Source organism: Metabacillus rhizosphaerae, from assembly GCF_037201795.1.
GTDB classification, from domain to species: Bacteria; Bacillota; Bacilli; order Bacillales; family Bacillaceae; genus Metabacillus; species Metabacillus rhizosphaerae.
The window spans coordinates 675,001-905,686 of record NZ_CP147403.1 but is presented as its reverse complement, the minus strand read 5'-3'; the positions used below and the strand labels follow the sequence as shown (position 1 = coordinate 905,686).

Annotated in this window: 185 protein-coding genes, 4 tRNA genes, 4 pseudogenes and 2 riboswitches (2 of these 195 running past the window's edge); of the genes and pseudogenes, 51 read left to right on the top strand and 142 right to left on the bottom strand. The window is 36.3% G+C overall.

Annotation, left to right across the window (positions count from 1 at the left end; all coding sequences use genetic code 11):
• The 8 genes from WCV66_RS04425 to WCV66_RS04395 form a co-directional block, all read right to left on the bottom strand.
• Positions 1-1,598, bottom strand: the 5' portion of a protein-coding gene (locus tag WCV66_RS04425) for an AraC family transcriptional regulator (protein ID WP_338788015.1). Its footprint begins 670 nt before the window's first position; the window shows 1,598 of its 2,268 coding nt (coding positions 1-1,598); it begins with the start codon at positions 1,596-1,598; its stop codon lies beyond the left edge, outside the window.
• A gap of 288 nt (positions 1,599-1,886) precedes the next feature.
• A complete protein-coding gene (locus tag WCV66_RS26785; protein WP_413789657.1) occupies positions 1,887-1,991 on the bottom strand; it encodes a hypothetical protein in 105 nt (34 codons plus the stop codon).
• 398 nt (positions 1,992-2,389) lie between these two features.
• On the bottom strand, positions 2,390-5,467 hold the full coding sequence (locus WCV66_RS04420; RefSeq protein ID WP_338788014.1) for a beta-galactosidase: 3,078 nt from the start codon (positions 5,465-5,467) through the stop codon (positions 2,390-2,392).
• 108 nt (positions 5,468-5,575) lie between these two features.
• Complete coding sequence (locus WCV66_RS04415) at positions 5,576-6,316, bottom strand: alpha-L-fucosidase (protein ID WP_338789395.1); 741 nt, start codon at positions 6,314-6,316, stop codon at positions 5,576-5,578.
• Positions 6,317-6,320: 4 nt separating this feature from the next.
• Positions 6,321-6,893, bottom strand: coding sequence for an alpha-L-fucosidase (locus WCV66_RS04410; protein ID WP_338788013.1), 573 nt, complete (start codon positions 6,891-6,893; stop codon positions 6,321-6,323).
• A gap of 291 nt (positions 6,894-7,184) precedes the next feature.
• Positions 7,185-7,964, bottom strand: coding sequence for an endonuclease/exonuclease/phosphatase family protein (locus WCV66_RS04405; RefSeq protein ID WP_338788012.1), 780 nt, complete (start codon positions 7,962-7,964; stop codon positions 7,185-7,187).
• Positions 7,965-8,322: 358 nt separating this feature from the next.
• Positions 8,323-9,018, bottom strand: coding sequence for a copper homeostasis protein CutC (locus WCV66_RS04400; protein ID WP_185653831.1), 696 nt, complete (start codon positions 9,016-9,018; stop codon positions 8,323-8,325).
• 27 nt (positions 9,019-9,045) lie between these two features.
• Positions 9,046-9,897, bottom strand: coding sequence for a biotin/lipoate A/B protein ligase family protein (locus WCV66_RS04395; protein WP_338788009.1), 852 nt, complete (start codon positions 9,895-9,897; stop codon positions 9,046-9,048).
• A gap of 323 nt (positions 9,898-10,220) precedes the next feature.
• Between WCV66_RS04395 and WCV66_RS04390 the strand changes: the two genes are divergently transcribed.
• From WCV66_RS04390 to WCV66_RS04370, 5 genes are all read left to right on the top strand, one after another.
• The gene (locus WCV66_RS04390; protein WP_260445673.1) at positions 10,221-10,346 is read left to right on the top strand and encodes a hypothetical protein; all 126 of its coding nucleotides are present in this window, start codon (positions 10,221-10,223) and stop codon (positions 10,344-10,346) included.
• Positions 10,346-11,923, top strand: a complete 1,578-nt coding sequence (locus tag WCV66_RS04385; RefSeq protein WP_338788007.1) for a spore germination protein — start codon at positions 10,346-10,348, stop codon at positions 11,921-11,923. The genes WCV66_RS04390 and WCV66_RS04385 overlap by 1 nt, the downstream gene beginning before the upstream one ends.
• Before the next feature lie 27 nt (positions 11,924-11,950).
• The gene (locus WCV66_RS04380) at positions 11,951-13,042 is read left to right on the top strand and encodes a spore germination protein (RefSeq protein ID WP_338788006.1); all 1,092 of its coding nucleotides are present in this window, start codon (positions 11,951-11,953) and stop codon (positions 13,040-13,042) included.
• Positions 13,039-14,247 (top strand): Ger(x)C family spore germination protein, encoded by a 1,209-nt coding sequence (locus WCV66_RS04375; protein WP_338788005.1) that lies wholly within the window; start codon positions 13,039-13,041, stop codon positions 14,245-14,247. The genes WCV66_RS04380 and WCV66_RS04375 overlap by 4 nt, the downstream gene beginning before the upstream one ends.
• A 67-nt stretch (positions 14,248-14,314) precedes the next feature.
• On the top strand, positions 14,315-15,523 hold the full coding sequence (locus tag WCV66_RS04370; RefSeq protein WP_338788004.1) for a Ger(x)C family spore germination protein: 1,209 nt from the start codon (positions 14,315-14,317) through the stop codon (positions 15,521-15,523).
• Positions 15,524-15,638: 115 nt separating this feature from the next.
• Here WCV66_RS04370 and pta read toward each other — a convergent pair whose 3' ends face one another.
• A complete protein-coding gene (gene pta / locus WCV66_RS04365; protein WP_066338137.1) occupies positions 15,639-16,607 on the bottom strand; it encodes a phosphate acetyltransferase in 969 nt (322 codons plus the stop codon).
• A gap of 471 nt (positions 16,608-17,078) precedes the next feature.
• On the opposite strand from pta, the gene hemQ reads away from it, so the two are divergent.
• On the top strand, positions 17,079-17,831 hold the full coding sequence (gene hemQ, locus WCV66_RS04360) for a hydrogen peroxide-dependent heme synthase (protein WP_066338139.1): 753 nt from the start codon (positions 17,079-17,081) through the stop codon (positions 17,829-17,831).
• 354 nt (positions 17,832-18,185) lie between these two features.
• Here the strand turns inward: hemQ and WCV66_RS04355 are convergent, their stop codons facing one another.
• Positions 18,186-18,659, bottom strand: coding sequence for a GNAT family N-acetyltransferase (locus WCV66_RS04355; RefSeq protein WP_338788003.1), 474 nt, complete (start codon positions 18,657-18,659; stop codon positions 18,186-18,188).
• 370 nt (positions 18,660-19,029) lie between these two features.
• Between WCV66_RS04355 and gerQ the strand changes: the two genes are divergently transcribed.
• Positions 19,030-19,485, top strand: coding sequence for a spore coat protein GerQ (gerQ, locus tag WCV66_RS04350; protein WP_083964771.1), 456 nt, complete (start codon positions 19,030-19,032; stop codon positions 19,483-19,485).
• Between the two features lie 42 nt (positions 19,486-19,527).
• Here the strand turns inward: gerQ and WCV66_RS04345 are convergent, their stop codons facing one another.
• The 5 genes from WCV66_RS04345 to WCV66_RS04325 form a co-directional block, all read right to left on the bottom strand.
• Entirely contained in the window at positions 19,528-19,899 is a 372-nt protein-coding gene (locus WCV66_RS04345; RefSeq protein WP_066338153.1) for a DUF423 domain-containing protein, read from the bottom strand.
• 330 nt (positions 19,900-20,229) lie between these two features.
• Positions 20,230-20,529, bottom strand: a complete 300-nt coding sequence (locus tag WCV66_RS04340) for a hypothetical protein (RefSeq protein ID WP_083964755.1) — start codon at positions 20,527-20,529, stop codon at positions 20,230-20,232.
• 112 nt (positions 20,530-20,641) lie between these two features.
• Complete coding sequence (locus tag WCV66_RS04335) at positions 20,642-20,944, bottom strand: YwdI family protein (protein ID WP_185653833.1); 303 nt, start codon at positions 20,942-20,944, stop codon at positions 20,642-20,644.
• Between the two features lie 223 nt (positions 20,945-21,167).
• Positions 21,168-21,845, bottom strand: a complete 678-nt coding sequence (locus tag WCV66_RS04330; protein WP_338788000.1) for a uracil-DNA glycosylase — start codon at positions 21,843-21,845, stop codon at positions 21,168-21,170.
• A gap of 5 nt (positions 21,846-21,850) precedes the next feature.
• The gene (locus WCV66_RS04325; protein ID WP_338787999.1) at positions 21,851-22,660 is read right to left on the bottom strand and encodes a glycosyltransferase family 2 protein; all 810 of its coding nucleotides are present in this window, start codon (positions 22,658-22,660) and stop codon (positions 21,851-21,853) included.
• Positions 22,661-22,818: 158 nt separating this feature from the next.
• Here WCV66_RS04325 and WCV66_RS04320 point away from each other — a divergent pair, with 158 nt between their 5' ends.
• Positions 22,819-23,133 carry a general stress protein gene (locus WCV66_RS04320; protein ID WP_396652609.1) on the top strand — a complete coding sequence of 105 codons (315 nt, stop codon included), beginning with the start codon at positions 22,819-22,821 and terminating at the stop codon, positions 23,131-23,133.
• 100 nt (positions 23,134-23,233) lie between these two features.
• Here the strand turns inward: WCV66_RS04320 and WCV66_RS04315 are convergent, their stop codons facing one another.
• The 4 genes from WCV66_RS04315 to WCV66_RS04300 form a co-directional block, all read right to left on the bottom strand.
• Complete coding sequence (locus WCV66_RS04315; protein ID WP_066338173.1) at positions 23,234-23,791, bottom strand: HPP family protein; 558 nt, start codon at positions 23,789-23,791, stop codon at positions 23,234-23,236.
• A gap of 290 nt (positions 23,792-24,081) precedes the next feature.
• Complete coding sequence (galT, locus tag WCV66_RS04310) at positions 24,082-25,608, bottom strand: UDP-glucose--hexose-1-phosphate uridylyltransferase (protein WP_413789656.1); 1,527 nt, start codon at positions 25,606-25,608, stop codon at positions 24,082-24,084.
• Positions 25,609-25,723: 115 nt separating this feature from the next.
• On the bottom strand, positions 25,724-26,713 hold the full coding sequence (galE, locus tag WCV66_RS04305) for a UDP-glucose 4-epimerase GalE (RefSeq protein WP_338787996.1): 990 nt from the start codon (positions 26,711-26,713) through the stop codon (positions 25,724-25,726).
• 20 nt (positions 26,714-26,733) lie between these two features.
• The gene (locus tag WCV66_RS04300) at positions 26,734-27,903 is read right to left on the bottom strand and encodes a galactokinase (RefSeq protein WP_338787995.1); all 1,170 of its coding nucleotides are present in this window, start codon (positions 27,901-27,903) and stop codon (positions 26,734-26,736) included.
• 269 nt (positions 27,904-28,172) lie between these two features.
• Between WCV66_RS04300 and WCV66_RS04295 the strand changes: the two genes are divergently transcribed.
• Entirely contained in the window at positions 28,173-29,018 is an 846-nt protein-coding gene (locus tag WCV66_RS04295; RefSeq protein WP_338787993.1) for an AraC family transcriptional regulator, read from the top strand.
• Positions 29,019-29,135: 117 nt separating this feature from the next.
• Here the strand turns inward: WCV66_RS04295 and WCV66_RS04290 are convergent, their stop codons facing one another.
• The 7 genes from WCV66_RS04290 to WCV66_RS04260 all read right to left on the bottom strand — a co-directional run bounded on the left by WCV66_RS04290 (position 29,136) and on the right by WCV66_RS04260 (position 36,607).
• On the bottom strand, positions 29,136-29,390 hold the full coding sequence (locus WCV66_RS04290; RefSeq protein ID WP_066338198.1) for a hypothetical protein: 255 nt from the start codon (positions 29,388-29,390) through the stop codon (positions 29,136-29,138).
• A gap of 74 nt (positions 29,391-29,464) precedes the next feature.
• Positions 29,465-30,376 carry an NAD(P)/FAD-dependent oxidoreductase gene (locus tag WCV66_RS04285; protein ID WP_338787992.1) on the bottom strand — a complete coding sequence of 304 codons (912 nt, stop codon included), beginning with the start codon at positions 30,374-30,376 and terminating at the stop codon, positions 29,465-29,467.
• A 768-nt stretch (positions 30,377-31,144) separates the two neighbouring features.
• A complete protein-coding gene (locus tag WCV66_RS04280; protein WP_338787990.1) occupies positions 31,145-32,449 on the bottom strand; it encodes a DUF5050 domain-containing protein in 1,305 nt (434 codons plus the stop codon).
• Positions 32,450-32,480: 31 nt separating this feature from the next.
• Positions 32,481-33,497 carry an ABC transporter permease gene (locus WCV66_RS04275; RefSeq protein WP_338787989.1) on the bottom strand — a complete coding sequence of 339 codons (1,017 nt, stop codon included), beginning with the start codon at positions 33,495-33,497 and terminating at the stop codon, positions 32,481-32,483.
• Complete coding sequence (locus WCV66_RS04270) at positions 33,494-34,366, bottom strand: ABC transporter permease subunit (protein WP_338787988.1); 873 nt, start codon at positions 34,364-34,366, stop codon at positions 33,494-33,496. The genes WCV66_RS04275 and WCV66_RS04270 overlap by 4 nt, the downstream gene beginning before the upstream one ends.
• Positions 34,367-34,496: 130 nt before the next feature.
• Positions 34,497-35,246, bottom strand: a complete 750-nt coding sequence (nfsA, locus tag WCV66_RS04265) for an oxygen-insensitive NADPH nitroreductase (protein WP_338787987.1) — start codon at positions 35,244-35,246, stop codon at positions 34,497-34,499.
• A gap of 152 nt (positions 35,247-35,398) precedes the next feature.
• Positions 35,399-36,607: an MFS transporter gene (locus tag WCV66_RS04260; RefSeq protein WP_066338216.1), complete on the bottom strand. Its 1,209-nt coding sequence runs from the start codon at positions 36,605-36,607 to the stop codon at positions 35,399-35,401.
• A 316-nt stretch (positions 36,608-36,923) separates the two neighbouring features.
• Between WCV66_RS04260 and WCV66_RS04255 the strand changes: the two genes are divergently transcribed.
• Positions 36,924-37,196 (top strand): spore morphogenesis/germination protein YwcE, encoded by a 273-nt coding sequence (locus WCV66_RS04255; protein ID WP_066338218.1) that lies wholly within the window; start codon positions 36,924-36,926, stop codon positions 37,194-37,196.
• A 54-nt stretch (positions 37,197-37,250) separates the two neighbouring features.
• Here the strand turns inward: WCV66_RS04255 and WCV66_RS04250 are convergent, their stop codons facing one another.
• From WCV66_RS04250 to WCV66_RS04235, 4 genes are all read right to left on the bottom strand, one after another.
• Complete coding sequence (locus WCV66_RS04250) at positions 37,251-38,231, bottom strand: nuclease-related domain-containing protein (protein ID WP_338787986.1); 981 nt, start codon at positions 38,229-38,231, stop codon at positions 37,251-37,253.
• Between the two features lie 311 nt (positions 38,232-38,542).
• The gene (locus WCV66_RS04245; protein WP_338787984.1) at positions 38,543-39,007 is read right to left on the bottom strand and encodes an SRPBCC family protein; all 465 of its coding nucleotides are present in this window, start codon (positions 39,005-39,007) and stop codon (positions 38,543-38,545) included.
• Positions 39,008-39,023: 16 nt separating this feature from the next.
• The gene (locus WCV66_RS04240; RefSeq protein WP_066338231.1) at positions 39,024-39,419 is read right to left on the bottom strand and encodes a VOC family protein; all 396 of its coding nucleotides are present in this window, start codon (positions 39,417-39,419) and stop codon (positions 39,024-39,026) included.
• Positions 39,420-39,436: 17 nt separating this feature from the next.
• Complete coding sequence (locus WCV66_RS04235) at positions 39,437-41,614, bottom strand: DNA topoisomerase III (protein WP_338787983.1); 2,178 nt, start codon at positions 41,612-41,614, stop codon at positions 39,437-39,439.
• A 205-nt stretch (positions 41,615-41,819) separates the two neighbouring features.
• Here WCV66_RS04235 and WCV66_RS04230 point away from each other — a divergent pair, with 205 nt between their 5' ends.
• Positions 41,820-43,367: an ABC-F family ATP-binding cassette domain-containing protein gene (locus WCV66_RS04230; protein WP_066338238.1), complete on the top strand. Its 1,548-nt coding sequence runs from the start codon at positions 41,820-41,822 to the stop codon at positions 43,365-43,367.
• A 169-nt stretch (positions 43,368-43,536) separates the two neighbouring features.
• Here the strand turns inward: WCV66_RS04230 and WCV66_RS04225 are convergent, their stop codons facing one another.
• The 6 genes from WCV66_RS04225 to WCV66_RS04200 all read right to left on the bottom strand — a co-directional run bounded on the left by WCV66_RS04225 (position 43,537) and on the right by WCV66_RS04200 (position 48,205).
• Positions 43,537-44,373 (bottom strand): STAS domain-containing protein, encoded by an 837-nt coding sequence (locus WCV66_RS04225; RefSeq protein WP_338787982.1) that lies wholly within the window; start codon positions 44,371-44,373, stop codon positions 43,537-43,539.
• Between the two features lie 66 nt (positions 44,374-44,439).
• Positions 44,440-45,072, bottom strand: coding sequence for a response regulator transcription factor (locus tag WCV66_RS04220; RefSeq protein ID WP_338787981.1), 633 nt, complete (start codon positions 45,070-45,072; stop codon positions 44,440-44,442).
• Positions 45,069-46,109, bottom strand: a complete 1,041-nt coding sequence (locus WCV66_RS04215) for a sensor histidine kinase (protein WP_338787980.1) — start codon at positions 46,107-46,109, stop codon at positions 45,069-45,071. Before WCV66_RS04215 ends, WCV66_RS04220 begins: the two co-directional genes overlap by 4 nt.
• Entirely contained in the window at positions 46,106-46,840 is a 735-nt protein-coding gene (gene liaF, locus WCV66_RS04210) for a cell wall-active antibiotics response protein LiaF (RefSeq protein WP_338787977.1), read from the bottom strand. Before liaF ends, WCV66_RS04215 begins: the two co-directional genes overlap by 4 nt.
• A 335-nt stretch (positions 46,841-47,175) precedes the next feature.
• Positions 47,176-47,823, bottom strand: coding sequence for a PspA/IM30 family protein (locus tag WCV66_RS04205; protein ID WP_338787976.1), 648 nt, complete (start codon positions 47,821-47,823; stop codon positions 47,176-47,178).
• Between the two features lie 31 nt (positions 47,824-47,854).
• Positions 47,855-48,205 carry a flagellar basal body rod protein gene (locus WCV66_RS04200; protein WP_338787974.1) on the bottom strand — a complete coding sequence of 117 codons (351 nt, stop codon included), beginning with the start codon at positions 48,203-48,205 and terminating at the stop codon, positions 47,855-47,857.
• Between the two features lie 337 nt (positions 48,206-48,542).
• Between WCV66_RS04200 and WCV66_RS04195 the strand changes: the two genes are divergently transcribed.
• Complete coding sequence (locus WCV66_RS04195; RefSeq protein WP_338787973.1) at positions 48,543-50,087, top strand: FAD-dependent oxidoreductase; 1,545 nt, start codon at positions 48,543-48,545, stop codon at positions 50,085-50,087.
• A gap of 191 nt (positions 50,088-50,278) precedes the next feature.
• Here the strand turns inward: WCV66_RS04195 and WCV66_RS04190 are convergent, their stop codons facing one another.
• Positions 50,279-51,397 (bottom strand): acyl-CoA desaturase, encoded by a 1,119-nt coding sequence (locus WCV66_RS04190; protein WP_338787971.1) that lies wholly within the window; start codon positions 51,395-51,397, stop codon positions 50,279-50,281.
• Positions 51,398-51,786: 389 nt separating this feature from the next.
• Here WCV66_RS04190 and WCV66_RS04185 point away from each other — a divergent pair, with 389 nt between their 5' ends.
• Positions 51,787-51,936: a hypothetical protein gene (locus tag WCV66_RS04185; RefSeq protein WP_157094494.1), complete on the top strand. Its 150-nt coding sequence runs from the start codon at positions 51,787-51,789 to the stop codon at positions 51,934-51,936.
• Between the two features lie 280 nt (positions 51,937-52,216).
• Here WCV66_RS04185 and cobA read toward each other — a convergent pair whose 3' ends face one another.
• The 5 genes from cobA to nirB (WCV66_RS04160) all read right to left on the bottom strand — a co-directional run bounded on the left by cobA (position 52,217) and on the right by nirB (WCV66_RS04160) (position 61,615).
• Complete coding sequence (gene cobA, locus WCV66_RS04180; RefSeq protein WP_066338259.1) at positions 52,217-53,704, bottom strand: uroporphyrinogen-III C-methyltransferase; 1,488 nt, start codon at positions 53,702-53,704, stop codon at positions 52,217-52,219.
• A gap of 132 nt (positions 53,705-53,836) precedes the next feature.
• A complete protein-coding gene (gene nirD, locus WCV66_RS04175) occupies positions 53,837-54,160 on the bottom strand; it encodes a nitrite reductase small subunit NirD (protein WP_066338261.1) in 324 nt (107 codons plus the stop codon).
• 85 nt (positions 54,161-54,245) lie between these two features.
• On the bottom strand, positions 54,246-56,660 hold the full coding sequence (gene nirB / locus WCV66_RS04170) for a nitrite reductase large subunit NirB (protein ID WP_338787968.1): 2,415 nt from the start codon (positions 56,658-56,660) through the stop codon (positions 54,246-54,248).
• 433 nt (positions 56,661-57,093) lie between these two features.
• Entirely contained in the window at positions 57,094-59,226 is a 2,133-nt protein-coding gene (gene nasC / locus WCV66_RS04165) for an assimilatory nitrate reductase catalytic subunit NasC (RefSeq protein ID WP_338787967.1), read from the bottom strand.
• Between the two features lie 43 nt (positions 59,227-59,269).
• Positions 59,270-61,615: a nitrite reductase large subunit NirB gene (gene nirB, locus WCV66_RS04160; protein WP_066338272.1), complete on the bottom strand. Its 2,346-nt coding sequence runs from the start codon at positions 61,613-61,615 to the stop codon at positions 59,270-59,272.
• 290 nt (positions 61,616-61,905) lie between these two features.
• On the opposite strand from nirB (WCV66_RS04160), the gene WCV66_RS04155 reads away from it, so the two are divergent.
• The 3 genes from WCV66_RS04155 (at position 61,906) to WCV66_RS04145 (ending at position 64,965) form a co-directional block, all read left to right on the top strand.
• Entirely contained in the window at positions 61,906-63,111 is a 1,206-nt protein-coding gene (locus tag WCV66_RS04155; RefSeq protein ID WP_066338274.1) for a nitrate/nitrite transporter, read from the top strand.
• A gap of 219 nt (positions 63,112-63,330) precedes the next feature.
• Positions 63,331-63,759, top strand: a complete 429-nt coding sequence (locus WCV66_RS04150; RefSeq protein ID WP_066338277.1) for a MarR family winged helix-turn-helix transcriptional regulator — start codon at positions 63,331-63,333, stop codon at positions 63,757-63,759.
• 6 nt (positions 63,760-63,765) lie between these two features.
• The gene (locus WCV66_RS04145) at positions 63,766-64,965 is read left to right on the top strand and encodes an MFS transporter (protein WP_066338280.1); all 1,200 of its coding nucleotides are present in this window, start codon (positions 63,766-63,768) and stop codon (positions 64,963-64,965) included.
• A gap of 203 nt (positions 64,966-65,168) precedes the next feature.
• On the opposite strand, the gene WCV66_RS04140 is transcribed toward WCV66_RS04145, so the two are convergent.
• From WCV66_RS04140 to WCV66_RS04120, 5 genes are all read right to left on the bottom strand, one after another.
• Positions 65,169-66,152 carry an aldo/keto reductase gene (locus WCV66_RS04140; RefSeq protein WP_338787966.1) on the bottom strand — a complete coding sequence of 328 codons (984 nt, stop codon included), beginning with the start codon at positions 66,150-66,152 and terminating at the stop codon, positions 65,169-65,171.
• Positions 66,153-66,392: 240 nt separating this feature from the next.
• Positions 66,393-67,217 carry a uroporphyrinogen-III synthase gene (locus WCV66_RS04135; RefSeq protein WP_338787965.1) on the bottom strand — a complete coding sequence of 275 codons (825 nt, stop codon included), beginning with the start codon at positions 67,215-67,217 and terminating at the stop codon, positions 66,393-66,395.
• A 184-nt stretch (positions 67,218-67,401) separates the two neighbouring features.
• Entirely contained in the window at positions 67,402-68,301 is a 900-nt protein-coding gene (gene purU / locus WCV66_RS04130; protein WP_066338290.1) for a formyltetrahydrofolate deformylase, read from the bottom strand.
• Between the two features lie 103 nt (positions 68,302-68,404).
• On the bottom strand, positions 68,405-68,845 hold the full coding sequence (locus WCV66_RS04125; protein ID WP_066338293.1) for a threonine/serine exporter family protein: 441 nt from the start codon (positions 68,843-68,845) through the stop codon (positions 68,405-68,407).
• An 18-nt stretch (positions 68,846-68,863) separates the two neighbouring features.
• Positions 68,864-69,619 carry a threonine/serine exporter family protein gene (locus WCV66_RS04120; RefSeq protein WP_066338298.1) on the bottom strand — a complete coding sequence of 252 codons (756 nt, stop codon included), beginning with the start codon at positions 69,617-69,619 and terminating at the stop codon, positions 68,864-68,866.
• Between the two features lie 153 nt (positions 69,620-69,772).
• Between WCV66_RS04120 and WCV66_RS04115 the strand changes: the two genes are divergently transcribed.
• The 3 genes from WCV66_RS04115 (at position 69,773) to ade (ending at position 75,077) form a co-directional block, all read left to right on the top strand.
• Positions 69,773-71,872, top strand: coding sequence for an alkaline phosphatase D family protein (locus WCV66_RS04115; RefSeq protein WP_338787964.1), 2,100 nt, complete (start codon positions 69,773-69,775; stop codon positions 71,870-71,872).
• Positions 71,873-72,153: 281 nt separating this feature from the next.
• On the top strand, positions 72,154-73,089 hold the full coding sequence (locus tag WCV66_RS04110; protein WP_338787963.1) for a DMT family transporter: 936 nt from the start codon (positions 72,154-72,156) through the stop codon (positions 73,087-73,089).
• Between the two features lie 254 nt (positions 73,090-73,343).
• Complete coding sequence (gene ade, locus WCV66_RS04105; protein ID WP_338787962.1) at positions 73,344-75,077, top strand: adenine deaminase; 1,734 nt, start codon at positions 73,344-73,346, stop codon at positions 75,075-75,077.
• A 100-nt stretch (positions 75,078-75,177) separates the two neighbouring features.
• Here the strand turns inward: ade and WCV66_RS04100 are convergent, their stop codons facing one another.
• On the bottom strand, positions 75,178-76,290 hold the full coding sequence (locus tag WCV66_RS04100; protein ID WP_338787961.1) for an SEC-C metal-binding domain-containing protein: 1,113 nt from the start codon (positions 76,288-76,290) through the stop codon (positions 75,178-75,180).
• Positions 76,291-76,625: 335 nt separating this feature from the next.
• Between WCV66_RS04100 and treP the strand changes: the two genes are divergently transcribed.
• The 6 genes from treP to WCV66_RS04070 all read left to right on the top strand — a co-directional run bounded on the left by treP (position 76,626) and on the right by WCV66_RS04070 (position 83,152).
• The gene (gene treP / locus WCV66_RS04095) at positions 76,626-78,026 is read left to right on the top strand and encodes a PTS system trehalose-specific EIIBC component (protein WP_338787960.1); all 1,401 of its coding nucleotides are present in this window, start codon (positions 76,626-76,628) and stop codon (positions 78,024-78,026) included.
• Positions 78,027-78,120: 94 nt separating this feature from the next.
• Positions 78,121-79,812, top strand: a complete 1,692-nt coding sequence (treC, locus tag WCV66_RS04090; protein WP_338787959.1) for an alpha,alpha-phosphotrehalase — start codon at positions 78,121-78,123, stop codon at positions 79,810-79,812.
• A 63-nt stretch (positions 79,813-79,875) separates the two neighbouring features.
• The gene (gene treR, locus WCV66_RS04085) at positions 79,876-80,592 is read left to right on the top strand and encodes a trehalose operon repressor (protein WP_066338318.1); all 717 of its coding nucleotides are present in this window, start codon (positions 79,876-79,878) and stop codon (positions 80,590-80,592) included.
• A gap of 222 nt (positions 80,593-80,814) precedes the next feature.
• Positions 80,815-81,381: a CBO0543 family protein gene (locus WCV66_RS04080; RefSeq protein WP_066338322.1), complete on the top strand. Its 567-nt coding sequence runs from the start codon at positions 80,815-80,817 to the stop codon at positions 81,379-81,381.
• Between the two features lie 196 nt (positions 81,382-81,577).
• Positions 81,578-82,816 (top strand): peptidase T, encoded by a 1,239-nt coding sequence (gene pepT, locus WCV66_RS04075; protein ID WP_066338325.1) that lies wholly within the window; start codon positions 81,578-81,580, stop codon positions 82,814-82,816.
• A 201-nt stretch (positions 82,817-83,017) separates the two neighbouring features.
• Positions 83,018-83,152, top strand: a complete 135-nt coding sequence (locus WCV66_RS04070) for a hypothetical protein (RefSeq protein WP_338787958.1) — start codon at positions 83,018-83,020, stop codon at positions 83,150-83,152.
• 498 nt (positions 83,153-83,650) lie between these two features.
• Here WCV66_RS04070 and WCV66_RS04065 read toward each other — a convergent pair whose 3' ends face one another.
• From WCV66_RS04065 to WCV66_RS04005, 13 genes are all read right to left on the bottom strand, one after another.
• The gene (locus WCV66_RS04065) at positions 83,651-85,030 is read right to left on the bottom strand and encodes a VWA domain-containing protein (RefSeq protein ID WP_338787957.1); all 1,380 of its coding nucleotides are present in this window, start codon (positions 85,028-85,030) and stop codon (positions 83,651-83,653) included.
• 387 nt (positions 85,031-85,417) lie between these two features.
• A complete protein-coding gene (locus tag WCV66_RS04060; RefSeq protein ID WP_338787956.1) occupies positions 85,418-85,612 on the bottom strand; it encodes a hypothetical protein in 195 nt (64 codons plus the stop codon).
• A 56-nt stretch (positions 85,613-85,668) separates the two neighbouring features.
• Positions 85,669-86,220 (bottom strand): hypothetical protein, encoded by a 552-nt coding sequence (locus WCV66_RS04055; RefSeq protein WP_066338338.1) that lies wholly within the window; start codon positions 86,218-86,220, stop codon positions 85,669-85,671.
• Positions 86,221-86,235: 15 nt separating this feature from the next.
• Positions 86,236-88,089: a ribonuclease YeeF family protein gene (locus WCV66_RS04050; protein ID WP_338787955.1), complete on the bottom strand. Its 1,854-nt coding sequence runs from the start codon at positions 88,087-88,089 to the stop codon at positions 86,236-86,238.
• Between the two features lie 336 nt (positions 88,090-88,425).
• Positions 88,426-88,692 carry a YwqI/YxiC family protein gene (locus tag WCV66_RS04045; protein ID WP_066338343.1) on the bottom strand — a complete coding sequence of 89 codons (267 nt, stop codon included), beginning with the start codon at positions 88,690-88,692 and terminating at the stop codon, positions 88,426-88,428.
• Positions 88,692-89,120, bottom strand: coding sequence for a DUF5082 family protein (locus WCV66_RS04040; RefSeq protein ID WP_066338346.1), 429 nt, complete (start codon positions 89,118-89,120; stop codon positions 88,692-88,694). The genes WCV66_RS04045 and WCV66_RS04040 overlap by 1 nt, the downstream gene beginning before the upstream one ends.
• A 17-nt stretch (positions 89,121-89,137) precedes the next feature.
• A complete protein-coding gene (gene essA / locus WCV66_RS04035) occupies positions 89,138-89,644 on the bottom strand; it encodes a type VII secretion protein EssA (RefSeq protein WP_066338348.1) in 507 nt (168 codons plus the stop codon).
• Positions 89,634-92,747, bottom strand: coding sequence for a type VII secretion protein EsaA (gene esaA / locus WCV66_RS04030; RefSeq protein WP_338787954.1), 3,114 nt, complete (start codon positions 92,745-92,747; stop codon positions 89,634-89,636). Before esaA ends, essA begins: the two co-directional genes overlap by 11 nt.
• A complete protein-coding gene (essC, locus tag WCV66_RS04025) occupies positions 92,744-97,213 on the bottom strand; it encodes a type VII secretion protein EssC (RefSeq protein WP_338787953.1) in 4,470 nt (1,489 codons plus the stop codon). Before essC ends, esaA begins: the two co-directional genes overlap by 4 nt.
• A 49-nt stretch (positions 97,214-97,262) precedes the next feature.
• Positions 97,263-98,582 (bottom strand): type VII secretion protein EssB, encoded by a 1,320-nt coding sequence (gene essB / locus WCV66_RS04020; protein WP_066338355.1) that lies wholly within the window; start codon positions 98,580-98,582, stop codon positions 97,263-97,265.
• A gap of 14 nt (positions 98,583-98,596) precedes the next feature.
• Positions 98,597-98,836 carry an EsaB/YukD family protein gene (locus WCV66_RS04015; RefSeq protein WP_338787952.1) on the bottom strand — a complete coding sequence of 80 codons (240 nt, stop codon included), beginning with the start codon at positions 98,834-98,836 and terminating at the stop codon, positions 98,597-98,599.
• A gap of 250 nt (positions 98,837-99,086) precedes the next feature.
• Positions 99,087-99,380, bottom strand: coding sequence for a WXG100 family type VII secretion target (locus WCV66_RS04010; protein ID WP_066338365.1), 294 nt, complete (start codon positions 99,378-99,380; stop codon positions 99,087-99,089).
• 421 nt (positions 99,381-99,801) lie between these two features.
• A complete protein-coding gene (locus tag WCV66_RS04005) occupies positions 99,802-99,984 on the bottom strand; it encodes a hypothetical protein (protein ID WP_232329076.1) in 183 nt (60 codons plus the stop codon).
• A 299-nt stretch (positions 99,985-100,283) separates the two neighbouring features.
• On the opposite strand from WCV66_RS04005, the gene WCV66_RS04000 reads away from it, so the two are divergent.
• Positions 100,284-100,700, top strand: coding sequence for a GNAT family N-acetyltransferase (locus WCV66_RS04000; protein ID WP_185653843.1), 417 nt, complete (start codon positions 100,284-100,286; stop codon positions 100,698-100,700).
• Positions 100,701-100,856: 156 nt separating this feature from the next.
• Here WCV66_RS04000 and WCV66_RS03995 read toward each other — a convergent pair whose 3' ends face one another.
• The 7 genes from WCV66_RS03995 to WCV66_RS03965 form a co-directional block, all read right to left on the bottom strand.
• Complete coding sequence (locus WCV66_RS03995; protein WP_066338374.1) at positions 100,857-101,534, bottom strand: GntR family transcriptional regulator; 678 nt, start codon at positions 101,532-101,534, stop codon at positions 100,857-100,859.
• A gap of 145 nt (positions 101,535-101,679) precedes the next feature.
• Complete coding sequence (gene uxuA, locus WCV66_RS03990; RefSeq protein ID WP_338787951.1) at positions 101,680-102,786, bottom strand: mannonate dehydratase; 1,107 nt, start codon at positions 102,784-102,786, stop codon at positions 101,680-101,682.
• Between the two features lie 120 nt (positions 102,787-102,906).
• The gene (locus WCV66_RS03985) at positions 102,907-103,701 is read right to left on the bottom strand and encodes a Nif3-like dinuclear metal center hexameric protein (RefSeq protein ID WP_338787950.1); all 795 of its coding nucleotides are present in this window, start codon (positions 103,699-103,701) and stop codon (positions 102,907-102,909) included.
• 176 nt (positions 103,702-103,877) lie between these two features.
• Positions 103,878-104,591: a YesL family protein gene (locus WCV66_RS03980; protein ID WP_338787949.1), complete on the bottom strand. Its 714-nt coding sequence runs from the start codon at positions 104,589-104,591 to the stop codon at positions 103,878-103,880.
• 142 nt (positions 104,592-104,733) lie between these two features.
• Positions 104,734-106,362, bottom strand: a complete 1,629-nt coding sequence (locus WCV66_RS03975) for an extracellular solute-binding protein (protein WP_338787948.1) — start codon at positions 106,360-106,362, stop codon at positions 104,734-104,736.
• A gap of 161 nt (positions 106,363-106,523) precedes the next feature.
• Positions 106,524-107,393: a carbohydrate ABC transporter permease gene (locus WCV66_RS03970; RefSeq protein ID WP_066338398.1), complete on the bottom strand. Its 870-nt coding sequence runs from the start codon at positions 107,391-107,393 to the stop codon at positions 106,524-106,526.
• Positions 107,394-107,405: 12 nt separating this feature from the next.
• The gene (locus WCV66_RS03965) at positions 107,406-108,323 is read right to left on the bottom strand and encodes an ABC transporter permease (protein WP_066338819.1); all 918 of its coding nucleotides are present in this window, start codon (positions 108,321-108,323) and stop codon (positions 107,406-107,408) included.
• Between the two features lie 642 nt (positions 108,324-108,965).
• Between WCV66_RS03965 and WCV66_RS03960 the strand changes: the two genes are divergently transcribed.
• Positions 108,966-110,246, top strand: coding sequence for an MFS transporter (locus tag WCV66_RS03960; protein ID WP_338787947.1), 1,281 nt, complete (start codon positions 108,966-108,968; stop codon positions 110,244-110,246).
• A gap of 93 nt (positions 110,247-110,339) precedes the next feature.
• Here WCV66_RS03960 and WCV66_RS03955 read toward each other — a convergent pair whose 3' ends face one another.
• The 18 genes and pseudogenes from WCV66_RS03955 to WCV66_RS03870 form a co-directional block, all read right to left on the bottom strand.
• The gene (locus WCV66_RS03955; protein ID WP_066338411.1) at positions 110,340-111,062 is read right to left on the bottom strand and encodes a YesL family protein; all 723 of its coding nucleotides are present in this window, start codon (positions 111,060-111,062) and stop codon (positions 110,340-110,342) included.
• A gap of 219 nt (positions 111,063-111,281) precedes the next feature.
• A pseudogene (locus tag WCV66_RS03950) lies at positions 111,282-111,515 on the bottom strand (beta-glucuronidase); the annotation flags it as partial.
• A 339-nt stretch (positions 111,516-111,854) separates the two neighbouring features.
• Entirely contained in the window at positions 111,855-114,176 is a 2,322-nt protein-coding gene (gene yicI, locus WCV66_RS03945; RefSeq protein ID WP_338787945.1) for an alpha-xylosidase, read from the bottom strand.
• A 91-nt stretch (positions 114,177-114,267) separates the two neighbouring features.
• Positions 114,268-115,158: a carbohydrate ABC transporter permease gene (locus WCV66_RS03940; protein ID WP_066338421.1), complete on the bottom strand. Its 891-nt coding sequence runs from the start codon at positions 115,156-115,158 to the stop codon at positions 114,268-114,270.
• A 19-nt stretch (positions 115,159-115,177) separates the two neighbouring features.
• Positions 115,178-116,068 (bottom strand): ABC transporter permease, encoded by an 891-nt coding sequence (locus tag WCV66_RS03935; protein ID WP_338787944.1) that lies wholly within the window; start codon positions 116,066-116,068, stop codon positions 115,178-115,180.
• 170 nt (positions 116,069-116,238) lie between these two features.
• Positions 116,239-117,939, bottom strand: a complete 1,701-nt coding sequence (locus tag WCV66_RS03930; protein WP_338787943.1) for an extracellular solute-binding protein — start codon at positions 117,937-117,939, stop codon at positions 116,239-116,241.
• Between the two features lie 188 nt (positions 117,940-118,127).
• The gene (locus tag WCV66_RS03925; RefSeq protein WP_338787942.1) at positions 118,128-119,540 is read right to left on the bottom strand and encodes a response regulator transcription factor; all 1,413 of its coding nucleotides are present in this window, start codon (positions 119,538-119,540) and stop codon (positions 118,128-118,130) included.
• Complete coding sequence (locus WCV66_RS03920; protein WP_338787941.1) at positions 119,533-121,272, bottom strand: sensor histidine kinase; 1,740 nt, start codon at positions 121,270-121,272, stop codon at positions 119,533-119,535. The genes WCV66_RS03925 and WCV66_RS03920 overlap by 8 nt, the downstream gene beginning before the upstream one ends.
• A 330-nt stretch (positions 121,273-121,602) precedes the next feature.
• Positions 121,603-121,713 carry a hypothetical protein gene (locus WCV66_RS03915; protein WP_338787940.1) on the bottom strand — a complete coding sequence of 37 codons (111 nt, stop codon included), beginning with the start codon at positions 121,711-121,713 and terminating at the stop codon, positions 121,603-121,605.
• Between the two features lie 86 nt (positions 121,714-121,799).
• Positions 121,800-123,833 (bottom strand): ABC transporter ATP-binding protein, encoded by a 2,034-nt coding sequence (locus WCV66_RS03910; protein ID WP_066338443.1) that lies wholly within the window; start codon positions 123,831-123,833, stop codon positions 121,800-121,802.
• Positions 123,834-125,582, bottom strand: a complete 1,749-nt coding sequence (locus tag WCV66_RS03905) for an ABC transporter ATP-binding protein (protein ID WP_338787939.1) — start codon at positions 125,580-125,582, stop codon at positions 123,834-123,836.
• 831 nt (positions 125,583-126,413) lie between these two features.
• Positions 126,414-127,028 carry a hypothetical protein gene (locus tag WCV66_RS03900; protein ID WP_338787938.1) on the bottom strand — a complete coding sequence of 205 codons (615 nt, stop codon included), beginning with the start codon at positions 127,026-127,028 and terminating at the stop codon, positions 126,414-126,416.
• A gap of 9 nt (positions 127,029-127,037) precedes the next feature.
• Entirely contained in the window at positions 127,038-128,225 is a 1,188-nt protein-coding gene (locus tag WCV66_RS03895; protein ID WP_338787937.1) for a ParM/StbA family protein, read from the bottom strand.
• A 1,496-nt stretch (positions 128,226-129,721) separates the two neighbouring features.
• On the bottom strand, positions 129,722-130,561 hold the full coding sequence (locus WCV66_RS03890; protein WP_338787936.1) for an oxidoreductase: 840 nt from the start codon (positions 130,559-130,561) through the stop codon (positions 129,722-129,724).
• A gap of 493 nt (positions 130,562-131,054) precedes the next feature.
• Positions 131,055-132,512 carry a CoA-acylating methylmalonate-semialdehyde dehydrogenase gene (locus tag WCV66_RS03885; protein WP_066338462.1) on the bottom strand — a complete coding sequence of 486 codons (1,458 nt, stop codon included), beginning with the start codon at positions 132,510-132,512 and terminating at the stop codon, positions 131,055-131,057.
• 42 nt (positions 132,513-132,554) lie between these two features.
• Positions 132,555-133,904, bottom strand: coding sequence for a GntP family permease (locus tag WCV66_RS03880; protein WP_066338464.1), 1,350 nt, complete (start codon positions 133,902-133,904; stop codon positions 132,555-132,557).
• 29 nt (positions 133,905-133,933) lie between these two features.
• Positions 133,934-135,130: an iron-containing alcohol dehydrogenase gene (locus WCV66_RS03875; protein WP_066338466.1), complete on the bottom strand. Its 1,197-nt coding sequence runs from the start codon at positions 135,128-135,130 to the stop codon at positions 133,934-133,936.
• Positions 135,131-135,279: 149 nt separating this feature from the next.
• Positions 135,280-137,103, bottom strand: a complete 1,824-nt coding sequence (locus WCV66_RS03870; protein ID WP_338787935.1) for a sigma 54-interacting transcriptional regulator — start codon at positions 137,101-137,103, stop codon at positions 135,280-135,282.
• A 304-nt stretch (positions 137,104-137,407) separates the two neighbouring features.
• On the opposite strand from WCV66_RS03870, the gene WCV66_RS03865 reads away from it, so the two are divergent.
• Complete coding sequence (locus WCV66_RS03865; protein WP_338787934.1) at positions 137,408-138,901, top strand: peptide MFS transporter; 1,494 nt, start codon at positions 137,408-137,410, stop codon at positions 138,899-138,901.
• A 117-nt stretch (positions 138,902-139,018) separates the two neighbouring features.
• On the opposite strand, the gene WCV66_RS03860 is transcribed toward WCV66_RS03865, so the two are convergent.
• From WCV66_RS03860 to sigY, 6 genes are all read right to left on the bottom strand, one after another.
• The gene (locus tag WCV66_RS03860; RefSeq protein ID WP_338787933.1) at positions 139,019-139,945 is read right to left on the bottom strand and encodes a 1,4-dihydroxy-2-naphthoate polyprenyltransferase; all 927 of its coding nucleotides are present in this window, start codon (positions 139,943-139,945) and stop codon (positions 139,019-139,021) included.
• A gap of 222 nt (positions 139,946-140,167) precedes the next feature.
• Entirely contained in the window at positions 140,168-140,998 is an 831-nt protein-coding gene (locus WCV66_RS03855) for an ABC transporter permease subunit (protein ID WP_338787932.1), read from the bottom strand.
• Positions 140,991-141,893, bottom strand: coding sequence for an ABC transporter ATP-binding protein (locus tag WCV66_RS03850; RefSeq protein WP_338787931.1), 903 nt, complete (start codon positions 141,891-141,893; stop codon positions 140,991-140,993). The genes WCV66_RS03855 and WCV66_RS03850 overlap by 8 nt, the downstream gene beginning before the upstream one ends.
• A 242-nt stretch (positions 141,894-142,135) precedes the next feature.
• Positions 142,136-142,342 carry a transcriptional regulator gene (locus WCV66_RS03845; protein WP_066338822.1) on the bottom strand — a complete coding sequence of 69 codons (207 nt, stop codon included), beginning with the start codon at positions 142,340-142,342 and terminating at the stop codon, positions 142,136-142,138.
• A 2-nt stretch (positions 142,343-142,344) separates the two neighbouring features.
• Positions 142,345-142,677, bottom strand: coding sequence for a YxlC family protein (locus WCV66_RS03840; RefSeq protein WP_338787930.1), 333 nt, complete (start codon positions 142,675-142,677; stop codon positions 142,345-142,347).
• Positions 142,677-143,207 (bottom strand): RNA polymerase sigma factor SigY, encoded by a 531-nt coding sequence (gene sigY / locus WCV66_RS03835; RefSeq protein WP_338787929.1) that lies wholly within the window; start codon positions 143,205-143,207, stop codon positions 142,677-142,679. Before sigY ends, WCV66_RS03840 begins: the two co-directional genes overlap by 1 nt.
• Positions 143,208-143,428: 221 nt before the next feature.
• On the opposite strand from sigY, the gene WCV66_RS03830 reads away from it, so the two are divergent.
• The gene (locus WCV66_RS03830) at positions 143,429-145,123 is read left to right on the top strand and encodes a methyl-accepting chemotaxis protein (protein ID WP_338787928.1); all 1,695 of its coding nucleotides are present in this window, start codon (positions 143,429-143,431) and stop codon (positions 145,121-145,123) included.
• Positions 145,124-145,167: 44 nt separating this feature from the next.
• Here the strand turns inward: WCV66_RS03830 and WCV66_RS03825 are convergent, their stop codons facing one another.
• Complete coding sequence (locus WCV66_RS03825) at positions 145,168-145,527, bottom strand: DUF488 domain-containing protein (RefSeq protein WP_338787927.1); 360 nt, start codon at positions 145,525-145,527, stop codon at positions 145,168-145,170.
• A 547-nt stretch (positions 145,528-146,074) separates the two neighbouring features.
• Between WCV66_RS03825 and WCV66_RS03820 the strand changes: the two genes are divergently transcribed.
• Entirely contained in the window at positions 146,075-147,595 is a 1,521-nt protein-coding gene (locus tag WCV66_RS03820; RefSeq protein WP_338787926.1) for a DHA2 family efflux MFS transporter permease subunit, read from the top strand.
• A 65-nt stretch (positions 147,596-147,660) separates the two neighbouring features.
• Here WCV66_RS03820 and WCV66_RS03815 read toward each other — a convergent pair whose 3' ends face one another.
• From WCV66_RS03815 to WCV66_RS03805, 3 genes are all read right to left on the bottom strand, one after another.
• Positions 147,661-148,872, bottom strand: a complete 1,212-nt coding sequence (locus tag WCV66_RS03815; protein WP_338787925.1) for a NupC/NupG family nucleoside CNT transporter — start codon at positions 148,870-148,872, stop codon at positions 147,661-147,663.
• A 455-nt stretch (positions 148,873-149,327) separates the two neighbouring features.
• Complete coding sequence (locus WCV66_RS03810; protein WP_185653851.1) at positions 149,328-150,623, bottom strand: Na+/H+ antiporter NhaC family protein; 1,296 nt, start codon at positions 150,621-150,623, stop codon at positions 149,328-149,330.
• A gap of 126 nt (positions 150,624-150,749) precedes the next feature.
• Positions 150,750-150,855, bottom strand: a riboswitch (SAM riboswitch).
• 223 nt (positions 150,856-151,078) lie between these two features.
• Entirely contained in the window at positions 151,079-152,032 is a 954-nt protein-coding gene (locus tag WCV66_RS03805; protein WP_413789629.1) for a TRM11 family SAM-dependent methyltransferase, read from the bottom strand.
• Positions 152,033-152,680: 648 nt separating this feature from the next.
• Between WCV66_RS03805 and ahpC the strand changes: the two genes are divergently transcribed.
• From ahpC to WCV66_RS03755, 10 genes are all read left to right on the top strand, one after another.
• Entirely contained in the window at positions 152,681-153,244 is a 564-nt protein-coding gene (gene ahpC, locus WCV66_RS03800; RefSeq protein WP_066338544.1) for an alkyl hydroperoxide reductase subunit C, read from the top strand.
• Between the two features lie 14 nt (positions 153,245-153,258).
• Positions 153,259-154,788, top strand: a complete 1,530-nt coding sequence (gene ahpF, locus WCV66_RS03795) for an alkyl hydroperoxide reductase subunit F (protein WP_338787924.1) — start codon at positions 153,259-153,261, stop codon at positions 154,786-154,788.
• Between the two features lie 394 nt (positions 154,789-155,182).
• Positions 155,183-155,914 (top strand): GntR family transcriptional regulator, encoded by a 732-nt coding sequence (locus WCV66_RS03790; RefSeq protein ID WP_066338553.1) that lies wholly within the window; start codon positions 155,183-155,185, stop codon positions 155,912-155,914.
• A complete protein-coding gene (gene gntK / locus WCV66_RS03785; RefSeq protein WP_066338827.1) occupies positions 155,907-157,448 on the top strand; it encodes a gluconokinase in 1,542 nt (513 codons plus the stop codon). Before WCV66_RS03790 ends, gntK begins: the two co-directional genes overlap by 8 nt.
• Before the next feature lie 26 nt (positions 157,449-157,474).
• Positions 157,475-158,821 carry a GntP family permease gene (locus WCV66_RS03780; protein ID WP_338787923.1) on the top strand — a complete coding sequence of 449 codons (1,347 nt, stop codon included), beginning with the start codon at positions 157,475-157,477 and terminating at the stop codon, positions 158,819-158,821.
• A gap of 154 nt (positions 158,822-158,975) precedes the next feature.
• Positions 158,976-160,376, top strand: a complete 1,401-nt coding sequence (gnd, locus tag WCV66_RS03775) for a decarboxylating NADP(+)-dependent phosphogluconate dehydrogenase (protein ID WP_338787922.1) — start codon at positions 158,976-158,978, stop codon at positions 160,374-160,376.
• A gap of 215 nt (positions 160,377-160,591) precedes the next feature.
• Positions 160,592-161,263 carry a hypothetical protein gene (locus WCV66_RS03770; RefSeq protein ID WP_066338566.1) on the top strand — a complete coding sequence of 224 codons (672 nt, stop codon included), beginning with the start codon at positions 160,592-160,594 and terminating at the stop codon, positions 161,261-161,263.
• A 90-nt stretch (positions 161,264-161,353) separates the two neighbouring features.
• Positions 161,354-162,880 carry a glycine betaine uptake BCCT transporter gene (locus tag WCV66_RS03765; protein WP_338787921.1) on the top strand — a complete coding sequence of 509 codons (1,527 nt, stop codon included), beginning with the start codon at positions 161,354-161,356 and terminating at the stop codon, positions 162,878-162,880.
• Between the two features lie 533 nt (positions 162,881-163,413).
• A complete protein-coding gene (locus tag WCV66_RS03760; protein WP_338787920.1) occupies positions 163,414-164,013 on the top strand; it encodes a hypothetical protein in 600 nt (199 codons plus the stop codon).
• Positions 164,014-164,421: 408 nt separating this feature from the next.
• The gene (locus WCV66_RS03755) at positions 164,422-165,876 is read left to right on the top strand and encodes a L,D-transpeptidase family protein (protein WP_338787919.1); all 1,455 of its coding nucleotides are present in this window, start codon (positions 164,422-164,424) and stop codon (positions 165,874-165,876) included.
• Positions 165,877-166,094: 218 nt separating this feature from the next.
• Here WCV66_RS03755 and WCV66_RS03750 read toward each other — a convergent pair whose 3' ends face one another.
• The 3 genes and pseudogenes from WCV66_RS03750 to WCV66_RS26780 all read right to left on the bottom strand — a co-directional run bounded on the left by WCV66_RS03750 (position 166,095) and on the right by WCV66_RS26780 (position 169,942).
• On the bottom strand, positions 166,095-167,240 hold the full coding sequence (locus tag WCV66_RS03750) for a glycerate kinase (RefSeq protein ID WP_338787918.1): 1,146 nt from the start codon (positions 167,238-167,240) through the stop codon (positions 166,095-166,097).
• A 191-nt stretch (positions 167,241-167,431) separates the two neighbouring features.
• Positions 167,432-168,700, bottom strand: coding sequence for a GntP family permease (locus tag WCV66_RS03745; protein ID WP_185653854.1), 1,269 nt, complete (start codon positions 168,698-168,700; stop codon positions 167,432-167,434).
• Between the two features lie 125 nt (positions 168,701-168,825).
• Positions 168,826-169,942, bottom strand: a pseudogene (locus tag WCV66_RS26780) (CdaR family transcriptional regulator).
• A 589-nt stretch (positions 169,943-170,531) separates the two neighbouring features.
• Here WCV66_RS26780 and WCV66_RS03730 point away from each other — a divergent pair.
• A complete protein-coding gene (locus WCV66_RS03730; RefSeq protein WP_338787915.1) occupies positions 170,532-174,221 on the top strand; it encodes a glycosyltransferase in 3,690 nt (1,229 codons plus the stop codon).
• A gap of 120 nt (positions 174,222-174,341) precedes the next feature.
• Here WCV66_RS03730 and WCV66_RS03725 read toward each other — a convergent pair whose 3' ends face one another.
• Complete coding sequence (locus WCV66_RS03725) at positions 174,342-175,100, bottom strand: hypothetical protein (RefSeq protein ID WP_338787914.1); 759 nt, start codon at positions 175,098-175,100, stop codon at positions 174,342-174,344.
• Between the two features lie 107 nt (positions 175,101-175,207).
• Positions 175,208-175,792: pseudogene (locus WCV66_RS03720) on the bottom strand (NAD(P)H-dependent oxidoreductase).
• Between the two features lie 577 nt (positions 175,793-176,369).
• Between WCV66_RS03720 and WCV66_RS03715 the strand changes: the two are divergent.
• Positions 176,370-177,977, top strand: coding sequence for a glycoside hydrolase (locus WCV66_RS03715; protein ID WP_338787913.1), 1,608 nt, complete (start codon positions 176,370-176,372; stop codon positions 177,975-177,977).
• 213 nt (positions 177,978-178,190) lie between these two features.
• On the opposite strand, the gene mmuM is transcribed toward WCV66_RS03715, so the two are convergent.
• The 30 genes and pseudogenes from mmuM to WCV66_RS03565 all read right to left on the bottom strand — a co-directional run bounded on the left by mmuM (position 178,191) and on the right by WCV66_RS03565 (position 207,319).
• The gene (mmuM, locus tag WCV66_RS03710; protein WP_338787912.1) at positions 178,191-179,144 is read right to left on the bottom strand and encodes a homocysteine S-methyltransferase; all 954 of its coding nucleotides are present in this window, start codon (positions 179,142-179,144) and stop codon (positions 178,191-178,193) included.
• Positions 179,119-180,528 (bottom strand): S-methylmethionine permease, encoded by a 1,410-nt coding sequence (gene mmuP / locus WCV66_RS03705; protein ID WP_338787911.1) that lies wholly within the window; start codon positions 180,526-180,528, stop codon positions 179,119-179,121. The genes mmuM and mmuP overlap by 26 nt, the downstream gene beginning before the upstream one ends.
• Positions 180,529-180,613: 85 nt before the next feature.
• Positions 180,614-180,719, bottom strand: a riboswitch (SAM riboswitch).
• Between the two features lie 524 nt (positions 180,720-181,243).
• A pseudogene (locus WCV66_RS03700) lies at positions 181,244-181,486 on the bottom strand (isocitrate lyase/phosphoenolpyruvate mutase family protein); the annotation flags it as partial.
• Positions 181,487-181,698: 212 nt separating this feature from the next.
• Positions 181,699-182,475, bottom strand: coding sequence for a metal-dependent hydrolase (locus WCV66_RS03695; RefSeq protein WP_338787910.1), 777 nt, complete (start codon positions 182,473-182,475; stop codon positions 181,699-181,701).
• Between the two features lie 141 nt (positions 182,476-182,616).
• Positions 182,617-183,096: a 23S rRNA (pseudouridine(1915)-N(3))-methyltransferase RlmH gene (gene rlmH, locus WCV66_RS03690; RefSeq protein ID WP_066338687.1), complete on the bottom strand. Its 480-nt coding sequence runs from the start codon at positions 183,094-183,096 to the stop codon at positions 182,617-182,619.
• Between the two features lie 85 nt (positions 183,097-183,181).
• Complete coding sequence (locus WCV66_RS03685) at positions 183,182-183,337, bottom strand: CxxH/CxxC protein (protein ID WP_066338690.1); 156 nt, start codon at positions 183,335-183,337, stop codon at positions 183,182-183,184.
• Positions 183,338-183,462: 125 nt separating this feature from the next.
• A complete protein-coding gene (locus tag WCV66_RS03680) occupies positions 183,463-184,698 on the bottom strand; it encodes a S1C family serine protease (protein WP_413789628.1) in 1,236 nt (411 codons plus the stop codon).
• A gap of 192 nt (positions 184,699-184,890) precedes the next feature.
• Positions 184,891-185,685, bottom strand: coding sequence for an MBL fold metallo-hydrolase (locus WCV66_RS03675; protein WP_066338694.1), 795 nt, complete (start codon positions 185,683-185,685; stop codon positions 184,891-184,893).
• A gap of 21 nt (positions 185,686-185,706) precedes the next feature.
• Positions 185,707-186,525 (bottom strand): two-component system regulatory protein YycI, encoded by an 819-nt coding sequence (locus tag WCV66_RS03670; protein WP_066338698.1) that lies wholly within the window; start codon positions 186,523-186,525, stop codon positions 185,707-185,709.
• Positions 186,512-187,861 (bottom strand): YycH family regulatory protein, encoded by a 1,350-nt coding sequence (locus WCV66_RS03665; RefSeq protein ID WP_066338703.1) that lies wholly within the window; start codon positions 187,859-187,861, stop codon positions 186,512-186,514. Before WCV66_RS03665 ends, WCV66_RS03670 begins: the two co-directional genes overlap by 14 nt.
• Entirely contained in the window at positions 187,858-189,696 is a 1,839-nt protein-coding gene (gene walK, locus WCV66_RS03660) for a cell wall metabolism sensor histidine kinase WalK (RefSeq protein WP_338787909.1), read from the bottom strand. The genes WCV66_RS03665 and walK overlap by 4 nt, the downstream gene beginning before the upstream one ends.
• 4 nt (positions 189,697-189,700) lie before the next feature.
• Positions 189,701-190,408, bottom strand: a complete 708-nt coding sequence (gene yycF / locus WCV66_RS03655) for a response regulator YycF (protein ID WP_066338711.1) — start codon at positions 190,406-190,408, stop codon at positions 189,701-189,703.
• Positions 190,409-190,700: 292 nt separating this feature from the next.
• Complete coding sequence (locus tag WCV66_RS03650) at positions 190,701-192,152, bottom strand: M23 family metallopeptidase (protein WP_338787908.1); 1,452 nt, start codon at positions 192,150-192,152, stop codon at positions 190,701-190,703.
• 312 nt (positions 192,153-192,464) lie between these two features.
• Positions 192,465-192,537 (bottom strand) — tRNA-Phe (locus WCV66_RS03645).
• A 158-nt stretch (positions 192,538-192,695) separates the two neighbouring features.
• Positions 192,696-192,772 (bottom strand) — tRNA-Asp (locus WCV66_RS03640).
• Positions 192,773-192,798: 26 nt separating this feature from the next.
• A tRNA-Glu gene (locus WCV66_RS03635) sits at positions 192,799-192,870 on the bottom strand.
• Positions 192,871-192,890: 20 nt separating this feature from the next.
• Positions 192,891-192,966: transfer RNA gene (locus WCV66_RS03630), tRNA-Lys, on the bottom strand.
• 373 nt (positions 192,967-193,339) lie between these two features.
• Positions 193,340-194,626, bottom strand: coding sequence for an adenylosuccinate synthase (locus WCV66_RS03625; RefSeq protein WP_066338714.1), 1,287 nt, complete (start codon positions 194,624-194,626; stop codon positions 193,340-193,342).
• 269 nt (positions 194,627-194,895) lie between these two features.
• Complete coding sequence (gene dnaB / locus WCV66_RS03620; protein WP_066338842.1) at positions 194,896-196,257, bottom strand: replicative DNA helicase; 1,362 nt, start codon at positions 196,255-196,257, stop codon at positions 194,896-194,898.
• A 157-nt stretch (positions 196,258-196,414) separates the two neighbouring features.
• Positions 196,415-196,861 (bottom strand): 50S ribosomal protein L9, encoded by a 447-nt coding sequence (gene rplI / locus WCV66_RS03615; protein WP_066338717.1) that lies wholly within the window; start codon positions 196,859-196,861, stop codon positions 196,415-196,417.
• Complete coding sequence (locus WCV66_RS03610) at positions 196,858-198,831, bottom strand: DHH family phosphoesterase (protein WP_338787906.1); 1,974 nt, start codon at positions 198,829-198,831, stop codon at positions 196,858-196,860. Before WCV66_RS03610 ends, rplI begins: the two co-directional genes overlap by 4 nt.
• Before the next feature lie 39 nt (positions 198,832-198,870).
• Positions 198,871-199,806 (bottom strand): YybS family protein, encoded by a 936-nt coding sequence (locus tag WCV66_RS03605; RefSeq protein ID WP_083964768.1) that lies wholly within the window; start codon positions 199,804-199,806, stop codon positions 198,871-198,873.
• Between the two features lie 213 nt (positions 199,807-200,019).
• Positions 200,020-200,259: a 30S ribosomal protein S18 gene (gene rpsR, locus WCV66_RS03600; protein ID WP_046588211.1), complete on the bottom strand. Its 240-nt coding sequence runs from the start codon at positions 200,257-200,259 to the stop codon at positions 200,020-200,022.
• A gap of 46 nt (positions 200,260-200,305) precedes the next feature.
• Positions 200,306-200,830, bottom strand: a complete 525-nt coding sequence (gene ssb / locus WCV66_RS03595; protein WP_066338724.1) for a single-stranded DNA-binding protein — start codon at positions 200,828-200,830, stop codon at positions 200,306-200,308.
• Positions 200,831-200,868: 38 nt separating this feature from the next.
• Entirely contained in the window at positions 200,869-201,159 is a 291-nt protein-coding gene (gene rpsF / locus WCV66_RS03590; RefSeq protein WP_066338859.1) for a 30S ribosomal protein S6, read from the bottom strand.
• Positions 201,160-201,473: 314 nt separating this feature from the next.
• On the bottom strand, positions 201,474-202,574 hold the full coding sequence (gene ychF, locus WCV66_RS03585; protein WP_066338729.1) for a redox-regulated ATPase YchF: 1,101 nt from the start codon (positions 202,572-202,574) through the stop codon (positions 201,474-201,476).
• A gap of 317 nt (positions 202,575-202,891) precedes the next feature.
• The gene (locus tag WCV66_RS03580) at positions 202,892-204,904 is read right to left on the bottom strand and encodes a molybdopterin-dependent oxidoreductase (protein ID WP_338787905.1); all 2,013 of its coding nucleotides are present in this window, start codon (positions 204,902-204,904) and stop codon (positions 202,892-202,894) included.
• Between the two features lie 17 nt (positions 204,905-204,921).
• Positions 204,922-205,128: a DUF951 domain-containing protein gene (locus WCV66_RS03575; protein WP_066338737.1), complete on the bottom strand. Its 207-nt coding sequence runs from the start codon at positions 205,126-205,128 to the stop codon at positions 204,922-204,924.
• Between the two features lie 16 nt (positions 205,129-205,144).
• Positions 205,145-206,014: a mechanosensitive ion channel family protein gene (locus WCV66_RS03570; RefSeq protein ID WP_066338742.1), complete on the bottom strand. Its 870-nt coding sequence runs from the start codon at positions 206,012-206,014 to the stop codon at positions 205,145-205,147.
• Between the two features lie 288 nt (positions 206,015-206,302).
• Complete coding sequence (locus WCV66_RS03565) at positions 206,303-207,319, bottom strand: hypothetical protein (protein ID WP_338787903.1); 1,017 nt, start codon at positions 207,317-207,319, stop codon at positions 206,303-206,305.
• Between the two features lie 100 nt (positions 207,320-207,419).
• Between WCV66_RS03565 and yyaC the strand changes: the two genes are divergently transcribed.
• Positions 207,420-208,043: a spore protease YyaC gene (gene yyaC, locus WCV66_RS03560; RefSeq protein ID WP_066338750.1), complete on the top strand. Its 624-nt coding sequence runs from the start codon at positions 207,420-207,422 to the stop codon at positions 208,041-208,043.
• A 76-nt stretch (positions 208,044-208,119) separates the two neighbouring features.
• On the opposite strand, the gene WCV66_RS03555 is transcribed toward yyaC, so the two are convergent.
• The 11 genes from WCV66_RS03555 to rpmH all read right to left on the bottom strand — a co-directional run bounded on the left by WCV66_RS03555 (position 208,120) and on the right by rpmH (position 219,459).
• Complete coding sequence (locus WCV66_RS03555) at positions 208,120-208,818, bottom strand: DUF554 domain-containing protein (RefSeq protein WP_338789392.1); 699 nt, start codon at positions 208,816-208,818, stop codon at positions 208,120-208,122.
• A gap of 205 nt (positions 208,819-209,023) precedes the next feature.
• Positions 209,024-209,893, bottom strand: a complete 870-nt coding sequence (locus WCV66_RS03550; protein ID WP_066338754.1) for a ParB/RepB/Spo0J family partition protein — start codon at positions 209,891-209,893, stop codon at positions 209,024-209,026.
• A complete protein-coding gene (locus WCV66_RS03545) occupies positions 209,886-210,647 on the bottom strand; it encodes a ParA family protein (RefSeq protein WP_066338862.1) in 762 nt (253 codons plus the stop codon). The genes WCV66_RS03550 and WCV66_RS03545 overlap by 8 nt, the downstream gene beginning before the upstream one ends.
• An 876-nt stretch (positions 210,648-211,523) precedes the next feature.
• Positions 211,524-212,396, bottom strand: coding sequence for a nucleoid occlusion protein (gene noc, locus WCV66_RS03540; RefSeq protein WP_066338759.1), 873 nt, complete (start codon positions 212,394-212,396; stop codon positions 211,524-211,526).
• Positions 212,397-212,501: 105 nt separating this feature from the next.
• A complete protein-coding gene (gene rsmG / locus WCV66_RS03535) occupies positions 212,502-213,218 on the bottom strand; it encodes a 16S rRNA (guanine(527)-N(7))-methyltransferase RsmG (protein WP_338787902.1) in 717 nt (238 codons plus the stop codon).
• Between the two features lie 17 nt (positions 213,219-213,235).
• Positions 213,236-215,125, bottom strand: a complete 1,890-nt coding sequence (mnmG, locus tag WCV66_RS03530) for a tRNA uridine-5-carboxymethylaminomethyl(34) synthesis enzyme MnmG (protein WP_338787901.1) — start codon at positions 215,123-215,125, stop codon at positions 213,236-213,238.
• A 240-nt stretch (positions 215,126-215,365) separates the two neighbouring features.
• Complete coding sequence (gene mnmE, locus WCV66_RS03525) at positions 215,366-216,751, bottom strand: tRNA uridine-5-carboxymethylaminomethyl(34) synthesis GTPase MnmE (RefSeq protein WP_066338775.1); 1,386 nt, start codon at positions 216,749-216,751, stop codon at positions 215,366-215,368.
• A 391-nt stretch (positions 216,752-217,142) separates the two neighbouring features.
• Complete coding sequence (gene jag, locus WCV66_RS03520; RefSeq protein WP_338787900.1) at positions 217,143-217,778, bottom strand: RNA-binding cell elongation regulator Jag/EloR; 636 nt, start codon at positions 217,776-217,778, stop codon at positions 217,143-217,145.
• Entirely contained in the window at positions 217,775-218,581 is an 807-nt protein-coding gene (gene spoIIIJ / locus WCV66_RS03515) for a YidC family membrane integrase SpoIIIJ (protein ID WP_157094499.1), read from the bottom strand. The genes jag and spoIIIJ overlap by 4 nt, the downstream gene beginning before the upstream one ends.
• A gap of 115 nt (positions 218,582-218,696) precedes the next feature.
• The gene (rnpA, locus tag WCV66_RS03510; protein WP_066338780.1) at positions 218,697-219,038 is read right to left on the bottom strand and encodes a ribonuclease P protein component; all 342 of its coding nucleotides are present in this window, start codon (positions 219,036-219,038) and stop codon (positions 218,697-218,699) included.
• A 286-nt stretch (positions 219,039-219,324) separates the two neighbouring features.
• Entirely contained in the window at positions 219,325-219,459 is a 135-nt protein-coding gene (gene rpmH / locus WCV66_RS03505; protein ID WP_026561635.1) for a 50S ribosomal protein L34, read from the bottom strand.
• A 702-nt stretch (positions 219,460-220,161) separates the two neighbouring features.
• Between rpmH and dnaA the strand changes: the two genes are divergently transcribed.
• The 8 genes from dnaA to WCV66_RS03465 all read left to right on the top strand — a co-directional run.
• Entirely contained in the window at positions 220,162-221,514 is a 1,353-nt protein-coding gene (dnaA, locus tag WCV66_RS03500) for a chromosomal replication initiator protein DnaA (protein WP_066338788.1), read from the top strand.
• A 191-nt stretch (positions 221,515-221,705) separates the two neighbouring features.
• Positions 221,706-222,842 (top strand): DNA polymerase III subunit beta, encoded by a 1,137-nt coding sequence (dnaN, locus tag WCV66_RS03495; RefSeq protein WP_338787899.1) that lies wholly within the window; start codon positions 221,706-221,708, stop codon positions 222,840-222,842.
• A gap of 226 nt (positions 222,843-223,068) precedes the next feature.
• Positions 223,069-223,284, top strand: a complete 216-nt coding sequence (gene yaaA, locus WCV66_RS03490) for a S4 domain-containing protein YaaA (protein ID WP_066338792.1) — start codon at positions 223,069-223,071, stop codon at positions 223,282-223,284.
• Positions 223,285-223,300: 16 nt separating this feature from the next.
• The gene (gene recF / locus WCV66_RS03485) at positions 223,301-224,419 is read left to right on the top strand and encodes a DNA replication/repair protein RecF (RefSeq protein WP_066338795.1); all 1,119 of its coding nucleotides are present in this window, start codon (positions 223,301-223,303) and stop codon (positions 224,417-224,419) included.
• A complete protein-coding gene (gene remB / locus WCV66_RS03480; RefSeq protein WP_413789627.1) occupies positions 224,385-224,678 on the top strand; it encodes an extracellular matrix regulator RemB in 294 nt (97 codons plus the stop codon). Before recF ends, remB begins: the two co-directional genes overlap by 35 nt.
• Positions 224,679-224,737: 59 nt before the next feature.
• Positions 224,738-226,660, top strand: coding sequence for a DNA topoisomerase (ATP-hydrolyzing) subunit B (gene gyrB / locus WCV66_RS03475; RefSeq protein ID WP_066338868.1), 1,923 nt, complete (start codon positions 224,738-224,740; stop codon positions 226,658-226,660).
• A 295-nt stretch (positions 226,661-226,955) separates the two neighbouring features.
• Complete coding sequence (gene gyrA / locus WCV66_RS03470; RefSeq protein WP_338787898.1) at positions 226,956-229,469, top strand: DNA gyrase subunit A; 2,514 nt, start codon at positions 226,956-226,958, stop codon at positions 229,467-229,469.
• A 189-nt stretch (positions 229,470-229,658) separates the two neighbouring features.
• Positions 229,659-230,686, top strand: the 5' portion of a protein-coding gene (locus WCV66_RS03465) for an HD-GYP domain-containing protein (protein WP_338787897.1). The gene runs 64 nt beyond the window's last position; the window shows 1,028 of its 1,092 coding nt (coding positions 1-1,028); the start codon lies at positions 229,659-229,661; its stop codon lies beyond the right edge, outside the window.

Below are 230,686 nucleotides of genomic sequence, written 5' to 3'. Positions count from 1 at the left end.
AAATAGATGATACTGCCTTGTGGCTTTACAAATTTATATTCCATTGTTGCAAGGGCTTCAATATAGGATCGGTTTATCAGGTTTTTTTCTTCGTAAAGCCCGCCCACCCCAATAGTAGGATCAAAAAGGCAAGTTTCATGAATATACTGCTGAATCTGCGGCACAAGCTTTTGACGTTCTTTGTTAGCATCTTTTGCTACTTGATCCATACTTACAATTAGTGCCATAGCATCATTATAAAACAAATCAATGCCATGTGCCGTGGCGTTTCCCAGCGAAATATTCGATAAGGTGTTAAAAACCTTTTCCCTCTCTTCCAAATTGTCCTCTATAAAGGTTCCTTTTTCAAAATATACGATCGTCACAAAGTAGTGCCCATCCTTCATTTGAATATTTAACGAATGCAGCAATGAATTTATTTCTTTTCCATCACTAATATTACCTTTTAATAGTTTCACTAAAAATTGATCCCTGGCAAAAGGTTTTTGCATAAACATCGTTTCATTCAAAATCTGATGGTCTTCAAATACATGTGTTATCGTCTTGCGAAGGGTCTCTAATTCATTTCCGCCTTCCAGATCAGCTGTTTTCTTTCTGCCCATGTTTGTTATTTCAAACAGGTTTTGAATCGGCTTATATTGATTTTTCCCAAGTATTACAGCTAATACAAAGCCAACAATTAAAAGGACAATTAACATGGCAAAGATCAATATCGTCGTATTGTTTAGCAGTTTAAAAAATTGCTTATCCTCCATCAACGTTATAAACTTCCAGCCACTTAGTTCCGATTTAACAGACACAAGTGAATAATCTTTTCCATTTAATTTAATATTATTAACCCCGTAATTATCTAAAGAAAGTGACTCTAAGTCTTCTTCACTAATTGGTTCATCATTAATGGCAGATGCAATAGTCTGATTATTTTCATTGAAAATATAGACATTACCTTCAGTTTCACCTAATATGTTTTGAATCAAATCTGTCATCGTCGATTCCTCTATAAAATACATAACTGTACCATAAGGCTGAGGATTGTTTGGAGCTATCGGAAATAAATAAGCAATCATATTCTCATGTTTATCATTGTAATCATTCTTAACCACTACATTGTTAACAGTCTTTATGAATGGCAATTTCGTATGCAAATCACTGATAAGGTCTTCTTTTCCCCATTCACCAAACCGATATTTTTTTTGCATTAAAGCATCTATAGTAAATGAACCGCTAGTGGAATATATTGTCTCATCATCATGATAATAAACAAATAGTTCTTCAATGATTGAACTGTTTGCTTTATATTTTTTTAATTCATCAATTGCTTCTCCACTGTAATAGCCATGACTGATCATATACGGAGTAAGCCTAGGATCATATGAAATTCTTGCTGCAAGAGTTTCTAATTCTTTCATTCGCTCGTTTGTTAGTTTTTCTACTTGTTCTAGTTTATTTATATTTGATTGTTCAATTTCCTGACGCAGGCTGGATACAGAATTATAATAAATAATAGTGCTCATGATAAGAAAAGGAACAAGAAAAACAAGTAGATAGGAGACGATATATTTATATAATAGTCGAGATTTAATTCTATTACGAAACACATTCCTCCCCCCTATATCTCTGTATAAAATAGTTAATTTTTAAGTTAGTCTCTTTTCCTCTAGTTGAACACACTCTCGATATGCAAACCAAGCAAGTGCAATAAAAAGCGATTGTTTAAAATACAATTGAAGTTTGAGTTCATAACGTACAAATACAAGAAAGAAATACATTACCGTATGTAAAATACAGGAAAATAATAATTAGGAAAAAAGATGAACATAAAAGGATTAAATGTACTGTTCTGAAATGTTCCTATCAATATAGAAAAATATCCCTAAGTAACCCAATCAAAATAATTCCCATCCTATTCGATTTAAAAACTGAGTTTTATATACAGTATAAAATTTCTTGAATATTGGAATATCAAAATCTCCTTCAAACCACGTATGTATAACGGAGAATAGTGCAGCCGTTGCTGGCTATATTCCAAATCCCCCCAAGCCAAGTAATGAAAATATGATCCACAGGAAGTGCAGACACATTACTTTAGCTAACCAATTCCCTATATCATACACCCATAAAAAAAACCATTTAAAGTTGTCATAGCAGTCACTTCCCCATCTCAAGAATACGCTACCAATTTGTTTGTCAGTAGTTTAAAAACAGAGAGATGATAAAAGAAACCGACTAATTTGTCGATTTCTTTTAATATTGTCTAACATCATTTTCTAAAGCTTATTTCACAAAGTGATCATTTACACCCGATGGTTTGTTCTTATTTGTAATTATTATATCACAAAATTAGTTTTTATCGTTCTTTTTTCCAGATAAATGAAACAAATATACTTTCTCAGTATATAATTTCAACCTCATCAGGACGATAAACAGAGATGATATTCCCCTTTTTATCTGTGGCAAACATAACCGTTCTTTCAGTCTCCAGTAAAAATGAATAGGTTCTATTTGATTCATGATCCTTAATTTTAACATAGGTATCTCCCGAAAATTCGGACACAAATATAAATAAAGAACCATTTTCAAAAGAGAGTTTTCTCCCGTAATTGCCTGGCATATCCCCTTTTTGCCAATCCAGCTGTTCTTGGACTCCTGCCTTTTCTATAACATATTCGTATAAAGCGATGATCGGCTCACTTCGTTCATTTAGTTCGACGGGTAATGAACACCAGATAATTTCACCTTTCCCGTATGAAATTTCCTTTATTGCAGTTGAATTTCTCTCAGAGCTCAAAACCTCTTTCATTGCTTCAGCAATTCGTTCTCCACCAAATGAAACTGGATAATGTTTTTCATTTATTTCAAGCATTTCCTCACGAAGGATATTTTCATTGCTAGTTGCTCCAATGATATCGGTCATTCGTCCTGTTTCGTGCCAATATTCATCTAAGTTTATAGGTCCTGTAAATAATAGTGTTATACCTTGTTCTTTTACGACTTCTAAAATGTTAGTGAGTGCACTGCTGCTAAAATTGTGCGGACTAGGAACAACAACTAATTTTGGCGGTTCGTCTTTTAATGCATCAAGATGGTATTCGCTTAATGCACGAAATGGTGTATTCATCTCATAAGCCAATGTTCTCGTAAGCTTCATCGTTGCATCTAATGCTAGTCTGCGATTTGAGAAATCATTTGAGTATGGGAATACGACAGCTATTTCTTCCAGTTCTCTGCCTTTGAATAAATCACGTGTATCATTTATAAACGTACCGAAATCATAAGAAACGTTTGCTTCAGGCTTTTCGGTACCGTCAGCACGAATTGCCCCGATATTTGATTCATTAATATTATTCATAAAGTAATTTGTGTTCCAGAGCCATTGCACAGCACCAGCGCCACCAGTAGAAAAGGAATAAGCATATTTTCTTTCAAGTATGTTACGCAATTCCTCTTCACTTCTTTTTGCTTGATTATTTGGATTTTCCACATACATAATTCCCGTTTCCTGAATCAGGTTTGGCTTAGTAGGAGTTTTAGTGAAAATTCCATCCCAGACTAATTGATCGAGCAGCCACCATGTATGGTTCGTTGTATAATCAACCGCATCACAATAAAATAACGGTGATGGCCGCTGTGAGCCAAGGGCTTCATCCTGTCCAACCGTAACAAGTTGATTTGGCGCTAATCGCTTAGTTGTTTCTGTCAGCTCTTTTGCCCATTTGTTATGCATATCCATCGTATACAACGTATAATCTAGCCATTTTAAGCCTTTTTTCCCAAAAAGCATATCTTTGATTCCAAAGTTGATCTCACTCGGCTCAGGTGGATCAATCACATCAAAAGATGGCAGTTCCTGTTCTGTCATGTTCCATTTTTCCTGAAGTTCGCGAATGGAGCTATGACGTTTCTTAAGCCATTCTCTATATGCTTTACGATCATACTTATCATGAATTGACCTAGGGCCTGAGAATGTACGGCCCGGATCAAACAATGAAGGCTCATTAATTAAATCCCATTGAATATTGGTCGTTTCCGTATGCCTTGAAACGATTGACGTAATAAAACGTTTTTGCGCCTCAACACTTCGCGGGTCAAGGTATGGGTTTTCTCCTTCCCATGTTTCCGGTGTAAAGGAAAAGAAATTAAATGTTACTTCAAGATCGTGTTTTTTCGCACATAGGATAAAAGCATCAATGGAACGCAGCACATTTTCATCCACATGACCATCGACAAACATCATGTTGCGCCATCCAGTCCAAATCCCTGTACGAATATAATTTATACCTGCGCGCTTCATTTGTGCCATATCCCTATCCCAAATATAAGGGTTAGGTAAGAATAGGAAGTAACGAGCAACATCTGATGTCATATACGTCATGCCAACAATTGGCATTGGGCGTCCATCTTTTTGAAAATAGTCTCGATCACATGTTAATGGAACACCTATTGTTAAAAGCGTCGTATCCATGCCCCAGAAACCTTGATGAAGTAATCGTGTTTCACCTTTGCTTGATACAGCATGACATGTTAGATCATACAATCCTGGCATAATATCGATTGGCAAAATAAAAGAAAGGGCATTCAATTGTTGGGAAGCTTTTACGATTTCTATATTAGAAAAGACTTCTTCTTTATTCTTTTTAACAGTAAATGTCAATGTCCATTCTGTTGTTTCGCTTTTAAACGACTGCAATTGATAGGTTACTTTTGGACGTTCCCCTTCATCATACGTTGCATAGTTCGTTTTCAACCACATTTCAGTTACTCCATTTGTTACAAACAAAACTAATTCCTCGATAGCCTTTGCGCCTTTTTCTGTCCAAAATTGTTCATTAACCTTCTGATTAATGAAGAGCCAGCGTCCTCCGGTGAAATTCCCTTTTGTATTTTCAATTAGGACACTAGGTGCTGCTACTTCACGCCCGCTCTTTGAAACACCTTTAAGCAACGGATAAATACGTGCATCCATCGGACCTACTGAACCCATTTCAGACTCAATTGCACTGGATTTTGTCACATGCAGCACAAAGTTGCAGGTATCCGCAATTGGAAATAGCTCCTCTTTACCGGAGAACACAGGAATATCCTCATTATGCTGCAAAGAAGCAATCGGTTCGGATTTAACATGCAAAGCTTCATGTATATTTAATTGCTGATGGTAAGCTGTTTGCACACGCTCCCTTTCCCAATTGCCATTCGTCATATAACAAGGAATCCGAAATGGAATTCCGCCAATATGTACGATTCCTTTACCACTTTTAAGATGATCATATATTGCTTGCCAAGCACTTTTTGGGAAATAGGGACCATGCATATTTACAAAACAGTCCACTTCATTATTTGCTAAAACTTCCTTTAAAGAAAGAGCATCTGCAACGATTATTTCATTATTAAAGTTTCCAAAAAAAGAGCTGTTCGGTCTGTGACCATCTATTGGAAAACTAGAATCATAGAAAATAACGATGTTACCCATAAATAATAACCCCCATTTTTACTTAATGTAATCTTTGAACTGACAGGACTCATGCTTAAAGCTTGTCATGTGTCTATATCCTTCTATCATTCTAAAAAATTAGTATAGTTAATCTATAATAAAAATCTCAACAACGGGTACAAGTACATCTGGTTTTTGCACAGGAAGTTCTAAAACAACTGAATCAATATCAATTTTTGTTTCTGTACTTGTAATGACTTCTTCAGGATCAAATTCTCTAAAATGGACCTCTGATGCATCATTTAGAAGCTGAGCATATTTTACTTTTCCAGCTAAACCTTTTAAATGAAGATGACGGAATGGCCATGAGTAAATATGGAGGTACAAGCGATTTCCATTTTGTGTATAGCGACAGTCAAGCGGTGGCTTGTATTCACTATGCTTTGCTCCATATATCGAACGGGAGTGCAATCTCATCCATTCATCAATTTCCTGCAAACGCTCTATGGAACGGCTATCAAATTCCCCTCGTCCATTTGGCCCTACATTCATAAGCAAATTTCCATTTTTTGAGACAGTATCAATTAACATTTTGAGCAGCACTTCAGTAGATTTCCAGTCAAGATTATCACGGTGATAACCCCATGTTCCATTCATTGTCTGGCATGCTTCCCAAATGACTGGATGGCCATCTTTTTCGACATGTTCATTTGGCTGATACTGTTCCGGGGTTATAACACCGCGATTTAAATCAAGGCGGTCATTGATGAGAATATTAGGCTGAAGATCTAGCACCATCTTTTCCAGTTTCTTAGACTGCCAATCATTCTCCCCTTTCCCTTTAGCCCATCCCCAGTCACGGTGTGGATAAGAAAAATCGAACCAAATATAATCAATTTTTTCCGTAATCCGTTAATAATTCCCGAACCTGTCCATGCATAAACTCCACATACTTATCCATATTACGATCAGTATTTTCCTTTTTGAAATCTTCATCATCTCGTTGAGGGTGCAACCCATCAATCGTAAACTCTGGATGATACCAATCTATTAATGAATGATAGAGTCCAACTTTTAAACCCTCTTCACTGAAAGCATCAATGATTTCACGTAATAGATCTCTTTTTATCGGGGTGTTTGTCACTTTATACTCGCTTAGCTTTGTATCCCATAATGCAAAGCCTTCATGATGTTTCGTTGTGATAACAAAATATTTCATACCTGCTTGTTTAGCGGCATGAGCCCATTCCTTAGCATTTAATAGATCTGGCTCAAAATGGTTAAAATACTTGCGATATGTATTCGGATGTGTTTTCTCGTGTGTCATAACCCATTCATGACGAGCTGCTGGTGAATAGAGCCCAAAATGGATAAATAAACCGAAACGATCATGAATAAACCATTCCGGATTCCCATATTGTGATGGCCAATTTTCATATTTTTTCTCATTTGTAACTGTACTCACTTCTATTTACCTCCAATAATCTCGTAGTTTCCTATAAATATCGCCTTCCATAATATCTGTTGCAGACAGAAACCGTAAATATGTAGATTTATCAGCAGTATGTAAACCCTTACAATCCGAGTGCATTTTACTGAATTAATACTTAACGCACTACCCTTTTATAAAATTTCACAAAAAGAAAAATGAAATTGCACATATTGAGAGTATTTTATGTTTGTCGTAAGATTAACCCCGCCCAGCAATTATGCAAATTAAATCAACCGTAAATCAAGGAAAACCAAAATCATTTTCTTATAATTGAATAGAAGACTTTAGAATAACTGGATAGTGATCAGAAGGAAAACCACCATTTACCTTACTTCTATCAACAATCGTATTCTGTAAATAAATGTCTTTTGTGACGAAGATATAATCGATTGGATCACCCTCTTTTCCACCTGAAAAATTATGAAAAGTAGATCCAACATTACCTTCGAAAATGTTATAAGAATTCACGATCTCTTCTTTATCATTTAAAAACTTAATAACGTTGTTTTGAGGCGGTGCATTCAAATCACCTGTTAAAAACGCAGGTCTAGCCTTTTGTTGGCGATGAGTGTTCATTGTGTCCCAAATCATCTGAATACCCTTTTCCCTTGCTTCCTGACTTATATGATCCAAGTGAGTATTATAAAAACAGAATTCACTTTCAGTTTCTTGCTGTAATTTAAAATGCCCCCATGTACAAACGCGCGGACATTCTGTTCCCCAACTTTTGCTGCCCGGTACATTTGGTTTTTCAGATAACCAAAATTGTCCTTCGTCGACAACAGTTACAATATCTTTTTTAAAAAAAATCGCTGAAAATTCACCCTTATTTCCCCCATCACGACCTTTTCCAAGCCAATGATAGTTGCATAGACGTTCCTCAAGGTCAGTTAACATATAATAAATTCCTTCTTGAATTCCAAAGATGATAGGATCGTGTTTTATTATCATTTCAGCAATCTTGTCAGCACGGTAGGACCATGCATTATCATTATCATCAGGACTATCCACACGTAAATTAAAGGTCATTACTTTAAACTCCATTTTTCTCCTCCTACTTTGATAAAACAACCTACTTAATGGCCAATTTGTTCTAATTACAAAAGGTTTTTTGGTAGATCGTAAATCAGTTTTGAAGCATTTTACTTAGCTTAATAGTAATAACATGAAACAAAACTTAAAATATGTATCTTTTTCTATCTATGTTGTATTTGACAATCTTCCTAATAAAATAAAAGAAAACCCCTCACATAGAAAGGTTTCCTTAAGCTTATACTTTTAAAATTATTTGTTTTATCAGATTCACATTATGAGTGTAAAGGTCAGTATAAATGCTTTATTTAGCAGCTAACCTTTATTTCTTTTCTCTGAACTATTCAAACGATTCAATTTCACATCAAGCTTAGCTTACAATGATATCTTTTATCTTCTGAAGGATTCTTCCATTAATTGATTGACGAAAATCCCCTTCGATTCGGACACCTGAGCCAAAATGATATTCTTTCGCCTGCAAGGTTTGATGGATAAACTGTATATTGTTTTGATCAAGCCCTGAACCTGGCATAATAACAGGATTTTCAGTACTTTGTACAGACTCCTTCATCAAATTGCATAACATATCCAATCCTTTCATTACTGTTGGTTTCCCCCCAGAAGTTAGCACCTGATCAATCTTATAAGGAGACCCGCATAAGGATTGATAGATTTCTTGTGGGTTAGATTCGTCAATGGCACGGTGAAAGGTAATCGATAGCCCTTTAGCTTCCTCTACTACCATTGCAAGCAGTTCAAAATCCACTAATTTTTCTTCCGTTAATGCACCGAAAACAATCCCTGCAGCACCTAGTTCTCGAGCAGCCTTAATGTCTTCTTTCATCATCTCCCATTCTTCCTTCTGATAGACAAAGGAATAGCTATGAGGACGAATCATCACCATAACAGGGATATTAACACTGTTTACGACACTCTTAATTGCTCCAAAGCTTGGGGTTAATCCACCTTCACTAATTGCTGAAACCAGTTCTAAGCGATCCGCTCCATACGCCTCAGCAATTTTTGCATCTTCTTGATTTAATACAATTACTTCAACTTTACTCATATAAAATCCCTCTAGTCTCAGTTTTATCTAGCGCTCTTTCAAAAAGACTTTGTCATTTCGATCATTCATTCTCACTAAATATTGCTGGAAAATTTGCTGCTCCTGGGCAGTCAATGATGATGACAGCAACTGCTGACTATGGTTCTTTAATGTTGTTAATAGCTCAAATAAAAACTTTTCAACAGTAAGTTCAATTCCGAGTAAATCACTTAACGATGACATTGTTTCCGGATCTATCTTTGGAAAGGTAAACTTTGTTTCTTCATTTTTTAAGGAAATTTCATAAAATTGTCTGATCAAATCAGCGCGACCTTCACCACTTCCAGCAACACAAAGATAGATTTGAACCGCAATCCCCTTTTGAAGTCGACGTTGTGAAATACCAGCAAACTTCTTTCCATTAATACTTAGATCATAGCTTCCAGGACAATAAGATCCTACAATTTCACGTGCTTCAACCTGACTGCCATTTTCCTTTAACATACGTTTTATTAAATCCAGCATCGCATCATACCCACGATTAATGTCGATGCCCTTATCACGATCAGGAAAAATGAGAGAAATGTTTAACACATCCTTGTCCAATACAACGGCAAGTCCACCAGAGTTTCTTACGATGACGTGATAGCCCTTGTTTTTTAAAAAATTCACTCCATCCTCTAAATATGGCAGCTTCGTATCCTGTATACCGAGGACGATTGTATTATGATGCACCCACGTTCTCGCAGTTGCTGGTGATTCATGCTTTCCAACACTTGCACATAATGTATCATCAATCGCAAATGAGTGCTTAGCCTCAAATTGAGGTCCAAGACTAGATTGGTCGATAATTCTCCATTCAGGTTGATTGATTAAAGAGGCTGTTATTGAAAGGTCCATACTATGTATTACTCCCTTGAACTTAACATTTTTCCCTTTCATTATATCACTTTCAGGATCGTGGAAAAGTCTTTAAAGAATAAAGAGATGATTAGCAAAGCAGTTAAACTTCTAACAAGTTTTGATCGATTGTTTGTACTTAATGTTGACATGATAAAAATTATTATTACTACACCAGGTTCATACGTAATATTCTGCATACACACACAGTGTCGTGCAAATAATAATGGAAGAATCTTCAGTTTTTAATGAAATTGGCACTTTACTCTACATCGGTACCTGCAGAATTTGGAGTATGACTTACTAAAAGGGTGATTATTAATATGTGGAAAATGGTATATTCCTATCTTCCAGACTGGAAAGTTTTTCTTCAAGGATTTATCGCATTTTTCGTTCCGTTTGCAATTTCAAGATTTTTTAAATGGGCCCGTACTTTAGAGGAAGAGTGATGAAGATGAAATGGACATCAATGAAAAATCAAAGGCTACATCCTTCTATTCAAAGTAAAAACGAGCAAAATACTACCCTTTTTCAGGATTCAACAGACCAACTGACTGGCGATTTCACGGTGGACCTAGAGCTTGTCAAACAAGAAATCGCCGATAACTCAGATGTACATGTTCGTGAGTTAAACATAGGGCGCACAGGAATTCGTGCTGCAATCATGTTTGTTGATGGTTTGTCAGATAGAGATCTCATCGACAAACATATAATGAAATCATTGATGCTAGATTTTTGCGAAGAGTTTAAAGAGGAAACTCCTCATGTGAAAGGTACATTTTCAAATGAATTTATCATAAATCAGGTTCTTTCCATTAGTGATGTTAAAGTTGTCAATTACGTAAAAGAAATAGTGACAAAAGTATTTACAGGTTCAACCGCGCTTTTAATTGATGGTTCCCCAGATGCCTTTATCCTTGGCACGACAAAAGGGAAAACTCGTGATATTAACGAGCCATTAACAGAGGCATTAGTCAGAGGTCCAAGGGTGGGATTCACTGAATCTTTATCCGATAACACTGCCCTATTAAGAAGAAGCGGTGAAAATGGAAACTTAACATTAACCAAATACAAAGTAGGAAAGCGAGAAAAAAAAGAGCTGGTCATCGCCTATATGAAAGAGATTACAAACTTAGAATTAGTAAATGAGGTAATCAAAAGAATTAAGAAAATAGATATAGATGATGTACCTGAATCAGGTTATGTAGAGCAGTTGATCGAAGATAATTATCTAAGTCCCTTTTCCCAGGTACAGAGTACGGAGCGTCCTGACCGTGTAATCAGTGCAATGATGGAGGGGCGAGTAGCAATCCTGTTAGATGGGACACCATTCGCATTGATCGCTCCGGTTACATTCAGCATGCTTTTACAATCGCCAGAAGATTATTATGAACGGTGGATCCCTGGAACCCTTATACGTCTATTACGATTTGGTGCAGCTATTGTTACGTTGTTCGCTCCTGCATTATATATTTCTTTTATCTCCTTTCATCCAGGATTGATTCCAACCAAGTTAGCCATTTCGATTATAGGTTCTAGAGAAGGTGTCCCTTTCCCTTCCTTAATCGAAGCACTGCTTATGGAAATAGCTATTGAAATCTTAAGGGAGGCAGGACTACGCTTACCTAAGCCGATTGGACCAGCAATGGGAATCGTTGGCGGACTGATTATTGGCGAAGCAGCTGTACAAGCAGGGATTGTCAGCAATATTATGGTTATCATTGTAGCAATAACCGCTATCTCCTCCTTTGCCCTTCCTAATTATAGTGCAGGTATTCCATTGCGTATCCTTCGCTTTGTAGCAATGTTTAGTGCTGCATTATTTGGATTGTACGGTGTCATTCTGTTTTTTCTCTTCCTATGCAGTCATTTAGTGAAATTAAAAAGCTTCGGCGTTCCTTATGTAAGTCCTGCGGTACCTTATCAAATAAGTGATTGGAAAGATTTTATGGTCCGCATGCCGCTTCAAATGATGAAACGTCGTCCAAAAATGCTGAATGGAAAAGACCCAATACGCAAAAGGTAACCTTCTACGAAAGGAAGTGAAACAAGGATGAATCTCAGTCCGAAAGATCGAATTACCACTTCGCAAGCAGCTGTCGTCATCAGCAATTATATCCTTGCTACTGGGATTCTCACCCTACCAAGAACCTCTGTGGAAAAGGTAAAAACACCAGATGTTTGGATTAGCGTTCTTATAGGCGGGCTGATTGCAATGATCGCAGGGGTTATCATTGTGAAATTAAGTCAACAATTTCCCGAAAAAACGTTTTATCAATACAGTCAGAAGATTATAGGAAAATGGGCTGGTGGATTCCTTTGTCTGATTTTAATCGTTTACTTTTTTTCTCTCTCGGCATTTGAAGTCAGAGCCCTAACAGAAGTCACAGGGTACTTGTTGTTAGAAGGCACTCCTACCTGGGCGATTATCATGCCCTTCATGTGGGTGGGTCTCTATTTGATATTGGGAGGTATTAATCCAATTGCTCGTCTTTTTGAAATTATTTTTCCAATTACCGTGATCATTTTTTTGCTGGTTTCCCTGATGAGTTTTAAACTATTTGAACTAGATAATTTACGCCCGGTATTAGGATTAGGAATTATGCCGGTATTAAAAGGGATAAAGACAACATCTCTCGCATTCATTGGCCCTGAAATCATGCTGCTCCTAACAGCGTTTATGAAAAAACCAAAAAAAGCGGTGAAAGCCGTTCTGATTGGGGTCTCAATCCCTATAGCCTTTTATATGATCACAGTTGTGATGGTTATTGGTGCGTTATCAATTGATGGAGTAATCACAAGAACCTGGCCGTCCATTGACCTTATTCGAAGTTTTGAAAGCCCTGGTTTGATCTTTGAGCGATTTGAGTCGTTGTTGTTAGTGATTTGGATCATGCAAATATTTTCCACCTTCACAATCACATACTACGCTGCTTCTTTAGGGCTCGCTCAGCTCTTCAAAAAAGATATTCATCGATTTATCTATGGCCTGCTTCCCGTTATTTATCTCATTGCCATGGTTCCAAAAAACATCAACGACCTTTTTAAATTTGGGGATATCTTAGGTAATATTGCATTGTATTCATTTGGCTTACTTCCTTTGCTCCTACTCTTAGCTTCTCGATTAAGAGGAAAAAAATCATGAATATACGTCATAATCTGCGGTTCCTTTTGCTTTGGCCGACATTTTCACTTCTCCTCCTTACTGGATGCTGGAGCAACCTTGAAATTGAAGATCTAGGCATCGTATCCGGTTTGGCGTTAGATATAGCAACAGAGTCACCAATTGAGGAGGAGCTAAAAAAACAAGGAGGGGGATATTCGAAAAAGGATTTGATTACTTCAACGTATCAGATTGCTACGCCATCATCATCATCGGAACAGGATAGCAAAGGGGGCAGCTCAAATCAAAAGCCTTATAAGAATATTTCTGAAACCGGTGATTCACTCATTCAATCAGTACGTGAAATATCATTGAGAAGAGATGCTCCCCCCATTGGCCACCACTTAAAAGTGATTGTTATCAATGAGGAGCTTGTTCGATCATATAGTTTGGAGCAATTATTGGATTTCCCTCTACGTGATAACGATTTTAGACCAAGCTGCCTTGTGCTTATTTCCAAGGGACAAGCTAGCAAAGCGCTAGAATCAACTGATACAACTGAGATTCCAGCATTCCGTTTGATTGGAATAGTAGATAATGAATATCGAACATCAAGGATTTTGCCCCCATTGTCACTTGCTAAATTAACGAGCAAGATGCAATCTGGGTCCAGTTTTCTGTTGCAAAATGTCATCTCTTCTAGAGGAGAAGTAAAGTTTGCCGGAGCGGCTATCATAGAGGGAAAGACTAAGATGCTTCTTGGCTTTTTGAATGAAGAAGAATTGGATGGTTTAACATGGTTAACCGGAAAGGGAAAAGGTGGTTTGGTGAAAACCTTCAATGTAGAAACAAAACAGCCAATCTTATACGAGGTAGAGTCAATGAATAGCAAAATTACCCCTCATGTTAAAGGAAGTAATATCTCTTTCGATGTCAATATTGAATCTGAAGGACGCATCTCTGAAAATTGGGTAACTTCCGAGAGTACACCAATGAAGACATTTATAAAAACAGCTGAAAAATCCACTGAAGAAGAAGTCAATCGATTAGTGAATCTTGTAATAAAGAAAATGCAAGAAGATTACCAAGTCGATGTAGCTGGCTTTGGAAACCAGATAAGAATCAAACACCCCAAATTATGGGAGGATATAAAAAAGGATTGGGATAAAACATTTAGTGAAGTTCAGATCAATTTCACCGTGAACATTACGATAACAGACTTTGGAACTTCAGAGATAAGTAGATGATCGATCAAATAATAAATGTGACAAGATTTTTTTATTATTTCTTGAAACAGGATGGGGGAAAAGCATAATGCAAAGTCTTAAAAATGCAGAAATCCTTTTGTTTTCGCTCCCAGTCCTTTTACTCCTTTTTCTAGCTGGTTGCTGGAACAGCAATGAAATTGAAGATTTAGGCTTAAGTATAGGTCTTGCATTAGATGAAGGGAAAGAGTCACCAATTGAAAAAGAGTTTATGGAATATGGAGAAGAATACCTTAAAGAAGATTTTATAACGCTAACCTATCAATTCGCAAACCTACAAAGTACAGAGTCAGCGGGCACTGGAGAAGAAAGACAACTAAAGCCATATGAGAATATCTCCGAAACAGGTGATTCCTTCCATCAAATGACTCGGGAATTTTCATTGAGAAGGAGTACTCCCATGTTCAGTCCCCATCTAAAAGTCATCGTTATCGGAGAGGATCTTGCAAGTAAACATAGTTTGGAACAATTACTTGATCAATTTTTGCGGGATAATGAGATTAGACCTAGTTGCCTTGTGCTCATTAGTAAAGGGCAAGCCAGCAAAACGCTTGAATCCAAAGACACAATGGAAATTCCATCATTTCGATTGCTAGGAATTTCTGCTAATGAATATAAAACAACAAGGATATTGCCTCCTATATCTCTTGCAAAAATAGAAGGAACAATGAATTCTGGCAACAGTTTTCTTTTGCAAAATGTGATTTCAGCAAATGGAGAAGTAAAATTTGCCGGAGCAGCTATTATTGAAGGAAAGACTAAGAAGTTGCTAGGCTTTTTTAATGAAGATGAATTGGATGGGATGACCTGGCTAACTGGAAAAGGAAAAGGCGGTATAGTTAAAATCCTGGATCAAGAGACAGGTCAGCCATTCATGTACGAAGTAACGTCAATGAATAGCAAAATCATACCTCATGTTAATGGAAATAATATCACTTTTGATGTCAACATTGAATCTACTGGGCGAATCTCTGAAAATTGGGTGGTCTCAAAGAAATTGTCTAAACAAACATTTTTAAAATTTGCAGAAAAAGCCACCGAAGAAGAAGTGAATCGACTTGTGGATCTTACATTAAATAAAATGCAAAATGAATACAAAGTTGACGTTGCCGGCTTTGGAAACCAATTAAGAATAAAACATCCTAAACTATGGGAAAAACACAAAAAGGATTGGGACAAAACATATAGCAAGATCCCAATCAACTACAATGTGAACATATCAATCACGGATTTTGGATTCAAAAACTATAGCAACTAAAATCCGTCAAATAAAAATAAGAGGGTGACTCAAAAGGGTCTGGCATCTCCCAACCAATAAATATCCTTGTTTCGGGGGGCTTAACCTTTAGTTTTTTAGTCACTCTCTTTTACCATTAAGCTTGAGCAGCAGTAATCAATGCTAATTTATAAACATCTTCAGCATTACAACCACGTGATAAATCATTAACAGGCTTATTTAAACCTTGTAGGATTGGACCAACTGCTTCAAAATTACCTAAACGTTGCGCGATTTTGTAGCCGATGTTTCCTGCTTCAAGGCTTGGAAAGACAAATACATTTGCATCACCTTTTATAACAGAGCCCGGTGCTTTCTTTTCAGCGACTGAAGGTACAAACGCCGCATCAAATTGGAATTCACCATCTAATACTAAGCTTGGATTAAGCTCCTTTGCAATTTGGACAGCTTGGGCAACCTTTTCTGTTTCAGGAGATTTCGCTGATCCTTTTGTTGAAAAACTTAGCAATGCAACACGTGGATCAATGTTAAACATATTCGCTGTTTCAGCACTAGCAATGGCAATTTCAGCTAGATCTTGACTATCTGGTGCAATATTGATGGCACAGTCAGCAAATACATATTTCTCATCATCACGAACCATGATGAAGACGCCAGAAGTCTTTTTAATTCCTTCTTTTGTTTTAATGATTTGTAGAGCAGGGCGTACTGTGTCTGCTGTAGAGTGAGCAGCACCACTCACAAGACCATGGGCTTTTTCAAGATGAACTAGCATTGTACCGAAGTAATTTTCATCTAAGAGAATTTTACGTGCATCCTCCTCTGTTGCTTTCCCTTTACGTCGTTCAACAAATGAAGCCACAAGCTGGTCCATTTCAGCATAGCTATGTGGATCATATATTTCTACACCATCTAATGGTACATTTAATTCTTTTGCCTTATTTGATACTTCTTGTTGATTTCCGATCAAAATTGGCTGAAGAATACCTTCACTAGCTAATCTACTAACAGCTGTTAAAATCCGCTCATCTAATCCTTCTGGGAAAACAATTTTAATCTGTTGTCCGCTCACTTTTTCCTTTAATGTTGAAAATAAATCTGACACAAAAAAACCTCCTTGAATGGGAATATTATTTCTTCTACAACTAGGATACTCTACTTATTACTAATTTCAAACATTTCCACAAGGTAACAACGCTTACACTATAAAAGTTTTTAATTTCAAAATAAACTAAAAATTCACAATGCTAGAACAAAAGCGCAAGCGCCTTGATCAGCCTCAGGCAAATAAGATGATATAGAATAGAAGGCGTTCTTTGCCTTCAATTCTATATTAGCTAGACCCTAGAGGGGCTAGGCGCTGGAGCTGGATGCCGAGCGCTTATCCACAGTTCAAGAATTTTATAATTTCCTAAACGACAAGTCACCTTTTCAAAGGTCATTCTAATTTGTTAATATACTCCTTTTCTCAAAAACTAACCTACTAATTTTCAAGTTTTATTCACATGGTTGGTTGGACAAACTATGATATAGTTAAAGTGTACATAACGTAATTACAAAATAGGAGTGAATATATATGAGTGAAGCAGCACAAACACTAGATGGTTGGTATTGTTTACATGATTTCCGTTCAATTGATTGGTCAGCATGGAAGCTTTTAACAAGTGATGAGCGTCAAGCTGCAATCCATGAATTTTTGGGACTTCTTGAAAAGTGGAATGTAGCAGAGGATGCTGAGCAAGGAAGCCATACTCTTTATTCAATTGTTGGTCAAAAAGCAGACTTCATGTTAATGATTCTACGCCCAACAATGGAGGAGCTTAACGAAATCGAGCTTGAGTTTAACAAAACAAAGCTTGCTGAATATGCGATTCCTACCTATTCATATGTTTCTGTTGTTGAACTAAGCAATTATTTAGCTGGAGAAAGCAATGAAGATCCATACCAAAATCCACATGTTCGATCAAGATTGTATCCAAAGCTGCCACAATCTAAATACTCTTGCTTCTATCCAATGGATAAACGCCGTCAAGGAAATGACAATTGGTACTCTCTTTCAATGGAAGAGCGCCGTAGCTTAATGAAGAGTCACGGACTAATCGGTCGTTCTTATGCAGGAAAAGTGAAGCAAATTATTACTGGTTCAGTTGGCTTTGACGATTATGAATGGGGAGTAACTCTTTTCTCAGATGATGTTCTTCAATTTAAAAAGCTCGTTTATGAAATGCGCTTTGACGAAGTAAGTGCACGCTACGGAGAATTCGGATCATTCTTTGTCGGAAACCTGTTAAGTACTTCTAAACTGCATTCTTTCTTTTATGTAAATTAAGAACAAAAGCGTAAGCGCCCGTTTAGCGACGTACAAAAAAGAGCAATCCGAATGAGATAAAGCGAGACTTCCATCAGTGGTTTTCTGATGGATAGCGAGACTTATCGGACCTTTACGGGCAGTTATCATTTACTGACCGTTTAGGTGCGGCAAAGGAAACACGAAGAGCGATAGCGATTCGATGTTGACTTAGCGTATAAGGAGTGTGAAGTTCACTAGGCGCTGGGCGCTGGAGCTGGATGTCAAAGCGCTTATCTAAAATACAAGAATTTTATACTATCCTAAACGACTAAAAACTGACACTACCATTAAACCTTATTCTCGGAGAGGTTAACACGGTAATAGTCAGTTTTTTTATTTCAATATTACCTTCTGATAACAGTCTACTTCTTTATTAGCCTTGAATGGCTTTGTTTCATAATAAGTAAAGCCTAGTGATTCCCAAAATTGCTTTGCTTTAGCGTTTCCTTTTAAAACCCCTAAACGAACAGATGATTTACCAGTTTGGAGAAGTTCGCTTTCATATTTAGCATATGCTAGCTTTGCATAACCTTTTCCCTGTTGATCTCCATGGATCATTAACAGTCCTAGCCAGGGGAATCCATCCTTTGGGTTTTCATCCAAATAATCTATGACTCCAATATAATTATTTTCTAACTTTATAAACATGCTTTTTGTTATTGAATTTAGAAACTCCTCTTTCAGCTCTTCGGTTGTTCGGTTTGCGCGACCATTTTCTAGAAGGTTATAACTTTTGTTTGAATGAACAATTTCTTGAACAATTGTAAGCTTGTCACCTGTTATTTCTTCAAATATAATTGTCCTCATTTTATTCCTCCGATGGATTATTTTTTCACTAAAGTCATAAGTTGTTTGTTCATTACATACCTATGAATGAGCAAAGAATGATTTAAGAAATCCCTCGAGAGCTATGTTTTAGCAAGGGGCCAGGTAAAGTGAAGTCGATTTTGCAAGCAAGGGTATTTAGGGACAAAGACATCATTCCGCGCAATATTCTTTATGGTTATTCCATGTAGGAAATTGTCCTACTCAATGGTTCAATCAATCAAATGCTGGCCGGTATAAATCACATTGCTTCTATTCGCCGTCTCAATATGATATTTCAGCTGTTTACATTTTTTGAGGAGGGTTATCTAGTATGGCAAAAAAAGTTCAAGGTCAACCTTATGGCTATGACATGCAAGGGATGCAGGGAATGCCAGGTGTTCAAGGAGTACAGGCAGGTCAGCCAATGCAGATGCAGCAAGGTGCAGGGTATCAACCATATCCTACATATCAATATCCAGGTCAATTTGCTCAACCTGGTTTACAAGTACCTCCAATGCCACAACAACCAGGACCATCTCAAAATATCCCTGGCATGCTACCAATGGAAGAGTCGTATATTGAAAATATTTTACGTTTGAATCGCGGAAAAGTGGCAACTGTTTATATGACGTTTGAGAACAATCGTGAGTGGAATGCAAAGGTGTTCAAAGGTGTAGTCGAGGCAGCAGGTCGTGATCATATCATCCTCAGTGATCCACAAACCGGGATGCGTTATTTATTATTAATGGTTTATTTGGATTATGTAACATTTGATGAAGAATTAAATTACGATATTCAAGGCTTAGTTTCATATTCACCTAGATAACATTTAAAGAAGGCTGACTTTAAAGAGTCAGCCTCAACCCTTTTATAGAAAACGAATAGCGACATATCCTAATAAAATCCAACCAGCTAAAAAAGCGAGACCACCTAGAGGAGTAATTGCTCCTAAAACACTAATTTGTGTCACACTTAACACATATAAGCTACCTGAAAATAGAATGATCCCCACTAAAAACAACCATCCCGCAGTTGTTAATAATCCAACATTGGACAATTTGTCTACTAAAAAGGCGATCACAAATAATCCACCAGCGTGAAACATTTGATAGGTTACACCGGTTTGCCACGTCTTTATGTACTTTTCGGGAATTTTCCCTTCTAATCCATGTGCACCAAATGCACCTAATGCAACAGCTAAAAAAGCATTGATTGCTCCTAAAATAAGAAAAAGCTTCATATCTATCATACCTCCCTTATTTGTTCCTCTTCCATCTTACCCTACTATTTGGTCTTTTCAACTTGTTTAATTGAGGTATTTTTGACGATTTATTAAACCATTGAGGTAATTTGAAACTGTAGATGTTTGGTTGGAACCTTTTTTTCTGGGAATTATATTGTATTATCTTGCTATTGAACCAGTATGTATGAGAATAGAACCACTTTCTTCGTTAATTGAACCACTCTTCTTTGCTTTTGAACCATTAAGAATCTTAATTGAACCATTTTTCTTCGCTTTTGAACCCCTATCATTTTCCCAATAGAAAAAGAAGAGCCAAATCAATGGCTCCTACCGATTTTGCAAATAAACCTTCAGTACATTTGCTACATCATGTTCGTTATTAACTGCTTTAATATAATAATGGTCCCCATCTAAATATGATTGAAAGTTGCTGTATCCTTCATTTCTTAAAAAATCGTCAATGTCTTGAACAGATTCCTGTGCAGATAATAAATACTTTTGACCAATGTAGTCTTGGTTTACATAGACATCATAGCGATCATGGGAAAGTTGAGAATTTGTAGAGGCATTAAACAACCCCATATCAAATCTTCCTCTCCCCATATTAAACAAGTCATCGTATGCCATATTAATAACCTCCAATGAATATTTACTATCATTGTGTCCTGATTAGGTTATAATATGATGGATTTCTTTGGAGTGTTTACCTTTCTTATGGCAACACGATTATTTCACGATCTTAAAAATCAAAAAGTGAATCACCGTTTGCATCACTTTCCTTGTAAGGTGTTGATGAAATTGTCGGTTGTTGTTTAACAGCAGTTGACAAATTTCCCATCATTTTTTGAAGCTCTGCTTGATTAATTTCATTTGAATTTGGTGAAGGTATGTTTAAAGAAATCGACTTTTCATCTAATATAACTTCACACAAAGATTTGATCACAACTAGCTTTTCTCTCAATTCCTTATCCGTATCACTTTTTTTCGCTTTATCTAGCTCTTCCTCCATCTTTTGAAGGAGCTTTGACACATGGATATTCAATGTTTGTACCTCCTCCGTTTTAAGACTTATTTGACTTCGGTTCATATTTAAGGCAGGTGATTCCTGAGGATTTCTTTACCATAATGGCTGGTCTGCTTGCTGACTTAAATCCGTACGCACGACAACCATTGGGAAACTTGGCGTCCCATGTGACATAAAAATGCTTACACTTTATACAATTTACTGTTGCCCCTTTCACTTATTTTAACTCCTTTATGAAAGGCTAACTCTCATCTAAGCACCAATCAATTTCTTCCACTTTACACTGTTTTAAATAGTCATTTGTTTTAGAAAATGGTTTACTTCCAAAGAAACCTTTTCTAGCTGAGAATGGGCTAGGATGTGGAGACTCGATTATTAAATGTTGGGACGATGTAATGAACTGCTTTTTCTCCCCAGCATGTTTTCCCCATAAAATAAAAACAATCGGCTGTTTACGCTTGTTCAATTGTTTTATAATTTCATCGGAGAACTGTTCCCAACCTTGACCTTTATGGGAATTAGCCACTCCTTTTTTTACGGTTAGTACTGTGTTTAATAACAATACACCTTCATTTGCCCATTTCAATAATGAACCATTCACAGGTGGTTTACAGCCTATATCTTCTTGGAGCTCAATAAATATATTTCGTAGTGAGGGAGGAAGCTTTACATATGGCTGAACTGAAAAACTTAAGCCCTGCGCTTGTCCTTCACCATGGTATGGATCTTGTCCCAATATAACTGCTTTTACAGCCCCGTAAGGAGTTTTGTTCAAAGCTTCGAAAATATGCTCTTGACTTGGAAAAATGGTTTCTTCGTTATATTGTTCGTGTAAAAATTGTGTGAGTTGTTTAAAATATGGTTGTTCAAACTGATCATTTAATACTCTTGACCAATCATTCTCTAATAAATTCTTCACCTGTTTCACCCCTGTTCTACTATTCGTGAACGAAGAGGTTTGCCATCCCAAACAATCTCTGTGTCTGCTTCACGTTGTTTCATTACAGGCTCTTCTAAAAGCACAAAAAAGTTTTTCGTTGGTAAGTCTCCTAATTGATGCTTTTCACATAATTTGTCTAAATAGTGTTTTCTTTTATCGGTTAGGTCTGCTGATTGATTATTTCCATTTTCGGTAAAAGCATAGATGACACTAGCAACCGGCATTCTTTTGACACGGCATACTTTAGCAGCTCGTAAGAAAAAGTCCCAATCCCAATAGTTATGCATCTCAGGGTCAAATAAACCAATTTGATCATGGAGTTCTTTTTTATAAGCACTGCCTGACGGAATATAGGTTGAAAATTCCCTCATCGCTTGGAGATCATAATAATATGCGAACGTACGTCTAGCCAAAGGATAACGTATATTCTCTTTCGTTTCAAAGCTGACAATTTCTGCATCTGAATAAACAAAGTCTGCAGTCTTTAATTCACTTTGTATTTGCTTTATATGGTTTTCTGTTAAGAAATCATCGTCATCACAGAGCATAATTACATCACCTGTTACATAACTTACACCAATATTTCTAGCGTGAACATGCTTAACATTTTCCACTAGTTCAATCGCCTTGATCGGCATTTCCTTATATAAATCAACTAATGGTGCAATCGTTTCTCCTGCATCATTTACGATGATGATTTCATATGGTGCAACAGTTTGCTTATGGATCGATTCCAGAAGCTCTGCAAGTTCTGTGATCCTATTATAGGTTGCAATAACAATTGATATTTTCATAAGTATCACCTCAGGTCTATCTATATTTTAACAAAGTAAATAGGAGTTTTTATAGGAAAAGATTACATGTGACTTTCTTCTCATTTTTTCTTAACAAGGTTTTCCGGTAAAACAGGAGGGTATTATCAAACTATCAACAAAAAGGAGATGAAAAGATCATGAAAACATATGTTGTAGAAAATGGTGTACAAGCTTCAGAAACAATTAGAAACTTAGAAGTTCAAGGGTTTACAAAGGACGACATCTATTTATTTGCTCATGATACAACTCGCTCCGAGCACTTAACAGAAAATACTGACACAAATAATATTGGCTTAAAGGAAGAAGGACTTTTTGATAAGATGGCAAATGCTTTCCGTTCACGTGGCGACGAACTTCGTGCAAGAATGACTTCATTAGGTGTTCCCGAAACAGAAGCAATGCGACTAGAGGAAGAATTGGATGAAGGTAAGGTAGTTATTGTTACACAGTAATAAACGGGCGCGGAAGCTGAATGTCAAAACGCTTATCCACAGTACAAGAGTTTTATTTTTTAATAATTAATCAGATAAGGCTGCCATTAGGCAGCCTTTCTTATATCCAGTGCTTAGGATATTGTCTTGATTGAAATAAATTATTATAAAGTAAGGACATCAAGACTAAGAGTACACTACATAATAAAATACTTAGCATTAATCCCCATCCTGCTCCAGTATTTATTGCTACAATAGCACTTGCCGCAGCTGGAGGATGAATCGTGTTAGTTACGACCATTATGATAATAACGACTGCTAAAGTTATCCCAATAGTCAAAAAACTCCGACCGAACGTATCCCAAATCGCAAGAGATGCAAAAGTTGCAATGAAATGACCACCGATGATATGTCTCGGTTGTGAAAATGGACCATTATGTGCTCCAAAGATTAATAAACAACTAGCTCCAATAGGACCAAGAACCATTGGATAGCCAAGAGATATGGCAATCATACTAATAATGCTCATCGCAACTAGACCACCGACTGCTGAAATCATTAAATCCACATAGTTTAAGTTGGATTTAAATGTGGATTCACCCTTCATTTTTCTTATATATGTACCGAACCCAAGAGGTAATGAGCTAACCTCGGTTCTCCTCATTTTTTCGATATTCATTAGATCCCCCTACACTATACGAAATTGCAATTAGTTTGTAAGTGTTTCTTACAGATAAATTTTATTTTAAATGATCCTTATGACAAAATAAAGAGAAAAGTGGTAAAAATAATACTTCTTTTTCCTCCTACGAAATGTAAGCGTTTCATTAAAACTGAACTCTTTTTTTCTTTCTTACAAACAAAAAAACGCCTCCTTACAAGTAAGGAGGTTATACATTATATAAAGATTAGGGGGGGATTACTACCATTATCGCCAGTATACAATTATCTTATACTAGCAAATTAAAATTACTTTAATTTTTTCTGAAGCTCTTCAATAAAACGCAGAAAACCTTGTTGGCCTGATTTATCACGTTTAAATACACCGGCATGCTCCAAAATTGTCGCAAACACTTGGCCTACTTCTTCTAGTAAAAGTTGATAGCTATTCGTTTGATCCAAATTTGGGTATTTCTTCTTCAAACGTGTTGCCCAATCATAGTGTTTGTTTAAGTCAGCATCTTTTAAAATAATAGACAATTCCTTACCTTCACCAAGGACATTGGCTAATTTTTTTAGTTCATCTAGTAGTCTGCCCGGTAATACAGCTAAGCCCATTACCTCAATAAGACCAATGTTCTCTTTTTTAATATGATGAACCTCTTGATGTGGATGATAAATCCCAAATGGATGTTCATCATTTGTTCGGTTATTACGTAGCACTAAATCAAGTTCAAAAAGATTTCCTCTTCTTCTTGCAATCGGAGTAATTGTATTATGCGGAGTTTCCCCAGAAAAGGCTAGAATCTCAACTGATTCATCACTATAATTCTTCCATTCCTGCAAAATGTCATCGGCTGCACTGATCAGATCCTGCTGATTCGCTCCTTGCAGTCTCAACACAGACATTGGCCATTTTACAATTCCTAACTCTATGCTTGAATACTTGTCTAGCTTGAAGGAGTATTCAACCTCTGCAACTTCCATTGGGAAAGTATGATGCCCACCCTGGAAGTGATCGTGACTTAAAATTGAGCCACCTACAATTGGTAAATCAGCATTAGAACCCAGAAAATAGTGAGGATACTGCTCAACGAAATCAAGTAGTTTCGTAAACGATTCCCTTGAGACCTTCATCGGTTTATGCTCACCTGAAAAGACAATCGCATGTTCATTGTAATACACATACGGAGAATACTGAAAGAACCACTGTTCATCATTTAACGTCACCGGAATAATACGATGATTCTGTCTTGCTGGGTGATCGAGGCGCCCAGCATAGCCAACATTCTCCTTACAAAGCAGACATGTTGGATACTCACTTTTTTGTAAGTTACGGGCAGCTGCAATGGCAACAGGGTCCTTCTCAGGTTTAGACAAGTTAATTGTCATCTGTAGGTCACCATATTCAGTTTCAGCAAGCCATTTTTCATTTTTAGCAATCCGATCTGTTCGTATATAATGAACATCTTGCGAAAACTGGTAAAAGGACTCTGTTGCTTTTTCTGGCCCATATTGGTCAACATTCGTTTGAAAGTTTCGAATGATTTCTCCTTGTGATTGAACGAGACATCCCATTAGCTTAGTATCGAGTAAATCACGGTAGGTTACAGTGTTTTCGAGTAAACGTTCGTTCAGGGCAGCCCAATCCAGAATATTCTCTAAGATAGGAACCGGTGAGGAAAGCTCCTCGTCTTCTACAGTAACCGCTTTAAAATCATTTAATTGTAAAACTTCTAGAAGCTTGTTACGAGTTAAATCTACGTCCCACTCTGAAATGAGTTGCTTTTTACGTCCGAATTGCAGCAGTCGTTCGATTTCTAGATATATATTGATAGACATATAATCATCCCCTCGTGGCATTTACAAGCATGAGCTTTTTCATCTTTATAAAAATTTGGAAATAGCAAGCATTAACCTTTACCTGCTATTCCCTTTTATTAGCATAATCTTATTTCTCGTAACCGCTAGGATGCTTTTGGAACCAATTCCAAGCACTCTCTATCATCGTGTGAAGATCAGCATATTTCGGTTTCCAGCCCAGCTCATTGATTGCTTTTTCAGATGAAGCGATTAAGATTGCTGGGTCGCCTGCACGACGAGGTGCTACTTCAGCTGGAATTGGATGACCTGTTACCTTTCTAGCTGTCTCAATGACTTCTTTAACAGAAAAGCCATTTCCATTCCCTAGGTTATAGGTAGCACTTTTGTTATCTTTACGAAGCTTTTCGATTGCTAAGATATGCGCATCAGCCAAGTCTGTTACGTGAATATAATCACGAATACAAGTACCGTCAGCTGTGTTATAATCGTCACCGAAAATCATGATTTTTTCGCGATCGCCTAGTGCTACTTGCAAAATGATCGGAATTAAATGTGTTTCAGGCTGATGATCTTCTCCAAGCTTTCCTTCCATATGTGCACCTGCAACATTAAAGTAACGAAGGACAACATAATTCAATCCATATGCTTGCTGACTCCATTTCAGCATTTTTTCTACGGCAAGCTTTGTTTCTCCATATGGATTTGTTGGAACAGTTGGGTCTGTTTCTAAAATTGGAATATTTTCTGCCTCTCCATATGTTGCTGCTGTTGAAGAAAAGACAATTTTCTTAACATCGAATTCTGTCATGACCTTTAAAAGACACATTGTTCCATATACATTGTTATCATAGTATTGAAGTGGCTTCTCAACACTTTCACCAACAAGTGAATCTGCTGCAAAGTGAATGACTGCCTCAATCTCATTTTCTTTAAAAACATTTTTCAGGAAAACCTCATCACGTAGATCCCCTGAATAAAGCTTTGCACCTTCTAAAACAGCTGGTTTATGACCTTTTTGTAGATTATCAACAACGATGACATCTTCATTACGATCTAAAAGCTCTGATACTGTGTGACTTCCGATATAACCTGCTCCACCACATACTAATACTGCCATGCTTTATTACCTCCAATTATTCATTTTAACTCTTTTGCGCCGTCGCCTACACTCGCTACATAAAATTCAGCTGTTAAACCTGTTTTTTCATTGTAGCTTTTTCCTACTTCTTCAATAAACGCTTCTATTTTATCATTTTCGACAATTGATACTGTACAACCACCAAAGCCTGCTCCAGTCATACGCGAACCAATGACACCAGCCTGATTCATCGCAGCTTCAACCAATGTATCTAATTCAAAGCCTGTTACTTCATAGTCATCTCTTAATGAAGTATGGGAATCACACATTAGCTTCCCAAAGCTTGCTATGTCCCCTTCTTGGAGCTTCTCTACAGCTTGAATGGTACGAGCATTTTCATAAACAGCATGCTTGGCTCGCTTCTGATCAATCTCATTTTGAATCAAATGGCGATTGCTCTCAAATTGCTCTGGCGTTAAATCTCCTAAAGATTGTATTGAAAGCTCTTTTTGTAAATCTTCTAGGGCACGCTCACATTCAGAACGTCGTTCATTATATTTCGAATCCGCTAGTGTTCTACGTTTATTTGTATTTGCTATAACAAGCGATGCATCCTTAAGCAGTATCGGACTATATTGATACTCTAAGCTTTGACAATTTAATAATATCGCATTATTTTCCTTGCCCATCCCAATCGCAAATTGATCCATAATTCCACAGCTTACCCCGATAAATTCATTTTCAGCATGCTGACTCATCTTTACAAGTTCAACAGTTGCGAAGTTTGTTTCATAGATACCTTGTAGGATAACAGCTGTAGCAAGTTCAATTGAGGCAGAAGAGGATAAACCTGCTCCATTTGGAATATTGCCATAGAATAATACATCAAAGCCCTGACCTAAGTTTACATCTTTATCGACAAATTCTTTTATAACACCCTTTGGATAATTTGCCCAATCATGCTCTTTCTTAAAGGTTATCCCTTCATCAATTGAGAAAGAAATGATGCCAACATCAGGAAAATTCATTGAATACATTTGGATCTTTTGATCATTTCGTAATGCTACCAAAGCGTAAGTTCCAAATGTTAGTGCACAAGGAAAAACATGACCACCATTATAATCAGTATGCTCGCCAATTAAATTCACTCGACCAGGTGCAAAAAAAGTTCGAATATCATTTTCTGTGTTAAATAGCTTTGTAAATTGTTCCATCATTTGTTGTCGCATTAAAATCACCCTTCATTATATCTTATTTATTAGAGACCTATCCTTTTTTTCTAGATCATAATCTTTTATTAGTTATAATTGTAAATTTCCTTCTCACTCGTTACAATGGTAAAATTAAATTGAGAAATTAGCACATATTTGCTCGAATTTACTTTCACTCTTAAATAAATCAGTGTTTAATAACCTTATAAAATAGAATAACTTATACAAATCACCCTTTTTTTGCTTCAACGCTCAGAAAAAGGGTAGAAATAGGGGATTATTTTGCTATGGATAAGAAAACTGGAGCCATCGCTTTTCGGTTTACGGATCAACAAGTCAATCACGTAGCCCAAATATGGTCAGTAGGTTGGGACGAGCAACAATCTTCGCTTTATAATTGGAGTGGTACTGAGAGAAAGGACCAAGAAAAATATATCTTTCAATACACTTTATCAGGACATGGGGAAATCAATATTGATGGTAAGATCCACCAAGTAAAAGCAGGACATGCATTTATTGTTAGTAGTCCAAGTAATTATCATTATTATTTACCTAAGGATTCGGAGAAATGGGAATTTATCTATTTAACTCTTTATGGAAATGAAGCAAAACGCTGCTGGAATTTTGTAAAAAACTCTGGAAATCAATTTGTTCGTTTTCATCCTGAATCTACACCGATTAAGCTAGTTAAAAAAATCTATGATGATGCAAAAGAAAAGAAAATCACCAATGCATACGAAGGTTCAAGCATAGCCTATAATTTCATTATGGAGCTATATGTCTATCTTTCAAATAGTGATAAGCTAATGGAAGATTGGTCAGAAGGTGTCATTAGTGCTGCATTATTTGCAAGAAATTACTATCAAGATGAAATTGGAGCAGAGGAAATGGCCGATGCTTCACAATTATCCAAATATCACTTTACACGGACGTTCAAAAAAGAAACAGGCATAACACCTATTCAATATTTAACCAATATTCGCCTACAAAAATCGATAGAGCTTCTGCAACATACGAAATACACGGTTGACGAAATTGCTCAATTAGTTGGCTACAAAAATGCAAATTATTTAAACAAAGTAACGCGCAAGCTTATGGGTAAATCACCTGGAGAGATTAGGCAGGGGAAATAAGAAAAGCTCAGGGCGCCTTGATCAGCCCTTTAGTGGCTTATGACACCGAGGGGCTAGGCGCTGGAGCTAGACACTAAAACTAAGTACAAAAAGTTATCCTCTATTTACTTTTTTCCTTCATTTATTCAAATCAATCTGTATCGAGCCCTTTTGATGCATGATTGTCATGGTTGTCCCAGGGGTCATCATATTTTCTAAAATATCCTTTGCAGCTTGCAGAGCAAATTCAATGCGCTCTAACTTTTCAGTCTCTTCTTCACGCTGAGTTCCAGGCATTTCTGAAAGCTGTTTTGCATATTGAAGTGATTTGAGATGGTAGTTTGCAATCGACTCATAAACTTCATCGTACAGCTCTTCAATTTCTTTTTTCATGGCCTCCGCTCCCTTTTATTATCTGCTTGTATACTATCATACAAGACGAAGGGATTAAGGTAAAACGTACTTTTTTATGTACCCTTCAAAAGTCGTTTATGGATCCAGATTGCCGCCTGGCATCCATCAGCCATTGCAATAGTAACCTGTTCTGAATGGGCCACAACATCACCAGCAGCCCACACATTTGTAATATTTGTTTCTTTTGTTCGCGGATCTACTAGGACATGCTTATTTTCTAACAACTCGACTCCTAGTTGCTTTGCTAACTCAGAGTGAACATGGTTGCCGCCAAATCCGATAAATCCTCTATCCCCACTAACAGTTTGACCATTTTTCAGCTTAACACCCTTAAATGATGATTCATTTTCAGTGATCACTGCTGCAATTTGTTCATTGATGATCGTTATATTATGTTGCATAAGCTTATTTTTCATATCTTGTTCAAGTTCCTTTGAATCATGATTAATGAATGTGATTTGGTTTGTCCAGTAAGTTAATGTTAAAGCAAGATTTGCTCCAGTACTTCCTGATCCTAATAATAAAACATGCTTATCCCTAACTTCATACCCATCACAATCAGGGCAAACATATATAGATATCCCTAAGCAGGGTTCGATATCTTTAATAGTTGGAATCTGATCTTTTATCCCAGTCGAAATTAACAAGGTTTTTGTTTTATACTCTGTTCCTTGCTTTGTTCGAAGTAAAATTTCCTTATCATGTTTTTCTGCCTCAATCACAAGATCATTCATAAATTCGATTTCTAAGCTTTTTGCCTGTTTTTGACCTAACTCTCTAAGTGTCTGTCCACTTACTCCATCTGGCCAACCAAGGATATTATGATACCCTCGGCAAAGATTAGACCTTCCATTTTGACTATCAATTACAAGAACATTATGCATATACCTTCCAAGCTGAATGGCAGCCTGCAATCCAGCAATACCTGCCCCAACAATGATGCATTCATACGTATTTTTCGCCATTCGTACACGTCCTTTTTTATTCGCTTAAATTAGATTGTGTCAAAACGAATGGCATCATTCATGATTTTAGAAAGCGAGAAAGTCTTTATTAATCCATTAGAAAAATGTAGAAGCATTCTTCTCTTTCCATTCATCCACAAAAAAGGAACTGGCCCTTAAGCCACCCCCTTTAAAATTCATTTTCAATTGTGGGTAACTTAACTAAAAACTCTTAAAAATTCATTATACTAAATGGTTTTCCACTTATACGCTTTAAAAATTCAGATATTAACAACCAATTTTTCAATTAACAACAAGTTATCCACAAAAGTTATCAACATATCCACAATTTCTATCCACATTTTGTGCGGGTACACACGTTCGCCACAATATATATTAGGACTTTTACCCACTATTCACAGGTTATACACAGGACGTTTGTCACCATTTTCACAAATTATTCATAAAAAGACATTATATTTTGGATAACTTTCTCGTAATGTCAGACATATGTCGAATGATAGGGAATGATATTCTCCACCGTTTACTTATCTTGAATGATCTGATGTTAGGAATACATAAGTTGGAGCAAGTTTTAATGGTTACCACACTTTGTTTTTGACTGAACCATTGAATTTCACTTTTCGAGAATTGAATCACTTATCGCTTTGATTAAACCTATTTTCTCGAATATTGAACCACTTTCACTCCTTTTTAAACCACCACCATCACATCCATAGAAAACAAACAATAAAAGGCCGCTCAAATGACATATTTGAGCGACCCAAGTCAGAACGGCTTTACAATTCTTTTTACAATAAAAGCAAACACTAAAAGTAAAATAGAGCATATGAATACTGTGATAGCAACCATCGCTAACCCTATCCCAAACCATGGATTTGTAATGGCACCTATTACAAAGCTACTAATAAATATTAGTATAGCAAGACCGATACTGCAGTATGAAGGTAAAAAGACTTTGCCTGAATTCCTTTGTAAATAAACGGTGATCACACCTAAGAGTAGGACATAATAAACAGCTATTGCTGCATCACTTAGTAGAAAATCAACTGTCTTCATAAACCAATGATTTTCTTCAGATGCTGGTAGCTCTAGATCAATGAGTACAGGTTCCTCTCCTTCGATTGAAACAGTCATAAGTTGATATTGTTCCGGATCACCTGGCCAGTTTTTATATTCAAGAAAGGCAATCTTATTTGTATGGTGAAAAAAGACGGGTGACTGAACACTCGTTTTTAAATGTGTAAGTTGTTTTGTTTCTTTTGTTTCAGTATTCCTTAAATATAACTCATATTCAAATAATGAGCTGTTTTCCGATGCCTCTGAAACAGCAGTAAACGCAAGGAGTTTCTTATCTTGTGAGAATACGGCTGAATACATATCAGCACTAATTCCTGCGGCTGCCTCTACCTTTAATTGCTTCTTCTCATTAATTGTAAAGGTATATAGCTCTTCTTTCGTTTCAAATAAGCTATAAAACAACTGTTGTCCATCATTCGAGATGGAAAGGTTATTCATTGAAAAATGATCTTTGTTTGTTATTTGCTCTCCTTCTTTTCCATTCATGTTTACAGCAAATAAATCATATCCTTCTTTCGTTTCTCCTTCTGCCTTTTTATAGTCCGCAGCAGGCATAGCAATGTAATAAATGGTATCACCTACTGGAGAAATAACCGCATCAGATACATGCAGACTTTCCTTTGTCAGCTGCTTGCTGTTGCTTCCATCAGCATCCATTATCATTAATGACTGAATGCCCTCACTATTTTCCTTTAAATAGGCGACCTTCTTTCCGTCAAAGGAAAATCGTGGTGTATGGACCCTACCTTCTTCCTCTTTACTAATTTTCGTTATTTCGGTTCCATCAGAGTTTGCTGTATAAATGGCTTCATTACCATCAAGGTAGTAAGAAAAAGCTAGTTTTTCATCATTTGGCGAAATAGCAAGCTCACTCCCTAAGCCTGTGTGATATTTGTATGGATCACGCTCATGAAAAATGCTATATAAGATGGATGAGATTAGAAGGCCCAAGCTAATGACCATAAACACTAGTAATAGTCGATTACTTTTCAACGCATTAACCTCCTTTTAGACTTTGACTAAATTATGATGTTTTATTAAGAAATGTAAAATCGATTGATTTAGTTTTAACTTCATGTTTCATTGATTTACTATCTACCTTTTTCCTTTTAAAATAAACCGGTTTTCCTGTAGTCACTCTTGAATACCCTTCGACCATGAATGTAACTGCAAGAATCGTTAGCGCAAAACAGACAATTGGTGTTAATGGAATCCATGGAGCCCATTGTAGGAAAATTTTTGTTCCACCGATCAAGCCAGACCATTCATTTGTTAATGATTGTGGCGGGTCACCCTCTAATGCACCTGGATCAGACATTAACGTCCCGCCAAAGTACAGATTAAACAATCCAAGGTGTGCCATGACAATTAATGTTTGCACAAATTGCTGTCCAAAAAGAATCAAAAATCTGGCCTTTAACAGCGGGAAAATATGCTTTATCAAGATATGACGCCGTGTCCCCCCTAATGTTCTCGCACTTAATACAAACTCACTTTTAAAAAACTCGCTTGTTTCGTTGCCTATTAAGACTGTTAAAATAGGGATGGTTAATAATGTTAGCACGACAACTTCGATGGTCATTCGCTCCAATAAGGAATATGTAACAGCACCTGGATATTGAATAAGAACTGGGCTCAGTAAATATAAAGCAATAATCGTTAACGGAATAAAGTGAAAGACATCAACTAAGCTATTCACAAACCTTTGTAACCTAGAAAAATAGGAGCCTAAAGCTAAGCCGAGTGGAATTGAGATCATCATTCGCAAGACTGCTATTACAAAGGCTGCAATAATCGTAAATTTTGCACCTATTATTATTTTGCTTAACATATCATAGCCTAGTTTGTCTGTACCAAGAGGAGCTTCCTTTCTAGGTGCTATCGGCGCAGAATCGATAAGTTCATTCCCTTCACCAAATATATGATAAATTTGGCGAACCTTATGATCGACAATTTCTGAATAAATAAAGCTAGTACTTAATAGTCCCATAACAAATAAAAATCCTATTAAAAAGAAAGGGTTTTTAAATAGCTTTATCATGATAAGACTTCACCACCTTTGATCGTTCTTTCAAGTATCCATTTCACAAGGTGATAAAAGATAAAGATTGGTACAAAAATAAATAGCAGAATAAAGGTAAAAATCTCAGGGATCATATAGTTGGTTAAATAATGGGTAATCCCAAAAATACCAAATAAGAGCTCAACAACAACTAACGTAGAAAGCATGAACCATATTGTCTTTTTCAAATGGAAAAACAATGAGATTATCGTATTTCTTAACATATGGATGATTAATAGGAAAGTGTACTTTAGCCCCTTAGCTTTACCTAGTAAAACATAATCCTTTAATAATTCTTCTTCATATAAATGAAGTGTTATTCGATAAAGTTGAATAGTTGGTAACAAGGCTAAACAGATTATGGGTAATAAATATGCACGTGAATCACCAACTGTCACAACCTTCATTAGTAAAACATCCGTCTTTTTAAAAATAGTAATAATGAAAAGCTGTAACAGTAGTACAACAAGAATATCAGGTATTGACTCAATGAAAAAAATGACCATTTTAATTTTTTCTCTAACCCATTTTGGGAATTGCATCGTCCTAACTGTTAATAGAATTGAAGCTATGTATGAAAGCACTAAAGCAGAAAATATGAGAGTTAACGAATAAAATGCACCCTCTACGATAAATGGATATACCTTATATTCTTCCCCGTTTATAAGAAAGGTCATTTGATCAAAATGGATGAGACTATATATGATCCTCTTTATTGTTTCGATAAATAAATAAAAATGGTTTTCGCCTGTGTCTGTTGCAACAAATAATGACGGCAGTGCTCCAAATACAACAATTCCGATACAGGCTGTTATGAACTGTAGAAAGATTACCGCGATTTTTTTCACTATTCCACCCCCACAATGCATTATTTTCACCAATTATACTATATTTGTAAAATATTAGACTGTTGTTTTAAAGAATGATGTCATTTTAGTCATGAAAAAAGGCCTGATGTGAATAATCAGACCTTTTGTGTTACCGTTTATTAAACCCTTTATTCTCGACAAATTCCTTCATATACATTCTTGTTGGTCTAGCTAATAAACCCGCCATCTGACCAGTCCACGTATCCTTTCTTTCCCCGTTTGTTCGTTTTTCATAATAGGCTGATATCTCTTGATCATAGTGTTCTAACTGAGCCAAATACAGTGCTTTATCTTGCTCATATTCATCTTCATGATAAATATGCTCTATTGGCAATCGCTGCTTTTGATCAGGCTTATGCACTGGATATCCAATCGCAACTCCAAATAGCGGTAAAACTCGAGCTGGTGTTTTTAACAATTCACATACCTCATTAAGCTGATTTCTTAAACCACCTATATACACAGCGCCAAGCCCCATTGACTCAGCTGCAAGCACTGCATTTTGCGCAGCTAGAGTAGCATCAATTACAGCGACCATAAACTTCTCCGTGCTTTCTAATACCTCCCCCGCATCCTGATCATTTATTTCTGCGATTACTTGATGACGATAAAGGTCTGCACAAAATACAAAAAAGTGACCATTTTCAGCTACATATGTTTGTCCGCCAGCAAGTTCAGCCAACCGAGCCTTTTTCTGCTTATCCTTTATCCCGATAATTGAGTATGCCTGCACAAAGCTTGAAGTCGAGGCTGCTTGGGCACTTTGGACAATTGCTTTTATTTGCTCGTCTGTCAATAGCTTATCTTCAAATTTTCTAATCGAACGATGTTCAAGTATTGTTTCAATAACCTTATTCAAAGCTTTATCCTCCTTTTGTTAAACTAGTTCTAGCATACCTATTCCATTCTTTTTTGGCATTGAAAATGCTTAAACGAGTTCAGTGGCTTCCCTCATACAAAAAACAAAAATAGAGATTAGCTTTTAACTAACCTCTACAAAAGGGTCTTAACTTATACTAGCTCTTTTTGTTTCGTTTCCTCACCAAGTAATAGTACAGCAAGGGCACCAATTAAAATCGATACTGCAAATATAAAGAAGATTGTATGTATCGGCACCTCTGCTGCAACTAAATATCCAACTGTTAATGGACCTAAGATTCCTCCCACTCTTCCGAATGAGGCAGCTAAGCCCGAGCCTGTGCCACGGACCTCTGTTGGGTAGTGCTCAGGTGTGTACGCGTATAGCGCACCCCATGCTCCTAGGTTAAAAAAGGATAAGAAGATACCTGAAGTTAGCAACAATGGGAGTGTCTCTGCATTTCCAAAGAAATAGGCACTGACTGCTGTGCCAACTAAAAAGGTAATTAACACAAATTTCCGTCCTGCTCGCTCGATTAAATATGCTGCGATAAAGTAGCCTGGCAATTGTGCAAGTGTCATAATTAATACATATTCAAAACTTTTAATAAGACTAAAGCCTTTCATGACCATCACACTTGGCAGCCAAAGAAACATTCCATAATAGGAGAAAACAACACAAAACCATAGGATCCAAAGCATAATCGTTTGCTTGATATAAGGCTTTGCCCATACTTTTGCGATTTTCTTTATAGATGATTCCTTTTGTTTAGACACATTTATTGCTTGAAAACGTGGTGAGTCAGGCAGCTTCATACGTAAATATAAAGCATAGAAGGCTGGAAGGGCACTTAATAATAACGCGGCTTGCCAACCGAAGCTAGGAATAACAAAGTAGGATATAAGTGCAGCAATTAGCCACCCACCTGCCCAAAAGCTTTCCAATAACACCACAACTTTTCCACGTTCATGGGCAGGTACACTTTCTGAAACAAGTGTAGATGCAACCGGTAGCTCTCCACCTAATCCCATCCCAATGAAGAAGCGCAAAATTAGAAATAGTGCTAAAGAGGTTGTAAATGCTGATAAACCACTTCCCACTGAGAAAAGAAGGAGGGTGATAATAAACACATGCTTTCTCCCAACTCGATCGGCCATTAAGCCAAATACTAAGGCACCGACAGCCATACCAATTGAATTGACACTACCAATCCAACCCATTTCAGAAGTAGTTAAATTCCACTCTTTTTGCAAAGCAGCAATAATAAATGAAAGAATCCCTACGTCCATTGCATCAAACATCCAGCCCAAGCCGGCAATACCAAGTAATTTTTTTCTAGATATTTCTTTCGTTGTCTTCATTCAAACCACCTTTCAAGCTTCAAACAATTATCTAGTGGGTATTGACATAATAGGTAGTCATACACAACTAAATGATTTCACTTTCTCTATGATAGATTAACACTCCATCTTCACTTATACTGCATACAATTTATTTCAGTCAATATTTAATGCTTAACATGCCATATTCTTTTCTCCCTCATTCATTTTTTAGGTTTTTTTCCCTTTATTATCGGGAATAGATATGATATATTAAATGTAACAAAAAGTTCACAAATTGTCCTTTTTTTTGACACAATTATGAAAACGGTATCAACAATATAAGGAGCTGAATAATATGGATGTATTTTTCGCTTATTTATTAATTTCTAGTTCTACACCATTGTTTTTATGGAAAGAAAACAGAAAATTAGCCATCTGCCATATCCCAGTTGTATTCGCAATGTGGATCGTATTTATTTCATATATGACATTTGATCTTGGTTTAACAGGTCAGATCCTGTTCGGACTATCATATTTAGCGAACGTGGTTATTGCACATATGACTATATTCCATTTGTTCGTTGTCCCATTCTTTAAGATGATGTCAAAACCGAAAAGCTTAATTTAAAACCAGTGCAAGAAAACGAGCCATGAAAATTCGGCTCGTTTTTTTATGGATAAATTATTCATTACTTAAATCTTCAAAAGACAAATGGTGCACTCTGTCTTTTGTTGTCCCATCATTAGAAAGTTCCATAGAATGAAGCAGCCTTGATGAGAGAAAGGGTGAAGAAATTTGCAGGAATTCTCTTACCTTATGGTTGGTTATTTCTGCACCAAAAAGGAGATAGAAATCCTTTAGCGCAGAAAGATGTGCAGCTTTTTCTTTATGCTTACAATAACCACAAAACCAGGTCCCATGGATTCTTAACATAGAAAGATGATGACATAAAGGACAAAATATACCTTTAAGAATCTCATCAAACTGAATTTCAAATTGATCTAAAATTGATTGATCTAAAGGTTTATGTTCCTTTTGTAACATTCTAATCGTCTTTTTCATTTCTTTCTCTGAAAGCATTTTATTAGGAAAATCCTTCTTTAACTGATTAATTTTTGTCGGGAGAAAATGATGGTGGATAACCTTTTGATTCAGATCGTGGTTTTCAGGGGAGCTACGAATAAGTGTATTCGAGTAGCTAATAACAACTAAAGATAAAATGGCGACTTTTGAACATTTGTTTTTTGTTAGCCACTTTTTAAGTTGTAACTCTTGACGACTTGTTTGAATGAGCGGATCTTTTAGAACAATTTCTTTGCCATCATGTGTACGGATTAACTGGTGAAATTCTTGGTCAAAATAGATGGTACCTGCAATATTCTTCACTTCCAAAATGATAATGAAATTAGGACATATCAATAATGTATCTAGTTGAAAATAGTGGGTTGCATCATGTAAGCGGAGATCGTGAAGAATGTAGTAATCTTTTTCTGGGAGAAAGCTTAATGGATAATCAATAGCCATTTCGCCTTTATAGCCTGCAAGCCTTTTTGATAGATTTTCTTTGATGAGGAGAAACTTCGGATGGGTAGGTGGCAGGCGACGTAACAATGCTTGCAACTTTAGAATTGATAGGGGTATCGTACGTATTTTACTAATCATTTGATCACTCCAATCTCATTTTCCAACTTTATTCGCTATTTTCCACTGGAATCCTGCAAAAAAGGATAAGAATTTTTGTGGTCGAGAATGGTATTTTGCAATTTTCGAAAGCAATCTTGCAACAATTGACCATAATTTTGCAACTCTACAGAGGGATTTTGCAAATTTGCACTATAATTTTGCAACTTCGTCAATTATTCTATCATTCGACAAACTTAGAGCTTAATCGCACTGTGCCGATGGCGGTGCCACCCCCAATCATAAGCCTGCTCCCATCTCTCCACGCAAAAAAACGCCGCATTCGCGCGGCGTTATTTCTCTCTTACTTTCTCTTCAGCAATCGTCTTTATATAGCGATTTCTTGTTATTAGAAATTCCTTCATATACCGCTCTAAAAACATCTGGTCTACCATCTTGCCGATCACACCAAATGGAGAAGTATAATCAAAGGTGTCGATCATAAGTGTTCCATTCGCTTTTTCAACAAACTCATGAACATGGTAAAAGCGTTTGAATGCCCCTTTTTCCATTTCATCTACGAAGCGGTTTGGAAAATCGTATTCAGTGATTCGGACTGTTAGCTTTTGTTTCATTCCAAAATGGATGGCTTCCCAGGTTACCGTCTCGTTTAACCCAATCAATCCACTTGTCACACCAGCGATTGCTCGTTCATCTGTGTGACTTGTCGATTGAGTATGTATATCAATATCTCGTGCAACATCAAAACAAATGTCACGCGGTGCATAAATAAACATATCGGTTTTTATTATTGGCACTTTCTATCTTCCTATCTTAATAGCTTTTTACCTGAAGTAAGTCATATCGATTACCGTATAAGTCCTCAAACACAACTTCAATTCCCCAAGGCATATCCTTAGGCTCACCTAAGAAGGTGACACCCTTTTCCTTCATATTCTGATAATCGCGGATACAATCATCTGTTTCAATGACAAGAAAAACATGCCCAGCAGCTTGAGAGCCAACACGTTCTTTCTTATCATCGGTATCAGCCTCAACAAATACGATGGCTGTTTCGTGTTGCTTAGCGGGAGCAACAGTTACCCAACGCATACCTTCACCAAACGAATTATCTGAAATTAACGTAAAATCTAATGTATTTGTATAATAATCAATCGCCTCATCATAATCCTTTACAAGAATCGTGATATGCCCAATTTTACGTGTCATGACCTACATCCTTTACGCTATTTTTTTAAATTAAGCTTCGCAAGAGCATCAGCTAGTGCTGAATTTGTAAAGTCATCATCCTGCTTTTTCATATACTTCGCAACATCACTTTTCGAAACCTTACTATTTTGATTCTTTTTTCGTCTTTCTTGGAAGGTAGACATTTTTTCGCGATGCCCACAACGGCACACGAAAATTTGGCCTTCTCCCTCTCCTCTAAGTTCAAGCTTTTTATGACAATTCGGACAACGTGCATTGGTTACTTTTGAAACACCTTTGCGATAGCCGCACTCACGATCTTGACATACAAGCATTTTTCCCTTTTTACCGTTTACCTCTAGGAGAAGCTTACTACATTCAGGACATTTACTTCCTGTGATATTATCGTGTTTATAGGTTTGCTTGCTATTTTTTATTTCATTTACAACTTCTTTTGCATAATGCTTCATTTCATTTAAAAAGGCTTGCTTCGATAGAGTGCCTTTTGAGATTTTTGTTAGCTTTTGCTCCCAGTCTGCTGTTAATACTGGTGATTTCAAGTCTTCAGGTACAAGTTTTAATAGCTGTTTCCCCTTTGAAGTAATGAAGATTTCCTTACCCTTTTTTTCAATTAAGAAGCTGCTATAAAGCTTTTCAATAATATCCGCTCGTGTTGCAACTGTTCCAAGTCCACCAGTTTCTCCAATTGTTTTAATTAAATCCTTGCTCTCTCCAGCCATATACTTTGTTGGATTTTCCATCGCCGAAAGGAGTGCAGCCTCATTAAACCGTGATGGAGGCTTTGTTTCACCAGTGGTTTTTGTTAATGAAACAATTGGCAGCAGGTCCCCTTTTGATAATGCAGGTAGCTTTTGTTCATCTTCATTGTCCTCATCTGTGTAATCACTATAGACTTCCTTCCAGCCTTGTGTGAGAATTCTCTTTCCCTTTGCAGTAAACTGCTCATCACCAATTTTAGTTGTAACAACAGTCTGCTCAAATTGGTAGGCAGGTAAAAGCACTGCTAAAAAACGCTTTACGACTAAGTCATAAATTTTGCGTTCTTTATCACTTAAAGCACTCAGTGGCACAGATTCTTCAGTTGGAATAATCGCATGATGATCTGATACCTTCCCGTCATCAACAAATGACTTATTTGCTTTGATAGGTTGCTTCGTAATTTTAGCAATAACCTGTGCATACGGTTTTATTCGACATGCCTCTAAGCGATCCTTGATTGTTTCAACAATATCACTCGTGATATATCGAGAGTCAGTTCTCGGGTATGTTAACACCTTATGCTGTTCATACAATTTTTGCATGATGGAAAGCGTCTCTTTTGCCGAGTAACCGTAACGTTTATTTGCATCACGTTGTAGCTCTGTTAAGTCATAGAGTGCCGGTGAGTAGGTCTTTTTAGGCGTTGTTTTTACATCAACAACTGTTGCTGACTTACCTTTTAGCTTCCCTAGCTTTTCATCGATTTGTTGCTCAGTGAAGGTTCTCGTATCATTTGTTTTAGCGTCTTGCCACGTAAGTGTTAATCGGTTATTAGTGATAGCCTTCATTCCATAATATTTTTTCGGCTTGAAGCCTCTTATTTCCTCTTCACGCAGAGCGATCATGGCAAGTGTAGGTGTTTGGACACGTCCAGATGAAAGCTGAGCATTGTACTTAGTTGTTAAGGCTCTTGTTGCATTTAAGCCAACAATCCAGTCTGCTTCTGCTCTTGCGACAGCTGATGCATACAAATTTTCATATTCTTTCCCAGCTTTTAATTTTCGAAAGCCCTCTTTAATTGCTTTATCGGTAACAGATGAGATCCATAAACGTTTTATTGGTTTATTCACTCGTGCTTTTTCAATAATCCAACGGGCAACAAGCTCTCCTTCACGACCTGCATCAGTGGCAATAACAATATCACGTACATCTTTTCGTAAAAGCTGTGTCTTAACTGATTGAAATTGCTTGCCTGTTTTTTTTATCACCACTAGCTTTAGCGGTGCTGGTAGCATCGGCAAATCTTCTAACCGCCATGATTTATAGTTATCGCCATAGCTTTCCGGATCAGCTAATGTGACAAGATGGCCGAGTGCCCATGTGACAATATACTGATCTCCCTCCAGAAAACCATTTCCTTTTTTATGACAATTTAACACTCTAGCTAAATCTCTTCCTACTGAAGGCTTTTCTGCTAGAACGACCGTTTTACTCATATAAACATCCTTTCAAAACCTATTTCCTTCTTCTATTATATGTGTAATTGTATTGGAAATCTAATTAGATTGATTGAACACGACATAAGATATCACTTTTTAGTAAGAATACTATCCATTGTTTCATTCGTTTACCAGTAGCATATTAAATAAGAAAATAGTAGAATGAGCAAAGATACTGTTACTCTTGGAGGGTTAAAAAGAAATGAGTTTACTTTCGATCGATAATCTCAGTCACAGTTTTGGTGACCGTACGTTATTTAAGGATGTATCGCTTCGCCTATTAGCAGGTGAACGAGTAGGTCTTGTTGGAGCTAATGGAGTAGGGAAATCTACTTTAATGAATATTATTACAGGGCAGCTAATTCACGACACTGGTCGTGTAGAATGGACTCCTGGAGTTCGTTATGGCTATCTTGATCAGCACACAGTTTTAACAAAAGGAAAAACAATTCGTGATATTTTAAACGATGCATTTCTTCCGCTTTTTGAGCAGGAGAAAGAATTAAATATTGTTACAGACAAAATGGCAACAGCTACACCTGAAGAACTAGAGGAATTATTAGAGAAAATGGCTGAAATTCAGGATCGTTTAGATGCTGGTGGCTTTTATTTATTAGATATGAAGGTTGAAGAAACAGCTAGGGGTTTAGGACTTGATGCAATTGGTCTTGACCGTGATGTATCTGCATTAAGTGGTGGGCAACGTACGAAGGTATTACTTGCCAAGCTTTTACTTGAGCAGCCTGATGTCTTATTACTTGATGAGCCGACAAACTACTTAGACGTTGAACATATACGTTGGCTAAGCACTTATTTAAGAGATTACCCACATGCCTTTCTATTAATCTCTCATGATACTGAATTTATGAACGGTGTCTCCAATGTGATCTTTCAATTAGAGTTCGCTAAGCTAACACGTTATACTGCTACGTATGAAAAGTTCCTTGAGCTTGCAGAAATTAATAAAAATCAACATCTTCATGCTTATGAAAAACAAAAGGAATTCATTAAAAAGCAAGAAGACTTTATTGCTAAAAATAAAGCACGCTATTCAACAACAGGTCGTGCAAAAAGCCGTCAGAAACAATTAGATCGAATTGAACGGATTGATCGTCCTGAAACAGCAATTAAACCAACATTTGAATTTAAGGAATCAAGAGGTAGTAGTCGCTATGTGTTTGAAGCAAAGGATCTTGAAATTGGCTATGATACACCATTATTACCAAAGCTTTCAATGACAATTGAACGTGGCGAAAAAATTGCGATTGTTGGCTGTAACGGAATTGGAAAGTCGACTTTACTTAAAACAATTCTCGGAAAAATCGAGCCATTAGGCGGAACAACTAATCGTGGAGACTTCCTGTTCCCATCTTATTTTGAGCAAGAGGTAAAAGCAGATTCCATCACACCGATTGATGATGTTTGGAACGCATTCCCACATTTAGATCAGCATCAAGTTAGAGCTCTTTTAGCACGTTGTGGACTGAAAAATGAACATATTTCACGTCCATTAACTCAGTTAAGTGGTGGAGAACAAGCAAAAGTTCGTCTCTGCAAATTGCAAATGAATGAAAGCAACTGGCTGTTATTTGACGAACCAACAAACCACCTTGATGTCACAGCAAAAGAAGAATTAAAACGTGCCATTAAAGCATATAAAGGCACAGTTGTCCTTGTATGTCATGAACCTGATTTTTATGAGGATTGGGTAACAAAGGTATGGGATATTGAGGATTGGGCGGCTAATTAAAAGCGGAAGCGCCTTGACCAGCCTTGGGCAAATAAGACGCTCATGAATAGAAGGTGTTCTTTACCTTCAATTCATGAGTGGCTTATGACCTCGAGGGGCTAGGCGCTGAAGCTAGATACGAAAACTAGGTCAAAAAGATATTATTTAAAATAATTATTATTTTCTAGTGTTACGTATTTATCTGCTCTAACGCATTGGCTAGTGAGGCAGTCGTTCTTACTTCATCGAAATCAAGGCCTAACTGGATAGCCGTTTGGGCAATTTCTGGTCTTATTCCAGATAATGTTGATTCTACACCTAACAGCTTTAGTGTTTTAATTAGATTAAAAATTTCATGGGCAACCATTGTATCAATAATCGCGACACCTGATAAATCAATACATAGATGCTCAATTTTAAGTTCAGCACATTGGATTAATGTATTTTCTAAAATTAATTTAGCTCGTGCTGTATCAATATCCCCAATTAAAGGAAGTAAGGCCGTTTTATTTTGCAAGCGAATAACAGGTGAACTCAATTCGTTAATCATTTGTTTTTGTGCTTCTAGTTGTTTCATCGTGTTTCTATGAGCCTCATCAATATAAATATAAATGGATAGATTAAAAACTTTTCTAATGATGTCAAGCCAAGAGAATAATTGATCAACACTAACTTTTTCTATATTTTGTTTATAGAAATTATTAATATAATTCGTATATACATCTTGGGTTCTCATAAATTCTCTCACAACATAATGATCAGGTGTGTTTAAGTGTTTTTGATCACTTGCAAGCTCTTTAGACCACTTCTCAAACTCACTAAAAAACTGACTTTCTTCCTCAATAAAAAGTTTGTGTAAATGAAGATAATAATCTTGGTTCTGTTCCTTTAAAGCATTGATGATCTTAGGATCTTTTGTAGAATAGATCGAGCTAGCATCTTGATCTTCAACCATACTATACCAATCCTCAGTCATTTGCTTGGAATTCTCCATTAAAAAATGATATAACTCTTGATTTCTATGCATGTTTGTCTCACCCCAAATATAAGATATAGCCTTTTGATATATGTAACGGATTTTAAGTACTTACTTCTATTTTACTAGTGAATGCTTAAAAGCATAGATGACTGCTTGTGTACGATCCTGTACCTCAAGCTTACTTAATATGTTGCTCACATGCGTTTTCGCTGTTTTCAAGGCAATAAACAATTCATCAGCAATTTCTTGATTCGATTTCCCCTCAGTCATTAGCATAAGAATCTCCATTTCTCGGGATGTTAATTGATCATGAGGATGTGTTACATCTTTTTGGCGCATTTTCATCATCATCTTTCCCGTTACTTCAGGCTCAAGAATTGATTGTCCATGAAAAGTTGAGCGGACAGCACCCGCAATTTCACTTGCCTTTGACGTTTTTAATAAATAGCTTGTTGCTCCAGCCTCTAATGCTGGATATACCTTTTCATCGTCAAGAAAGCTTGTGACAATAATAATTTTCGCCTCAGGCCATGCCTCAATGATTTGTTTTGTCGCTTCGATTCCATCCATTTCCTTCATCACTAAATCCATTAAAATAATATCTGGACGTAAGCTAAGCGAAAGCTCGACACCCTTCTTACCATTATCAGCTTCACCAATGACTTCGATGTCTGGCTGAGCAGATAAATAAGAAGAAACCCCAATCCTTACCATTTCATGATCATCAACAAATACCACTTTTATCATTCCACATCACCCTCTATCTGCAATACAGGAACCTTTACTTCTAACCTTGTTCCCTTGTTTTTTAAGCTGACAATTTTCAATGTACCACCAATTTCAACCGCTCGTTCATGCATATTTTGCATGCCATAAGATCCCGTTTTACCTTCATCAATCTCGAAACCAATGCCATCGTCTGTAACTCGCATAATGACAAAATCGTCCCGCTTAATTAACAGGACATCAAGGCTTGTTGCTTTTGCATGACGAAGAGTGTTCGATACTGACTCTTGAAGAATCCTGAATAAATGATCTTCAACCCCTTTATCCAGTGGGATCGGCTCTACCTTCCACTTTATATTCATAGTCACCTTTTGTATTAATTCTACTAATAATTCCTGAACACCTTCCTGAAGTGACTTTCCCTTTAATGCAGCAGGACGTAAATGCAACAGTAGAGCCCTCATTTCAAGTTGTGATTGGTGGATTGTTTCCTCGATTAATTTCAACTGTTTTGACTCTCTATCATCTGATAGTGGCTTTGATTCAGTAATAGCCGACATCATCATAGAGGCAGCAAATAGCTGTTGGCTGACTGAATCATGAAGCTCGCGGGCTAATCGATTCCTTTCCTGTGATACCATTTCTTGAATTATCTTTTCCTGATCCTCTGCTTTTTCATTTGCTAGCTTCTGAGAAAGCTTAGTTTGCTCAAATATATGTTTTTGCACCTTTTCAATTCTAACCCAAATATCATGAACTTCTGGAATTGCATGTGGCTCAACTGGTATTGTACGTCCCTTTTCAAGCTCCCTTACTGCTGTTTCAACAGTAAGAAGTTGTTTTTCCCAAAAATATCCTGATATTAACCCGTAACATACTCCCAACAGAAGGCATATGCTTGGAACAATATAGATAAAGGGCAAATCAATCACCCTCCGCTCCCATAATGAACTCCAGCTCTCCAAAGGAAACGCAATAAAAAACATAACATAAAATAAAATAAACAACACAAGTGAAAAAATTGCAGCGAGCAGAATCTGTCTTTGAATAATACTCATACTCGCCTCACCTCAAGCTTACCTGTAATACTTGCGGTAATTAGCTTCACTTTCTGTTCGGCAGACTCATATTCTGCAGTTTCATAGACAATGGTCTCATTTATAACTCGCTGCTCCTGCTCCTGAAAAATCGCTACAGTTCCAGCCATAATCGAATGATTGATATGAACTTCAACCTCATACGGAACAAGGATTTGAACATTACCGACTAAATTTCGAATTGATATAATCGCTTCCCCTTTTGGTAATACGGTATCACTAAGATCAATAACTGTGTTCCCAATGCCAACCTGAATATTTACATCATTCCATTCATAAACATGCTCCGGTGTCTGCTGACTCGTAAAGAATTTATTTTCAAAGATCTTTTGTCTCTTTAAATAAGGTTCTGATTCTGCTTTAAAATTGCCCTCTAAAATAACAGGCTTAATTACTTTAGGCTGCTTTTGTGATTGAAAAAATTGCACGATTATATATAAAAGGACGACACATAGAAAATAGCGAAAGGTCATCATATTTAGCACCGTTCCTATAAGCCAAATCCAACCAATCCAAAAGAAGGCCTTCCCCACAAATCGAGGCTTCCACTTCTTTCCTAAATAAATAAAGCCAATCGATAAAACAAATGTGACAATTAAGCCTCCATTAAAAAACAAGACCTCTAATAGAAGGAGGAGAATCCCTATTAAAATGATCCAGTTTAAGTAATCTGATTTAATGTTTCGTAGCATGAGATAGCCTCCTTCCAATGAAATAGCGTAATTAGAAACATAAGTCGATTCATAATAGAAGGTGCAATTACCTTCCATTATGAATTGACTTATATCTTAAGCTTGCAATGCCTAGTTTATGCTGAACAAAAGCGCAAGCGCCTTGAGCCTCGGGCAATAAGATGATTTAGAATAGAAGGCGTCCTTTGCCTTCAATTCTAAATTAGCTAGACCCTAGAGGGGCTAGGCGCTGGAGCTGGATGTCGTGCGCTTATCCACAGTACAAGAATTTTATAATTTCCTTAGCAATAAATAAGGCGTAGAAACCTACGCCTTATTAGCATACCATGTTTTAATTATGAAATAGTATTTGTTTCTTGGTTTTTCTGTTGTTTTTCAAGCTGTGCAATTCGTGCATCAATTGTATTGCGATGGTAAGCTGAATTTACTTGATGCTCTAAACGATCAAGATAGCTTTCCATTTCTTCAAATCGAGAGAATGCCTTTGTCGAATAGCTGTTGTTATCTACAACTTTGTTCATACGGTGGTGGGCACGAGCCATATTCTCTCTACCCATAAGCTCCATACGTTTAATATGCATATCCTTTAGCTTATGCTTCATCTCTTCATATTTTTGTTCAAGCTCCTCAAGTTGACGATTTGTTTGCCCACGTGATTCATTTAAACGCGCAACTCGTTCCTCGTAATAAGTTTGCTCCTTTAGAGCAAATTCATAAAGCTCTGCTTCTCCAGCTTTTGAAGCAATTTCAGCTTGATACTTACGCTTTTCAGCTAAATGCACTGCCTCATTGTATTCACGATTAAACTCTTCCTTTAATAGGTATTGTCGTTCAACAAGCTTACGTACCTTATCCGTTTCATTTTCACATTGTCTTAAATAATGATTAAGCACAGATATTGGGTTTTTTTGCTCCTTTTGATCGATTACCTCATGAAGATCAGCTGAAATTGAATCCCTTATTCTAGTAAAAATGTTTGCCATTATTATCTCTCCTTTTAAGTTGTTATTTCTATTACAAATTCCCTTTAAGATCATTCCATTCTTTTTCAAAGTTTGTGAATGGATCATTATCTTCCATTTTTTTAGCTGCTGCTGGGTTTTTCCATTTTTTAAAGACAATATATAGGACATAAACAGCAACAAATCCTAAGATAGCTGGAAGGTTAGATGCTGATGCAAATAATGCAATGACACCAATGATCGCTAAGACAACTTTATTAAATGTTGAATTTGTTTTGATAAAGCCTTTATATGCGTAGTACATGATAAGTAGGCTGATTCCTAATGCGATCATAGGGGCAAGATTTGAAAGCAATACAACCACTGCCACCCCGCCTAAAAGTAAGTAACCAAATTTTTTCATTTCTCATTTCCTCCTTTCAACTTGTGTTCGTTTCTATGTCCTTATCTTACCTACTTTTGAAAATCCTCATAACGAGCGCTAGCTTTATTTTCATCTAAGACTTGAGGCTTAGACCAGATCAGACTACCTTCAATTCTGGCTTAAAAAAAGGGATAGAACCCGCTATTCAGCTATATTCAGTCAGCATTTTTCACCACAGTAGCGCTACTCATATTCCCCCTTCATCTTAAACATGCTTAGCTTAAGCTTTACCGTTTTGTATACGTGGTACATGATTTCAATGACTTTGGTAAAAATTATCTGTATGGAAAATGATTGTTATTAAGGAGGATTTCAAATGACCGAAGAATTTCTACAAGGAAAAATGCCTTATGAACCAGAACCATACTGGAAGGAATCAACACAGTTACCTACATTCTCACCGCTTTCCATTGATACGGAAGTTGATGTTGCAATTGTTGGAGGTGGGATTACGGGGATAACTACTGCTTATTTGTTAACAAAGCAAGGGATGAAGGTTGCCATCCTAGAAGCAAGCCAAATTCTAAACGGTACGACCGGACACACTACTGCGAAAATAACAGCACAGCATGGTTTGATCTATGATGAATTCATCCAACATATCGGTGAAGAAAAAACAAAACAATATTATGAAGCAAACAATGATGCACTTAGCTTTGTTAGACAAACTGTTAAAGACCTAGCAATAGAATGTGACTTATCAGCAGAAGATGCCTATATGTATGCGATAAGTGATGAATATGCGCGGAAAATTATGAAGGAATACGAAGCTTATCAAAAGCTAGGAATACATAGTGATTTCTCAGAAGATATTCCTTTACCAATAGATGTAAAGGGTGCAGTTATTATGAAAAGCCAAGCTCAATTCCACCCCTTAAGTTATTTAAAAGCACTTGTGAATGAAATAACAAATGCTGGCGGAGAAATTTACGAACAAACAACAGCAATTGATATTGATGAAACAACACCAAAACCAATGATTATTACACGCGAGGGTCGTCGAGTTGCTTGTAAATATGCAATTGCATGCTCTCACTTTCCGTTCTTTGACGGAAAAGGTTTTTACTTTACAAGGCTGCATGCAGAGCGATCCTATATTTTAGGAGTCAAAACAAAACAGGAGTTTCCTGGTGGTATGTTCTACAGTGCTGATTCTCCTACGCGATCTTTACGTTACACACCGATGATGAATGGAGAAAAGTTAGTTTTAATAAGCGGTGATGGTCATAAAACAGGTCAAGGTACGTCTACCCATAAGCACTATAAAGCACTTGAAGAATTCGGTGAGGGAGTATTGGGAATTGAAGAAATCAAATACCGTTGGTCTGCACAAGATCTTTATACCCTAGACAAAGTCCCTTATGTTGGACCAATCACATCAAAAAAGCCAAATATTCTCGTCGCAACAGGGTATCGTAAGTGGGGGATGTCAAATGGAACGGCTGCAGCAAAATTGCTTAGTGATCTTGTCTTAGAAAAGGAAAACCCGTATCAGGAATTATATAGTCCATCACGCTTTTATGCAGATCCAAGCATCAAAAAGTTTCTCATGCAAAACTTAGATGTAGCAGGACATTTAATTGAGGGGAAAATCGATATTGCGGATAAGCGAATTGAAGATATTGCAAATGATGAAGGTTCTGTTGTCGTTGTAAACGGAAAACGCGCCGGCTGTTATAAGGATAAAGAGGGGAATATAAATCTTGTTGACACAACCTGTACTCATATGGGCTGTGAAGTAGAGTGGAATAGCGGTGACCGCTCTTGGGATTGCCCATGTCATGGCTCTAGATTTTCAGTTTCTGGTGATGTTCTTGAAGGACCAGCTAAAAAACCATTAAAAAAGGTAGATTTGCATTAATTAAGGGTCAGACATATGTCTGACCCCTTTTTAACAGTTAAGAAAGTTTAAAATTTTGTACTTAGTTTTGATGTCTAGCTCCAGCGTCTAGCCCCTCTTGGATCTAAGCCACAAATGAATTGAAGACAAAGAACGTCTACTATTCATTTGCGTCTTATTGCCCTAGGCTGATTAAGGCGCTTGCGCTTTTCTTATTCCTCTTTAACAACTTTACCAATTTTCGCCTTTGATTTCTTAATGATTCTAACTAATGTATCTTCCTTATCAAGCTTGTTAAACGTTATATTTGAAATATCTAGTCCATGACCTAACGTTTCATATACATGTCCTTGTCTAGGATCTATTAGTTTATTTCCTTCATAATAAATACGCGGTGTTTTCCAGAGTGCTACTAACGCTTTTCCTATAGGCATTTCATGATAGCGCTCAGGCCACATACTTTTAATATGTTCCTTTACTAATGGGTAATACTTTGAGCTCATCCCTGGAAAAAGATGATGCTCTGTATGATATGAAAAATTAAAGTGTAAGACATCAACCCATTTTGGGACAGTTACCGTTAAGCTATTTGCTAACGGATCATTCACCTCAGTAATTGGGTTCAAACGGTGGTTTGTTGAGATATATCCCATAACAATTGCATTCGCAATAAATAAAGGCAATAAGAAAGCAAAAAACCATTTAAATGGCCCCATAATGAACAATAGGGAGATCCAAAATACCCATGGTAAGATGAATTGCATCCACACTGAAGGCTGATGCTTCGGATTAAATTCTTTTATATAAGCAGTAAACATTTTAGCTGAATGTAATGAAAACATCACAGTTAATGAACAAAAGCTTACAAATGCTCGAAATCCCTGTGGTAAGCGATAGATCCAACTTAAAATTTTCGTTTTAGAAAGCCTTTCTAGTGTTGGCCATGAATCAGGATCATGATCCTCTTTCTGTGTATGCACGTGATGTGTTAAGTTATGCCACTTTCTCCAGAGTCTTGGTCCAGTGCTTAATGGCCAAAACGCAATAGCACCTAATAAATCTCGTAGCCACGGTTTTCTAACAACAGTACCATGTAAAATTTCATGCCCAAGAAATCCCATTGCTGCAAAACTAGTACCAAGTACTATTGCAATAGCTAAGTAAATAAACGGATTTAAAGAAAATAAACCAATTGTTAAAAACCCTGCTATGACAATTAGCAGATAGGCTAATCCTCCCCAGAGGCGTCCAGGAACAGGCTTAAATGCCTTTTTCGGTAATTTGGGAGATATACGCGCGGCATACCATGCAAATGAATGAAGTTCTTTCATAACATTACTCCTTCCATAATCAACGTTAATGTTAGTGTCAAAAATCGACCACATCTGGATTAGAAAGTTATTATTAATAATCTTTCCCGGTCTTTATCTTAGGCTTTTTTCATAAACTTTGTTGCTATTTACCAAGTAGTTCGTGTGGTTGATTTGAGTTTAAAACAACAATCTCTTAGAAAAGAGCCTTATCCTATTAACAGCAACATGGTTAATCGTACCAAGCTAAATGACAAATAGCAATGACACTTTATTACCAGGTGCTAATAATAGGTTATAAAGTGACTGATGTGTGAATTTTTAACAGGTAAAATAAGCTTTTATTTCTTCATGTTAATACCCATATTGGATAGACTAAAAACTAACATTACAAAAAGGAGATGATCAATTTGAACAAAACAAACCACAATCAAAATGTCAAAAACCCCTATAGCGGAAAAATATACAAAAGGAAATCTGAAGCCCTTTCAGAATACAACATAACACTTCCAGAACAACCAGTTCCTCAACCAAAGGATTATGAAGAAATAGAATATTGATGATATGACGAAGGAAAATCGGAGTCAACAAAAACATACTATTTCATTTATTTTAAAATCATTTTTTGCTTATAAATCCAAGTCCGATTTCTTTCCTTCCTACAGAAATAGATTATCCCACAACCTTATTGTAATTATACAAGGGAAGGATATGGATTTTTTGCAAATTTATACAATTACCCTTACTTCATCAAGCATAAAACATAGTTTTAAAAAAATAAAAGCTGAATCAATAAGACCTGCTCTTTTGAAGCCTGAGCATCTTATTGATTCAGCCTTTTTAGTACGTTTTTGATGAAACAATTAAATTTTTGCTATTCTGTGAAAAGTCTTCTACATATAATTTATTATTTTCATCCTGCATCCTTGGGTTAAGACCATAATTAGTAGCAGTCAACCACGCTTGTTTATTTAAGCAGATGATGTCAGTAGTTTGTGCAAATGACTGAAGTGCTACGCCATAATGTGCAGCTTGCTTCATAAAAGTGTGAACTGAATCACTAGTGGAAAAGAGAATTGCTGAGATTGAAGCATCTTCAATTGACCTCCTAATAATCGATTCGTACCTTTTATCAATTGATGCTTGATAAACACCAGCATAATCATGTTCCCCATATTTGTAATCAAGCTTCCAATTCTTTTCACTGTGATCATTTGATCCAATTATTAATAAGCTTCCTTCACTATCTAACTCATCTGCTAATCCTGAAAGGAATCCTTTATCTTCTAGGAGCTTAATTGTTGATGATTGCTTACAAAAAAGTCTTGCTTGTAATTGTCGAATATCTATTTTATAGCTTTTTAAGAGCTTAAAAAAATTCGTTGCCGCTTCTGTTGACATAAAAAGCATTCTTTTATAAGCTGGTAATTTTTTTCTAACCTTAACATCTAAAGAGCCTTTATTTACTTCCCACTTAGGGAATTCAATTACGTCTGCTCCTTGATTCAAATACTCATGTGCGAAACTCTCTTCTTCAGCACATCCACGAACATAGAGAAGTTGTTGGCCAAATAACGGTTTTTTCTCAAACCATTTTATTTTTTCCCGAGTTGCAACAATATCACCAACTAAAGTAATAGCCGGGTTTTCAATATTTCCTTCCCGGACCTTTTCAACAATCGAAGAAAGTGTACCTACTACACTTTCCTGTCTACTCCAAGTTCCCCAGCGAATCACGATAACAGGGGTATCTGGTGCTTTCCCGTGGAAAATTAAATTTTCACATATATGCTCTAAATTTGAAACCCCCATATAAAACGCAATCGTTTGGACACCTCTAGCAAGCCCTTCCCAATCAATATCAGGTTTACCATTTTTTGATTTATCATGTGCTGTCACCATTGCAAAGGAGCCAGCGTAATCGCGATGTGTAACAGGAATTCCTGCATAAAGAGGAGCTGCAATACCCGAGGTTATCCCGGGTACAATTTCATAGGCTACATTCTGCTCGGCTAAAACTTCAGCTTCCTCACCAACTCTTCCAAAGACGCTAGGATCTCCACCTTTTAACCTTACAACTGTAAAACCAGCCAATGCCTTTTCAAGCAATGTCCGATTTATCTCCTCCTGCTTCATAAAATGTCGGTTAGGAAGCTTCCCACAATAGATCAATTCACAGTCTGCTTTTGCATAATCAAGTAGTCTTGGGTTAACTAAGCGATCGTAAAGTATAACCTCGGCCTTCTTAATTGCTTCCATCCCTTTTACGGTTATTAATTCACTATCTCCAGGACCAGCTCCAACTAAATACACCTTACCCATCTGCATTTTCTAAATTCCTCCCTTAACATTTTGTTTAATTATTCACGCACTTTGTTGTACTCAAAGTAAGGGAGGACACTCTCTTAAATGGTATAAGAACCCTTTAGCTACTTTACTTTTGTTTTCTCCCCTATTTGGTTAAATTAAGAGGAACACATCTCCCTCTTCGATTAGCGTTTCATATTTTTTGACACAGCCAAAGTCTGGTGCTTGAACCTTACCGTCTTCTAGGCAGATCTTCCAGTCATGCATCGGACAAAATACATGCTCTCCACTAACAATTCCTTCACTCAAGACTCCGCCTTTATGAGGACATTTATTTTCCACAGCTTTGACTGTTCCATTAGAAAGTTTAAAAACAGCAACTTCCTTATCCTTTTCTAATTGAACAGTTTTTCCAACTCGTTCTGGTAATTCTAAAAGGGGACCAACGTACACCTTTGTTTTTGTCATTTCCTTCATGCCCATCTTCCTCCTTGACGAAATATTCTGTTTTTTATGTGTATACCTTGATAAAAGAACGCCTCTTTTCTAACAGTTCACAAGATTAAGAAATGCCTACTGTTTCAAATAGTTCCTTCGTTGTTTTCTTGCTCTCAATAATCTCTTTCCAAGGATCTTTATAAACAGATAACGCCTCATCCATACGAGCATTTAACTCTGTACGCTTGTTCTTATCATCTAGTACGGATTGGACATGAGCTAAGCCAACACGTTCGATCCATGCTGAAGTACGTTCTAAATAGTTTGCTGTTTCACGATAATATTGTAAATAAGCACCGGTAATTTCCATTGCTTCTTGATCTGTTTTTACTTTGTATAATAAGTCTCCTCCACGTACGTGTGTACCACCATTACCACCAACGTAGATTTCCCATCCACCATCAATACCAATGAATCCAATATCTTTAAAGCCTGATTCTGCACAGCTTCTAGGACAAGCAGATACAGCCATTTTTACTTTGTGAGGAGTTTGTAATCCTTCAAATTTCTTTTCAAGGTCAATTCCTAAGCCCATTGAATCCTGTGTGCCAAAGCGACAGAATGTTTCACCAACACATGTTTTCACTGTACGCAGTGATTTTCCATATGCATAGCCTGAATTCATATCTAAATCCTGCCATACCTTTGGTAGATCATCTTTTTTAACACCAAACAGGTCAATACGTTGTCCACCGGTTACTTTTACTAATGGAATTTCATATTTTTCAACAACATCTGCAATACGACGTAATTCATTTGCATTTGTAACACCACCGTACATTCTTGGGACAACTGAGTATGTTCCATCTTTTTGAATATTCGCATGCATACGCTCATTAACAAAACGTGATTCTCTTTCATCTTCATATTTTGTTGGATTTACCATTCCTAAATAATAGTTAACTGCTGGACGACATTTTGAACAGCCTTCTTCAGATTCCCATCCGAGAACATTCATGACTTCTCTTATATGTGTTAGACCTTTCTCTTTAATACCATCGACAATTTCTTCTCGAGATAATGTCGTACATCCACAAATTGCCTCTTTTTGTGCGGAAGCATCGAATTCAGATCCAAGGGTAAGCTGCAAGACATCTGCAACTAGTGGTTTACATCCTCCACAAGATCGAGAAGCACTAGTACATGCTTTAATTGCGTCAACAGAAGTACAGCCTTTTTCCTGAATCGCTTGAACGATTGCACCCTTTGAAACCCCGTTACACCCACAGATGATTTCATCAGCACTCATTGTAGCAACTAAGCTAGCTCCAGCTTCCTCTCCTATCGGCTGCAAAATTGTGATCTTTTCTGTATCTGAAATGTCAGCCTCTTTTTTAATCATTGAAAACAGGCGATTTCCTTCTTTGCTATCCCCAAATAATACGGCTCCGACAATTTTATTTCCTTTTAATACGATCTTTTTATAAATTCCATCTTGTTCATCGAATACTTTTAGAGACTTTTTGTCTTCTCCATCCATAAAGTCACCTGCTGAAAATACTTCAACACCAGAAACTTTTAATTGAGTGGATAATACAGAACCCTGATATGGTGCTGCTTCTTGACCACAAATATGACTAGCTAGTACTTTGGCTTGCTCATATAAAGGAGCAACTAGACCATATGGAATTCCATTATGCTCGGCACATTCTCCAACAGAATAAACATGTGGAAGATCTGTTTGTAAAAAGTCATTTACGATGATTCCTCTATTAACAGCTATCCCACTTTCCTTAGCTAACTCGATATTAGGCTTAATCCCAACCGCCATAACAACTAAGTCTGCTTCAAGCTGAGTTCCATCCTTAAATTTCAATCCTTCTACTCGATCTGTCCCGTAAATTTCTTGTGTTTGTGCTTCTAATAAAAATTTCATTCCTTGTTTTTCAAGTTCTTTTTGTAAAAGGCGTCCAGCTGTTTCATCTAACTGGCGTTCCATTAATGTTGGAGCGATATGAATAACAGAGACATCCATCCCTAAGTTTAATAAGCCACGTGCTGCCTCTAATCCAAGTAATCCTCCGCCTATAACTGCGGCTTTTTTATAATTTTTAGATGCCTCCAGCATAATGTCGGTATCTTTAATATCACGGAATGCTGTAACACCTTGCTTATCAGCACCGGGTAGTGGAAGGATAAATGGTACAGATCCAGTTGCGATAATTAACTCATCATATGGTACAACTCTACCTTTATCTGATACGACTGCCATCATCTCTGGATTAATTTTCGTTACTGTTTCACCTGTAAAGAGGGTAATATTATTTTCTTCATACCATTCCCAGTCATTTAGCGTAATATCTTTTACCTTGGTATCACCCTGTAATACCTTTGATAAAAGGATTCTATTATAGTTAGGATGTGGTTCACTCCCAAAGATTGTTATATCGAATAAATCCTTCGAGACCTTTAAAATTTCTTCAATCGCTCTTACACCGGCCATTCCATTCCCTATTAGAACTAGTTTCTTTTTTTCCACCTGATTTTCCTCCCCTTGGAAAGTTTCCTCTACTATATCACGGTGAAATAAAAGATTTTACATACATGTTAGGTTTTCTGACATTGTTTTATTTTGTGACATAATCACCCCTTTGAAATCGCGCCTTCGAGTTATCCATCTTACTAAATGAAATATGGCTTATTGTCAACATTTCACGTTATATTGTCGGGCTCGCTTGTTTTATCGACCACTTTTGCTACTTTATTGTCCGAAATCAGTGATATCTCAACCGAATTCATCAAGATATCGACCATTCGACTAATAACGACAAAAATCCCGCATAAACGCGAGACCTATCGGATCTAATAAACAGGCATGTATCCCGTACTTATCTTCTTTAATACTTAAGAACGAAAATAAGAGGTGCATTTTTGCACCTCTTACTCTTACTCTTACTCTTACTCTTTGTATTCTAAACTGGTGTTACATTTACAGCACTTACTTTAAAACCTGGCATTTTACATGATGGGTCTAATTCTTCACCAACTAACAGGTTTACATTTTGACTATCTGCCCAATGAAATGGAACAAACACAGTATCTTGCCTTATTTTATCTGACCATCTACTTCTTACTACAATCTTTCCTCGCTTAGAGGCAACAGATACTAAGCGATTATTGTCGATGTTATACTTTTTCGCCGTCTCTGGGTGGATTTCAAGATAGGATTCAAAGTTCCTTGCTGCAAGTGCAGCACTTTTCCTTGTTTGTACTCCTGTTAAATAATGTGACATCACTCTTCCTGTTGTTAAATACAACGGGAACTCTTCACTCGGTTTTTCCTTAGGCACGTCTGGTATATTTGGTACAGCGATCATCTTTGCTTTCCCATCTGGATGGGCAAATGATTCTTCAAAGAGCCGTGTAGTACCTTGATGATCTAACTCAGGACAAGGCCAGAGAATGCCTTTTTCTTTTCTTATACGTTCATAGGTTATCCCGTAATAATCAGCAGTCCCACCTCTACTAGCTAATCTTAATTCATTAAAAATATCCTCTGCATTTTTATATGGAAAATACTCCTCTTTGCCAAGAACTTTAGCAATCTCGCAAATAATTTCCCAGTCATGTTTTACTTCCCCAGGACATGGACGGCTCGCTTCTCTGAGGGTGACTCTTCCTTCTAAATTAGTCATTGTTCCTTCATCTTCTAAGTAGGAAGATGCTGGTAAGATAAGATCAGCCAGCTTGGCTGTCTCAGAAATAAACATATCAACAGCAACTAAAAACTTTAACTTTTTTAAAGCAGCCTTTACAAAATGTGCATTTGGGTTGGACACGACTGGATTTGAGCACATAAGAAACATCCCTGTTATTTCGCCGTCATCAATCTTTTTAAACATCTCAAAGGCTGAAACACCTTTTCTAGGTAGCTCTTCCTTATCAACACCCCAAATACTCGAAATATATGCTCGGTGTTCTTCATTTTCTATTAATCGATAGCCTGGTAATTGGTCTGCTTTTTGTCCATGCTCGCGTGCCCCTTGTCCATTTCCTTGCCCAGTAATTGCGCCATAGCCAGAGTATGGTTTACCTATTTTTCCCGTTGAGATCAAAATATTCAGTAAATTCCTTACAGCTGCAGTTCCATCAATTTGCTGTTCTACCCCTCTTGCTGTAAAAAGCATGCCAGATTCTTCACTAGCAAATTTAATCGCCGCTACCCTGATTTGTTCACTCGGAACGCCAGTCATTTCTGAGAGTTCGTCTAAGGATAAAGACGTTACATATTCCCTTACTTCCTCAAATCCTGTCGCTCTTTCCTCGATAAATTGCTCATCAAGCAAATTTTCTTCAATAATAACCTTCAATAACCCATTAGCCAAGGCAGCATCCATACCTGGTTTCACCTTTAGGTGCAAATCAGCAATTTGCGTTGTTCCCGTTTCACGTGGGTCAATCGCAATAATATAGGCACCATTTTCTTTAGCCTTTTCAAAATAAGGCATAATTGTTGGCTGACATTCGGCAATATTTGTTCCAGCTAAAATAATCACTCGTGTTAACGGCACTTCTGTTAACGCATTTGTTAATCCGCGGTCGAGACCAAAGGTTTGATTTGCAGCAGTTGCTGCTGCAGACATACACAATCGACCATTGTAATCAATATAACGCGTTTTTAATGCGACTCTGGCGAATTTACCGAGCAAGTATGCTTCTTCATTTGTAATAGAGGCACTGCCATACACAGATAATGCATCTAGTCCATCGACCGCTTGGATTTCAGTAAATTGCTCTTTAATATGGGTTAATGCTTCCTGCCATGAAATTCGAACAAATTCCCCATTCACTTTTAATAAAGGAGTAGTAATGCGATCTTGATGAAAAGGATGTTGATGGGCATTCATTCCTTTAATACACAATCGACCTTCAGATGTAGGGTTGTCTTTTCCTACCGTTGTATACTTTTTTCTTGAGACTATTGATTGTTCAATTAATTGCATCTTACATTGCATACTACAAAACGGACATTGCGTTTCATATACTTTTTCTGATTGTACTTCTTGTTGCTTTGTCCGGAAATATTTTAATAATAACTCGGTCAAGGCACATCATCCTTTATTCTAATAATTTATGATTTTGATCTATTTAAACAGATTTCCCTACAAATGGGAGCACTTCTGCCTCAAGGCGTTCAATTAACTGGTCGCGTAATGAATCTTCGAATAGTACTTCCCTTATATGAATCAAGCCTACTCTTTCGCTCCATTCACCGATTTGCTCAAGGTAGTTCGCAGTTTCTCTGTAATATTGGACAAATCCACATATTAACTGTTTTGCTTCCTGACTATTGCTGGTTACAGTAAATAATTCTCCTTGCTTAAAGCTAGGATTGCTACTTCCACCCACGTAGATTTCCCATCCACTGTTGACTCCAATTATACTAATATCCTTTGTTATCATATCTATTTCTCTATGCTTACAGGCTGATATACCCAATACGACTCTATGAGGTGTTAATAAATACTCCATTTCCTTTTCCAATTCAATCGCTAATTGTAAGGCGTGTTTGTTTTCACACTGACATATTTGTTCACCAAAACAAGTATTTACATGACGAATCGTATTAGTACGCACTGGACTTAATTGCATATTTAGTTCTGAACAAACTGCTTGAATATGTTCCTTTTCAATACCTTTTAGTTGAATTCTTTGTTCAGCTGTTATACCAACATTAGTTATCTTATATTTTTCGATAATACTAGCAAGCCTGCGAAACTCTGCTGCGTTTGTCATCCCTCCATACATTTGCGGAACGACAGAATACGTGCCATCCTTTTCTAGATAGGCCCCAATATTCTCATTAACAGAGAATGTTTCATTCAGAACATCAGTATCTGGGTATATCATCGCTAAATAATAACTAATAGCTGGAGCACAACTTGAACAGCCACTCTTCGTTTTCCAACCAAGCTCAGCAAACACATCTTGTAATGAAGATAGATTTCGTTGTTGAATTTGCAATACAACCTCATCCTCTGTTAACGATGTACAAGCACATAGTGACTTTTGCTGAAAGGTTTCCTCACACTCATCACTATGAATATAAGCAAGCAAATCTGAGACAAGTGATTTGCAACCACCACATGAGCCAGACGCCTTTGTACACTGTTTCACTTGTTCAACTGATGTTAATCCTTTCTGCTGAACAGCCTCGATAATTGTTCCTTTAGATACACCATTACAATTACAAATGATCTCACTTGCTTTCATTGATTTTATTGAAGATGCATCCTTATTCGATGAATCGAGGATCTTTCGTTTTTCTTCATCACTAACATGCTTTCTTTTCACAATTAAATCTAATAGTTTTGATTGATCGTTTGTATCTCCAAATAACACAGCGCCAACAATTATATCTCCACGGACGACGATTTTTTTATATACTTCATCCATTTCATTTAGCATCTTTAACGTCTTAGTCGTATCATCCTCATCAAATTCTCCTACGGAAAAGAGGTCAATACCAGGAACCTTTAAGCTAGTTGATAAGATTGAGCCCTTATAACCTTGTTCAGCTAGACCGCATATATGCTTTGCCAGTACTTGGCCTTGTTCATATAGTGGTTTGACTAATCCATAGACTATTCCATTATGTTGGACACACTCTCCAACTGCATAAATATCTGAAATACTGGTTTCCATAAAGTCATTGACAACAATTCCGCGTTCCGTATGAATTCCGCTGGTTTTTGCCATCTCAATATTTGGTATAACACCAACAGCCATCACAACCAAATCAGCCTCTATTGAAGATCCATCAGTAAATAGGAGTCCCTCTACTTTGTTTTCACCAACGATTTCTTGTGTTACCTTACCTAAAAGAAATCCAATACCTTGTTGCTCTAATTTTTCTCTTAGCATGTTTGACGCAGTAACATCAAGTTGACGTTGCATTAAGTAATCTGTATTGTGTACGACTTTTACATCTAAACCAAGATTCAAAAGACCTCTAGCTGCCTCTAGCCCTAATACTCCTCCACCAATAACGACAGCTTTTTTGGCCTTATCAGACGTCCCAATAATTGCTTTACAATCCTCTATTGTTCGAAATGTAACAACTCCATTTTTCTCAACTCCTGGTACAGGAAGAACAAAAGGTGACGATCCAGTTGCGATAATTAATTTGTCATACGGTAATAAGCGATTTTGATCTGTAGTGATCTCTTTTTTATGTGAATCTATTTTAATAGCTGCTTCACCAGAAAAAAGGTTTATTCGATTCTGTTCATACCATTCGAAATCATTAATCGTTATATCTTGAAATGTTGCCTCTCCTTGTAAGACAGAGGACAATAAAATCCGATTATAATTAAGGTGTGGTTCACTCCCAATGATCGAAATATCGAAATCATGAGAATTATGCTTTAAAATCTCTTCAACACAGCGGACACCCGCCATTCCATTTCCGATAACTACCAATTTTTGCTTCATCTTAACCCTCCAGCATCAATGGTCTGACCTCATCTAATGGTTTCATTATTTCATATAATTCCTCTCAACAAATTATTGTTGTCACATTTCCTAACACAGAATCTCACTTTTACTCAGCAACTTCATCACAGCTATTTTTCATCTTTATATATTCTTCACAAAAAATAATTCCATGTTATATTTGCTTACAAATAACTTTTATACTATTTTCCCCCACATTATAATGACCTCATGAACAACAGGACTGAAAATTCAAATAACTAGTTCAACTATTGAAAGGAGTAACACATATGAAATTATCTGAATTAAAAACAAGCGGTCACCCGAAAACTCTTTTTTCTTCCTTTTTGTATTTTGATGTTAGCTTTATGATTTGGGTTATTCTTGGCGCCCTCGGTGTTTTCATCACTCAAGATTTTGGTTTATCACCATCCCAAAAAGGGCTTATTGTTGCAGTTCCGATTTTAGCCGGTTCCTTCTTCCGAATTGTATTAGGGATATTAACAGACCGAATTGGACCTAAGAAAACAGCTATTTTAGGAATGAGCATTACCACGATCCCTTTACTTTGGGGGTTAATAGCTGGTAACACACTACCTGAGTTATATATGATTGGGATTTTATTAGGGGTTGCTGGTGCAAGCTTCGCCGTTTCTTTACCAATGGCAAGCAGATGGTATCCTCCACACCTCCAAGGCTTAGCAATGGGAATTGCTGGTGCAGGAAACAGTGGTACCTTACTAGCAACATTATTTGGCCCTCGGTTAGCTGAAAACTTCGGCTGGCATGTAACGATGGGAATTGCCATTATTCCACTTCTTATAACATTTGTGATATTTGTTGTTTTAGCGAAGGATGCACCAACACAACCAGCACCACAGCCATTAGCAAACTATTTCAAAGTATTTGCTTATAAAGATACATGGTTTTTCTGTTTACTTTATAGTGTGACATTTGGCGGCTTTGTCGGTCTATCAAGCTTTTTGAGTATGTTTTTTGTTGATGAATATCAATTATCAAATGTCCAAGCAGGAGATTTTGTTACCCTTTGCGTTGCAGCAGGAAGCTTCTTCCGACCTGTAGGTGGTTTAATCGCTGACAGAGTTGGCGGTGTGAAGGTTTTATCTTTCCTCTTTATTGGGGTTGCCATTTGTATGGTTGGCGTTAGTCAACTACCTCCGTTATTCGCAATTACTGCTCTATTATTTGTCGGTATGATGTGTTTAGGTATGGGAAATGGTGCAGTATTCCAATTAGTCCCACAGCGTTTCCAAAAGGAAATTGGGATGATCACAGGAATCGTTGGCGCTGCAGGCGGTATTGGCGGCTTCTTCTTACCAAACATTTTAGGTACATTAAAAGAACTGACAGGCTCTTACGCTTCTGGATTTATTACCTTTTCTGTCATAGCCTTGCTAGCATTTGTTATTTTGCTACTAGCAAGCTACTCTTGGAAGAAATCATGGAATTTAAAAAGCGATACTGTAAAGATTTAATATAGCTCGTTTTACCTAACCTTGGCTCCCTCTTGCCAAGGTTTTTTCTGCTCTACTGTATTCTGTTCCCTTTACAAATTTTTAATTTCTGATATGCTTATTAAGCAATATATTTACCTAGGTAAATATTAATCACTTACTTAGGCAAATAAAGCTGAACTTCCATCATTAGGTACATAAACGATACTTACCTAAGTAAATAAAATGAGGTGACATCAGATGGAAAACACAAACAAGCTATTCCACACACTTTATCGGAAAACTCGCTTCATGACAAAAGAACTAAATGAACAGTTGCAAAAACACGATTTATATAGTTCCCAGTGGTCGATTCTTTATTGCCTAAAGATTAATGGACCAATGACACAGAGTGATATTTGGCGTTATTTAGTAGTTGAAGCACCTACAGTTACGCGAACCTTGGTGAAGCTCGAGGAAAGTGGTTGGGTAAAACGAACACAGGGTAGCGATAAACGTGAACGTCTTGTATCACTGACAGATAAAGCCATTCAACATTTACCAGCTGTTGAAGATGAAGTTAAATCCTTTGAACAGAGGATGGTCAAAAGTTTATCAAACGAAGAAAAGGATTACTTCTTCCACTTATTAAACAAACTAGGTACAACATCACTTGAAGAGGAGGAATAAATTCGAATGAACAATGAAAGCAAACAACCAATTTGGACCAAAAGCTTTATCAGTATTTCCTTGAGTAACTTTTTTATCTTTATTGCCTTTTACGGCTTATTAACCTCCTTACCAATATATGTAGTCGATGAACTACATCGTTCTGAGATAGATGCAGGTCTTATCGTAACGATCTTCCTTCTTTCCGCCATCATCGTTCGACCATTTTCAGGGAAGTTATTAGAGGATTTTGGCAAAAAAAGAATGTTAATGATAAGTCTTATTCTTTTTACAATATGCTCGTTTATGTACCTTTTGATTGAAAACTATACGTTATTACTAGCACTGCGATTCTTTCAAGGAATTTGGTTTAGTATTGCTACGACAGCAACCGGTGGGATAGCAGCAGATCTCGTTCCAATAAAAAGGCGTGGAGAAGGTCTTGGATACTTCGTGATGTCGACGAACCTCGCTGTTGTTTTTGGTCCACTAATTGCACTAACTCTAATACAAGTTGCATCATTTACTATTCTCTTTCTTGTATTTGCTTTATTAATTACAGCAGGAGTACTGTTTACTGCTTCAAGTAAAATAAATGAAGCAGCTTCAAAAGAAACGAAGAGCAAGAAAAAGTTACAGTTTTCCGACCTAATTGATCGAAAGGCATTACCAATTGCTTTTATCGGTAGTTTAGTTGCAGTTGCTTATTCAAGCGTACTGTCATTTTTATCCATTTATGCACAAGAGCTCAATTTATTAGATGCGGCTAGCTTTTTCTTCGTAGTCTTTGCTGTTGTCATGCTAGTTGCTCGTCCTTTTAGTGGCCGTTTATTTGATTCAAAAGGTCCCCATATTGTTATCTATCCAGCACTCGGATTATTCCTGATCGGATTGGTTCTATTAAGTTTGACTCAAACTTCGTTCATGCTGCTGTTATCAGGTGCATTCATTGGACTTGGTTATGGAACCGTCGTACCTTCCTTGCAAACACTTGCCATTCAAGCAACTGATCGTAATAGAAGCGGGCATGCTACAGCAACATTTTTCACACTCTTCGATACAGGAATTGCTGCAGGCTCATACATCCTAGGCATTGTTGCTACACAGCTTGGTTATGGCCAGCTATATTTCTATACAGCTATATTTATGATTATTGTCATTGTATGTTATAAATTGGTCTTACATCGAAAAGAAGTGACAAAGTTCAATTTGAAGGAGACTCACTAAGAAAAGCGCAAGCGCCTTGACCAGCCTCGGGCAATAAGACGATTTGGAATAGAAGGCGTTCTTTGCCTTCAATTCCAAATTGGCTAGACCCTAGAGGGGCTAGGCGCTGGAGCTAGACACCAAAACTAGGTACAAACTTTTATACTTTCTAACTGTTTAAAAAAAGAGTTAAAGCTATAGAAAAGCTTTAACTCTCATTCTTTTTAGTAGACACCGCGAATATTCGGATGGATTTCCTGTTGATAAAATGTTGATAGTTGTTTTAATTCTGCTTCACTAAATGATTGAACCTCAGTTGCTTGCAGATTATCTTCAACTTGTTTAACTGTTTTAAATCCAGGTATAACAGTGGTAATTTCCTCATGGTCAAGAATCCAACGCAATGCTGCTCTTGTCATATTTCCACGTCCATCAGCGATCCAGCTAAGTTGTTCACTTAACTCGACTCCTTTTGAAAACTCTACACCCGCAAACGTTTCACCTACATTGAAGTGCTCACCATCTTTATTGAAGCTACGATGGTCATCTGCCTCAAATGTTGCTTGTTTTGTAAATTTACCCGTTAACAATCCACTTGCTAAAGGAACTCGTGCTAAAAGACCAACACCTTTTTCTTTTGCTTGTGGAAGTAATTCAGTAACTGCCTTTTGGCGGAAGATATTAAAAATAACTTGCAGCGCTTTTACATTCTCTTGCTCCAAACAAAGTAAACCCTCTTCCACCGTTTCAACACTCACACCATAGTGGCGGATTTTCCCTTGTTGTTGCAGCTTATCTAGCACATTAAAGACACTGCCACTTTTAAGGATTTCCATTGGTGGACAGTGAATTTGATATAGATCAATCGCTTCACGTTGAAGTCTTTTTAAACTTGCTTCACAATACTCAGTTATAGACTTTTCAGAATAGGTTTCTGGATCAAAAATATCACCTGCACGGCAAAACTTTGTCGCAATGTGAATTTTGTCTTCCTTTCCCTTTGTCGCTTTTGCCAATAACTCTTCACTGTGGCCATCGCCATAGACATCTGCAGTATCAAAGAAGTTGACCCCTGCATCCATCGCATGCTCTAATCCCTTTAACGCTTCCTGGTCATCAGATTTCCCCCAAGAGCCACCAATTGCCCATGTGCCAAAGCTTAATTCACTGATCTTTAACTCTGTATCTCCTAGTTGACGATAATTCATGTTCTCCACCATCCCTAATTATGTAGCTTTTTTATAACGCCTTGAACAAGTATATTATAGTAAAATTAAAGCGCTAACAAAAGGAATTAACCTTCATATCCTTCTTTTAACTTCAGGAAATGCTCTTTTGCGAATTTCACAATTTTATATAAAAAACTGTTAACATCAAAAAAAGAGGCTCACTCAAACAGTATCCTAGCCCCTGCCTGAGTCAACCTCATTACTATCCCCACAATCGTACTATTCAGGTTTGTTCGCTTGTAACTCCTGATAATAATGAACTAGCGCTATGATCGCACTACCCATTCGCTCCTCTTCTGGTACAACCATTCGAGTAATGCCAACTTCTCGCAATGCTTGGGCAGTAACTTTCCCAACTGAAACAGCAATAACATTTGTTGCAAAGGCGTGTAATACTTCCTTCTCTACACCCTTTTCCTTAGCATGTGCCATTAAAAAACGCGCTTGTGGTGTGCTAGTGAAGTTTACTGCATCAACCTCACCTTTTAAAATTTCACCAACTAGTTGCTCCATCACTTCAGGTTTAGGCGGAATATGCTTATACGGTAAGATTTCTCTATATCCAGCACCTTGTTCCTCTAGCCAGTCAATCAATACTGGAGCTGGATCACCATGTAGCTGAAGAGCAACTCGTAAGCCCGTTAAACGGTGGGCATTTAATTCTCTTACTAGCCCAGCTGTGCTCCCATCATCATCTCTTACAACAGGTATAATTCCTAGCTTCTTTAATACATTAACCGTTTTATATCCTCTTGCTGCCACCTTTGATTTGCTTAAGGCTTCAATAAATTTTTCACCTAAGCCGATATTCACAGCCGTTTGATAAAGTTTGTCTGTCCCTAAGCCTGTCGTGAAAATAAGCCAATCAAAGTTCCCATCCACCAATGCTTGGATTTCTTTTTCCACATTTGAATCATCAAGAAACACAGTACCCTGCGCTGGGCGCACTAAAGCGACACCACCTAAATTCTCAACTAGCTTACTTAATTCCTCAGACTTTCTCTGTCCTGCCAGTGCAATGGTTATGCCATTTAATCGTTTCACGACAATCCCTCCCAGTAATTTTCTAAGTTGCTAATATTGTATCATCATTTCTTAATAGATAGTTTATTCTGTTTCTTCTATATAAAATGGTAACGATTTCAAACACTATATTTTAGAAAAATCTGATAAGAAAACAGTTTACATAATCGTGGCAAATAAAAAACCCCTAAAAAGGGGATTCACATTAAAAAACAATCGTTTTATTTTGATGAACAATAATACGGTCTTCCAAATGCCATTTTACTGCTCTTGCTAGTACGCTTCTTTCAATCGAACGACCAATTTTTTTCAAATTATCAACATTATCTCGGTGATCGACACGACCGATATCCTGCTCGATAATTGGTCCTTCATCAAGATCATTTGTAACATAATGTGAGGTTGCACCAATTAATTTTACGCCGCGTCCATACGCTCGTTCATATGGTCTTGCTCCAATAAAGGCAGGTAAGAATGAATGATGGATATTAATAATTTTATTAGGGTTCGCTGCTACAAAATTTGGTGTTAGGATTTGCATATAACGAGCTAGTACAATTAAATCAATATCATAATCTTTTAATAGCTGTAACTGCTGTTCTTCGACTTGAGCCCGAATATCTTTATTAGCTGGAATGTGATAAAACGGGATATTAAGTCCTTCCACAACATCTCTTGCTTCCTCGTGATTACTTATGACAAGAGCAATATCAGCCATTAAATCGCCACTTTGCCATTCCCATAAAAGCTCAAGCAAGCAGTGTAGCTCTTTTGATACGAAGATAGCCGCTTTTTTCACATTGTAAACATGAGTTAATTTCCATTCAAATGAAAATTCTTTTGCCAATTCAGCAAACTGATGCTCCATGTCTTTCGCTTTCTCCTTAAGATTAGGGCATTCAAACTCAATACGAATGAAAAACGTTCCATCCTCTGGATTTGTTGAATACTGGCTTGATTCAATGATATTTGCATGATGTGAAAACAAAAATTTCGAGATTGTCGAAACAATCCCTGGTTTATCCGGACAACTAACTAAAAGACGTCCACGATTCTGATTACGTTCCTGAAATAATTCTATTTGATCCTTAATATATGAATTCATTGTTAAAACCTCTCTATAAGTGATGAAAAACATTATACATGAGCCAGCTTAATTGGTTAAGAATTTTAGTGAATTTTTTTATTAGGAAAAACACCCATATAAATTATTGTACCATTTTCCTAAGACTGGCCTTTCGAATAATCTGGTTAATAACCTCTGATAAAACTAACCCGATTGCAATTGCACCAGAGATCATAAACGCTTTTGCAGCAAGAGGAATTGCGGCATTATAATCATTTTCTACGACCCGCCTCATTGCATCGTAAGCTAAACCACCTGGTACTAGTGGTATGATACCTGAAACATTAAAAATAATCATTGGTGTTTTATAGGCCTTAGCAAAAAATTGACTAATAATTGCTATAAAGAAAGATGCAATTAGTGTCGCAAAAACACTATCTAGTGTGTATTCATAAAGACCAATATAAACCATCCAGCCGACCATACCTACAAAACCACACTTGAATAACGTTTTTACTGGTGCATTAAAGATAATTCCAAATGCAGATGACGCAATAAAGCTAGTAATAAACTGTTCGATCATTATGTAAGCCCCCTGCCTTTAATAAAATGAAAAGACAACAGCAACACCCGCTCCGATCGCAAATGCTGTTAAAAACGCTTCAGCCCCTTTTGAAATTCCGGAAACTAAATGTCCCGCCATTAAATCCCTAACTGCATTAGTAATTAACAAGCCCGGAACTAACGGCATAACAGAAGCAATAATAATTTTATCAAGCTCTGTTCCAAGGCTTAACACAACAAACAATACAGCTATCAACCCGATAATAAATGATGCCAAAAACTCTGCGAAAAACTTTATTTCTACTAATTGATGGATATAGATCAAGCATGAGAAGCCAATTCCACCGGCAATTAACGCAGGAAGAAAATCAGTCCAGTCACCTTGAAACATAATTAGAAAACAGCCACTCGCTATAGATGCAGCAGCAATCTGTATCCAAATGGGATATGCATGTGCATCATGTTCAATCTCTTTAAGATGTCCGTATGCCTCTTGGACTGAAAGCTCACCACTACTGATTAGTCTTGAAACACTATTCACTTTTGCCACCTTTTGTAGGTCTGTTGAACGGTCAATAATTCTTACTAATTTTGTTGGGTTATGACTGTCTATAGAAAAAATGATCCCAGTAGGAGTAACGTAGCTATGTGAATGTAAAATACCATAGGCCGCTGCTATGCGTGTCATCGTATCTTCTACCCGATACGTCTCCGCACCACTTCTAAGCATGATCTTTCCAGCTAATAAACACACCTCGATAATCTCAAACGTTTGATTTTGTTTATTTTCCAACTTCCTTCACTCCATAACAGATGTCTATATAGAGTTTAATGAAGAAGGTTCATTTAAGCAAATCTTTCCTTCTTTGACTTTTCCCTGTCCTCACCATTTTATTACCACCTGAATAGCTTAGTATAAATACCTATTCAGGCGGTGACTTGAATAATGGAACTTCCAATCCTATTATCTGGACCGATTATTCGTAAAGTAGACCCAACACAGGTGTATATTTGGATTGCAACAAGCAAGGACTTTCATATAAAAGCAGAGCTTTATCAAGTAGGCACTAATCAAGATTCCAAGGATGATAAACAGCTACAAGTTCGTACAATATTAAAATCAATTCGTCTTGGAAAACAACTCTTTATCCATTTAGTACACATCACACCTTTAGAGGAAAACCTACCTGTTGATCAATTACTTGGCTATAATTTGTTTTTTACAAAGGGATCTAATAAATATGATTTAAGCAGCCTTGGTTTACTTTCCCCCAATAACCCTAACTCAATTGTCTATGGAGATTTCTTATATCCTACCTTTTATATTAATTCAAAACCAGAATCAGCCATTCTTTATGGCTCATGTAGAAAATTACACGGGAAAGGACAGGATGCATTAGCAAGGGCAGACGAAATGATTGCAAAAAAACCATTAGACAAAGAAATAAGGCCCAGCTCCCTCTATATGTTAGGTGATCAAATCTATGCAGATGATGTTGCAGATCCAATCTTTCCTATTATCCAAGAAATGAGTCGTCAATTAACAGGGCATGAACAAGAAGATTTATCTAAAGTGGAGCCGTCTCTTAAAAGGAATAACTTTAAACAACGTTTAACAAAAATCCAGGGCAGACAGTTTATAATCGAGCAGTTTTGTAAATTCACCTCTTCAAATGCCTATAACCACCTTATAACGTTCGGAGAATATGCAACAATGTACTTATTAAGCTGGAGTCCAGTACTTTGGCAAATGGCCAAGGAAGAGCATGTAATGTATACGTTTGAGGAAGCTTATCAACACAATCTGATCCATTTTAATTCTCCCAAAAAGGCAGCGTCTCTTAAGGAACATCATGATGAGTATCTCCAATATAAGGATCGCTATCATGAACAATCACTCGATATCGAACAATTCCAACAGTCGGTTGCAAAGGTACGACGCTTATTAGCCAATATCCCCACCTATATGATATTTGATGATCACGATATTACAGATGACTGGAATATTTCATTAGAATGGAAAAAACAAGTCCATGAAGCTCCATTAGGAAGACATACAATTGCTAACGGTCTTGCTGCTTACTGGGCCTTCCAAGGGTGGGGAAATGACCCAAGCCGATTTGACCAATCCTTTATTTCAGCCATGAATCAATATTTCAATGGCTTTCATGCAGAAGCACCCGCTTACAAGAATTGGCTTCAAACGTTGGAGGAATTTCAATCATGGCATTTTACAGCTCCAACTACACCTTTGACACTATTCCTTGATACTCGAACATTACGAGAATTCGATTCTACACCAAAGCAAGTAAAATGGACGAATTTGATTGAGGAAACGACAAAAACCCCTAAGTTAATTGGGGAAAAAGGATGGGAACTTGTTAATCAAACATTACAAGACAGCGATTGGAATAAAGGGGAACCTTTAATAATCGCTTCTCCAGCACCACTATATGGAGTCGGTGTTATCGAATCATTTTTGAAAAATAATATCTACCCTTTTCGAGTACTTGGTGTACCAGTCCATTACAAATTAGACTTTGAAGCATGGAAATATAATGTTGAAGGCTTTTCTTCTTTTCTTCATTACCTTAAGGAATGGATGCCTAGTGAATGCATCATTTTATCAGGTGATGTTCATTATGCTTCAACTGTAAAAGCTGATGTCGAAATAAACAACGAACAGCTCTCTATCTATCAGCTTACAAGTAGTCCAATGAAGAATATGAGCTTTGAAGGATTGTTCGGAAGTTTGCTTAAACTCATTGTTTGGATTACAACACTCAGACAAAAGGAGAAAACGGTAAACAGATATTACGATGATAAGAATCCTATTCTCAAAGAGAGTGACTTAACTCATCAGTCAGCTAACATGGTGTGGAAGGAAAAAATAAGCTATCAATCTTTGGAACATGGCACTATCATAGAAACAGCTAATAACCTTGGTCTATTAACACGTACGAATAAGACTATTCAAAATGTGTTATTACAAGATTTTAATGAACAGCGCGGTTATGGAAAGTTTGAGCCTTTTCCTTTAAAGTAGAAGAAAGACCTCTAATAGCTACTTACCAATAGCAATTAAATACGAAGCCTATGAGGTTGACTCAAAACCACAGGAAGCAGTCCCCTTTGAGTCAACCTCTATGAATCTAAAAACCTTACATAATTATTTTTCACGAACACCCTTAGAAGTCAGTTACATAATGAGAAAGCACGAAAATAGCTTGATTATAGACAGATGGTTTCGTTTGCTATATGATTTATGAAATATTATGATGCTGTTTTTAAGCTAAATTGTATGAAAAAAGGAAGAAGGAAAAAGATTTGAGCAACAAAAGTAAATATCCGATTTATATATCTCTATTTTTCGTTATGGTGATTTGGGGATTCAATGTTATTGCAACAAAACTACTTGTCACAAGCTTTATGCCAGTCACGATGACAGCACTGCGAATTTTCACGGCAGGTGTTGGTGTGTTCATCATCCTATTTTACTTAAGACTAATTAGAATGCCCTCAAAAAAAGAATTTCTTTATATTCTAATCTGTTCACTCTTTAATGTTGTTGGGCATCATTACTTTTTATCCGTTGGGTTAAAGGGAACGTCAGCATCTAACGGTGGCCTTATATTAGGTATGGGACCTATATTAACTACGATTCTAGCAATCTTTTTTCTAAAAAATAAAGTTACCTTACTACGCTTTTGCGGAGTTATTTTCGGTTTTATTGGAATTTCATTTATTGTGTTCCGAAGCGGTGAAGGGCTACAACTCATATCCTTAGGTGATATTCACGTATTTTTATCAATATTTTTACAAACGATAAGCTTTATCATGATCAAAAAGGTTTCTTCTACATTAGATCCACGTCTTATGACAGGATATATGTTGATAATCGGGTCAGTTTTCTTATTCATCATCAGTGTTATTGTAGAGCCGAATGGCATTCAAAGCATGGCTAGTGGATCGTCCACTGTGTGGATCATCTTTTTTGCATCTGCCTTCTTAGCAACATCTGTTGGACATATGACATACAATTACGCGATTGGAAAAGTAGGTGCAGCCGAATCTGCCATATTCATTAATCTTAACCCGTTCTTCGCATTAGTGGGAGCTGCATTGTTTTTAGATGAAATGATTACCTTCACTCAAGTAATCGGGTTTATCTTTATCATATTTGGCGTTGTCTTAGGTGCCGGGGGATTAGAGGAATTGTTACGACACCAAAAAAGCAAAAGAGAAATGATTATTTCAAAATAAATCAATTTGAGGCTTTAGTTGTTAAAGGACCACAATAAAGTTATGTTAAAAATCTTGACATACAATGTTAGGGTAACTAGTATTTATCTTAATAGGCATAATTTAAAATCTTATGCAAAAACAGCAACTAATCAAACAAAAACTAACATTCTCTTTTACTCTCAAAGCAGGTCATACGAAAGCCGCAAAAAGAAAGTAATTCACACTTTTTTAATGCGGTTTTTTTCGTATAAAACGAAAGGGGTTTTATTTTTATGGAGCCATTTGTAAGAAGACTCGAAGCAGCAGCCAAGAAAATAAAAGCTGATTTAGTCATTAAAAACGGTAAAATCATTGATGTATTTAATGGTGAATTAATTGAGGAAACAATCGCCATTACTGACGGAACCATTGTTGGTGTCGGCGACTATGAAGGGGTCACAACCATTGATGCGAAAGGAAAGTTTATCTCTCCAGGTTTTATCGATGGCCATGTTCATATCGAGTCTGCGATGGTCACACCTTTTCAATTTTCACAGGTTGTCATACCACATGGAGTAACTACCGTCATTGCGGACCCCCATGAGATTGCAAATGTTAATGGAACTGATGGAATACAGTTTATGATCAATTCCGCGAAGGACGCACCCTTAAACATTTATTACATGCTCCCTTCATGTGTTCCTGCAACACCGTTTGAACATGCTGGTGCAATCCTTTCAGCTGAAGATTTGCAGCCCTTTTATCAGCATGACTGTGTATTAGGCTTAGGAGAAGTCATGGACTTTCCATCAGTATTTAATCAAGATCCAGCTATGTTAAAAAAAATCAATGCCGCTAATCTGCTAAAGAAAAAAATTGACGGTCATGCAGCCGGAATTTCAGGAGATCCTTTAAATGTTTACTTAACAGCTGGTATTAAAACAGACCATGAATGTGTCACTCCTGAAGAAGCGTATGACCGTTTAAAAAAGGGCATGTATGTCATGCTTAGAGAAGGGTCTGCTGCAAAGGATTTAGTATCATTATTGCCAGTGGTCACTGAAAGAAATGCCCGTCGCTGTTTATTTGTTACTGATGATAAACATTTAGATGATTTACTTGCACAAGGTAGCATTGATTATAGTATTTCACTTTCTATTAAAAACGGGCTAGACCCCATTCTTGCCTACCAAATGGCTACAATAAATGCAGCAGAATGCTTCGACTTAAAGACAAAGGGTGCAATTGCTCCTGGGTATGACGCAGATCTGATTTTATTAAATGATCTTGAGAGCGTAGATATAGACCAAGTTTTCATTAAAGGAAAACGTATAGCTGAAAAGGGTGATTATGTTGTCACCGAAAACATCACATCAGATGTAAATATACCTAACAATTTATTAAATACAGTTCATTTTAAAAATTTCTCAGTCGAGGAGTTACAATTAAAATCTCTAGAGAATGCTAAAGCAAATATAATCGAGGTTCTTCCAAATAAAATAATAACAAAGCATATTGTCGAAGAGATTGAAACAAGCAACGGGTTCTTTCAACCATCGATTGATAAGGACCAGCTTAAAATTGCTGTAATTGAACGACATAACCAGACAGGAAATATTGGGCTAGGCATAGTAAAGGGGTTTGGTCTAACAGCCGGAGCAATTGCTACAACTATCGCTCATGATTCACATAATGTTGTTGCTCTTGCTACAAACGATTATGATCTCCACAAAGCAACTGAAATGATGAAGGATATGGGTGGAGGAATGGTTGTCATAAAGGATGGCGAAGTATTGGCTTCATTACCACTAGAAATATCTGGATTGATGACCGCCAATCCCTTTGCAATCATAAATGATAAGTTGATGGATATCGATCATGCTTTAAAAGAAATTGGCTTTAAAGGCAACTTTAATCCATTTTTAACTTTATCCTTTTTGGCTTTACCAGTAATACCAGAGCTAAAACTTACTGATCTCGGACTCTTTCAAGTGAAAGACTTTAAACATATTGATGTTATTCTTTAAATATTGGCTCTGTTAAACATCGTTGTTGATTTCCGCTTGTATTGAGAGAATCGGTGGACCTTCGATTCTCTCACTTCAAAGCTAGCTGACGTTAATTAACTTACCCACAGCATTTTTTGTACTTTTTCCCACTTCCACAAGGGCATGGTTCATTTCTTCCAACCTTTTCAGTTTGTACAGGTGAACTACCCTCAGTTAATTCCAACTTCCATTCCTCCATAAGAGGATGATCCAACCCAATTATTTTGTAGTAGCTATACGCTAACTGCTCAACTTCAACTAAAAAAGAGGTAGGTCTTTCACTTACATATTGATTTATTTCTGGCTCTGCTGCAGGACTTAGCTGATGAATAAGTGCTTCAAAAATGATGGCTTGACTATCTTCATCCTCTACCTGACGATAAGCATTTCGTAAAACCTCTACTGCATAATCAGTCTTTATATTCTCGATTATAGAGGCAGCAAAAATACTCGATTCCTCTTTTAAAAGATATGGCGCAACTGCTTCTACAACCTCGTCCGTTTGGAAGGAAATCAATGCTGCGGCAACTTCCTCAAGCAAAATGTCCTCATCTCGTACAAGCAAGGGAGCTAATGTTTGTATGTACTTATCATTCTTCATTAAACCAATCATATAAACCGCAAGGATTCCCTTGTAACTAAACCAATTATCTTTTAGATTTTCTTGCACAACTTTATCTAATTGAGCTTCTGTAACCCAACCCTTTTTCACGAGCGTATAAGCAACCTTTTTGGCTTTTATATAAAAATTCGAATTAAGGTATGTTTCAGCCTCTAGCTTTTTGGCAAAATCCTCGATTAATAACCAGACTTCTTCTTCCATTCCATCTACTAATACCTCATATAAAGGCCAGTAATCATTAGGAATGAATGTTTTGAGCTCCTCCTTATGTTTTAAGGCAAGTTCAGGGTCCAAATCAGCTAATAACTGAAAGTATAAATGGCTCATGTTACTAGGCGCATGTTGGGCTCCTTCAACTAAATGTCCAACAATCTCTTCATGCATTGGATTAATTGATAAATAAATTAAAATTGTTGATCTTTTTTCTTCATTTTCCACAGCTTCTCTTACAAGCTTTTCAATCCAGCGCTTACTAACATTTGGGTAATCATGTAAGGCTTGGACAACAAATTCCTGGACAATTAGATCATCCGTAATAAGGAAGGGTTCAATTCTGTCTTTAAAATTCATATTATAGTCCTCTCTATTTCTATATTTTTCTTTTGCAAAAAATCATCTACCTATGTTTTAACATGTGTATCTTTTCAAAACAATGACGCAAAACTAATGCGATGAAAAAATCATAAGGTAGGGGTTTGAGCCAGTTTGGGTAGTGGGAATAATTAACTACATTTATTATTTGAAAACGCATTTATTTTTATTGACAACATGTATATACAAGTTTAAGATAAATACATGACATGTATATACATATTTCGACAAGCAGATTCAATAATGAAACCGCTTAGCTTGTTCAAATATGTATTAAAATATTTACACGAAAAGATGGATATGGAGGGAAAACCATGAGTGTTGATCAAAAACAAGTAAGTCAAATTATAGACGCAATAGGTGGTAAAGATAATATATCAGCAGCAACACACTGTGTTACACGATTACGCTTTGCTTTAGCAGATGAAGGAAAAGTAGATAAAGAGGCGCTCGAATCGATAGATCTTGTTAAAGGATCATTTTCAACTAATGGACAGTTTCAAGTAGTTATTGGCCAAGGTACTGTTGATAAAGTATATAAAGAGCTTGTAAGTCAAACTGGGGTAGGGGAAGCATCTAAAGATGATGTGAAAAAGGCTTCTGAGAAGCATTTAAACCCACTTCAGCGTGCGATTAAAACATTAGCAGATATCTTTATTCCTATCTTACCTGCCATTGTTACAGCTGGGTTATTAATGGGAATCAATAACATCTTAACGGGACCAGGGATTTTCTTTGATGAGGCTTTAATCGAGGTTTATCCCCAATGGGCAGATGTAGCAAGCATCATTAACTTAATTGCTAACACTGCGTTTGTGTTCTTACCTGGATTAATCGGTTGGTCTGCTGTAAATAGATTCGGTGGAAGTCCGTTACTAGGTATCGTGCTTGGTCTAATGCTTGTTCACCCTGACCTTTTAAACGCTTGGGGCTATGGAGCAGCAGAAGAAATTCCGACATGGAACTTATTTGGTTTAGAAGTACAGAAGGTTGGTTACCAAGGACAGGTTTTACCAGTCCTACTAGCTTCATATGTTTTATCTAAGATTGAAGTGTTCTTAAGAAAACTCATTCCGGATGCGTTTCAACTACTACTTGTTGCACCAATTACACTTTTGGTAACTGGACTAGTTTCATTTATCGCAATAGGACCAATTACATTTGCAATTGGTAACGTTATAACTGATGCGGTTGTAGGAATTTTCAATGTAGCACCAATTGTAGGAGGATTAATTTACGGTGGGCTTTACGCACCTTTAGTTATCACTGGTATGCACCATACATTCTTAGCAGTAGACCTACAGTTAATCGGAAATACTGGAGGTACCTTCTTATGGCCAATGGTTGCATTATCAAATATTGCTCAAGGTACGGCAGCTCTAGCAATGATGTTCATATTAAAAGATGAGAAGCTTAAAAGTCTATCAATAACATCCGCTGTTTCTGCTTATCTTGGTATTACTGAGCCAGCAATGTTCGGTGTAAACTTACGTTTCCGCTTTGCCTTCATCTCAGCTATTATTGGCTCGGCAATTGCAGGAGCATTCATCTCAATTCAAGGCGTAAAGGCTCCATCTATAGGTGTCGGCGGCCTTCCGGGATTCCTATCCATCTTCCCGGAAAACTGGGGATCATTCTTTATCGGTATGATTATTGTAATTGTAGTACCATTTGTCCTAACCTTGTTATTCGGAAAAATACGTAAAGAAAAATAATAAAAAAAAAGCGGAGAGCCTGTCGTTTAGATTAGGCTCCCTGCTTTTTCACATCATATAGCAAAATATTGAACCTGACAGGATGGTGTAAAAAATGAAACAACCTTGGTGGAAAAAAGCGGTCGTTTATCAAATTTATCCGAAAAGCTTTAATGATACAAATGGAAGCGGGGTAGGCGATCTACAAGGGATTATTAGCAAACTAAATTACTTAGAAAAACTAGGTGTAGACGTCATCTGGCTTACACCGATTTATGCATCTCCGCAAAAAGATAATGGCTACGACATTAGTGATTACTACTCGATTCATGAAGAGTATGGCACAATGGAAGACTTTAATGAATTACTTGATAGAGCTCATCAACATGGCATTAAAGTCATTATGGATATTGTTGTAAACCACACATCAACTGAGCATGAGTGGTTCAAGCAAGCTGCATCATCAAAGGATAATCCATATCGTGATTTCTATATTTGGAAGGATCCTAAAGCTGATGGTTCTTTGCCTACTAACTGGGAATCAAAATTTGGTGGCCCAGCATGGGAATATGACAAGAAAACAGAGCAATATTATCTCCATCTATTTGATGTCACACAAGCAGATCTAAATTGGGAAAATGAAGGACTTCGTAATGAAGTCTATAAAATGATGGAATTTTGGTTTGAAAAGGGTGTCGATGGATTCCGTCTTGATGTCATCAACCTCATTTCGAAAAATCAAGACTTCCCAGATGATGATGGATCCGTTTCACCTGGTGATGGAAGAAAATTTTATACAGATGGCCCTCTCGTCCACGAGTATATTCATGAAATGAATAAAGAAGTATTCTCAAAACATGATAGTCTGACAGTTGGTGAAATGTCTTCTACGACAATTGATCACTGTATTAAGTACTCCAATCCTGAGCGTCAAGAACTAAGTATGACGTTTAATTTCCATCATTTGAAGGTCGACTATCCTAATGGTGAAAAATGGGCAATTGGAGAAATGGATTTCCTTGCATTAAAGGATATTCTATCCACCTGGCAAACAGGAATGAATAAAGGTGGAGGCTGGAATGCATTATTTTGGTGCAACCATGATCAGCCTAGAATTGTTTCTCGCTATGGTAATGATGGAAAGTATCACCGTGAATCAGCGAAAATGCTCGCAACGACCATTCATATGATGCAAGGAACTCCTTATATTTATCAGGGCGAAGAGTTTGGCATGACAGATCCTAAATTCACATCGATTGAAAAATACCGTGATGTTGAATCGATAAATATGTACAACATTTTGCAGCAAAAAGGAATGTCTGAAGATGAAATTCTTGAAATACTAAGACATAAATCACGTGACAACTCTAGAACTCCAGTACAATGGGACAACACAAAGCATGCAGGTTTCACAACCGGAACTCCTTGGATTGATATCGCAAATAATTATAAAGAGATTAATGCAGAAGATGCGGTAAATGATCCAAATTCGATCTTTTATCACTATCAAAAGCTAATTTCATTACGTAAGGAATATGACATCATTACAGACGGCGATTACGAGCTGCTATTACAAGATGATAAACAAATTTTTGCATATATAAGAACAACCGCAACCGAAATGCTCCTTGTTGTTAATAATTTTTATGATAAATCAACAACATTTGAGTTGCCTGACCATATCAAAGTAGACGGATTTTCAAGAAAAAAATTAGTATCTAACTATCCAGACTCTGTTGATACACTCGAAAAAATGGAGCTTCGCCCATATGAATCTGTTGTTTATTATTTACAAACTGCACAATAGATAGATTAAAGTCAAAATGCATCATCATGCTTGTTCATGGTAAGATAATAATGGTGATAAAACATGAAAAATAATAAATACCTTGCCATCTACAAAGAATGGACAGATAAAATAAAGTCTGGTGAGATCAAAGCAGGCGAAGCACTTCCATCTGAGCATGACTTAGCTGAAACATACGACACGAGCAGAGAGACAATCCGTAAAGCGTTAAATCTCTTATCCCAAAATGGCTTTATTCAAAAAATAAGGGGCAAAGGCTCAATTGTCATTGATGTACAAAAGATGAGCTTCCCAATCTCAGGATTAGTGAGCTTTAAGGAAGTTTCTAAAAACTTAAATATGGACGCAATTACAACTGTTCATGATTTCGGGTTAGTGAAGCCTGACCCATTTATAAAACAACAATTAAATGCTACAAGCAAGGATGAGATCTGGAAGGTGTTCCGCTCACGTGCGATTGGTAGCGAACATATCATCTTAGATAAGGACTATTTCTTAAAGAAGTATGTGCCAACCTTATCAAAACAAATTTGTGAAGGCTCAATCTATGAGTATTTAGAAAAAGAGCTTCAGTTAAACATTAGCTTCGCAAAAAAGGAAATCGTTGTTGAGGACTGTACGGAGGAAGACAGACAATTTCTCGACTTAGAAGGCTTTTCCCACATCGTTGTTGTCAAAAACTATGTGTATCTAGATAATGCATGCCTGTTCCAATATACTGAATCACGTCACCGCCTCGATAAATTTCGGTTTGTTGACTTTGCGCGGCGTGGGGTTTGAACTAATTTTATTAGAGAGTTCTAAATTAAAATTACGAAGAAAACACATTGATTCTACCTAGGAATCATGTGTTTTTTTGTTTAAGCAACATCTATTCTTACTTTAACCAATACATAGTTCGTAATATAAATGCAAACATTAATATATAGAAATCATTCATACACAGAAGTTTTTAGCTCATTTATCAATAAAAGCCCTTTATTTGAAGGAGTTGAGTTTAGAATGACAGTTGAAGAAGGGATAAAACAAACAGAAAAGGCCTATCAACTGATTAAAGAAGGACATACAATGATGTCTGATGCAGTTGTTAATGCCTTTTTATTTACTTGGCAATGGTGGTTAGGAATTGGCTTAATTATTCTCCCTTGGATTTTTTGGTTAATGTTCAGAAAAAGGGAAAGTACCGGTCGATTACTATTCGCTGGCGTTATTACAATGATGCTATCAATAACGATTGACCTTATTGCGAGTTCTTTAGGACTATGGACTTATCCGGTAAAGTTTTCACCTATAGCATCTCAGCTATTTCTTCCTTATCATTTTTCATTAGCACCAGTTGCCATTATGTTTTTTCTGCAAATTAAGCCAAACGCTAATCCATTCATAAAGAGTATTATCTTTTCTGCTTTGGCAGCCTTTATCGGAATGAATGCATTTGATATGCTTGGTTTTTATAATCCGAAAGGTTGGTCAACATTTTATGACTTCTTTATTTATCTCTTCTTGTTTTTTATAGCGTATTGGTTTAGTCGGATGGATAGCTTCAAAAAACTAAATGAGGATGATTGATGTTCGTATATCTGAATAGAAACACTTGTAGAAGGATATCTTTCAAAACAGTGCCTTTAAAGAGCTGGTCAAACCAAGCTCTTTTTTCAATTTGACCACAAAAGCTTATCCAAATACATCTCTATACTCTCATACATGCGATTCTGTTTTGATCATGATAAGATAAAACTATCCTACGATAAGAAAGGAAGTTCCTATGAAAAACGAGATTGTTGAAAGATTTACTAATTACGTTAAAGTGGATACCCAATCAAACGAAAACAATGAATCCTGTCCATCAACACCTGGTCAGCTGACACTTGCGAATATGCTTGTTAAGGAGTTAAACGAGATTGGTATGAAAGAAGTCTCGATTGACGAAAACGGATACGTGATGGCTACTCTTCCATCAAACACTGAAAAGCAAGTCCCAACAATCGGATTTCTAGCACATGTGGATACAGCAACTGATTTTACAGGTACAAACGTTAAGCCACAAATAGTTGAAAATTATGATGGAAACGACATAGTTTTAAATCAGCCATTACATATTGTTCTTTCTCCTACTCATTACCCGAATCTAGTTAATTATAAAGGACATACACTCATTACAACTGATGGTACAACACTTTTAGGTGCTGATAATAAAGCTGGAATTACGGAAATTATGACGGCGATGGCATATCTAATCAAGCATCCAGAAATTAAGCACGGAAAAATTAGAGTGGCCTTTACACCTGATGAGGAAATTGGAAGGGGACCACATAAATTTGATGTAGCTGCATTTGGTGCTGATTTTGCCTACACAGTGGATGGTGGCCCTCTCGGTGAACTTCAATATGAAAGCTTTAACGCTGCTGCCGCCAAGATTACTTTTAAAGGAAATAATGTCCACCCTGGAACAGCTAAAGGAAAAATGATCAATTCAGCCAAGATCGCGATGGCGTTTAATAGCAAGCTCCCAGCAATGGAAGCACCTGAATTTACAGAAGGCTATGAAGGCTTCTATCACTTACTAACAATAACTGGTGATGTCGAAGAAACAAAGCTTCACTATATCATTCGCGATTTCGATAAACAGCATTTTCAAGTAAGGAAAGATAAAATGGTTGAACTTGTCGAGGAATTCAAAACAGTGTATGGACAGGAAACTATTATTTTAGAATTAAATGATCAATACTTTAATATGAAGGATAAAATTGAGCCAGTTAAGTACATTGTTGATATTGCTCATGAAGCAATGGAGAATTTAGGTATAAAGCCAATCGTTGAACCAATTCGGGGCGGTACTGATGGATCCCAGCTTTCCTATATGGGACTGCCAACACCGAATATCTTTACCGGCGGAGAGAACTTCCACGGTAAATTTGAATTTATCTCAGTTGAAAATATGATCCAAGCAACAAATACAGTCATTGAAATTGTTAAGTTGTTTGAAGAACGAGCAGGTAAATAAATATGTATAATCACAGGGGATTTTGTCGATAGATTCCTAATTTCGAACCTAATTCCATAATCTTTCAAGAGAAAAAGGACTAAGCATACAAAAAAATGTTTGGTCCTCTTTTGTTGTTTTATGTTAATCTAGGCAGTCGCCGTTACAGATTTTTCAAGGGCTACATAGGTATAAGTCTAATAAGAAAAAGGGGCGATTCTCATGTATCAACACTATTCACCTCAAAACGCACTGCCACCTGGTTATTATATGTATTCAAATTTATTGCCACATACAATGATGACAACTTCTCCAGCTTATACAATCAAAATGGAGCCTATCTTTTTTGATCATTAATTACTCCATCTTAATAAAAGGCTGTTTTCGCAAACTTTGTTGCTTTTAAAATAGTATTGGGTTGGTTGATTGGCGCTCCAGGATGCTCGCTTTCCGCGGGGCGGGCGATGAGCCTCCTCAGCGCGAAGCGCCTGCGGGGTCTCATCTGTCCCGCTACTCCCACAGGAGTCTCGCATATCCGTTCCAATCACCCTAATCAGTTTTGTTCAAAAACAACAATCTTTTAGAAAAGAGCCTAATAAAAAAATTAAAGTAGTATTAGTAAACGGTTCCTTAGAAGGAATGTTAACCGGTGTTGCTATAGACCATCTCCAACTAACAATTGACGGGGAAAATTATCATGTACGTTATCCACAGGTGGTGTATTTTAAGAAGGCTGGCTAGGTTCTATTTTTGACAGAGCTGATTATAAAGCAAATAGCCGCTTAGAATAGAAGAGTTCTTTGTCTACTATCCATGAACGGCTATTTATTTTAGTTCAAATTAAGTAAATAGGAATTAATTTTGATATTTATCCTTCATTTCATCGCCCTTTTCATCGATTTCTTCCTTCATACTCTTACCTTCTGTTTCAACTGCTTCAATTAACTCTTTATATCCTTCATTGTATTCATCTAAGATCTTATGCCTTTGCTGAATAAGGCTTCCTACCTCTTCTCTTACTTCAGAGCTAATTTGTTCCTTATTTTGCAAGTAGTAGATTGCATCCTCCAAATGATTTTTCTCTGCGTAGGTTAAATTTGAATAGTCAGCTTTTTGACTATATAGTTCATTTATCTTGTCGGATTGCTCGGCTGAAACATCATTATAATTATCTGCAGACCATGCACTCCACTCATTGTATAGACGAACTCGTTCTCTTTCCCACATTTGTTTAAAATCATCAGCAGAGTCTACAGTTTCAAATTCACCGCCACCTGCTTCAGCTACTTCTAGCAATTGTTTCTGGCCATTACTATCTACATCAAAGCCAATAATGTTTACTACTGCTTTAATATTAGAATCATGAAGCTCTTTTGCTGCTTTAACAGGGTCTCCATCACATGTTTCAATCCCGTCGCTTACAACATAGATAATATTTTGCGCTTTGCCATCAACGTTCGTAAAGTCCTTTTTTGTTTCCGAGATTGCCTTCGCTATTGGCGTCCAGCCTGTCGGTTTAAAGCTATTTAAAGAATCTTTAAAATTAGCTTCATTATATGGATTTAATTCATAAACGATTTCTGTACTTGAACATGATACATCCTTATCACTATCACTGTTGCTTCCCTTATGACCGTAAACGCGTAATGATATGTTGGAACCTTCAGGCATTGATGCAACAAATTCATTAATTGCCTGCTTAGCCAGCTCCATTTTCGTTTTGCCGCCAATCTTCTGCGCCATGCTTCCACTTGCATCTAAGAGAATCGCAATATTTGATGTACCGTTTACAACCTGACCATCCTCAAGCTTCATGCCCTCTGGCGTACTAGAAACAGTTGTTTCAATACTGGCATTAAACGTCTCGGCAAAATCATAATATTCTTTATATGCTTCCGATTCACTCATTAAACCAAGCAAATAGTTATACACTTGGAAGCTATCTTTATCTTGGAAACTCTTTTCATCTAGATCTCTATGTACAATGGCCTCGTTATAACCATTTCCAAAATACTTCCCTGACTTCTCCTTAAGTATCTCCTCTAAAGTTGTTGAGATTTCTACTTCCTCTTCATCAGAACTTTTGCCTTCTGTCTCATCCTCTGCTGTACCAGTTTCTTCAGCTTTAGACTGATCATTGTTCCCCTCATTTTTGGACGTTTCGTCAGAACCACACGCTGACAGAACTCCTAATACCAATAAAAGCATCATGAATAAAAATAAGACCTTCCTCACATCACAACTCTCCTTAATTACACTCATTGATTATTTATCTTTTAGCACCCCTTATACCAATAGCATATATTTCAAATAAAATACATAAATAAACAGTATTGTCACAAAAAACCAAACCTTTTACCTAATATTCTTATTTGTCTACGGTCGTTATTACACAAAAAGTTAATGTGTGATTTTAGGTAAAATGGCATAGTGGGAGTATATTTATTGCTGTTAAGATGTGAGTATTATAGGGTGTTTTTGTGAGAATATGGAAATCAAGGGGGATTACTTCTTATATTCCTTAATAGGCTAAATTAGATTTCAACAATGCTCCTGTTCTTGTATCGATCTTAAAATGCCATTCTGTCACTATCTAAACCAAAATCAAATTTTTAATTTGTTTTATGATATATAATCATTTCTACTTACTAGTAAATTATAAAAATAGTCGATCGTCTCATTTTCATTATCTAATTCTTTAATTATAAAATGGCCTCCACTCTCTGTCGTTTCATATATTTTCCATACACCCTTTTCAACAATATTGATAGACTCTAATGCATGTCTACGGCATGGATAGAATTGCCCCACTGGCATGGCTAAAAGGACTTTATTGGTTCATTTTCAAATGAATCAATAAAGTCCTTTACTAATCAATAAGCTAAATTCGATTTTACCATTTCACCTATTTTTGTATCTATGACAAAATGCCAGTTATTCCTGCCGTATGCATCAGCTTGGTCCTTACCACCTTCACATACTATAGAAAGTCTATTACTAACGGATGAAAAATATAAAAAGTGATAACCCTTTGGCGGTGCTTTTTCAAATAACTGTATACCATCTAATGTAAAACCTAATAATTTTTCATTTGAGTTTTGGCTTCCTGAAATAACTAAAACTATTCCATCTTTACTCTCTAGCTTAGCACTAGTTATATTTTTACAATTAATTTCAACTAATCTATCTTTATAATCCCAAGATATCTTTCCACTTTTTTTATCGTATGCAAAAATCTGTTTGCCTTCAAATGAAAGGTAATATACTTGATCTTCAGAAAAATTTTCTCCGCATACAATATATACATAATTTTTTACTGAGTCCACATTCGCAAAATTAATATTAGAAAATTGAATTTTGATATTTTTTTCATTATAACTCCAACTTACAATATCTAAATCCCATATGAAATCTTTTACTTCCATAATAATCATACTCCTTTATTTATTTGATCGTACTGATACAACCTCTAAATAATTCATTTTATTTTCTTTCCAATCAAGTAGTATTTGTATTTGAGTACCTCCACCAGGTAAGTATTTATTGGCTGCTATATCAATTTGTGGTCCAACAGGGCCCTCTAAAACTTGTAGTTCAACTCCTGTTTTCACTCTGTATGTAACAACCTTCCCAAAATCCTCTTTCCAATTTGATTTAATAGCTAAATTATTTTTCGCATACTCAACACCTGTTATTTTATCAAAAGTACCAAAACTACCTGGTTTGTTTAGTGGTTGGGCATTATCCAGTACCATTTCAAATGTATCTCCAGATTTTAAGGTCCCTCTTTTAGGAGTAAACCCTTCTGGCCAAGGTGATTGTTCTTTTATTAATTTAATATAAGAATTTTTTATCTCTCCAATGTTGTCAGTACCTTTTGAGTTTTCCAGGAATTCATCCCATGTTTTTTTAGATCCAAATCTAATCGCTTCTTCATGAATCCCTCTTGTATTAATTCTATTATGTAGTTCCTCTGGCGTTAATTTTCCGTACTTATTTCTCAAGTATTCTATTCTGCTTTGATTATTCTTAACAATATTCGGAACCTGATAAACTGCATTCTCAGCCTGCAACTTATTAAGATAATAAGCTCCACCACCAACAGCCAGCAACCCTAGCGCCTGATAAAGACTATTCTTCTGCTGCTCTTCCGTCAATTCATTCCCAAACATATCCTTACCCGTTATGTACTCACTAAACCCATTGGCAGACACAAGCCCATAGATGCCCATCTCCGCTTTTTCAAGGGTTGAGAACGTATTTGCCGTTCGATAGACGTCTAATGCCTGATCGGCTGCATGCATGCCTTTGGCTGTTTTGTAGATGGCGCCTCCGCCTTTGACGATGCGCCCTGCCCAGCCTACGACTGGAATAAAGCCTGCTGCTGCCATGGCTCCGGCTGCAACACGTTGACCTGTTGTTAGTTTTTCGCCAGTGACAGGGTCAACTCCTTCTGATGCACGGATATAATCGTAGTAGCCTGTTAGTTCTCCTGTAAAGGTTTTGACTCCATCCCAAGTTTTTTCGTACCATGGGCGATTTTCGAGTTCCTCTTGTCGCTTTAACTGTTCTCTAAATTTTTCTTGTTCGTCTTTAAACGAGAGGTATTCTTTTGTTTGCTGCTCGGCTTGTTCTTTCAGCTTATAAACGTCACTAGCTTTGTAGGCTTCTGCGTTGAAATGAATCGGTTGGATGTTGCTACCTTGGCGGGATGCTTCCATTAGCTGCTGAAAGAGTGCGACGACATATTGTTCATCACCCTCTGATAGGATGTATTCTGATTTTAAGTCATTATCAATCTGGTCAACCGCATCAGCTGTATCTTTCCGGTCTTTTTCTGCTTTTTCCATATGATCATCAAATTGTTCCTTTGAGAAGGCATCAAGAGAAATCAGATCATCTATTCTGTTGAAGATCCTTTTCAATTCGTCCCGTTGGCTTGAGACCATTTCTTTATGGCTTCTTGCATGATGGGTGAGCTCATCATCTAAAAATGGAACATGAACAACTGTATCACCTGATAAGTTCTTGTCCTCAGCTGTTCCGGCAATGCCATTAAAAAAGGCAATGTTTCGATCAATCAGGCGGAGCCAGGCTTCAGCAACATCCATTTGGGCATGAAAGAAGCCTTTGATGGATTCTGCCCCCTTTCCTTGAAGTTGGTCGTCTAGATTGACGATGTCATTGAATTGGCTTTTTACTTGTTCTAGCTTTCCCCGTAAGTCATTATAGCTTTTAGACCTTGCTTCCATTGAATCAATTAATGATTTCGCTTCATATACTTTCACAGTCACCGTCTGCCCTTCCTTTCGTTTGGGTTCTTTTAAGAGAGAAAAGCGCAAGCGCCTTGATCATCGCCGTACAAACTGGAGGAGCATCGACTGAGATAAAGGAAACACGGTAAGCGTAGCGAACCGATGTTGACTTATCGTAGGGAGATGATCTGAAGTTTGATAGGCGATAGGTGCTGGAGCTAGACACCAAAACTAAGTACAAAAACTTATACTTTCTTACCTTGTAAAAAAAATAGGGGCTAAGTTGTCGATTGCGCCCCTTTCACCCCAAACGATCCCTTAACTCCCGAAGTAATAGCTTTTTGTACCAATACAACAAAACAACAAAAGCATCACTTAATTTCTTGTAATTGCTTCATCCTGCTCTTTTAATGAACGTACATTTGCTTTTGTATCTTCTATGTTTTTCTCAACAACCTCAACATACTCACTTATGAGCTGATGGATTCTTGCTTCGCGTTCAAGCCAATAAGTAGTAAAATCCAAGCGATTTTTCCCTAGATTACTAGATTGTGGTGGTTCAATCGTTACATTGGCTAATGCTGACTTAACTTCATTTAATTCTTTTATAACGGCTTCATAATTTAGTTTAATCGTGACCATTAAAATAACCGCCTTTTCAAATCGCTAATTCGATCTGCAAGCTCATCTACAGCATCTTCACCCTTATCAACTAATTGACCTGCTTCATAGGCAAGGGCTCTTGTTACATTTAATACAGTTCGTTCCATCTCTAACATATTGATCTTACCTTCGATTAATCTCTGATAGCTAGAGTAATCAGTTTGCCCGATCTTTTGCATAACAGAATAGGCATCCTCGCGCTCATGATCAAAATTGTCAGCTCTATTCCCTGTCCATTCCCTGCCTAAATCTGGTTGCTTTATTTTCTTTATTTCTTGGAGAAGAAGATCTTGCTCTCGACTTATATCACTTTTCGCTTGTGTCAAACGATCAATTTTTTCATCAAGATCATTTGATTGCGAAGAGATCGACCTTTGAATGGAAAACAATACATTTGATAAACTCATCATCTTCACCTCTCAACCTATTTTGAAGAGATTTTTGCTTTATTAGCGGATTTACTCCAAACAACCAATACTACAATTAATAACAAACTACATATGCCAACCATTGCCCAAATTAAAATGGTTAATGAAAGATTGGAAGAGGATGGTGTATCCTCTTCCATACTATTTATCATTGATGAATCTGCCTCTGTAAATAGCTCCATTTCTAATGCTTTTGCTTTAATCGTATTGTTATCACTTGACTCACTTAAAAATAACGTCGATTTTATGATATCTTCTTGGGATATCTTTTCTCTTTGAAAGTTCAAACCTTTTAATTCTTCAGGTATGTTTAAACGTTGGTCTGATAATGAATCATCATGGAGCAACTCATTATTTTTTTTGAATTGGTTCTTTTGATAATCATTCGGAACAAGCTCATCAATCTCCGTGGTATCTGCGTGCACAACTCCTGCAAGCAATAGCTGAAAAGTTGTCATGATTAGCAGAATAAGCGAAACAAGTGAGACTTGCTTACATTGCATGGGTTTCTGACCCCTTCTCATCTGGACTCATTCTTGCTTTTCCAATGAAATATTGCAGCATTCCAAGCCCTGCTAATATCAAGGCAAGGATCATAACAGCCTGTGTAAATAATGAATCTGTCCCATATTGAATTGACATGTATACATTGGACATTGGATCTGAAAAACTAAAGTTCGGTGTTGTTAATGCTAGCAATGGTGTTACATAAAAGATCACCAAACCTACCGTGACGAACAGTCCAACTAAGTGATGAACAGTAAATGCAACTCTTACTAGGGCTGAACCTGCCGCAAGAAGAAGGATCGTAAATACAGTCCATTCAACCGCGCTTTCCTCTCGCAATGGGTAGATGTCTAAGCCAAATAAACTAATGACAAATCCAACAATGAGAGTTAATAAGACAAATAGAATTCCCTGAAGCCACAACGGAGGCTGTTGAAAATAATAACTTGTATACCCGATAAGTAAGCTGCATACAAGAACGATAAATAATACAACTACTGGTGGAATATTTTTCACAGTCGTACTTTCAGTTTCTTCTGGAATATCACCACTAATCTTAAGCGGGTTTGTTAAGAAATCATAAACATAGCCATTTGATTGACCATCAACAAATGTATTACCGAGAACACTGAAGACGTCATCTCGAATTAGCTCTGTTGACGAAACATTTGAAGCCCATTTATCGTTTAATTTATCTGCGTCTACTTGAACATCACTTACTAGTACTTGAAGCTCTCCTGTATATTCTATGATGCTGCTTTGACTTTCACCCACAGAATCCATCCAAGTATGAATTGATTCCATTTGCTCACTAATTCTTTCTGTTCCTGAAACCATTTCCTGACCTTCAACAGTTGTTGTCGGTTCTACAACCGTAAGCATTTGGTCTGGTTGTTTAATTTGATCTAATACCGTTGTTGCTTCCTGAAGAATTCCATCAAGGCTTTCGACTAACTTAGCTTGTTGCTCATCGACTGTTTGACGATATTCAGCCATAAATACGGTAAAGCCGTCTTCTAGCGTGTTTAACGCATCTTGGTTTGTCGGCATATCCTTACCTAATTGATCCCAACTAGATTGTTCTTCGCTTGTGATCGCGGCAATTTTATTTGCTTCTTGCTGCAATTCTTCATTACCAAGAACGGCTACTATCGCAGTGTTTTCTGCAAGCATGCTGTTTAATGTCGCCTCATAGCGATCTAAATATGAGAAGTAAAACATCATCTGAAGAAGATCTTTACTTTTTATATCCTTAGAAAAGATTTCATTTACATGCTCTTTTCTTGTTTCAGAAAGTGCTTTAGATGCAAGGATTGATTGTTCCTTTTTCTCAATTTCTTCTTTGATATTAGATTCATAGTCTTTGTATAAAGTTAGCTCTGATTCAAGCTGACTTTTTATTTCCTCTAAATTATCAATATCTGTTTCCAACTGGAGATTGTCTTCTATTAGTTGTTTGTTATCATCTTCTAGTTGCTGAATTTGACTATTTTTATTAGCAATTGTTTTATCTAATGTATTTTTAACACCTAGTAATTCATTGAATGAATCCTGAAGTGCTTTTAAATCATCCTCTAATGGGTTTTTATCTGTTTCTTTCGTATCAAGTGCTGTTTTCAAAGCTAGGATACGATCATTGATAACACCCAAGCCTGATAACGAGGTCTCCATCTCTTCCGGTTTTGGATCAACCAGATTAGTAAGTTCAGTCTTTATCTTTGTAAGCTCCTCTGAAATAGAGGTTAACTCCGCCATCTCACTTTCGAAATCGACAACAGGTACTTTAGGACCGTTTGGCTGTTCAGGTTTTTCTGGCTCAAGAGGCATTTCAGGTTCCTCTTGGTCTGTGGTGTCTTCACCATGATTTTCGTCATGATTACCTGAGCCATTACCATTTTCCTCTGTGTTCAAGGTAACTAATTGTTGATCTTTTCCATCAGATTTACCTGGACTATCTTTTTCGTCCTCAGCTGGTTCTTCAGGTTCTGTAGGCTCCTCACCAACACTAAGCTGATCACTTAAAGTAGCAAGCTGGCCCTCAACATCATTTAGCAAAGTTGAGTCCTTTAACTGCTGATAAAACTCAAGAATTTTTTCTTGAAGCTTGTAAAACTCACTAATTTGTCTTCCGACCTGACTATATCTTTGTTCCTCAAGTTTCCCGAAGACTTGCTGTGTGTTTTCCATTCGGCTATCAAGCTTTGACATACTTTCGATAAACGTATTGCCTTCATCTTCAAATAGACTTGTAGATTTGATAAACAAAGGCTGTTGATCTACAGTTGCTTGGTTAACAGACTGGATTGAATTTGCTTGAATTTCAGCTAAGAGAATTTGTTGTTTCGCTTGATACTCCTTATATTGCTCCACATATTCAACAAAGGTTGCCAAATTTTGCTCATAGCCTTCCATTGTTGCTTGTTGCTCCGGAGTTCTTTCACCGATCTGCTGAATAGAAGACTGCAAGCTTGTGAGCATTGCTTTCTGTTCATCTATTTGTCCAGCAAGGTTTTTTGAGCTTGGCTTATAGAATGCTGTCATTGTTTCTTGAAACGCTACTTCCTTTTGGAGAATTTCATCAAACTCCTGGCGGATATGCTCCATGTCTGCTGAAACATAATTCCAGTAAAGAGATGAAATTTTTTGATTTACTCTTTTTGTTGCTTTTTCAAGCTCTACTAGCACTTTTTCTTTATTAACTGCATTTAGCTGACTTTGCACTTTATACTGAAAATTTGTTTTTACAGGGTTTGCCTCATCATACGTCATAATATTTTCTGAGAAATCTGAGGGCATATAAACAATTGCATCGTATTTTAAATTACGCAGGCCACTTTCACCTGCACTTCTACCTACAACCGTCCATTCAAAGTTTGAACTCTCCGCCAGAATTGACGCAACATCCTGACCGAACTGAATCTTTTCATCCGCTTCTTGTGTTCCGATATCCTCATTAATAATGGCAATGGATTTTGTTGCATTTTCCGTTTTAACCACCTTTAAAGGATTATCACCGATTGTACGGAAGAAAAGAAGGGGTGTAATGACAATTAATATGATGACTAGTATCAGCTTGAATATGCTTGCTTTTTCCGTCATACATGTACCTTCCTTTCAACATTTACAAGCGGTATCTGAATACTTTGCTCTTTTCCATTTTCAACATAATAGCCGAAGCCTGGTTGAATCTCTGATTCCTTACGATCGTAAGTAAGAGTAAATAATGTTTGCTCAGATTTTTTCATTAAAATAACCGCTTGTCTAATTTGTTTTATTTCTATTGTTAAAGGATCATATCCTTTTGTTAATTCATTGTTGCTACCAGAGACCACCATATTAAAGCCAAGATGACTATAGCTTTTCATATATCGAACAATTCGGTCCTGTGTCAGATTGTCAACACTTTGAAGGAAGCGTGAATATCCATCTACAACAAACAATACTGGTGAAAATTGAGGTAATTGGTTTCCACTCTGGATTTGTAGATGATACGTTTCTTCTCGTTCGATAAATATTTTCTCCAACTTATCTAACCATGAGGTTACATGGTCTTTTCCTTCAAGATACACTAATTTCTCATCACCGATAAACGAAGACAAGCCTCGATCAATTGAATCAAATAAAGCGATATGTTCAATTTTCTGATCAAGTGCTGTATGAATCATTACCTTTAAGGAATTTGTTTTTCCTTTTTGAGCCTGCCCTAGTACAATACAATGCTTTGTCTTTAAGAGGTTGACATAGACAGGAGTCACACTCTCCTCATCAAGGCCAATTGGTAATAGGCCAGCCTTATATTCTGTATAAGAAGAAAAATTGACAATCGTAAGCTCTGTAGGTAGCATTGGCACGGGGTCTGGCTTCTTAACCGTTTTATATGCTTCCTTAATACTCTGTACTTCTTCCTTTAAATTCGTCATTTGCTCAAAGTCATCCTTACCATCTGTTGGGAGTAAGACTTGGGCAAAGAAGGCTGTATCTTTTTTCACAATGGCTCTTCCTGGCATTGCCTCAGGTGAAAATGGCAGTCTGCCTAACATCGTGTATGCCTCTGACTGATCCATTAAATAATGGACAATTTTCGTTTTTAAGTTATTCATCAATGCTTGTCGTACTGAATTGATCCGAGTTGCTGTTAGAATCATGTAAATACCTAACGACCCGCCATCACGAGCAAATTGGTTTAACTGCTGTTCAAGATCAAGCATTTCTTCTTTCACAAGATCGAAATTATCAATCACAAGAAACAATAAAGGTAACGGCTCATCACTTAAGGTGTTATACATCTTAATCGAGCTTACCTCTTGCTGTTGGAAAAGTTGTTTCCGTCTCGCAATTTCATCTCTTAAAATCCTCATGAATTTCTCGATTTTTCGTTCTTGATCAAGTAAAAAATAATCAGCTGTGTGTGGGAGCTGCTTAAGTGGTAATAGCCCACCATTACCAAAGTCCATTAAATAATAGTGAACTTCTTTAGGAGTGAATGCCTTAGCAATTCCTAATAACAATGTTGTAATTGTATGTGTTTTACCATAACCAGATGAACCAAAGATTCCAATATTACCATCCTCGATAACGTCATACGTGTATGCTGATTGACTTTGTTTTTCCGGTTCATCAATCATTGCAAATAGGATGTTCGTTTTCTCATCCTGATTTCCATCTTCACGATAGAGACGACTAGGAAGTGGTGGTAGCCATGGACTTGAAAGCCTCTCAATCTCCATATCTTGTTGAAGCTGTTCAATTCTATCGACAATCTCATTAATCTCACTCACTGCGTCTTTTGACTTCTGCTCACTTGCGGATACTTCAGATAAAGAAATTAACCCAAGGTCTGTTACAATCGCAACTTCATCCTCGAGGTCATATGTTTCTTCCTCATGATACGGAGCACCACTCCATGCTGATTGGAAAAGCTCATACACCTCATTGTTCCCAACCTGTAAATACCCTCGACCTGTTTCTGTAATTGATGCAGCATCACCATTTTTTAAAATCTCACGGCTATCCTCAGTATTTTGCACCTTCAAAGCAACACGAAAACGAGCATTACTCCAAATTTGATTATCGATGATACCACCAGGCTTTTGGGTAGCCAGTATGAGATGAACACCGAGGCTTCGTCCAATACGTGCTGCACTGACTAATTCTCGAATAAAATCTGGTTCTTCTGTCTTAAGCTCAGCGAATTCATCTGAAATAAGGAATAAATGTGGAAGTGGCTTATCTGCCTTTCCTTGTTTAAATAGCTTTGTATAGTCATTAATATGTGAAACATGATAGTGATCAAATAAGCGTTGACGTCTTTTTAATTCACTCTTGATCGAAGCTAAGGCTCGTAAGCTGAAATTTTTACTTCCTTCGATATTGGTGATTGTGCCTAAAAGATGTGGCATATTTTTAAAAGGTTGTGCCATGCCTCCACCTTTATAATCAATTAATAGAAAGGCAACTTCATGTGGATGGAAATGTACAGCTAGCGATAGGATATAAGTTTGTAAAAATTCACTTTTCCCCGAACCTGTCGTTCCCGCTAATAAGCCATGTGGACCATGAGCCTTTTCATGTAAGTTCAGTTCAACTGTTTCTTCTTTTCCTTTTAAACCAATTGGCACAGCTAAAGATTTTGCCGATTCCCTTGTAAGCCAGTTTTGTTTTATTGGAAGCTGATCAACGCTCTTTACATTCATCATTTCAAGAAATGACACTGCGGTTGGAATTGAATTTGTCATGCCAATTTGGTGGTCAAGAGTTCGCAGCATACGAGCATAATTCTCGTTACTATCCCTTTTATGTACATCCAAATCAAACGGAATTCGCACCGCTTTTTTTTGTTGGATTAGAATATCTCCTTGCCGGTCATTGATATATCGCACAAGGGTATGAATGTTATCTGATAAGCTTTCCTTTGCTTCTGCAGCAAAGATAACTGAAATACCAAGATGCCTATGATCCCCTTCTAAATATTCTAAGATTACATGATCGGAGATAAGTTGATGATTTGTAATCACAAAAACATAATGTGGGGTAAAACGGATTTTCTCTTTTTCTTCCTCTTGATCACGTTCTCTAACCATTTCATAAAGCGAGTAAAGCAATTGATCCCTAGTTTTTTCGTTATAAATAAATCCCTTTGCAAAGGAATTTGGCAATTGGAAGTGTGGTAGCCACTTCATCCATTCCCATTCCTTGTATTCTGTTTCATCAAAAATAAAAACAAAGCGCAAATCATGATAACTATGGAAAAAGGTTAGCTGTCCAATCAGCTGGTGCAATTCATTTTTCAATACAGCATCTTTCCCAATTAACCCAATGGCTCCCTCTGAAAGATTCGCTGTTATTGGCAGGTTTTTCAAATATTTATAAGCTCTTTCAAGCATTTGTGATTCCTCTAATAATTCATCCATCTCTCTATTGGACATATCTGATTGTGACGATGAGATCGTATAGCTAGCTGAAACAGTTCCAACACCAAGACGAAATTGCAGAAAATCAGGGCTTTCAGGTGTTCTTTCCCAAAGCCTGTCAGAAATCTGCTCTGTTAAATACTTCATTCTCTCAAAAGAGGGATAGTGAAACGTTAGAACATCCTTTTGTTTATCAGCAAGATTTTGCAGTTCTTGTCTTTTTGCATCTAAATATTGATTATAAATACGTTTACGACGTTCCTTTGATTTCTTTTGATTTCCTCGATCCTTGAAGTATTGAACAGTAGAGGTTACCAAGGTTGTCATAAACATAACTAATGAGACGATAATAAAAATTCCTCTAGGAACAAGAATCGCCACAAGTCCCATAACAATTAGCATAATAAGCGGTGGCATAATAATAAGCCATAAACTTCGGTTAGAGCTTTCTGAATCTTGAGAAGGAAAGGAAAACTGAACCTTTTCATCAGGCAGATCATAAACCATCCTTGGTGTACGTCGATACACTGGATATTTTTTCTGCATTTCTGATTGGGGCTGAACCGTCTCTAATAAAATTGTTTCAAAATCTTGTAAGCTATCAATCTGAATTAAATCATCCTCTAAAAGGGTAATGGTCATAAGAGGCCAAAGCAGTTGATCACCAACCTCCAGCTGTGATGCTTGATTGATTAGCTGACCATTTTTGAACAGGGACTGACTTTCCTCTACTTTTATTTCCCAGGCATTATTCTTTTTGTAAAGCGTAAATGAGTCTTGTTCAAAAGTAGATACAGAAGCCATAAAAATAGTGGCATCCTGCCTAGTTGTTGAAAAGGTCACTTCATCCAAGTGCCCAATATAATACGAGTTTGTTAGTAATGGAGCTGCTGTAATCATTATAGAAAGATCTTCTTCCCCAAAACGAGTTGGATACAGTTTGTTTTGTTCGATCTGTTGCACATGATCCTCATCTTGGAAAAGCCAAAAGGAATCCTCGCGATATTTCACCCTTATTGGCTTTGGGGAAGAAGGCAGCTTTGGAAGAGTTATCGAATGACTCCAATCACACCCGATTGTTAACTCTTGTTTAGGACTGGATTTGAATGTCACCTGTTGATAGGATTCACGATAAAAAACCCATAAAACAGACATGTGTTGTCACCACCTATAATTGTTCAATTTAAAAGGCACTTCCGCTTTTTTATTTTTTCACTTGATTAGTTGTTGTGTCATTAGAAGGAGCGACTGCTTTTTCATCTACTTGTTGAGTTTTCGCCTCAGTTGATGAGCTCGTTTGTTCCGCAGTTTCATCTTGGGCTTCTTCTTGTGTTTCTTCCGAGGTAGCCTGTTCTTCTTCTTCCTCTTGTTTTATTTCATCTTGGTATTCTGTTATTTCGCTTTCGATATCAGCTAATAGTTGCTGTCTCTCTTCTCTATCTAAATCATCATTTGATTTTACTTGTTCCTTGTATTTCACAAGTCCATATAAAATCAATGATCGATCTTCAAGATACCTTGCTATATCGAGTGCTTCTTCAGCATTTCCACGTCCTATTAGGATCCAATATTCAAAATAAAGGGGATCTGACTGTAAAGATACAGTATTTCTAATGACTTCTTTTTGTTCCTCTGTCAATGATTCATTAATGATATATGACATAGAGAGTTCGTATTGAGTGACTTTCGGCATTTCCTTAAATTCATATGGCTGTAAAGCTGTGACAACTTCACTATATTCATTATTTAAAAACTTTTCCTGTGCATGAATAAAGCTTGTCTGTTTCGGCTGAAGAAAAAATAAAGAATATATTGAATAAACTAATGCTGGGATTAAGCATAGGGATACACCATACAGTACATAACGATTTATTTTCCATGTCTTTTTGTTAACTGTCATCAGAAGTTCTTTTTCAACATTCTCATGTTGAATTCGCTCTTCAATGATACTTATTAACTCATTAAAGCTTTGCGCAGTCCTTACTTTCTTTGTGAAATCAGAAAGCTTCAATGTATCAAAATAGTGGACATATTGTTCAAAGGAATACTGTTTGTCAACAATTGCTGCGACTGTCGCCTTTACTTCTTTCAATAATTGATCAGAATTTTTTTCATACGGTGGAAGACTTTCTTTCACCCCAAAATGAAGAAAATATGGATTAAGCCCTTGATCAAGGACAATGTTTTCTGGACATACAAGCAAATGAATTCTTGATAAGGAATGGATTTCAGCCTTTTGAACAACTTTATACGCAATCCTTAGCTGATCTCTCACATCTACTTGATCCAAACGAGGAAGAAAAGTGTAAGTGTTAGGGATTGTATGAAGAATGGATAATTCATCATCCATCATTGTAATTTCTTTTTTAATTTTTGGGTTTATCTCCTTTAAAAAAGAAATTTCGGTAGGATCATCTAATTTTATTTTTTCTATTTGAAACGTGAAAGCTATTGATTGTTCATCCTGTTTAATAACAGCTTCTAGTTTTTCTTGTAAGTATGAGATATCGTTTTGTGATGACATTCCCATTATCTCCTTCATAATATTTCAATTCTGTCTCCAGTTGTAATGCCAGCATCGAGAAGGCGTTTATTACCCTGGACAACTTTATGTTTATTAATGACCCTTACCCAGGATCCTTCTTTAGGTTGCGCGTGCAATTTCTTTGCCTGCCAGACGATGTCAATCATTTTTTTAACTGAGTGATAGTTTGATAGTCGTAAATCAAAGCTATCCCCTTGATAATTTTTTAAATCAATCGTGATTTCTATGTACATATGTATTCACCTCATAGGGAAGGAGCGCAATTTTTTATAAAAAGAGCGCTCCTTTATCTCTTAACTGACTGTAAGAAGGTAAGGGGACGAAGAAGTTTGCATGCATTCCAAATTAGCAAGCTATTAGACTAGCTTACTTCTAAAAAAGGTTGGGCAGCCTATTTCACCCTAATATGGCTTTCTGCAATACTCCACTTCTTTCCTTCATGATGACATTAAAACAAAATGCCATAGAGGTTTTGTATGTAGATTATCCTCTAATTTGACTTGCAATTTGTTGATCAGCATCCTCAAGTGCTTTAGCTGTGCTGTTCAATTGAGTAGAAATGTCATCAAGCAACTGTTGCATTTGGATGAAAGATGGTCTTAACGTTTGGTATTGATCGCTGAATGCTCTGCTTGATTCACCTTCCCACATTCCTTCTAATTCTCTAATCATTGTATCAAGACGAGAAACTTGCTCTCCAACTTGGCTGCTTTCACTTGAATAACGGTTTGACATACTAACTAGTTCAGCTGGGGTAACGCGAATAATTCCAGACATTTAAAATCTCTCCCTATTATTGGTTTTATTTGGTATTCATCTATGTTAATTGTGAGTACCCTGTTTATGATTTTTCTATTAAACTTAATTTCTTAAACATGGTGTTCATATTAACGTACTTTTTACCTACGCTCTCCAAACACCAGGTTTTTCCTATAATATACCAATAACATATCTTCCCAAATAAATACAGAAAAAATCTAAATTAGCCACAAAAAGAGATCTTTATCCCTATAATACAAAAATGTCTACAGTATTATGTTCATAAAAAATTATCCTCGGTTTTGAGTAATAAGCACTTATAAAATAAGTAGGAATATTTCAAAGTAGGACTTTAATCACAAACAACAAAAAGACCACCCCTTCAACGAGGTGATCTCTTTTTCTAAACATACTTTTACCTAGTTATTACTTATTTACCTTAATCTTCTTGTGACTTTTGAAGCTCTTCCTCAAAATAAAAGGTGCTTGGATGTTCAATCACTTTATATGAGTACTTTTTCATATGTTTTACATATTGTGATTTTGAAATTGTAACTAGCTCTCCTGTTTTCTGAACCTTTACCACTTCTCCATCATTGAACAGATTGTTTGAGTTTTTCAACCAGACACTTCCCTTCTTACGTAAGTATATCATATATAAAACTTCTTATATTCCCACATATTGTTGTAGCTAAACAACAACTCTTCCTATTATGGTCATTTTAACCCTTATTTCTAAATTATAGTCAGAATCACTTTTTTCAACTCATAGACACACACCTATTCACCATTTGATCATACACTATTTTTATGTTCAAATGTCTTTGATAATAGTTGATTTTCATACAGTGGGGGTCTCACTACCCTTTAAGAATGGGATAAAGGATCGAGGTGTCTTAAATGTTGATTAGGAAGGCTAACTTGACAGAGACAAATACACTTCTACAAATGACAATAGAGGTTATGAATGAAAGTACGATGGGTTTGGTTCAAATCGATGTTCAAAGTGGCTTTAACATATTTATTCCCTTATTAAACAGCGGTTCCTATTACCTTGTTGCCTTAGAAAATAATAGGATTGCCGGGTGGGTATTACTAGGACCTGACTTCAACCCTATAAATATGTACAAAACAGGCAGCATCACTTCTCTTTATGTTTTACCCGAGTTTAGAAAATCTGGTTTAGGAAAACAATTAATGAAACAGGCCCTTGAACACTTAAAGTATCAAGGCTTTCAAAAGATTATCCTAAATGTTTATACAGGTAATCCAGCAAAACGTTTATATGAACAGCTTGGATTTCAGGATCTTTCAATTGTGATGGAATTGGATTTTTGAAGATATAGTAAAGGAACTACATTAATTAACATTCTAATGGGGAGCGGCAGTCATTTTCAAGTTCCTGTCAATCCTGTTTTCTACCGCTTTTTTCATATAAGGAAATATAAAGCTTTCATTTCTTAGCTTAGGCAGTTGTTTGCACACAGAGTTAACCTATTTAAAATACATTGGATAATTTTTCCTCAAAAACTCTTTGTCAATCACTGCTTGAAGTAAGTGTTCTTGCATTAGCTCATCAGCAAGTTCTGGCTTTTTTTCTTTTATTGCAACTACTATTTCTTCATGTTGTGCAAAAATTGTATCCCAATTAAAATCAGTAGCTAATCTCAGCATCCGACTTCTATTAAAATGAACATTCATTTGCTGAATAATTAACCACGTATTTCTTTTATTACAGCCTGAAAAAATCGTTTGGTGATATTCTTCATCTAATTCAAACATTTTTCGATAATCCTTTTGTTCAATACACACCTTTTGCATGCTTAAGTTCATTTCAAGTGCCAATAAATTATCTTTTGAGAAATCCCTGCAAGCTAATTGAATAACAGCTCTTTCAAGATGCTCCCGCATAAATCTTGCTTCTTCAGCAAGGTTTAAATCAATTAACGAAACAAATGTACCTCTTTGTGGATAAACATCAAGCAGTCCTTCTTGTGAAAGGCGGAGAAAGCTTTCTCTTATCGGTGTACGGCTAACATTGTATTCAAGTGACATTTCCTTTTCTGAAATGTTGGTACCAGGAACAAGCTGCAAACTTAAGATTTGTGATTTCAATTCTTGATAAACCTGTTCACGTGTCGATGTTGCTTGTGTTTTATAGTCGGTATACATGACGAACTCCCCCTTCATTCCTGTTTTTCAATACTAGTAAATACTAACTCTTTTCCTTTATACTTAGATCCAACAAGAGTGCATCATGTTTTGACAAAAAGCAACCTGATGCACTCTTGTTATTTCACACAGCTAATTTACTAGTTTAAGCTAGAGATTGACTGCCAACAATTCCATTTGACTGTTTTACTTTTTCTAAACTGTCCCAAATGCCCAAAATGTACATTATTCCAAGTGCACGATCATACAAGCCATAGCCAGGACGAGCCTGTTCATCCCAGATCATTCGCCCATGATCAGGTCGTATATAACCTGTGTATCCTGTATCATGTAATGCTTTTACTATCTCATATATATCCAAGGAACCGTCACTACTACGATGAGAACTTTCTGTAAAGTCACCATTTTCATAGATTTTCACGTTACGAATATGAGCAAATGGAATTCGCCCCATTGCTGAAAAGTGTCTCATTATATCTGGAATATCATTGTTTGGGTTTGCACCTAATGAACCTGAACACAAAGTTAATCCATTGTATGGACTATCAACTAATTTCACAATTCTTTCTAAGTTTTCTTTATTTATCACAATTTTTGGTAAGCCAAAAATAGACCAAGGCGGGTCATCAGGATGGATAGCCATTCTCACGTCACACTCTTTTGCAACTGGAATAATTTTCTCCAAAAAATATTGCAGATGCTCAAATAAGTCCTCTTCTGTTACATCTCTATATAATTCAAATGCCCGCTTAATTTTACTAACACGTTCTGGTTCCCAACCTGGCATAGAAAAACCATTTGATGAGCTTTCAATCATTTTTATTAAAACAGCAGGATCTACCTCTTCTACTTTGGCTTTTTCATACGCTAATGCTGTAGATCCATCTGGTAATTCCTTCGCAAGCTCTGATCTTGTCCAGTCGAATATCGGCATAAAGTTATAACAAATAACCTTTATTCCAGCTTGTGCTAAATTTCGAATTGTTTTCTGATAATTGTTAATATAAAGATCACGTGTAGGAAGCCCTAATTTTATATCTTCATGTACATTAACACTCTCAATCACTTCAAGATTTAAACCTTTCTCTTCAATCTCTTTCTTTAATGCTAAAATTTGATCAAGTGGCCACACTTCCCCAGCAGGAATATCATGAAGTCCTCCCACAATCCCATCCATACCAGGAATTTGCCTGATTTGGTCTAACGTAACACTATCATCTTGATTGCCAAACCATCGAAATGTGATTTTCATCTATATAACCTCCATCTTTTGTGTATTAGTTAGATTAAGCTATAATTTGTTAGATTTAAAATTTCTATATTAAGGTTATTTTAAAAAGTCGAGAGTTGATCATTATTTGTATTAATGCCATTAGAGAAATTGAAAGGAATTTCCCTCGGAAATAAAGTGAACAGGAATGCCTGGGAAAAATGCCTTTGTTAGTTCTGCAAGATACTCCATTCCTGGTTCCTCACTAGCAGCATGCCCTATATTAATTAACGCCTTATTTCTCCCTTGATAAATGGCGTCCCGAACGTATTCAGGTGTCTCCCATTCGGGACCCTCGCCGTAAATAATTAAATCAAGATCACCCTGTTCAAATAGCGGTATAGCTATATCCCCTCCACCTCGATATCCTGCTAATAATCCAATTCTAGTGCATGGCATTGAGGTGTCTCCGATAACACGTACAAAAGGAATAGAAAGCTTTCTTTTTACATAATCAGCAATCTCCTTAACCGTCATATTAGATATAGTCAGTAAAGTTGATGTTGCATTATTCTCTTCAACATAGTGAGTCCAACCTAATTCTTGTATTAACCCCACCATAATTCCATCGGGTTGATACTTATGCCAATAGTCATGAAATCGATAAATTGCAATACCTGATTCATCAATCATTTCCCTCTTATTACGATACACTGAATCATGTTCTAGATGCTCAATTCTGTCATGGTGACTGTAGAACGTACCTTCATGAGTTATGATAAGGTTTGCTCCCATGTCTATTGCACGCTGAATTACGTAGTGGGATGCTACAAATGCGACTACAATACCTTTAACTTCTGTATACGGATCTCCAAACACCAGCTTATCAACACTTATTTCCAACTTATCAACTGGTTTTGTTAATTTAGTTATTACATCCTGGATCGTTATCATCATTTCAACTCCCCAACAGGAAAAGATTAGCTTTTCTTGATATCTACTTTCACAAAGGACCTTATACTGAATTCATAACTATACTAGTATGGTAGTGTTGATTCTCCCAACCTATAATTGGGATTACCAGTGAGGATTAAAATCAACTAACTAGCCTCCCTAGTGGATTTCTTCCATTTTTAAATACTCTTTTCAATTGAATTTTCAGTACTTGTCTTTAAAAATTTTAATTCAAGATCTGCCAGCATCTCTTTCATATTTAGCATCATGAGGTAAGCAATAATACTAGAAGTAAAAACAATTAAAAAATCCGTTGTTACGGTTGTGACAAATGCCACGATAAATAAAATCAAAAAATTACCGAATGTTTGTTTAAATTTCGTAAAGCTATAGTATACTGACAATTTCCAAACATCCCTTATTCTAAATTTATACCTGGCATTAATCGTCAGAATGTTTAAGCTTAACATCGTCCATAGTAGCGTCAGAATGAAAATCACAATGGATATTATTTGACTTGTATCAGATGTAGACTGGCGGAGATATTGTAAATCTACAAATAAAATGAAGTAAACGACGAGTATTGGCAACCACACAGAAAAAGTATCTTTAATATTCTTTTTGTAGCCATAGAAAAAATCACGTGTTGGTGATATTTCTTTCGTTCTTACAAGCTTCTCCATTGAGTAACACATAGCTGCAATTGCTGGGCCTGTTGGTAGTAATGCCAAAAAGTATAGTAGAATGTTAGAAAATGACGGTTTTAATGTCATAAAGAAAAAGATAAATAAGCTATTCGTTACGACAAAATAAATATTTGTTAAAAGCAACCAATAGATATAGTTTGTAATTATGTATAAGATTCCTTGACCAAACTCTTTCTTTTCTTCCATGATTATTCACCATCTTTTTCTCATTTTACATATATTTTACTACGGTTTATGTATAATAAGTTATTTTCCCTTTCAATTTTCCTCCAATTTAATAAAGTTGGTTGCCCTTTCATGTGAAAAGGCAACCTACTAGATTATTCAACTACTTAGACTCTTTATATTCCTTGTATGTTTTATTAGCAAGGTCAAGATATTGTTGCAGTCCTTGGCCTTCTAATTCTTTCACAAATGCATCGAACTCTTTTAAATCACGATCTCCAATGATAAACTTTAGTGTATTTTGAACTGAGTAGTCTTTTAATGGCGTATTTAGTAATGTTACCTTTTCTCTATCTTCCATTGAGAATGGAATCGGTGGTTCTGCCGGAATTGTTGTTTTAACCTTTGCCATATCTTCCTGGAATTTAATCTCCTCCTCACTCATCATTGATTGTAGAAGATCTGTTGTTCCACCATAGGCAAATACTCCTCCAGAGAAACCAAACTCAGTTCGTAAATCCTTTGTGCCAGCTGGATTAAGCCCATTATAATTTACATCATCTACTAATTTTCTAACACCATCAGTTTTAGTAAATGTTGTTCCTTCAACACCCCATTTAGCAAATTCCTGGCCTTCGTCACTATAATAAAGCCAATCAATAAATTGGAGGATGGCATCGAAATTTTCACTTTCCTTTGCTTTAGAAGAGATCATAACACCATTTTCTAATCTAGAACCCGACATAAGCTGACCTGCTGGACCGCCTGGTACGGTAATTTTAGAAATTGAGTAGTTATCTTTACCAAGCGTTTTATCCATATCGTTACGGTGTAAGATAACTGTTTGTGAGTTTCCATTAATAATAAAGGATTTGCCAGTAACAAATTTTTGGATCGCTTGATCATCTTCCTGTGTAAAGCTTTCTTTATCGAGTAGTCCTTCTGATACTAATTTATTAAAGTAAGTTAGTAATTCTTTATATTCGTTAGTTGTTGCAGAATAGATAAATTCATCTGCTGATTCATCATATGTTAATCCATTTCCATATCCCCAGCCTGCTTTAGTACCAAAGCCAGTAGCCGCTATATTAAGCGTACTATCAAATAGGAAGCGATCAGAGAATGGTGTAACATCTGGATATAATTCTTTTAATTTTTTCATTGCTACATATAATTCATCCCAAGTAGTTGGAATAGCAATATTATGTTTTTCAAAAATATCTGTTCTTATTATTAGGGTATAGTCCGGCCATACCTCCTCATGTAAACCAGGAAGCAGATAGAATTTACCATCATTTTGACGTAAACCTTCTAATTCATCTTCTAGTTGCCATTTTTCTATTTTATCTTTGAAATGTGGCATTTTATCAATGTAATCACTGATTGGCAAAATCGTTCCAGAAGAAACAAAAGCTGACTCTTCACCAGGATATGTTTTAGGAATAATTAATGGTGCATCACCTGAACTAATTAACAAGCTACGTTTTTGCGCGTAATCGCTCATTGGTACAATTGTAGGTTTTAGCGAAACATTCGTCATTTCTTTGATCTTTTCCCACAATAACCAATTTTCTTTATAAGGATAGGTTGGTTGATCACTATATAAGATTGGTAATTCAAATTCTTCACTAGCCTTAAATGTATCACCTACACCGTATGATTCCATAGCACCCTTTTTAGTATTTTCGTTCTCTGTACTTGCAGACTCTTTATTAGAACAGCCAGCAATCACTAGTACAAACAAAGCTAGTAAACAAAATATTGACTTTAACCTTTTACGACCACTTTTCATTTCTATTCCTCCCCTTTGATTCAGTTTCTATAAGAAAGCGTTTGAGCCTTTTCCACCCTAGTTTTTCGACACTCAACATAACGCTTATCTACCTAAAATAATTACCCCTTTATTACCTATGCTTTTTCTCATCATGATTATTGTTGCTTTTTATGGAGTCTTCACTTAACAGATCCAAGCATTACACCTGATACGAAATACTTTTGAACGAAAGGATAAATTGTTAAAATCGGTAAAATGGTAAGTACCATTGTAACTGACTTAATGTTTGCTGATATTTGAGTTAAGTTATCGGCTGAAGTCGCTCCAGCTGATTGTCCTCCAGTAACACCAGCGATTAAATTTCTAAGGTAGATGGTGACTGGAAATAACTCTTTTTGATCCAAGTATAAGAAAGCTGGAAACCAAGAATTCCAATGCCCTACTGCATAAAAAAGAATCATCGTTGCAACAACCGCCTTGCTGAGAGGTAATACAATCCTCAGGAGAATACCATAAGTATTTAACCCATCAATTGATGCTGCTTCTTCTAGCTCTTCAGGCATATTTTCAAAGAAGGATTTCATGATTAACATATTATAGATACTAATGGCTCCAGGAATAACAATTGCCCACATTGTATTATCAAATCCAATACTATTAATTAATACATAGTTAGGGATTAATCCACCGTTAAAAAACATCGTGAATACAGCAAAAACTGTAAAAAATCTACGTCCGGCCAATCTCCTCTTGGATAATGCATACGCAAATATTATTGTTAAAAACATTGATATAGCAGTTCCTACAACTGTGTAGACAACCGTGTTTTTGTAATTGATCCAAAACATCTTGTCCTGAGTTACTGTTTTATATGTCTCGATATTAAAGCCCTTTGGTAATAAACTTACTTGACCTGCATTAATAAAAGCTTCACTACTAAAGGACTGAGCGATAACATTTAAAAATGGATATAGTGTACAGAAAACAATGACTAATAAGATAAACGCGTTAAACACTTTAAAAATCTTATATTGTACAGATTCCTTCATGGTCTTCCCCCTCTACCACAAGCTTCTTTCTGTTAATTTTCTTGAAATACCGTTAGCCGATAATACTAACACCAATCCGATTAGAGATTCGAACAATCCGATCGCTGTCGCATAACTGAAATTACTTGATTCAAGTCCAACACGATATAAATAAGTAGAAATAACATCTGACGTTTCATAGTTTAATGGATTATATAAAAGTAATATTTTTTCAAAGCCTACAGCCATAAAACTTCCAATATTTAAGATTAATAACGTAATAATTGTCGGTAGGATACCTGGAATTGTAATATGGAGTGTCTGCTTCCAGCGATTTGCTCCATCAATTTTGGCTGCTTCATATAATGAATCATCAATTGTTGTTAGCGCTGCCAAATATAAAATCGCTCCCCAGCCCATACCTTGCCAAATTTCTGAGGTAATATAAATCGTTCTAAACCATTCTGCTTGTTGAATAAAGTTAATTTTCTCACCGGTAAAGAATTCTACAATGTTATTAATTGAACCATTTACAGCCGTTAATTGTAGAATCATTCCTGCAACAATTACAATAGATAGAAAGTGAGGCAAATAAGAAGCTGTTTGGACAAATTTCTTAAACTTTTTACCCTTCACTTCATTTAATAACAAGGCAAAAATAATCGGCATTGGGAAACAAAACAATAATGTTAGCCCACCAATAAGGAGGGTATTCGTAAAAACATTCCAAAAGGTTGGATCATTGATAAACATTTTAAAATAATGTAATCCAACCCATTCCTCCCCATAAATATTGCCCCCAGGCATAAATCTTCTGAATGCAATTACATTACCAATCATTGGACCATATTTAAAAATCAATAAGTAAATAATCGGTAAAATCAATAAAGAGTAAAGCTGCCAATCCTTTTTTAGAGATACTCCAATAATGGCAAATTTACTTTTTTTCATATCCTTCAATACATTAACCTTTCCCATCTTTTCGACCTTAACTTCCCCCATATTAACCCCCCACTCACTTTATAAATCTGAATATGTAGCCTTTGTTTTACTAAATACTGATCTGGATAAGCTCCTCCACTTTAACTATAAAGCGCTTACAGAATTGAGATAAAGGTGTCCTACGTATGTGTTTTTTCGAGTCTTTCTGCTAGAAATCATATACATATTAGAATACTAGTATGGTAGTTTATTCCGCATAGACGTAGACTACTATCGGTGTAAAGTCAGTCTTATTTCATACCCTGTTACACATTAGACATACTAGTATGGTAGTTAAATTCATTGTAAACTAAATTTTCTTTATATTCAATACGTTATTTTGTTTTTTTGAAAATAAATCTTAACTTAATTTATTTAATAAACAATCAGACACTACATTAGCTGTAACTTTACAAGTAAGTATCACGATATTTAAATCAGGTTTTATATCATTCATATTCATACTAAATAGTCTCTGCATATCAGCAGACAAGCATAATCCTGATAAATTGTTAATAATGTAAATTACATATTAAATTTTTCCAGCGCTTACTATAACAAACTATTTTTCTTGTAAAATAAAAGGGACCGTTTACTAGGGAGGCCACATTTATGAAACGTTTTTCGAAAGATGAAAATAGTTGGATATTCTATGATTGGGCAAGCTCCGCTTATTCCATTATTATTTCTACTGCTGTTTTTCCTTTATTTTATAAAGCAGCAGCGACAAATGCTGGAATTAGCCCTGCTAACTCCACAGCTTATTTGGGTTACACAATTGCGATTGCGACATTTATTTTAGCAATGCTCGGACCAATTCTAGGCACAATAGCTGATTATCAGGGGTTTAAGAAGCGCTTTTTCAGTTTTTTCTTTTCTTTAGGGGTCATTTTTACGGGAATACTAGCCTTTATCCCAAGTGACCAGTGGCTACTCTTGCTTATTTGTTATACCGTTGCTGCAGTTGGATCTGCTGGTGCAAATGTATTTTATGATGCATTTTTAGTAGACGTTACCACAGAGGAACGAATGAACCGCATTTCGGCACACGGATTTAGCTTTGGCTATATCGGCAGTACCATTCCATTTGTTATTAGTATCGCGATCATCATTTTAGCACAAAGCGAGATAATTCCTATTTCTACTACAATAGCAAGTAAAATTGCCTTTATAATTACGGCTTTATGGTGGGCAGTTTTTACCATCCCTCTGTTTAAAAATGTTCAACAACGATATTACATCAAACGAGAATCGAACCCAGTTGTAAATAGCTTTAAACGTCTAGGAAAAACCTTAAGGGAAATCCGTAAATATCGAGCATTATTTCTGTTCCTGATTGCTTATTTCTTTTATATCGATGGTGTAGGCACGATTATTACAATGTCCACAGCATATGGTACTGACTTAGGTATAAGCTCAACAAATTTGCTTATTATTTTGTTCGTAACTCAGGTTGTTGCCGCTCCATTTGCGATTCTTTATGGAAGATTGTCTGAGAGGTTTACCGGAAAGAAAATGCTGTATGTTGGAATTATCATTTATATGATTGTTTGCATCTATGCTTACTTTTTAAAAACCACATTAGACTTCTGGATTTTGGCAATGCTTGTTGCAACCTCACAAGGAGGGATTCAAGCCTTAAGTCGGTCATACTTCGCAAAACTTGTACCAAAGGAAAAAGCTAATGAGTTTTTTGGATTTTATAACATCTTTGGGAAATTTGCGTCAATAATGGGACCGCTATTAGTAGGAGTAACAGCACAGCTTACTGGGGATTCAAATAGTGGAGTGTTCAGTCTTATTCTTTTATTTATAGTTGGTCTTCTCATACTTGTTCGTGTTCCCAAACCGAAAACAGATTTAGCTTCTCATGTAGATCATAAATCCTTTTAAGGAGAAGCACCAGCTATTTATAAAAGAGAGCCAGCTAGCTAGTCATTGGCTAGTCGGCCCCTTTTTATTTATACAACATACCCTAAAATTTCATTACCCTTCAAGGCCTGGTGAGCTCGTTACTTTTTCATTCACTTCCTGTGCTTTCATTGCTTTTTGAATAACCTTATAAAAATATAGGAACGAAAAATAAGCACTTAGTGAGCCTACAAAGAATGGTATTAAAAATGTAAAATTAAAGCTTATAAAGATGAGTGCTCCATTTATAAGAGCTACACCAATCGTAGAAAACGGACTACCTATAGCAAGAATGAATGAACTTTTTAATGAAGTAAAGAACTTCATTTCAAAGTGTACAGTATAAGAAAAGAAATAAGCATTCCACGTGAAGAAGAAGGCAGTTATCACCATAAACATAACGTTAAAAAAGACAGATTGTTGCTGAAAGAACATAAGATAGTTTAATACCCAACTTGTCCAAAACAAAGTAAAGACAACGCCTATAAGAAAACTTCGTTTATAATTTTCCTTATAGTAGCGTAAAAAGGACTTAAAAATTGGGATATCCCCATCTCCCATCACCCATTTTCTAACTACCCCATACATTGCAGCAGTAGCTGGAAAGAAAATAAATGGTGCTAATATGGCAATCGTCAATAAACCCATCTGCAAGTTGGAAATGTCACCAACTAAAAGAATCAACAAAATATACACAATAGGAAAATTAAAAAGAACCCACAGAACATTTGTTAACGAAAAGCGCATAATTAAAACCGATAATTTGTAAAAGCCGCCCATCAAACCGTTCATTTCCATTCGCTGCCCCACCTTTAAGCGTTTTCATTTTTTAACTATTATACCATTACTAAACTAGTATTTATTACAAAAAATTTACTTAAATTTTATTTTATTTTTCTCGATGAACATATTTGTGCTTTCGTTCATTAAAAAACAAAAAAGAGGTACCTCAGGTTCACCCCTAAAATAACACCTCTTTTTGAATTATTTACATTTAATAACATCGGTTACTTCCTGTTAATCAGTGTCAAAAAATTGTTTTGCAATATTATAAGCAAGTTTAGGCCTTCTATAAACATCCACAATCCCTTTACTATTCTGGGTTCCAGCCCTATTAAGAAGCCAACCCGTCGCCTCAGTCACTCGACAATCACAAAATTGCCAAATGTACATACCTGAAATAAAATCTTTTGAGGTGTACGCCCTTAAATTCTGTTCAAGAATATCTGCTTGTCGTTCTTCTGTTCCTTTTCCAATACGTTCAATTAAGTCAACTATAGGAATTTTATCACCATAGTTCTGGGTGCATTTCCCAACAACCAGGAACAGGCATTTTATAGGTGTATTTTATAGTAGTTTCTTTTCTATTTCTTCTACCTTTGCAAAATCCCAAGTACCATCTAATTCTGTGATTTTCCTCACTTTAAGCGTTTGAAATAATCTAATCATAGTACTCCCCCTACTTACGGTACTCGGATCATCACTACTTTAGCTTATTGCTTTGGAAATTATATTAGCCTCTTATTCTTTTAAAGTTAGCAGCACTACTTTCAAATAAACTTCCCTTTAAATTGCTGAACGATTAAAAGTTTATAACCTTATCTTAAGTTCTCCTACATTTGGATTTGGAAGCAATCGAATATCACTCATGGTAGCTTCAGCAACTCCTCCTTCTAATGCATTAAGTTCTTGGATTCCTCTCAAAAGAACACTCCAATTACTAGATGTTCCATTTGCTGAAATATAGACTTCGTTGCCTTCCCGTTTAGCCTCAACCGTGAGTTTTTGCATTCCCTTTGGATCATAAACTGTTGTCGAAGCTGATCCTCCATCCTGCAACTCAAACAAATGCAACTCAACATTTTCGGCATACTCGTAGTCAGGTCTGTCATCTAACTCTCCTATAGCTAGTAAACTATTAGCACGCACGTATAAAGGCAAACTTTGATAGCCATGTTCTTCCTTTCTCCAGCCCCCACCTTCAACCTTCTCACCCGTCATGTAATGTGTCCAATTTCCCTCAGGTAAATAAAAGGAAACTTGGCCGCCTTCTTGAAAAATTGGTGCAACCAATAAGGAATCACCGAGCATGTACTGACGATCTAGATTCTCACATGCAGGATCATCTGGAAATTCAAGTAACATAGCCCTCATCATTGGATATCCTTTTTGTGAAGCATCACAAGCAGCGGAAAACAAATAAGGCATTAATCGACATTTCAGTTTTGTAAAGAAGCGTAGCACATCGACTGCTTCCTCATCATACATCCATGGTACTCTGTACGATCTGCTGCCATGTAAACGACTATGACTAGAAAGTAAACCAAACGCAACCCAGCGTTTATATAAATCAGCAGAGGAAGTACTTTCAAAACCTCCTATATCATGACTCCAAAATCCAAACCCAGATAGACCTAATGACAGACCACCGCGCAAGCTTTCCGCCATTGCCTCATATGTTGAATCACAATCACCACCCCAGTGCACAGGAAACTGCTGTCCGCCTACTGTAGCTGAACGTGCAAATAATGCAGCTTCTCCTTTACCAAGCTTTTCTTCAAGCACATCAAAAACGACTTTATTGTAAAGAAAACTATAATAATTGTGCATTTTATACGGATCAGAACCATCATAATAAACGACATCTGTTGGGATACGCTCTCCGAAATCGGTTTTAAAGCAATCTACACCCATATCGATCAACCTTCTCAAGTGGGAAGCAAACCATTCACAAGCTTGTGGATTTGTAAAATCAACTATCCCCATACCTGGCTGCCACAAATCCCACTGCCACACGCTTCCATTCTCTTTTTGCAAAAGATATCCTTTTGACTTCCCTTCATCAAACAACTTTGACTTTTGAGCAATATATGGGTTGATCCAAACACAAATCTTTAGCCCTTTCTCTTTCAGGCGTCTCAGCATGCCCTCAGGATCAGGGAACACCCGTCTATCCCATTCAAAATTACACCACTCATACTCTTTCATCCAGAAACAGTCAAAATGAAACACATGAAGCGGTATATCACGTTCGATCATTCCATCTACAAAATGGTTCACTGTTTCTTCATCATAGTTTGTCGTGAAAGAGGTCGTTAACCACAGTCCGAATGACCATGCCGGTGGCACAGCCGGTTTTCCTGTTAATGAAGTAAAGTTCTCTAAGACTTTTTTCGGTGAAGGACCATTAATAATAAAATACTCTAAATATTCACCGCTAACACTAAATTGGACCTTAGATACCTTTTCAGAACCAACTTCGAACGAAACATTTTCTGGATGATTGACAAAAACCCCGTAACCTCTATTCGTTAAATAAAACGGTATATTTTTATAGGCTTGCTCTGTACTTGTTCCACCGTCCTGATTCCAAATATCGATACTTTGCCCATTTTTAACAAAGGGAGTAAATCTTTCACCTAGACCATAAACAGATTCACCCACTCCTAGTCCTAATTGCTCTCTCATATATGTTTTCTTATCTTGGGTTGTTACATAGCCCATGCCTCGTGAGCCACTACCCGTTAACCTGCCCATACTATTGTAAAAATCCACTGACCATCCTTCTTGCTTATTAATCTTAACGGTCAGGTCTCCACTTGTTAAACTTGCTTCGTTTTCATTATCATAAATGCTCACAAGTGAATTGGAATCGGGGAAAAGTTCAAATTCTGGTCCTTGGTGTTGTTCTCCTTTGAAATGATACATTTGGACACGGATTACATCCTGCATTGGTGATGAAAACTTCATAGTAAATAGCGGTCCTGTTAACGTATGTCCACGTGTTTCAATATGCATGAAAGGTGCATAAACGGTTAATGACTGATCATCTTTTTCTACTTCATTCACTTCAAAGGGACTGTAAATATTTACTCCCTCACGGTTTAACCAGTTACCATTACTAAATTTCATTTTTTCCATCTCCTTTACCTATTTAACTAAAAAAACTTTATGTTACGGAAAAAACCCCTCTTTTTAAATCAAGAGGTTTTTCCACATCGATTTATTCCTTCACAGAGCCAAGTGTAATCCCATGAATAAAAAATCGTTGTAAAAACGGGTAAACGACTAATACAGGGAGCATAGCAATAAAGATTTTGGCTGCATTTAATGTTCTATTTGAAAGCTCGCTCATTCGTTTATACTGATCCTCAGTCATACTTGCAGGATCAAGGACCACCGTCAATTGTTGAATATATGTCTGTAATGGATAAAACTCTTCTCTTGTCATAAAAATTAAACCGTACAAAAACTCATTCCAATGATAAACAATACTAAAAAGGCTAACCGTTGCCAGTACTGGTACGGAGAGTGGAATATATAATTTGTATAAGATATACCAAGGCCCTGCACCGTCCACAAGTGCTGCTTCTTCTAATTCCTTAGGTAAATTACGGAAAAAGTTTATCGCCAAAATAATATTAAACACGATCGTCTGTGCCCCACCAACTAGAACAAGAGACCAAATACTGTTGAGTAAATCATATTCTTTAATCGTCAGATATAAAGGAATTAGCCCACCATTAAACAACATTGTAAAAATTAGTAGCCACATTAATATGTTTCGCAGTTTAAAGTCTTTTACAGTTTTAGACAGTGGATAAGCCATAAGGGGCACAATAATAAAGTTAAGGGCAGCTCCAAGTACTACACGCTGTATCGATATCCAAAAGGAATGAAAGAATTGTGCATCCCCTAATAATTGCTTATATGAATTAATATTAAATCCCACAGGCCAAAACGCGACCTCTCCAGCACTTGCAGCTGATTTTGAGCTAAACGAAAGAGCTAATGTATACCAGAGTGGTAGAATACACGTTATGGCAATTCCGACTAAAATAACAATAAGTACAATGTCAAATACTCTTGAGCCAATCGTCTTATCTTTGACCATCCATCTTCACTCCAATCTTTTAGAAGATACGGTAATTTGTTGTTTTGTAAGCCAAGAAATAAGATAAACTTATGAGAATAAATCCTACAGCAGATTTTAATAAACCAACTGCTGTTGCAAGCTCATACTGTAGATCCAACAATCCGGTACGATACACCCATGTATCAATGATGTCTCCTGTTGAATATACAAGTGGATTATATAAATTAAAGATTTGATCGAATCCTGCATTCAATACATTGCCTAAGCTTAGTACGGTTAGTAAAATAGCCGTTGTTCTAATTCCAGGAAGGGTCACATGCCACAAACCCTGTAAACGAGACGCACCATCAATTGAAGCAGCCTCATACAAAGCTGGATTAATTCCTGTTAATGCTGCAAGATAGATAATCGTATTGAATCCAAATTCCTTCCAAATATCACTTCCAACAACCAGAATAGGAAACAGGTCTGCTCTTCCAAAGAATAAGATCGGATCAACACCAAATAAAGATAAAAACTGGTTAACTGGACCAACATAAGCAAAAATATCTAAAAGAATGCCCCCTAAAATAACCCATGATAGAAAGTGAGGCAAATACACAATCGTCTGAATCCATCTTTTTAATACCATTAAGCGCAATTCATTAAGCATTAATGCAAAGATCAACGGAATAATGAGATTTCCTATAATTTTCAATACAGCAATAAAAATGGTGTTAAAAAAAATATCCATCGTATCATTTAATGTGAACATATACTCAAAATGCTCAAGACCAACCCATTCTGAGCCAAATACTCCCTGTACCGGATTATAGTCTTGAAAAGCAATTGCAATTCCAAACATAGGTACAATACTGAATAATAATAGCCAAATAAACCCTGGTAGAAGCATAAGGTAATAATGCTTGGCAAAACTTTTGTTTTTCATAGCCCGTTTCCCTCCTGACTTCTCTGTAATAGATTAATAGAAAGCGGCTGCCTCAAAAGGGGCTATCCCCACAAACACCAATAACATGAACTTTTCCTTTAATGAAAAATCCTACCTATTGGCTCTGAGGGATCTAACCCTTAGGTTTTGAGACAGCCTATCTAGGAAATTTACTTATTAACTACTTCTTTTACTTCATCAGTTATTTTATCTCCGCCTTGTTTTTTCCAATCCTTAACAAACTTATCAAAATCATCAAGCGGTGCTGCACCCATAATAATTTTTAGGAAAACTTCATCTTCCATCTTTTTGAGATTTACCCATCTACTTTCCATTGTTTTTGTTTGTCCATAGATTTGACTGTAAACCCCGTTAATTTCTTGGTCTACAAGTGGTGACCCACCAACCATCAGCGCATAGGAACGAGTCCATGCCCCTAAATCAGCCTTTGGATCCCAGTGCTGGATACCTAATTTGTCATAAGGCTCCAATTTGACCTTTTTAATATTTTCTGCGTCTGTTACTAATAACTTATATTCTGGTTTATCTTTGAAGTCTTCAGCTGTTTTCGTACCTGCCAACACTTCCCTAAGCGCCTTAACACTATATTCAGTTTCATCAGAAGGAGCAAAAACGAGTCTCAACGGATAAAAGCCCGGGCCACCTTTACTAGGATCAAATGTGGCTTCATTCGCTAATAAGTTATTTAACATTTTCATAGCTGCTTCAGGATGTTCATAATCCTTACGTACTACCACGAAGCGGCTTGAAGGAGTACTCATGTGCGGACTATATTTTCCATCTGCATCAAGTGGTAGAGCATATGCTTGCCAATTAGCTTCTGGATTCGTATTGATCGCATCTGTTATTGGTCCATAAGGCATCCACCAAGGAGCAAAGAACATTCCTGAATCTCCACTAATAACAGATTCACCAGAATCTTCACGTACCCCCATTTCTTGATCAATTAACCCTTTAGCATACATATCTCTTAATTTAGCCAATGCATCTTTTGTTTCTGGTAAGGTGGAGCCATATACAGGCTTTCCATCTTCCCCTTCTACCCAATAGCCTGGATTGGCATTGTATGCAGAAAAGATTCCATCAAATCCATATAGGTTGTTTGTCGACTCCAGAAAATTAGCATACAATTTATTATTTGTATCTGGTCCTGAAAGACCTATTGTATCGGCCTTTCCATTACCATCCGGGTCTTGCTCAGTAAAGGCCTTTGCCACCTTCTCCAAGTCCTCAACTGTCTTCGGTGGCTCTAGTCCTAATTTGTCCAACCAATCTTGACGGATCCACAATAAGTGGACTCCATCTGCCTGTAACTGAACACTCGGGATTGCCATCATTTTTCCATCAAATGTAACACTATCTTTAGCAAGGCCATTCGTGCTTTCAAGAATTCTTTTGATAGCAGGAGAAGCATACTGTTCGTAAACTTCCGTTAAGTCCGCAAGTTGCCCAGCCTCATACATTTGTCTTAATTCCACAGGTCCAACTATCATCGCATCTGGCAAATCGTTACTAGCAATAGCCAAACTGACTTTTTGATCGTAATTTGAAGGTGATGCAGTAAAATGATGTTCTACATTAATATTTAAATTTTCCTTTACGCTTCGAGTATATTGATTATCCAAAGGTGTATCACCTGACGGTAAACTCGTATCACTTGGATCAACCTCTTGGCCAACTGTTATCGTCACCGCTTCATCGTATTTACCAAATGGATCAGGTGGATTTTCAGAATTCGTTTCTTTCGTTTGGCTCGTTTCCTCAGATGATGACCCACCATTCGTACATGCGGTAACGAAAAGTAACAGAATCGCAAGTAAAACCATCCAAGTTTGTTTATTATTACGCATACTATTTCCCCCTTTTTACTGTAATCTTTTAATCTACAAATGTACTATAACACAAATGAAACCGCTTCCAAGTTAGAAAGCGGTTGCCAGTTTAGGGAGAGTAATGACCAATTAACTTGCTCAAAACACACTTATATTTTCTTAGTTTAGAGTAATCAAACATTTCTCACCCTAAAAAAGGACATTCCTCACCCTTTTTGATTCATTTTACGGTACTCACTAGGTAAACTACCTGTTTTCTTACGAAAAGTACGGCTGAAATACTTGTCATCTGCATAGCCAGTATTCTCAGCAATCCATGTTATCGTTTTATTTGTATGCACTAAGTATTCTTTCGCTTTTTCAACCCTTACGTGACGTACATATTCATTAAATGTCATTCCTACCAAATCTTTAAAGCATTGACTAAAATAACTGCGGCTCATATTTACCCTTTTTGCTATATCTGAAGCATGAACTGGACATGCCAATTCTTCATGTATGATTCGAACTGACTTCATAATACTTTTTTGAACATCACTAGAAAATAGATTGTTCCCCATTGATTCGTTTAATAGATCTCTGATCGAGTAAAACCAATTTTCAACATCATACCAACAGCTCATTTCATCTGGTAGCTCTAACTTCGCAATGACATGGTTATAAATCCGGATCCATTCATTGACTAAGAAATACAAGAGATTAACTAATCTTGTCTTCGGCAAATGTAATGCTTTCATTTCTTTCAATAGCTTTTCAAACTCTGAGGTCTGTTGTACCCAAGCTAGAGACAACCATTGTTCCTTTAGCTTTGTAATCTTTACCTCGTCAACGAGGGATAGATTTCTTTCTAGCTCTTGTATAGATAGGTAGATCCTTTTGTTGTTTGGATGATAATCATAGAAGAACCGTTTTTCTTTATACTTAAGCAAATGCTTCTGGATTTCATTTTTATTTTTCCTTATAAGCCCATTCAGAATAATAATTCCATAATCATTATTATTGTTATCATCATCAATTGATATCCTATTTAATATGTTTTTGCAGTTTTTCTCACTTGTAGGTAACCAGAGCCAAACACCCGTATCAATCAATTCTGGTTGAAAGTCTAGTTCACCTTTTTCCTTTATGATACTTATCATACCATCGGTTTCCATAGTTGAAACAAAAGCATAACCTTCATCGATCTCCAATATCTCAGAGGAACTTTCACCTTTAAACTGTCGGTCATTTTTTCCTTTTACATCTATCATTCGCTTTTGAACTCTAGCCAAAACTTCTTCAAAACTTTCCATTTCCATTTGAACTTTAGCAATATAATCAATTGCCCCTAACCGTAAGGCATCTTGAATATATTCAAAATCTTGGTGCATGGTTAATACTACAATTGAGACACTGGGATAACGTTCACGAACATTCCTCATTAATTCAATACCTGACATCACGGGCATTGCTAAATCAGTAAATAACAAATCGATCTCATTAGACTCCATGAATTCTAGTGCCTTTTCTCCATTTTTTGCTTCTCCTACCACCTTCATATCATAATCCTGCCAGGGCATTGTCGAAGTGAGTCCTTTTCTAACTAATTTATCATCATCGACGATAAGCACTTTAATCACGAGCATCCACCTCCAAAATTGGTAGAGTCAGAAAAACACTCGTTCCCTTACCCACTAAACTTTTAATCTCTAATTTTGCCTTTCCTTCATAATGGTTTTCTAACATCCTCTTTACATAATTTAATCCGATTCCCATGCCATCCTTCTGCTGTTTCGTTTGATTTTGATTTAATAATCTATCAACAGCTTCCTCTGAGATCCCCGCACCATTATCATTAACTTCTATTTGTATGTTATGGTTATCGTTCCTCACTTCTACATAAATATAGCCTTCATCACTCAACCCATGGTAAATTGCATTCTCTACAAGCGGTTGAAGGATAAATCGAGGGACTGGATTATTCAAAATTACATCATCAGTATAAATTCGGACTTCAAATTCAAAGTCATAACGGAATTTCTGGATAGCCAAATATTGCTTCAATGTCTCGATCTCTTCCATGATCGTAGAGGTTTGTCCAGCCTTCCCTAAATTATAATACAACAACCTATTGAGAGACGTAACAAGCTGACTGATATCCTTCTGATCATTCATCACAGCGAGCCAGTTAGCAGTATCCAATGTATTCATAAGAAAGTGAGGATTGATTTGATATAATAGTTTCTCTACCTCAAGGTCAGCTCTACGCTTTTCTTTTTGTTCTATTTCCTTAAAAAGGTCTGAAATTTGATTTTTCATCTTGCGGAATTGTCTGAGCAAATAGTCAAATTCCGGAATACGTGTACGAAAGGTCTCGGATTGAAAATCGCTCTGCATCATCCAATTGATTTCTTTATCGAATTTCTGCAATGGCTTATATACCATCTTCCACAGCAACCAAGCAATGATGAGGCTTAGTACTCCAAAAATAATGGATAGGTAAATCATTTGCACAACCCATTGGTTTTTCTCTTCATTGTATTTTGCCACTGGTATTAAAGATACTATGCTCCATCCTTGATCACTCGTCTCTTTAAACCAGTAATATTCGTTTAGTAAACCCTTACCCGACTTTCCACCTTCAAAATAGGTATTTTCCTGAAAGGGATTATTGACTTCACTATATACGATCCTCCCATGATTATCTAAAATCAGGTAATAATCCTGCTCTCCAGTTTGATGTCGCTGCAAAATATTTTGCGTATGTTTTAAATCTGATTCAATATAAACATAGATATCATCTCTTTCAGGCAAGTCTACCTTTCTTAAAACAGAAAATACATATCTATTACTATGGAGTTCATTACTTATATGTGGGCCAAAGTTTGCGATTCTAAAATGATTAACTAGTAAGGGCAATCGATTAATTGTAAAGTCATTTTTTACACCAGAGGTATTAAATAAATAATTATTCTCTTCATCAGAATAATACATAGTTAAACCGATACCAGGATTAGTAAAAGTAATTTCATTCAATTTCGTCTTGATATCCTGATAATATTTTGCACGTTCATATGGTTGTTCCGTATGCAAATACGTGTCCAAATAGCCCCCAACACTCCCAGGGATGACAAGTTGCTGTGAAACATGGTTCAAGTTGTCGATTGTACTTTCAAGTGACTGTTGAACATTTTTCAAATTGCTTCGTACTCCAGAATCTAGTTTACTGCTCAGTATGGATGACATGGCATTGTATGAAATGAGTGCTGTACAGACAAAAGGAATTAGTGTACCAACAGCAAAAATAAACACGATTCTTTTTTTTAATGTAAACTGTTCCAAAAGGTTTGAAATCTTACTGTTTATTTTCATTAATTAGCATCCTTGTCTATATTTCTAGTATTATGTCTTTATCATATCATGATAAATGCACCTTGCAAGCGCTAACAGAATGTAGTTTCTGTAAAAGCTTTTCTCCCTAACAAAAGCGCAAGCGACTTGAACAGCCTCAGGCAAATAAGCTAATTTAGAATAGATGGCTTCTTTACCTTCAATTCTAAATTAGCTTATGACCTCAATAGGCTAGGCGCTGGAGCTAGATGCCAAAGCACTTATCCACAGTTCAAGATTTTATTATATTCTAAGCAACAAAAAGCAGGCTATCAGTTAAATAACTAATAGCCTGCTTCTACAATTAACCATCTAATAAGTAGATGTCTTAACTTTTTTCGCTTTACGCTTATTTATTACCTTTTTTACAATTGGATAAACAATAGGGGCCCATTTCATGATTTTTTTAATTAGTCTTTTCATAGTTACCTCCTACTTTTTTATTAATATTCCCTAGTCTATTAGAAGGTAAACATAGCCATCACCCTAATCTACGTTTTTCCAAGTATCTAACCTACCTTTGAAACTTCTTTCCCTTGCTGAAGCTGATACATCTGAAAGTACTTTCCTTTTTGGTCGAGTAACTCTTTATGACTGCCACTCTCGACAATTTCCCCGTGATCTAGGACAAGAATTTGGTCAGCATTACGAATCGTTGAAAGACGATGAGCGATGATAAATGTAGTTCTACCTTCTTTCACAATATTTAATGCTTGTTGGATCATTGCCTCAGTCTCAGTATCAATATTAGCTGTTGCCTCATCTAAAATTAAAATTGCAGGATCATACGCCAATGCGCGGGCAAAGGAGATCAGCTGCCGTTCACCAGCGGATAATGTACTACCCTTTTCAAGGACTGGTTCCTCATACTGATTTGGAAGCTTTTCAATAAATCGATCTGCTCCTACATCCTGTAGAGCCTTTTTAACCTTTTCTGTTGTAATTGCTGGATTCTCTAGACTTACATTAGTTTCGATTGTCCCCGTAAACAAAAACGGATCCTGCAGAACGATTCCCATATGCTTCCTAAGCTGTTGACGAGGAAGTTTACTTGTATCCATTCCATCAATCATAATACTTCCTCGATCAATGTCATAATAACGGAATAGAAGATTGATAATCGAGCTCTTCCCTGATCCAGTATGACCTACTAATGCGACAGTCTCTCCCTTTTTCGCTTCAAATGAGATATCTTTTAAGACATCATTTTCTCCATCATAGGAAAACGAAACATGATGAAATTTAACATTTCCCTCATATCTAGGTAATTCATCCTCATTAACAGCCTCACCTTTTTCATCTAGAAGCTCAAAAACTCTTTCAGATGCAACCCTTGCTTGTTCTAACTGTGCAAGCTGATTCACAATGTCAGTTACCGGCTGGAACAAACGGTTAAGGTAGTCAACAAACGCATAAAGCATTCCAATAGATACGATTCCTGCTGCACTTATCGATTGCCCGCCAAAATACCAAATTAGTACAACAAACGTAACATTACGAAGGACATTCACTAAGTTGTGAGAAGTCATTGAATTTAAGCTAAGTAACTTATTTTGATAGGTAAAGTGTTCTTCGTTTAACGTCTCAAATTCCTTCATTGTTTGTTCCTTACGTCGAAATGCACGAATAATTGGCATTCCTTGTATGGATTCATTAATGATCCCATTAATGTCACTTACCCTTGTTCGGATCAAGTGATTATACTTTGAGGCAACCTTTCGATAAAGCAACGTCCAAATTATGATGATTGGAACCAAGAACAGTGTAATCAACGCGAGCTTTTGATCAAGGAAAAACAATGCTACAAAGATTCCTGTCATGTAAATACCACTTGTAAAAAAGGTCGCTAACACTTTTACATATAGCTCTCTAATTGCTTCAGTATCATTTGTTACACGTGAAACAATTTTTCCAGCTGGCCGATTATCGAAATAATTGATTGGCACTCTTTGTATATGCTCAAACACATCGGTTCTCATTTTTTGAATAATACGATTAGCGGCTTTTTGAAGCATTAGTGATTTTCCATATTGGAAAAATGCCGCGATAAAAAGCAAACCAACATAAAAACTAAGCAGGAGAATGATTGGTCGGATTTCTGGTTGATAAAAAGCAAATAACTCCTGTTGATTTAATTTATCTACTTCATAGCTTTCTTCGTCAGAACCATTCGATATTGTTAGCATATCGCCACTAATTGATCTCTCGCCGTCAAAAGGGAGATGCTCATTCGTAACATAAAAGGAGCGTCCTACTTGGATAATTTGTATTTCCTCATCCCCTAAAGAGTCTCCTATAGTAACATTCGAACTTCTTTTGAAATAATGCTCGTTATACAGAACTGCTTGATCATCCTTATTTGTCACTTCAACCCAAGGGCTTTCAATTCCAATCATATGGTCATCGATCATTTTTTTTGCTAAGAAAGGCCCTGTAAGCTCAGCTGCAACAGCAAATGTTAGCATTGCAAGAGCTATTATAATCGTTTTTTTGTAGAGAAGTGCGTAATGAAGGAGGCGTCTTCCAGTTGATTTTGATTTCATTTAACTCACCTCTCCATAGGAATCAGATTGCTGCCGATCAAATTGCTCTTTATACCATTTTCCCTCTTTCAGAAGCTGTTCGTGTGTTCCTTCCTCCACAATTTCCCCTTCATCCATTACAACAATCCAATCTGCATGCTGAACAGCTGAAAGTCGATGTGCAGTAATAAACGTTGTTTTTCCCGCTCTTTCCTTACGTATATTCTCTATAATCTTCGCCTCTGTTTTTCCATCAACAGCAGACATAGCATCATCAAGTAATAGAATTTCTGGATCTTTAATTAATGCCCTTGCAATTGAAATCCGCTGCTTCTGGCCACCTGATAATGCAACACCCTTTTCACCAACAAGTGTATCTAATCCTTTTGGTAAAATAGCCAAATCATTATTAAAGGCAGCTAAATGTAGCGCCTTATCAATTTCCTCTTCACTCACTTCTTCTTTTCCAAACTGAAGATTTTCTCTGATCGTTCGTGAAAAAAGAATTTGTTCTTGTGGTACATAACCAACCCAGGAATGGACGCTGTCAATCGCAATAGTTTCTAGAGGTATACCTGATACCTTTAATTGTCCAGTCCCCAATGGATACTCCCTTAACAGCTGTTTTAACAAAGTAGTCTTTCCACTACCTGTTTTGCCTACAACTCCGATTGTTTCGCCTCTTTTTACATGCAAAGAAACGTTTTTTAAGTTCTCATTTGTTGAGGTCGGATAACGAAATGTAACATTTGAAAACACAATCGACTCTGCTACAGCTACTTCATTAGGATTGTTGTGATCCTTTACATCTGCTTCATAAGTAAGGATTTCATTTACTCGATCTAGTGAGGCATTTCCACGCTGAAGGATATTGATAAGCTCACCAACAGCAAACATTGGCCAAATTAACATTCCTAAATAAATGTTAAAACTGATTAATTCTCCTAGTGTGATGATTTGATGAAAGACTAGATAAGCACCATAGCCAAGACCAATTACATAGCTTAGACCAACGAGAATTTTTATGGTAGGTTCAAATAATGCATCGACTTTCGCAACGGCAATATTTTTGTTAAATACATCTTCTGTCATGTCATTAAAGCGTTTTTCATCTGCCTTTTCCTGTACATATGCACGGATAACTCTAACACCTGCAATTGACTCAAGCACATTGTCATTCAAATCGCCAAAGGCATTTTGAGCGACTGTGAAACGTTGGTGAATAAGCTTTCCATAATAATTAATTGCAATTGCCATAAGTGGCAATGGTAAAAGAGCAGCAATAGTTAGCTTCAAACTAATCGTAAAGCTCATTACGATTATAATAATAATCATAAAAATAGTTGAATCAATTAATGTTAAAATCCCGAAGCCTGCTGTCATTGAAATCGCCTTCAAATCATTTGTCGCTCTTGCCATTAAATCGCCTGTTCGATTCTTTTCATAAAAGCTAGGAGTCATCGATAATAAATGCCTCATAAAGCGATACCTTAAGATTCGCTCGATTAAATGAGCTCCTCCGAATAACTGGTACATCCATACATAGGTTATGCCATAGCTCAAAACAATGAGAGCACCAAAGTAAACTAGTAATTCACGTAAGCGTTCACCAGTCATCTGCCCAAATTGAATATCATCAATCGCAATTCCGATAATTTTAGGTGGTATAACATCTAATATACTGACAATGATTAATAAAGTAATCGCAACTGTGTATCGTTTCCAATACTGTTTAAAAAACCAACTTATTTTCTTAAATACTGAGAACACTGAAAGGTCCCTCCCCTATTATTAAAAGTAAATATATATTGTTAGCCACCTTTCATCCAATCTAAATAAATACGGATCACTTTTTCTTTTTCCATCTCAAAAAACTCCTTTCAAAAATTCATCCCATTCTTAACGGGCATATCTATATAAACGAGCAAAATGCTCGGTATTTAAAATAAGGCTGACTCGCCAAACTTTGTTGCTTTTAAAATAGTATTGGGTAGGTTGATTGCAGCGAGAGGATGCTCGCTTTCCGTGGGGCGGGCGATGAGCCTCCTCAGCGCGAAGCGCCTGCGGGGTCTCATCTGTCCCTCTACTCCCACAGGAGTCTCGCATATCCGCACCAATCAACCTAATCAGTTTTGTTCAAAAACAACAATCTTTTAGAAAAGAGCCTAAAAATACAAAAAGACATCATGCGTAATCGCACGATGTCATAAAAAGACACAAAATAAACGCACGTCACTAAAGTAGTAACCTGCGTTAAATGTACATAATAAGGGTAGCTTTTCACAAGAAAGTTTAGCCCATATACAACTCTTGGCGGGTCACATAACAATATGAAATTTGATGAATAATATCGACTTTTAACATTTTCATTTTGTAACCCTCCATTTCTTGTAATTTAATTTACCTTTTTTATTGTATAATTTTCCATTTGTTTCTGTCAATGGATTTTCAAAAAATAAATCCATGTTCATTCCCCTGAAAATATAATTTATTACACTTATATTCATCAGGCTGGAGTTTATGATAAAAAAGTTATACACTGAGCTTTAAAGATTAGTCCAGCTTCTTATTTTGTTCGGGTTTGTACAAAATACTTTTGGATCATTTATTCATATTTGCTAGAAACCCTCCAAGAAGGTCTTCAACACTTTCTGGCTCTTCTTGATCTTCTTCTGTTGCAGCGTGTTCCTGTCTAGCTTTTTCCCAATCAAAATTCATTAAATCATTATCCAGTTCATCATCAATAGCAAGAGGAACCTCATCCGGTTCCTCTTGTTCAACATCGATGCTTGATTCTGCTGGAATTATAAAGTTATCTTCTATTTCTTCTTGTTTTTCCTCTTGCAAATACAGTGCTTCATTAATATCCAAAGCATTACTATTAAGTGATGCCAAAATTGATGTTGCACGAATTGGATCAGCTAACAATTGATAGACAATACTCCCTAACATAGCTTCTGAATGGGAGTGTTTTAACCAATTTTTTTGGTCTTTATTTAATTGTTTTGGTAATGGAAGTGTTACCGTTTCTCTCTCTTTCGATAAAGAGCTATTAACACCCTCCAAAATAAACTCTGCCATTTTGCTAGAAAAGTTTCTTCTCTCTGTTTCTTTTAACTTTTGCAGCTGCTTTAGGATATGATCAGGTGTATCTGAAGGAAGACGGAAAGTAATTGCTTGTCCCCTTTGTATACTTGCTGAGCCCTTTTTATTCATAAGATCACCCTATTTTTGTACTGGTTGTTTCTCTGCCTTTTTTGCATTTGTGTTTATATTATTATTCTTTCTTGCATAATCTGAAATTAATTTATAGTAAGCATTTGCCATCATCCAAATGCTTTCTTTTTCGTCTTCAAAAAACTCAATGTTATAACCATCTAAACTATTATTTAACATTTTAATATAGTCTTTTAATACCATTGCTCCACCGCCAATGAAGTAACAGATCTCCGTTTGGGAATTTTTCTGCCATACATTGCGTAAGTGGCGATATTGCTTCTTAGCCAACTCTAAAAGAATACGATCTGTAATATCATGAACACTTGTCCGACTTCCTTTAACCATGATATGGTTTCGGTCGTTTTTCCGTGTGATGATTTCAACAACATCTCTACGACTATCTAACTCTACTCCATGTTTTGTACGGATTTCTTCTCTTATCGATTCAAGGGCTTCAGAGACTCCAATATTAAACCCTTGAGCTTTATCATCATCTACATTGCGATTTTTAATAACAGCAACATCTGTTGATAATCCCCCAATATCTTGGATAAGGATTCTTTTATCAATAAGATCACGGTTAATAATATTTAACTCATTATCCATTACAAGATTGATATACGCTGCAAATCCTTCTGGATAAACCTTTACTTCATCAAACTTTATATTTACTTTAATACCTTGATATTTAGGGGTTACTAAAAATTCAACTTGATGAACAGAGCTTAATAGCTGTGAGCGATAGCCTACATCCTTACCTTCTTTCACTTCACGTAGAGGTAAACCAGTTCCAAGCGTGTAACTTGCATCAATTACATTGCCTGTTTTTTTGAAAATCTCAGAATTTTTTTCTCTCACTGCGTCTAATGCTAAAGAGGCAAAAAGCATAACTAAAGTCTGATCTTCTTCTGATTTACTGCTACCTGGATCAAGTTCATTTGGATTGTCACTTTTTGTTGCTAAATTCCCAACACGATAAATGACATTATTTTCTTTTAAAGCAGGGGAGTGAACTCGAATGTGAATACCATCCAAAGGATCTTTTTCGTTTAATTCTTCGATTCCAATGACTGGTCGATCTTCTGTATCTCTTGCAATTACATTTGGTATGTACAAGTTAAAATCTAATTTTCCAAATAATGCTTTTACGCAATCATTTCCAACGTCTATTGCTGCAATTCTACTAATACTCATCCAATCATTCCTTTCATATAAAATAAATAAAGAATATGAATAAACTTTATCTATTTAATTCAAGGGTAAAGCAGTGGAAGATAATCGTCAATATTACTTTAGTTGTGTTCAACTAGAAAACAAGTTTTCAAGTTTGTATACAAATAAACAAATGTGTTTACATCCTTATATTTCAATGAGTTTACAGGTTTGTATACAAGTATACGTAATTGTAATCAAAAAGAAAACATTTCGTATACATGTATACATCGACGTAAACCTCTATTATCCCTTTCCTTTCGACACGGTTTTCTCTTTCTTTTTGCCCATATGCAAATAATGTCGCTAATTAAATGATTCTATTGTTTTTTAAGGATGCTAGACTTATCTAATATATTATAGATTTGACCAAGAATTTTTAAGAAAGCAGAAATTCCATTTGTCGAAGTATTATGAACCAAAGCTTCATATGAAATAAAGTTAGAATTGCTAAGCTTTTACGTACAAGTTATCCCCCACCCACTCTTTCAATCGATTCGTACTAGCTAGAGTGGGTTTTTCTGTGCGTTAATGTCGGCTATAGTAAACATGAAGTTCTTGAACGATTCATTGTTGGCTAACGCTAACCTAAGAAGATATGAGAAGTTCAGTAGATATTTGAAGCTCAACACTAAAACAAAGAACAAAATATATTACTTTCTGATTTCTTAAAAGAAGTATTCCTTAATAACATGAATTCAATTTGCCGTATGACAGAAAGAGGAACTGACAAGTTGTTCGATTAAATTTGACACCACTACTTCTAACAGCAATTCAACTAATATGTATACAATCTTTAAAACAGACTCTGATAATGCTCACTTTTGATTTTGGCACTTTGTTAATTGAAATTGATACTTGAGAATCCTGCGGGAGGGGAAGCGTGAACCTCCCGCGGAAAATGGGACACCTGCAACGGAAATGAACAGCCAAATTTAAAAGAGCCCTAAAATAAAGTGAAACTTTGTCAAATTCAGATTTCAAGTCTACTCTAATATTATGCATGTTAGTGCAACGTAATATTGGAAGTAGGGATAGTTACAAAACTTAAATAATCCCTCGCAAATACCTTCATACAAAACCCTATATCAAACTTTATAACCCCTTAAAATGAAGAGAATACATTAAGTTTTCGTTAAACAAGAAAACATTGTTGCGTGATTTGTTTACAAAAAGGTGTACACCTATACATTTTTGTAAACAAATAATCAGAAAATGTATACATTCAACAATACCAACATGTGTACGGGTATGTACACATGTTTACACTTCTGTATACAATACGGTTACATTTTGTTTACTTGTATACAAAATTGCAAACACCGGTTTTCTGGATGCTTTACACATGGAAATACTGCTTATATCCTTTAAGTTCGACTCAACTAATATTGTTTCCTATAATAAGATTGACTCACTGCTATACTTAAGATTACCTATAGTGATTTGATTAACTTCTTTTGCTATTATCTAAAATATAATCACTTTAATTGCTTTAATAGCAGCTTTTCCCAAATTCTCCAAGGGAGAATAAATTTCAAGATAACAGAGACTTTAACCCCCTCCCCTACCATATACCTTAAGCTCGTTTTTTTCTTTAGGGCAATACCGGCAATTAATTTAGCAACTAGTACTGGGTCACCAAATTTGTTTGTCCCTTTTTCAATATGCTGTTCAAGCTTTTTCATTTTTCCATAGTAAGGTGAATCTATTTTTAACGAATTCTCCGTTACCCGTTTACCTGATGACCAAATATTCGTTTGAAATGAACCCGGTTCTATAATTACAACGTCAATTCCAAATGGCTTCATCTCTAGTCGAAGCGATTCACTCCAGCCTTCTAACGCATGTTTTGAGGATACATATGGTGACAAGCCTGGGAATCCAACTCTACCACTTATACTACTAATAGTTATGATTCTTCCCTTACGTTGTTTTCTCATCATAGAGAGAACTGCTTGAGTGACACCGATAACCCCAAATACATTGGTCTCAAATTGTTCCCGATATTCTTCTACTGGTATCTCTTCTACAAAGCCTGCACCAGCATAACCTGCATTATTAACTAGGATATCAATCCTTCCAAGCTCCTCCATAAAGGTCTTCCAATTAGTAATTGAATGATTTGATGTAACATCTAACTCAAATAATTGGATTCTATCTTTCACTCCAAGACGTTCCGCCTGATTGACTAAAGGTAAACCTTTTTTCATATCACGCATTGTTGCAATAACGTGAAAACCTTTTTGGGCTAACTCCAACGATGTTAACAAACCAAAGCCGCTTGAGGCCCCCGTAACAACTGCAATTTGATTTTCCATACGCTCTCCCCCTCTACCCCATTTACAATTCAATATAATGAATTTTAGTCTGACCTTTCCATACTAAATGATGACAATTAAAGTCCTTCTTAACTTTTTACGTTTATCTATTAGTGTTAGAATACCATCCTCTTCTATTACATGGAAATTGAACTAGACAACATCAATTACTAACATTTTATGATAACAAAAGGCTCTTTTCTAAAAGATTGTTGCTTTTAAGACAAAAACTAATTCAGGTAGATTGGAGCAGATTGCGAGACTCCTGCGGGAGTAGCGGGACAGGTGAGACTCATGCAGGCGTTTACGCCGAGGGGCTCACCGCCCGCCCCGCGGAAAGCGAGCATCTGAAGCGGAAATCAACCACGTCGCATTACCTGGTAAATAGCTACAAAGTTTGCGAAAACAGCCTAACAAAAACACCCCCAAGTCATAATGTGACCTGGGAGTGCTTACTTTTAGGAAGTTATACCTAACCAGTGTCTATACCTATCTACCATCGAGCAGTTAACATTTTACGTCTTGTATAAAATTCTACACCATCTGATCCATTCGCATGGAGATCTCCGTAGAAGGAATTTTTCCAGCCAGAGAACGGGAAGAAGGCCATAGGTGCAGGTACTCCGATATTGACACCAAGCATACCAACTTCGATGTTTTCTCTAAAATAACGTACATTACTGCCATTAATCGTGAATAGGCATGCTCCATTTCCGAAGTCAGATTGATTCGTTAACTCAATTGCCTCTTCAAGACTCTTAACACGTACAATTGAAAGCACTGGAGCAAAAATCTCATCCTTCCAAATTTTCATTGAAGGGTTAACGTTATCAAAGATTGTTGGTCCAATAAAGTATCCATTTCCATGGTATGCCTCATCTTTACGCCCATCCCGAACAAGTGTTGCACCTTCGTTTACTCCACTTTCAATATAGCTAACTGTCCTTTTTTTATGATCTTCGCGAATGACTGGTCCTAAAAATACATCTTCTTCAAGACCGTTGCCAATTTTAATTTCATCTGCCTTTTGATTAAGCTTTTGAATTAGAGGTTCAACAACATCGTCAACAGCTACTACAACTGAACATGCCATACACCTCTCACCTGCCGAGCCATAGGCGGCAGCAATAATCTCCTTTACTGCCGTATCTAAATTGGCATCTGGCATAACAATTGAGTGATTCTTTGCACCAGCTAAAGCTTGAACGCGCTTTCCATTTGCTGAAGCTGATTTATAGATATATTCTGCTACAGGCTGTGAACCAACAAATGAGATAGCTGGAACATCCTTATGATCAAGTAGTCCATTTACAACATCGTGAGCTCCATGAATGATATTTAGTACACCATCTGGTAATCCAGCTTCTTTAAATAAATCTGCCAATCGATTCGCTAATAATGGTGTTCTTTCAGAAGGCTTTAAAACAAATGTATTACCCATCGCAATTGCCAATGGGAACATCCAGCAAGGAACCATCATCGGGAAGTTAAATGGTGTTATTCCACCAATTACTCCAACAGGATAACGATACATACCAGATTCAATATTTGTAGCAATGTCTGGTAGCTGTTTTCCCATCATTAATGACGGGGCCCCAGCAGCAAATTCTACACACTCAATTCCCCTTAGGACCTCTCCATGAGCTTCCTTAAAGCTTTTTCCGTTTTCTAATGTAATTAATCTAGCGAGATCATCCCAGTTATCTACTAATAATTGTTGATATTTAAATAGAATACGTGCACGTTTTGGAACAGGTGTTTTACTCCACAATTTGAATGCTTCCTTCGCCGCCTTAACACCGGCATCTACATCTTCTTTTGTAGAGATTGGTACTTGTGCTAATTCCTCACCAGTAGCAGGATTAGATACAATTTGATAATCATCTGTTTTAGCGTCAATCCATTCACCATTAATATAATTCTTTAAAACTTGCGTAGTTGTTGTTGTCATAAAAATTCCCCTCTCTTATCATGCTCCATAAAAAAATATTTTTTAGAATATTGAATATAAAATAACCGCTAAAACCAATACAATTGTTGGTAGTACTACACTTAGCATAAAAATTGGTCCATACGAGCGTTTATGCGTTTCCCCGCATATAGCTCTTATCGTTGTCACAACATATCCATTATGTGGTAGTGAGTCAAGTCCTCCAGATGCCAACGCAGAAATTCGGTGCATTGCACCTGGATCAAGTCCTTGTGCTAAATATATCGGCGACAATATTGGCAATGCAATTCCTAATCCACCAGAAGCTGATCCTGTTATTCCACAAATAAGAGTTACTGCGATCGCTAATCCCATTAATGGTGGTCCAGGTATATTAACTAAAGTATCAACGACAGTATCAAACGCGGTAACTTGTGCGGCAACACTTCCAAACCCAACTACAGCACACGTATTCCCTACTGCAACCAAAGCATCTTGGGCACCTTTGGCAAGTGCACCCCAGAACTCTTGTAAAAAGTTAAACATTAATACACAGGCCATAAGAATTCCGGTAGCTAACGAAATTAATGCAGCTCCTGTTGAAGATGTAAAGTTAGAAATCGTATTAAGCATTGCAATTACGGTAACTAATGGTAACACCGCAAATATAATATTTGGATATTTTTTATCTATAGATCCTGTTTCTGGCCTTTGTGCCTCAAATTCTATACTTGCTGCCATTTCATCTGCTGTTTTTGACGATGTATCATTTGGCAGGGAGAAAACCTCTCCATTTTGAACAGCCTTTTTAACCATTCTTCCTAACCACCATCCACCAACAACCATAATAAGTAGCGCCATGATTACACCAATAACGCCACCCGCAGTCGGTTTTGTCCCAAAGAACTCAGTAGGAATCAAATTTTGGATCTCAGGAGAACCAGGAGCTGTCATCGTAAAGGATATTGATCCGAATACTAAAGCAACTGGAATAAATCGATGTGGCAAATTTGCTACTTTAAATAAAGAAACCGCAATTGGGTATACGGCAAAGCCAACTACAAATAAACTAACTCCTCCGTACGTCATAATTGCTGCAGCTGCAACCACTGCAAACACCGCTCGTGAAGGTCCGAGAGTATTCTTTACCCAATTTGCAATGCTATCTGCTGCCCGAGTCGCCTGCATGATTTTACCAAAAATGGCTCCTAATAAGAAAATTAAAAACCACGATGCAAAATAGGATGTAAATCCTGTCATATAATGCTCAGTCAAGGCAGTTTCTAGGTTCAAGCCACCTGTAAGCGCAACCAATATTGCGCTAAATATAGCAGCAATTATGATATTAATACCCCTCATTGTTAAATAGATTAGTAGTATGAGTGAAGCTATCAATCCTAGCATTCCAATCATTTAATTTCCCCCTGTCCCCTGAACTACATTTACATAACCTTTTCTTCACTTGTGAATTGGTAATCAAAGCAATTATGATAGAGTTCTTCCAATTCTACTTGAGTTGGAACTCTAGGGTTATTAGCTGGACTTCCGCTATCTAAGGCATCTACTGCCATCTTACCAACAACACTCTCAAATGCTCCACGTTCAATTCCCCAACCTTTAAGGTTTGGAATATTTAGTTGCAAACAAAGATTTTTAACTGAAGTAACGGCTATTTCTGCTGCCTCTTCATTTGTCAGATTGATACTGTTAGGCTTAAATATACGCCCTAGATCAGCTAATCGGTTAATGCAAGCTTCTTTACTAAATTCTAAAACTGCAGGTAAAAGCATTGCATTTGAATATCCATGTGGGACATGAAATAATGCACCGATAGGTCTGGACATACCATGGACAAGGCATACCGAGGCATTTGTAAACGCCATACCCGCTTGTAGTGACCCTAAACTCATTGCCTCACGAGCATCAAGATCTTCCCCATTATTGTAAGCGGTTAAAATATTTTCTACTAATAACTTCATAGCAGATAACGCAATTGTGTCTGTCATTGGATGAGCACGTTTCGAAAGGTACGCCTCAATCGCATGGCTCAGAGCATCTACTCCTGTAGCTGCTGTAATATGCTGTGGAGATGTAATGGTCAATAATGGATCTACAATCGCTACATCTGGCATAAATGCAGGCTGCTTAATCATCATTTTCACGTCATTTAATGTACTGGTTATTACAGTTACATCTGTTGCTTCTGAACCAGTTCCAGCTGTTGTTGGAATTGCGATATGTGGAATTGGTGTGTTCTCTACAATTTTTTTATTTGCCCTATAATCACCAATATATCCATCATTTGTAGCTAAGACAGCAATTGCTTTCGCAGTATCAATACAGCTCCCTCCACCAATAGAAATAACAACATCACATTTTTTCTTTTTTAATAGCTCTAAGGATTCAGCAACATATTGATCTGTTGGTTCAGAATCAACACCTAAATAAATCTCACTATTCACTCCCTCTTTTTGAAGGTAGCTTTGACATTGACTTACAAGCCCGAGCTGATTCATCACTTTATCACTAACAATTAGTGCCTTTTCCCCTCTAAGTGCACTTTCTGTTCCTACATTTTTAAAAGCTTCCCGCCCGTATAAAATTGTTTGTGGTGTACGAAAAACAGCAAATTTATCCACTTGGCTAATCACTCCTTTTTTCTATATACATATACAAAGCAAGAAGTGTGCCAACTTTATCATCTTGTAAAATTAACATATAACCTACAAAAACTGTAGTAAACACACTACAACTGTAGTTATTTTGTAGTGATATCACTACACTACAATCAAGTAACATTATATTTTTTTAACTTTTGATAAAGCGTTGTTCGATGAATGCCTAATAGTTCAGCAGTTTTTGATTTATTCCCACCAGCAGTTTTCAACGCCTTAATAATCAATTCCTTTTCTCGTTCGTTCTCATACATTTTTGCCTCTTCCATTAATCCCTTACTAATTAAAGGCTTCCTTTCTTCAATTACACCCTTTTCAAACCCTCTCATAGATTCAGACAAATGCATTAACTCAATAATAGGTCCATCTACTAGAGTAACAAGACTCTCGATTGAGTTCAGCATTTCACGAATATTACCTCTCCATTCATATTGCATAAATGCCGAAATAGCTTCCTGTGTGAAGGATTTTGTTTTTATCCTGTATTTATCACAAATTTCTTTTATATAATATGAAAGAAGGATCGGTATATCTTGCCTCCGTTCGCGAAGAGCGGGGATATGTAAGTGAATAATGTTAAGTCGATAGAACAAATCCTCACGAAATTCTCCTTTGTCTACCATCTCCTTGAGGTTCCGGTTCGTGGCTGTAATAATTCTTACATTTATTTGATATTTTTTAATACCTCCAACGCGTTCCGCTTCTCTCTCTTGTAAAACACGTAAAAGTTTTGTTTGCATCATTAACGGCATCTCACCTATTTCATCTAAAAAAATCGTCCCATTATCAGCCAATTCAAATTTCCCTGGTTTTCCACCCTTCTTTGCCCCGGAAAAGGCACCTTCTTCATATCCAAATAACTCTGATTCAAATAAATGCTCAGGGATCGCTCCACAATTCACACTTATAAACGGCCCTGTTGCAAACGGACTTAAATGGTGTATGCTTTTGGCAAACATTTCTTTCCCTGTACCACTTTCTCCTGTAATTAAGACCGTTGCTGCCGTCCTTGCAGCCCTTCTTGCTAACCTTTTAATTGTTGTCATCGCATCACTTACACCAATTATTTGATCAAGTGTCATACGACTATCTTGTTCTTTATTTAAGGTAAATGGCCTTTCTTCAGTTTGATCTTTAATATGATTCTCCTGTAAGCGTTCATAAATTTTATATATCTCTGTAACTCCTTCAAAAATGAGCATCCCTATTGCACCAACAACTTTTCCATCTTTAATAATAGGAATGCGATGAACAACCATATCTTGTCCTTGTATGTTTTGGACAACACCTCGTTCAGGAATGGCTGTTTTTACTGTTAAATGAAGATTGGTATTATCGATGACTTCCGTAACATGCCGACCAATTGCATCATCTCTTCTTATTCCTGTAAAACGACTATAGGCCTCGTTAAATTCTTGTAAAATACCATTCTCGTCAACAACTGCAATTCCTTCATATGCACTCTCTAAGATAACATTCAGTACCTCTGCACTATTTTGCTTTTGTTGCAGCCTATAAATATACTTTGAAAAACCATCTAGAATATCTCTCTTTGTCAAAATGCCAATGAGCATTCCAGAGGTATCGATGACAGGTAATTGGTTATATGGCATTGAAAAAACACTAAAAATTGAGTCAAATTGATTAATAACAGCATAATTTCGCTTTAATATACTACTTTCAACTAATTCATTCTCTTGTCCATTTACAAAATAATAAAGCGCCTGTCTCAATGTTACGATACCAATGAATTGAAGATCTTCAGTAACAATTGGGAGACCGTCTACCCTATTCTCTATCATCATCTCCGCTGCTTCCCTTAATGTTTGACCTTCCTTAATACAAAAGGGACTTGGCGTCATCCAGTTTTTTACCTGAAGTAAATTTTCGAGATTCAATTCGTCTCTGCCTTTATGGATTAGATCATGTATAGCCATATACATCCCTCATTTCATAAGTAAATTGTACTACTTGCACCGTATTGACAGTAACGATAATATTTAAAGCGGTTTCAAAAAGAGAAATATAAGAGGTATCTTTAATTCTACTTTTTATTATTATAGCAAAACTTCTCGAACAATTGGTAACATAGGCAATGTTCCTATTATTCTAAAAAAATATCATTAATATGCCAAAATACCTAATCAATCTAAAAAATTCAGTAATTTAAACGAAATAATTATTTTTTGACAACATCAACCCATAAAAGTATTATAGTAGAAGAATAAAGGAGGTTGTATGATGTCAGACTTAAATAAACAGAAAATTGTGGCAAGTGTTCCTCAAAAAGGATTTTTTGGACATCCTAAAGGATTATTCACTCTTTTCTTTACTGAGTTTTGGGAACGTTTCTCATATTATGGAATGAGAGCAATTCTTGTATTTTATATGTACTATGAAGTATCAAAGGGTGGATTAGGTCTAGATGAAAATATGGCTCTTGCCATCATGTCGATCTACGGATCCCTAGTGTATATGTCCGGAATAATTGGTGGTTGGCTTGCGGACAGAATATTCGGTACGTCCAAGGCTATATTTTACGGTGGAATATTGATCATGATTGGCCACATCGTATTAGCAATTCCTGGAAGCGTAACCATGTTTTTTGTCTCTATGGTTCTTATTGTACTTGGTACAGGGCTATTGAAGCCAAACGTTTCAAGTGTTGTAGGTGAGATTTACAGTGAAGAAGACAACCGTCGCGATGCTGGGTTTAGCATATTCTATATGGGGATTAACCTTGGAGGTTTCCTGGCTCCATTAATTGTAGGAGAAGTAGGATTGAAGCATAATTTCCACTTAGGCTTTGCTATTGCTGCTGTTGGTATGTTTTTAGGTTTATTAGTCTTCATTTTTACAAAGAAAAAAAATCTTGGCCTTGCGGGTACTGTTGTAGCAAATCCACTTTCACAAACTGAAAAGAAAAAAGTCTATTCTATTTTTGGACTAGCTACTGTACTTATAGCTATCTTAATTGCTGTTACAATTCCACTAGGCATTTTAACATTTGAAACCTTTATAGCACTTATAGGAATTTTGGGTATTCTTATCCCAACAATCTATTTCTTTGTTATGTACCGTAGTCCTAAAACAACAGCAGTAGAGCGATCTAGGATACTAGCTTATATTCCGCTATTTATTGCTTCTGTTATGTTCTGGGCGATTCAAGAACAAGGCTCAACCATTCTTGCCCATTATGCTGATAAACGTACAGATTTAGAGTTCGCAGGCTTTACAATTTCTCCTGCATGGTTCCAATCATTAAATCCGTTATTTATTATCATTTTAGCGCCAGTATTTGCTTGGCTTTGGGTGAAACTAGGAAATCGCCAGCCCTCTGTTCCTAAGAAGTTCTCATTAGGATTATTATTTGCAGGTTTGTCATTCCTTGTCATCCTGTTGCCAGGATACTTGACGGGTTCAGATTCATTAGTCAACCCATTATGGCTTGTTCTTAGCTATTTCATTGTCGTACTTGGAGAACTATGCTTATCACCAGTAGGACTTTCAGCTACTACAAAATTAGCACCTGCAGCATTCTCAGCTCAGACGATGAGTTTATGGTTCTTATCAAATGCTGCTGCACAGGCCATTAATGCACAAATTGTTAAATTCTATACACCTGAAACAGAAATGGTTTACTTTGGTGTCATTGGAGGAGTAGCAATTCTTCTCAGCATCCTTCTTTTTGCCCTATCACCTAAAATTCAGGGCTTTATGAAAGGTGTACGTTAAATTTTATTGCTTGTTCGTTACGAGCATTCGCTTATATCCTCCGGAATCCTGTGTGAATATCCAGTTACACAAGGTTCCGGGGGATTTTTTTATTTCCATTGATCATGATAACAACAGTTATATAACGTAACTAATACATAACCCGATTGATAAAAGGATTCCAAATACAGTATTTGTCTGGGCAGTTGCCTTCATTGCTAATATCATCTGTGCAGGAGAATGAGCACCTGCCAAAAAGCCCTTTAATGCTTGAACTGGCTTAGGAAAGCTTAGAAAAACAAGTAATAGCCAAGGACTCACAAATTCAACTAGTACTAACCCAGTAACCCAAACATATGAAACTAAAAACATTGCTCCTAGTAAATAAACGGCCCTTTTTCTCCCAATTAAAATAGCTAACGTCCTTCTTCCTCCTTTAATGTCTTCTTCGATATCTCTAATATTATTTGATAAATTAATTGCCCCTACTAAAATTCCGATTGGAATAGATAAAAGGATACTTTGAACATTAAGAGTACCTGTTTGAATATAGAAGGAAATTAAAATAAAGATTGACCCCATACAAAGTCCTGACAAGAGTTCTCCAAATGGAGTATATGCGATAGGCAAAGGACCACCGGTATATAAATAGCCTATTAACATACCTATTCCTCCAATAAGAGCTAACCACCAGCTACTGTTCATACATATATATATACCTAATAATAGAGCAATTCCATATGAACCCAATGCCAGCTTTAAAACCGTCTTCGGCTTCATTCCGTGACGTACGATGGCACCACCAATTCCAACAGAGTCCTCAGTGTCTAATCCTCGTTTGAAATCATAATATTCATTAAACAGATTTGTAGCAATTTGAAGCCATAAACAAGATAAGAGCATTGTTACAAAAAGACTTGCATCAAGGTCTATATAAAACATAGCTAAAACTGTACCAATTAATACTGGTACAAATGATGCGGTTAATGTATGAGGACGGGTTAATTGCCACAAAATTTTACCTCTACTTAATGATTCTTTTCGATTAACATTTTTTGTCTCCACATAAAACTTCCTTTCTAAAAAGTCCTTTTCATCTAGTTATAACTAAATATACGTACTATTTAATTACTGGTTTATTCAATTAACTAACACTTCTCTAGATGTTCATTAATTCATACATAAACATTATACATGATTAATTTCCCAAGCAATGAAAAAGAGCATCTGCAACTACAGATACTCTTTAATAATGTAATCTTTTTTACTGATCTATATCCTATCTTTTCAATGTACCTGCTTTTCAAACAGGATGTGACGTTCATTCATTTTTGCAATTCTGTACAATAAAAAAACGCATAAAACAATGAGAGTGAAACCAATTAAAAGGATAATCGTTGGATTGAAAAAAAATAACCCGCTTACCTGACTAAGTAATAGACCGATAATTGGCAAGACCGTAGCCCCTCCTATTTGTTGTGCTTCTTGAAAACCCTTTACCCGTGCAGATATAAGAACATTAAGTAATATCGTCAGTGCTGTAAGTGAAGGAACAATCCAACAAACAAACAACAGCCAATCCACCGTCAAAAAGAGAAAACGCTCAAATTGTCCATAAGTAAGTATATTAATGAAACATGAGCATAATAGAAAACCTCCAAGCGAAATACTCATCGATGGGATAAAGGCTGCAAGCATTTTACCAATAAACAAATCCTTGATCCCAATTGGAGCAAATAACAAGCTTTCTAATGTCCGTCTCTCTTTTTCTCCGACAAAACTGTTGGCAGCTATCATCATCGAAGTAATAACTGGTACAAGCAGATACATAGACGGAAGCATGTAATTTACGAATAAATAAATCGCCTGTCTCTCTTTAGTCGGAAGACTCCTTATTAACTCCCCATCATCCCCTGGTATTGTCCCTACTAAACTCATCATTTGATCAATCTCGTTTAGAAATGAAAGATTATTAGATTGAAGAAGATAAACAAGAATACCTGGCATTATCACACATAGCATTATTGGTAAAATCAACATTGGAAGTAATATCTGCTTAATTGCAAGGATCGATTTTATATCTTTTTTTGCAATGATCCACACCATTCCTTTATTCATTGTTCCTCCTCCTCACTTCAAAGTAAATTGACTCCAAGCTTATATTTTCAATGGTTGTTGAATGTATCCAGGTTTCCTTTAAGATCTCATTTAATAAAGGTGATATCTCATTTTTTGAAGGAAGAGTAAAGATAATTGCAGTTTCATTCACTCGTTCTGCCGGGTACCCAAAATATGCAGTTGAATCCAATTTGAGTCCTGTTTCTACCCTTAACAAAATGTCTGTTAAAAAGTCTTTCTCTAATTGTTGCCTCGTTCCCTGTGCTAGTACAGTTCCCTTCTCCATAAATACATATGAGTGGCAAATATCCTCCAACTGCCGAAGAACATGAGAACAAATTATTATTGTTATTTGCTCCGTTTTATTCAGTTTTGTTAAATACTTCATAACATCCCTTATTCCATCAGGATCAAGGCCGTTTGTTGGTTCGTCCAGAAATAAAAGCTTCGGCTTATGAAGCAATGCTTTCGCTAATGCAAGTCGCTTCTTCATTCCTGTGCTATATGTTCCAACTTTCTTTTTACGATGGGCATAAAGATCAAAGTCTTTAAGCAATTCATTCACTCGTTTTACCGCTTTCCTGACTCCATAAATTTGTGAGAAAAATAATAGATTATCTTCCCCGCTCATTTCGTGATAGAGTCCTGCACCCTCTGTGACAATACCACTCATTTGACGGATTACATTTCCATCATTTAAAGGGTTAAACCCGTTAATTTCCATAGTTCCTTGCTCCGGCTGAATTACACCGTTCAACAGCCTGATCATCGTCGTTTTCCCAGAGCCATTTGGGCCCAGTAGCCCAACAATACTCCCTTTCTTCACCGTGAAACTCATCCCTGATAATACAGCCTGTGAACCAAACTGCTTATGAATATTGTTTACAGTTATCAACTGTTACACCTCCACTTTTCCTCTTATGCTTATATGACGATACGAACCTAACTATCGTTTTTATAAATAGGAAATGTTCGCTGCCTTATTCAGACTAGGATAAAGGAGTCGATACACAATCATTTATAAACCTAATATAAAATACCCCCTACAATTGGATTTATCCTAAAGTAAGGGTATTTTTTTAGCACCATGAATTTTATCCATATTACATCACTATCTTTCGATTTCTAACATTAGTATCATTCAATCCTACTGATCCTTTTTCGATATGGTCTAATCACAAAGAAATAATAAAACAAACTCGGCCATGGAAATTGGATCAATCCCCATATTCCCCAAAACCAGGAGTATGCCCCCTTTTTCTTTGCATCTATAAATAAAAGAATACCCTGAGTAAGAAGGATAGGTGCTACAAGAAAAATCACCACTAATACTTCAGTATCCATTGTCAAAACATGGTCACCTCATTTCGGCGCTTCATTCTTCGTTTTTTTTCAAGCTTAAAAATAATCGGAATTAAGAGCAATGCAAACCCTTGAATCCATATAAAAACTGTCATCATTTTAAAGGCAATTGTTGAATATGAAATTAGAATAAGTAGAGCTGTTACTAAAAATGCTATCATTTCCCGTTTATAAGCTTTTTTCCGTTCAGCTTTAAATGTCATTAGGGAATGCATTAGATGACCAGCTTCAGGAATTTCCGGTTCTTGCATTGCCTCTACCTTTTGCAAATCCTCAACTAAATGGCTGATCCATTCATCTTCATTGTTCTCTTTCATCACCGCAACTCCTTTCTTATTCGCTTTAGTCCATTGTGAACACGAGTTTTCACTGTTCCTTCTTTAAGATTGAGTATCTTTGCAATTTCCGGATATGTGAATCCATAGTAATGTCTTAGTAAAATAGGAGTACGAATATCTGGTTCTAGTCTTGCAAACAACTCCAGATAGATCGTCCATTCCTGTCCATTTATCATGACATTCCATTTCATTTTTTGTTTTACGTCATCCCTAACTTTTTCATAACGCCTTTTATCTCTTACTTCCTTTCGTTTTTGATCAATAAATAACCTGGATGCTATGGAAATAAGCCATGTTGAATATTTTGATTCTCCCTTAAAGCTTTGAAGGTGGACATATGCCTTTAGCATTGTTTCTTGAATAAGATCCTCCGCCTGATCAGGGTGAAGTGTTAGTTTAATTAAATATTTATATAAGAACCTATAATTCATCTGAAACAGTTCCGTAAACGCCTCATCGTCCCCACGTTTTGCGTCGTTAACTAGTTTGCTCTCTTCTACCTGATCCAATCGATGACAAGCCCCCTTTCTGTTTGTTCTATCTATTTGACGTTTGGATTCCTTTAATCGTTCATTTTAAATTATTTTTTCATAATAAATTCACATAACCTATGATACATCTAAAACAGCTAACTAAAATCTTTAAAATAAACGTGATAAAAGTCACGTCTTTATTCCTAGGTAAAAAGTATGATAAATAAATAAATCTTTTTTAAGGGGCTAGGCTAGCTATGAAGAGAACTCTAACATTTAGATTAGGATTAATCATTATTGGTGTTATTTTTTCAACATTAATCATTACTTCTATTACAACATATAAAACAGCTTATAATAGTCTATATGAAGCAGCCGGGGTTGAGGCTTATGGATGTGCAAATATTACAACAGGTCTATTAGAAGCAAAGGATCTAGAAGATTTGAAAAATGGTGAACGCACTATAGAAATTGGAAAAAAGTTAAACTGGACAGTTAATCACAAGGAAATCTTTGAGAGTCAATATATCCTTAGCTTAGATGGGGAAATACTTGCTCTTGATGACCATTTAATAAAACAAGGGTTCTCTGTTGGCGATCAATTTCAAACGGATAAAGAAGCCATTCAAATGTTAATTGAAATGAAACATTCTACTTACTCAGAAATCTATGAGTTTGGTGGAATGAAGCGAATTTCAGGGTATGCGCCTATCTTTAAAGATCATGATCCTTCTAAAGAAATAATAGCCATTAGTGTTATTGATTTTAATGCGGATATTGTTAAAGAACGGACATGGACTGTTGTAAAGGATGGCCTATTATTAGGGTTTATTCCGTTAATAATCGCTGCTATCTTTACATTGTATCTTATTAGAAAAAAGACAAAGCCAATCTCTATACTGATTGAACGGACAAGAATGATTGCAAATGGCGATATTACCGTATACGAAAATAATATTACAAGCAAAGATGAAGTAGGAGATTTGGCTCAAAACCTTGAAGAAATGTCTACTAATTTAAGAGAGATTATTTCAACAATAAAGACTACTTCAAATGATCTCGTTTCAAATGTAAGTGATACATCTCTATCAATGAATGAAATAAGCCTAGCGCTTGGCCACGTATCAACAAATATGGATGAGGTTGCCTCTAGAACCTCAAAGAGTGCAGAAATGACAACAGAGGCTTCAAATGCTTTAATGACATTATCAAAGCTCATTCATTCATCTAAAGAGAAGGCTGACATTAGTGTTGAAAGTGCTGAACATACAATGACAACCGCACAGCAAGGGATACAAAAGGTACATGAAATTGTAGAACGGATGAATGTTATCAAAAAATCAACTCTTGATACACAGCAAATCATTGGAACACTAAGCACCTATACAACGGAAATTCAACAAATTACAGAAGCAATCACAACCATTGCTTCACAAACAAACCTTTTGGCGCTTAATGCAACAATTGAAGCAGCACGTGCAGGCGAGCATGGAAAAGGGTTTGCTGTCGTTGCTGATGAAGTTCGAAAATTAGCTGAGCAATCAAATAAGGAAGCTTCAGAAGTGGATAAGCTCGTTTCAAAAATCACAAAAAGCATTACAAATACAGTAGGATGCATTGAAGAAAGTCGTAAACATGTCGAACAGGGGGAACAAACTGTAAATGAAACAGGAGAAGCACTTGAAAACATTAGATTTGCCGTGAAAAACATAGTTGAAGAGATCAAAGGGCTCTCTTCCTTGACACATGATGAGGCGAATACATCCGAACAAATTGTTCAGCTTGTCATTCATCTAGAAGAAGCGAATGAACATATGTCTATGAATGCACAAGAGGTATCAGCTGCAACAGAAGAAACAACTGCTTCTATAGAAGAGGTTGCATTCCGTTCAACTGTCATTAATAAAATGTCTAATCAATTAAATACGATTGTAAATAGATTTAAACTATAATTAAATATTGCGAAAGAAGATGACTTAGCACTGTCATCTTCTTTTTATTGCCTTTCTAAAATTTCCTTTAAAACCACTGCTTGATTATGCCTCTGATCTTTTGCAGAATAAATTAATGTTACATTTCTATACTCTGCTACTAGACTCTTTAATTCTTCTAGTTGTAATCCTTTTTCTTTTTCATTCATTAGCTCCTCTTTATATCTCTCCTTAAATTCACAAAATTTTTCCGGATCATGATGAAACCACTTACGCAATTGAGTTGATGGAGCTACTTGTTTCATCCAACAGTCAACTTTTACTTTTTCCTTTGAAAGACCTCTTGGCCATAATCTATCTACAAGCACACGGACACCATCATCTTTACCCACTTCATCATAAATACGTTTGATCATAATTGCCATACTATAACTCCTTTATTTATTGTTACTTTACTATCTACCTTTAACTTTAGAACAAAATTCAAGCGAGACCGTACAATTATTTTCCCATAAAAAAGCTATATATATTGGATTTATTTGAGAAACTTGATTTCGTTTATTTCGTTTATTACATTCCTCACGTTTTTCACATATTCATTTAGACCAACTCAGGTGTTGACTTCTATTCAAAGCAGCGTATAATGTAGAATCGTTAATATTTCGTACCACGAAATATTAACTAAGGTAAATGGTTGAAGTCACGAGTAATGTACATAACCCTTCATTGAAGCTCTGTACGCATGTTTAGTAAAATACACAACGCGCTACTAGGCACTGGTGTTGGATGCCAAAGCGTTATCCATAGTACAAGAATTTTCATTTCTTAAACGATAAGAAAAGGCTAAGCAATAGAAGTTTTCAACATATTTATGAAGAAAATGTCAAAACATATTGAAGATGCTAGTACAAATATTGCTAACTACACCATTTCATTCTTTTTAAAAATATACTTAAAGGAGAGGATAAAAAAATGACCAACGATGCGAACGTTTCTGGCCAGCAAATAAAAAAGGGCGCCATTCTTACAGTTATGCTTTTAGGTTCATTTGTAGCTATTTTAAACCAAACGTTAATGAATGTGGCCTTACCAGAAATGATGAAAGACTTGGATATGTCTGCAAATACAGCACAGTGGTTAACGACAGGATATATGCTTGTGAATGGAGTGTTAATCCCTGTTACAGCCTTTTTGATTGAACGATTTACGACGAGACAGCTCTTTTTGACCTCAATGGGGTTATTTTCAGCTGGTACGTTCATTTGTGCGATTGCCCCTGATTTCACAATTCTTTTAACTGGGAGAGTTGTGCAGGCAGCAGGTGCAGGGATACTTATGCCATTATTAATGATCGTTATATTAACAATCTTCCCAATTGCCAAGCGCGGTCAAGCCATGGGGCTAATAGGATTAGCGATGACCTTTGCACCTGCTATTGGTCCAACACTATCAGGTTGGATTGTCCAAAATTATTCATGGAGAGTATTATTCTATATCGTATTACCAATTGCTATTATCGATTTTCTTATAGCTGTAGTCCTTCTCAAAAATGTAACGAAACAAACATATCCTAAGATTGATATTACGGGAATCATTCTTTCTACATTAGGTTTCGGAGGATTATTATATGGATTTAGTAGTGCTGGTAACTCAGGTTGGACTAGTGTAGAAGTCATTTCAGCCATTATTATTGGTATTATTACTCTTTCCTTATTTATTTGGCGTCAAATGACTGTAAAAAATCCTATGTTGGAATTTAGAGTGTTTCAATATAATATGTTTACACTTACAACGATCATTAATGCCATAATCACAATGGCCATGTTTGCTGGAATGATTCTAGTGCCAATTTATTTACAAAATATCCGCGGATTTACGCCACTTGAATCAGGGTTGCTATTGTTGCCTGGGGCGATTTTAATGGGAATTATGTCTCCGATTACAGGGTGGATTTTTGATAAAGTTGGTGCAAGATGGCTCTCTGTTATTGGTTTAGCAATCACTACCGTTACAACATGGGAATTCAGTGAACTGACAGATTCGACCACATATACATTTTTATTAGTCATATATACTGCTCGTATGTTCGGTATGTCAATGTTAATGATGCCAATTATGACAGCAGGGTTAAATCAGCTTCCACAACGATTAAATGCACATGGAACAGCTATGTCTAACACATTTAAGCAAATTTCCGGTGCACTTGGTACAGCCTTTCTTGTTACAGTGATGTCCAACCAGACAGAGAAACACGCAACTGAAATGGCAACAGCAGCTGGTGTAACACCTGAAGCTACAGAGCAAATGGGATATATTTTAAAAGAAGCAACTATCCAAGGAATCAATGATGCATTTGTCGTGGCAACTTACTTATCATTAATAGCTGTAATCCTTGCATTCTTTATTAAGAGAGTGGGACCAGCAGAAGAAGACGAAAAGCAAGAAGTGGTTAAAGAAAAAAGACCACAAAAGGTGGCACTAAATGAAGGTTAGGATTCACTGAAAAAGGGTAACCCCAAAAAGTCTTAAACAGAGACTTTTGGGGTTACCCTTTTCCTTTAAATAAACATACCTGCTATTGCTGCACTTAATAAGGAAGCTAACATTCCTGCTGCTACTGCACGGAGACCTAATCTTGCAATATCAGGGCGGCGATTTGGTGCTAGTTCACCTAAGCCACCAAGAAGAATTGCCATAGAACTTAGATTTGCAAAGCCACATAGTGCAAAGCTTACAACCATTACTGTTTTATCAGACAATTGGTCGATTTGTGGTGCAAATGCTGAATAAGCAACAAACTCATTTAATACTAACTTTTGTCCAATAAAGCTACCTGCGGTAACTGCTTCTGACCAAGGTACACCCACAGCAAAAGCAATCGGAGAGAACAGGATTCCTAAAATTCCCTCAAGTGATAGTGTTTCAAAACCAAATATCCCACCTATACCGCTTAAAATCCCATTAACTAAAGCAATTAATGCAATAAATGCTAATAACATCGCTCCAACATTTAATGCAAGCTTTAACCCGTCGCTTGCACCACGAGCTGCTGCATCAATAACATTTACTGAATCTGTATCTTTGGAGATTTCAAAATCTGAGTCGGATGATCGCTCTGTCTCTGGCATCATTATTTTTGCCATAATTAATCCTGCAGGTGCCGCCATAAAGCTTGCAGCAAGTAGATATTCAAGTGGTACACCTAAAAGTGCATAACCAACAAGTACAGACCCTGCGACAGAAGCAAGTCCACCCGTCATTACTGCAAAGAGTTCAGACTTCGTCATTTTAGCTAAATATGGTCGGATAACAAGTGGTGCTTCCGTTTGACCAACAAAAATATTTGCTGCCGCTGATATTGATTCTGACTGACTCGTGCCTAGAAGCTTTGATAAACCACCACCAATGATTTTTATAAACCATTGCATAATGCCTAAATAATATAAGACTGAAATTAATGATGAAAAGAAAATAATTACTGTTAACACTTGAAAAGCGAATACTACCCCAAATTCTCCGCCACTTGCAAGTGGACCAAAAAGAAATGAAATTCCTTCATTTGCATAATTAATAATATCCTGGACCCTTAAAGTGAACCACTCCAGCCCAGATCTTCCCGCTTCCCACTTCAACACGATAAATGCAAAAATAATCTGGATCGCTAAGCCACCAATTATAGTTCTAAAATTAATCGCTTTCTTTCCACTGGATAAAAGAAATGCAATACACAAAACAACTAAAATACCGAATATTCCCCATAATAAATTCATTATTGTCACCTCTTAGATGTATCAAATTTGGTTAAGTACTAAGAATAAGTGCTTACCATTACTTAATAGGATTTAGTTGTCAGTCATCAGACAACCATTTGATCTTACCAAACCCTACTTGAAATATAAATGGATGTTTTGTGAATCCATTAAGAAAACACCAAAATCATACTTATGTATTATATTTACCTGTATAAAGCAGTCCATTCATAAAAAGAACAAAGTCCTTTTTATTTACCGAAATGATTTTTATTTCTAAACTAGTCTTTTATCATTAATTGAGTATCTAAGGACCAAATTTAAATACAAGGCACCGTTAAACTTGGTTGTTGATTTCCGCTGCAATCATTCACTCCAATCAACAACGTACCAAAATCAATAGTGAGCTTTAACAGAGCTAAATACAAAAAAACTAACCCAACGTTATAAGTAAAGGTTAGCCTTTTGTAACTGATTCAATTCCTACCTCGCTCAAATCGTGGATAACCGATTAAAATTGAGATCACTCCACATACTCCAATTAATAATGGATAAAATGAAAATTGTAAAATACTTACTGGTGATATATTTGCAACTCCTGCAGCTACAAGTAATTGTGCTCCATATGGGATTAAACCTTGAATACAGCACGAAAAAACATCTAACAGGCTTGCTGATTTACGTGGATCAATCTCATACTTATCAGCAATATTTTTAGCAAGCGGGCCAGTGATGATAATGGAAATCGTGTTATTTGCTGTTGAAAGATCTGTTAAACCAACAAGTCCAGCAATACTAAATTCAGCCCCTCTTTTTGATTTAATATTGCGTGTCACTTTATAAAGAAGATAATCAATACCTCCATTATGTTTAATCACTTCCACCATGCCTGCAATTAATATGGCTAGGAAAGAGATCTCATACATCCCTGACATCCCATTACCTATTTGTTGAATGATATCCATTAAGCGGTAACTACCATCTGCTAACCCAATAACTCCTGAAAAAACAACTCCAATGAAAAGAACGAGGAATACATTGACCCCTGCTAGCGCTGTGATAAGCACAAAGATATATGGTAAAATTTTAACCCAACTATATGAATGCTGTGTGACAACTGCTTGTTCTCCGATTGTTAAAAACCCCAGAATAACACAAGCAATTATTGCCGCCGGTAAGACAATGAAAAAGTTCACTTTAAACTTATCTTTCATTTTTGTACCTTGTGTGCGCACTGCAGCAATCGTTGTATCAGAAATAAAAGACAAATTATCACCAAACATCGCACCACCAATAACCGCAGCCATTGAAAGTGCTAGTGAAATATCAGTCTGCTCACTAATACCAACGCCTATTGGTGCAAGTGCTACAATTGTTCCCATACTTGTACCCATAGATAGAGATATAAAACACGCGATAATGAATATACCCACCATTAATAAGTTTTGTGGTACAACTGATAATGCAAGATTTACAGTTGAATCAACCGCACCCATTCCCTTTGCTACTTCTGAAAAAGCACCAGCTAAAAGGAAAATAATGACCATTAACATGATATTTGTGTCACCGGCACCCTTACAAAAGATCTCAACCTTCTGATTGAAAGACTCTTTTCGATTCATTGCTAAAGCGACGGCTGCTGCAATCGTAATCGCCACTATAACAGGAAACTTATAAAAATCTCCTGTTACGATTCCAGAGCCAATAAAGATTATTAAAAACACGACAAAAGGCAAAAGCGCCCATGGATTCCCTTTTCTGTCTGTACTCATGATGAACACCTCACTAATTTTTTACAAAACACCTTTTTCATCCACTCTGTCATCCTATATGTGGGGAAAATAAAAAACCTCTTCTTTTCAAACAAATAGAAGAGGCCTTATTATAATAAAACACCCTTCTCATCTTTCAAGCGTTTTCGCTTGCTGGATTTGGCACAGCACTCATCTTGAGCCTGCTGCCGAGACTTCATTGGGCCAGTCCCTCTGTCTCTCTATATAAGAAGATCATCATATTTATTTTTTTATTAAAAACATAAATAAGAGTACAACATTTATATTCTTTTCGCAAGAGTATAAAAAAATTATTACACCCTTCAACAAGGATGTTAACCACCAAGATTAAAAGGAATAAATGGAATTACCTTGTCCACTTTAAAAGGTCAAATCAAGGGACAGTCCCTCACAACATTAAAGCTGTGAAGTGGTGAGGGACTGTCCCCCTTTCCTCACTTACATACGATCACTTCACGAATAAACGACCCTTTTTTAGCGATAGCTCGATCAATAATGGAAAATCCTGCGTTTCTTAAAACCTCATCAATCGGTTCGATTGTTACCACTACCACTTTCTTTGCAAACCTCCGCGCACTCTCGAGCATTTCCAGTTTTTCTGCATCTGTTATGACAGAACACAAGTTGTAAGGCAAATCAATAATCGCTACATCATAGTCATTAGTTATATCTCTGATATCTGCTAAATTTACTTCTCCAGTTAGACCAAAGTGTTCGATGTTTTCTCGTGCCCCATTCAGGATTAGGTAATTTCGGTCACTTCCTACTATATCAATCCCCATTGATCGGGCTTCAACTAGTACTGTTCCAATCCCACAGCATGGGTCGATTGCCTTTATTCCACTTGGATTTGGAATGGCAATATTCACTACCGCCCTTGCAACACGAGTATTGAGAGCAGTGGAATAACCATGAGGCTTCTTTTGATGTTTGAGCCAAACCGCCTCACTTTTAGCGTAGTCACCGAATACCCATCTTCCATTTACATTCATGACCCCAAACAATCGATCTGGATTATGGAAATCCGCTTCACCTTTGACATGCAATCCAATCTCTCGCTCTACTGAACGTCGTCTCTCAAAGCCTTCTTTTTCAGTTTTTGCAAGCCCTCCATTTTTTACATAAATAACTTTAAATGTCTCCTCGACTAATTGTAGAGATTTTACCTTTTTGACAAGGTCCTGAAGGCTTTCCCCCTCATATCTCACTTCAATTCTTTCCTTAATAAACGGGCTTCGCGTGGGATTAACCTTCACTGGGCTTTCCAATACTCTAGACTTAGACTCTTTTCCAAAAAAAGAGCGCATTTCCAAAGCACACAAAGAACTTTCGTCATCAGGATAGGAGTAAGTATATACATAATTCATTTTTGGGTCTTTATTGTCCAATTAATTTTCATCCTTTAATAATCTATTTCAGCTTCACTTCATGCGATATTAATTGATTATCACAATCGTTACCTGTTCATTTCTTGTTTCATTATAACAAGAAGTGAACCTTTGCCAAACCGTTCACTGTTGATTTTGGCACTTTGTTGGTTAGGGCGTAAGACGGGAGTCCGCTTCAGGGCCGCTTTAACATTTAATACGAAGATATGGTTATTAACCAGTTATTTAGGCAACCATATTTTAGGGTACTTACACATCTTCCTTGTTATTATTTATAATTCTTATATAAATCAAGAGCATTTTATTTTTCTAAAAATACCGGTTTATTGAGAAATCTAGATAATAATTGAAAATTTAAGTTTTACCACCAAAATCAATTTAGATCGTTTTAGAAATACCTTGCATTTCACAAGACCTACCAGTGTTGATACACAAAAGTGAATTAAATATCTTCCGAAGATTGAGTATTATCCTTGACAAAATAATGAGGTTTATATAATAATTAATTTTGAATTAGAATTATTATTTATAACTAATAAAAACTAAGAAGAAATTATAATTAGTTATTGGTTATTTATTAGTTTTGACTATCTGTTCAAAACTAGCTATTAAAAAATTCTCAAATACACACTAGGAGGAACATTTACTATGTCTCTAATTGGAAAAGAAGTACAACCATTCAACGCACAAGCTTATTATAACGGAGATTTTATCCAAGTTACTGAGGAAAACCTAAAAGGAAAGTGGAGCGTAGTTTGCTTTTATCCAGCAGACTTTACATTCGTATGCCCTACTGAGCTTGAAGACCTTCAAAATCAATACGCAACTCTAAAAGAACTTGGAGTTGAGGTATACTCTGTTTCAACTGATACTCATTTTACACATAAAGCATGGCATGATCACTCAGAAGCAATTGGCAAAATCGAATATGTTATGATTGGTGACCCTTCACAAAAAATCTCTCGCAACTTCGATGTATTAAACGAAGAAGAAGGTCTTGCTGATCGTGGAACTTTCATCATCGATCCAGACGGTATCGTACAAGCTGTTGAAATCAATGCGGGTGGAATCGGCCGTGATGCAAGCACGCTTGTTAATAAAATTAAAGCAGCACAATATGTACGCAACAATCCAGGTGAAGTTTGCCCGGCAAAATGGCAAGAAGGTTCTGCAACATTAAAGCCAAGCCTTGATCTTGTAGGGAAAATTTAAGGAGTAAGAGATTAATGATACTAGATGCAGATATTAAAGCACAATTAGCCCAATATCTTGAACTGATGGAAGGTAATGTGCTTCTCAAAGTTAGCGCAGGATCTGATGACGTTTCACGTGACATGTTGGCTTTAGTCGATGAATTAGCCACTATGTCATCAAAAATTAAAGTTGAGAACTCAGAATTACCAAAAACACCAAGCTTTAGTGTGAACCGTATCGGCGAAGACACTGGGGTAACTTTTGCTGGTATCCCTCTTGGACACGAATTTACTTCATTAGTACTTGCTTTACTGCAAGTGAGTGGAAGAGCTCCAAAGGTTGAACAAAACGTAATTAATCAAATTAAAAGTATTAAAGGTGAATATCACTTTGAATCTTACATCAGCCTAAGCTGTCACAACTGCCCTGATGTTGTACAAGCTCTGAACTTGATGAGCATTTTAAACCCTGGCATTACCCACACAATGATTGATGGTGCAGCGTTTAAAGAAGAGGTTGAAAGCAAAGGCATCATGGCTGTACCAACAGTGTTCCTCAATGGAGATTCCTTCGGTAGTGGTCGTATGTCACTAGAGGAGATCCTTGCTAAGGTAGGTAGTACTCCAAATGCTTCAGAGTTTGCCGATAAGGATCCATTTGATGTGCTTGTTGTTGGAGGCGGACCAGCGGGTGCGAGTGCAGCAATCTATGCAGCACGCAAAGGCATTCGTACAGGTATTGTCGCTGAACGCTTTGGCGGTCAAATCATGGACACGGTGGGCATTGAAAACTTTATTAGTATGAAATACACTGAAGGTCCTAAACTTGCTGCAAGCCTTGAAGAACATGTGAAAGAGTACGACATTGATGTCATGAACTTGCAGCGTGCCAAACGCTTAGAAAAGAATGACCTCATTGAAATTGAATTGGAGAATGGTGCAGTTCTTAAAAGTAAAACCGTGATCCTTTCAACAGGTGCTCGTTGGCGAAATGTTGGTGTACCTGGCGAAGCTGAATTTAAGAATAAAGGTGTAGCATACTGTCCTCACTGTGATGGTCCATTGTTTGCTGGAAAACACGTTGCTGTTATTGGTGGCGGTAATTCTGGTATTGAAGCGGCAATTGATCTTGCAGGAATTGTGAAGCATGTTACAGTTCTCGAATTTATGCCAGAACTTAAAGCTGATTCTGTTCTACAAGAACGTTTATACAGTCTGCCTAATGTAACGGTCCTAAAAAATGTTCAAACAAAAGAAATTACCGGTACCGACAAGGTAAACGGTGTTACCTATATTGATCGTGAAACAGGGGCTGAGCAGCATATTGAATTAGCTGGAGTATTTGTTCAAATCGGTTTAGTACCAAATACCGATTGGTTAGGTGAAACGATTGAACGTACGAGAATCGGTGAGATTGTAGTAGATAATCACGGAGCAACAAACATTCCAGGAGTATTTGCTGCAGGTGACTGCACGAATAATCCATATAAGCAAATCATTATTTCGATGGGATCAGGCGCGACTGCATCATTAGGTGCATTTGACTATCTTATCCGTAATTAATAATAATTTAGAAAGTCACTTATCTCACTATAGATAAGTGACTTTCTTCTTTTTAAGACCTTTTTTTCTACTAGTTTATGATTTTGGGACTTACTTAGTTCAACTACTTATCAATAAGTAGGTTCTTGCTAAGTTACAAAGAGACCCTCAGGATAACTTCATCATCTTTAGCCACATATATTTGTCACATTTTTCTTTAACTCCCCTTCTAGGTGTTTTTCATTCATTTTTATTACTATCTAAATCCAAACTTAAGTTTTTAGTCTATGTATCACCATTGGTTTTTTGTCAAACATTATATGATATAGATTTCATAAAAGGGCTTGCAAAACTTAAAATCTTAGATATAATACTTGTATACAAGTATACTTGGATGAAAGCAAGAGGTGAGTTTATGACTGAATCTAGCGAATTTCTATACCCTGCAAAATGGCTTGCAAAAGCTTCTGCTGGTACTCGAGTAACATCTGAGCTTAGAATGAGAATTATTTCAGGTATGATTGAAAGCGGAACCATTTTATCTGAAAATAAATTAGCTGCAGATTTTACTGTAAGTCGGTCACCCGTTCGTGAAGCGTTAAAAATACTTGCTTCCGAAAATATGATACGTTTAGAAAGAATGGGTGCAGTTGTCATTGGTATAACCCAAAAAGAGATTAAGGAAATTTATGATGTACGTTTACTTATAGAATCGTTTGTATTTGAACGGCTTGTAAAGATGGACATAAATGAATTAGTAATGGAACTTAGTAAAATACTTGAAATGATGAAGGTCGCGATAAAATACCAGGATGCCGATGAATTCGCATATCAGGATGTCCTATTCCATGAAACAATTATAAAAGCAATTAATCATTCCTATATCCAAATGATTTGGGATAATTTAAAACCTGTTATGGAAGGCTTCATTCTTTTATCCATGCGCGTCCGTTTTAAAGAAAAGTATGAAGACTTTACACGGATTTTGAAAAATCATGAGCTGTATATTGAAGCGATAAAAACAAAAGATAGGGCCCGAATGGTTGAGTCCTTACACCAAAACTTTGATGATGTTCAAGGAAAAGTAGAAGACCTATGGATGTCACAACAAATGTTATCTAAAGGAGTAGAGCATGAAAATGACTAGCTATATGTTAGGTATAGATATCGGTACCACGAGTACGAAAGCAGTTTTATTCACGAAAAAAGGTGAAGTCATCGGACAAGAGAATATAGGATACCCTCTTTACACACCGGATATTTCAACAGCTGAACAAGATCCAGAGCAAATTTTTCAGGCTGTTTTGCAAGCAGTTTCAAATATTATGAAAGCCCATCCACAGAAAAAGCCATCGTTTATTTCATTTAGCAGTGCGATGCATAGTGTTATCGCCATGGATAAAAATGATCAGCCGCTAACGCCATGTATTACCTGGGCTGATAATCGGAGTGAAGCTTGGGCACATAAAATAAAGGATGAACTGAATGGACATGAAATCTACAAGCGCACTGGGACACCGATTCACCCTATGTCCCCTCTCACCAAAATTGCTTGGATTGTAAATGAACGTCCTGAAATCGCTAACAAAACGAAAAAATATATTGGAATTAAAGAATATATCTTTCATAAATTTTTTAAACAATATGTTGTCGATCATTCCCTTGCTTCAGCGATGGGCATGATGAATCTTCAAACATTGGATTGGGATAAAGAGGCGTTGAAGGTTGCAGGTGTGACTCAAGCGCATTTATCTGAGCTTGTTCCTACTACAAAGGTCTTTAACAACTGCGATCCAGATTTAGCACAGCAAATTGGGATCGATTCCACAACATCATTTGTTATCGGTGCGAGTGACGGAGTGCTTTCCAACCTAGGTGTAAACGCTATAAAAAAAGGTGAAATTGCGATCACAATCGGGACAAGCGGTGCAATTCGAACCATTATTGATCAGCCACAAACTGATGAAAAGGAACGGATTTTTTGCTATTGTCTCACAGAAAAGCATTGGGTAATTGGCGGACCGGTAAACAATGGCGGGATGGTCCTGCGCTGGATTAGAGATGAATTTGCCTCTTCAGAAATAGAAACAGCGAAACGTCTAGGAATTGACCCATATGAAGTATTAACGAAAATTGCTGAACGTGTACGACCAGGCGCCGATGGATTATTATTTCATCCATATTTAGCCGGTGAACGCGCTCCGCTATGGAATCCGGATGTGCGTGGCTCCTTTTTCGGCTTAACGATGTCACATAAGAAAGAACATATGATTCGAGCAGCACTAGAAGGAGTTATATATAATTTATACACTGTGTTTTTAGCCTTAACCGAATGCATGGACGGTCCAGTAACACGGATTCAGGCAACTGGAGGTTTCGCAAGATCTGATGTTTGGCGACAAATGATGTCCGATATATTTGAATCTGAAGTAGTCGTTCCAGAAAGCTACGAAAGTTCTTGCCTAGGAGCATGTATTTTAGGACTATATGCAATTGGAGAAATCGATTCCTTTGAGATTGTTACTGAAATGATTGGCAGCACTTACGCACACACACCAAACGAAGCTGCCTCAAAAGAGTACAGGGAGTTGCTTCCAATTTTTATTAACCTATCAAGAGTCTTAACAGAGGATTATTCTCGGATTGCAAATTACCAAAGAAGTTTAATTAATAACAACTAGATAAAACAGGAGTAGGAGGAAATATCATGCCTTTAGTTATTGTCGCAATAGGGATCATAGCCTTACTGATCTTAATCATGGGCTTAAAATTAAACACATTTATTTCGTTAATCATTGTATCATTTGGGGTTGCTTTAGCACTTGGTATGCCAATGGAACAAATTGTTAAAACAATTGAAGCAGGATTGGGTGGAACACTCGGTCATTTGGCTCTAATTTTTGGACTTGGAGCAATGTTAGGTAAGTTAATTGCAGATTCTGGCGGTGCTCAACGGATTGCAATGACACTTGTTAACAAATTTGGAGAAAAAAATATTCAATGGGCTGTCGTCGTAGCTTCATTCATTATCGGTATTGCATTATTTTTTGAAGTAGGATTAGTGTTATTAATTCCAATTGTATTTGCCATTTCGAAAGAATTGAGAATTTCGATCTTGTATCTAGGTATTCCAATGGTCGCTGCTTTATCGGTAACACATGGTTTCTTACCTCCGCACCCAGGACCAACGGTTATTGCTGGTGAATATGGTGCAAATCTTGGGGAGGTTTTACTTTACGGATTCATTATCGCGGTTCCAACGGTCATTTTAGCTGGACCAATCTTTACAAAACTTGCTAAAAAGCTCGTACCTGAATCATTTTCAAAAACAGGTAGCATTGCCTCTTTAGGAGAACAAAAAGTATTTAAACTTGAAGATACACCTGGTTTTGGGATCAGTGTTTTTACTGCAATGCTTCCTGTTATTTTAATGTCAATCGCTACGATTATTACACTGCTTCAAAAAACTTTAGGTTTTGAAGATAATAGTTTACTTGCCATTATTCGCTTTATTGGTGATGCATCTACTTCTATGTTAATTTCCTTATTAGTTGCAGTCTATACGATGGGAATAGCAAGAAAGATTCCAATTAAAGATGTCATGGAGTCTTGTACACAAGCTATCTTCCATATTGGGATGATGCTCTTAATTATCGGGGGCGGCGGAGCCTTCAAGCAAGTATTAATTGATGGCGGTGTTGGTGACTATGTCGCTGAATTATTCAAAGATACGACACTATCACCTATCCTGCTAGCATGGATTATCGCTGCCATCTTGCGTATTGCTTTAGGATCTGCCACTGTTGCAGCTTTAACAACTGCTGGATTGGTAATTCCAATGTTAGGCCAAGCTGACGTGAACCTATCTTTAGTCGTACTAGCAACAGGAGCAGGAAGTTTAATTGCTTCACATGTTAATGATGCCGGTTTCTGGATGTTTAAAGAATATTTTGGTCTAAGCATGAAAGAAACATTTGCAACATGGACATTGCTTGAAACCATTATTTCAGTAGCTGGATTAGTGTTTATCCTTTTACTAAGTTTATTCGTATAAGCCATTTTTCTAAGAGCTAAAGTCCAACAAGATTTATAACGAAAAGAAGGCCTTTACAGGCAGTAAGTCCCCTACTTATTCTCTTAGTATATTCTAAGTCTTTTAAGTAAGGGATTTACTGCCTATTAATCTGAATTAAAAGGAGCAAGAATAAATGTTTAATACAATTGGTGTTATTGGTTTAGGAGTTATGGGCAGTAATATCGCTCTAAACATGAATAGTAAAGGTGAAAAAGTGGCCGTCTATAATTATACAAGGGATTTAACCGATCAACTTGTTCAAAAAAGTAAAGGACAAGCAATCAATCCTTATTACGAAGTTCAAGACTTTGTTCAATCATTAAAAACGCCTAGAAAGATCTTTCTCATGGTCACTGCAGGCAAAGCAATCGATTCTGTAATAGATTCATTAATCCCTTTTCTCGAAGCTGGAGATATTATCATGGACGGCGGTAACTCCCATTACGAAGATACTGAACGTAGATATGATGAGTTAAAAACTAAAGGAATCGATTATTTAGGAATTGGTATTTCCGGTGGCGAGGTCGGTGCTCTAAAAGGGCCTTCTATTATGCCTGGTGGCGATAAAGATGCATATGAAAAGGTAGCGCCTATTCTTACAAAAATAGCAGCACAGGTTGAAAATACCCCTTGCTGTGTTTATATTGGTCCTAAAGGTGCAGGCCACTTTGTGAAAATGGTACATAACGGCATCGAGTATGCGGATATGCAATTAATCGCAGAAGCTTATACGTTTTTAAGGGAAAGATTGCATTTATCGGTTAATGAAATTGCTGATATCTTTGAAACATGGAATCAGGGTGAACTGAAAAGCTATTTAATTCAAATTACAGCAGAGATTTTAAAGAAACAAGATGAAGAAACGGGCTTACCATTAATAGATGTTATCCTTGATAAAGTTGGTCAAAAAGGCACGGGTAAATGGACGAGTATTCAAGCAATTAATAATGGGACTCCATCATCCATTATTACAGAGTCATTGTTTGCACGTTATATCTCCTCTTTAAAAGAGGAAAGAGTCTTTGCGGAAACGATTTTGGATGGTCCAGAGATGAATCAGGAAAGTTTAGATAAAGAATTATGGATTGAATACATTAAACAAGCATTATATATGGGTAAGGTTTGTGCCTATACACAAGGATTCACACAATATAAAATGACTTCTGAACTTTACGGCTGGGATCTACCTTTAAAAGATATTGCCCTTATTTTCCGTGGCGGCTGTATCATTCGTGCTGAATTTTTAAACGTCATTAGTGAGGCATTTCAAGCACAAGCGAATCTTAATAATTTGCTAACTGCACCTTATTTCGCGAAAAAGGTTAAGGAATATCAAATGGGCTTACGAAAGGTTGTCTGTGAGGGCATCAATTCTGGCATCTCATTTCCATGCTTAAGTGCTTCACTGACTTATTACGATAGCTACCGTACAGGCAAATCAAATGCAAGCTTACTGCAAGCACAACGTGACTATTTTGGTGCTCATACGTATGAGAGAAATGATATGGAAGGTGTATTTCACACAAAATGGTAATAATAATGTAGCACGTGTACAAAAAGAGCTATATTAATAATAAAGAAGGCAGTCCAAAGGATTTGTAACCCTTTTGGACTGCCTCTTTTTTTTCTCCAAAAATATCCTCTTAAAATATAATATCTTTTTCGAAAATAAGGCATCTTAATAATAAGAAGAGAGTTTTGGTGATTAAACAACTTAATATACATATTTGATAGGAGGGAGATCTATTCATGAAACTGTATCAAGTAAGAAAAGGACAATTTGTCTATTATAACAATGAGTTACACAAGGTCTATGGGGTGAAACCGATTTATAAAAAATCCGTTCATCTTATAAGATTGAGGGATTTAACACAGGATTTAACCAATGCTGTAAGCGTTGAAAGATACAAACCAAAGGAGTTTGACAGCTTTATTTTCAATCATAAAGCTTATACGCTCAAAAAAGATCGAAAAGCTGAAGAAGGAGATTATATTTTAATTCATAATCCAATGCCCGATTCCCTGGACACTTATTCGTTAAACGAAATCGAAATGGTTGAAGAAGTTGATAAACACGGAGTCATCACTAGTAATTCTCACGGGGTCAAGCATAATGAATATCTATTAATGGTACCCGGTCGCGCTACTAACTGCCACCCTATTGATTATCAAAATACTGAAAACGTCGAAACTCAAAGCATAGATGATATTGGGTTCAACAATTTCAGTAATCCTAACAATGAACTATTGCCAACCATAGGGGATGTATACAAAATGCTTGAAAGTGATACATCATTTGAAGCAATGGTGGTTGCAACTACAAACCAGACAGTTATCCTTGGAAGTGGTTTAGAGTTAACCCAGGAAGAGTTGATGAACAAAGATAAGTGGGAATTTTTATATAATCTCCTTGATAAGTGATTGTCCCCTTTTCATGCTTGAAAAGTAAACCCTTTTGATAACGTTTTTAAAACTTATTTATCTTACATCAAACTTTACTAGGAGGTTTCTATGGATAGTAAAAAAAATAAAGGAAAAGGTGTCTTTATTATCTCTTTATTACTTACCCTTATTTTTATTTTTTGGGGAGTCTTTTTTACTGATAATCTCACCAAAGTTACCAATTTGATTTATAATGGTTCGATTGATTACCTCGGATGGGTATACCTTGGTGCTACCCTATTCTTCGTGATATTCTCCATATATTTACTTTTTTCTAAATACGGTGATATTCGACTAGGTAAAAAAACTGACCGGCCTGATTTTAATACTGCATCTTGGCTTGCCATGCTGTTTGGTGCTGGTATGGGGATTGGAATTGTGTACTGGAGTGTTGCTGAACCTGTAACTCACTATACTTCTCCTCCCTATGGAGAACCCTATACAATTGACGCAGCCAATACTGCAATGAAATATACATTCTTTCATTGGGGCCTAGACCCTTGGGCGATTTATACTGTAATCGGTTTAGCACTTGCCTTTTTTCAATATAACAAAAAGTTGCCTGCAGCGATTAGTTCAGCGTTCCAACCGATACTTGGAGATAGAATTTACGGACCGATAGGTAAAACAATTGATATATTGTCGATCTTCGCAACAGTCTTTGGTATCGCAACATCCTTAGGCCTCGGTGCTATGCAGGTTACTGCCGGAATGCATGACATATTCGGCGTTCCCAATGAGTTATTTGTACAGTTGATAGTCATTGCTGTAGCAACAGTCCTTTTTATCACTTCAATCAATACAGGCTTAGAGAAAGGAATCCAATATCTATCTAATGCTGCTATGATCTTATCTTTTGCCATCATGTTACTAATCTTGGTTGTTGGTCCTACCATGACTATTATTAAAGTCTTCTTTAATACCACCGGGATTTATATTAGTGACTTTATCCATATGAGCTTAAGGTTAAGGCCATTTGGTGAGGGAGAATGGATTGCTTCATGGACGCTATTTTATTGGGCATGGTGGATTGCATGGGCACCTTTCGTCGGCATGTTTATTGCCCGGGTTTCCAAAGGAAGAACAGTCAGGGAGTTTGTTATGGGCGTGTTGGTTGTTCCTACACTCGGAACATGTCTCTGGATGTCCATATTTGGGGGCTCAGCGCTTGATATTGTTCAAAAAACGGGTAACAATGATCTGGCAAAAAATATTACCGAAAACGTATCATTGTCTATTTTTACATTCTTTGATTATCTTCCATTAAGTTCTGTATTAAGTATTTTGGGGTTTGCTGTCGTAGCCATTTATTATATAACTGTTGCAGATACAGCCACCTTTGTATTGGGAATGCTAAGTGAAGGTGGAACATTAAACCCTTCAAATAAAATTAAAATGACATGGGGTGTCATTCAATCTGCTTTGGCTGCTGTATTACTTTTAGCTGGCGGTTTGAATGTATTGCAAACAGCTTCCATCGCCGCCGCTCTACCTTTTGCCATTATCATGGTCATCATGTGCTTCTCCTTACTAAAAGGTTTAAAAAGTGAAGTCGAAGTACAAAAAGGGAATAAAAGAAGTATGCATCAGTCTTAAATGTTTATTAAAACAAAAAATCTTCCTGATAGTGTCATTAATCAGGGAGTTTTTGTTTTAATTCATGATTTATATCTTTATGAGATTTGTTTTTCTATAAAATTCCTTACATTCTATCTTCTCGCTATTCGAGGGACGTGGTGCCTGTCCCCCCGTCCCTATCTTATTTTAATAGAAGTAACTGTTTTTGATTTTTTAGCTACATTAGCAAATTTATTCAACAACTTCTTATCGATTTCCTGGAGACTATTTTTCTTTTCCTTCTTTTTAGACGTCATATGTCTTCTCTCCCATTCGGTTCATGTTTATATTTCTATTAGTTTATACAAAAACTTATTAGTTTAAACGTTCTACCACTTCTCTCTATTGAATAGACTAGCAATATAACAAATAGGTATTTTAAAAAAAGGAATAAATAGAATGGGTTTTTGAAGTTTAATTCATTGAAATAGTAATCGTTCGGAAGGTTTCTTATGCTGAAGTAGAAAAGAAAGAGAATTTAATTACGTTAATTTAGAAGGTAGGGAAATAGTATGAGTAAGTCCTATTCTGATCAAAGATTATATACAATATATGAAGAAGAGCTTAATGAATTAACATATAATCCTACAGGTCTTTTTGACAAACTACTACATCATTTATTACGAAAGTTTTCCCAAACTATCGACCTTAAATATACATTTACTGTTCCTGTTTCAGAATTTCTTCGAGGCGAGCTTTTTTGTGAGGACGTTTCTGAAGTGATTGAAAAACCATTTACACAAACAAATTTAATCAGTATTCTTTTGGATGATTTCCTCCATCAGGCACAACACAAAAGGAATCTTTCTGATTTATACCGAGACTTACACTCAGGCATTCAGCACCCCATCGAAATCTTTCATTACAGTGGAGAGCATGAAATTCTACATATCAATCATGAGACACAAAGAAACAAAGCGATAGACTGTATAATCAATAGAAAAAAAGCGTTAAGGCTTGAAGTCATACTAAGTGATTTAGCAAACTTAGAACCAGAAGTAACATTCAGCGTAAATGATGTCTTACAATTCATATATTGTCATTTTATTCAAAAATACAAAGATGGTACATTAACGAATGAATTAAAAAGCATCGTAAAAAGATTAACTTAAAAAATTAAATGAACACCCTCTTTGTTAAACTGCTAGTGAACAGTAAATGAGAGGGTTTCCAAAAAGGAATCTGTTTAGGAAACCCTCTGACCTTAGACTCTTTTATTTGGTTTCCCCTCAAACAAACCTATTAAAACTTATAATACGGTTCTCCAATTTAACTCTAAATGAGGTTTCCTCCTCTACTTTATTTAATATCTAAAAATACTCTTATTCGATTAGTTGCTCTTAATGTTTTTTACCTGTCATTTCCATTAATTTAATAAAACTTTGTAAATCTACAAATATCGACACAATTCATCCTATTCTATTTAGTAGAATTGTAGTTAAAGTTTAATATTAATGTAAAATAATTGTAAACTTTTAATAAAGGGCAAAGAATACAGTCTAATGTTATCGAGTGTGTGTATGGGGGGAATATTTTTGGAAAACGCTGTAGAACAATCAGTTGTAGAAACTGATTACTCACGGAAAAAATCAGTTAAATGGTATAAAACTTGGAAGTTTATTACAACAATTATCATTATTGCACTCATATTAGTGACAATGAGCTATTATCAGGCGTCCCATTTTAATACAGGTATTACGATTAATGGCGTAAAAGTAAACGGCCTGACTGCTGATCAGGCTCTAAAAAGTATACAAACATCAGTTTTAAAGAACGATGTCTATGTTGGAAAACAACTAATTTTAGACGGAAAAGATATAAAGATGGGATTTACTGCAAGTGATCTGCCAGCAGTAAAAAAATTATTAAAAGGCCAGTGGACATTTTTTCCTTCCTTCAAGGAAAAAAATTATTCCTTAATGCCAAGCAAACAGGACCAGTATCGTAGCGAAGTGCTGAAAACTGAACTAGAACAAAAACTCATCTCAATGAATCAAGATTTAAAAGCACCTAAAGATGCACAGGCATATCTGGAGGAAGGAAAAATTATCGTTTCAAAGAGTATTGATGGTAAACAATATGATGTTACCAGTCTTTTAAAGGATTTCGAAAACCAGGGCTATACTAGTAAAATCCTTCTGAGCCCTGCATACCTAAGCCCAATCAAGGAAGATAGTCAAATTGTAAAAAATGAAGAGAAAAAGCTAAACGAACTCCTTCAACAAACCGTTGAATATAAGGTACAGGATCAAATTTACTCATTAAAGGCAAGCGAATTAATTAAAAATGCCACTGTGTCAAAGGATTTGAAAGTTTCAATAGACCCAGAAAATATTAAAAATAAAATTGCTGAAATTAATGAATCTCAATCCACATTAGGTAAAAATTTCAGCTTTAAGACCCATTCAGGTTCAGTCATTTCAGTTAAAGGACAGGGTTATGGCTGGGCACTTAATGTAGATAAAGAGACCTCACTGATTCAAGAAGCACTTGAAAAAGGAGAAAAATCGGTTTCTGCTTCAAATATTTACGGAAATGGCTGGAGCAATGAGGGCTATGGTTATGAAACAACAACAAACAATGGTATTGGTGACACTTATGCTGAAGTATCGATTGCAGAACAAAGAATTTGGATTTACAGAGATGGAAAATTAGTAGTAACAACTAATGTAGTTACTGGAAAACATAGTACACAAGAGGATACATCAAAAGGAGTTTGGTATATCCTCTATAAACGAACACCTTACACTCTAACGGGAAGTTCTTCAGGTAATCCTAATTATTCAATTGAAGTAGATTATTGGGCACCATTTACAAACAGTGGACAAGGCTTCCACGACGCTGGTTGGCGAAAAAACTGGGCAAGCAATGCCTATCTTACTGCAGGATCAGGTGGATGTGTCAACGTATCCCCTAGTGTAATGAAATCTGTGTATGATAATCTCAGTGTCTACCAGCCAGTTGTTGTCTATTAGAAAATAAAACTCAGGAATCGTTAATGATTCCTGAGTTTTTATTATTTATCTATTGAAAACACAGCTGATCTTTAAGTAATGCACACAATTTCGTTTATTGCTAGCACTCCTCGCTTCAAACTCCTTTCAATCTTCCTTTGAAAAAACACTGAGAAAATTACTGCTCTTGTTGAGCTTTTCCCTATAATATAAATTGTTTTTCACCTATTATTTAACAATCACTCATCGGAATTTTTTACAGCTCTCATGGATGCCGCAATGTTTCTTGCTGTTCTTTCCATGTAATGTGCAGCATGTTCAAACGCATCTGGAAGTTTTACAATACCTGGTACTATACTGAAAAGGGCATCAATTCCGTGTTCATACACTACATCGCTGTCTTCTGATAATGATCCCGCAAGTCCTATTACAGGCACACCATATTTTTTAGCTGCTTTTGCCACGCCGATTGGAGTTTTCCCATAAATAGTTTGACTATCAATCCGACCTTCACCCGTAATAACAAGGTCTGCATCTTTGACTACTTCTTCAAAGTTTACAGCATCCAAGACTATTTGGATCCCTCTTTTTAAGTCTCCATTAAGAAAAGCAAGCAGACTTGCTCCAAGGCCCCCAGCTGCACCGACGCCCTCTATATCTCGAAAGGATTTCCCAAGTACTCTTTCTGCGACGTCAGCAAAGTGGGACAGGTTCTTATCAAGCAAATCTATCATCTCAGGTGTGGCACCCTTTTGAGGACCGAAAATTGCTGAAGCACCTCTAGGTCCTGTTAAAGGATTATCAACGTCACAGGCTACTTCAATTTGAACATCTTTCAATCTGTCGTCAAGACCGGCCAAGTCTATTGTAACAATTTGTGAGAGTGCACCGCCTCCGAAACCAATATCGTTTCCTAATTCATCTAGTAGTCTTATCCCCAATGCTTGGACCATTCCGGCTCCCCCATCGTTTGTAGCACTGCCACCAAGCCCGATGATAATATGATTTACACCAAAATCAAGTGCAGCTGATATTAATTCTCCTGTTCCTTTTGTCGAGGTGACTAACGGGTTTCTATTTTCGGCAGGTACAAGATGCAAACCTGAGGCAGCAGCCATTTCTATAACAGCTGTCTTCCCGTCTCCAATTAATCCAAAGAATGCTTTAACTGGTTCACCCAAGGGGCCAGTTACGATTCTTTCCTCAATTTTACCGTTTGTAGCATCTACGAGTGACTGTACGGTTCCCTCACCGCCATCTGCCATCGGCATTTTACTGTACCTAGCATTTGGAAAAACCAATTTGAAGCCTCTCTCAATTGCATTGGCAGCCTCCAGAGCCGATAAACTTTCCTTAAAAGAGTCCGGGGCAATTACAATTTTCATAGTTTTCCATCTCCTTTCTAATAATCGTTATTTAAGTTCGATAAAACCAGCATAAGATTTGCCGACCCTATGTTCTCCACAGAATCTACGATATATCGCACGACCGAGCGTTAGCTTTTCTAGGACATCTTAGTGTTTATTCGAGCTTAGTTAGCTGTTTGTTCTTTTTTTCTATTTTTTTCCGTGCATTCTTAACCAAATAACTTAAAGACTCCGAATATGAGAGTTGAAATAATCGCAAGTGTTAAACCAACTAAAGACTCGTATGGCATCAATTTTAAGCGTTCCTTAATGTCCATATTGACACTTCCAGCTGTAGCGTGGAAAAAGCTTCCGTGCGGTAAGTGGTCTAATACTGTTGCACCTGCATGAATCATTGCCGCTCCAGCTAATGCTGATACACCCAATCCTAAAATTGTGCCACTGAAAACGCTGCTCGCTACTGCTGTACCAGCTGTAGTTGAAGCAGTTGCAGCTGACATGAAAATCCCAGACATAGGCGCCAATAAATAAGCTGGCAGACCTGAAGCACTTAACGAATTTATAATGATATCTTTCAAGGCTGAGTTAGCAATAATTCCTGCTAATGTACCAGTACCTAATAGCATAATGGCTACGCCGGACATTTTGCTCAGACCAGAAACGGCATAATCATTAATTTTCCTTGTCTTTTTCATTGCAATTGCGCCAATAATTCCTCCAACTGGCAGAGCAACCATTGGATCAATGTTGATATCAAATAATGGTCGCAAGGCGAGCATTATAATTGTGACTAGCGGTGCTATCAATGCTGTTATAAAAATAGGAACCTCTGTATTATCCGTCATTTCAATATCTTTGCTTAACACTTCAGAGCCTTTATTTACAAGTCTTTTCGCAAAGAAATACGTAACAGCCAGTCCGAAAATGGCCGGGATGATTCCTGCAACCATAATGGATGTTAGCGGAACGCCAAATGCGTCAGAAGCAGCAATAGCATTCGGGTTTGGTGACATAATATTCCCTGCTTTTCCGCCACCAATCATCGCTAGTAATATAGCTGTTTTTGAAAGATGTGCACGTTTAGCAATTGCCAAAGCAATCGGTGATACGGTAATAACAGCTACGTCTACGAACACCCCAACCGCTGTTAAGATCATCGTTGCAACAGATAATGCCAGCAAAGCACGTGTTTCCCCAAATTTTTTGACAATCGTTTCCGCAATCGATGAAGCAGCCCCTGATTCAATTAAGACCCCAGCCAGGATACCCGCAGCCATAATTCGCAATACTGCCGGAATGATTCCTTTGGCCCCTTCCATCATTAAGGTAACTGTATTTGTAATATCTACGCCGCCAATCAACCCGCCGATTAAAGCTCCGGCAACCATCCCATATGCTGGCGGGACTTTTTTTAAGATTAGTATAATCGCAATGATTAAGGCACTAACGGCCCCTAGAGCGCTTACAGTAACATCCATGCTGATTCCCCCACAGTGCTTGTTTTGTGTTATGTTTATATTGTAAGCGTTTGCTTGTGTGATTACATTGTGAAAGGTGATAAAATATTAGTAAAAAAAATCACATTAATTGTGCATATGCACAATCAGCTAATATCATGCAGCAGCTTTGCCATATACAATTCAATTAAATCTTTTATATTTCGTGGATCTTTGCCTGTCAATTCTGAAATTTTCTCAAGACGGTACCTTAGGGTATTCCGATGGATAAACAAACTTTCTGCAATCTTGTTCAATTCTCCCCCCTCCCTTATATAGGCTTCCAGCGTATCGGCCAGTTCTCCCTTCTTACCTTGTTCTAGCAGCTGATGGTAATAGGAAAAGATACTTTTATCTTCATACTGGACCAATTTTGCCAGCATTATTTCTAATTGGTAATCGTCGAATTGATAGAAGCTCGTATCAGGCTGTAGCTTGTTGCCTACCATAATTGCTCTTTTCGCCTGATAGAATGAAGATTTTAATTCTTTTATGTTTTCGGCCAGACCTCCACTTCCAATAAGGACCTTGCCGCCTGATACTTTTAGCAATCGTTTTAATAACGGTGGTAAATCCCTTTCGGACTCGTTAACAGCTGCTGCTTTAAGAATGACTATTTCATCGTTAAAAGTAACACCGATTAAATCAGCCTTACCAATTTCATACTGAACTGACATAATTAGTTGATTAGAGATTTCTGTATAATCTCGTTTTTCGATGACGAAAGTAACACTCTTGGATGTTCTAAATTAATCCCAAGAAATCCGGCACGTTCTTTTATTGATTCCTCATTCAATCCTTCTCTCTGAAATAAGCTGATTCACAATCTCACTTTGAAGTCTTTGCTTCCATTGCACCCTCTCAAGCAAATAACGACTGCTCCAAAACTAGTTCTGCCGCCATTTTTACAAGCTGGGCATAATTCCGAATTTGCTCTGGCTCCCCTGTAATACCCACAACACCAACAATTTGATTACTAAAGCGTATAGGTAAATTGATTCCAGGTCTAGAACCCTTCATTGTCACAGCCCTAAAACTATCTATTTCAACACTTTCTCCTTTTTTAAGGACGAGAAGAGCACCAGCATGGAGTTGATTAATCCTTTCGCTATCTCCGGATCCTATGATAACTCCCTCACCATTCATAACATTTATATTTCTATTTAAAATTTTCATTGTCCGCTCAACAATTTCCTGAGCCAGTTCATAGGTTAAAAATTGCATGCTTGTTTACCTGCCTTCCTGCTCTTTTCATTAAAAATTTACCATAGTAAAGATGAACAATAAATGAGGCTCGCTAAGAAAGTGGGAAATATATGGAGGTAAATTAACAGTAACAGCAATTCTAATCAGTTACTACATCAGACCGCTACATTTATTACATTAAAGGACTTTTTATAAGTTCGTAAAAAGCAAAAGACTAGCATGTAACCTGCTTTTATTCATCGTTGAAAAAGAGTTTATTAAGATGATGTCGACAAAGGATACGAAACTGAATAGTAAAACTTCTATACTTATGATATGGTTCACCGTAACGTATCTTAAGGAGGTTTTTATATTTAACTCTTCCTCAATTACCATTTAAAAATTAAAAAACTTTTTAAACCTACCCCCCAAATCTTCAAATGACTATCTAAGCTTTTGTTGATAGTCATTTTTTGTCGAAAGAATCTGTACACTGAAATTGCAACGTTTGGGATTACTTTCTAGTTAACGATCCTATAAATTATTTACAGATTTTAATCAGTATAAAATAAATCTATAAAACTATATTTATAGATTTTTGACACTACACCTATGAGGAGGAATTTTAGTGAATCGAGTTTTTAGGTGGATTGTCAGATCATTATTTGCACCTGTCACTGGAAATGCCGGAGCGGTTGCGAGTACACTTGGTTTTTTTCTGGCCTTTTTACCCTTAGATAGTTTAAGAATTCCATTATTACTAACTTTTTCACTTTTGTTGCGTCTTAATATCATCGCCTTATTCCTTGGAACGTTGATTACGGTTTTCATTCCATACATTCGTCATTTACCATCCCTGGATTTGCGTGTATTAGAAGATTACTGGTTATTTTCTGCCCTGATATCTAATATCAAATCTTCACAAGTTATTGCATCAGGTGCCTTCGGAGGTTTTGTTGGTCTTGTCTGCTATTTTTTCTTCCACTGGTTTTACAATTTAGGGCTTAAAAAAAGGGAGCGAAATCAAGAACATGTTTTTCTTGATTCTGCAAAAAGACGCTGGTCCATTATTAAACGAATGAGTGTGAGCTTTACTGTTCTAATTATTTTAGTATCAACTATTTTTATTGAAAGCCTTAATACTAACGCAGTATTTCCTGAGCTGCAATTGGATAATAAAAGCACAGCAAAGAGCGGTATCGAGCCGATTAATACTAGTTTCAGCGAAGAAGAGCTTGCTTCACAGGTTTCAAAAACAAGTCCTTCTCCTCTTATTCAAAAGAATATGGGTCAATTGAACCAAGTACAAATTGCGAGCAAACAAGAAGTGTTTGGTTTTTACGTCAATTGGGACGAAAACAGCAAAACATCTTTTAAAAAAAATATAGATTCTATTACAACATTAGTGCCGGAGTGGCTGCAGCTTACTCCTAGCCTTACCCTTACAACCAGCACGGACAGCTCGATTGTTGCAGAGGCAAAAGCACATGATATAAAGATTCTTCCATCGGTAACAAATTTTATTAATAATAAATGGGATGGCAATGCACTGCACCGATTATTTACTACTCCCGGCGCTGAAGATCTTTTTATTAAAAATATGCTGGCTTATGTGAGAACAAATGACTTTGACGGGATTAATATCGACTTTGAAGAAGTCAACCAAAATGACAAGGATCATCTCACTGATTTTATGGACAAAGTTAATGAAGCATTTCATCAACATGATCTCATGGTCACACTGGATGTACCTCCAAAGAACAATAGTTTTAACTATGTTTCTTTAGCAGCTAGCGTTGACCGCATGATTGTCATGCTATATGACGAGCACCACTCCATGAGTAATCCTGGACCTGTGGCCTCATCTGATTGGGTAAAAGAGAGCTTAACCCAGCTCAATATTCCTTCCGAAAAATTGATTGTGAGTTTAGGAAGCTACGGTTACGATTGGGAAGAAAACTCCAGCAAGCCTGCAGATTCGGTGACATTCGGGGATATCATGGATTTGGGAAGTAAAACCAACCTCAAGATCCATTGGAATAAACAAGCAGGCAACCCTTATTTACGATACAAAATAAACAAAAAAAACCATATTGTTTGGTTTTTAGATGGTGCTACATTTTATAATCAAATGAAATTAGCAATAGATAGCGGCTCAAGAGGAATAGCGGTTTGGCGTCTCGGTTCTGAAGATCCTTCTATCTGGAATTACATTAATAAACCAAAAGAAATCGACAATCCATCCAATGCCCTTAATACCTTGGTCAGTCCTGAGCCTGTTCAGTATACAGGTGCTGGAGAGATTTTAAAAATAAGTTCTCAATCAGAAAAGGGGAAAAGAACGATTCAATTGGATTCACATGGGATGATCCAAACCGAGACCTATGTTAAATTACCAAAGCCTTTTGAGGTGGTTCGGTATGGTAAACCTAAAACGAAGGAGGTCGTCCTTTCCTTTGATGACGGTCCTGATCCAACCTATACACCACAAATATTGGACATTTTGGACAAGAATCATATTAAAGGGACCTTCTTTATTGTTGGAGAGAATGCTTTGCTGCATCCAGAACTGGTTAAAAGGATGCATAAAGAAGGCCATGAAATTGGCAACCATACATTTACCCATTCTGATGTTGCATCCATGACACCAATTCAAACAAGAATGGAGCTAAATGCAAATCAGCGTTTATTCCAAGAAATTACAGGTCATTCAATGACCCTTTTCCGCCCGCCTTATGTGGCCGATGCGGAGCCGAGCACAAGGAATGAACTGGTGCCTATATTAAGAGCACAGGAAATGGGTTATACCATGGTCGGTGAATTCATTGACTCTGACGATTGGCAAAAAATATCTAGTAATGAAATTGTGGATCGGGTATTGGATCAGCTGCCAAATGGAAATGTGATTTTACTGCACGATGGTGGCAGTGATCGCTCGAATACTGTAAAGGCCTTGCCTATTATTATTAATGAGCTTAAAAAGCGTGGCTACACATTTACTACCATTGCTGAACTAATTGGAAAAAGTGATTCTCAAATTATGCCCGCTGCTGATCAGGATAACCCTGATTTGGTCTATGACAAGGCTGTATTCAAGGTTATGCAAGGCTGGCACTTTGGATTAAGCTTCCTGTTCTACTCAGCTATCCTATTAGGAATATTACGGCTAACTCTTTTCGTTATCCTTTCTAGAAAACAGGTGAAAAGGTATAAAGAGACCCAGATCGACCCTAGCTTCACACCTTTTGTCAGTGTCGTTATTGCTGCCTATAACGAGGAAAAAGTAATTTACAAAACAGTTAATTCTCTTTTATCGAGTGATTACCCGGCTTTTGAGATACTGATTATTGACGATGGTTCAAAGGATGATACTGCCGTTGTGATTCAAGAATTTTATGCAAACCATCCTCACGTCAAACTAATTAAAAAAACCAATGGGGGGAAATCTTCCGCTGTTAATCTTGGTTTTAAAGAAGCAAAGGGTGAAATCGTGGTCGCACTTGACGCTGATACACTCATCGCTGAAAATGCCATCTCATTGCTTGTTAACCATTTTAAAAATGAAGATGTTGCTGCTGTTTCAGGTAATGTAAAGGTCGGCAATAAAAGGAACCTTCTTACAAACTGGCAACATATCGAATATGTTACAGGCTTTAACCTGGAGAGAAGGGCCTTTGCAGCTCTCAATTGCATTACGGTTGTACCGGGTGCGATTGGTGCATGGAGAAAGACGGCGGTAGAAGAAGCAGGATACTTTAAAGAGGATACCCTGGCAGAGGATACCGATATCACTCTTACTCTTTTACGCAATGGGAAAAAGATTGAATTTGAAGAAAAGGCTTATGCCTTTACAGAAGTGCCAGAAGATATTAAAAGTCTGGCAAAACAGCGTTACCGATGGGTTTATGGTACGTTACAATGCTTATGGAAGCATCGTGAGGCTTTATTCAATAAAAAACATAACTCATTAGGATATATTGCCCTTCCAAATATGTGGCTTTTCCAATATATTTATCAAACAATATCGCCTATTGCAGATATATTGTTCATTATCGCCCTTTTTAACACACACCCTGAAAAAGCAGTCATTGGATTTATTCTTTTTTACTTGTTGGATTTCCTTGCTTCTTTATATGCGTTTCGATTGGAGAAAGAAAGTCCTAAACCACTAAGTTCATTGTTTCTGCAACGAATCTTGTACAAACAGCTTATGACTTATGTCGTGATAAAGTCCCTTTTCTCGGCAATAAAGGGAGTAACCGTTGGTTGGAATAAACTAAAACGAAAAGGTAATGTAACTCATGAAACCTCTATGTGAAGGTTGAGGAAACTATTTAATAGAATTTTTACACAGGTCTTTCCCAATTGGGGAAGGCCCTTTTTATATTGATTTATAACAGAAAAAGGATCACCGTTTTGATGATCCTTTTTGAAGCAATTACATTTTCTTTCCATTGTTTTCTTTCTGATCCCGATGAATGGAAGCCTTTTCTTTTGCAGCTTCAGAAATTTGTTGTCCACGATTAGATGTATTTGTAGTTAAACTTGTTGTATTTGTTCCCGAGGGCGTAGGTGCGGTCGTTGGTGGTGTTTTTGCGCTCGTCTCAGGTTTCGTTGGGGCAACAGGCGTTGAAGCTTCACTTGGTTCATTCGTTTCTGTCGGCTTGGATGCTGTCGTTGTTGTCGCTGGTGCTTTAGCCGTCGTTACAGGTTTCATTGTTACAGTAGACGTTGGAACTTCACTTGGTTTATTAGTTCGCGTCGTACTAGCCGATGCGGTCGTTGATGCTGTGGAGCTTGTTGCGGGCTTCGTTGTTACAGCAGGCGTTGTAGATGTTGCCTTATTCGTATTAGCAGAATTTGATGTTGTACTCTTGCTGAATTGTTTCTTATTCAGTGGAATGGCTTCTCTAGCCTTATTACCTTTGTTACTATTTTTAAAAGCCGCTTGGATAGCAGGATTATCATGAGAAAGCTTGGTTTCACTGTCTTTCACATTCGTTGTTGGCGTCGGATCTTCTACCGTTTTTTTTGCTTGGCTGATTGCATCCGCTTTTTTGGGGGCTCCAGATTGAGTTAAAGCAATTTCTGTTGTTACTCGTTTAGAAGATTGCTTATCTAACAAAGCATTGGTGATAGAAAACGTAACAGCTCCCGCTAATACCATCGCAAGGGCTCCCTTGGTGAGTGTGATCATATTTTTCCCCTCGTGTTTTATGTATGTTCGTCTTAAAAGAATACGATCAAACTAAAAAGTATTATGGGGGTATTAAAAACAGTATTTTTAGGGGCTTTGTAGTAATCCTAATGTTCTAGCCTTTTATAATAATTATAAATCTTTTCTAGTTTTTTCATTTGTTTTCCCTTTGGGCTCTCCATATTCCCAAATTCAAAGAACTTCACTTTCTTGATTCCCACAAAATTAAATAATGCCTTTTTCATTAGAATTTTATGTGCATTGTTCAACCAAAGAAATGGATAGTGAGTTGGACCCTTCATGGTAGATATACATATAACGGACTTTCCTTTCAGCAGCCCTTCTGGGAAAAGTCCCTTCTTATCTTTATAAGCGAAATTGGAAGCAAATAATTGGTCTATATATCCTAAAAGCATCGCGGGAGGTCTTCCCCACCAAATAGGATAGATAAAAACAATCTTGTCAGCCCATTTAATTTATTGTCTATATTTTTCAATAGTAGGGTCAGTGTGCATATCACGTCTTCGTTTTTGCTCGTTAAACACTAAAAGTGTATTAAATCCCTCATCATATAAATCTAAGACCTGTAACTCTTTAATAGTGGAATTCTTTTTACTGCCTTTGATGACGTTTTGTAAAAATGCATAATTTAAACTACTATGATTGGGATACGTATAAATGAGATAATAAATACTAATTAACTTTAATTGATGAGGCTCAATATTTTTTATGAATCTTGTTTAAAAGTATAATATCGTACTGTATTTAATTGTATTAGGGATTGAAAAGGTCTTCCACCTTATGGTATTATTTATTTTGCAATCGGTTTCATTAAAACTTATACAATCTCCCTATTATGATGTATATGTGACAGGAGATTCATTTTTCAACTTCTAATTTACTATGAAAATAGTATATATACGTCTATTAACAGAAAGAAACTTTAAGAACCCCTACTTCGCTATGTCGACTATCAATTTACCTAGTCATAGTCATACCTATTACTTCAAGATTTTTTACTTCTTAGTTATTATCATTCTTTTAGTTTTGAAACATTTAAATGAAACGGGTTTCAATTTCTTGAAGAAAATTATATCCATTCCTTAAAAGATACGTATATTCGTTGATATTCTTTTTATACTGTCTCATTCATAGAGCCTAGTTAACTATATTCCTGTTTGCTAAAGGAGGTGGTAAATTAAAAATTACTCAAATTACTTTAGATTAACTAGTTTTTAAGCTAAAAAGAGTAGTTGAAAGGAGAAAATAATGACAAAAAATAAAAAATTAAAATTTCCATTGGCTTTATCACTAAGTTTTTTATTACTTGGCTCAACGGTTAGTAACGCAAAAGAAAACAATTTAGCAGTTCCTAATAACAGTACCGCTCAAGAAATTGATATAAATGTAGAAAAGAAATATCAGGAAATTGATGGATTCGGCGCTTCTGGTGCTTGGGCTTTAGATCCAATTGGTTCCGAATGGTCAGAAGAAAACAAAAACAAAGTAGCCGATTTACTATTCTCACAAGATAAAGGAATTGGTTTATCGCTATGGCGTTTTAATATTGGCGCAGGTAGTGAATTGACAGATAAAGAAATTATTACAGATCGCTTTAGGAGAACAGAAAGTTTTAAAACAGCAGAACAGGAACCTTATGATTGGGATAAACAAGCTGGTCAGCAATGGTTTCTCCAAGCGGCAAAAGAACGAGGTGTTGAAGAATTTATTGCATTTGTGAATAGTCCGCCTGTATGGATGACAAAGAATGGACATGGGCAACCTGACCCTAGTGTAGGTAGCACAAATTTAAAAGAAGAAAATATTGATGAATATGCAAAATTTTTAGCTGATGTATTAGAACATTTTGAACAAGAACAATTGCCGTTTAACTATATAAGTCCGATTAATGAGCCTACATGGGATTGGAACTATGCGGGACAAGAAGGAAATCGTTACAATATAGAGGATATGAAGCAAGTAATAAGAGCATTAAATAATGAACTAAAAAACCGAGACATTGAAACTGAAATTGACGCACCAGAAGCTGTAGAATATACATCATTACTTGATGACGATATATACTCTGAATTTACAGGTAGCGATAGCCAATATAGTAGTGGAAATGCTAGCGGTACATATCCAGGGAAGTACCGAGAATATATTAAAGAATTCTTAGGGGACCCCGAAATCAGTGAGATGATTGGAAACAAAATTAGTGCACATGCATATTGGTCTGATTACTTTTCAGGAGAGGATCGACTAATTCCGTTAAGAAAATCCGTACGGGAAAATATAGATCGATATAATACTAATGCAAAGATTTGGATGTCAGAGTACTGCATTTTGGGAGGTCATGGACATGGTCGAGACCTATCGATACAAACTGCACTCGATGTTGCTCGAGTCATTCATTATGACATGGTGGAAACACAAGCCTCAGCATGGCAATGGTGGCTATCTGTATCACCATATGATTACAAGGATGGTTTGATCTATACGGATTACTTAAATCCAGGGGATGAAGAAACAATCATCGAATCTAAGTTACTATGGGCGTTAGGTAATTACAGTCGGTTTGTTAGACCAGGGGCATATAGAGTCGACTTACAAGGAGCTAACGATAAGGATGGCCTAATGGGTTCAGCGTATTATCACGAGGAAGATAAACAAATCTCTATTGTACTTGTAAATAACAGTAATGAAACAAAACCGGTGAATGTTAATGTAGATGATCTACCAGGAAATAAAGGAGCTATACAATTCAAACCATATGTGACTTCTGAAAACTATGACCTAGAACAACTAAACTTGTTCCCTGCCAATAAAACATTTAATGTACCACCTAGATCTATCGTCACATTAGTAGCTCAATAATATAAATAGGTCAGATTAAAAAATTTCACAATATAATGGAGAATGCCGGTTAAGAATTAGATAAATCCGGCATTCTCTTTATTATTTTCTTTAATGGCTTGTTCAAATACAATTAATATATTTTCTAAAGATTGTTCCTTAGTATAGATGTATATTGAACCCCTTGAAAAATGTCTATTGTCCAGCAGTTTTATTGATTTTCATATACTAATTTTAATCCTCAGAAGGTCTCCATTTTTTTGAAATCTCTTCAATATGATGAGGTGCTGTTCTACAACATCCTCCAATTATACGCGCCCCTGCATGGTACCATTCTTTAGATTCATATTCGAGTCCGTTACATGATTCTTGACCATGCCATGTTTTAGTTTCTGGATTATAGGTTTCACCAGAGTTCGGATAAACAATAATCGGTTTTTTGGTATTAGCACTTAACACGTTGATGGATTCTGTGACAAATGATACTGGTACACAATTGATACCAATTGCAACAATTTGCTTACTGTCCTCAAACACTCTCGAACACTCCTCGAGCAATGTACCGTCACTTATCGCTTTCTCATTTTTCAAAGAAAAAGTTAGCCAAGCATATGTTTCTGGAAATTCCTTTAATAATGAATCTAATACTTTTGCTTCTTGCAGGGAAGGAATCGTTTCAAATGCTAATAGATCAGCACCTGCATCAATCAACGCTGACATTCTTGAACGATGAAATTCTGCTAATGTTTCATCTGTAACACCATAATTTCCTACATACTCTGAACCATCTGCAAGGTAAGCCCCATAAGGACCAATGGATGCAGCAACCAATGGCTTTGGTCTAATCGTTTGCATCTCTTCCTTCCAAAAATCATCTCTTGCTCTTCTTGCAAGTAATACCGTTTTCTTAATTAACTCCAAAGCTTCTTTTTCTCGGATACCACGCATGGAAAAACCATCGATAGTAGCTTGGTAGCTTGCAGTTATCGTACAGTCTGCTCCAGCACGAAAATAGTCTGAATGAACCTGATAAATCAATTCTGGATTTTCAAGTAAAACACGTGCAGACCAAAGGGGATCGTCCAATTCACACCCATGCTGCTCAAGCTCTGTAGCTAGAGCACCGTCCAGAATCATGATTGAATGATCGCGTAAAATAGCGTTAATTGGGTTGATTTTGTTCGACATATTCTACTCTCCTTTTCTTTAAAATTTGTGTTATATAATAACTTCCATAGCAAAACAAAATAAATGGAATGCAACAATACAGCGCAATGCGTTGTGTAGGATCAAATGCAATTCCAATACATGAAGCAAGGCAAAGTATAAACGAAACGATTGGTACTAGAGGATATAATGGTGCACGATAGACCAAGTCCTTTTCTGAATTTCCTTCTTTTATAAATTGTTTGCGAAATAGAAACTGTGAAGCACTAATACTCATCCAAACTGCAACCACAGCTAGCCCCGAAATGGATACAAGCACTATGTATACAGTATCTGGTGCAATAATACTTGATAACAAAGCTAAACCACCGCCTAACATGCTGAAAATGATTGCATATATAGGCACACCTCGTTTTGTCAATCTTGCAAAAATTGGTGATATAGTCTTCTTATCTGCAAGTGACCAAAGCATTCTAGAAGATGCATATAGTCCTGAGTTTGCAGCAGATAAAATAGCTGTTAAAATAACAAAGTTCATAATATCCGCTGCATATGGCACACCAATTCGTTCAAGAACTGCAACAAAGGGGCTCTCTAATACTCCTGCATCCGAGATAGGCAATAACGCAGATAATACAACGATAGTTCCTACAAAAAAGATCACCAATCTCCATAATGTTGTACGAATTGCCTTTGGAATCGTTTTTTCTGGATCTGAAGTTTCTCCTGCTGCAATTCCTATTAATTCAGTTCCCGAGAATGCAAAATTCACTGCAAGCATCGTCATTATAATTACAAAAGCACCATTAGGAAATAAACCTTCACTCACAAAATTGGTAAAGAATGGTGCTGGTTGCGAATTAGTCATTGGAATAAAACCTACCATTGCTGCTACTCCTAAAATAATAAAGATCACAATTGCTATTACCTTTATAGATGCAAACCAGAATTCGGATTCAGCGAAAAGCTTAACAGTCAGAGCATTCAATACAAAGATCACAATTGCGAATAGAACACTCCATATCCAAACATTGATTGATGGAAACCATCGCTGCATTAGCAATCCTGCAGCCGTAAATTCCGAACCTAATGCAACAGTCCAGGTTAGCCAATATAACCAAGCTACTGTATACCCTGTCCCTGGACCAATGTATTTGGTTGCATAGCTATGAAACGCACCTGTCTCAGGCATATGTACTGAAAGTTCACCTAAACAAAGCATGACTAGATAAACCACTAATGCTCCAATTAAATATGAGAGAATTGTGCCGATTGGACCAGCCTGTTGAATCGTATAACCAGAACTTAAGAATAATCCAGTTCCAATCACTCCACCAAGCGATAGCATTACTAAATGTCGTGCTTGCATTTTTCTTTGAAATTCTTGTTTACTTTCGTTCTCCATTCATACTCTCCTTTATCTTACATCCAGAAAAAATCAAAAAAGCACTCTGAAAATAGAGTGCTTTACTGACAAATAAAAACTTAGGCTCTTATCTATCAAGGATTCATCACCCGCTGGAGTTAGCACAGTGTCTTAGTAGACCTGTTGCTGAGGTTTCATAAGGCCAGTCCCTCCACCTCTCTGGATAAGAAATAATTTTTTTAACCTTATCAACCTATGAAAAAATTGTCAATATACTTCTGTATAGTTAGAGTATTTAGAATATTAGTAATAATCACAGCTAGTAAAGTGAAAAAAATATAATTGAAGATTAGATCATTAAATTATTTCATTTTAAATTGGGATTAACCGGAGGGTAACTAATGAAGATTCAAACGATCTTTCGTAAAAAAGGACGACCTGACTTGCTACACAACGCATATATCTAACATTGAATCAATGGAAGATCTATGTATTGCTATCTCCACTCCGCCTACCTTGTTTTCACATTGAATTTCTGATAATTTATTCTTTGCTATTCATTACGAAACAGATTTCATAAATTCTAGATAAGTTATGTTAAAAACCTATTTACTTTCATTAATAAAGCCAATTTCCATGTCACTCCCCAAACCGCATTTACTTATACTTATGCTACGGTTCATCCTAACGATTCTAAATGAAGTACTTTAAAGCTCTTAATTGTTATGAGCTTTCTCATGTTGAAGCAGCAATTATCAGCAGAAACTGGAATTTTCACATTATCTGCTATGGTTTTAATGATTCCTAAATGTCTATCAAAATCAATCATTTCTCCATCTGCAAATCCTAGTGAGTTAGCGATACCCCAACTTGTCGTACCAATTGCTTTGAATCCTGCTTTTTTAAGCATTAAGGCTGAAAGTAAATCCCAGGTGTTGCCTAGAAATAATATATCCTTTGAAAAGTGCATCTCATTGAATTCCTGAATCTTGTTCACTTTATTTCCTCCTAATGTTTATTGGACTCATTTTAACAAGTAATTGATCTCCATTTCGTCCTCATTCTTGCTCATATGGTCTGTTTTAAAAACAAAAAAAGTGAAGCTATACTCTGCTTCACTTCTAAAGTCTATGTTCTCTATACTTGTGATAAGGTCACTGTATCGTTTTAAACCTGCAGTAAAAAAGGAACATTAAATATCATATTTTACTAGAATGTCACTTCTTCCCCATACCCAATAATGACAACCTCGGTTTTTTGTTGGTTTGATAAATAATCTTTGAGTTCATGATCTTTCCCAATCATATTTCCCACAACTGGAAATGCCTGTAATAATCCATTTAAAGATTCTAGTGATATTGCTGTGTTTTCACTAGGAAATGTATGACTTGGGATTACAAATTTAACATCTAATAAGTGTTCCACTGCATAAGCTGCTTCTTTTGGGCCCATTGTAAATTGACCTGAAGAAGAAAGAATTGCAATAGATGGTTGATTTAAATCTTGAATTAGTTTCATATCCGTCATAATCATTGTATCGCCAGAATGATACAACGTATGATCATCCTCAAAATCTAATACATACCCTGCTGATTCTCCGGCATAAATGGGGCTTCCCCCTAATTCACCGTAGCTAGATGAGTGACGAGCAGGTACCATAGTAGCTTTTATGTCACCGAAATCAAAAGATCCACCAAAATTTATAGGATAAACATTTTCAAAACCCTTTTGACCTAAAATCAGTGCTAATTCATATTGTGCTAATACTAAACAACTCGAATTAGCTTTTCTTAATTTTTCAAGTCCGCTTGTGTGATCAAAGTGTCCATGTGTTAATAACACACCATTAATCTTGGACAAAAATTCTTCTGTTTGATACTCACTTGGACAACCTGGGTTCATATCAAAAAATGGGTCGACTAAGTACCGATTTCCCTTTTTAGTTGTAAATACATACATCGCATGACCTAAACGTAATATTTTCATAGAAAAGCCCCCTATAAAAAATAATTAAACCTACATACTATGTATATAAAATTCGTTGTATATTCATGTCTCCCCTCTTTGTTCAAGGCTATAGTACTAGAAACCATTCAAAAAGTTTAAAGCATCTATTAATGACCTCATTTACTTATGATACGGTTCACCCCGATTAATCCTAAAAGCCCGATAAACCTGTTCCACCAAAATCAACCTCATTAGTTGATGTGGAAACGTCATCTTTGAAAATGATAGTTTGTCATTGGCCCGTTTCATAACAGTATGGCTTAAACCGAGTGAGCCACCAATGACAAAGGCAATTTTACTTTTTCCATATGTAGCTAGCTGATCTAGATCCTTTGCGAGCTGTTCTGAGGATTTCATTTTTCCTTCTATTGCTAAAGCAATGACATGTGTGTCATCACTTATTTTGCTTAGTATCCTCTCTCCCTCTTTTTCCTTTACTTGCTCCATTTCCGTTTCACTTAGGTTTTCAGGAGCCTTTTCATCAGGTAGTTCTATTACTTCTATCTTTGCATAAGCTGAAAGACGTTTTAAGTATTCATCAATCCCTTGCTTTAAATACTTTTCTTTCAGCTTGCCAATTGTCACAATTGAAATATTCACATATGTTCCCCATTTCAAGCTCTAGTTCTTTCTAATATGGTTATCCACAATCACGATCTAGTTATCCACAATTAACAACCGAATATTAGTTCCCCACTATATATATAGCTGGGTTTGTACACATTTCACAACTTGTGGATAACTTACTATTATTATCTATTTTTTCGATTTCTGGAGCTAATTCCTTTTCATCTACATACATATCAATCGCTAATTCAATATGATCTTCACAACAATACATGTAACTTCCTCCTTATCCACATGTGGATGTTCTGTTATAGTTTTACCATGTTTATATTTTATCCACAAACTAAATTCTATTCTCTTGGAGTATTTATCCACAACTTAAAAAAAGAGAGCTATTGATCAGCTCCCTAGTACATCTTGTTCCCCTAATTTCATCTTTCCAGTTTGCTTTTCTCCGCCTCGATAATACGTGAATTCAACCGTGTTACCTACCTCTTGCTTATATAGGATTTTTCTTAGCTCAATAATGTCTTTCACTTCTTGACCGGCGAATTCAGTTATCACATCAAGCTCCTGTAGACCAGCTTGAGCTGCTGGTGAAATTGGTTCAACACTCATAACAACGATTCCTGATTCAATATCTTTAGGTAGTTTTAATGTTTGCTCCCAATGATAACTCGAAACTTCATTTAATGATCTCATGGCAATTCCCATATATGGGCGTCTTACTTCGCTATATGTTTCAAGGTCATCAATAATTGGAATTGCAAGATTTGCTGGAATTGCTAGGCCAATTCCTTCTACTGCTGATTGAGCAATTTTCATTGAGTTAATCCCGATCACTTTCCCATCGATATTAATAAGTGCACCACCGCTATTACCTGGGTTTATTGCCGCATCTGTTTGGATAACCTCTGCATTCCAATCCACTTGACCATCACCATTTGAATCGATTGGAATGGCTCTTTCTGTACCAGAGATAATCCCTTGTGTAACAGACCCAGAAAATTGTAAACCTAATGGATTTCCTATCGCAATGACTGGTTCACCTGGTTTTACCTTATCCGAGTCTCCAAATTGAGCAACTTGTTTGATCTTTTCACTATCTACACGTAATACAGCTAAATCAGTTAATTCATCGCTTCCTAGGATCTCAGCGGGAACCCTTGTACCATCACTTAAACTAATCTCAACTTGTGACGCACCTGCAATAACATGGTGGTTTGTTACAACAAAAGCATTTTTGCCGTCTTTTTTGTAAATGACGCCTGATCCTGTTCCTGCTTCACCTGTTTCATTCCAAAAGCCTGCCTCTTGAAGATTTACAACTCCAACAACTGCATCTGAGACCTCATCAACTATACCTGTAATGGCCGTGTTTACCTCAACAGATACATTTTTAACCTCGCCAGTTGAAGCTATACCATCTTCTTGTTGATTCACTTCTCCGCTAAGATCCATATCATAAGGTAAAAAATTGAAATTTGATAAAGCAGGTAAAGCAAATAACATTAGTAATCCACCTAAAATGGCTCCTACCAATCCTGCTAAAAACCATCCGCCGCGATTTCCCTTTTGTCTTTTAGAATTATAGTTTTCATAATCTTGATCATAATAGCCCACAACTATCACCATCCCTTTCCATACTGCTGCATGAATAGTGTGTATACCTAATCAACATTATTCTCTTGTCTAATTAAAATTAACCAAGATGATTTTATTTTATTGCTCAAAAATTAGACAGAGGCACACTGAAAAGGTGTCCATCTTTCCAAACTCTTTATTACTATTGTAATTTACTATTAATCATTATCTTCACAATCATTCTTATATTGCTACAAGCGGTGTCGGGGTAGTTGGATCTGTGTCATATAAATCAAATTGCTCTCCTGTGATAAAGCCTTTACTTGCCAACGTTTGCTGAACAGACATTCGAGCTAAATCTTTCATATTGTTATCTTTACTTAAATGAGCTAAATAAATTCGTTTGGTTGCATCTCCGATTACATCCATCATCGCTATTGCAGCATCCTCATTCGATACGTGACCAACGTCGCTTAAAATCCGTCGTTTTATGCTCCAAGGATAATGGCCCATTTGGAGCATAGAAACGTCATGATTGCTTTCAAAAACAAAAGCATCTGCATTTCGGATTGTTCCCTTCATTTTGTCACTTACATAACCAGTATCGGTAATTAAAGCTAGCTTTTTCCCTTGATGATTAAAAGCAAAAAACATTGGTTCAGCTGCATCATGTGATACACCAAAGGACTCAATATCCAGTGAACCAAATGTTTTAACTGTTCCTGTTTGAAACACAAATTTTTGCTCTGTTGAAATTTCTCCAATTAAACCATCCATAGCTTGCCATGTTTTCTCATTTGCATATATTGGCAACTTATGTTTTCTAGCAAGTACGCCCAGACCCTTTATATGATCACTATGCTCATGTGTCACTAAAATACCTGATAGCTTTTTGATGTCTCGTCCTATTTGCTCAAATAAGTTTTGCATTTGCTTACCACTTAATCCTGCATCCACTAAAAATGATTGATTTTCAGTCTCAACATAGATTGCATTCCCCGTACTTCCGCTTGCAAGGACACTAAACTGCAAGCTCATAAATATTCACTCCTTTATTCCCTATTCTGCTGATTGTAAAACTTCTCCCTCTAAGGCATTAACGTAATACTCTTCTCTCTTTTCTTCATCCGTTTCAACAATAATATGCCAAGTTGGTGCTAATATTTGTTGATTTGTAAGTGGAATATGTGTGTAATATCCATATTGGATCTGTATGATTTTACTCTTAGACTTTAAATAGTTTTTGTTATATAAAGCTTCAATTGCCTTTATAGCAGGAACAGCAGCTTCCTTTTCTTCAATCTCTTTTATATCTACAAGCATGGACTGTTCGTATGCGAATATCTCATCTTCCTCATTTACATAAAGGATCACCATTGCAATGTGATCATCATCTTTGTTTTGAAAAATATTTTTATCTTTGTACTGTTGAATACAGATAATTGTATTAGATATTTCATCCCTATACCAGTAGTGATAAAGCTCTCCAGAGAGAATGTTTTCTTTTAAGAACTGATTTACTTTGCTCTTTAGATTTACTTCAGGCAAAGAAAAAGGATCCTTAAGCTCCATATTTAATGTTCTAAAGGACTCTCCACTTAAATTACTATTTGTTAAAATTAATGTTTGATTTTTTAGTTTACTGACCTCTTCTAGAGTAAAGTCCTTACTTTTACCTGTAATATAAAAACCTTTATCTACATCTTCTGGCAACTTATTATATACTATATCTTCTGCAGCTAACTGATCCTCTATTGATGTCTTTTGAATAACCGCATAATCTCTTTTACCACGTAATTCATAGAACTCAATCGCCAAAAAGATATCTAATATAAGGAATGCAAGAATAAAAATGGTTTTAGTTTTACTCCAATCCATTTTCATCCCCCCCAGGCTGTTCTACGACCTCAGTCATTTTTATTAGAGTTCCATTCATCATTTCTATACACCAGACAGGGGCTACCTTTACAGTTTGCTGACTATCTGATCCTCCAAGCTCATACGCTATAAAAATGTTATTAATTTGTGTCTTATCTAACTGTTGATTCTTATTTATAATTTCTTCTACTTTTCTTCCCGACATTAAAGTTAAAGAATTACTTGAAAGAGGTGACATAATTAGCTCATACAAAGGGCGCTCATAGATCGCAATTTCATTTTGACCCCATCTTTGTGAAATCATTGTAGGGCCATACTGATTTTCCATTGATCTAATGACTGGTATTGAATGAATAGACATAATAAATTTTACTTCCTGATCACTTTCCTGTATGTCAAATAATACATAATTATCTGTCCACCCACCATGATCATTTAAAAATTTAATACTTTGCTCAATAAGAAAATTCGCTTCAACAGGATTTGTATCCTTTAAAGTTGGATTCACATATTTAACCATGTGTGTAGTTGGATAAATATTAAGCTCCCTAGTTCCATCGGTATATCTATTTTTAGAAATACTAACATCTTGTTTAACAATTTGCGGATTAACAAACAAAGCCTCTTTAAATTTTTCCCCTTCTATTTCTTCGGTGAAATATTGATAGCTTTCTAATTCCACTTGATTTTCCGGAAGCATAATTTCGTTACCTTGTCCTGTTTCATAAGAAAAATATGGCTGAAACTCTTCTCTTTTATTATATAGCTCTCCAACAAAGTGACTTGCTTTAGATTGATTAACTGTTGTTTCAACAACTTTCATTTTATCATAAGAAACGAAATAAACCTTTTGCACTTCGCTATCGTTCTCAACGTTTAATAAAATACGATCAAATTCAATGGTCTGGTTTATATCCTTTTCCCAATCTACCATTGATTGAAAGGTTGCCATTGGGATTTCATCATAGAATCTAAGTTCTAGCTTAGCTTCTCCATTTCCATGGATTAGACTTTGGAGTTTTTCCTTTGTATAGGTTGTAGACTGGTTTCTTTCGTTGCTATATTCCCAGTCTTGCATTTCATTCCAAAGACTTAACATACTACTCGTATCATTAATACTACTGTAATGGTTTTCTGCTGCGTGAAAAAATAATTGTTGTGGTTTGATTACTTCATAAAAGTCCATTGTTACTTCACTAATCGGTACACTCTCATAAAATCCATTATTTTGAAAGTTATCGTAAGATGGTTGGAGACTCCATATGTTCCAAGTGAAAAATAAACTGATGACTATTAATGCAATTAGTGCGGCACTTTTTATCGATTCTTTATTCATTCCCACTCATCCTCTTGTTCCGGGTCATAAGGTAATGTAAAGTATACCGTTGTACCTTGTCCTTCTTTACTTAACGCCCAAATATCGCCACCATGTGCAAATACCATTTCTTTTGCAATCGCTAAGCCCAATCCCGTTCCACCTAGCTTACGAGTTCTGGCTTTATCAACACGGTAAAATCGATCGAAGATTTTATTTACGCTTTCCTGGGGTATTCCTACACCCTCATCCTTCACACGTATTTGAAGTTCAGATGGTAATATATCAATAGTAAAGGTAACTTTCCCGCCCTCAGGTGAGTACTTCAGTGCGTTGGAAATAATATTATCTAAAACTTGGGTAATTTTATCGGTATCTATATCGACATAAAGTGCATCATTTGGAATATTTCTAATAAACGATACATGCCCTGATTTCGTCATTTCAAAACGATCGATAATTTTATTAAAGAAATCCGTAAAATTAATCCAATCCTTATTTAAACGATAATCTGTGCGATCAAGTTTTGATAATTGTAGCAGATCATTTACTAGTCTAATCATTCGCTCTGTCTCTGTTTGCGTAACATTTAGAAACTGAGGTGCAATTTCTTTGTCCATCCATGCCCCGTCAGCTAATGCCTCAAGGTAACTTCTCATCGTTGTTAATGGTGTTCGTAGCTCATGGGACACATTAGCAACAAATTCTCTTCTTTCCTGTTCAATCTTTTCCTGCTCCGTAATATCATATAATACAGCAATAAGCCCATCTACTCTTCCTGACTCTTTTTGGATCACAGAAAAACTTACCCGTACTATAAACGGTCTTTCCTTTGTACTTGAATCTAGAATTAATGACTCTTGCTCATCGATAAGACTTTCAAAAGAATAATTGTCTTCAATCCTTAATAGGTCAGTAATGTTGACATTTTTTAACGTTCCACGTGAAACATTTAACATTTCTAATGCAGGATTGTTTATAAGAATTACTTGTCCATTGCGATCTGTTGCAATAACACCGTCTGTCATATGAGCAATAACAGAAGCGAGTTTTTTCCTTTCTCCCTCAGTCATAGCTTGAGCTTCTTCCAGTTTTTCAGTTAAGTAATTAAAAGTAGCCGCTAATTGACCGATTTCATCTTCTCCATACACTTTAACTTTACGAGAATAGTTACCATTTGCCAATTCGATTGCCTGTTTTCGCATATCTGTCATTGGTCTTGTAATTGTTCTGGCAAGAAAAATTCCTAATGCAGCCGTTATACATAAGGATAAACCTGTACCCGTTGCAAATATCTTATTAATAATTCGCATTTGGGCAAATACTTCTTCCATTGAAGCAACCATATAAACGGCACCAACTGTTTTATCACTAAAGTTATTTTCTTTAATAGGAAAAGTCATGACAACAACACGTTGACGTGTTTCTTGATCAAAATGGAAACTGCTATTACTATCCTCAATCCCAACTAATGTACGAAGTACCATAGCCTCTGTTGTTTTTTTTCCTACAATATCTTGGTTTGTACTTGAGGTAGCAATAACATTTTTATTTTTATCAATGACACGAACCTCGAGGATTTCATCTGTCTCGAAATCCCTAATAATTGTTGTGATTTCATCAGCTGGTGTCCTTCCATCCTCGTATTCCTTTGGATCTCGAGACATTTCCTGTTCAATATTATAAACAAGTAAACTTACACGTTTTGTTAATGATGCATTAAAATTTTCCTTTAATGACGTTTCTAGTTCTTTTACAAAGTAAATGCCGATAATTTGCATTGCCAGCATAATAAGAAGAACATAGACCATGACAAATTTGAAATGAATCGAGCGAAAAAAACCTACCTTCTTCATTTCATTACTCCTGTTCGGAGTTTCGTAAATAATAGCCCACTCCACGTCTTGTTACAATCCATGTTGGATGACTTGGATTATCTTCTATTTTTTCTCTTAAACGTCTTACTGTAACATCTACTGTTCTGACGTCACCGAAATAATCATAGCCCCAAACTGTTTGTAGTAAATGTTCCCGAGTCATAACCTGACCAGTATGTTGTGCTAAATAATGTAGGAGTTCAAATTCTCGATGGGTTAATTCAATAGTTTCTCCTCGCTTTGACACAACATATGCATCAGGGTGGATGACAAGAGATCCAATACTTATTTCATTTGTTGCCCCTTTAGGTTCAGTGTTCTCAATTGTCTGCTGGCGGCGTAAATTAGCTTTGACACGCGCTAGTAACTCCCGCGTACTAAATGGTTTTGTTACATAATCATCTGCACCTAGCTCAAGACCAAGAACCTTATCTATTTCTGAATCCTTAGCGGTTAACATGATAATTGGCATGTCATGCTTCTTTCTAACCTCTCTACAAACCTCCATACCATCTCGATTAGGAAGCATAATATCTAATAGTAAAAGATCTGGATTTATTTCCTCAACCATTTCTAGCGCTTGGTTGCCATCATAGGCACAATATACGGTATATCCTTCTTTTTTTAAGTTAAATTGCAAAATATCAGCAATTGGTTTTTCATCGTCAACGACTAAAATCTTTTTTTCCAATGCTCTCGCCCCTTTAAGTTACGTGTAATCTACATAATTTAAATGTAACATTTTCACAGAAGAGAATCATCTTTTTTAAAGACGAACCTGTGAACCATGTGAAAAATAATAGAAAAACATTAATGTATTTTATTTAGGATAAGTCTCCGTTAAACAACAAGGTTGATAAAAATAGGAGTTAAAAGTACGTTATAGATAACTTCGTGTTTATAAAACTTTTTTATGGGTAGTAGGTAAGTAATACTTATTTTAATCAAAAAAGGGACTGACTAAAATTGTCAGACCCTTTGTATCATTTTTTTAAGTAATCCATTGGATTTTTTAAATTACCATTATCATAAACTTCAAAGTGAAGATGCACACCGGTTGAATGACCAGTTGTACCCATTACGCCAATTTTTTGCCCTTGAGATACAACTTGTCCAACTGAGACAGAAATTGAATCTAAGTGTGCGTAAATCGTTTTTAAACCGTTATTATGGTTAATAACCACTTTGTTTCCATAACCACCATTAAATCCTGCAGATTCAACTGTACCATTATCTGCTGCTTTAATTGTACGATCACTTGGTCTAGCTATATCTATTCCTTTATGAAGCTTTCCCCAGCGTTGGCCTAAGCCACTAGATATATAGCCACCAACTGCTGGCCATGCTAGACTACCAGTACCTCTAGAAGGAATAATCTTTGTACCCTTTAAAATAATTTCTTTAACAGGTTCTTTTAAGATTTCTTCACTAGCAGTTTCTCGTTTTACCTCTGAGCTATTTTCTTTATGAATAACATATTTTACCAGTCTTTCACCATCTACACCTTTTTGGGTTATCTTTTGTTCGCCCTTTGGCAGTGAGGAATCTTCTTTAACCTCTGTTTCAAAGGAAATGCTTTCTTTCTTTAGCATCTCTTGCTTTTCACTCACTTTAACGTAAGGCTTTAAAACCGTTACGGTCAGCTCTTCACCAGGTTTAATTACTGTATCTTTTTTAAGTCCAGGATTTAAGTCTAATAGTTGCTCTAACGTTAAATTATGTTTAGATGCAATACTACCTAAGACATCATTCTCCTGAATCATGTATTTCTTTTCCTCAAGTGTACCTTTTTTTAATAGAATAACGCCTTGATCAACAGTTAATACTTTGTCTGGAGAAACTTTTTTCGTTTCAAGTGAAACTTTCTCAGAAAATGTTACGTCTAATATACGTGACTGCCCTTCTTTTAATGAGTCTAAAGGAAGATTAGTAGCTTGTCTCGCCTCAATATCATTAAGTACATCTTTAGTTACATATTGCAGCTTATACTCAGTTAATACAGATTCAGCATCTGCTTTACTATTAAAATTAGCAACAGACTGATCGTTAATCATTAATTCAGTAGATTCAACAACAACATCAAGCTCTTTATCTAAGTTTAATAATGTCTCATTATTATTAAAGACTGGGCGAAACATTTGTTCAGGAATAATTTCTATATCTTCAACTGTTAAATTTAAATTCTTATATGTGGCTTTTTGCTCTTCTAATTTTTTCTTAGACAGATCATCGATCAACACTTCATTATCAACAGTGCCCATGTAGTCTTCACCTAAGTAGATATGATACACAGTTGAAAAGGATGTTTCTGCAGAAGCAGATTCTACTCCTAATGTTAGGGTAGTTGCTAATGCAATCCCCATTGTGAATTTATTTATAAATGAATATTTTTTTATGAGATGATTTCCTACTAATCTATTAGAACGCTTAAACACTGATTTTTCCCCCTAAATCTTTACTACAAGAAACTCAGGAAGCCCCTTACATAAGAATTTTGTTTTAAATCGACAAAATTCTCGTCATTATCCACCTTATAAAGGTAACATATTATTTGTAAACAGCCTTAAAATCCGACAAATTGTAACAGTATTGTATTATTACATACATATTTTACTTATTCCTGTCATTTCCTGTAGATTTGAAGGGAGGAAATGGGCATATTATAGTTACCACAAAATAGCTTGTTCTTTACCTAATAAACTTTTAAAAAAATAAAAGCATGATTCTATTGAATCATGCTTTTGGAGTGGCTCGGGACGGAATCGAACCGCCGACACATGGATTTTCAGTCCATTGCTCTACCAACTGAGCTACCGAGCCATACTGGGTTTACGGCTTCCGCTAAACTTCGAATCTCTGAGTCAGCTCTTTCACTCACATCCTCACGTATTTACATACGCTCCGGTGATTGTTCAATCGCTTCCTTGATCTTCTCGTTTATCGAAACCCTTTTACTTAAGAAAAGTAACTTAGGATAATGGCGGTCCGGACGGGACTCGAACCCGCGACCTCCTGCGTGACAGGCAGGCATTCTAACCAACTGAACTACCGGACCTAATTGTAATTCTACTATATATAAAGTGACCCGTACGGGATTCGAACCCGTGTTACCGCCGTGAAAGGGCGGTGTCTTAACCGCTTGACCAACGGGCCAAAGTAACATGTAGTAAAAATGGTGAGCCATGAAGGACTCGAACCTTCGACCCTCTGATTAAAAGTCAGATGCTCTACCAACTGAGCTAATGGCTCATTATAGAAATGAGTAGATATTACATTGTTTTAGTGCTTGTACTGACGCCCAAATCTCAGAAAGCTTATTCAAGCAGTGGCTCAATTTGTGCGCTGATGTTCATGCTTCGCAGCTTATTCGTTCGTGCTCTACCAACTGAGCTAATGGCTCATTATAGAAATGAGTAGATATTACATTGTTTTAGTGCTTGTACTGCTGTGACTCATTATTCAATGAATAAGATATTAAATCTTCTAACAGGACGTGATCTATCATACCATATCACTTCTAAATAAAACAATACATTTTTTTATTTAATTTGTAATATTTTCTTTGATGTTAAAAGGGAATCGACATTCTTCGATTCCCCCCTATACAATGACTAATGTTTATTTAGCTATATACACTGCGAATAACATTCGTTTGAGTTCTGTCCGGTCCCACAGAGAAGATCGATAATGGAATACCAGTAAGCTGTGAAATACGCTCGATATAATGTCTAGCGTTAGCAGGTAGTTCACTTAGATTGCGAACACCTGTAATATCTTCTGTCCAGCCTGGTAGTTCTTCGTATACTGGTTCACATTCTGCAAGAACTTTTAAACTAGCAGGATACTCGTTAATTGTCTCACCTTTATGCTTATATGCTACGCAAATTTTTAATGTTTCAATGCCAGTTAACACGTCAATTGAGTTTAGTGAAAGGTCTGTTAATCCACTTACTCTTCTTGCATGACGAACAACAACACTATCAAACCATCCAACACGACGTGGACGTCCAGTTGTTGTACCATATTCACGTCCAACTTCACGAATTTGGTTGCCAATTTCATTGTTTAATTCAGTAGGAAAAGGACCGTCACCTACACGAGTTGTATATGCCTTAGATACACCAACAACATGGTTTATCTTAGTTGGACCTACTCCAGAACCAATTGTAACTCCTCCAGCAACAGGGTTAGAAGATGTAACAAAAGGATATGTACCTTGATCAATATCAAGCATTACACCTTGAGCACCTTCAAAAAGAACACGACGCCCCTCATCCAAAGCATCATTTAGAACAACTGATGTATCTAAAACATACTTTTTAAATTGTTGGCCATATTCATAGTACTCATCTAAAATTTCTTCCACAGTGAAGCCTTCTACTTCATAAAACTTTTCTAACATGCGGTTCTTTTCTTCTAAAGCACGAACAAGCTTCTCTTCGAAAACATCACGCTCAAGTAAATCAGAAATACGGATCCCTACGCGAGCTGCCTTATCCATGTAGGCTGGTCCGATTCCTTTTTTAGTTGTACCAATTTTATTTGCGCCTTTTCGTTCTTCCTCTACCTCATCTAATTTAAGGTGGTAAGGTAAAATGACATGCGCACGATTGCTAATACGTAAATTATCTGTTGTAATTCCACGCTCATGTAAATAAGCAAGTTCTGTAACAAGTGCTTTCGGATCTACAACCATACCATTACCAATCACACAGATTTTATCTTTATAAAAAATACCAGATGGAATTAAGTGAAGTTTATAAGTCTCTCCACCAAATTTAATTGTATGACCTGCGTTATTTCCACCTTGATAACGAGCAATAACCTCTGCATTTTCAGAAAGGAAATCAGTAATCTTTCCTTTCCCTTCATCTCCCCATTGAGTTCCAACAACTACTACTGAAGACATTCCGTGCACCTCCGTAATTTCGCACTTAATTTCGCACTAATCAAACATGTTTATTTTATCAATCACTATGAAGAAAGTCAATGAAAATACGAACATTTATAAATCCACCAGATGTATTCGTTCGTATATTCCTCTTTGTCTATTGTAATAAAAAACAATATATTCCTTCATTACTCTTTATTTACGATTACTTTTATCATATCCCAATATAGAATGATTAACTCTAAAAGGAACATAAAAAAAGAAGACCGCATGGATACGATCTTCTCTTATGCACCTTGTGGTACACCTTCGTCATCAAAACGCCGCTCTAGATTAACGAATTTGTTATATTCTTTTACAAAGGCTAATGACACGGTACCAACCGGACCATTACGCTGTTTAGCAATGATAATTTCAATGATATTTTTATTCTCAGATTCTTTATCATAATAGTCATCACGGTATAGGAAGGCCACAATATCAGCATCCTGCTCAATACTCCCAGATTCACGGATATCTGACATCATTGGACGTTTATCTTGACGTTGTTCAACTCCACGTGATAGCTGAGATAAAGCAATAACAGGAACCTTTAGCTCACGAGCTAATTCCTTAAGAGTTCTGGAAATTTCCGATACCTCTTGTTGGCGGTTATCACTACGACCACTACCTTGGATTAATTGTAAGTAATCGATCAATACCATACCTAAACCAGCCTCTTGTTTTAAACGGCGACATTTTGCACGGATTTCACTTACACGTATACCAGGTGTATCATCAATATATATTCCAGAATTTGAAAGGCTTCCCATTGCCATGGTTAATTTACCCCAATCCTCAGGGGTTAATGAACCTGTTCTAAGTCGTTGGGCATCTATATTACCTTCAGCACAAAGCATCCTCATGACAAGCTGATCTGCACCCATCTCCAGACTAAAGATTGCAACGTTCTCGTCAGTTTTTGTCGCAACGTTTTGAGCAATATTTAATGCAAATGCAGTTTTACCAACAGATGGACGTGCTGCTACAATAATGAGATCATTTCGTTGGAAGCCTGCTGTCATTTTATCTAGCTCCATGAAACCTGTTGGGATACCAGTAACATCCCCTTTACGATCATGAAGCAATTCAATGTTATCATATGTTTGGACAAGAACATCTTTAATATTTTGAAAGGCACCAGCATTCTTACGCTGTGCAACCTCCATAATTGTTTTTTCAGCCTCATTTAAAAGAACTTCAACTTCATCTTCACGGCTATACCCATCTTGGGCAATTCCAGTAGCAGTACGGATAAGACGACGTAAAATTGACTTTTCTTCTACTAATTTCCCGTAATATTCAATATTAGCTGCAGTAGGTACTGAATTTGCTAAATCACTTAAATATGAAACCCCGCCCACTTCTTCTAAAAGATTCGCGTCTGCTAATTCTGAGGTTACCGTTACTAAATCGACTGGCTCACCTTTATCGGATAAATCAAGCATTGCATTATAAATTTTTTGATGTGATGCACGATAAAAATCTTCAGGAATTAAAAGTTCTGATGCTAATGTTAAAGAAGATGGTTGCAGAAATATTGCACCTAATACGGCCTGTTCTGCTTCTATATTTTGTGGTGGAATACGATCACCAATTACTTCGTTTATGATGACCACCGTCCTTTTATTTTAATAATTGCTAGGAAGCTATCAATGATTCAATCTCATATAATTAGAAACTCTTAAGTACTAAGCATAAAAAAAATGTGGCTAAGCTTCAAGATAAATTTCACTCTTTCCACAAAACCACTTATATTTCCAACATTTACTGTTCAGTTACATGCACCTTTACTGTTGCTGATACTTCAGGGTGCAACTTAACAGGTACATTTGTAAATCCAAGGGCACGAATTGCATCAGGTAGGTCGATTTTGCGCTTATCCAACTTGATACTATGGCTCTTTTTAAGTTCATCTGCTATTTGCTTACTAGTAATTGAACCAAATAGACGCCCACCTTCACCTGATTTAGCACTTAATTGTACAGTTAGTTCCTCTAACACCTTTTTAAGTTCTTGCATTTGCTCTAATTCTTCAATTGCTTCTTTCTCTTGTTTCTTCTTTTGTGCATTTAAAGAGCTTACATTAGCATTTGATGCTTCAACTGCAAGTCCTTGTTTAAGTAAGAAGTTTTGCGCGTAGCCATCCGCAACATTTTTGACTTCACCTTTTTTCCCTTTTCCTTTTACATCTTTTAAAAATATTACCTTCATGATTTGGTTCCTCCTTCAAGATAATCTTCTAGTGCTGATTTCAGTCTTTCTTCTGTTTCTTTAAGCGTGTAATTCTGAAGCTGTGTCGCAGCATTTGTTAAATGACCTCCGCCATCAAGGGCTTCCATAATGAGCTGAACATTAATGTCACCTAATGACCTGGCACTAATGCTAATACTAGCTTCATTCCGCCTTGCAATAACAAAGGAAGCTGAAACTCCATTCATTGTTAAAAGCGTATCAGCCGTTTGAGCAATGATAACCTGTTCAAAAAATTCATTGTCATCTGCAATTGTAATCGCAATTCCTTCTTTGTAGATTGACGCGTTTTGAATAAGTCTAGCACGCTTCACATAGTTCTCGATATCTTCTTTCATAAACTTTTGAACTAGTACTGTATCAGCGCCCTTAGCTCTTAAGTATGAGGCTGCATCAAACGTACGTGAACCTGTACGAAGAGTAAAACTTTTTGTATCAACGATAATACCTGCTAATAAAGCAGTTGCTTCAACCATGTTCATTTTAAGACGCTTTGGCTGGTACTCTAATAGCTCTGTTACTAATTCAGCTGTAGACGATGCGTAAGGCTCCATATAAACAAGGATTGGGTCCTTTATAAACTCCTCACCCCGTCTATGATGATCAATGACAATAACATGCTCACTTCTAGATAGTAACCTTTCATCAATGACCATTGATGGCTTATGGGTATCTACGACAATAAGTAATGTTTCATCTGTCATAATCTCTAGTGCTTGCTCTGGAGTGATAAATCTCGACCAGAGCTCTGGATGCTGCTTTAGCTCAATCAGTAATTGTTCTACACCAGAATCAAGTGCATCTGGGTCTAAGACGATAAACCCCTCTTTTCCATTTACTTGTGCAACCTTTAAGATTCCAATAGCAGAACCAATGGCATCCATATCAGGAAACTTATGTCCCATTATCATCACTTTATCACTTTCAGAGACAATTTCTTTTAATGCATGGGATATAACACGGGCACGTACTCTCGTGCGCTTTTCCATTGGGTTGGTTTTACCACCAAAGAACTTTACTTTACCGCTTGTTTGTTTTATAGCAACCTGGTCTCCACCACGTCCAAGGGCTAAATCTTGACCAGATTGAGCTAAATCAGCTAGCTCCTGCAACGAAGATACACCTGTACCAATCCCTATACTTAATGTTAATGATACATTATGGATCGTTGTTTTCTCTCTAACTTCATCTAAAATGGAGAATTTCGTTTTTTCTAACTTAGTTAAAATATTTTCATTTAACACACCTAAAAAACGTTCTGAGGAAACTCTTTTTAAAAATACACCATAATCCTTAGCCCACTTATTTAATAAGGCTGTTACTTCACTATTTATTGCACTCTTAGCCTGATCATCCATCCCTTGTGTCACTTCATCATAATTATCTAAAAAGATAAATGCTAAGGCTGTACGCTCATTCTCATACTGCCGCTCAATTTCTATTTGTTCTGTAACATCAAAGAAATATAATAAACGTTCATTTCGTTTAATAATGACTTTAAATTTTCGATCATGTAAGGTAATCGTTTCTGAATCAACTTCTTGTTTTATTAATGGGACTAATGCATCAGCTACATCAAAGAGGGATCTACCCACTAATGTATCTGCGTCAAAGCAAGAAGTTAAAAATGGATTCGTCCACTCTATATGATATTGATCATTAAATAACATAATCCCAATCGGCATCTCCATTAAAGCTTCTTCGCCGACCTTTTTCAATCGATATGATAGCGTTGTAATATAACCTTCCATTTCTAATTGAAAGTCTAAAACAGCTTTTCTTAGAAGGTAAAGTGAAACACTTAAGAAAATAGATACCAGGATACCGATTATCCAATTATAAAAAAATAGAACCAGGACAGCTATAACTGTTAAGCCAATTAATGAATAAATAGAATATCGGATTAATGGCTTTTCATTTAAATTTGGCATTCGTTTCTCATCAACTCCTCTCAGGCAGTGAATCCTATTTTACTTTTTTGTTATTTTGTCACGGAGAGGGAAACATAAATCAATTATACCTAAGATTCTAATAAGATAAAGAAATATTGGTAAGAGCAATGAAGCAATTACAGCGATTACTGGTATAGCCTTTGATAAGCCCTTCTTATATGAATAATAATATATGAACGAGTAGCCTTGAATTAGGACACAGAATTGTAAAATATAATATAAGTTTATCAACGCCATAAAATAGAAGCTATCTTTATCAAGTTTTATCATAATTAACACTGATACGATTAAATAATACCAGATTAAGCTTATTGGCAAGCGCCAATCCCTAAATGGTTTTAAAGGAGATACTTCAACCTTCAAGCGCTTAAGTACTGGTATTGCTACAAGGTGGCTAAAGAGAGAAAATAGGATACCTAAGGTTACAAACATAGTTGGTGTTAATATATGTATCAGATCCAAACCCTTTTCCAGCTGTTCAAATTGTTGCTCTACATTTGTATTAGCGTCAAGAGCAGTAATGATTGACTTTGATTGCTCTATTGATTCTTCAAGTAAACCGATAGAAATTTTTATAAAATCAAGCTTAAGGAATAGTATTGCTCCTATATAAGTTATAACAAAACTAAATGTATAAGCTAAGCTTCCTCCTATTAATGCACCTATCGGACTTTTCCTTTTATAAAAATAACCCATTGTTAAGCCACTCAAACCAAAAATAAAAGCGATTAAGATATTTGTTACTGACCCAAAGAGGATCGATAGAATACAACCCGCGATTAACATCATGATCGATAGGGGAATACCATGTCTAATTGTAAATAGCATAAAGGGTAATGGGAGGACTAAGTGTAAGATCGTCCCTATGATTGGTGCATATAGAGCAAAAAGCATTAAAACTAAGAATATCGCTAAAATAAGTGCACCTTCTGTTATTACACGAACTTTACTCACATTTTCACCTCTTTAAAGGGATCATATTATATTTTAGACTACCTTCATCACGGAATCAAACTTCTAAACGACCATCTTAACACCTTTTTTCAGAATGGTTATTTACCCAATTAAAGGAAGCATTATTAGTAGGGTAGGCAATCTAGGTCTGCCCATTTAATAGATGAAAAAAGCACAGAAAGGATACAATCCTTATCTGTGCTTTTTCATTTATTATTCACCAGAAACGTATGGTAATAAAGCCATTTGACGAGCTCTCTTAATAGCTACAGTCAATTTACGTTGGTATTTTGCACTTGTACCTGTTACACGACGAGGTAAGATTTTACCACGCTCAGATACGAATTTTTTAAGTAAATCAACATCTTTATAATCGATGTGTGTGATACCGTTAGATGTGAAGAAACACACCTTACGACGTTTCGCACGTCCACCTTTACGTCCACCTGCCATTTTCTAGTTCCTCCCTTCTGATTATATTACGGTCATATATTTATAATTAAAACGGTAAGTCATCATCAGATATATCAATAGGCTTTCCATCGTTTGCAAATGGATCGTCATCAAAGCTTGTACGACCTTGATTACGTTGATTTTGATCTGAACCGAATGGGTTTTGATTACCAGAGTTTTCTGAATACCCACCAAAGTTATTATTATTGTTATTGTTGCTGTTGTAGTTATTGTTGCCTCCGCCGCTCGCACCTCTAGGCTCAAGGAATTGGACACTTTCTGCAACAACCTCTGTTACATATACACGTTTCCCGCTTTGATCCTCATAGCTACGTGATTGCAAACGACCGTCAACACCTGCTAAGCTTCCTTTTTTAAGAAAGTTTGCAACATTTTCGGCTTGCTTTCGCCAAATCACACAGTTTAGAAAGTCAGCTTCTCTTTCACCTTGTTGGTTTGTAAACGTACGGTTTACTGCTAAAGTAAATGTAGCAACAGCTACTCCGCTTGGTGTGTAACGCAAATCTGGATCTTTTGTTAGTCTTCCGACTAGTACAACTCGATTCAACATCAGAACCATCCTTTTTTGAATATCTTTTCAAACATTAATTATTTATCTTCTTTTTTAATAACGATATGGCGAATGATATCTTCGCTGATTTTCGCTAAACGATCAAATTCTTGAATAGCAGCAGCTTCAGAGTTAACTTGAAGAAGCATGTAGTAGCCATCACGGAAATCATTGATTTCGTAAGCCAAACGGCGTTTGCCCCACTCTTTTGATTCGTTTAATTCCGCACCATTATCAGATAAAACGCTGTTGAAACGCTCAACTAGAGCTTTCTTAGCTTCATCTTCAATATTTGGGCGGATGATGTACATAACCTCGTACTTTTTCATCATCTTACACCTCCTTTTGGTCTAAACGGCCCATTATAGGGCAAGGAGCAATTAAAATAAATTACTCACAATTAGGTATTATAGCAAATGATACTGAAATGCGCAAGCGCCTTGATTAGCTCCGACAAGCATAAGACGCTCTTGAATATAGAAGGTGTTCTTTACCTTCAATTCAAGAGTGGCTTATGACTCGAGGAGCTGGGCGCTGAAGCTGGACACCAAGAAATGCGCAAGCGCCTTGATCAGGAGCTTGCGCTAGTCACAAACTAAATATGGAATAAATAATTTTAGATAAATAGTATTAGCAAGAAATCTTATACATTAAAGCGGAAATGGATAACATCTCCATCTTGTACAATGTATTCTTTACCTTCTAGACGGACTTTTCCTGCTTCACGTGCAGCACCCATTGTCTTTGCTGCTAATAGGTCATCATATGAAACTGTTTCAGCACGGATAAATCCTCTTTCAAAGTCTGTATGGATAATAGCAGCACATTGAGGAGCTTTCATTCCTTTTTTAAATGTCCAAGCACGAACCTCTTGTTCACCTGCTGTAAAATAAGTTGCCAGACCAAGAAGATTGTAAGAGGCTTTAATTAACTGATCAAGCCCAGACTCTTCAATTCCAAGCTCTTCAAGAAACATTTCCTTTTCTTCACCTTCAAGTTCAGCAATCTCTGATTCAATTTTAGCACATACAACAATTACTTCAGCATTTTCAGCTGCCGCAAATTCACGAACCAGTCCTACATATTCATTGTCTGAAGGATCTGCAACTTCCTCCTCACTAACATTTGCTACATATAGAATTGGTTTAAATGTTAATAAATGAAGTTGCTTCACATATTTCAATTGCTCTTCTGTTAATTCCACAGAACGAGCTGGCTTTTCACTTTCAAACGCTTCTTTAAGCTTTACTAGGATTTCATGTTCAAAGACAGCTGTTTTTTCTTTCTGCTTTGCTAACTTAGCTACACGATCAATACGTTTATCAACTGTTTCCAAATCCGCTAATATCAACTCTAGATTAATTGTTTCGATATCCGAAATTGGGTCAACTTTACCAGATACATGAGTAATATTATCATCTGCAAAACAACGCACAACATGACAAATTGCATCTACCTGACGGATATGGGAAAGAAACTTATTACCTAATCCCTCTCCTTTACTTGCACCTTTAACAATTCCAGCAATATCAGTAAATTCAAATGCGGTTGGTACGGTTTTTTTAGGTTTTACAAGTTCTGTTAGCCTTTGTAAACGCTCATCAGGTACTTCTACAATCCCGACATTAGGATCAATTGTACAAAATGGATAGTTTGCTGACTCAGCACCAGCTTGTGTAATTGCGTTAAATAATGTTGATTTTCCGACGTTTGGAAGACCTACAATTCCTGCAGTTAATGCCATATTTCCACTCCTCTATCATTAAACAAAAAAATTTGTCCGAATTCTAACCAATCTTCAACAATTATAGATAGTAAACACATAAAAAACAAGCAGGTCTCTCATTTATAGTGAAACAATATAAGAAAAGCGTAAGCGTCTTGCTCAGCCCCGACAAGCATAAGACGCAAGTGAATAGAAGACGTTCTTTGTCTTCAATTCACTTGTGGCTTATGACCTCGAGGGGCTAGGCGCTGGAGCTGGACACCAAAACTAAGTACAAACTTTTATGCATTCTTACCTTACTAAAAAGGAGAACCTATAAACGGCTCTCCTTTGCATCAATTATCATTCATTTTCTCGATATTTACTAAACAATCATATAAAATACTACCTAATCCATTATCAGAATTATCATCAGGTGTTAGCAAGTTTACAGAACCGCCAAACTTATGCCACTGTCCTTCATCAACATTTATTGTTCTAGGATGGGCCCTTTTCAAGACCCTTACAATTCCTGAAAGACTTCCTCTGTCATTGAAAATTCTGACAGAATCTCCATCTGTCATATCCTTCTCACTTGCAATATCCTCTGATATTTCAATTTTAACAATTTGTAGAGTCTTTATCAGAATATAATGCTGTGAATGATTAGAGCGTAACGGGTGAATTGTTAAGAGCTGATATGGATACTTTTTTGCTAACAATGAGTTTGTAAGGCTAGACTCTTTTGGAGGCAAATATTGTGGTTTTCCTACATACCCCTTTTTCTCAGCAATGGATGAAGTAAATTCAAATTTCCCACTCGGAGTCAAAAATTTCTTTGTCTCCCAAGGTACAAAGCGCACAGGTAATGGCAGTCTCTTTTCCTCTTTCAACCGTTCAACTGTTATACCATGCTGTTTTAAATGTGAAAGTCCTATCTCTAAATACTCAGTTCTAGTAAACTGAAACTCTTCTCCAAAACCTAAACGATTTGCTAATTCAGTCCAAATCCACAAATCAGATTTTGCTTCTCCAGGTGGTTTAACTAACTGATCTCCATAATTCACATAATGGTGGTACATTGACGAATAATAGATATCTTCTTCCTCAAATACGGTTGTTGTTGGGAGTACATAGTCAGCCAGTTCAGCAGTATCTGTTAAAAAGTGGTCAACAACCACAAGTAAATTAACCGATTCGAAAGCTTTCTTTACCTTTGCAGAATTTGGGACCTGTGCAAGAGGGTTCCCACACGTCACAAAAATCATTTTAATGCCTGGATTTTCAGCACCTAAAATTCCTTCAGCCTGTTCCATCATTGAAAAGTGCCTTGTTACCGTTTTTTTATGTGGCAAGGTAAGTCCACTCTTATTAAAGCTGTTACCAACTTGCAGATTCCCAAAGTTAACTCCACCACCTGGGACTCCTACATTTCCACTTACTGCAGCAAGTGCATCTATTAATCTAATTGTATTTCCGCCATTTGCATATCTTTGCATTCCGAGACCTAAATAAGTAGAAGTTGGGCCATCGCAATAAACGGTAGCTAAATATCTAATGTCTTCATAGGAAATTTCAGCCTTTGCCAAAACATCCTCCATCTTGATACTATCCAGTAAGCACAAAAGGTCATGAAAACCAATTGTGTGGTCCTTAATAAACTGTTGGTCATGCCTATTTTCATCTACCAAAACCTTCATAATGCCAATCGCTACTAATCCATCCATTCCTGGCTTTACCGAAATATAATTATCCGCTATTTTAGCAGTTGCATTGTAAATGGGATCTATAACGGTAATAGTTGTGCCGCCTTTTTTAGCTTCTTGTAAGTATTGAAATAAATGCATGTTTGTTCTAGCTACATTTCTTCCCCATATGACAATATGCTTGCTATGAAAAATATCATCTGGGGCATGACTAAAAGAGCTACCAAAATCCCAGGTTTGAGCTTCAATACCAGAACCCCAGCAAATGCTACCAACTAAATTTGTGACACCGCCATAACAATGAAAGAAACGCTGATCAAGATTCTTCAGCAAGCCATTATTCGCATAATCATGACTATGCAGTACAGCTGTTGATCCATAGATCTCCTTGATCTCACTCATTTTGTCTGCTACTTCATTGAGAGCTTGCTCCCATGGAATTTCAATAAACTGACCATTTACTTTTTTTAATGGCGTTGTTAACCGTTCCTTTGAATTTGTTTTCGTTTCTAGCATTCTTCCTCTACCACAAATTTTTCCTTTGGTAATTGGATGGTCTTTATCGCCTTCAACCTTAGTCACTTTTCCATTCTCAACAGTTACCTCTAAACCACAACTATCCCAACAGTTTAAAGGACATGATGATTTAAATACCTGCTTCATTTCCTATTCCCCTCAACTTACTCATCCGACTCTTCGTGTTTAACAAGTATCTTTTTCATTTTTCTAGAGAATTCCTTTCGAGGGATTAAAACACTATGCTCACAGCCCTCACATTTAATTCTTACATCCATTCCCATTCGAATGATTTTCCAGCGGTTTGTCCCACATGGATGCTGCTTCTTCATTTCTACAATATCCTTTAAACCAAATTCCTTTTCTAGCATATTTTAACCTCCGCTCTTAACTTACTTGTTCTTTTCTGTTATACATAACCATTCGAGGATATGGAATTTCAATACCATGTTCATCTAAACGCATTTTAATATCTTTTCGAAGCATTCTTGCAATATGGAAATGGCGCATTGGTTCAACTTCACAAACAACACGTAAAATAATCTCTGATGCACCCAAGGTTTGAATACCAAGTAGTTCAGGAGGAGTAACAATGTCCTCATATTTATCTGGAATTTCTGTTAAAAGATCTTGAATTACACGTTCGGCTTCTGGTATATCTGTCTCAAACGAGATGCTTACATCAACTACAGCCATACTATTATGAATAGAGAAGTTTGTTACTTCAACAATACTCCCATTTGGAATAATATGAAGTTCTCCTGTCCAATTCTTAATTTTTGTTGTTCTAAGTCCAATTTCTTCAACAGTCCCCTCAAAAGCAGCAACTCTAATATGGTCCCCAACAGAAAACTGATCTTCAAATATTATAAAAAATCCTGTAATAATATCCTTCACAAGACTTTGTGCGCCAAAACCTACAGCAAGTCCTACAATCCCAGCACCAGCAAGCAATGCACCCACATTAATGCTTACAGCCTCTAGGATCATAATGATGGCAATGAAATAAACAACATATGTTAGGATATTTTCTAATAACTTTGAAAGGGTATTTTCTCTTCTCTCTGAAATACGAATTGGTGATTTCCCGCGGAATAAAAAGATCTTACTAATCGCAAGTTTTCCAATTCGGATAAAAATGGTCGAGACAATAGTAATCAGAACGATCTTTAATAAACCTTCTCCAATATTAACCCATAGTTTACCATCTGTAATGTACTCCAAAACTTCATTCCACAAATTTTCAATAGTATTCAACCTTTTCACCTTTTTCTAAAAGTACTATTTACCTCTTTAAAATATATAATTTTTCATAGACTATTATACTCTATGTCTAAACCACTTAAGAAGTAGAGAATAGCCTAAATTCCCAATAAACTTTTTCCAAATGGAACTCATAGATACAGGATATTATATCAGTTAAATTCCATATAAGATTATTTTATACCAAAAAGAGGCCGACTCTGGCAAAGATTATCCCTTTGTTCAATCATTCAATAACCGGGATATCTTTATGAGTCAGCCTCAATTTATTTTCGCGAATTTTTATTCTGTTTTATAACGGTTCAGTATTGGAAAAAGCAAAATTGTTACAAGGAGATAAAGGTTAATTAATCCGTATAAAGGGTATAAAATAGCAACGAGGTTTGCAAAGCCAAAGCTTGTAAATGGAATCATCAACAAGACTAAGATTAGGGCCATCAACCAGTACGGTAGATTTGTAACCTCCTTAAACCGTGAAGCAATTCCTAATATCCCTGAAACCGCAGTGGTATAAATTGCAAACCAAAGCATGACAGACATAAAAAGAAAAATTGCAAACGGTGACCCTTTTAATACTGCAAATAATGGTATTTCATATTCAGCTAGATAATCAGCCATTTGAACTAATGTTTCATTGTAAATAAATGAAATCCCCCCCAAAACAACGCCACTACCTATGCTAGCTATTTTTGCTTCCTTCAGACTCTTAATTTCTTTTCCAATTGCAGATAAAACGGCAATTAGCGGTAATATATTTAACGAAGTAAAGGTAAAGGCTGAAGGCCAGTTATATTGCTTAGTTAAATCTAAAACCCATGAATGATGATTATAGTGGTTAAACGACAACAATGCATAAAACAACCCCAATACTAACAAAGGAATGATTACAACATTTAACCTAATAATGCCATTTATATTACCAACAAATAGAAGCACTAATAATACTGAAAAGAAGATGACTCCTCCCCAATATGGGACTAAAAAGGCTTCGAGTGTAGCACCACCGCCTGCAATCATCACGATTGTTGTACTAAAGAGGTAGACGACAATTAAAACATCATAAACGTAAGAGAGTTTTCTACCTACCAATTTCTCCAAAACTGGAAAAAAGTGATGTGTCTTCTCTTCATAACTAATTTTCATAATGACATAGACAGCTATGATAAAAATAAAAGCAAAAATACAGATAGCTAGTCCGCTTTCAAAGCCAAAAAATTGCCATATTTCTCTCCCTGATGCATACCCTGCCCCAATAATAGTTCCTAAAATCAAAAACATCCATTTTAAACCTGACTTCATTTTCCCATCACCTCATAAGGCTGTCCTAATTGCAACGAAGATGTATAGAAATGAACATTCTTCCGTATACTGTTACTACTATGATGCGGGAGTGAAATCTATGAATCTAAAAACAGGACTTTTTCAATCAGATAAAAAGCTTGAACGCGTTTATTATGAAGAACAGCAAGCAATTCAACTCTTATCAAGTCAGATTATCGATAACCTTCCAAAATTATTTATAAAGCCTATTGTTATTGTATGTATAGGAACAGATCGATCTACTGGAGACTCTTTAGGTCCTCTTGTAGGTTTTAACATACAAAGGGAATTATCACATTTCCACGTCTACGGTACATTGAAAGATCCTGTACATGCTGTTAATTTAGAAGAAACATTGGAGTTTATTAAAGAAAAACATAGAAATCCATTTATAATTGCCATTGACGCATGCTTAGGGCGTTTAAAAAGCGTTGGCTATATTCAAGTTGCTGAAGGGTCTATAAAGCCTGGTGCTGGGGTAAATAAGGAGTTACCAGCTGTTGGTAATATGCATATAACAGGCATTGTAAATGTTAGTGGGTTTATGGAATTCTTTGTTTTGCAAAATACTCGCTTACATCTAGTAATGAGCATGGCTGATATTATATCAAAGGGGTTAATTGAAGCGGAGAAGCAATACTTAGAAAAACGACTCTCTATACGTCGTGACTGGTTAGCTGATCGAGATTCTGCGATTAACTAATTCATTCAGAAACTTATTGTCATACTACCTAAATAAAAAACACTGCACTTCTCTCATGCAGTGTAAAAATAATTCTTTAATAATGATATTGTATTAAAACAATTATGGTAACAATTAAAATACTTGGGAGTAAATTCGCCACTCTGATTTGTTTAATTCCTAGCATATTAATACCAATTGCCAAAATTAACACACCACCTGTTGCAGTGAGTTCAGCAATTAACAAATTCAAAAGTGAGTCTGATAGAAATTGATGAATGACATTTGCTAATAGCGCTATGCCTCCTTGATATAAAAAGACAGGAAGAGCTGAAAATAATACACCTATTCCAAGCGTGCTCGCTAACACAATGCTTGTGAATCCATCAATCATCGACTTTGTTAAAAGAACAGAATGATCTTGTCTTAGGCCACTATCGAGTGATCCAACTATAGCCATTGCACCAACAACAAAAATTAATGTTGCCGTAACAAAGCCTTGAGCAATATTTCCACTTTGAGACTTACCTATTTTTTGTTCAAGAGTAGTTCCTATTCGATGTAAGTAGTCCTCTATCCTTAGCCACTCACCAACTAATGAACCTACTATCAAACTAACAATTACAATGAAAAAATTGTCACTTTTTAGTGCCATATCAATACCTAGGATTACAACCGAAAGGCCGATTGCAATCATAACTGTTTGTTTCATTTGATCAGGTATTTTTCTAAGTAATAAACCAATAAATGTCCCTACTATTATTCCTACTGCATTTACAATACTTCCAAATAACACCAAAATAGCTCCACCTTTCTTTAATATGTAAACATCAAATGTGTGTTGTTGGGGAAACCTGGAAATTTATAAGAAATTAACGTACAATATCCTATTTAAAGTTATAGCTAGTTTACAACTGCTTTTTCACTTTACAAGAATAGTAATTTTCTAAACAAAAAAAGACTGACTCATTTTAGAGCCAGTTAAGAAAAAGAACAGCCTCTTAGGATGACTGTTGTGCCTGCAGTAATTCTAAAATGCGGTCTAAATCATCCTGAGAGAAAAATTCAATTTCAATTTTTCCTTTTTTCTTTTGTTTCTTAATCGTAACAGATGTACCAAAATACTCTTGTAAATAGGATTCCCGTTCTTTTATAAAAACATCTTTTTCTGGTTTTTTCTTTTTGGTTTCACGTGAAACATTATTTAATTGTTGAACAATTAATTCTACCTGTCGAACATTCAAATGTTCACGAATAATTTTTTCTATAAGTGAGTTGAGCTTGTCTTTATTCTTAAGTCCAAGAAGCGTCCGTCCATGTCCCATTGAAAGCTTACCGTCTGATATGAGTTGTTGAATCGGCTTTGGTAAGCTAAGAAGTCTAACATGGTTTGCAATATGTGGTCGGCTTTTCCCTAGGCGTTTGGCTAATGCCTCTTGAGTAAAGTTTAGCTGCTCCATTAGCGTCTGGTATGCTTGTGCCTCTTCAATTGGTGTTAGATCCTCACGCTGCAAGTTCTCTAAAAGAGCTAACTCCATCATTTGTTGTTCTGATAAATCTCTTATTACCGCTGGAATAGCAGTTAGTTTGGCCTCTGTTGCAGCACGAAACCGTCGTTCACCAACTACAATTTCAAAGCCCTTTATACTTTTACGGACAACAATTGGTTGTAAAATACCGTGCTGTAAAATGGAGTCCTTTAATTCATTGATCGATTCCTGTTCAAAGGTTTTACGTGGCTGATATGGGTTAGGACGTATTTCTTTTAGCTTGATTTCTTGAATAGTTTCTTCTTGTCCTACCTTCATTTCTGGAAAAAAGGCATTTAGTCCCTTTCCTACATTAAGCCCTTTACCTAAACCTCTAGCCATTAACAACCACTTCCTTTGCCAAATCTAAATAAACTTCTGCTCCTCTAGACCTTGGATCGTAAATGATAATAGGTTGGCCATGACTTGGTGCTTCGCTTAAACGAATATTTCTTGGAATGATCGTTTTATACACCTTATCCTGAAAATATTTCTTTACTTCATCAATAACCTGAATACCTAAGTTTGTTCTGGCATCAAGCATTGTTAATAGAACTCCTTCGATCATTAACTCTGTATTTAGGTGCTTCTGTACAAGACGAACAGTGTTAAGTAACTGACTTAAACCTTCTAATGCGTAATATTCACATTGTACTGGAATTAAAACTGCATCTGAAGCAGTTAATGCATTTATGGTAAGTAAGCCTAATGAAGGCGGACAATCAATTACCATATAATCATATTGGTGTTTAACTGACTCGAGTGCTCTTTTTAATCTTACTTCTCGGGAAATAGTTGGCACAAGCTCTATTTCTGCTCCCGCTAACTGAATTGTAGCTGGAATAATATCTAAATTTTCTACTGCAGTTTGCTTAATAACTTCCTTTACATCTACATCATCTACTAAAATATCGTAAATGCAATGCTCGACATCGGCCTTTTCAATACCAATACCGCTAGTTGCATTACCTTGTGGGTCAACATCGACGAGAAGCACTCGTTTACCGATGTATGCTAAGCAAGCACCTAAATTTACAGAAGTCGTTGTTTTACCGACTCCACCTTTTTGGTTTGCGATGGCAATAACCTTTCCCACGATGTCACCTGCTTTCATCTCTAATAGAAAAGCGCAAGGCGCCCGCCTATCGGCGACAAGCATAAGGCGAATAGGAATAGAAGGCGTACTTTGCCTTCAATTCCTATTTGACTTATGACCTCGAGCCGATGGCGCCTGGAGCTAGACATCAAAACTAAGTAAAAAATTATATACTTTCTTAAACGTTAAGAAAAGCGCAAGCGCCGTTAGCAACGTATGAACTTGAGCACTCCCTTTGAGGGATAAAGGAAACACGAAGAGCGCTAGCGTTCGATGTTAACTTATCGTTAATGGAGTATGAAGTTCATACGTCGCTGGCAGTCAAAAACGCGACGTTCTTTCGCACTGACTGCGCTTGCACGTCCTATGCTTCAGATCTATACACAAAATGTTATACGTTCAAAAGCGCAAGGTCTTTATACAATCCTAGGAGAATAAGACGCACATGAATAGAAGGTATTCTTTACCTTCTACTCATGTGTGACCTAGCCCTAGAGGTTCATGTATCCGACCTTTCACAAAGCCAGATACCAAACTAAGTAAAAAGAACTTACTATCTTATTCCTTAATCTTTCTATATCATTTTTTTATTTTATCATGAATCGACTAGAAAGGTTTGTCTTTTTTCTGATTTCTTCTATATTAGTATTTTCTACATAGGAGAAAACTAAATTATGAAAGTGAAATAATAATAAGTTTATGGGAAAGATAATTAGCACTACTTGTCAAATTTATAGTATTATGCACACACGGGAAAAAGGCCTGACCTTAAGCCAGCCCCTTCGTATTAATATTCCTTGAATAAGGATAAAACCACTATCAAAACTTCTTATAAATAAATGCATAGGAAATAAAAGTATAAATCAAAACTAAATACTACTTTGGTATCTTTATCGTAAACTGAATGTATTCTTCAAATTCTTCTTCTTCTGTATTTAACTTAACGCCACTATCAGCAACCATTGTTAACGATTGGCGAATTGTATTCATTGCAATTCTTGTGTCTCTACTAAATGCTTTACGTTTTGGTTTCGGTTTAACATTATTTTTTTCAAGAAGCTTAACTACACGGTCCTCTGTTTGTTTAACATTTAGTTGCCTTTCGATTATCTCTGTTAACAATTTTGTTTGCAACTCAGGATCCTTTAATGGAATAAGAGCACGTGCATGGCGCTCAGTTATTACCTTTTGCAATAAAGCATCTTGTACATCTTGGGGAAGTTTTAGTAAGCGTAGCTTATTCGCTATTGTAGATTGACCTTTACCAAGTCGCTGAGCTAAAGCTTCTTGTGTGAGATTATGCAATTCAAGCAGTTTAGCATAGGCAACTGCTTCTTCTATTGAAGATAATTCTTCCCGTTGGAGATTCTCAATCAATGCAACACTTGCTGTTTCTGTATCATTAAATTCCTTTACGATCGCAGGAATATCATCCCAACCCAGGGTTTGTACAGCTCGAAAGCGTCTCTCACCAGCAATAATTTCAAATTTCCCATCTATTTCTCGAACGACTATTGGCTGAATAATTCCATGTGTACGAATAGTTAACGCTAATTCTTCAATCTTTTCATTAGAAAAAACGGTACGTGGCTGGAAGCGATTAGGAACAATATCCTGTATAAGGATTTTCTTAACCTCTTCCCTATGTTGTTCTTCTTCCTCTATTATTTCATCTTTTATTTCATCAACTACAACTTGTTCTGCTTCTTTTTCTCCCAAACCGAAAAAGCGAGAAAATGGATGCTTCATGAGCCTACACCACCTTTAAAAACTACCAATTTTAATATTCTCTTTTTCTTTCATTATTTCCTGCAAAATACTTAAAAGTTCCAGTAAATGTTTCATGTGAAACATTTACTCTATAGGAAGCTTATTTGGTGTTCCAGGTTTTCTAGGATATTTTTTAGGTGTCCCTTTTATTTTTTCAATAACTAAGATTGTTCGTTCACTATTTTCTAAAGGTAGTTCAAATGAGTGAATTTCTTGAACCTTACCACCTAAAACTTTGAGTGCTTTTTCGCCAGCCTCTAGTTCATCTTTTGCTGCTGCAGCTTTCATGGCAATAAAGAAACCGTCCTTTTTAACCAGGGGTATACACAATTCACTTAGTACAGAAAGCCTAGCAACAGCTCTAGCAGTTACTATATCAAATGACTCTCTATGCTCTTTATTTTGACCAAAAGTTTCAGCTCGGTCATGGAAAAGTTGAACGTTTTTTAAACCTAATTCTTTTGTTAAGTGAGATAAAAAATTAATTCTTTTTTGTAGTGAGTCTACAATTGAAACACGTAAATGTGGAAAGCAAATGTTAATTGGTATACTTGGAAAACCCGCACCCGCTCCGACATCACAAATAGAAAATGGTTTTGAAAAATCAAAGTAAAAAGCAGCCGATATCGAATCAAAGAAGTGTTTTAAGTACACTTCCTTTTTTTCTGTGATTGACGTTAAGTTCATTTTTTCGTTCCATTCTACTAGCAAATTGAAATATAAATCAAATTGATCCATTTGTTGCGGAGAAAGCACAATTCCTTTCTCCGCTAAACTTGACTGAAATAATTCTGTATCCATAAACAAAACCTTTCTATTTATTGATTAGAAACTCGCGCAATTCGGCCTTGCTCTAGGTATACCAATAGAATTGATACATCTGCCGGGTTAACTCCAGCTATACGAGACGCCTGTGCAACAGATAATGGTGTTACCTCTTTAAGTTTTTGACGTGCCTCAGTTGCTAAACCGTTAATTGCATCATAATCAATATTTTCAGGGATTTTTTTGTTCTCCATCTTTTTAAGCTTTTCAACTTGTTGTAAAGATTTTTCGATGTAGCCCTCATACTTTATTTGGATCTCAACCTGTTCAGCAACATCTGCATCAATTTCCCCTTCTGATGGAACAAGCTGGTTTATATGTTCATATGTCATCTCTGGTCGTTTTAGTAAATCAGAAGCTCTAATTCCATCCTTTAATTCACTTCCACCAACTGAAAGAATTAATTGTTGAGTCTCTTGATTTGGTTTAATAATAACTGAATTCAATCGAAGTTTTTCTTGCTCAATCGAATGTTTCTTATTTGTGAATTTTGCAAAGCGTTCTTCAGATATTAAACCAATTTTCTTACCAACGTCAGTTAGACGTAAATCAGCATTATCATGACGAAGCAATAAGCGATATTCTGCTCTTGATGTTAATAGGCGATAAGGCTCATTTGTCCCTTTAGTTACTAAATCATCAATTAGAACGCCAATATAAGCATCAGATCTACCTAATATTATTTCTTCTTTTCCTAATGCTTTTTGAGCAGCATTAATCCCTGCCATCAATCCTTGGCCTGCAGCTTCTTCATATCCTGATGTACCATTAATTTGTCCTGCGGTAAATAATGATGAAATATTTTTTGTTTCTAAAGTCGGCCAAAGCTGTGTTGGAACAATTGCATCATATTCAATTGCATAACCCGCTCTCATCATTTGCACTTTTTCAAGACCTGGTATTGTTTTTAATATTTGTTGTTGTACATCCTCGGGCAAGCTTGTTGAAAGACCTTGAACATACACCTCCTGAGTATTTCTTCCCTCAGGCTCTAAAAATATTTGGTGACGCGGTTTATCATTGAACCGAACAACTTTATCTTCGATAGATGGACAATAACGCGGACCGGTTCCTTTAATCATCCCTGAATACATAGGTGAACGATGCAAATTATTATCAATAATTTGATGTGTTTCTAAACTTGTATACGTTAACCAGCATGGAAGCTGATCTGTAATGTATTTTGTCGTTTCAAAAGAAAAGGCACGTGGAACTTCATCACCTGGTTGAATTTCTGTTTTACTGTAATCAATTGAATGACTATTAACACGCGGTGGTGTTCCTGTTTTAAATCTTACTAGATCAAAGCCTAGCTCATGTAAGTGTTCAGATAACTTGATGGAAGGCTGCTGATTATTTGGACCACTTGAATATTTAAGTTCTCCTAAAATGATTTCTCCTCTTAGGAAAGTACCTGTCGTTAAAACTACTGCTTTCGCAGAATACTCTGCACCCGTTTGTGTAACAATTCCCTTACATATTCCGTCCTCAACAATTAATCGATCAACCATTCCTTGAAGTAATGTTAGATTTTTTTCATTTTCTAACGTTTTTTTCATCTCGTGCTGATAAGCAAATTTATCAGCTTGTGCACGTAGGGCTCTAACTGCTGGGCCCTTCCCTGTGTTTAACATTCTCATTTGAATATGCGTTTTATCTATATTTTTACCCATTTCGCCGCCTAAGGCGTCTATTTCCCGAACGACAATCCCTTTTGCAGGGCCACCGACTGATGGGTTACATGGCATAAAAGCCACCATGTCTAAATTTATTGTGATTACAAGTGTTTTTGCCCCCATTCTTGCAGAAGCTAGCGCAGATTCACACCCAGCATGACCTGCACCAACGACAATCACATCATAATCCCCAGCATGATAAGACATTTAATAACCTCCTTTTTTAAATGAAAATTTATCTATTTAATACATAATGTCAATATTAGCTACAACGCTAAACGGGCGCTTCCGCTTTTATTTTGGCTAGCTACAGCTCCCAGCGACTAGTGAACTTCACACTTCTTCTTACGATAAGTCAACATCGAATCGCTTTCGCTCTTCGTGTTTCCTTTATCTCATTCGAAGTGCTCCAGTTCATACGTCGCTAAACGGGCGCTTCCGCTTTTATTATTTCCCTAGACAAAATTGCGAAAATAGCTGATCAATTAGGCTTTCGTGAACAGAATCCCCAATTATTTCACCAAGCTGCTCCCAGCATCGTGTTAAATCTATTTGAACAATATCAATAGGAATGCCTTCTTCAATTCCTGTTAATGCTTCGTTAATAGATGTTTGTGCAGCTGTTAATAATGCGATATGGCGTGAATTTGATACATATGTTAAATCATTGCTTTGTAGATTGCCTTGAAAAAATAATGCACCTATCGCTTCCTCTAATTCATCTATTCCCTTTTCCTCTAGTAATGAGGTTGTAACAACAGGTCTTCCAGAAGCTAGATCTATTACTTGCTCAAGATTAATTTTTTGTTCAAGATCAGTTTTATTAACAATAACGATAATATCCATTCCCTTTACTGCTTCAAATAGTTGAACATCTTCATGAGAAAGCTCCTCATGATAATTTAATACAAGAAGTATTAGATCTGCTTCCTTTAATACCTTTCTTGATCGTTCTACACCAATTCGTTCAACAATATCCTCAGTCTCGCGAATACCTGCTGTATCTACTAACCGAAGCGGAACTCCTCTAACGTTCACATATTCTTCTATTACATCTCTAGTTGTTCCAGGAATATCTGTTACAATGGCCTTATTTTCATGAACTAGGCTATTAAGTAAAGATGACTTTCCAACATTCGGTCTCCCGATAATTACCGTTGAAAGTCCTTCTCTTAAAATTTTCCCTTGCCCAGATGTCTGCAAAAGTTTATGAATTTCACTTTGGACATAAGTTGCTTTTTCAACAAGCATTTTATGTGTCATTTCCTCTACGTCATCATACTCAGGATAATCAATATTAACCTCAACATGTGCTAATGTTTCTAAAATCTCTTGTCTTAGCTTTTGAACAAGCTTTGAAAGCCTACCTTCCATTTGTCCTAAGGCAACATTCATAGCTCGATCTGTTTTTGCACGAATTAAATCCATTACTGCCTCTGCTTGAGATAAATCAATACGTCCATTTAAAAATGCCCGCTTTGTAAACTCTCCAGGTTCTGCTAGTCTTGCACCATTTTTAACAGCCAATTGCAAAACCCGGTTTACAGTCACTAACCCACCATGACAATTTATTTCAACAACATCTTCCCTAGTAAACGTTTTTGGCCCCTTCATTAAAGAAACCATAACTTCCTCAACAACATCACCTGTCGTTGGATCTATCATATGACCGTAATGGATCGTATGGGAGTCTACCTCTGTTAGCCTCTTATTTGAAGGAGCTTTGAATAGCTTGTCTGCAATGTCAATTGCTTCATCTCCACTTAATCTTACAATTGCTATTGCTCCTTCACCTAAGGGCGTAGATATCGCTGCGATTGTATCTAACTCCATTTTTACGATCACCTCTCTATTTCAATTATCTATATGAATACTTTCCTTTTTCTCATAAGCTTTGACCAAAATTTTAAGATAGCATATTTCACTTTCATAAGAAAGCAAAATCAACTTATTGTTATCCACAATTCATTCTAATCTAAACATTCCTTCCTTTATTTTAACTTATCCACATGTTAATAACAATATTTGCTCTTAATAGTTAATTTCACTTTGACGAGTTATTAACATAAAGTGAAATTTGCTTTTTAAACTTAAGATTGAACTTTCCAGATTCGATACAAATTTATCAATACAACATTTTTCGACATGATCCTGGATTTTATAGTCAAGCACTTAACTGAATTAAAAAGTTACAAAGATTTTTTTATATAAAAAAAGACCAACTCTATTTAGAGTCAGTCTTTGCTTTAAGAGAAATAACCAAATGACGATTTGGTTCTTCACCAACAGAATATGTTTTTAATTCTTTAAATTCAGATAATGCAGCATGAATAATTTTGCGTTCATAGGAAGGCATTGGTTCTAAAGAAACATTCTTTGATGAACGAATAACTTGCCGAGCTAATCGAGCTGCTAATTGGTTAAGGGTATCTTTTCTTCTTTCTCGGTAATTTTCAGCATCTATGACAATTTGTAAATAATAATTAGAATAACGATTTGCAACTAATTGTGTTAAATACTGAAGGGAATTTAATGTTTGTCCTCTTTTTCCGATTAAAACAGCCATTTTGTCACCTGATAATTGAAAAGTGACAATTTTACCTGCCCGTTTTATCTTAATTTGGGCATCAATTCCCATTTTCTTCGTTACATTTGAAAGAAATAGATGAGCTTCCTTTACAGGATCATCGATAAGCTTAACTATAACACTTGCAGACCTTTTTCCGAAAATGCCGAAAATACCCTTTTTTCCTTCATCTAGAACTGTAATTTCTACTTCTTCCCTTGTTGCTTCTAATTGCTTTAATGCTACTTCTACTGCTTCATTGACGGTAAGTCCATTAGCAGTTATCTCTTTCACTTCTTATTTCCTCCATCTTTTGCTGCCTTTAGCTCAGGCCCTTTTACAAAATAAGTTTGTACAATCATAAATAGGTTACCAACTACCCAATACAACGAAAGTGCTGCAGGGAAACTAATCGCAAAAACAATAATCATAATCGGCATAATATAAAGCATCATTGCCATTTGAGGATTTTGATTTGCTGTACCTGCCATCATCATCTTTTGTTGGATGAATGTTGTAGCACCTGCAACAAGTGGAAGGATAAAGAATGGATCTCGCTCACCTAAATCAAACCAAAGGAATGTATGTTCAGCTATTGCTTCTGTTCTCATAATTGCATGGTAAAAACCAATTAAGATAGGCATTTGGACAATTAATGGGAAACAACCTGCAAGTGGGTTAACACCATGCTTTTGAAATAAAGCCATTGTCTCCTGCTGTAGCTTTTGTTGTGTTTGTTGATCCTTTGAACTATATTTCTCTTTCAACTTTTGCATTTCTGGTTGGATTGCTTGCATTGCTTTAGAGCTCTTTGTTTGTTTAATCATTAACGGTAATATTGCTAAACGAATGATAATTGTTACTAAGACAATTGAGATTCCATAATTATCACCAGTTATTTCAGCAAAGTATGTAATTAATTGTGATAAAGGATATACGATATACTTATTCCAAAACCCTTCACTTTCAGATGTAATCGGAACATTTACCTCTGTACATCCAGTTAAAAGGGTTAAAACACTCACTAACCCCAATATTAAAAGTACGCGCCTTTTCAAACCTTTTTTCCTCCTAACCAATAGATAGATACAATTCATACGTTAAAGAAAAGAAAAAGTTTCACATAATTTATATCTTATCACTTTTACAATGATTTTTCTTTTATATAAAAAAGTTTTCATTAAGATCATTTCTACATAATTCTACATTTATTTAGTTCTGATAGCTTTTTGCTTTTCTGAATAAGTGGTTTAAACTACTTTTCACTTCATTGTATCCCATGTCTGAAGCTGGTTTTCTTGCAATAATAATATATTCTCTACCACTTGCAATACGATGCTTCTCTTCTAAAAAAAATTGTCGAATTAAGCGCTTAATTCGATTTCTCGTCACTGCATTTCCAATTTTTTTACTAACAGATAACCCAATTCGAAATTCCTGTTCTTCCGATCTTTCTAATATATATATAACAAATTGTCTGTTTGCTATCGATTTCCCCTGCTTAAACACTGTTTGAAAATCTTTATTCTTTTTAATTCTATATTTCCTTCTCATTCTGTTTCACTCCGGTATGTTCTGCTCCCACTTTCCTACTAGCAGAATTCTCACCATCATTATGTCTGAAATAAAAACGATTTAAACAAACTTTTAGATAATGTTCATCTTTTATGTAAAATCGTTTCTTCTCTTTTATTTCCACTAAAAGATGTGGTGGTTTCTTATTTGTTAAGAAAAGATCAAGCGCCTTGTTCAAAAATCAGGCAAATAAGACGCTCAAACTAAGCTTAAAAAAACTTAAATTTTCTTATCTGCAAAAAAAGACCACTGATTTTTCAGTGGCCTATGCTGATAATACTTTTCTTCCTCTGCGACGACGGCGAGCAAGAACTTTACGTCCATTAGCTGTGCTCATACGGCTACGGAAACCATGAACTTTACTACGTTTACGTTTATTTGGTTGATAAGTACGTTTCATATATGACACCTCCCTGAGGAATAACAGTTAAAGACAGTCTTACTAATTATAGTGAGTGAATGTATGAATTGTCAACTACTCATTCTTTTTTAACAAGGATCTGTTAAAGCTCACTGTCGATTTTTGACTTGTTATTGGAATGGAATACATGAAACTCCACAGGTTCAAAGCACCGTGAAGACTCCCACATCGCCCGCGGAAAGAGAGAATACCTGCAGTGGAAATCAACAACGAGTTTGTCAAACTTAAATAAAAAAATAAAACCCTTTGTACAGTTAAATGATCTGTGGATAACAATTCGACAAGTTTCTGCAGTATGTACATAAGTTATCGACAAGTTTTTCACAACTTAGCCTATTGTGGACAATTTCCTTCAACAATTGATTAGTTGTGTGGATAAGTTTGTAAAAACCGTTGCATCTCTAGCTTTATTCTGATATTATATTTGTGTTTTCACTCTTAATAACTAATAACCGAATTTGCGTTATCCACAATCTGTGGATAACATGTGAATAGTTTATAAACAGCCTGTGTAAATTGTTGTCCACAATACTTGGGTTTTGTCGAAAAGACGTTTTATTACTATATTATATATTTATGCACATTTTTTACGTTTGTATGTTTATACATGAATATTCGCACCTTGTACAAAGATTATACAAACAGCAATGGTGCTTAGGTAAAGGAGGGACAAACCATTACATGGAGAACATTTCCGAACTTTGGAGTAAAGCTCTTGGAGAGATAGAAAAGAAAATAAGTAAGCCCAGCTATGAAACATGGCTTAAGTCAACGAAGGCACATACTATTAAAGGTGACACCCTAACCATAACTGCTCCAAATGAGTTTGCAAGAGATTGGTTGGAATCCAGGTACCTACATTTAATTGCTGATACCATCTACCAGCTAACAGGTGAAGAGTTCCTTATAAAATTTATTATTCCCCAAAATCAAAGGGATGATGAATTTGTGCAAAATTCTCCAATTAAACAAATAAATAATAATAACGATGAACAAAATGAAATACCACAAAGTATGCTTAATCCTAAGTATACGTTTGATACATTCGTTATTGGATCAGGTAACAGATTTGCTCATGCTGCATCATTAGCAGTAGCTGAAGCACCTGCAAAAGCATATAATCCTTTATTTATTTATGGAGGAGTTGGACTAGGTAAAACTCACTTAATGCATGCCATTGGACACTATGTAATGAATCATAATCCTTCTGCAAAAATTGTTTACCTCTCCTCTGAAAAGTTTACAAATGAATTCATAAACTCAATCCGTGATAATAAAGCGGTTGACTTTAGGAATAAATATAGAAGTGTTGATGTTCTACTAATTGATGATATTCAATTTCTTGCTGGAAAAGAATCAACACAAGAAGAATTTTTCCATACATTTAATACTTTACATGAGGAAAGCAAACAAATTATCATTTCCAGTGATCGTCCACCTAAGGAAATACCTACTCTCGAGGACAGACTTCGTTCACGCTTTGAGTGGGGCTTAATTACTGACATTACCCCTCCAGATTTAGAAACAAGAATTGCTATTTTAAGAAAAAAAGCAAAAGCTGAAGGTCTAGATATACCAAATGAAGTCATGCTTTATATTGCAAATCAAATTGATTCAAACATTCGAGAATTAGAAGGAGCTCTTATTAGAGTTGTCGCTTATTCTTCTTTGATAAATAAAGATATCAATGCAGATTTAGCTGCTGAAGCATTAAAAGATATTATTCCAAATTCTAAACCAAAAATGATTGCAATTAGTGATATTCAACGGATAGTTGGTCAGGAATTCCAGGTGAAATTAGAGGATTTCAAAGCTAAAAAGCGGACAAAATCAGTAGCTTTCCCTCGACAGATTGCTATGTATTTATCTAGGGAATTAACAGATTCATCTCTTCCTAAAATCGGAGAAGAATTTGGTGGACGTGATCATACAACAGTGATCCATGCTCATGAAAAAATTTCTAAAATGCTTCAGAGTGATGAACAGCTGCAAAGACAATTAAAAGAAATTACAGGATTAATTAGAGGCTCTTAAAAAAAATTATTGAACCTGAATAGTGTGAATAACTAATGCAGATATATACACAGTCTGTCCACATGTGGATAGGCTGTGTTTCCTTTCGTTTATACCAGTTATCCACATTTCCACAGGCCCTACTAGTACTTCTACTATATTTTTAAAAAATAAATATATAACCTAATTTCTAAAAAAGGAGGAATTCTTTCATGAAATTCATTATTCAACGTGATAAATTAGTCCAAAGTGTTCAAGACGTAATGAAGGCAGTATCATCAAGGACAACAATTCCTATTTTGACTGGTATAAAAATTGTTGCTAATTCAGAGGGAGTTACTTTAACAGGTAGTGACTCAGATATCTCAATAGAATCTTTTATTCCTGTTGAGGAAGATGGAAATGAAATTGTAGAAATCCAACAAAGTGGTAGTGTTGTTTTACAAGCTAGATTCTTTAGTGAAATTGTTAAGAAGTTACCAATGGATATTGTCGAAATTGAAGTAGGTAACCAACACTCAACAATTATTCGATCAGGAAAAGCAGAATTTAGCTTAAACGGATTAGATGCTGAAGAATATCCTCATTTACCACAAATTGAAGAAGAAAAAATGTTCAAGATTCCTACTGATTTGTTAAAGGCAATGATCCGCCAAACAGTATTTGCTGTATCAACATCAGAAACTAGACCGATTTTAACAGGTGTTAATTGGAAATTGGAAAACAGTGAGCTAATATGTATCGCAACAGATAGTCATCGTTTAGCTTTAAGAAAAGCTGCAATTAATACAGAAAGTCAGAATTTATATAATGTTGTTATTCCAGGGAAAAGCTTAAGCGAACTTAGTAAGATCTTAGATGACACAAGTGATTTAATCGAAATTGTTATTACAGAAAATCAAGTGTTATTCAAAGCGAAAAATCTATTATTTTTCTCACGTTTGTTAGACGGAAATTATCCAGATACATCACGCTTAATTCCTTCAGAAAGCAAAACAAATATGACAATTAATTCGAAGGAATTTTTACAAGCAATTGATCGTGCATCATTACTAGCAAAAGAAGCTAGAAATAATGTTGTTAAGCTTTCTACAATTACAGATGGAATGGTTGAAATTTCATCTAACTCACCAGAAATCGGTAAAGTTAGTGAGGAAATTCAATCATCAGAAATTCAAGGTGAGGAATTAAAGATATCCTTTAGCGCTAAATATGTTATGGACGCATTAAAGGCCCTTGAAGGAACTGAAATTATTATCAATTTTACAGGTGCAATGAGACCTTTTGTTATACGAACAACACAGGATGATTCTATGTTGCAACTCATTTTACCTGTAAGAACGTATTAAACTAATTAATTAATATGGATTTAAGAGGACTGACTTATGTCAGCCTCTTTTCTGTTTTAGAAGGCCTGAAAGTTGTATGGGTATTTAGAACTAAACTTATTAAAAATGTATAATATTTTGTGCGTGTGGAATGGACATGGAGATCAAAGTCCTGGGATAGTTGTATTTTTAGTTAGGTTTTTAGTAAAATATAAAGTTAGAGACTACTGAAGAAAGGTGGTTCACTATGGCAAAACCAGTTAAGATTGAATCAGAGTTTATTACACTAGGACAATTTTTAAAACTAGCAGAAGTGATACAATCAGGCGGAATGGCAAAATGGTTTTTAGGGGAGTATGAAATCTTTGTAAATAATGAACCGGAAAACCGTCGAGGGAAAAAACTAAGAAATGGTGATATGGTTTATATTCCTGATTTTGGCACATATATCGTGAAAAATTAAAGTTGGTGTACAAAATTTGTATATAAAAGAGCTTAATTTAAAAAATTACCGTAATTATGAAGACTTGACGATCCAGTTTGAAAATAAAGTCAATGTTATCCTTGGTGAAAATGCACAAGGGAAAACAAATGTAATGGAATCAATCTTTGTACTTGCCATGGCGAAATCACATCGAACGTCAAATGATAAAGAATTAATTCGTTGGGACGAAGAATATGCTAAAATAGAGGGTAGTGTTGAAAAGTATAATCGATCCACTGCTCTCCAATTAGTTATTTCAAAAAAGGGTAAAAAGGCTAAATTGAATCATCTTGAACAAGGAAAGTTGAGTCAATATATTGGGGCAATGAATGTCATTATGTTTGCACCTGAGGATTTAAATTTAGTAAAAGGTAGCCCTGGGGTAAGAAGAAGATTTATAGATATGGAAATTGGTCAAGTGTCTCCCATTTATCTTCATGATTTAAGCCGTTATCAAAAGATTATGCAGCAACGCAATCATTATCTAAAGTTGTTGCAGATGCGGAAGCAAACAGATCAAACGATGCTGGATGTATTAACAGCTCAACTTAGTGAAGTCGCAGCGAAGATTATTTATAAACGATTACAGTTTATTTCTGAACTACAAAAATGGGCACAACCTATTCATTCGGGAATTAGTAGAGGATTAGAAACGTTAGTTATTAAATATAAACCGTCTATTGACGTATCAGAAGACAATGATTTGACGAAAATGATAGAAGCATATGAACAAAAATTTGCTAAAATAAGAGAGAAGGAAATCGAACGAGGTGCTACGTTAGCTGGACCTCACAGAGATGACCTAGTTTTTTATGTTAATGATTATGATGTCCAAACATATGGTTCACAAGGTCAACAAAGAACCACTGCTCTATCGTTGAAGTTAGCTGAAATAGATTTGATCCACAGTGAGATTGGAGAATATCCAATCCTTTTACTTGATGACGTATTATCTGAGTTAGATGACTTTAGGCAATCTCACTTATTGAATACGATCCAAGGGAAGGTACAAACCTTTGTCACGACTACTAGTGTCGAAGGGATTGACCATCAAACGTTAAAAGAGGCAGCTACGTTCCATGTCAAAACAGGAAAGCTTTCAGACGATAAATGAGGTGATTAACTTGTATATTCATCTAGGTGACAATTTTGTTGTCCCTTCCAAAGAGGTTGTCATGATATTAGATCGCCAATCTTCACAAGCTTCAACAATTGTTTCTGAGTTTTTTAATAAACAGGAGAGTAAAATTGTTCAACTTACAAATGGTGAAGCGAAATCAGTGATTGTAACGATGGATAAGATCTATTTTTCCCCGTTGTCGTCAAACACGTTAAAAAAACGAGCACAAGTTGCTTTTGATATAGATAATTAACTAAAAGTTTTCATGGTAAAAGACTGCTTTAGGAAAAGTGTAGGTGAATCAGTGTGACGATGGAAGAAAATAAAGTTCAACAGCAAACATACGATGAAAATCAGATTCAAGTATTAGAGGGTTTAGAAGCGGTACGAAAACGCCCTGGTATGTATATCGGATCTACTAGTTCAAAAGGACTCCATCATCTTGTATGGGAAATTGTTGATAATAGTATAGATGAAGCGTTAGCAGGGTTTTGTAATGAAATTAATGTAATCATTGAAGAAGATAATAGTATAACTGTTAAGGATAATGGACGTGGAATTCCAGTAGGTATTCATGAGAAAATGGGGCGTCCAGCTGTTGAAGTCATTATGACGGTTTTACATGCCGGAGGAAAATTCGGTGGTGGAGGCTACAAGGTGTCTGGTGGGCTTCATGGCGTTGGTGCATCCGTAGTTAATGCTCTTTCAACTGAATTAAATGTTACCGTACATCGTGAAGGAAAGGTCCATTTTCAAAAATTTGAAAAGGGTGTTCCTGCAGCGGATTTAAAAGTAATTGGTGAATCTGATGTTACCGGTACAATTACTCATTTTAAACCAGATCCAGAAATTTTTACTGAAACAACAGAATATGAGTATGAAATTCTTGCAAATCGTATAAGAGAGTTAGCATTCCTAAATCGTGGATTAAAAATAACAATTGAAGACAAACGTGAAAGTAAACGTCAAAATGAATATTACTATGAAGGTGGAATTAAATCCTACGTCGAGCATTTAAACCGTACCCGTGAAGTAATCCATGATGAGCCTGTGTATATTGAAGGTGAAAAGGACGGGATTACAACTGAGGTTGCTATTCAATATAATGATAGCTATACAAGTAATATATATTCTTTTGCTAATAATATTCACACCTATGAGGGCGGAACACATGAAGCAGGATTTAAAACTGCTTTAACTCGTGTTATTAATGATTATGCTAGAAAGAATAAGATCTTCAAGGAAAATGATGATAATCTTTCTGGTGAAGATGTTCGTGAAGGAATTACAGCAATTATCTCTATAAAACACCCTGATCCTCAATTTGAAGGGCAAACAAAAACAAAGCTAGGAAATTCAGAAGTTAGAACCGTTACAGATTCTGTATTTTCAGAGGCATTTGATAAGTTTTTACTAGAAAACCCTTCTACAGCTAGAAAAATTGTTGAAAAAGGTTTAATGGCAGCTAGAGCCCGTCTTGCCGCTAAAAAGGCACGTGAATTAACACGAAGAAAAAGTGCACTGGAAATTTCAAATCTACCAGGGAAGCTAGCAGATTGTTCTTCAAAGGATCCGACAATTAGTGAAATATACGTCGTTGAGGGAGATTCAGCCGGAGGTTCTGCAAAACAAGGTAGAGATAGACATTTCCAAGCGATCCTCCCATTAAGGGGGAAAATTATTAATGTCGAAAAGGCTCGACTCGATAAAATTCTCTCCAACAATGAAATTAGAGCGATTATTACTGCACTAGGTACTGGAATTGGTGAGGATTTTGATATAACGAAAGCACGCTATCATAAAGTTGTCATCATGACTGATGCCGATGTAGATGGTGCGCATATTCGTACACTATTACTTACCTTCTTTTATCGTTATATGCGCCAAATTATTGAACAAGGTTTTATCTATATTGCTCAACCGCCACTATACAAGATTCAGCAAGGTAAGCGAATTGAGTATGCATATAATGATCGTCAGCTTGATGAGTATCTTGCAGATATGCCACAGCAGCCTAAACCTGGTATTCAGCGCTATAAAGGTTTAGGAGAGATGAATCCTGGACAGTTATGGGAAACAACAATGGATCCAGGAACACGTACATTACTCCAAGTCACTTTAGAAGATGCTATTGATGCTGATGAAACATTTGATACATTAATGGGTGATAAGGTAGAACCTCGCAGAAACTTTATTGAAGAAAATGCACAATATGTTAAAAATCTAGATATTTAATTTAAGAAGCACCTCATTATACGGTGAGGTGTTTTTTGATAATCACATTACCATCCCCACTATGTGATCATTTACGATCAAATAATAATTGGAGTTCTAAATATTTTAAGTAAATCCTACTAACTATTATTATTCTAGGAAATTGATGTGTAATCTCTCTCTAACATTGATATAATGGAGAGTAGACTATTAGATGGATTTATCTTAATTGGGTAGTAATTATTAATACGTTTTATACATTTATTTGGCTCTCCCAATTTAAAATGCGAATAGAACTAAGGGAGGTTATCTTAGTATGTCGGAAAATCAAAACTCACACGTCATAGATAGAAATATTAGTACCGAAATGCGTGAGTCCTTTTTAGGCTATGCGATGAGTGTTATTGTTTCACGTGCTTTACCAGATGTTCGGGATGGGTTAAAGCCTGTTCATCGTCGTATTCTCTATGCAATGAATGATTTAGGTATGACGTCAGATAAACCATTTAAAAAATCAGCACGTATCGTTGGTGAAGTAATTGGTAAGTATCATCCACATGGTGATTCAGCTGTTTATGAGACAATGGTACGTATGGCTCAAGATTTCAATTTCCGTTACATGTTAGTTGATGGACATGGTAACTTTGGTTCTGTTGATGGAGACTCAGCAGCAGCAATGCGATACACTGAGGCCCGTATGTCTAAAATTTCAATGGAATTAATTCGTGATATAAACAAAGACACGATTGATTACCAGGATAACTATGATGGCTCAGAAAGAGAACCGATTGTACTTCCAGCTCGATTTCCGAACTTACTTGTTAACGGTGCGACTGGAATCGCTGTAGGTATGGCAACAAATATTCCACCACACCAATTGGGTGAAGTTATTGATGGTGTTCTTGCACTTAGTAAGGAACCAGATATATCAATCCCTGAATTAATGGAGATTATTCCTGGCCCTGATTTTCCAACAGGTGGACAAATTATTGGAAGAAGCGGGATACGAAAAGCGTATGAAACTGGTCGTGGATCAATCACGATTAGAGCTAAGGTTGAGATCGAAGAAAAACCATCAGGCAAACAAGTAATCATTGTTAAGGAATTACCATATCAAGTTAACAAGGCAAAACTTGTTGAAAAAATAGCAGAGCTTGTTCGAGATAAAAAAATTGATGGTATAACAGATTTGCGTGATGAATCAGACCGTAATGGTATGCGAGTTGTTATCGAGGTAAGGAAGGATGCAAATGCAAACGTCCTTTTAAACAACCTTTTCAAGCAGACAGCTTTACAGACTAGTTTTGGTATTAATATGTTATCGCTAGTTGATGGCCATCCAAAGGTTCTTAATGTTAAGCAAATGCTTTATTATTACTTAGAACATCAAAAAGTTGTAATTAAGCGTAGAACAGCTTTTGAATTAAGAAAAGCTGAAGCTCGTGCTCATATTCTTGAAGGATTACGAATTGCACTGGATCATTTAGATGCAGTTATTGCACTCATCCGTAGTTCACAAACAACGGAAATCGCTCGAAATGGATTAATGGAGCAATTTTCACTAAGTGAGAAGCAAGCACAAGCAATTTTAGATATGAGGCTTCAAAGATTAACAGGCTTAGAGAGAGAAAAAATTGAAGAAGAATATCAGTCACTAGTAAAGTTAATTGAAGAATTAAAAGCAATTCTGGCTGATGAAGAAAAAGTACTTATGATTATCAGAGAAGAGCTTACTGAAATTAAGGAACGATTCAATGATGAGCGTCGTACTGAAATATTAGCAGGTGGAATTGAAAATATAGAGGATGAAGATTTAATACCTGTTGAGAATATCGTCATTACGTTAACACATAATGGATATATTAAACGTCTTCCAGTATCAACATACCGTAGTCAAAAACGCGGTGGAAGAGGTATTCAAGGAATGGGAACGAATGAAGACGACTTCGTTGCACAGCTCCTTACGACTTCAACCCACGATACTATTCTTTTCTTTACAAATAAAGGAAAGGTTTATCGAGCAAAGGGCTATGAAATTCCTGAATATAGCAGGACAGCTAAAGGTCTCCCAATTATTAACCTTTTAAGTGTTGAAAAAGGTGAATGGGTAAATGCAATAATACCTGTATCTGAGTTTGTAGATGATTGGTTCTTATTCTTTACAACAAAAGAGGGAGTCTCTAAACGTTCACCATTATCTCAATTTGCCAATATAAGAAATAATGGTTTAATTGCAGTAAGTTTACGTGAAGCGGATGAACTAATATCGGTTAAACTAACTGATGGTTCTAAGAATATTATCATTGGAACCAAAAAAGGCATGCTTATCCGATTCCATGAAACAGATGTTCGTTCTATGGGACGTACAGCCACTGGTGTTAAAGGGATATCTCTCGATGAGGATGATGAAGTAGTAGGTATGGAAATCCTTGAGGAAGGTGTTGACGTATTAATTGTTACAAGCAATGGATATGGAAAACGTACGCCTTCTGAAGAATATAGAGTTCAAAGCCGTGGTGGTAAAGGATTAAAGACATGTAATATTACAGAGAAAAACGGTCCTGTTGTTTCTGTTAAAGCTGCTACAGGTGAAAAAGATTTAATGCTTATTACAGCAAGTGGTGTTTTAATCCGTATGGATGTAGCTACTATTTCCACAATGGGAAGAAATACACAAGGTGTTAAGTTAATTAAATTGGATGAAAATGTAGTTGTATCTACAGTCGCTCTTGTTGAGAAAGAAGATCAAGAGACAGAGGAAGTAGAAGAAGGAGAATTAACAGAAACACTTGAAACACCAGAAACACCAGAAACACCAGAAGAAGAATAAGATACAAAAGACTAACTCATTAATAAAATGGGTTAGTCTTTTTTTGAAAGAAAAAAGCAATTCGTGTAACAATTTAACTATAAAATAACCATATATTAGAAAATGATAGTAAAAAAATCACTATAATCTTACAATTTTTATAAACATTTGCTCCTATTTAAATATATAATAAACAGAGGGGGGATACGTGTGAAGATTTATATCGATCAATTAGAAGAGGGTTGTATTCTTTCAAAACATATAGTATCGGCTTCTAATAAGTTATTGGCTTGCAAAAATACAGTTGTTTCAAGACATATTAAAGAAGCTTTACAGGCCTTTTTAATTAATGAGGTAGAAGTAGAAAGTGTTCTTGAGGATGGTAAAGTTTTTCAACCATCTTATATACTAGATGAAAAACAAAAGGTAAAAGAAGAAAAGGTAGAAATAGAACATAAAAAATCATTCAACCAACTTTATAACGACACTGTCCTATCCTACAAACGACTCTATATGGGATGGCAAGCTGGTGCCTTAATAGATATAACAAAAGTGAGACAAGTTATACTTCCATTAGTAAGTAAGTTGGAAGGTCATGAGGAGGAAATACTTAAACTATATCTTAATAGCAAACAAGAGGAATACATTTATCATCATTCTGTTTCAGTCGCCTTGCTAAGTGCTTTTTTAGCTAAGAAGTTAGAGTATAAACAGGGGGATATAAACCAAATTGCATTAACTGGTCTATTATGTGATTGTGGAATGGCAAAAATAAGCCCCAATATCATGACAAAAAAGGTGACATTAACTGAGCGTGAATATAAAGATATTAAACAACACCCAATTCATAGCTATAACCTATTGAAAAATATTATGACAATAAAAGAAGGGGTTAAGATGGGGGTTTTACAGCATCATGAAAGAATTGATAGTAGTGGATATCCACTAGGTGTTAAAGGAGAACAATTACATCCGTATAGCAATATTGTTGCTCTTGCTGATACATATCAAGCAATGGTAACTGTTAGACCTTATCGTAGTAAACAATCTCCATTTAAAGTATTAGAACAAATCATTCAAGATGACTTTGGGAAATTCGATTTAAAAGTGGTAAATGAGTTAAAAAAGGCACTTATCAAATTTTCAGCAGGTACATTGGTGAAAATTTCGAATGGTTTAGAAGCGGAGATAGTATTTGTCGATGAACAATATCCAACTAGACCAATAATAAGGTCTGC

What these genes read in the sequence shown, in the direction of transcription:
- treR (WP_066338318.1), top strand. Translation starts at nt 79,876, where the DNA reads ATGAAAAATAATAAATACCTTGCCATCTACAAAGAATGGACAGATAAA.
- WCV66_RS03825 (WP_338787927.1), bottom strand. Translation starts at nt 145,527, where the DNA reads ATGGCAATTATGATCAAACGTATTTATGATGAAGTGGGTAAAGATGAT.
- WCV66_RS03780 (WP_338787923.1), top strand. Translation starts at nt 157,475, where the DNA reads ATGCCTTTAGTTATTGTCGCAATAGGGATCATAGCCTTACTGATCTTA.
- WCV66_RS03665 (WP_066338703.1), bottom strand. Translation starts at nt 187,861, where the DNA reads ATGAATAAAGAATCGATAAAAAGTGCCGCACTAATTGCATTAATAGTC.
- WCV66_RS03970 (WP_066338398.1), bottom strand. Translation starts at nt 107,393, where the DNA reads ATGAAGGAATCTGTACAATATAAGATTTTTAAAGTGTTTAACGCGTTT.
- WCV66_RS03920 (WP_338787941.1), bottom strand. Translation starts at nt 121,272, where the DNA reads ATGAAAATAAACAGTAAGATTTCAAACCTTTTGGAACAGTTTACATTA.
- WCV66_RS04125 (WP_066338293.1), bottom strand. Translation starts at nt 68,845, where the DNA reads ATGATCGAACAGTTTATTACTAGCTTTATTGCGTCATCTGCATTTGGA.
- yaaA (WP_066338792.1), top strand. Translation starts at nt 223,069, where the DNA reads ATGGCAAAACCAGTTAAGATTGAATCAGAGTTTATTACACTAGGACAA.
- treC (WP_338787959.1), top strand. Translation starts at nt 78,121, where the DNA reads ATGAAACAACCTTGGTGGAAAAAAGCGGTCGTTTATCAAATTTATCCG.
- WCV66_RS04220 (WP_338787981.1), bottom strand. Translation starts at nt 45,072, where the DNA reads ATGATAAAAGTGGTATTTGTTGATGATCATGAAATGGTAAGGATTGGG.
- essB (WP_066338355.1), bottom strand. Translation starts at nt 98,582, where the DNA reads ATGTCATCACAAAACGATATCTCATACTTACAAGAAAAACTAGAAGCT.
- WCV66_RS04115 (WP_338787964.1), top strand. Translation starts at nt 69,773, where the DNA reads ATGGAACTTCCAATCCTATTATCTGGACCGATTATTCGTAAAGTAGAC.
- WCV66_RS04385 (WP_338788007.1), top strand. Translation starts at nt 10,346, where the DNA reads ATGAAGATGAAATGGACATCAATGAAAAATCAAAGGCTACATCCTTCT.
- WCV66_RS03725 (WP_338787914.1), bottom strand. Translation starts at nt 175,100, where the DNA reads ATGATCACACTCACCAAGGGAGCCCTTGCGATGGTATTAGCGGGAGCT.
- WCV66_RS03770 (WP_066338566.1), top strand. Translation starts at nt 160,592, where the DNA reads ATGAAACTGTATCAAGTAAGAAAAGGACAATTTGTCTATTATAACAAT.
- WCV66_RS04015 (WP_338787952.1), bottom strand. Translation starts at nt 98,836, where the DNA reads ATGTACATAGAAATCACGATTGATTTAAAAAATTATCAAGGGGATAGC.
- WCV66_RS03815 (WP_338787925.1), bottom strand. Translation starts at nt 148,872, where the DNA reads ATGAATTTATTATGGGGAATATTCGGTATTTTAGTTGTTTTGTGTATT.
- WCV66_RS04235 (WP_338787983.1), bottom strand. Translation starts at nt 41,614, where the DNA reads ATGAGTAAAACGGTCGTTCTAGCAGAAAAGCCTTCAGTAGGAAGAGAT.
- WCV66_RS04290 (WP_066338198.1), bottom strand. Translation starts at nt 29,390, where the DNA reads ATGAAAAAAGAAATTGAAGAGCTGTACGATGAAGTTTATGAGTCGATT.
- WCV66_RS03975 (WP_338787948.1), bottom strand. Translation starts at nt 106,362, where the DNA reads ATGAAAAGTGGTCGTAAAAGGTTAAAGTCAATATTTTGTTTACTAGCT.
- WCV66_RS04375 (WP_338788005.1), top strand. Translation starts at nt 13,039, where the DNA reads ATGAATATACGTCATAATCTGCGGTTCCTTTTGCTTTGGCCGACATTT.
- ssb (WP_066338724.1), bottom strand. Translation starts at nt 200,830, where the DNA reads ATGTTGAATCGAGTTGTACTAGTCGGAAGACTAACAAAAGATCCAGAT.
- WCV66_RS04325 (WP_338787999.1), bottom strand. Translation starts at nt 22,660, where the DNA reads ATGAAAATATCAATTGTTATTGCAACCTATAATAGGATCACAGAACTT.
- WCV66_RS04420 (WP_338788014.1), bottom strand. Translation starts at nt 5,467, where the DNA reads ATGGGTAACATCGTTATTTTCTATGATTCTAGTTTTCCAATAGATGGT.
- WCV66_RS03900 (WP_338787938.1), bottom strand. Translation starts at nt 127,028, where the DNA reads ATGAATAAAAAGGGCTCAGCAAGTATACAAAGGGGACAAGCAATTACT.
- WCV66_RS03790 (WP_066338553.1), top strand. Translation starts at nt 155,183, where the DNA reads ATGACTGAATCTAGCGAATTTCTATACCCTGCAAAATGGCTTGCAAAA.
- liaF (WP_338787977.1), bottom strand. Translation starts at nt 46,840, where the DNA reads ATGCTACGAAACATTAAATCAGATTACTTAAACTGGATCATTTTAATA.
- WCV66_RS03575 (WP_066338737.1), bottom strand. Translation starts at nt 205,128, where the DNA reads ATGCTAGAAAAGGAATTTGGTTTAAAGGATATTGTAGAAATGAAGAAG.
- WCV66_RS03565 (WP_338787903.1), bottom strand. Translation starts at nt 207,319, where the DNA reads ATGAAGTCAGGTTTAAAATGGATGTTTTTGATTTTAGGAACTATTATT.
- WCV66_RS04285 (WP_338787992.1), bottom strand. Translation starts at nt 30,376, where the DNA reads ATGGCGAAAAATACGTATGAATGCATCATTGTTGGGGCAGGTATTGCT.
- walK (WP_338787909.1), bottom strand. Translation starts at nt 189,696, where the DNA reads ATGAAGAAGGTAGGTTTTTTTCGCTCGATTCATTTCAAATTTGTCATG.
- WCV66_RS03750 (WP_338787918.1), bottom strand. Translation starts at nt 167,240, where the DNA reads ATGAAAATTGTAATTGCCCCGGACTCTTTTAAGGAAAGTTTATCGGCT.
- mnmE (WP_066338775.1), bottom strand. Translation starts at nt 216,751, where the DNA reads ATGGAGTTAGATACAATCGCAGCGATATCTACGCCCTTAGGTGAAGGA.
- purU (WP_066338290.1), bottom strand. Translation starts at nt 68,301, where the DNA reads ATGAATTCATATATTAAGGATCAAATAGAATTATTTCAGGAACGTAAT.
- WCV66_RS03680 (WP_413789628.1), bottom strand. Translation starts at nt 184,698, where the DNA reads ATGGTGATAGTTGTGGGCTATTATGATCAAGATTATGAAAACTATAAT.
- WCV66_RS03685 (WP_066338690.1), bottom strand. Translation starts at nt 183,337, where the DNA reads ATGTATTGTTGTGAAGATCATATTGAATTAGCGATTGATATGTATGTA.
- WCV66_RS04190 (WP_338787971.1), bottom strand. Translation starts at nt 51,397, where the DNA reads ATGAAAGAACTTCATTCATTTGCATGGTATGCCGCGCGTATATCTCCC.
- WCV66_RS04240 (WP_066338231.1), bottom strand. Translation starts at nt 39,419, where the DNA reads ATGACACGTAAAATTGGGCATATCACGATTCTTGTAAAGGATTATGAT.
- WCV66_RS03840 (WP_338787930.1), bottom strand. Translation starts at nt 142,677, where the DNA reads ATGAAAGAGAACAATGAAGATGAATGGATCAGCCATTTAGTTGAGGAT.
- WCV66_RS04255 (WP_066338218.1), top strand. Translation starts at nt 36,924, where the DNA reads ATGGATGTATTTTTCGCTTATTTATTAATTTCTAGTTCTACACCATTG.
- galE (WP_338787996.1), bottom strand. Translation starts at nt 26,713, where the DNA reads ATGGCAGTATTAGTATGTGGTGGAGCAGGTTATATCGGAAGTCACACA.
- WCV66_RS04370 (WP_338788004.1), top strand. Translation starts at nt 14,315, where the DNA reads ATGCAAAGTCTTAAAAATGCAGAAATCCTTTTGTTTTCGCTCCCAGTC.
- WCV66_RS03935 (WP_338787944.1), bottom strand. Translation starts at nt 116,068, where the DNA reads ATGAAAAACAAAAGTTTTGCCAAGCATTATTACCTTATGCTTCTACCA.
- WCV66_RS03670 (WP_066338698.1), bottom strand. Translation starts at nt 186,525, where the DNA reads ATGGATTGGAGTAAAACTAAAACCATTTTTATTCTTGCATTCCTTATA.
- ahpF (WP_338787924.1), top strand. Translation starts at nt 153,259, where the DNA reads ATGATACTAGATGCAGATATTAAAGCACAATTAGCCCAATATCTTGAA.
- rsmG (WP_338787902.1), bottom strand. Translation starts at nt 213,218, where the DNA reads ATGGATACAGAATTATTTCAGTCAAGTTTAGCGGAGAAAGGAATTGTG.
- yyaC (WP_066338750.1), top strand. Translation starts at nt 207,420, where the DNA reads ATGAATCTAAAAACAGGACTTTTTCAATCAGATAAAAAGCTTGAACGC.
- essC (WP_338787953.1), bottom strand. Translation starts at nt 97,213, where the DNA reads ATGTCTGTTTTATGGGTTTTTTATCGTGAATCCTATCAACAGGTGACA.
- WCV66_RS03910 (WP_066338443.1), bottom strand. Translation starts at nt 123,833, where the DNA reads ATGAAATCAAAATCAACTGGAAGACGCCTCCTTCATTACGCACTTCTC.
- WCV66_RS04195 (WP_338787973.1), top strand. Translation starts at nt 48,543, where the DNA reads ATGACCGAAGAATTTCTACAAGGAAAAATGCCTTATGAACCAGAACCA.
- WCV66_RS03960 (WP_338787947.1), top strand. Translation starts at nt 108,966, where the DNA reads ATGAAACGTTTTTCGAAAGATGAAAATAGTTGGATATTCTATGATTGG.
- spoIIIJ (WP_157094499.1), bottom strand. Translation starts at nt 218,581, where the DNA reads ATGAATTGTATCTATCTATTGGTTAGGAGGAAAAAAGGTTTGAAAAGG.
- WCV66_RS03940 (WP_066338421.1), bottom strand. Translation starts at nt 115,158, where the DNA reads ATGGTCAAAGATAAGACGATTGGCTCAAGAGTATTTGACATTGTACTT.
- WCV66_RS04380 (WP_338788006.1), top strand. Translation starts at nt 11,951, where the DNA reads ATGAATCTCAGTCCGAAAGATCGAATTACCACTTCGCAAGCAGCTGTC.
- rplI (WP_066338717.1), bottom strand. Translation starts at nt 196,861, where the DNA reads ATGAAGGTAATATTTTTAAAAGATGTAAAAGGAAAAGGGAAAAAAGGT.
- WCV66_RS03715 (WP_338787913.1), top strand. Translation starts at nt 176,370, where the DNA reads ATGACAAAAAATAAAAAATTAAAATTTCCATTGGCTTTATCACTAAGT.
- WCV66_RS03890 (WP_338787936.1), bottom strand. Translation starts at nt 130,561, where the DNA reads ATGGAAAATCAAATTGCAGTTGTTACGGGGGCCTCAAGCGGCTTTGGT.
- WCV66_RS03610 (WP_338787906.1), bottom strand. Translation starts at nt 198,831, where the DNA reads ATGCCAAATTTAAATGAAAAGCCATTAATCCGATATTCTATTTATTCA.
- WCV66_RS03625 (WP_066338714.1), bottom strand. Translation starts at nt 194,626, where the DNA reads ATGTCTTCAGTAGTAGTTGTTGGAACTCAATGGGGAGATGAAGGGAAA.
- rnpA (WP_066338780.1), bottom strand. Translation starts at nt 219,038, where the DNA reads ATGAGAAGGAAATATAGAATTAAAAAGAATAAAGATTTTCAAACAGTG.
- WCV66_RS04080 (WP_066338322.1), top strand. Translation starts at nt 80,815, where the DNA reads ATGACAGTTGAAGAAGGGATAAAACAAACAGAAAAGGCCTATCAACTG.
- pepT (WP_066338325.1), top strand. Translation starts at nt 81,578, where the DNA reads ATGAAAAACGAGATTGTTGAAAGATTTACTAATTACGTTAAAGTGGAT.
- gyrB (WP_066338868.1), top strand. Translation starts at nt 224,738, where the DNA reads ATGGAAGAAAATAAAGTTCAACAGCAAACATACGATGAAAATCAGATT.
- gyrA (WP_338787898.1), top strand. Translation starts at nt 226,956, where the DNA reads ATGTCGGAAAATCAAAACTCACACGTCATAGATAGAAATATTAGTACC.
- WCV66_RS03965 (WP_066338819.1), bottom strand. Translation starts at nt 108,323, where the DNA reads ATGAAAAAAAGTAAATTTGCCATTATTGGAGTATCTCTAAAAAAGGAT.
- WCV66_RS03580 (WP_338787905.1), bottom strand. Translation starts at nt 204,904, where the DNA reads ATGAAGCAGGTATTTAAATCATCATGTCCTTTAAACTGTTGGGATAGT.
- nirD (WP_066338261.1), bottom strand. Translation starts at nt 54,160, where the DNA reads ATGAAGGAAATGACAAAAACAAAGGTGTACGTTGGTCCCCTTTTAGAA.
- WCV66_RS03870 (WP_338787935.1), bottom strand. Translation starts at nt 137,103, where the DNA reads ATGGCTATACATGATCTAATCCATAAAGGCAGAGACGAATTGAATCTC.
- WCV66_RS03880 (WP_066338464.1), bottom strand. Translation starts at nt 133,904, where the DNA reads ATGATTGGAATGCTAGGATTGATAGCTTCACTCATACTACTAATCTAT.
- ychF (WP_066338729.1), bottom strand. Translation starts at nt 202,574, where the DNA reads ATGGCATTAACTGCAGGAATTGTAGGTCTTCCAAACGTCGGAAAATCA.
- WCV66_RS03765 (WP_338787921.1), top strand. Translation starts at nt 161,354, where the DNA reads ATGGATAGTAAAAAAAATAAAGGAAAAGGTGTCTTTATTATCTCTTTA.
- WCV66_RS04150 (WP_066338277.1), top strand. Translation starts at nt 63,331, where the DNA reads ATGGAAAACACAAACAAGCTATTCCACACACTTTATCGGAAAACTCGC.
- WCV66_RS03830 (WP_338787928.1), top strand. Translation starts at nt 143,429, where the DNA reads ATGAAGAGAACTCTAACATTTAGATTAGGATTAATCATTATTGGTGTT.
- WCV66_RS04400 (WP_185653831.1), bottom strand. Translation starts at nt 9,018, where the DNA reads ATGAGTAAAGTTGAAGTAATTGTATTAAATCAAGAAGATGCAAAAATT.
- mmuP (WP_338787911.1), bottom strand. Translation starts at nt 180,528, where the DNA reads ATGGAGAACGAAAGTAAACAAGAATTTCAAAGAAAAATGCAAGCACGA.
- WCV66_RS04315 (WP_066338173.1), bottom strand. Translation starts at nt 23,791, where the DNA reads ATGAATATCGAAAAAATGAGGAGAACCGAGGTTAGCTCATTACCTCTT.
- WCV66_RS04395 (WP_338788009.1), bottom strand. Translation starts at nt 9,897, where the DNA reads ATGGACCTTTCAATAACAGCCTCTTTAATCAATCAACCTGAATGGAGA.
- WCV66_RS03745 (WP_185653854.1), bottom strand. Translation starts at nt 168,700, where the DNA reads ATGGATGTTACTGTAAGCGCTCTAGGGGCCGTTAGTGCCTTAATCATT.
- gerQ (WP_083964771.1), top strand. Translation starts at nt 19,030, where the DNA reads ATGCAAGGGATGCAGGGAATGCCAGGTGTTCAAGGAGTACAGGCAGGT.
- WCV66_RS03845 (WP_066338822.1), bottom strand. Translation starts at nt 142,342, where the DNA reads ATGGATACTGAAGTATTAGTGGTGATTTTTCTTGTAGCACCTATCCTT.
- treP (WP_338787960.1), top strand. Translation starts at nt 76,626, where the DNA reads ATGAGTGTTGATCAAAAACAAGTAAGTCAAATTATAGACGCAATAGGT.
- WCV66_RS04145 (WP_066338280.1), top strand. Translation starts at nt 63,766, where the DNA reads ATGAACAATGAAAGCAAACAACCAATTTGGACCAAAAGCTTTATCAGT.
- yicI (WP_338787945.1), bottom strand. Translation starts at nt 114,176, where the DNA reads ATGAAATTTAGTAATGGTAACTGGTTAAACCGTGAGGGAGTAAATATT.
- mmuM (WP_338787912.1), bottom strand. Translation starts at nt 179,144, where the DNA reads ATGTCGAACAAAATCAACCCAATTAACGCTATTTTACGCGATCATTCA.
- hemQ (WP_066338139.1), top strand. Translation starts at nt 17,079, where the DNA reads ATGAGTGAAGCAGCACAAACACTAGATGGTTGGTATTGTTTACATGAT.
- WCV66_RS03985 (WP_338787950.1), bottom strand. Translation starts at nt 103,701, where the DNA reads ATGATGATAACGATCCAGGATGTAATAACTAAATTAACAAAACCAGTT.
- WCV66_RS03995 (WP_066338374.1), bottom strand. Translation starts at nt 101,534, where the DNA reads ATGTATACCGACTATAAAACACAAGCAACATCGACACGTGAACAGGTT.
- WCV66_RS04405 (WP_338788012.1), bottom strand. Translation starts at nt 7,964, where the DNA reads ATGGAGTTTAAAGTAATGACCTTTAATTTACGTGTGGATAGTCCTGAT.
- nirB (WP_066338272.1), bottom strand. Translation starts at nt 61,615, where the DNA reads ATGAAGCAAAAATTGGTAGTTATCGGAAATGGAATGGCGGGTGTCCGC.
- WCV66_RS03695 (WP_338787910.1), bottom strand. Translation starts at nt 182,475, where the DNA reads ATGAAAATATTACGTTTAGGTCATGCGATGTATGTATTTACAACTAAA.
- noc (WP_066338759.1), bottom strand. Translation starts at nt 212,396, where the DNA reads ATGAAGCATCCATTTTCTCGCTTTTTCGGTTTGGGAGAAAAAGAAGCA.
- WCV66_RS03980 (WP_338787949.1), bottom strand. Translation starts at nt 104,591, where the DNA reads ATGGAAGAAAAGAAAGAGTTTGGTCAAGGAATCTTATACATAATTACA.
- WCV66_RS03820 (WP_338787926.1), top strand. Translation starts at nt 146,075, where the DNA reads ATGACCAACGATGCGAACGTTTCTGGCCAGCAAATAAAAAAGGGCGCC.
- WCV66_RS04060 (WP_338787956.1), bottom strand. Translation starts at nt 85,612, where the DNA reads ATGCCAGTGGGGCAATTCTATCCATGCCGTAGACATGCATTAGAGTCT.
- WCV66_RS04250 (WP_338787986.1), bottom strand. Translation starts at nt 38,231, where the DNA reads ATGATTAGTAAAATACGTACGATACCCCTATCAATTCTAAAGTTGCAA.
- WCV66_RS03675 (WP_066338694.1), bottom strand. Translation starts at nt 185,685, where the DNA reads ATGAGCTTGCAGTTTAGTGTCCTTGCAAGCGGAAGTACGGGGAATGCA.
- WCV66_RS04345 (WP_066338153.1), bottom strand. Translation starts at nt 19,899, where the DNA reads ATGAAGCTTTTTCTTATTTTAGGAGCAATCAATGCTTTTTTAGCTGTT.
- WCV66_RS03755 (WP_338787919.1), top strand. Translation starts at nt 164,422, where the DNA reads ATGGGGGGAATATTTTTGGAAAACGCTGTAGAACAATCAGTTGTAGAA.
- WCV66_RS04390 (WP_260445673.1), top strand. Translation starts at nt 10,221, where the DNA reads ATGTGGAAAATGGTATATTCCTATCTTCCAGACTGGAAAGTTTTTCTT.
- remB (WP_413789627.1), top strand. Translation starts at nt 224,385, where the DNA reads ATGTCAAAACAGGAAAGCTTTCAGACGATAAATGAGGTGATTAACTTG.
- rpsF (WP_066338859.1), bottom strand. Translation starts at nt 201,159, where the DNA reads ATGAAAAAGTACGAGGTTATGTACATCATCCGCCCAAATATTGAAGAT.
- WCV66_RS04040 (WP_066338346.1), bottom strand. Translation starts at nt 89,120, where the DNA reads ATGAGTTTATCAAATGTATTGTTTTCCATTCAAAGGTCGATCTCTTCG.
- WCV66_RS04205 (WP_338787976.1), bottom strand. Translation starts at nt 47,823, where the DNA reads ATGGCAAACATTTTTACTAGAATAAGGGATTCAATTTCAGCTGATCTT.
- esaA (WP_338787954.1), bottom strand. Translation starts at nt 92,747, where the DNA reads ATGACGGAAAAAGCAAGCATATTCAAGCTGATACTAGTCATCATATTA.
- WCV66_RS04215 (WP_338787980.1), bottom strand. Translation starts at nt 46,109, where the DNA reads ATGAGTATTATTCAAAGACAGATTCTGCTCGCTGCAATTTTTTCACTT.
- WCV66_RS04070 (WP_338787958.1), top strand. Translation starts at nt 83,018, where the DNA reads ATGTATCAACACTATTCACCTCAAAACGCACTGCCACCTGGTTATTAT.
- WCV66_RS03550 (WP_066338754.1), bottom strand. Translation starts at nt 209,893, where the DNA reads ATGGCTAGAGGTTTAGGTAAAGGGCTTAATGTAGGAAAGGGACTAAAT.
- rpmH (WP_026561635.1), bottom strand. Translation starts at nt 219,459, where the DNA reads ATGAAACGTACTTATCAACCAAATAAACGTAAACGTAGTAAAGTTCAT.
- WCV66_RS03760 (WP_338787920.1), top strand. Translation starts at nt 163,414, where the DNA reads ATGAGTAAGTCCTATTCTGATCAAAGATTATATACAATATATGAAGAA.
- WCV66_RS04045 (WP_066338343.1), bottom strand. Translation starts at nt 88,692, where the DNA reads ATGGTCACGATTAAACTAAATTATGAAGCCGTTATAAAAGAATTAAAT.
- WCV66_RS03930 (WP_338787943.1), bottom strand. Translation starts at nt 117,939, where the DNA reads ATGCGTAATAATAAACAAACTTGGATGGTTTTACTTGCGATTCTGTTA.
- WCV66_RS04300 (WP_338787995.1), bottom strand. Translation starts at nt 27,903, where the DNA reads ATGCGACAACAAATGATGGAACAATTTACAAAGCTATTTAACACAGAA.
- WCV66_RS03855 (WP_338787932.1), bottom strand. Translation starts at nt 140,998, where the DNA reads ATGAATAAAGGAATGGTGTGGATCATTGCAAAAAAAGATATAAAATCG.
- WCV66_RS03915 (WP_338787940.1), bottom strand. Translation starts at nt 121,713, where the DNA reads ATGAAAAGACTAATTAAAAAAATCATGAAATGGGCCCCTATTGTTTAT.
- WCV66_RS04155 (WP_066338274.1), top strand. Translation starts at nt 61,906, where the DNA reads ATGAAATTATCTGAATTAAAAACAAGCGGTCACCCGAAAACTCTTTTT.
- WCV66_RS03955 (WP_066338411.1), bottom strand. Translation starts at nt 111,062, where the DNA reads ATGGAAATGAACGGTTTGATGGGCGGCTTTTACAAATTATCGGTTTTA.
- WCV66_RS03810 (WP_185653851.1), bottom strand. Translation starts at nt 150,623, where the DNA reads ATGAGTACAGACAGAAAAGGGAATCCATGGGCGCTTTTGCCTTTTGTC.
- WCV66_RS04260 (WP_066338216.1), bottom strand. Translation starts at nt 36,607, where the DNA reads ATGAAGACAACGAAAGAAATATCTAGAAAAAAATTACTTGGTATTGCC.
- WCV66_RS04355 (WP_338788003.1), bottom strand. Translation starts at nt 18,659, where the DNA reads ATGAGGACAATTATATTTGAAGAAATAACAGGTGACAAGCTTACAATT.
- gnd (WP_338787922.1), top strand. Translation starts at nt 158,976, where the DNA reads ATGTTTAATACAATTGGTGTTATTGGTTTAGGAGTTATGGGCAGTAAT.
- cobA (WP_066338259.1), bottom strand. Translation starts at nt 53,704, where the DNA reads ATGCAGATGGGTAAGGTGTATTTAGTTGGAGCTGGTCCTGGAGATAGT.
- gntK (WP_066338827.1), top strand. Translation starts at nt 155,907, where the DNA reads ATGACTAGCTATATGTTAGGTATAGATATCGGTACCACGAGTACGAAA.
- WCV66_RS04320 (WP_396652609.1), top strand. Translation starts at nt 22,819, where the DNA reads ATGAAAACATATGTTGTAGAAAATGGTGTACAAGCTTCAGAAACAATT.
- mnmG (WP_338787901.1), bottom strand. Translation starts at nt 215,125, where the DNA reads ATGTCTTATCATGCTGGGGATTATGATGTGATTGTCGTTGGTGCAGGT.
- uxuA (WP_338787951.1), bottom strand. Translation starts at nt 102,786, where the DNA reads ATGAAAATCACATTTCGATGGTTTGGCAATCAAGATGATAGTGTTACG.
- WCV66_RS04225 (WP_338787982.1), bottom strand. Translation starts at nt 44,373, where the DNA reads ATGCATAGAAATCAAGAGTTATATCATTTTTTAATGGAGAATTCCAAG.
- ahpC (WP_066338544.1), top strand. Translation starts at nt 152,681, where the DNA reads ATGTCTCTAATTGGAAAAGAAGTACAACCATTCAACGCACAAGCTTAT.
- WCV66_RS04100 (WP_338787961.1), bottom strand. Translation starts at nt 76,290, where the DNA reads ATGAATTTTAAAGACAGAATTGAACCCTTCCTTATTACGGATGATCTA.
- dnaA (WP_066338788.1), top strand. Translation starts at nt 220,162, where the DNA reads ATGGAGAACATTTCCGAACTTTGGAGTAAAGCTCTTGGAGAGATAGAA.
- WCV66_RS03895 (WP_338787937.1), bottom strand. Translation starts at nt 128,225, where the DNA reads ATGAGTATTAGTAGAATTGCAGCAATAGACGTTGGAAATGATTGCGTA.
- WCV66_RS04140 (WP_338787966.1), bottom strand. Translation starts at nt 66,152, where the DNA reads ATGAATTATCGTCAACTAGGAGATACAGAGTTAAAGATCAGTGAATTA.
- WCV66_RS04055 (WP_066338338.1), bottom strand. Translation starts at nt 86,220, where the DNA reads ATGGAAGTAAAAGATTTCATATGGGATTTAGATATTGTAAGTTGGAGT.
- essA (WP_066338348.1), bottom strand. Translation starts at nt 89,644, where the DNA reads ATGCAATGTAAGCAAGTCTCACTTGTTTCGCTTATTCTGCTAATCATG.
- WCV66_RS03885 (WP_066338462.1), bottom strand. Translation starts at nt 132,512, where the DNA reads ATGACAACAACAACTACGCAAGTTTTAAAGAATTATATTAATGGTGAA.
- WCV66_RS04010 (WP_066338365.1), bottom strand. Translation starts at nt 99,380, where the DNA reads ATGTCTGGAATTATTCGCGTTACCCCAGCTGAACTAGTTAGTATGTCA.
- WCV66_RS04295 (WP_338787993.1), top strand. Translation starts at nt 28,173, where the DNA reads ATGGATAAGAAAACTGGAGCCATCGCTTTTCGGTTTACGGATCAACAA.
- WCV66_RS04275 (WP_338787989.1), bottom strand. Translation starts at nt 33,497, where the DNA reads ATGATAAAGCTATTTAAAAACCCTTTCTTTTTAATAGGATTTTTATTT.
- WCV66_RS04340 (WP_083964755.1), bottom strand. Translation starts at nt 20,529, where the DNA reads ATGGCATACGATGACTTGTTTAATATGGGGAGAGGAAGATTTGATATG.
- ade (WP_338787962.1), top strand. Translation starts at nt 73,344, where the DNA reads ATGGAGCCATTTGTAAGAAGACTCGAAGCAGCAGCCAAGAAAATAAAA.
- WCV66_RS04230 (WP_066338238.1), top strand. Translation starts at nt 41,820, where the DNA reads ATGAGTTTACTTTCGATCGATAATCTCAGTCACAGTTTTGGTGACCGT.
- WCV66_RS04200 (WP_338787974.1), bottom strand. Translation starts at nt 48,205, where the DNA reads ATGAAAAAATTTGGTTACTTACTTTTAGGCGGGGTGGCAGTGGTTGTA.
- dnaN (WP_338787899.1), top strand. Translation starts at nt 221,706, where the DNA reads ATGAAATTCATTATTCAACGTGATAAATTAGTCCAAAGTGTTCAAGAC.
- WCV66_RS03865 (WP_338787934.1), top strand. Translation starts at nt 137,408, where the DNA reads ATGTCAGACTTAAATAAACAGAAAATTGTGGCAAGTGTTCCTCAAAAA.
- rpsR (WP_046588211.1), bottom strand. Translation starts at nt 200,259, where the DNA reads ATGGCAGGTGGACGTAAAGGTGGACGTGCGAAACGTCGTAAGGTGTGT.